Raw genomic sequence first — 226,806 nt, 5'->3', positions numbered from 1 at the left:
GTCCGGGTTGGCCCGCAGATAGGGGAACCGCTCGTCGGGCAGGTCCGCGAAATACTCCTTCAGCTCGGCCTTGACCTGCTGCTCCGCCTCATCCTTGGACTGGTTGAGGTGGCGTTTGCGGGCGCGCCAGATCGAGTTCTCATACGCGTCCGCGGTGACGTACAGAAAGATCCGCTCGATCGACCAGGCACCGTAGTGCGGCGGCATCCCGCCCTGGATCAGCAGGCCGAGCATCCACTCCGAGGCGCGTAACGCGTTCGGCCCGGTGGGGATCGAGGCGAGCGCGACGCGAGCCAGGTCGTTGTGCGCCTGGAGGATCTCGTGCGTCTCCAGCATCAGCTGCCTGATCTGCGCCTGCCAGCGGCCGGGCTCCCGGGCCGGCAGCTCGATCTCGCCGCAGACCCGGTCGAACATCAGCCGGAGCAGCTCGTCCTTGTTGGCCACGTGCGCGTAGAGGCTGGACGGGCCGGTGCCGAACTCGGCGGCGACCCGCCGGGTGCTGACCGCGTCGATGCCCTCGGCGTCACTGATCCGCAGCGCGGCGTCGATGATCTGCTCGCGGTCGAGCTGCACGCGGGCCGGCTGCCGGTCGGGGAGCGGGCTCCAGGGGGAGGTCTTCATCGCTTCCTAATTTAGTTGACACGAACAGTGTTCGCCACTAGAACAGTGTTCGTGACGACGAACAGTGTTCAAACAGAGACGACGGCACCCGAGGCGGCCTACCGCTATCGGTGGATCGCGCTCTTCGTGATTCTCGCGGTCGAGGTGATGGACCTGCTCGACGCGCTGGTCACCACGATCGCCGGTCCGGTGATCCGGACCGAGCTCGGCGGGTCGTACAGCCTGATCCAGTGGCTCGGCGCGGCATACACCCTGGCCATGGCCATCGGCCTGCTCACCGGTGGCCGGCTGGGCGACATCTACGGCCGCCGCCGGATGTTCCTGATCGGCGCGGCCGGCTTCACCCTGGCCTCGCTGGCCTGCGCACTGGCCCCGTCGCCGGGCGTGCTGGTCGGCGCGCGGACCGTGCAGGGCCTGTTCGGCGCGCTGATGCTGCCGCAGGGCCTGGGCATGCTGCGGGAGATGTTCGGCCCGGCCGAGCGGGCCAAGGCGTTCGGCGCGTTCGGCCCGGTGATGGGCCTCGCCTCGGTCGGCGGCCCGATCCTGGCCGGCTGGCTGGTCGACGCGGACTACTTCGGCACCGGCTGGCGGATGATCTTCTTCATCAACCTGCCGCTCGGCGTCTTCGCGGTGATCGGCGCCATCCGGTTCCTGCCCGAGTCCCGCCTGGAACGCGCTCCGAAGCTCGACGGACTCGGCGTGGTGTTCGCCGCGGTCGGCGCGTTCCTGCTGCTCTTCCCACTGGTGCAGGGCCGGGAGCTGGACTGGCCGGTGTGGACGTTCGGGATGCTGGCGCTCGGCGTGGTGGCGTTCGGGCTGTTCGCGGTCTACGAGGGTCGCCGGGACAAGCGCGGGCTCGACCCGCTGGTCACCCCGAGCCTGTTCCGCAAGCGGGCGTTCACCGGCGGCCTGGCCCTGGGCCTGATGTTCTTCGCCTCGCTGATCGGCACCGGCCTGGTCTTCACGTTCTACCTCCAGATCGGCCTGGGTTACACCCCGCTCAAGGCCGGCCTCACCACGCTGCCGCAGGCGCTCGGCATGGTGGCCGGCTTCATCGTGGCCGGCGCCGGACTGGCCGAGAAGATGGGCCGCAAACTGCTCCAGCTCGGCACCCTCGTGATGGTCCTCGGCACCGTGGCCTTCGCCGGCACCGTGCACTGGGCCGGCGCGGACATCACGCCGTGGCACATGATCCCGGCGCTGCTGCTGCTCGGCATCGGCATGGGCCTGGCGATGGCGCCGTTCTTCGGCATCGTGCTGGCCGGCGTCGACGACGAGGAGAGCGGCTCGGCGTCCGGGGCGATCACCTCGGTGCAGCAGCTCGGCGGGGCGTTCGGCATCGCGGTGCTCGGCACGATCTTCTTCGCGCTGCTGCCCGGAGCGGTCGGGCGGCACGTGGACAGCTCGGCGGACTCGCTGCGTGGGGTGCCGGCGGCCGCGATCAGTGGACTGCGGGACTGCCTGACCGATCGGGTGGCCGAGGAGAATCCGGACGTCACGCCGCCGTCCTGCCGGTCCGCCGGTGGGCCCGCCTCGCCCGAGCTGACGGCTTACGCCGCCGAGCAGGTGCGGGCCGGCTTCGAGGACACCACCGTCCGGACCTCCGGGGTGTCCCTGCTGCTCCTGCTCGCCGCCTTCGGGCTGAGCTTCCTGATGCCCCGGCAGGGAAAGCCGGAGGGCGATCACTTGGGGTAAACCACCCCGCTACGGCCGCTGTACAGGTGCCGGGTGCCGTCGGCCTCGTAGCCCGTGTTCGGCGCGTCCAGCCAGACGACGTAGGGCGCGCCCGGGATCAGCCCGGTGATCGTGGCGCTGATGGTGCAGCCGGTGCCGGCCGGGACGTTCTTCCACACCGGCGCCGGCTGGGCGCCGGAGACCAGTTTCTGCGGGACGGCGGTGACCCGGTAGTTCGAGTCGTACTGCCGGGGCCACTCCACCTTGAAGCCGCCCGCGATCGGGGTCACCGCCACCGGGATCAGCACCGGATCGGTGGCCGGCCAGGCCTTGGTGCAACTCGGGTTCGCCGACGGCAGCGACGCGGTCACCCCGGCGGTCGGGCGGGCACTGCCCAGCGACGGCGTCGGGCTCGGGGTGGCGCTGCCGGAGACCAGCACCGACCAGGTGCCGCCGGGACTGGGCGCGGAGGCCGTCGCCGGGGTCGTCCCGGAGCCGGAACCGGAGCCGCATCCGGCGGTCACCAGCGCGGCCGCCAGCACCAGCCCGGTCTTGACGCGCCGCATCCCGGCCCCTCCCGCTCGGTCCCCCTCTACCCGTTCGGCGGGGGGACCCGGCGGGCTTAGCCGTTACTTGCGGCTGAAGGCCTCGTACTCCTTGAGCACGTCCTCGGTCGGGCCGTCCGCCCGGATCAGCCCGGACTCCAGCCAGATCACCCGCTCGCAGGTGTCCCGGATCGACTGCTCGCTGTGGCTGACCAGGAACACCGTGCCGGCCTCGGCCCGCAGCTCGCGGACCCGGGCCTCGCTGCGCTTGCGGAACTTGGCGTCACCGGTGGCCAGCGCCTCGTCGATGAGCAGCACGTCGTGCTGCTTGGCCGCGGCGATCGAGAAGCGCAGCCGGGCACCCATGCCGGAGGAGTACGTCCGCATCGGCAGCGAGGCGAAGTCGCCCCGGTCGTTGATCCCGGAGAAGTCGATGATGCTCTGCTTCTTCTCCTTGACCTCGGCCGGCGACATGCCCATGGCCAGGCAGCCGAGCTCGACGTTGCGGTCGCCGGGCAGGTCGTTCATCAGGGCCGCGTTCACGCCCAGCAGCGACGGCTGGCCGGCCGCGTAGATCGCGCCACGGGCCACCGGCAGCAGGCCGGCGACCGCGCGCAGCAGGGTCGACTTGCCCGAGCCGTTGCTGCCGATCAGGCCGATCGCCTCGCCCTTGTACGCCACGAAGGAGACGCCCTTGACCGCGTGCACCTCCCGGACGTTCGCCGCCTTGGTGCGGGTGACGATCCGCTTGAAGCTCGCGAGCGGGCTCTGCTGCTGACCACCGGCCGACCCGTGGATCTTGTAGATCACGTGGGCGTTGTCGGCGATGACAGTGGGGATGCGCTCGTCGTCGGCGATGTCAGCCACGGCCGTAGCCCTTCTCTCCGCGCCAGAAGTAGACGAAGCCGCCCAGGCCCACGACCAGCGACCAGATGACCGCCTCGGTCCAGAGCTGGGCCGGGCTGCCGGCCAGCTTCACGTTCTCCATCAGCGCGTGCCGGTAGAGCTCGATGAAGACCAGCAGCGGGTTCAGCTCGACGGCGAACAGCTTCCAGCCGTGCAGGTGCTCGGTGAACCGGGTGACCGGGTAGAGCACGGCCGAGCCGTACAGCCAGAACCGCATGATGAACGGGATCAGCTGCTTGACGTCGCGCATCTTGGAGCCGAACCGGGCGCAGGCCAGCGCCAGCCCGGTGTTGAAGATCGACTGGAGGATCATCGCCGGGATGACCAGCAGCCACTCCAGGTTGACCGGCTCCTTGACGACCACGATCACCAGCAGCACGACCAGCGCGGTGACGAAGTTGCGGATCTCCACCAGGGCCACCGACAGCGGCAGGCTGGCCCGCGGGAAGTGCAGCGCCCGGATCAGGCCCAGGTTGCCGGTGATGGCATTGATGCCGTTCTGCACCACCGACTGGGTGAACTGGAAGACGAAGACGCCGATGCAGAGATACGCCACGAAGTTGTCGACACCGCCACGTGTGCCGATCACCACACCGAAGATGATGTAGTAGACGAAGGCGTTGAGCGCCGGCGTCAGCACCTGCCACAGCGCGCCGAGGTTCGTGTTGCCCAGCGAGGACGTCGTCTTCGCCTTGGCGTGCGCGGCGATGAAGTGGCGATACCCCCACAGCTTGCGGGAGTACTCCACGAGTCCGAGCCGACGCCCGGAAGAGGTGAGGCCGTGCCGTCGGGCGAGATCCCTGGGGGAAACGCCGGTAGCGGCATCGGCAACCGCCGTCTCTGGCATGGACTGGTGCTCCGATCTCGTCAGCCCGGGCGAAGCAGCGGACTCCGGTGACTTGCCTTCGAACACAGCTAGCAGCATGACAGGCGTCCGCCGACGCCGATGGAACGGGTTCGTATCGACGTTGAAGGAACGGTAGCCGACCAAACGGCGGAACGCAACCGTTACGTCGTAGCGCTATAGTTACCGGGTGGCGACAGTCAAACGCGCACCTGCCGGAGCGGCGGTGCTCCGGAACGACATCACCGTGGCGATTCGTAACGCGGTCATGAGTGAGCTGGCAGAGGTCGGTTACGGCCGCCTGTCGATCGAGGCCGTGGCCCGGCGTGCCGGCGTCGGCAAGACCGCCATCTACCGGCGATGGAGCAACAAGCTGGAGATGGTACTGGAGATCATCACGGAAGTCGCCGGTCGCAAGGTGCCACTTCCGGACACCGGCTCGTTCTCCGGCGACCTCGACCTGCTCATGATGATCGTCAGCAAGGCGCTGCAGCACCGGGTGGCCTCGCAGATCATCCCCGACCTGATGGCCGAGGCGGCGCGGAACCCGCAGATCGCCGAGACCCTGCAACGGGTGCTGCGCACCCACCAGCAGTCGGTCGGGGAGAAACTGGTCGGCCAGGCCATCGCCCGGGGCGAGCTGCCCGAGGACACCGATCCGGAGGTGGCCGTCGACCTGATCCTCGGCCCGCTGTATTGGCGGCTGGCCGTCTCCCGGCAGCCGATGAGCGACGACTACCTGGAGAAACTGGCCGCGTCGGTGCTCGGCTCGCTGAAAGCCGGCGGCGCCGCCAAATAACCGGGTCGCAACCCGCGGAGTTCTGCATCGGGCCGGTGTCAGGCCGAAGGGAGAAGTCGTTCCCGACACCCACCCTCCGGAGCCGGCCCGATGCATTCCTCGCACGCCCCTCGCGTCGACACCACCGTCCTGGACGCGGCCGCCATGCTGGCCATCGCCATGGGCCGCACGCCCGACGCCGGCCTCGGCTTGGCCCCGCAGCGGCCGGCCGTGGTGACCGGCGCCGCGGTGGTCGGCGCCTGGCGCAGCCAGGACGGCATGGTCCGGCTCCAGCTGCGCATCGATGGAACGTACGCGGGGCAGGTGGCCGGCCGCCGGAAGCGGCCGGCCGGCACCTATCGGATCGACGGCGCGTCGGTGGTGCTGCACGACGCCGTGTCCGGGCTCAAGACCCCGGTCACCGTCCTGCACGAGGGCGAGCTCGAGATGGCCGGGCACCGCCTGCTCCCCGCCTGAAATTCCCTTTTTCGGTACGGCCTGCGCGCGCCGGCCGTACCGAAAAGCGGGTTTGAGATTTACGTCACCGACAGGTGCACGTGGTTCGTGTGGTCGGTCGACGGCGTGCCGCCCGCCCCGCTGTACGACTTCCATCCACTGCTCGGCAGCCAGATCCGCTTGAACCAGATCACGTAGAGCACGCCCAGCGTGTCCGAGTTGTGGATGAAGTAGTTCGCCAGGTTGGTCCCGTAGGTCTTGCTGGCCCCGGTCGCCACCCCGCCGAACCCGTTCTTGTCGGCGGCGAAGTCGCAGGCCCGTCCCTTCGGATGCTCCCCGCTGTTCTGCGGCCGGTAGCAGGCGACGTACCGGGTGAAACCGGCCTTCTGCGCCTGCTTCATCGCGAACAGCAGGCGTGGGCTGATGCAGCCGTCCGTCGTCGGGTCCGGCACGCACTTGCCGTCCAGGTCGCCGGAGGGCTTGTCGGCGTCCGCGCTGCCGCCGCTGGAACCCGCGTCACCGGAGTCCCCGCCCTGGTTCGCGTCCTTGAGCGCCTGCTCGGCCTGCGCCTTGCGCTTGGCCATCACGTTGACCTGCTTCTGCTGGTCGACGATGGCCGCGTCGATGCCGGTCTTGGCCGTCTGGCGGTCGGTGCGGGTGTTCTTCAGGTCGGCGATCGCCTGGTTCTGCCGGGCCGCCACGGTGGTCAGCAGCTGGGCCCGGTCCAGGAAGCCGGCCGACGAGTCGGCGCCGAGCATCGCGCTGAGCGGGCCGAGCCGGCCCATCGTGTAAGCCTGCTGGGCGTACTTGTTGAGCGCGGCCTGCTGGGGGCCGAGGGCCGCGTCCAGCTTCTTCAGCTCGGCGGCGAGGCTGGTCTGCTGCTGCTTGGATTTCGCGAGCTTGGCCTTGGCGTCGACGTAGCCTTTCGAGGCCTCGTTGAGCTTGTCGAGCAGGGCTTTCGCGCCGCCCTCGCCGTCGTCGCCGGACTCGCCCGGCGCGGTCAGCGGACGCGGCGCGGCAGCCGCCGGGCCGGCGACACCGGCGATCCCGCATGCGGCGACCAGGAGCGCTAGAAAGGCCGCCCATCGTCGCCGCGCAGTCACATGCTGCACTGGCTGTTTCCTTCCGTCGGCCGCCGGCCGGGTTAGCTGACGGGCTCGGGATGAAGGAAGTCCCTACCGCGTGATGCGGATTCGCCCCGGAAGAAAGGTGGATCCCCGGCTCGCTCGTTATGCGATTAGGCGGCGGTCCCCGCGCGGGAACCGCGACGACCATACCCCAGCGGATCGACGAATCGACAGTTCTCGTACCCATTGCGACGGCCCGGTCACGAGTCGTGATGCGATTACGGAAAGTCGTTGTGCGGTAACAATTTTGGCCGTTTTCCGGACGCTGATGTACCGAGATATCTCAGGTAAACTGGCCGCCGGTCCTGCCAGGACGGCACCGCCCCCGAGTTGCCGGCAGGCCGCCGCCCAATCACCGAAAGGTGAGCCGGGGAACCAGGTAGTTGGGGTGAATCCGCTATATGCGGTAGGGATAGCTTCCGTCCCGAACCCGTCAGCTAACCCGGTCGGCGGTGACAAGGAAGGATTGTTGATGACCGCACGTCCCCGCCGGTGGCTGACGCTTGCCCTGGCGCCGTTGGTGGCTGCCGCCATATTCGTGGCACCGGTCACCCCGGCTCATGCCGCACCAGGCGGCAACCCGACGACCGCCGATGAAGGCGACGGCGACGGCGACCTCTCCGACCAGATCGAGGCGACGAACCGCCGGTACGTCAACGCGAAAGCCGCGGTGGCGAAGTCGAAGAAGACCCAGAAGGAGCTGGCCGCTCAGATCAAGACCGCGGAGGCCCGGCGTGATCAGCTGGTTCCCGAGGTCAACGCGATCGCCAAGCAGCAGTACCAGGTCGGCAACCTCAGCTCGCTGAGCTTCCTGCTCCGGGCGAACGACTCCACGGACTTCCTGGACAAGGCGGTCTCGCTGGAGGAGATCAACAAGCTGCACGACGAGAAACTGCACGAGCTGAACACCCTGCTCCAGGACATCACCGCGGACAAGACCCGGCTCGACGCCGAGGTCAAGAACGAGGAGCAGCAGCTCGGCGTCCAGCAGAAACTGCACGACTCGGCCGAGGACCAGCTCGAGCTGCTCGGCGGCGGCACCGGCATCAACAAGACCATCACCGCCGGCTTCGTCGACGCGACCTCGAAGACGGCCGCTCCGGCGCCGCGCAACTCCGACGGCGGCTTCTCGCCGGAGTCCTGCAACCAGAAGGACCCGACGACCGACGGCTGCATCACCAAGCGCACGCTGCACCTCTACAACGAGGTGAAGAAGGCCGGCTTCAACATGTTCGTCGGCTGCCACCGCAACGGTGGCCCGTTCGAGCACCCGAAAGGCCGGGCCTGCGACTGGTCCCTGCAGAAGAGCGGGTTCTCCTCGGCGACCGGCAACGCCAAGATGATGCGGTACGGCAACGACCTCACCGCGTTCCTGGTGCGCAACGCCGACCGGCTCGGGATCTATTACGTGATCTGGTACAAGCAGATCTGGTTCCCCGCGACCAACAACTGGCACGCGTATCACGGTCCGAGTGACCACACCGACCACGTGCACGTGTCGCTGCTGTAATCGGGCTCTCGTACCGAAAAGCCCCCGCTTCCCTCCTCGGGAAACGGGGGCTTTCGCGTCAGGACGTCAGTGCGGGGTCGCGCGCCGCACCGGAGCCCGCCCGGCCGGCTGCGACGGCGACGGGCCGACCGGCCCGGCCGACGGGATCGCCATGGTCACCGGGCGCACCTGGGTGACCTCGATCTCCTTGCCGTGGTGCAGCAGCGTGAGCCGGGCCGACCCGCCGCCGTTGCGCAGCGAGTAGGTCACCTCGTCGGCGGTGACGTTGACCCGCAGCCGCAGACCCCGCCAGAGCAGCGAGAAGTCCAGGTTGTTGATCCGGCTGGGCAGCCGCGGCGCGAACGACAGCTGGCCGTTGAAGTCACGCATCCCGCCGAGGCCGGCGACCAGCGCGATCCACGAGCCGGCCAGCGACGCCACGTGCACGCCGTCGCGCGCGTTCTGGTGCAGGTCGTGCAGGTCCATCAGGGCGGCCTCGCCCAGGTAGTCGTGGGCCAGCTCCAGGTGACCGGTCTCGGCCGCCATCACCGCCTGGATGCAGGCCGACAGCGAGGAGTCCCGGACCGTACGCGCGTCGTAGTACGCGAAGTTGCGGGTCTTCTCCTCCGGGGTGAACGCGTCACCGCGGATGTACATCGCCATCACCAGGTCGGCCTGCTTGACCACCTGCTTGCGATACAGGTCGAAGTACGGGTAGTTGAGCAGCAGCGGGTAGCCCTCCGGCGGAGTGTTCTCGAAGTCCCACTCCTGCAACCGGGTGAAGCCCTCGCACTGCTGGTGCACCCCGAGCTCCTTGTCGTACGGGATGTGCACGGCCGCCGCCGCGTCCCGCCAGGAGGCCGCCTCCTCGTCGTCCACCCCGAAGCGCCGCGCCAGGTCCGGGTGCCGCTTGCACGCCTCCACCGCGGTCATCAGGTTCTGCTGCGCCATCAGGTTGGTGTAGATGTTGTCGTTCACCACCGCGGTGTACTCGTCCGGCCCGGTGACGCCGTCGATGTGGAACCGGCCGTGCCGGTCGTGGTGGCCCAGCGAGCGCCACAGCCGGGCGGTCTCCACCAGCAGCTCCAGGCCGACCTCACGCTCGAAGTCGTAGTCCCCGGTGGCCTGCACGTAACGGCGGACCGCGTCGGCGATGTCCGCGGCGATGTGGAAGCCCGCGGTGCCGGCCGGCCAGTACCCGGAGCACTCCTGCCCGCGGATGGTCCGCCACGGGAAGGCGGCGCCCTGCAGGCCCAGCGTCTGCGCCCGCTCCCGGGCCAGGTCCAGCGTCGAGTGCCGCCAGCGCAGCACGTCGGCCGCGGCCGAGGGCTGGGTGTAGGTGAGCGCCGGCAGCACGAACGTCTCGGAGTCCCAGAAGGTGTGCCCGTCGTAGCCGGGGCCGGTCAGGCCCTTGGAGCCGATCGGGCGCTGCTCCGCCCGGGCACCGGCCTGGAGAGTGTGGAAGAGGCCGAAGCGGACCGCCTGCTGCACCTCCGGGTCGCCCTCGACGCGGACGTCGGAGTGGTCCCAGAAGGCGTCCAGGTAGTCCTGCTGCTGCTGGACCAGACCCTCCCAGCCGTCCAGCCGGGCGCTGGCCAGCGCGGCGCCGACCTGGTCGCGCAGGGCGGGCAGCGAGCGCATCGAGGACCAGCCGTACGCGGCCAGCTTGACCACCCGCAGCTTCTGCCCCGGCTCCAGCCGGCAGGCCACCGTGGTGCGCAGCCAGTCGGCGTGCCCCTCGGTGGTGATCGCGTGCCGGCCCGGCGTCTCCACCAGGTGCTCCATGGCCGCGGCCATCCGCAGGTCACTGGCCTTGGTCCGGTGCACCAGCAGGCCGCCGGAGCGCTGCTCCAGCATCTCCTCGGCCTGCAGCGGGTGGTCCAGCACGGCGGCCACCCGGGGGTCCTTGCTCATCGGCGGCAACTGCTCGTTCGCCACCAGCTCGGACTGGAGGATCAGCCGGGTCGACTCGTCGAGCGGCTCCACCTCGTAGAGGAAGGCGACCACCGCGCGCTGGGTGAAGGAGACCAGGCGTACGGTCCGGACCCGGACACCCTTGCCGGACGGGGAGACCCACTCCACGGTCCGCTCCAGGGTGCCGGCGCGCAGGTCGAGGCAGCGCTCGTGGGAGCGGAGCTCGCCGTACCGCACGTCGAACGGCTCGTCGTCGACCAGCAGCCGCATCAGCTTGGCGTTGGTCACGTTGACCATGGTCTGGCCGGACTCCGGGAAACCGTAACCGCCCTCGGCGTGCGGCAGCGGCCGCAGCTCGTAGAACGAGTTCAGGTACGTGCCGGGCAGGCCGTGCGGCTCGCCCTCGTCCAGGTTTCCGCGTATCCCGATGTGGCCGTTCGAGAGTGCGAAAACGGACTCGGACTGGGCCAGCAGGTCCAGGTCGAGCCGGGTCTCCCGGATGTGCCAGGGGTCGACGGGGTAGGCCCGTTCACGGATCACGGTCGTGCCTCTTCTTGGAGTGAATTAGAGAAGTTCGGAAAGGTCGGTGACCACGACGTCGGCACCGTTCTCGCGCAGCGCGTCGGCCTGGCCGACCCGATCCACGCCGATCACCAGGCCGAAGCCGCCGGCCCGGCCCGCGGCCACGCCGGCCTGGGCGTCCTCGAAGACCGCGCAGTTCTCCGGGGAGAGGCCGAGGAGTTTGGCGCCGTACAGGAACGTGTCCGGCGCCGGTTTGCCGGGCAGGCTCAGCTCCCGGGCGACGACCCCGTCCACGCGGGCCTCCAGGAGGTCGGCGATGCCGGCCGCCTCGAGCACGTCCTTGCAGTTGGCACTCGCGGACACGACCGCGCGGCGCAGGCCGGCGGCCTTGGCGGCCTTCAGGTACTCCACCGAGCCGGGGTAGACCTGGACCGCGCCCTCCTTGATCTTCTGGAGCACGAGCACGTTCTTACGGTTGCCGATGCCGTTGACGGTCTCCTGGTCGGGACCGTCGTCCGGCGAGCCCTCGGGCAGGGTGATGCCCCGCGAGGCGAGGAAGGTGCGGACGCCGTCGGCACGCTGCCGACCGTCGACATATCGGTGATAGTCGGCGCCGGAATCGAACGGCACAAACTGTTGATCATGCCGCTGAGCCCACGATTCCAGGAACGTGTCGAACGTTTGTTTCCACGCGGCACTGTGCACAAGGGCGGTCTGCGTGAGCACCCCGTCAAGATCGAAAAGGCAAGCGGTTACCTGGGAAGGAAGTCCGAGCACGCGCCCAATGTAGTCGCACCCGCCTCAGGACGAGAGGCGAAGGGCGCCTTCACATTTCCTGTGTGTTTCATAAGCCGTTCAAGCTGCTGTTTCAGCTTTCAGCTCAACGTCGCAAGATCCATACGCAATCCGATAGAGGTACCGATCGGTCCGGTCGCGGTGGTCACCTCGTCGCACAGCTGGTGTGCCAGCCACAGACCACGGCCACCGATCTCCTCCGTACCGGGGAGGAGATGGCCGTCCCGATAGCCGTCCGGGATGCCCGGACCGGAGTCGGTGACCACGCACCACACCGACCCGGACTCCAGCCGCAGCACGATCCGGCCGCTGCCGCCGGCGTGCAGCACCACGTTCGTGATCACCTCGTTGATGGCGAGCACGTAGCCGGAGAGGCGGTCACCGGTGATCCCGGCCGCGGGCAGCAGCCGGGAGATCTCGTGGCGCAGCAGGGTGATGTCAGCGTGCCCGAAAGCGCGGTCCAGCAGGACCGGGGAGGACGCCGGTGCGGGGACGGCGTCGATCCTCGGCTCCCCGCCGGGAGCCGAGCGCACGGTCTGCCCGATCCTGTCCTCCACCGTCGTGCAGCCTACGCGCTGTGTCCGTCCGGTGGCAGGAGGCATCCACGATCCCGCCCGGAAGTGGCGTGCTCAGCGCCACCCCACATCGATCCGGTCCCCCCGCTCGTCGAAGAAGTGCACCGCGTCCATCTGCACCGCCACGGTGAGCGGATGCCCTGGGGTGACCGCGGGGTAGGGCGCCAGGCGTACCGACAGCTCGGCCGCCTTGCGGTGGTGCCGTCCCGGGTCGAGCACGCTGACCGGGCCGCGCTGCTGCTCCTCCTGCGCGGTGACCGAGTTCGACTTGGTGAGCCGCTGGAGCGCGCCGCCGAGCCGCCGCAGGGTGCCGCCCGAGGACTGCTCGCGCGCCGTGCCGCCGACCTCGTCGACCACGATCGCGGTGGCGCCGATGTCCAGGTAGGCCAGCGACTCGTGGCCGTGGTGCTCCAGGTACCGGATCCGCCCGTGCAGGACCGTCCCGGGCGTGTCGGGGGTGACCGGGGTGAGCGCCTCGGCCCGCAGACCGACCACGATCCGCTCGCCGTGGTACCGCGCCACCGCCCGCGATCGCGGGTCGGACCAGGCCAGGTAGAGGCTCTGCTCGCCGAAGTTGAGCGCGACGTAGCGGTCCAGGTGCACGTAGACCGACGCTTCCAGCAGGTTCATCCGCGGGGAGCCGAGGAACGCGGCGACGTACAGGGTGGCCGGGCGGCGGTACACCTCGGTCGGCGTGCCCAGGTCCTGGAGCACGCCGCGCCGCATGATCGCCACGCGGTCCGCCATGGTCAGCGCCTCGGCCTGGTCGTGCGTCACGTAAACGGTGGTGACGCCGAGCTCCTTGGTCATGCTGGTGATCTCGGCGCGCAGCTCGGCGCGCAGGCCGCTGTCCAGGTTGGAGAGGGGCTCGTCCATCAGGAAGACGCCGGGGCGGCGGACCATCGCTCGGCCCATCGCGACCCGCTGCCGCTGCCCGCCGGAGAGCTGACTGGGCCGGCGGCCGAGCACCTCGCCGATGCCGAGCGCGCCGGCCACCGTGCCGACCCGGTCCTGCCGGGAGCCGGGCTCGACGCCGGAGAGCTTGAGCGGGAAGCCGATGTTGTCCGCCACGCTCATGTGCGGATAGAGCGCGAAATCCTGAAACACCATGGCGATGCTGCGGTCGCGCGGGGGCACGTCGAGCACCGGCTCACCGTTCAGCAGGAGCTCCCCGTCGGTGGGGTCCTCCAGCCCGGCGATCATCCGGAGCACGGTCGACTTCCCACAGCCCGAGGGGCCCAGCAGGACCATGAACTCGCCGTCCTTGACGTCGAGCGACACCCGGTCCACGGCAACCGTGCCATCTGGCCAAATCTTGGTGACGTCCTTGAGCGCGACGGTGGACACCGCCAACCTCCCCCACGGTTTTGTGATCCCGATCCCACGACGGTCGGCGATCGGGTACTGACTTTGCGAGGGGCTTCGATGCTTTGCCATCGGACGAACGTGCCATTCGCGGATAGTGATCAATCGATTACTGAGATCTGAACTCTCGGGCCCTTTGTGTGCACGTTCCCAGCAAGAACCGACAAATCGCCAGGGTGCCTTGCGCCACTGCGGACCTGCCCACCGGGCCGCTGGTTCACCCGCGGTTAAGAATGCCCTCATGTCCGCTTAAGCCCAGATCCAGCCCACGCCGGACCCGCCGCCCACTCACGGCCGCCCTTGATCCCTGTTCAACCGCTTTCGGTACGACCGGAAGCCCCGCCCACGGCCCACCACCGAGCCCCGTTCCGCCGAGCCTTCCGGTCCCGTTCGGTTCGCGGCCACAGTCGGCCGCCGCGCAACCCAGCCGGCCGCCCTCCGCGTGCCTTACTCAGTCGGCCACCCTCAGCGTGCCTTACTCAGTCGGCCGCCCTCAGCGCTCGCGGGAGGCCCGCCAATCGCGAGCCGCCGTGATCAGGAACACTCCCCCGGCCAGCGCCGCCAGCACCCCGAACCCGCCGATCGCGAAGCCCGCCAGCGTCACCCCGATCAGCAGCACCGTCCGGCCCTCCCAGCCCAGCACCGCCGCACCGGCCCGGGTGCCCGGCGCGCCCTTCTCCATCCGCGCCGTCAGGTCGTAGTGCCGCAGCGCCAGCACGAACAGCACCAGGAACACCAGCGGCCACGGCACCCCGCCGACCACCCCGGCGAGGATCACGAACAGGTACTCCGCGGCCCGCAGCGCGGCCGGCACCAGCCAGTCCAGCGCCCGGTCGTGGCGGGCTCGCGCGGTCATCCCGGCCGCCAGGGCCGCCGGGATCCCGCCCGCCAGGATGCCGGTCCGCAACGGTTCGCCGACGGCCGGGCCGACCATCGCGTACGCCGCCAGCACCGCCGTCACCACCAGCGGAAAGTCCATCCGGGCCCGGCCCAGCAGGTACCGCGCGAGCCACCCGTCGTCGCGATGCCGCGCGGTGTCGACCGTGTTCAGCACGGCCACCCGCATCGACAGCGCGCGCAGCGACCGCAGCGACAGCGTGTAGACGAACGCCAGCGCACCGAACCCGACGATCGCGGTCAGCGCGACACGCCCATTCGTCAGCGCGGCGGCCACCGCGATCAACGCCCAGCGCTCGCCGATCGGGAAGACCACGATCCGCTTCGCCCAGTAGATCAGCGAGCCCCGGCTGCTCTGCGCCGCCTGCGATGCCGCGGAGAGCCGGGCGCCGACCCCACCGGCCGCCTGCGGGCGCGGCCGGGCGGCCGCCTCGTCGTGCAGCGCGCCGTACCACGTGTCGGTCATGTGCCGCACCGTCTGCAGGGCGATCGCGGTGATCGCCAGCGGCCACGCGTAGGGCAACCCGATCCGGTCCGCCCCGGCCGCCAGCCCGGCGTAGACCGCATACTCCTTCGCCCGGTCGGCCATCGTGTCCAGCCAGCCACCGAACGCGTCGAACCGCCGGGTGTACCGGGCCAGCTGACCGTCCACACAGTCCAGCACGAAGCCCAGGTAAAGCAGTATCCCGCCGAGGATCATCGCGATCCGGGAGGCCTGCCAGAAGGAGAGCGCGGCCGCCCCGGCGAACAGCACGGAGAGCCCGGTGACCGCGGTCGGGCTCAGCCCGAGACGCGCGGCGGTGCGGGTGACCAGCGGAGACCAGCTGCTCACGGCGTACGTCGTGAAGAAGTCGTCCTGTTCCTTGACCGCGAGTCGCAGGCGCGCCCGCTCCTCGTCGATCCCGTCGACCCGCCGCCGCGCGGCGGCGAACTCCGCATCCGTCCGCACCCGCTCGGCATGCAGCAGCCGCACCCGGACCGCCGCCGGCACCAGCCCCGCCTCGAGCAGCAGGCCCAGAAGCCCCGCGCCTGCAAGATCCACTTCAGCCGCCAGGTCCGCTCCACCCGCGGAATCCGCTGCGGCGTCACGGCCGGTTTCGGTCGGGATGCCTTTTCCGTACGCCGGGAGCCGGTCGACGACCTTCTCCAGAAGCAACAGATCCGTCGGCGCCAGGCACATCGCCCCGAGAAAGCGCACCGTGCCCGCACCCGCGGCCGGCACCGCCCGGCCCCGATCCTCCCGCAGGTCACCCGCCGGATCCGGAGTCAGCAGCACGGTACTGCGCCCGGCCGGATCGGTGGCCAGCATCCACAGCAGGCTGTGGTGGGTGACCAGATCGTCCGCGCAGATCAGCAGTGCCTCGCCGGCGTCGTGCGCCCGGCGGCCCGCCTCACGAATCCGCCCCGGCAGATCAGCCCCGGACTCCACCCGATCGATCTCGGTCGCCCCGGCGGCGTGCAGGGCGTCGATGAGGTCACGGCTCAGCTCGTCGCCGGCGAGTGCGGCGCCGGCACCCGGGTAAAGGAGGGCCAGCGGCACCGTTCGCCTCCACAGATGAACACGAGCCCGCAGCCAGGGGGCCCGCAAGACGGCTAAAGGTTAACAGCGGGAGTCGGCCGGGTACGGGTCCCCCTTACGGGAGCTTGGTCGCGACTCTCCGCCTGCGGGATGAGGGAGGGCCGAGCCGCCGTACCTAACGTCGAAGTGGTCCGAGGCAGAACGCCCCGGCCACCACTGAAGGAGTGGATGATCGTGACCAGCCCTCTGAAGTCGAGCCGCCTGACCCGCCCGCGCCACGACCGCTGGATCGCCGGCGTCTGCGCCGGTCTGGCCCGCCGCACCGGGCTGTCCTCCGGAACGGTCCGGCTGCTGTTCGTCCTGTCCTGCCTGCTTCCGGGCCCGCAGTTCCTCGCCTACCTGATCCTCTGGGCCCTCATGCCCAGCGAGTAACCCACACCCAGCCCTTCCGCGGCCCACCCTCCCGCGGAAGGGCGATCCGCCCCCGGTTCTCCCGCCGCGCAAAGGCCGACCCGCCCTTCAGGCCACCCGCCACGAAGCGCCGAACCGTCCTCCAGACCACCCGCCATGCAAGCGCCGACCCACCCTCCAGACCACCCGCCGCACAAGCGCCGAACCGTCCCTCCGGGCCACCCGCCGTGCAAAGGCCGGACCGTCCCTCCGGGCCACCTGCCTCCCGAAGGGTCAACCGCCCCTCCAGGCCACCGGTCTTCCAAGACCAAACAGCACCGCAGGCGCACCTCAGGCCCCCAAGCGAGCGCTTCCACCTGGCGGCACCAAAGATCGTCGATCACCTCACCTCGGCTGACGCAGCCCGCCACCACCGGAGTTCACGAAGGACATCGATGTCTGGCGAGTAATCCGTCGGCTTTCGGGGCACATATCCGATACGCAACTACGGACCGGCGCCCAACCCGCCGGTCACCAAGCTCCCGGCCGGGCGGAAGCCGGGCTGGCACACCCGGCCGGGACCCCGCCCCGCCCCACCCCCGGGGGCGGGGCGGCCAAATCCCCCTCACCGCCGCGAGCAAGCAATCCCGCCGGCCAAACGGCCCAAGGCCGCTACTCCAAACCAGAGCGATCCGCCAGCCCGAACCCCACAATCCACCAGCCACCACCCCGAATCGAAGCGCTCCTCCGGCCACCACCTCGACCGAAGCGATCCATGGGCAACAACCCCGAACCGAAGCGGTCCACGGCCAACCACCCCGAGCGAACGCGGTCCCCCGCCGCCATCAGCGAGACAAGGCACCAGCCGCGAGCGAATTCGAACGATGAGCCGCACCCACCGTCATACCGATAGGCAGCACTCTCCGGCCGGCACCCGAAGAACACAAAGACCCGGCAAGCGGCACCGCCGCCCACCGGGCCCCAAGCCGAATCGCAGCCCCGCCAACCACCGGGCCGCGATTCCCGACGCCGCCGCCCCACCACCCCCGGGGGCGGCGGCGTCACCTAATCCCCGTCAGGGAGTCGTGAAGGTGACCTTGACCGACGTGTAACCCAACCGCACGAACAAGCTCTCCAGCATCAACTGAGTGTTCTGCTGAGCCCGCTGATCGAGCCCACTCGACTTGGCCGCCTCAGTGATTTTCTCCTGGGCCATCTGATAGACCCGCTGCTGCTTGTCCGTGTCACTGCGGAACGCGTCGCCGATGCTCGTCAACAGACCGCGATCCTCTTCGACCACGTAACTTTTCGCCATGTCGAGGGCGGCCGTCGACTGCTGCGGCGGCGGAAGGGTGAGCTCGATGGTCTTCTTCTCGTTGTCGACCTTCAGTGCGTCCCCGGAGAGGGCGCTGAAGTCGACATAGGCCTCCACCGTGCCCGAGCCGACGAACAGGATCCGCCGGTTGACCAGGAAGTCGGGGATGTTCTCCCGGTTCTGCTGGAGGTCGACGATGACCTGGAAGGTGCCGTCGGCCGCCACATAACGATGCAGGTCGCGCATGGACTGGAGCAGCACCGGCTGGCTGCGGTCGACGGTCTGGTCCGAGAACGGGTTGTCGAAGGTGGGGAGCACGTGCATCGCGCGCAGCCCGAAGCAGGACGCGACGATCAGGGCGAAGACGACGCCGATGAAGATCAGCAGCCGGGCGAAGAAGCTCGGCCTGTGCTCCAGCGGGACGGCCGGGGCGACCGGCTCGGCTCCATCGGGCACGGCCGGATACTCCGTCGTCGGCTCTTCGACATCCGGTGAGTTGGCCATGCCCCAACGGTACGGAGGGGGTCTGACAATTCGCGACCGGAGGAGCGGTAACACTCGCATCCAGCGGGAAAACCCGACAAAGGGTTTAGCCCTCGACGACCAGCACCCGCGCGTGAATCTGGTTCCGCTGCTGCAACGCCGCCCGCAGCGCCCGGTGCAGCCCGTCCTCCAGATAGAGGGCGCCCTGATACTCCACGACGTGCGGGAACAGATCCCCGTAGAACGTCGAGTCCTCGGCCAGCAGCTTGTCCAGCGCCAGCTCCCGCTTGGTGGTGATCAGGTCGGCGAGCCGGATCGGCCGCGGCGGGATCTCCGCCCACGCCTTCAGCGTGGTGTGGTGATCGGGGTACGGGGCTCCGTCCCGGACCGCTTTGAAGATCACGGCGGCTGCCCCTCTCCCTGCGAAACGTCGTCGGTATGCCAGCGTAGCCGCAGTGCGGTCAAGCCCCTGCGGCCGAAGCCCACCGGCCATGATGCACCACGTCGTCCACCGGACGGTGGCCGCGCTTGAGTGACGGTGACCTCTTGTCCGCTCCCCGGTATCCGACGGTCAGCGCGCCGACCGGGTTGAACAGGTCCGGTACCCCGAACGCCGCACGGAACGCGTCGATCCGATCCGGGGGCAGCCCGATGAAGCACGAGCCGAGCCCCTCGTTCACCGCGGTCAGGTGCATCAGCAGCGCGGCGAACCCGGTGTCGACGTCCCAGTACGGCACCGGCCAGCGCGCCTCGTCCCGGTCCGTCCAGCCCTTGTCGGATTCTGCATATCGGTCGAGATAAACCGATTTGTTCGACAGGGCGACGATGATCAGCGGCGCGGTGCTCATCCGCTGGAGCCAGCCGCCGGCCTCGCCCTCCGAGGAAGCCGTGACCGACCAGAACCGCTCCCGGTCGGCCGGATCGGTGAGGACCAGGAAGCTCCACCCCTGGGAGAAACCCGCCGACGGCGCCCGCAGCCCGTGCCGGACGATCTTGTCGACCAGCTCCGGCGGCACCGGCCGCGCGGGGTCGTACCCACGGACCATCTGCCGCCGGCGGACCACCTCGTCGAACTCCATCAGGCGCGGATCCCCCACGCGGTGGTCCAGGTCTCGCCCGGGGTCAGCGTGATCAGGTCACGGCTGGAGCGGAACGCGTCCGGCGGGCAGGTCATCGGCTCGATCGCGATCGACCGGCGGTGCCGCTCGCCGTGCAGTGTGTCGCCGGAGAAGATCTGCCAGTACTTGAATTTGTCGTCGGCCCAGAAGATGATCTTCGCGTCCGAGGCCGGGTCGGCGAGCACCACCTCGGTGAGCCCGTCCGGGCCGAAGTCGATGTCGCCGAACGTGGTGTCCAGGATCGCGGTGCCGATCCGCCGCGGCTCGGCGTAATCGAACTCGGTGCCGGCCACCTTGACCGCGCCGATCGGGAGCAGCCGGGCGTCGGCCAGGATCCGGGTTTTCGCCGGCACCTGGAGCACCGTGTTGTCCACCGTGACACCGGGCAGCCGCAGGTACGGGTGCACCGAGTAACCCCACGGCGCGTTCGCGTCGCTGGTGTTCACCACCTCCTGCACGCAGCGCAGCCCCTCGGCGGAGACCGACCAGCGGGTCCGCAGGGTGAGCGCCCACGGGTAGCCGACCTGGGCGGGCAGGTCGTACTCCAGCGTCACGGCGGAGGCGGTGTGCTCGGTGGCCCGCCAGCGGGACCAGTTCACCAGACCGTGGATGGCGTTGTGCCGGCCCGGCTCGGTGAGCGGGAGCTGATAGGACGTCCCCTCGAACGTGTACTGCCCGTCGCGGATCCGGTTCGGCCACGGCGCGAGGATCTGGCCGGCGGAACCCGGGGAGATCTCGTCCGGGCCGAAGCCGTCGAGCAGCTCCACCCCGCCGGACGAGAAGTGACGCAGCGTGCCACCGACCTCGGCGAGCACCGCGCGGCGGCCGTCTGCCTCGATCGACCACTGAACCCCGGATTTCGCGGCTGTCTCTGTCATACCCGCGACACTATCGTCCGGCATTGTCGCCGGGCTCCGGGACGGGCCGGTAACGGATCAGTGCCGGGAAGGCGAACGCCAGGACCACGGCCAGCCCGGCCGCCACGAAGCCGCCACCCACCCAGGAGGCGCCGACGCCGGTCAGGTCGGCGGTGCCACCGGCCCGCAGGTCGCCCAGCCGGGGACCGCCGGCCACCACCACGGTGAACACGCCCTGGAGCCGGCCGCGCAGCCGGTCCGGGGCGAACGTCTGCATGATCGTCTGCCGGTAGACCGCGCTGACCAGGTCGGCCGCGCCGGCCACCGCGAGCAGCAGGACCATCAGCCAGAGCTGGTGGGCGAAACCGGACAGGCCGATCGCCACGCCCCAGGTGACCACCGCGGCCACCAGCGCGATCCCCTGCCGGCGGACCCGGCTGATCCAGCCGGAGGTGAAGCCGGCCAGCACCGAGCCGATCGCGATCGCGCTGAACAGCCAGCCGACCGCGGAGCCGCCGCCGAACCGGTCCTCGGCCACCGCCGGGAACAGCGCCCGCGGCATGGCGAACACCATGGCGATCAGGTCGATGCCGAAGGAGAGCAGCAGCACCGGCTGGGTGATCAGGTAGCGCAGGCCGACCACGATGCCGCGCAGGCCGGCCGTCGGCTTCTCGCCGGAGTCATCCGGCTCGATCGGCGGGATCGGCGGCAGCCGCCAGGTGGCCCAGAAGGTGACGGTGAACAGCAGCGCGTCGACCGCGTACGCCACCTCGACGCCCGTGCCGGTCGACCAGATCCCCATGATCAGGCCGGCCGCCAGCGGGCCGAGCACCCCGCCGGCCGTGGTGGTCGTGTAATTCAGTGTGTTCGCCGACGGGACCATCGCGGTCGGCACGATCCGCGGGACGATCGACTGGCGAGTCGGGGTGCTGATCGCGAAACCGACCGACTGGATCGCGGTCAGCGCCAGCAGCAGGTGCGGGCTGCGCGCCCCCAGCGCGGCCTGCGCCAGCAGGCCCAGCGTCACCAGCCAGGTGAGCGCGGAGCTGGCCAGCAGCAGCCGCCGCCGATCGACCACGTCGGCCACCGCGCCGCCCCAGAGCCCGAAGATCAGCAGCGGGATCAGGCCGGCCACGCCGAGCAGACCGACCCAGAACGGCGAGTGCGTGATCGCGAACATCTGCACCGGCACGGCCACCGCGGTGAACTGGAAGCCGAAGAACGACGCCCCGGTGCCGATCCAGATCCGGCGGAACGCCGTCACCCGCAGCGGACTGGTGTCGATCATCCAGGACCGGCGTGGCTTGTCGACCACGCTCATGCCGCCGCCTCCACCGAGCCGGCCGATGCGCTCGCGAGCTCGCTCACGGGGCAAGCCTCTCGACCACCCAGGACGATCCGTCGGCCCGGAAGCGCAGCCGGTCGTGCAGCCGGTTGCTGCGTCCCTGCCAGAACTCCACGGTCTCCGGCCGCACCCGCAGCCCACCCCAGTGCGGCGGGGCCGGCACCGGTCCGTCACCGAACCGCTCGACCGCCGCGGCCAGCCCGGCGTCCACCGCGTCCCGCCCGTCCAGCACCCTCGACTGCGGGCTCGCCCAGGCCCCGAGCTGCGAGCCACGCGGCCGGGAGGCGAAATACTCCTCGGTCTCCGCGCGGGACACCCGCTCGACCGGCCCCGCCACGATCACCTGCCGCTGCATCGAGAACCACGGGAAAACCAGGCTTGCGTACGGGTTGAGCGCCGCCTCCGTCCCCTTGCGCGACTCATAGTTGGTGAAAAATACGAAACCGGTCGAGTCGTACCCCTTGAGCAGCACGGTCCGTGCCGACGGACGGCCCCGCTGATCGGCGGTGGCCACGATCATCGCGTTCGGCTCGGGCAGCCCGTACGCGGTCGCCTCGGCGAACCAGGCGGCGAACTGGCTGGCCCAGTCGCCGGCCAGCGAGCTCTCCAGCAGCGGCTCGTGCTCGGTGTAGTCACGGCGCATCCCGGCGGGGGACGGCTGAGCGGTTGACATCCGGGGTACTTCCTTTCGGCTGGAACGACCGTAAGTCCCCGTCCGCCGGGTGTCAGTTGAACCAGGATGGGTGTCATCGAGAGCACAATCGCCACGGGTCGACCGTGCGGTTACCCGGCGGGCAAGATGAATCACTCACCGCAGCTCACGTCTCCCAGGGAGTGCCGTGTCCGACTTCAAGCCGGGGCTCGAGGGCGTCATCGCGTTCGAGACCGAGATCGCCGAGCCCGATCGGGACGGTGGCGCGCTGCGATACCGCGGCGTCGACATCGAGGATCTGATCGGCCAGGTCTCCTTCGGCAACGTCTGGGGACTGCTGGTGGACGGCCGGTTCGGTCCCGGGCTGCCGCCGGCCGAGCCGTTCCCGGTGCCGGTGCACTCCGGTGACATCCGGGTCGACGTGCAGTCCGCGGTCGCCATGCTGGCGCCCTACTGGGGTCTCGACCAGCTCCTCGACATCAGCGACGAGCAGGCTCGCAAGGATCTGGCCCGGGTCTCGGTGACCGCGCTGTCCTTCGTCGCCCAGGCGGCCCGCGGGCTGGGCCTGCCGGCCGTCCCGCAGAGGGACATCGACAAGGCCGAGACCATCGTGGAGCGGTTCATGCGCCGGTGGCGCGGCGAGCCGGATCCGCGGCACGTGAAGGCCGTCGACGCCTATTTCATCTCGGCCGCCGAGCACGGGCTGAACGCCTCCACCTTCACCACCCGGATCGTCGCCTCCACCGGCGCCGACGTGGCCGCCTGCATCTCCTCGGGGATCGGCGCGCTCTCCGGCCCGCTGCACGGCGGCGCGCCCACCCGGGTGCTGCACATGCTGGAGGCGGTCGAGCGCAGCGGTGACGCCGCCGGCTACGTGCGGGAGGTCCTGGATCGCGGCGAGCGGCTGATGGGTTTCGGTCACCGGGTCTACCGTGCCGAGGACCCACGGGCCCGCGTCCTGCGCCGCATCGCCAAGGATCTCGGCGCCCCGCGTTACGAGGTCGCCGTGGCGCTGGAGACGGCCGCGCTGGCCGAGCTGCGGGAGCGCAAGCCCGGCCACGACCTGTGGACGAACGTGGACTTCTGGTCCGCCGTGGTGCTCGACTTCGCCGAGGTCCCGGTGCACATGTTCACCTCGATGTTCACCTGCGCCCGGGTGGCCGGCTGGAGCGCGCACATCCTGGAGCAGAAGAAGCTCGGCCGGATCCTGCGCCCCGGCCTGCGCTATGTCGGCCCGGAGCCACGCAAACCCTCGGAGGTCGAGGGCTGGTCCCAGCTCACGCATAATGTGTGACCGTGGCTGACATCCGGATCCCTGACTCGATCAAACCCGTAGACGGCCGATTCGGCTCCGGACCCAGCAAGGTCCGGCCGGAAGGTGTCGAGGCCCTCTCCGCGGTCTCCCGCACCTTCATGGGCACCTCGCACCGGCAGAAAACGGTGAAGGACCAGGTCGCCCGGCTGCGCCGCGGGCTGGCCGAGTTCTTCTCCATGCCGGACGGCTACGAGGTGGTCCTCTCCAACGGTGGCACCAGCGCGTTCTGGGAGACCGCCACGTTCGGCCTGATCCGGGACAAGGCGCAGTTCGCCGAGTTCGGCGAGTTCGGCGCCAAGTTCGTCAAGGCGGTCGCGGACGCACCGTTCCTGGCCGAGCCGACCGTGCACCAGGCTCCCGGCGGCCAGGCGGCCTACCTCTCCGCCGAGGCCGGCGTCGACGTCTACGCCAGCGTGCAGAACGAGACGTCCACCGGTGTCGCGGTCCCGGTCCGCCGGGTCGAGGGCGCCGACCCGGGCGCCCTGCTGCTCACCGACGCCACCTCGGGCGGCGGCAGCCTCGACGTCGACCTGCGCGAGACCGACGTCTACTACCTTGCCCCGCAGAAAGCGCTGGGCTCCGACGGCGGGATCTGGCTGGCCCTGATGTCCCCGGCCGCGATCGAGCGGGCGTTCGAGATCAAGGCGAGCAAGCGGTACATCCCGCAGTTCCTCGACCTGGTGACCGCGATCGAGCAGTCCCGGCTGGAGCAGACCTACAACACGCCGGCGCTGGCCACCGTCTTCCTGGCCGCCGAGCAGCTGGACTGGATGAACGCGCAGGGCGGCCTGTCCTGGGCGGTCAAGCGCAGCGCGGAGAGCGCTGCCGCGATCTACGGCTGGGCCGACCGCTCGTCGTTCGCCGCGCCGTTCATCACCGACCCGGCGCTGCGCTCGGCCGCGGTCGCGACGATCGACTTCGCCGAGGGCGTGGACGCCGCGACGATCGCCAAGGTGCTGCGCGCCAACGACATCGTGGACACCGAGCCGTACCGGAAACTGGGCCGCAACCAGCTCCGGATCGCGCTGTACCCGACCGTCGACCCGAGCGACGTGACCGCCCTGACCAGCTGCATCGACTACATCGTCGAGCGTCTCTGACCACCATGCGCGGCGCGGGGCAGTCTGTCCGCGCCGCGCTTTGCTTCGGTACGCCTGAAGCACAGCCACACCCGTGAGTCGCGCCGCGGCCCGTTGTCGGGAATCCGTCGCGCTGTACCCCGGTGACCTGACTCATGCGCCTGGGGAGTTGTAGGTCGTACAAAAAACGGGTTTGAATGGTTTGGATCTGCCCGAGAAAACGATGAAGATCATCTACCCTGGTCAGCTACTTTGACGGCGTGGCTTACCCCCATTGGGTGACCAAGGCGCGTACCGTGTTCCGAAACGCGCCCGGGTGACTGACTCTCGGGAGCACAGGCCAACGCGACGGGACGGAGGCAACGCATGCGGCCGGTACGCTTCGTCGCCCTTTCCGAGGACGGACAGGCCCTCGTGCTCGCCGATGAGGTGGGCCGCCTATTGGCCCTGCCTCTCGACGACCGGGTGACCGGGGTGATCACGGACGGTCCGGCAGCGCCGGGCACCGCGGTCGCGGTGATCACGACGGACAACGCAGCCGCGCTGTCCCCGCGTGACATCCAGGCCCGGATCCGCTCCGGCGAGTCCGCGGAGGAGGTCGCCCGGATCGCCGGCGTCCCGGTCGACCGGGTGCTGCGTTACGCCGGTCCGGTGCTCCAGGAGCGGGCCATGCTGGCCCAGCACGCGCGTCGCACCCGGCTGAAGACGTCCGATTCCGGTCAGCCGCTGGCCGAGGTGGTCGACAGCCGCCTGGCCCAGCACGGCATCGACACCGAGAAGATCTCCTGGGACGCGTTCCGCAAGGACGACGGGGCCTGGCGGATCGTCGCCACCTGGCCGTCCGGCAAGGCCACCGCGCAGGCCATCTGGGACCTGGACAAGGGTCGTCAGGTGGTCTCCCCGCACGACGACATGGCGCAATATCTGTGCGCCGAGCGGCCCACCCAGATCCTCGGCCAGGAGCCGGCCCCCGAGCGGGGCGGCCACGGCCTGCCCGGCCCGGCCCGCAGCTCCGAGCCGACCCGCGGTGGGCACGGCCTGCCCGCGGCCGACGCGCCGGCCCGCCCGACCCGCGACCCGATCCGGGCCGGCCGGGACGCGCTGCTGGCCTCGCTGGACCGGCCGCTGGAGGGTTCCTCCGGCCGCGGCCTGGAGCCGGTCTCGCCGGCCGCCCGCCGCCCGGTCGCCGGTGGTGCCGCGGCGCTGCTCGGCGGCGGTTCCGGCTCCGCCTTCGACGACGACTCCGACCTGCCCAAAGAGGTTCCCGCGGTGCCGTCGCTGGCGGTCCTGCGCCCGCGCCGCACGGTCGGCCAGACCCCGCAGAGCCCCGCCGAGGGCGAGGAGAACAAGCCTCGCAAGCGGCTCCCGAGCTGGGACGACGTGCTGTTCGGCGGCGGTCCCGCCGCCCGGGAGTCCTCCTGAGCAAACTCTTCGTGGCCGTCTTCCCACCGTCGGCGGCCCGCGAGGATCTGCGCCGCACGCTGCCCGCGGAGGGGCGTTTCACCCGTCCGTCGAAATGGCACGTGACGCTGGCGTTCCTGGGCGAGGTCGACGACGGCGCCATGCCGCTGGTGGCCGAGGCGCTCGCCCCCGCCGGCCCCGCGACGGCCGCCTTTGCGTTGCGGCTGGCCGGGGGCGGGCGGTTCGGGCCGGTGGCCTGGGCGGGCCTCGCCGGTGATCTGACGGCGCTGGGCGCGCTGCGGGAGTCGGTCCGAGTGGCGCTGGACGGGGCCGGGTTCGCGATCGACCCGCGGCCGTTCCGGCCCCACCTGACCGTTTCCTACCATCAGGACCGCCGGCTGCTCGCGGCCCTTGAGGGATACGCCGGGCCGAGCTGGCCGGTGCGCGACTTCGCCCTGGTCGAGAGTGTCCTGGGCAATTACCACGTCCGCCACGAGTGGCCCCTGACGGCCGGCTCCCGCTGAGCCCGGTCAGTCGCGCAGGGCCAGGCCGGCGGCCTCCAACTGGCTCTCGACGCGGACCCGCTCGATCTCCCGGTCGACCCCCTGCAACGGCTGCAGGTGCTCGGTGACGCCGAGGCAGGCGCAGGCCAGCCGCAGCCGTGCGTCATATGCCTGGAGCAGCGCGGCCATGCCGGCCTCGGACCACCGCAGCGGGCTGCTGCGCCGCTCCCGGCCGAGTCGGCGCAGATCGTAGGCGAGCTGCTCGATCGGGACCGGAGGCAACGCGGCCAGGCGGGCCGCCACGTCGACGGTCTGCATGTCGCGCTCGAGGCGGCGCATCTCACGATGGGGCGCGCCGGGACGGCGGGCCCAGGGAGCCGGGGCCGAGCCCTTGCGGGGCAGGCGACCCGGGGCGGGCACCCGGCGGAAGGTGGAGCCTCGCCGGGGCAGATGGCCCGAATCCGACCGGCGCGGAGCGGGGCGCCGGAGCATGACCCGGGCGCACGGCAGGACCAGCAGCGTCACCCACGCCGCCGAGATCACGACCAGTTGCACCATTGCCACGCTTCGAAGCTATGCCCCGAACCGCTCGTCCGGAACACCCGTTCGGCGGACCTATTCTGCCAACTACCTAAATGCCAGGTTCCTTACCGACATCGGGCACCGTTTCCGTTTCGCTCAACGGACAGGCGGTCCGTCAGGCAAGGCCCACGGGCTCCCGGCCGCGGCCCGCCGACTCCCCATCCGCGCCCGCCGGCTCCGGACCCAGGAAGGTGGCGTCGGCCGCGGGGAAACCGGCCGAGGCGGAGGGCAGGGAAGACGCGGACGGCCCGGCCAACCGGATCTCGAAGCGTGGCCGGAAGCGGACCCGCACCCGGTCCCCGCTGGTCCGCAACTGCCAGACCAGCGCCGCCACCGACGCCACGAACGACACCAGCCCGCCCATCCAGATGCTCGACGGCACCCCGAACCGCTCGCCCCACCACCCGGCCAGCGACGCCCCGATCGGCGTCGTCCCCAGGAAGACCAGCACGTAGAGCGCCATCACCCGCCCGCGGTACGCCGCGTCCACGCCCATCTGCACCCGATGATTGGCGGCCTGCGCGAGGTACATCGAGAAGAACCCGGTCGGCACCAGCAGCAGCATGGCGCTCACGAAGCCGGGCGCGAACCCGACCGCGAACTCCAGCGCCCCGAAGACCAGGGCAGCGCCGATCACCCGGTACGCCCCGGGCCGGGTCCGCCGCGCGCTGCCGGCCAGCGCCCCGCCCAGCGCGCCCACCGCCATCGCCGTGGTGAGCAACCCGAACGAGGAGGCGCCCGCGTGGAAGTTGATTTTCGCGAGGGCGGCCAGGGTGACCGGGAAGTTGAAGCCGATCATCCCGATCACCGCCATCAGGCCGATCGGCAGCAGCAGGTCGGAGCGCTTGCCGACATACTTCAAGCCGTCCAGCACCCGGGCGTCGCCGCGTGCCGCACGCTCCAGTCCGTGCAGCTCAGCCGTGTTCATCCGGAGGTAGGTGAAGACCGGGGCGATGGCCAGCACGGTGGCGATCAGGAACACGCCGCGGGTGGAGAGCAGCGAGAGCAGCACACCGGCCAGCGCCGGGCCACCGATCCGGGCGGAGTTGAAGGTGGCCGCGGAGAGGGCCAGCGCGTTCGGCAGCAGCGGCAGCTCGACCAGCTCGGAGACGAAGGCCTGCCGGACCGGCGTCTCCACCGAGTTGGCGATGCCGAAGAGCAGGGCGAACAGGAAGACGTGCCAGAGCTGGACGATGCCGGCGGCCACGATGACCGCGAAGGTGACCGCGGTGACGGCGAACACCGCGTTCGCCACGATCAGGAGTTTTCGCTTGTCGTATCGATCGGCGAGCCGCCCGCTGTACAGCGTCAGCAGCATCACCGGGACGAATTGGAGGGCGGTGACCACGCCGAGCGCCGCGGGCGAGTTGTCCGACAGCTCCAGGACCAGCCAGTCCTGGGCGGTGAACATCATCCAGACGCCGATCAGCTTGATCAGCTGGCCGGCGGCGAAGAGGCGATAGTTCCGGACTCGCAGGGATCGGAAGGTCGTGTTCAGCACTGCCCGCATGCGGTGGTGCCCCCTCGCTGTCGTACGCGTCATCGTCACGTGACGAAGCGGAACGACCAGCGGGCTCTCAGCCGCGGGCAACCCGCTGCATGATCTCCGCTGCGCGCGCCAGGGTCTCCCGTTCCTCCGGGCTGAGCCGCGCCAACTCCACGGCCAGCCACTCGTTACGAGCCCGCTCGTGCAGCGCGTAGACCGCCCGGCCCTCGTCGGTGGCGGCCAGGATCACCTGGCGCCCGTCCGTGGGGTGCGGCGTCCGCGCCACCAGCCCGCGATCCTCCAGCTTCCCGATGATCTTGGTCATCGTCGGGGGCTGCACCCGTTCCACATCGGCGAGCTCGCGTGGCGTCAGCGCGCCGGCCAGCTGGAGGCTGGTCAGCGCGGAGAGCTGACTGAACGTCAGGTCACCGACCGGACGGGCCTGGCGGACTCGCCGGCTGAATCGGATGATCGCTTCCCGCAGCGTCTTGGCCAGCGACTCCGCTGTGCGCTCCGTCGTCATCACCCGCTCCGTCACGATACTTAGCCTAGCTAATGAGCATGGCTAACGACATGTGATCGACCGTATGACAGCCGTCACCGGGCACGCTAACGCACCCGGTGACGGCTACCGCAACCTCAGAGGATCCAGGCCTCCAGCGGACCGCGGCAGAAGTACAGGACGAAGAGCGCGGCCACGCCGTACAGAATCGGGTGGACCTCCTTCGCCTTGCCGGTCGCGGCCTTCAGGACGACGTAGGAGATCACCCCGGCCCCGATCCCGTTCGAGATCGAGTAGGTGAACGGCATGATCGTGATGGTCAGGAACGCCGGCACCGCGATCGACCAGTCGGTCCAGTCGATCTGCCGCACCGCGGTCATCATCAGGAAGCCGACCACCACGAGCGCGGTCGACGCCGCCTCGAACGGCACCACCTGCACCAGCGGCGAGAAGAACATGGCCACCAGGAACAGCGCGCCGGTGACCAGGTTCGCCACGCCGGTACGCGCGCCCTCGCCGACACCGGAGGCACTCTCCACGAACGAGGTGTTGGAGGAGACGCTCGCCGCGCCGCCGGCCGCCGCCGCGATCGAGTCGACCAGCAGGATCTCCTTGGTCCGCGGCGGCATGCTCTCGGCGTCGAGCATCTCGCCCTCCTGGCCGACCGCGACCATCGTGCCCATGGTGTCGAAGAAGTCCGCCACCAGCAGCGTGAAGACGAACATCAGCGCGACCAGCCAGCCGGCGTGCTGCCACGAGCCGAGCACGTTGAAGTGGCCGAGCAGCGACAGGTCCGGGCTGCTGACGACCTTCTCCGGCATCTTCGGCACGTTCAGCGACCAGCCGTGCGGGTTCTGCACGACCGAGCCGACGCCGGCGATCGCCTCGACCGCGATGGCCAGCACCGTGGTGCCCAGGATGCCGATCAGGATCGCGCCCTTCACCTTGCGGACGAAGAGCACCAGGGTGAACAGCAGGCCGATCGAGAAGACCAGGGTCGGCCAGGTGAGCAGCTTGCCGCCCAGGCCCAGCTCGACCGGGACGGTGGTGTTGGAGGCGTCCGGCACCCGGTGCACGAAGCCCGAGTCGACCAGCCCGATGATCATCAGGAACAGGCCGATGCCCACCCCGATCGCGGTCTTGAGCTGGGTCGGTACCGCCTTGAACACCGCGGTACGCAGACCGGTGAGCACCAGGATGCCGATCAGGACACCCTCGATGACGACCAGGCCCATCGCGTCGGCCCAGGTCATCTGCGGGGCGATCTCGAACGCGACCAGCGCGTTCACACCCAGCCCGGCGGCCAGCGCCAGCGGGAACCGGGCCACCACGCCCATCAGGATGGTCATCACACCGGCGACCAGCGCGGTGCCCGCCGCGAGCGCGGCCAGCGGCAGGTGCGCGCCCTTCTGGTCGGCGCCACCGGCCAGGATCAGCGGGTTGAGGACGACGATGTAGGCCATCGTGAAGAAAGTGACGAAACCGCCACGGATCTCACGGCTCAGCGTTGAGCCACGCTTGGTTATCTCAAAAAAGCGGTCGAAACCGTTCCGCGGTGCGGCGGTCTCTACAACTGATGACATGCTGGCCCTTCCGGGTGGCACAGTGATCGACGCGCGCATGCTTTCAGACCGGATGACCTCGGCAAAAGCGCTGTGATGTTACAACTCTCACGTCCTGCGCCGAGACGTTCCGTAATGGCCTTACCCTGTCGGAGTGAGTGACCTGTCTCCCGCGACCCGGGCTGACGCATCGCCGGCCGGTCTCACCGTGGTGACCGGCACCAAACCACGCCCGGAGCCGCTGGACCCGCCGATGGTCCCGTTCGCGCTCGCCGGGCTCGCCGCCTTCGTGATCGCCGCGATCGTCTTCCGGCTCACCGACGCGCCGGACGAGTGGTTCGAGATCGCGGTGGCCGGCTTCCTGGTCGGCATCCCCGGCCTGATCACGATGATCGTCCACGATCGGAACAGGAAGCGCCGCCGGGCGCTGACGCACCCGGAGTTCCGCGTGACGGAGCCGCCGGCCTAGCTGTGGCCGTAATCCTCGCCCGGCTCGCCGGACTCCACCGAGCCGTGGCCGCGGCTGACCGCCACCGCCTCCACCTCACTGTCGTCATAGACCGTGGGCAGCTCGTCGACCGGCTGCTCGGCGCCGGCCAGCAGCGCCTCGGAGTGCGCGCCGCACCCGTGGTCGGCGCTGACCGCGCGACCGTCGTCCGGCGCGTACAGGTTGCCGCAGACGCCGAACATCTGCCGCAGCGAACCGGCCAGCGGCAGGTAGAACCCGCAGGTGCCGCAGCGCGCGTTGCGCGGGGCGGCGGCCGAGATCGGCGCCTCCGGGCCGGCGTCGCCGTCATACCACCGCTGGGCGGTCTCCATCCGGCCGTCCTGCGACATCACCCGGGACCGGCCCAGGCCGAGCTCCCAGGAGACCTCCTCGACCGCGGCGTCGTCACTCAGCACGTAACCCGGGGTCAGCCGGTCGTCGTCCGGCGCGGTCGGCATCAGGTCACCGACGCCCAGGTCACCGGGCTGGACCCGCTCGTTCCACGGCACCCAGCCGGGGGCGAGCAGCGCGTCCGGACCGGGCAGCAGCACGATCTCGCAGATCGTGACGTGCCGGCTGCGCGGCACCCGGGTCACCGTGACGGCCCAGCGCCAGCCGCGGTAACCGTCAAGGTGCGACTCGAAGAAGTGCGTCACCACCCGGTCGCCCTCGGCGATCACCTCGAGGTGCTCACCGACGTCAGCAGGGTCCACATCGGTGATCGCGCCACGGGCCACCCCGACGGCATCGGCACAGACCTGGTCGAGTCGGGCGGCGCGAGTGGTGGTCCTAGAGGTCACCCGCCCATTGTTGCCTACCGGGCCCCGGGCGCCGCAATGACTCCCCAGATAGCTGTGGACGGAGCGGGACGAAGGTCGCCCGGATAGGTCAGGATGGTTCCCATGGCGCTGCTTCCCACTCTCGGACGCACCGTCGGGACCGGCATCAAGGCCGTGCGCCTGGTGGTGCGTGGCTCGCTGGGCGCCGGCGCCTGGGCGACCCGCCGGGTCGGCTCCGCGCGGGCCCGCGGCGCGGCCAACGAGATCGGCATGATCCGGCTCTTCGACCTGCACGCGGTCTCCTGTGCCGGCGACGCGCTCATCGCGATCGGACTGGCCGGGACCATCTTCAGCGTCCCGCTCGGCGAGGCCCGCAGCAAGGTGGCGCTCTACCTGCTCATCACGATGGTGCCGTTCGCGCTGCTGGCGCCGGTCGTCGGTCCGCTGCTCGACCACTTCCGGCACGGCCGGCGGTGGGCGCTGGCGGTCACCATGCTGGGCCGGGCGTTCCTGGCCTTCGTGATGTCCGACCACCTGGTCGGCTGGGCCCTCTATCCGGCCGCCTTCGGCGTGCTAGCCCTGTCCCGGGCCTACGGGGTGGCCCGCTCCGCCGCGGTGCCCCGCCTGCTGCCCGACGGGGTCGGACTGTCCCAGGTGGGCGCCCGGGCCAGTGTCTACGGCACGTTCGCCGGCGCGGTGGTCGCCCCGATCGGCCTGCTCGCCTTCAAGTTCGGCCCACAGTGGCCACTGCGCGTGGCCACCATCATCTTCCTGGTCGGCATGGTGGTGGCGCTGCGCCTGCCGCCCCGCGCCGACTCCGACCCACCGGAGGCGATGCCACGCGCCTGGCGCACCGTTCTCGGCCTCAACCGCGGCTCGGACCGCCCACTTTCCGGCCGCTTGGTGGTGGCCGCCCTGATCGGCAGCTCCGCCCTGCGCCTGCTCTACGGTTTCCTGCTGCTCTATCTGACCTTCGCGATCATGGCCGGTGACCTGGACACCCGGGTCCTCGGCTTCACGCTGAGCAAGGGTTCCGCGGTCGGCCTGGTCGGCGGCGCCCTGGCGCTCGGCACCTTCCTGTCCACCGCGGCCGGCACCGGCCTGCGCATCCGCCGCCCACTCGCGTTGCAGTCCAGCGGCCTGGTGGTCACCGCCGGCGTCGCGATCCTCGCCACGGTCTTCTACAACCTGGCCACGATCACCCTGCTGGCCCTGCTCACCGCCATCTTCAGCGGCATCGCCAAGCTGGCCGTCGACGCCAGCATCCAGGAGCGCGTCCCGGAGCGCCTGCGCGCCACCGCGTTCGCCCACTCGGAGACCGTCCTCATGCTGGCCTGGGTGGCCGGTGGCGGCCTCGGCCTGATCCCGTTCACCGGCCGCCTCGGCATCGCCCTGGCCGCCGTGCTGTCCGTGCTGGCCGCCGCCCGAGCCGCCTGGTCCGCCGCCCGCCTGCACAACGAGCGCCTCGCCGGCCGCCCGGAAGACCCCTCTTCGGGTACGCCCACAGCGCCCCAGGACAACGAGGAAGCCCTGTTCTACGAGGCCAGCGACCCGTGGCCGGACGCCCCGACGGTCCCCGACCGCACCGCCCCGCACCCACCGTCCCCCCGCCGTCCGGGGTCCTCGGGCCGCCCACCCGCCGCAGCTCCCGCGTCGTCGGTGCGGCTCCCCTCGGAAACCCCACGCCCCGGCACCCGAGACTTCGACACCCCACCCCGCCCCGTCGGTCGCCCCCCGGCCCCGACCGGTGCCGATGCCCCGACCCGGACCGATGCTGATGCCCCGGCCCCCGCCGGCCGCCGCGGTCCCGCCTTAGCCGCTCCCGGCGACCGGTCCGGCGCGAGCTCAGCCACTCCCGGCGGCCGCGACCGCACGGGCGGGGGCTCAGTCGCTCCCGGCGGCCGCGTGCCCGATCCGACACTGGTCGACGAACCTCGCCGTCGCAGCTGGTGGCCGGGCCGGCGCAAGAAGAAGTCCGCCGCCGAGAAACCCGCCCCGGACGCCACCCGGCGCTTCCCCACCGGAGAACGGCCCGCCACTCCCGGTTCCCGCAGCACCCGCACCGATCTCCCGGCCACGGACGCCCGGGGGCAGCGCAGCAGCCCCGCCGATCTCCCTGCCGCGGACGCCCGCAGGCAGACCACCGGCCCTGCTGACCTCCCGGGCACCGACGCTCCGCGCTCCACCCCGCCCGTGGCACCTCCGGGCTACCACGTCTACCGCCCGTCCTCCGCCGACCCGGCCGAGCGAAACCCCAGCGAGGACGCGTGACCCAGCATCCGATCCTGGTGGTCACCGCGGTGCCCGCCGAGGCCGAAGCCTTGCGCGCCGTCCTGGCGGCCACGCCCGGGCACACCGTCCGTGGGGCCGAGTCCGGTGCCACCCGCGCCGACACCGACGGCGCTGTCAAGTCCGGCGACGCGGCCGAGTTCGGTGACATCGTCGTGGAGGCGGTGGGTGTCGGGCCGGCCGCAGCCGCCGCGGGCACCGCGCGACTCCTCGCCCAGCGCGCCTACCGGGCCGTGCTCAGCGTCGGCATCGCCGGCGGCTTCGCCGGGCGCGCCGACGTCGGCGGCACCGTCCTGGGCACCCGCACGATCGCCGCCGACCTGGGCGCCGAGTCACCGGCCGGCTTCCTCCCGATCGAGGACCTGGGCTTCGGCAGCAGCGTCCTCACGGTCGACCCGATCCTGCTCAAGGCCCTGACCGATGCCCTCCCGCACGCCATGACCGGCGACATCCTCACCCTGAGCACGGTCACCGGCACGGCCGAGACGACCGCCCGCCTCGCGGCCCGCTTCCCGGACGCGGTGGCCGAGGCGATGGAGGGCTACGGTGTCGCGATCGCCGCCGCCGGGGCCGGCCTGCCTTTCGCCGAGCTCCGCACGATCTCCAACCCGATCGGCCCCCGAGACCGAGCCGCCTGGCGCCTGGCCGACGCCTTCGCCGCCCTCCGCGCCGCCGCCCCGGCCCTCCACATCCTCCCCTGAGCCGTTCACCCCGGCCCAGCAACGTTCCCGGCCTCACGGCACGCGCCACAACACCCAGCTCGGCCGCCGGCTATCGCCGTGCCGTCCCCATGCGCAGCCCGGCCCCCCACTGTTCTTCGTGCCCACTCGACCGGGATTCCTGGCGCAACGCGGGTACCGGAAGGTGAATTCTTTTACAGGAATCTGTTGCTGTTGATGATCGCGCCCGGCATGCTGCGCTGAATGAGCATGTGACTTCCATCGCTGAAGGGCGTTGCGAGCCCGAAGCGCGGACGTCCCGGATCGCCGGAAACCGCCGGAAGCTGAGCGAGGCACGATGAACGACATGAGCGCCGGGGCCCGCGCCCGCTTGATCGGCGCCGGCTACGCCGCTCAGGGGCTGGGGTACGCGGCGGTCGTCACCGCCCTGCCCGCGTTCAAGGAACGCCAGCACCTGAGCGACGCCTTCGTCTCCGCGATCCTGCTGCTCGTCTGCGTGGCCGCGGCCGGCGGCTCGGTGGTCGCCGACCAGGTCGCCAACCGCTGGGGCAGCCGTTATGCCCTGGCCGGCGGCCTGTTCCTGGTCGGCGCCGGCCTGGCCGGGACCACCTTCGGCACCCCGAACGTGGTCTTCGTGACGATCCTGCTCCTCTACGGGATCGGCCTCGGCACCGTCGACGCCTCGCTCAGCATGCAGGGCGTCCTGGTCCAGGCCCGGCTCGGGCGCAGCGTGATGAGCCGGCTGTTCGCGGCCTACACCGCCGCGGCGATCACCGCCGCGCTGCTCATGTCCGGTTCGCTGGCCACCGGCGGCGGCGCCTCGGTCGCGGTCGGCACCGCGGCCGCCTTCGCCGTGCTGGTCGGCCTGGTCGGCTGGCGCGCCTTCGAACCCGGCCGCACCGAGCGGTCCAGCGTCGTCCACGAGACCGGCGGTCGCGCGGTCCGCCGGGTCGTCTGGGTCTGCGGCATGCTGATCTTCACGGCGTTCCTGGTCGACTCCGCGGTGAGCACGTGGAGCTCGGTGTACCTGGAGGACACGCTGCTCGCCGCCGCTTCGGTGGCTCCGCTCGGCTACGCCGCCTATCAGGCGACGGTGCTGGTCAGCCGTCTGATCGCGGACCACCTGGTCCCCCGGGCCGGGCGCCTGGTGATGGCGATCGGCTCGCTGGCCGTCTCCGGCCTGGGCTGTGCCCTGGTGGTCCTGTTCCCGTCGGTCGGCGCCGCGGTCACCGGCTTCGCCATCGCCGGTATCGGCGTCGGCGTCCTGGTCCCCCTGGCCTTCTCCGCCGCCGGCGAAGCCGCCGCCGAGAGCAGCGACGAGGTCATCGCCCGGGTCAACCTCTTCAACTACGGCGGCGCCCTGGTGGGAGCGGTCCTGCTCGGCGCCCTGTCCGACCCGATCGGCCTGCGCATCGCCTTCCTCATCCCGGTCGTCGGCGTGGTCCTCACCCTCCCCATCGCCCGCCGCATCACCCACCTCACCACCGCCGAACCGGCCCCCCGCCCCACCGCCTGACCCCACCGCGCCCGCGTTTCTCCCCGAAACAGATCGCTCCGCCTCCCCGGTTACTGCCCACTCACTGGTCGATGGCCGGTCGCGGTCGATGTCCGGTCGCGGCCCGCACCCCAGGCCACGGCACTGCCCGGCCACGACCGAGGCCGCCGGTTCGGTCCGCATGCCAGCCCACGGAACCACCCGGTGAGGCCCGGCCGCCAGACCCGGACAACGGCCGATCTCGGCCCGCACGCCAGGCCACGGCACTGCCTGGCCAAGACTGCGGCCGCCGACTACGGACCGCCCTGTTCCCGGTCCGCACGCTAGGCCACGGCACTGCCTGGCCAAGACTGCGGCCGCCGGCCACGGACCGCCCCCTGGTCCCGGACCGCACGCCAGGCCACGGAATCACCTGGTCCAGGCCCGGCCGCCGGCTTCGGACAGCGGTCGGTCCCCGGGTCGCACGCCGGCCACGGAACTGCCGGTCGCCTCTGCGGCCGCCGGACGCGGCTAGCCGATGACCCGGTCAGACCCGGGTGTGCGGCCGGTTCCGATCCGCCGCCCGCTTTCCGATCACGAGCCGATTTCCGGTACGCCACCAGCTGCGAGCCCGGGCAACACCACCTGCCCAGCCCCGCGCCGCCACGGCTGGTCCTCGTGGCCCTATCCAGGCACGAAACAGGGCCACAGACGCCAGCCCAACCACCCCGGCTGGCCCTGGAAGCCCCATCCAGGCACGGAATAGGGCCACGAACGCCAGCCCGACAACCCCGGCTGGCCCCGGTAGCCCCATCCAGGCACGGGACAGGGCCACGAACGCCAGCCCGACAACCCCGGCTGGCCCTGGAAGCCCCATCCAGGCACGGAATAGGGCCACAGACGCCAGCCCGACAACCCCGGCTGGCCCCCGCGGCCCCATCCAGGCACGGGACAGGGCCACAGACGCCAGCCCGACAACCCCGGCTGGCCCCCGCGGCCCCATCCAGACACGGGACAGGGCCACAGACGCCAGCCCGACAACCCCGGCTGGCCCTGGAAGCCCCATCCAGGCACGGGACAGGGCCATGGACGCCAGCCCGACAATCCCGGCTGGTGCTGGGGGCCGTATCAGGGCACGGAATAGGGCCATGGACGCCAGCCCGACGATCGGGGCGGAGGCATCCGGGCACGGGACGACCGCGCGGGCGGCGCGGGCGGGCGGGGCGTCGCGGTGGACCGTGCGGGTTCGCGGGCCCGCACGACACGCGCTGCGGTCCGGGCGTGGGCCGGGCCTCGCGAGCCGACTGCCACGGGGCTCCCAGTCGTACAGAAAAGAATCCGGAAGGGATGCTGCCTGTCGGAGGCGGCCCGGACACAAGGCATAGGCTGGTCGGGTGCCGAGGCTGGTCGACCACGAGGTGCGCAGGGCGGAGCTTCTCGCGGCCACCTGGCGGGTGGTTCGGGCGCGAGGTGTCGAGGGCACCACGACGCGGGCGATCGCTGACGAGGCCGGGTGCTCGCTCAGCGTGCTTGCGCACTTTCTCGGCGGGAAAGACGACATTCTGGTCGCCGCGCAGCGGGCCGTCTATGAGCGGATCGTGGAGCGGGCGTTCCGGATCGGCGGGGACCTGTTCGGGCTGGCGGCGCTGCGGGCGGCGCTGGACGCGGTGTTGCCGCTCGACCCGGAGCGGGCCGCGGACGCGCATGTGAACGTGGCGTTCGCCGGGGCGGCGCTGTCGCATCCGCTGCTGGCCGAGTCGCGGCGGGAGTCGCACCGGCTGATCCGCGAGCATCTGCGCACCTGCCTGCGCGAGGCCCGGGAGCGGGACGAGGTCCGCCCCGGCGTCGCCGACGAGGCGGTCATCGACGATTTCATCATCCTGGTGGAGGGCAGCACCCTGCTCAGCCTGGTGGACGGCTGGGCCGAGGAGGGCCGGGCGGAGCGCCTGACCCGCCTCGCCGACAACTTCGTCAATCAGCTCGCGAAGTAAGAACCAGCTCGGGAAGTAAGGATCAGCTCGGGAAGTAAGAATCAGCTCGCGAAGTAAGAATCAGGTCGCGGTACCAGTACCAGGAGTCCTTGCGGGTCCGGGCCAGCGTCTCCCGGTCCACGTAGACCAGCCCGAACCGCTCGTCATACCCGGCCGCCCACTCGAAGTTGTCGAACGCCGACCAGACGTAATACCCCTCGACCCGCACCCCGGCCTCGATCGCAGCCTGCACCGCCCGCAGGTGCGCGTCCAGATAGGAGATCCGGCGCTCGTCGTGCACCCGGCCGTCCGGCCCGGGCGGCGCGTCGTGGAACGAGGCGCCGTTCTCGGTGACGATGACCGGCGGCAGCGCCGGATACCGGTCCCGCAGCGCCACCAGGATCTCGGTGAGCGCGCCGGGCACGATCGCCCACCCGAAGTCGGTCCGCTCGTCACTCTTCACCGGCACCGGCGAGAACGGCATGCCGTCCGGGATGTCGACCTCCAGCACCCCGGAGTAGTCCTTGCCGGCCCGGGGCGCCTCGATCGCCGTCGGCTCGTAGAAGTTGACGCCGTAGAAGTCGAGCGGCGCCGCGATCAGCGCCAGGTCCCGGTCGAGCTGCGCGTCCGGCGTGCCCACCCCGGCCCGGATCATCTCGTCCGGGTAGTCACCGAGCAGGATCGGGTCAGAGAACGTCCAGTTGGTCAGCGCGCGGAACATCTCGGCGGCGAACGCGTCGGCCGGGTCGTCGCTCGCCGGGTGGACCGGGAAGTGCTGGTTGGCGATGCCGACCGCGGACGCGCCGTGGCTGCGCAGCGCCTGGACCGCCAGCCCGTGCGCGAGCAACTGGTGGTGGGCCACCGGCAGCGCCTCCAGCCCGAGGCCCCGGGCCGGCGCGTGATCGGTCAGCGCGTAGCCGTACAGGGTCTGCACGTTCATCTCGTTCATGGTGATCCAGTCCCGGACCCGGTCGCCGAGCCGCGCGGCCACCGTGCCGGCGTAATCGGCCAGCCGGTACGCGGTGTCCCGGTTCAGCCAGCCGCCCCGATCCTCGAGCTCCTGCGGCAGATCCCAGTGGTAGAGCGTGGGCACCGGCCGGACCCCGGCGGCGAGCAGCTCGTCCACCAGCCGGTCGTAGAAGTCGAGGCTCGCCAGCGCCCGCGGCCAGGAGATCGAGAACCGGTAGTCGGCGACGCCGGCGTCGGCGATGTGCCCGACGTCCTCGGCGTACCGGTGGTAGTGGTCGATCGCGACCCGGCCGTGCTCGCCGTGCCGGACCGTCCCGGCCCGCGCCGTGAACGTGTCCCAGATGCTCGGGCCCTTGCCGCCGGCGTCCCAGGCGCCCTCGATCTGATAGGCCGACGTCGCCATGCCGAAGCGGAAGCCGGGTGGAAATCGCATCGATGTTCCTTTCAGGACAGTGCCCGGAGCCGCGGCAGGCAGGCCAGGGCGAGCAGCGCGATCACGGCGGTGAGCAGGTAGAGCACCGGGTAGCCGCCGAGCCGGGTGACGATCGGGGCGGCGATCACCGGGGCGAGCAGCTGGGGCAGCGTGCCGGCGATGTTGGCGACGCCGAGCATGGTGGCCCGGGTCTCGGCGTCCGGCAGCACGTGCGTGATGACCGCCATGTCGACCGCGACGTAGGCTCCCCAGCCCACGCCGACCAGCACCGACGCCACGATGGCGACGATCACCACGGGGAACAGGGCGAGCAGCGTGGTCCCCGCGGCGAGGACCACCGCGGCGACCAGGACGAAGACCTTCCGGCGCGCCCAGCGGTCGGACAGCACCCCGCCGGCGAACCCGGCGACGCCCGCGAACAGCACGTTGACCACGGTGAGGACCAGCACCCAGGTGGCCGCGTCGCCGACGCCGACCTGGTCCGACAGGTAGTAGAAGAGGTAGACCAGGACCAGCGCGTTCACCAGGTTCAGCAGGAAGCGGATCAGCCAGGCCCAGGCGAACTGCGCGCCGGGCCGCACGATCACCGCCCACGGGATCGGGACCCGGTCGGCGAGCCGCGCGGGCTCCCGGCTGATCAGCAGCAGGGCCACGCCGAGGGTGGGCACCGCCACGGCCACCGCGAGGTAACCGGGCGCGCCCTGGCCGACCGCCACGGCGAGCGCGGTCCCGAGCACCACCCCGACGATCTGCGCGACCCCGAACAGCGCGCCGACCGTCCCGCGCTGCCGCTCCGGCACCCGGTCGCCGATCATCGCGGCCAGCGCGGCGAGCGGCCCGTTCAGCCCGACCTGGACCAGCACCCAGCCGGCGATCATCGGACCGCGGGAGTCGGCGAGCGCCAGCACCAGCAGCCCGGCGACGCCGATCGCGGTGCCGATCAGGAAGATCGGCCGCCGGGACCGCATCCGGTCGGAGAGGGCACCCCAGAGCGGGTTCGCCACCAGCGAGGCCGCCGCGCCGACCGCGGTCACCACGGCCAGCAGCGACTCCTTGCCGCCCTCGCCGGCCAGCCGGGCGGCCTGCTCCGGCAGCAGGATCTGGATCGGCCCGAACCAGCCGGCCGCCACCCCGATCATGGCCAGCGCGTAGGCGACCATCCAGGTGCGACGGACGGGCGCGGCGGTCACCGTCATGCGGGCCTCCCCTTGGTGGATCAAATGATCCGACAAAGCGGAGTCTAGGAAGCTCAGGGCCGCTGGACCAGAGGCCCGACAGAACATTTTCCGTACGCCATGAGCACTGTGGCGAACGCGACCGCACACCTGTGGACCATGCGACGCGGACCAGCGCTAGCGTGGATCCGTGGCGCTATCCCTCGCGGTCTCACCCTGCCCCAACGACACGTTCGTCTTCCACGCGCTGATCCACGGCCAGGTCCCCGGCGCGCCGGCGGTCGACCTGACCTTCGCGGACGTCGACGTGACCAACACGGCCGCCGAGCGCGGCGAGTTCGACCTGGTCAAGGTGAGTTACGCGGCGCTGCCGTGGCTGCTCGACCAGTACGAGCTGCTCCCCTGCGGCGGGGCGCTGGGCCGGGGCTGCGGGCCGCTGGTGCTGACCCGGGAGCCGCGCGCCGATCTGTCCGGCGCGACCGTGGCCGTGCCCGGTGACCGCACCACGGCCTACCTGTTGATGCGCCTCTGGTCCGCCGAGCACCCCCCGGCGAGCATCGTGGTGGTCCCGTTCCACCGGATCATGCCCGGGGTGGCCGACGGGACGTTCGACGCCGGCCTGGTCATCCACGAGGCCCGGTTCACCTACCAGCGGTACGGGCTGACCGCCCTGGCCGACCTGGGCGAGTGGTGGGAGTCGGACACCGGCCTGCCGATCCCGCTCGGCGCGATCCTCGCCCGCAAGGACACGGTCGACCCGGTCCAGGCCACCGAGTGGGTCCGCGACTCGCTGCGCAAAGGCTGGCTCGACCCGGCCGCCAGCCAGGAGTTCATCCTCGCCAACGCGCAGGAGATGGAGCCGGCCGTGGTGAAACAGCACATCGAGCTCTACGTCAACGAGTTCACCCTGGACCTGGGCGACAGCGGACTCGCCGCCGCCGACGCCCTGCTCGGGCGTGCGGCGGCGGCGGGTCTGACGCCTGCTGTGCCGTCCCTGATCCGCTGACGGACCGGGCGGCGGATCTCAGAGCTCGAATTCGCGGGCGACCGCGTGCATCAGCTGCGCGATCATCTGCGAGGTCTTCTTGTCCGGGTAACGGCCGCGCTGGAGCACCGGCTGCACCGTGTTCTCCAGCACCTTGATCATGTCTTCGATCATGCTGGCCGTCTCCTCGGCCGGGCGGCGGCGCGCCTCGGCGTCACGCAGCGCGAGCGACGGCGGAGCGTCCAGCAGCTTCACCCCGAGCGCCTGCGCGCCCTTGCGGCTGTCCACCACCCCGAACTCGATCCGCTGTCCCGTTTTCAGGTCGGTGACCCCCGCCGGCAACGCACCCTTGGGCAGGAACACGTCGCCGCCCTCATCACTGGTGACGAATCCGAATCCCTTCGTCGCGTCGTACCACTTCACTCGACCCGTGGGCACCGCTGACCTCAACTTCACTCAATGGACACAACTGCTCACGGGGAGCCTATCCAGCCGAGGGCCCGGACCCAACTGCAATCTCATTCAGCAGAGCCGGGAAGCCGGTCAGATCGGACAACACGTACGAAGCTCCGGCGGCTCGGAGGTCGTCGGCCGAGCAGGGCCCGGTGACCACGCCGATCCCGGGCACCCCGGCGGTGCGGGCGGCGACCATGTCCGCCCGATGATCGCCGACATACCACCGCACCCCGTGCTCCACCAGCGCGGACGCCTTGCCCTCGGCGAACAGGTCACCGGCCAGCTCGTCAGCCCGCATACCCAGATGGTCGAGGTGCAACCGCGCCAGCCGGCCCAGTTTCGAGGTGACCACGACGACCCGCAGGCCGGCCGCGCGGACCGCGGCGAGCGCGTCGACGGCCCCGGCGGTCGGCACCGACGGGGTGATCGCATGGTCCGGATAGAGCGCCCGGTAGGTGGTGACCATCTCCTCGACGTCCTCGGCCGGGAACCAGTGGCGCAACTCGTCCCGCAACGGCGGGCCGAGCCGGGAGACCGCCAGGTCGGCGTCGACGAAGACGCCGGTCTTGGCGGTGAGTGCCCGGTACGCCTCCCGGATACCCGGCCGGGAGTCGATCAGGGTCATGTCCAGGTCGAAGCCGACCGCCGCAACTCTCAATGAGTCATCGACTCCGGCAGGCTCCGGAGCTTGTCCAGCGGCAGCGGGAAGGTCTGGTCGTCGCCGAACGGCGACGGGGCCGCGGCCCGGTCAGAGACCAGCTCGGAAACCTGGAGGTGCCCCTTCAGTGCCGGGCTCTCCTGCTTCTTGGCCTTTGACGCCACGTTCGGTCCTCCTCTGATCGAGGTCCGGCCACGCCCGGACCCGTCACCATCGTCCCATGAACGTTAGCGTTGAAGACGATGGCCACCACATTTGCGGATCAACTCCGGTCGCTGCCCGACGAGGCGCTGGGCGCGCTCCTTCAGCTGCGCCCTGACCTGGTCGTCCCGGTGCCCGCCGACATCTCGGCGCTGGCCGTGCGCGCGCAGTCGCGCGGTTCGGTCGCCCGCTGCCTGGACGGGCTGGACGAGTTCACCCTGACGATTCTCGACGCCGCCCGGGTCACCCGGGCAGCTGACACCGCCCTCACGTCGGTGCCGGCCATCGTGGAGATGGCCACCGGGGTGGCCGAGGACGACGTCCGGGTGGCGATCGACCGGCTCCGGGTCCGCTTCCTGCTGCACGGCCCGCCCGAGGCGCTCCAGGTGGTCGCCGCGGTCGACGAGGTGACCTCGCCGTACCCGGCCGGGCTGGGGCGGCCCGCGGACTATCTGGACGCGCACGCCGCGGCGCTGGTCGCCGACCGGGCCAAGCTGCGCCGCACGGTGCTGGCCGCGCCGCCGGGCGCCCGCGCGGTGCTGGACCGGCTCGCCGCCGGGCCGCCGGTCGGCACGCTCAGCCGCAACGGCGGCGCCGAGGTCGCCGAGTCCATCCGTTGGCTGGTCGACCAGCACATCCTGGTCCCGATCTCGGAGGCCGGCCGGGCCCCGCGGTCCGACGGCGACCTGGTCGAGCTGCCCCGCGAGGTGGGGCTGCTGCTGCGCCGGGACACCGGGCCGCTCGGCGCGCTGCGCCCGTTCCCGCCGCTGCCCGAGGCGCAGACCCGGGACACCAAAGCGGTCGACTCGGCCGGGGCCGGGCAGACCATGGAGGCGGTGCGCGCCACCGAGGCGGTGCTGGAGGCGCTGGCGGCCGAGCCGGCCCCGGTGCTGAAAACCGGTGGGCTGGGCGTGCGTGACCTGAAACGGCTGGCCCGGGCGGCCGGCGTGGACGAGGCGGGTGCGGCGCTGCTGGTCGAGGTGGCGTATTCGGCCGGGCTGCTCGGGGAGTCGGAGACCTCGGTGCACCGGGCGCCCGGCGCGGTCCAGGACATCTTCCTGCCCACCGGGGCGTACGACCTGTGGCGCTCGGCCGGGATGGCGCACCGCTGGAGCACGCTGGCCCGGGCCTGGCTGACCATGACCCGGCAGCCCGGCCTGGTCGGCAAGCGGGACGAGCGGGACCGGCCGATCAACGCGCTGGCCCCGGACGCGGAACGGGCCGGGGCGCCGCAGGCCCGGCGGGAGGCGCTCGACGCCCTCGCCGACCTGGCGCCGGGCGCCGCCCCCGCGGTCGACGACCTGCTGGCGCTGCTGGCCTGGCAGGCGCCCCGCCGGGCACGCGGGCGCGAGCTGGGGCATCGGGACGGATATGCGGGGGCCGCGCTGCTCGGGATCACCGGGCTGGGTGCGCTCACGTCGTACGCGAGACTGCTCCTCAGCGACCCGGAGACGACCGAGAGTGATCCTCTCGGTCTGCACCCCGACGAGCCCCCCGCGGACGCCGTCCGCGGCCTGGATCATCTGCTGCCCGCACCGGTCGACCACGTCCTGGTGCAGGCGGACCTGACCGTGGTGGTGCCCGGCCCGCCGGAGCCGGAGCTCGCCGCCGAGCTGGAGGTGGTGGCCGAGCCGGAGTCGGCCGGCGGGGCCAGCGTCTTCCGGGTCACCCCGGCCAGCGTGCGGCGTGCCCTCGACGTCGGGTACACCTCAGCCGACCTGCACACGCTGTTCCAGCGGCGGTCCCGCACGCCGGTGCCGCAGACGCTGACCTACCTGATCGACGACGCCGCCCGTAAGCACGGCGGGCTGCGCAGCGGCTCGGCCGGCTCCTACCTGCGCAGCGACGACGAGGCGCTGATCGTCGAGGTGCTCGCGGACAAGCGGGTGACCGGTCTGGATCTGCGCCGGATCGCGCCGACCGTGCTGGTCAGCCCGCGCCCGGTGGCCCGGCTGCTGGGCGCGCTGCGCGAGGCCGGGTACGCCCCGGTGGCCGAGGACGCCGGCGGCGCGACCGTGCTGACCAGGCCGAAAGCCCGGCGGGCGCCGAGCCGCACGCCGCGGATCCTGGAGCCGGCCGGGCCGCCCGCGCTGTTCGGCCCGCGACTGGCCGGGGTGGTCGAGCAGCTGCGGCGCGGCGACATCGCGACCCGGGCGGCCCGGCGCGCGCCGGTCACCGTCCGCGCGGCGCAGGGGCAGGCGGTGCCCGGGCTGACCGCGGTGCAGCAGCACAGCCAGGCGATGGCGGTGCTGCAACAGGCGGTCCGGGACCGGGCCAAGGTCTGGGTGGGTTACGTCGACTCGCACGGCGCGACGCTGTCCCGGCTGGTCCGGCCGGTCTCGCTGAGCGCCGGTTACCTGCGGGCCGAGGACGAGCGCGGGGAGAGCCTGCACACCTTCGCCCTGCACCGGATCACCGCGGCGGTCACCGAGGAGTAGCCGCGTTTTGGCCGGGCCGTGTACGCCCCCGTCGCGTCACGACCCGGCCCGTATGTACACACGCGCGACGCCGCGGAAATGTTGCACCCGATTTCCGTGGCAGACTGGAGGGTCGCCTTTTGACCGGAGGTTGTGCGTGAACGGCGGACCGCTGATCGTTCAGTCGGACAAGACCCTGCTCCTTGAAGTCGATCATCCGGACGCCCAGGCGTGCCGGATGGCGATCGCCCCGTTCGCCGAGCTGGAGCGCTCGCCCGAGCACGTGCACACCTACCGGCTGACGCCGCTGGGCCTGTGGAACTCGCGGGCCGCCGGGCACGACGCGGAGAGCGTGGTCGACGCCCTGATCAAGTTCTCGCGGTACCCGGTGCCGCACGCCCTGCTGGTCGACGTCGCCGAGACGATGGACCGCTACGGGCGCCTCCAGCTGCTCAACGATCCGGTGCACGGCCTGGTCCTGCGCGGCCTCGACAAGATCGTGCTGCTCGAGGTGTCGAAATCGAAGAAGCTGGCCGGCATGCTCGGCGCGCGGCTCGACGACGAGACCATCGCGGTGCACGGCTCCGAGCGCGGCCGGCTCAAGCAGGCACTGCTCAAGCTGGGCTGGCCCGCCGAGGACCTGGCCGGTTACGTGGACGGCGAGGCGCACGCGATCGCGCTCAACCAGGACGGCTGGACCCTGCGGTCGTACCAGCAGGAGGCCGTGGACGGGTTCTGGGCCGGTGGCTCCGGCGTCGTCGTGCTGCCCTGTGGCGCGGGAAAGACACTGGTCGGGGCGGCCGCGATGGCGACCGCGTCGGCCACGACCCTGATCCTGGTGACCAACACGGTGGCCGGCCGCCAGTGGAAGCGGGAGCTGCTCGCCCGGACCAGCCTCACCGAGGAGGAGATCGGCGAGTACAGCGGCGAGCGCAAGGAGATCCGGCCGGTCACCATCGCGACCTACCAGGTGCTCACCTCCCGCCGCGGCGGCGCCTTCACCCACCTGGACCTGTTCGGCGCCCGGGACTGGGGGCTGGTGATCTACGACGAGGTGCACCTGCTGCCGGCGCCGATCTTCCGGTTCACCGCCGACCTCCAGGCCCGCCGCCGGCTCGGGCTGACCGCGACGCTGGTCCGGGAGGACGGCCGGGAGGGCGACGTCTTCTCGCTGATCGGCCCGAAACGGTACGACGCGCCGTGGAAGGACATCGAGGCGCAGGGCTGGATCGCCCCCGCGGAGTGCGTCGAGGTGCGGGTGACGCTGACCGAGGCGGAACGGATGACGTACGCGGTGACCGACGCCGAGGAGCGCTACAAGGTCGCCGCCACCGCCCGGACCAAGCTGCCCGTGGTGAAAGCCCTGGTCGACAAGCACCCCACCGAGCAGGTGCTGGTCATCGGCGGCTTCCTGGACCAGCTGCACACCCTCGGCGACTATCTGGACGCCCCGATCGTCGAGGGCTCGACCACGAACAAGGAGCGGGAGCGGCTCTTCGACGCGTTCCGCGCCGGCGAGCTGCGCACCCTGGTGCTGTCCAAGGTCGGGAACTTCTCGATCGACCTGCCCGAGGCGGCGGTGGCGATCCAGGTCTCCGGCACGTTCGGCTCCCGGCAGGAGGAGGCGCAGCGGCTCGGCCGGGTGCTGCGGCCCAAGGGTGACGGGCGGCAGGCGCACTTCTACACCGTGGTGTCCCGGGACACCATCGACACCGAGTACGCCGCGCACCGGCAGCGGTTCCTGGCCGAGCAGGGGTACGCGTACACCATCGTCGACGCGGACGACGTGCTCGGCCCGTCGCTGCCCGGCTAGAACGTCGCGGTCGGGGCCGGCGGCGCCTGCTCGGGCGCCGGCGGCTGGTCGCTGTCGTTGCGGGCCAGCATCAGGGCGGAGCCCAGGCACAGCACGATAACGACGCCGACCACGGCCAGGGCCACGAAGATCCAGCCGGTGCGGCGGGGCTGCACCGCGGGCGGCGGGGGCATCGGCGAGGCGAACGGCGGCGGCGGGGCGGCCGGTGGCGCCATCCGGGGCGTGCCGGCCTCCTCATATGCCGCGGCGGCGACCACCTCGGGGCTGCCGAGCCGCTCCAGGATCTCGATCATCTCGGCCTCGCCGCGCACGTTGCGCTCGACGCGCTCGGTCTCGATGTGCGCGGCCAGGTCGGCCAGCAGCTCCCGCCGCTGCAACAGCGGCAGGCCGCTCAGCCGCAGCTCGACCTCGCGCAAGTACTCACCGACCACGTCGGTCTGGTTGGAATTCATGCCATCTCACCGGTTCCCACGAGACGATCGACGGTCTGACGGAACGACACCCACTCGGTGCGGAAATTCTCCAGCGCGTCCCGCCCGGACGGGGTGAGGCTGTAATAGCGCCGGGGCGGCCCACTGGGCGACTCGGCCCACTTGCTGTCCAGCAGTCCACCGCGGCGCAGCCGGGACAGCAGCGGATAGATGGTCCCCTCGGTCGCGGCGAGAGTCTGCTCCTCGGCGAGCCGCCGCACGATCTCGGTCCCGTAGCGGTCCTCACGCTCGACCATCGCCAGCACACAGAACTCCAGCGTGCCGCGCCGGAGACCGGACGCCAACTGCGCTCCCTCTGCCATGCACGACAGAGTACCTTGCGCCGCAAGGTAGAGCCACCGCCGGTTCTGGCCGCCGGCAAGATCGACCCCGGTCAAGATCATGGGATACTGCCGCCGTGCAGATCAGCGGCGAATATGGATACACCTTCGGATGGCTGCGGCGGATGTTCGCGGCGATGTTTCCGCGGAGCCGGCAGATGCGGATTGCCGGCGGCGCGCTCACGGTGTTCTTCGCGCTGTTCCTCGCCTTCGACGACGAGGAGAGGACCCGCTCGTTCTGGCTGGTGCTGACCGGGCTGATCCTCACCTTCAACCCCGAGGCACTGGCCGCGCTCACCTGGCTCACGCAGCGCAAACACATCGCGACACCGATGCGGTACATCCTGACCGAGGCCGGCGCCGAGATTCAGGGCGTCAACAGCAGCACCCGGGTGAGCTGGTCCGGCCTCGCCTGGGTCCGCCTGCTGCCGGACATGTGGCTGCTCCGCAACGGTGCCGCGTCGATCGCCATCCCGCGCGCCGCGTTCACGCCCGCCGACCAGGCCACGGTCGACGCTTTCCTGACGAACTCGATCATGGCCGGAGCGGTCCGGGCCGGCTGACCCGGATCGCTCGGACGGCCGGCCTCGCGGTGAGCGGAACGGCGCCGGACCCGCTGGGGTCCGGCGCCGCCGGTTTCCGGTACGCCGGTCAGCGCCACCAGGTGCGCGACGCCGTCGTCACGTCGCCGGCGCTACCCCGGCCCCTCGCCGCCGGCGCGCTACCCCGCCGCACGAGACTCGGCCGCCGCCGCCCATGCGGCATCGGCGGCCTCTTTCAGTGCCACGCCGTTCTCCCCGTCATAGCGGACGAATTTCGGCAGGGCCGCGGCCAGCGCCAGACTCCCGGCCACGCACAACACCCCGCCCACCCAGATCGACCCGCCGACCCCCAGCGACGTGCGGGCCATCAGGCCGGAGCGGAGCTGGCCCAGCAGCGGACCGGTGGTGTACGACAGCATCTCGATCCCGGCAAGCCGCCCGCGCAGGTGATCGGGGATCGTCTGGTTCCAGATGATCATGCGGAACAGGCCCGAGACCATGTCCGCGGCACCCGCGAAGGCCAGGCAGAACAGGGTCAGCCAGAGCATGTCGGAGAGGCCCACCCCGATGATTCCGACACCCCAGAGCGCGGCCGCGATGATCACCATGAGGCCGTGCCGGTGCACCCGCTGCGTCCAGCCGGAGCCGACCGTGGCGACCAGCGAGCCGACCGCCGGGGCGGCGTAGAGCAGGCCGAGCACCTGCGGGCCGCCGAGCCGGTCGGCCAGGAACGGATAGAGCGCGGACGGCATGCCGAAGAACATCGCGTTGATGTCGACCAGGTAGGTGCCGAGCAGCTCGGGGCGGGACGTGGCGTATTTGAGGCCGGTGGCCACGCTGCGCAGCGACGGCCGGTCCGCGGCCGGCGGCGGCGGGACCGCCTTGACCAGGGTCAGGCAGACCAGCGAGACCGCGAAGGTGAGCAGGTCGAAGGTGTAGACCCAGGCCAGGTCCAGGGTGGCGATCAGGATGCCGGCCAGCGACGGCCCAATCAGCTGGGAGAACTGCCGGCTCAGCGACTGGAGCGCCATCGCGGCCGGCAACTCGTCGGAGCGCACCAGCCGGGGCAGCATCGCGCCCATGGCCGGTTGTTGCAGGCCGGCCACCGCCGCGGTGAGGAACGCGCAGACGTAGAGCAACCACAGGTGCGGCTCGGCGGAGAGCGCGTTGATCAGCAGCAGGCCGCAGATCACGGCGAGCGCCGCCTCACTGCCCCGGACCAGCAGCCGCCGGTCCAGGTAGTCGGCGAGCGCGCCGCCGACGAACGCCATGATCAGGATCGGGGCCAGCTCGCAGACACCGATCAGGCCGACCATCAGCGGGTCGTCGGTCAGCTTCGCCACCTGGTACGGGATGGTGACGTAGCTGATGAACGACCCGAGACTGGTCACCGCGCCGCTGACGAAGACGAGCCGGAAGTCCCGGGAGGTGCGTAACGGGGTCAGGTCCACGCTCAGTCGGCGTTTACGGTCGGCCACGAGGGGCCATCCTGCCCGGGAAAGCGCTTCACCGCACCGCGATTTACGCCATATCCAGCTACTTCATCACCAGCCGGCCGGTGGCCCGGAACGTCTCCAGGTCGGCGAGAGCCTCGTCGATCACGAACGATTTCTGGGGCAGCGCGTCCAGCGGGAACCAGCCGGCGTCCACGCTCTCCTCGGTCACCTTGACCAGCTCGCCCTCCCAGGTGTGCACCACGAAGGTCATCAGCACCTGCTGGTACGTGTGCCCGTAGTCGTTGGTGTACGTGTACGCCGTGTAGAACGCGTACGGCGTCAGCGAGGTCGCCCGCAGCCCGGTCTCCTCCCAGAGCTCCCGGACCGCGCACTCCTCCATGCTCTCGCCCAGCTCCATCGCGCCGGCCGGGATGGCCCAGCGGAGGTTGTCCGAGCGCTGGATCAGCAGCAGCCGGTTCTGCTCGTCGAGCACCACGGTGCGCGCGCCGACGAAGAAGATCGTGTCGGTGTCCCCGACGCTCGCACGCACCTTGCCCAGGTAAGACTCAGCCCACGTCAATGCCACTGAGCCACCCCGCGGGGGAAAACCCGGAAAAACACCATGGGGGAGAGCCTAGCTATGCGGACTTCTTGGTGGCCTTAGCGGCAGCAGTGGATTTCCGCGGCGCGGCGGCCTTCTTGGCGGCCGGCGTACTTTTAGTGGCTTTTTTCGCGGGAGTGGCCTTCTTCACGGCCTTCTTGACCGGCTTTTCGGCAGTTTCCCCGGCGCCCTCGCCGCGCGCCTTCTTCGCCCGCTCGACCGAGGCCTTCAGCGCCGCCATCAGATCGATCGCCGCCGGCGCCGCCTCCTCCGGCTCCTCCGGCTGCACCACCTCACGGCCCTCGACCTTGGCGTCGATGACCTCCTGCAACGCGGTCCGGTAGTTGTCGCTGAAGTCGTCCGGCTGGAAGTCCGCGGCCATCGAGTCGATCAGCGAGCTCGCCATGGCCAGCTCGGCCGGCCGCGTCTCGATGTCGTCGTCGAGGAAGCCGAACTCCGGCGCGCGCACCTCGTCCGGCCACAGCATCGTGTTCAGCACCAGCACGTCGTCGCGGACCCGCAGGGTGGCGAGCTGCTCCCGCTGCCGGATCGCGATCTTGACGACGGCCACCCGGTCGGCGTCCCGCAGCGCGTCGCGCAGCAGCACGTACGGTTTCGCCGCCTGCCCTTCGGGCTCCAGGTAATACGCCTTGGCGAACAGGATCGGGTCGATCTGCTCGGCCGGAACGAATTCCAGCACGTCAATGGCTCGGGAGGTGCTCAACGGCAGGTCGGCGAAGTCCTCATCCGTCAAGATCACCATTTCCCCGCCGCCGATGTCGTAGCCCTTGGCGATGTCGTCATAGCTGACCACCTCGCCGTCGACGGAGCAGGTGCGCTGGTACTTGATCCGGCCACCGTCGGTGCGATGTACCTGGTGGAAGCGGATGTCCTTCTCCTCGGTCGCCGAGTAGAGCTTGACAGCGATCGACACCAGACCGAACGAGACCGCACCTTTCCAGATCGCTCGCATGATCAACTCCCAACCCCGCGTCACGGCACCTGATCAGAATGTCATCACTGGGACGCCTGCGTAAGGTGAATGCTTTTGCCTATGGTGATCGGGTGCCGGGATCTCCGCTGTCCCCGATGCTCGCGACCGCGGGCAAGCTCCCCGTGGGCGCGGACTGGAGTTATGAATTCAAGTGGGACGGGGTCCGCGTTCTCGCGCTGTTCAGCGGCGGGCCGCCGGACCTGTTCGCCCGCTCCGGCGCGGTGGTGACCGCGGCCTACCCGGAGATCGCCGACCTCCATCTGCCCGAGGGCACCCTGCTGGACGGCGAGATGGTCTGCTTCGACGCCGCCGGGCGCCCGTCGTTCACCGCCCTGGCCGAGCGCATGCACGTCCGCGACCGCAACCGGGCCGCCCGGCTCGCCGCGACCATCCCCGCCACGTATCTGATCTTCGATCTGCTCTTCCTCGACGGCATCGACTACACCGGCCTGCCCTATCTGGCCCGCCGCGAGCGGCTCGAGGAGCTGGAGCTGGCCGGGCCGCGCTGGATGGTGCCACCGTCGTTCGGCGACGGCCCGGCCACCGAGGCCGCCGCCCGGGAGAACCATCTCGAGGGCGTGATGGCCAAGCGCTCCGACTCGGTCTACCTGCCCGGCCGCCGCTCACCCGACTGGATCAAGGTCAAGTTCGACCGGACCGGTGACTACGTGATCGGCGGCTGGCGGCCCGGCGCGCGCAAACTGGGCGGTCTGCTGGTCGGCGTGCCGACCCCGGACGGCCTGGCCTTCCGCGGCCGGGTGGGCGGCGGGATCGGCGCCGCCGCCGAGCGGGAGCTGCTCTCGCGGCTGACGCCGCTCGCCACCCCGGATTCGCCGTTCGCTCCCGGCGCGGTGCCGCGCGAGGATGCCAAAGGCGCGATGTGGGTACGCCCGGAGCTGGTCGCCGAGATCCGCTACGGCAACCAGACCCCCGACCGTCGTCTCCGCTTCCCGCGCTTTCTCCGGTTGCGTGACGACAAGAAGCCCGCGGAGTGTTCCGACGATGCCCAGTGACCGTTTCGTGGTGCGGATCGAGGACCGCGAGGTCGAGCTCTCCAACCTCGACAAGCTGATGTACCCGGCAGCCGGCTTCACCAAGGGCGAGGTGATCGACTACTACACCCGGATCGCCCCGGTGATGCTGCCGCACCTGCGGGACCGGGCGGTCACCCGGATCCGCTACCCGAACGGTGTGGACGGCGCGCACTTCTTCGAGAAGAACAAGCCCGGCGGCACCCCCGGCTGGGTGCGCCTGGAGACGCTGCCGGTCCCGGGCTCGACGAAGAGCCGGGAGACCGTCGAGTTCGTCGTCGTCGACGAGTTGCCCACCCTGGTCTGGCTGGCCAACCTCGCCGCGCTCGAACTGCACACCCCGCAGTGGCGGATCGGCGCCGACCCGGACCTGCTCGTCGTCGACCTGGACCCGGGCGCCCCGGCCGGCCTCCAGGAGTGCTGCGCGGTCGCCGTCCTGATGCGCGACCGCCTGGCCGAGGACGGCATCGCGGCATACCCGAAGACGTCCGGCAAGAAGGGCATGCAGCTGTGCTGCCCCATCTCCGGCTCCCAGGACGCCGCCACGGTCTCCGGTTACGCCAAGCGCGTCGCCGAGGAGCTGGCCGCACTGGTTCCCGGCTCGATCACCGCCAAGATGGCCAAGCAGCTCCGTCCCGGCAAGATCTTCATCGACTGGAGCCAGAACAACGCCGCCAAGACCACGGTCACCCCGTACTCCCTGCGCGCCGGTGCGTCCCCCACCGCCTCCACCCCGCTGACCTGGGAGGAGACCGAAGCCATGGCCACCGGCGACGCGGAGGCCCGCCAGTTCACCGCCGCCGAAGCCCTCGACCGGGCCGACACCCACGGCGACCTCCTGGCTGACCTGCTGCAACCGGGCCCAGTGCTGCCGGGCGTACCGGAAACAGGCGGCGCCGGATCGCGGCGGGTCCGGCACCGTTCCGATTCCTGAAGGTCTTCAGCAGGACATTCGACTTGTTCCATGGACACGCGTAAGGTTTCCCCACAATTTCACGCATGGGGGATGCGATGTCGAAAACACTTCGCGCAGCCGCGGTTGCGGCACTGTCCGGCTTCCTGGTTCTCGGTGGCGGCACGGCCGCTCTCGCCGACGACGCGGGGCCGACGATCCAGATCACTTCGCAGGTTCCCGGCATCATCAAGGGCGGGGACTACTGCCTGAACGTCTCCGTGACCGACCCGGACGGGGTCGATCGCCAAGAGATCTACTGGGACGGCGTGCTCACCGACACCCCGGTCTACATGCTGGGCCAGGTCTCGCCCGAGGGCCCGCACACCTTCGAGGTGCGGGCGTGGGACAAGCTCGGCAACAAGTCGACGAAGTCCCAGGCGGTCGTCGTGGATCGCAGCGCTCCCGCGGTCACCTGGGTCTCCCCGCGGGACGGCGCGCTGGTGCGCGGCAAGAACGTGTGGAGCACCATCCGGGTGTCCGAGGGCACCCGCTACAGCGGCTGGCTGGAGAACGGTCACGCCGTCGGCCCGTCGGCCGGCACCGCACCGGGCGGCACCCTCGTCGCCTACCTGCCCGTCGGCCGCGACGGCCAGTACGACGTCGTCTGGTACGTCACCGATCCGCTCGAGAACCACACCTGGGCCCAGCGGACCGTCACCGTGGACAACACCAAGCCGAAGCTGACCGTGACCAAGGCGCCCAAGAACAAGGCCAAGGTCCACGGCAAGGTGAAGGTCAAGGCGGCCGCCAGCGACCGCAACGGCGTCGCCAAGGTGCAGCTGCTGATCAACGGCAAGGTCGTGGCCACCGACTACCGGGCCGGCTACTCCTTCACGGTCAACACCAAGAAGTACGGCAAGAAGTTCAAGGTCACGCTGCGCGCCTACGACAAGGCCGGCAACGCGACGACGTCCTCGACGCGTACCTGGCGTCGCTGACCGGCGTCTGCGAAGGATCGAATTTCGGTCAGTTCGGTTGCTTGGCGGCGAAATGCCGCCAAGCAACGTGCAGCATGGCACTCTGTCTGGTGGCGGGCAGCCGGATGGCGTGCTTGACTGGATTTCCAGTGGCTACGCGGGCGGATGCGTAGCGGGGAGCAGTTCGGCACCCGGCGGCAACCGGGTGCCGCTTCCATGTGAGGGCGCTGACCGGCCGCGCGCCTGGGGCGCCACACTCAGAGTGCGGCTGCGCCTACCGAGCGCTTGCCATGGCTGTTCTGATAGGACAGTAATAAGAACTGCTCTCGGCGGTGCCCGCCGCCGGGATGACCCACGACCTGATGAAGGATCCATGCCTGAGGGCGATTCCCCCACCGTCGCGCGGCGGCGCATCCGGCTCGCGCTCCGCGAGGCGCGGGAACGTGCCGACCTGACGCAGCTCCAGGTCGCCGAGGAGATGGAGTGGTCGCTCAGCAAGGTGATCCGGATCGAGAACGGTGACGTCTCGATCTCTCCGAACGATCTGCGGCCGCTGCTGGCCTACCTGGGGATCAAGGACAAGCCGCTGATCGCCTCGATGGTCGCGGACGCCCGGATCGCGCGGAAACGCCAGCGGCAGGCGTGGTACCAGGCGACCGAGTTCCGGGAGAACCTCACCGACGCCACCCGCAAGCTGATCGAGTACGAGATCGAGGCCGCCGAGATGCGGTCCTACTCGGTGTATTTCGTCCCCGGCCCGCTACAGACCCCGGAGTACGCGGCGGCGCTGATGACCCGGTACGAGGACGAGCTCAGCGACAGCCAGCGCGAGCGCCGGATCGCGGCCCGTCAGCTGCGGCGGGACGCGCTGCTGGGGCGGGCGGCCGCCGGCGAGGTGCGGATCCTGGTGATGCTGGACGAGTCGGTGCTGCGGCGCACCATCGGCGGCCCGGCCGCCTTCACCGAGCAGTTGCGGGAGCTGCGCCGGCTCGCCGCGGAGCAGATCATCACGATCCGGATGGTGCCGTTCACGCTGGACGCCGCGGTCACCAACAACGCCATGTTCGACCTGCTCACGCTCGGTGAGGGCGAGGTGCTCTACCGGGAGACCGGGCTCGGCGACGAGCTGAACGAGGACCGGGACACCACCGGCAAGCACCGGGCCCGGTTCGACAAGATCTGGGACGAGGCCGCCGACGAGGCGGCGACCCTCGCCTTCATCGACGACCAGATCGGCACGCTGGAGAAACTTCAGTAATTCCGCGGACCGGCCGCCGCCCGGGCGAACGCCGGCGCCCGGCCGTTGGCGAGCTCACCGGCGAACCAGGCGCCGAAACCGGCGAGGCCCAGCGCGAGCAGCTCGACGAGGAACAACCCGACACCGGCGACCCGGTCGGCCGCTCGGATCCGGACCATCAGGATCACCGCGAAGGCGACCAGGACCCCGATGTTGATCAGGGTGCGGAGCGCGCCGAGCCGCCGGGCCTGCGGGCGGCGCAGCAGCATCACCTCGACCGCGCCGGCCAGCATCGCGGGCACGCCGACGACCAGTCCGGCCACGATGTTCCAGTACGCCAGGGCGCCCAAGATGTTAGGCCCGCCGAGCAAATCGGCAATGTCGAACAAAACGGCCATCGCAAACAGGCCGAGCGGGAACATCACCAGTACGGGTTGCACCGCCTGTCCCGCTATCCTCAGTCGGTTCTCCATCCGGTGTCGCCCTCCCCTACCTGCATAAATACAGGTTCTTCGCGGCCTTCCCCGGTTGGCCTACCCGGTCGATCTGGCGGCGAAACCGTCGGCGCGCGTGCCGGGTGCCACACGCCGAGTCCGTCACCGGCTTCTCCGTAATCTGCAACATGGCAGTCTGCGCAGTGGCGGGGGGAAACGTGGCGTGCTTCACTGAGCGTAGAGCAACAAGGGCGGAGTTGGAGGGAGAGACATACAACGGCACCCGGCGGCAAACGGGTGCCGTTGTCCGCCTCCACCGGCACTTTGTTCTTGTGCGACGTCCCATCGCGACTGTTCCAGTGCTGCATGAGCGAGGCGGGGATTCGTCTCTTGCGCCAATGGTGGCCTCGGCCGTCTTCACCTCGCAAGGCAACGCGAGAAGGAGTGCGCCATGAGCACACGCGGCACCAGGACCTACTACCGTGGGTCGGACGCTGAGATCACCGAGGCTCTCTTCACCTGGCACACCTCGCCCGAGTCATTGAGCTTCGCCATCGCGGATCTGCGTCACGTCGGGCTGGTCCAGACTCCGGCACGGACCCGGCCCTACGCACCGCACCTGGCCGCCGGCGCGCTTTTCGCGGTGGGCGCCGTGTGGACTCTGCTGGCGAATCCGACACTGTACGTGATCGGCTTCCTCGCGATCGCCGGCCCGCTCCTCGCGTTCTTCTGGCGGGAGCCGCGGCGCTGGGAATTACACGCGCAATACCACGGCAACGCAGTGGTGCTGTACTCATCGGGTGACGTGCGCGTCTTCAACCAGGTCGGCCGTGCCCTGCGCAGAGCCATGGAGGACGGTCGGCGTACCCCGTGGGGTTATGGATTGGCCGCGGCCTGACCAGGACGGATGGCATTTTCCTAACGGGTGACACCGGGTATTCGAACCAAAACCCCGCCTGGCACGTCTCGTTCTGATAGGACAGTACTAGGATGTCCGCGACCTCGCTGACTGACACAGGTCTGACTGACACACCGCTGCCAGCCAGCCCGCAGTCAGCGAGGTAGCAAAGTGACTAGCTCCACCGCTCGGTTCGACTACTTCAACGATGAAGGTCCCATGGCTGAGGGTGTCTCACCCACTGTCGCGCGGCGGCAGACACGGTTCGCGTTCCCGATGGCACGGGAGCGGGCCGGCCTCACCGACCTCCAGGTCGCCACCGAGACGGGCTGGTCACCCGGCGTTGCCACGTACGCGGACCACGGAGCCGGCGCGATACAACGCGCATTCTTCGACCGGGTCCAGCACGAAGCCGCAGACGAAGAGACACGATCCTTTTCCTCCGGCAAGCCCTGGAAAACGGTAACCAGAACCGCTCGGCCTGGGCGCACATAAAGAAAAGCAAGCCGTGTCCAGCGCTGGGCACGGCATAAACCTGTGGAGAGTCCCCAGATGGAGAACCTGAACGCGCCCGCATGGCGGAAGAGCAGCCGTTGCGGCACGTCGACCTGCGTCGAGGTCGCGAAAGTCGACGACACCTACCTGATCCGCGACTCGAAGAACCCCGAGGCCGCCGCCCTGACCTTCACGAAGGCCGAATGGGATGCGTTCGTCGAGGGCGTCAACGCGGGCGAGTTCCGTTTCTGAAGGCTCATGGCGGCCCGCTCCCGCAACGGAGCGGGCCAGTCAAAAATACTCGCAAAGTGCATATTTCATCAGCAACGAGCGCCGCATAACTCACAATTCGTGAGATAAGCGGCGTGATTTAGTTTTCACTCATGTCGGCAACCACCGACGGCCGTCTTTGTCGCCTACCGTGGATTTCGAACCACCACGGAGGTGTACGAACATGATCAAAACGACCAGAAAACCACAGTGGCGGCGAAGCAAACGATGCGCCACCGGTGCGTGTGTCGAGGTCGCGCGGGTCGGTGAGCTGTTCCTGATCCGCGACTCCAAGAACCCCGACGACGCTCCCCTGGCCTTCCACCGGGAGGTCTGGGAGGCCTTCGTCGCGGGTGTCAAGGCCGAGGAGTTCGGCCGGGCGTGAATCCGTTCCCACCGGAGCATCTAGGTGCCGCGGGCCGAGCGCGGCATACTGCACTGGTGGACGGCAACCAGCACGCCACCGATTCCGACCGCTTCACCACGCTGCACGAGGCGGCCGACACCCTGCTGGACGAGCTCACCGAGCGCTACCAGGTGGAGCGCCGGGAGACCAAGGAACCGCTCGGGCTCGACGAGGCGCTCGCGCGGACCGTCCGGCTCATCCCCCGCATCCCGACCGCCGCGCCACTGGCGATCCAGTTCGCCGAGCCACGCCTGCATCTGCGGCTCGGCCGGTGGTGGACCGCGACGCTGCCGGTCTGTGGGTGCCACTCCTGCGACGAGGACCCCAAGCTGCTCGCCGAGCAGCTCCGCCGCCACGCCGACGCACTGGTCGAGGGTGGTCTGTGGGAGCGGGTCCGCCGCGGTCTGAGCGGGTCGTTCTACGAGGCCAGGCTGATCGGCGCCGGAGTCCGGGTCGATCAGGAGGGGCCACTGTCGGCGGCCGGTGCACGGGACGCCCGGCGAGGCGGGTTCGCCGCGGCGGTGCAGTGGACGCCCTGGCAGTCACGCTTCTGAACGACCGCGGGTCAAGGTTCCGGAGTCCGGCCGCCGACGGTGGCCGGACTCCGGGACAGGCCTTAGCCGGCGGCCGGTTGTGCCTGGGCCGGGCCGCTGCCCAGCAGGCGCAGCGCCGCGCGGACCGTGGGGCGGCCGAGCGCGCCGGCCATCGAGAAGTCGCCGCGGCAGAAACCGCTGAACGCCCGCCAGCCGAGCGCGCTGGACATCGCGGTGTGCACGATCGACGGGTGCCGGCCGAAGGCGCCGAGCAGACGACGGCCGGCGATCATCTCCGGCTGGAGCTCGGCGGCGATCTTCTGGGCGTACGGCGAAAGGTCTTGATCTTGATTGTTGACGGCCTGCGCGGCGGCCTCGCCGGCCCAGACGCCGGACCGCAGCGCGTAGCTGATGCCCTCGCGGGTCCAGGGTTCGAGCAGGCCGGCGGCGTCACCGGCGACCAGGACCCGGCCCGCGTGCACCGGTGACGTGGGCGTGCGGCAGCGGGTGAGGTGGCCGGAGTCGCGCAGCACCTCGCGGTCGGCGAGGCCCAGCCGGTCGACGAAGTCGCGCAGGTACCGCTTGGTCTCCGCGCCGTGGCCCTTCTCCATGATCACGCCGACCGTGAGCTCGTCGTCCTTGGGGAACACCCAGCCATAGGAACCGGGGAACGGTCCCCAGTCGAGCAGCACCCGCCCGCGCCAGCGCTCCCGGTCGGCCGGCGTGGCCGCCAGCTCCACCTCCAGGCCCAGGTCCTGCTGCTCGGTGACGACGCCGACGTGCCGGCCGGTGATCCCGGCGGAGCCGTCCGCGCCGATCGCCACCCGGGCGGTCACCGCCGAGCCGTCGGCGAGCGTCACGGTGACCCCGTGCTCGTCCTGATCGAGCGCGCGGACCTGGGAGTGCGGGCGCACGGTCGCGCCGGCCCGCTCGGCGGCGACGCACCAGGCGTGGTCGAAGTCGTCCCGGCGGACCAGGGAGACCAGCGGCTCGGCCGAGGTGCGGGTGAACTCGCGGCGGCCGTCCAGGGAGAAGGTGATGCTGGTGATCGTGTCCCGGACCGGGACAGTCGCCAGCCGCTCCGCGCTCAGCCGCAGCGAGCTGCCGAGCAGGCCACCGCCGCAGGTCTTGTATCGCGGGTGCTCGGCGCGCTCCAGCACCACGACCCGCACGCCCGCCGACGCCGCCGCGTGCGCCGCCGCGAGCCCGGCGGGTCCCGCCCCGATCACCGCGACGTCCCACTCCGGTTCCACCAGCACGGGCAGAAGTCTAGACAGCCGCCGGGTAGCGTCCCTCCGGTGATCACCGCCATCGACAACTCACTACGTGCGGCCACCCGTGCGGTCTACCTCGCCTTCATCTTCCTGGGCGTCGCCATCGCCACCTTCGCGTCCCGGATCCCGCAGATCCGCGACGAGCTCGGGCTCAGCCCGTCGCAGCTCGGGCTGGTGCTGCTCGCCATCGCGATCGGCTCGATCACCTCGTTGCCGCTGGCCGGGCACATCGTGGAGCGGTTCGGCTCCCGGCGGACGGTGATCGCGATGGCGCTGACCTTCGGGTTCTCGCTGGCCGTGGTCGCTGTCGGCTACCGGTTCGGCGTGCTCCCGGTGGTGCTCGGGCTCTATGCGTACGGGTTCGCCACCGGCGCCTGGGACGTGGCGATGAACGTGCAGGGTGCGGTCGTGGAGCGTCGCCTGGGCCGGGCGATCATGCCGCGCTTCCACGCCGGGTACAGCGTCGGCACGGTTGCCGGAGCGGTCATCGGGGCCGGCGCGCTCGCCCTGGGCCTCTCGGTGACCTGGCACCTGGTGCTGGTGGTGGTGACGTCGGTGCTGATCGTCGCGGCGACCGCGCGCAAGTTCGGGCCGGACGAGACGGAACCGGCGCAGGAGAAGTCCAGCTCCGGGATCTTCGCCTTCTGGAAGGAGCCGCGGACGCTGCTGATCGGCGTGTTCGTGCTGGCCTTCGCGTTCACCGAGGGCGCCGGGGTGGACTGGATCAGCGTCGCGATGATCGACGACTACGGCACCTCGGCGGAGGTCGGCACGCTGACGTTCGCGGTGTTCCTGGCGGCCATGACGGTCGGCCGGTGGTACGGCCCCGGCCTGCTGGACCGGTACGGACGGGTCCCGGTGGTCCGGGTCCTCGCCGTGATCGGCCTGGGCGGGCTGCTGCTGTTCGCGCTCGGCGGGCACCCGGGGGCGGCGTTCGCCGGGGCGGTGCTCTGGGGCACGGGCGCCTCGCTCGGCTTCCCGGTCGGGATGAGCGCGGCCGCCGACGAGCCGGCCAAGGCCGCGCCGCGGGTGGGGGTGGTCGCCTCGATCGGCTACATCGCGTTCCTCGGCGGGCCGCCGCTGATCGGGTTCCTCGGCGACCACCTGAGCGTGGCGCGCGGGCTGCTCGCGGTGGCGGTGCTGCTGGTGATCTCGTTCGTGCTGTCGCCGGCCCTGAAGCCGTTGCAATGAGACTGTTTCCAGTCTAGGAAACACAACGGCCCCAGGTCGATGACCTGGGGCCGTTGCCGTGGAGCCGCCTGACGGAATCGAACCGTCGACCTACGCATTACGAGTGCGTCGCTCTAGCCGACTGAGCTAAGGCGGCAGCAGTTCCCAAGTGTACGGCACGGGCGGATCTATTTTGCGGGCGGGCCGGGGCTCCGGCGCACTGCCGTTGTCGTACGGCGGGACTAGTGTGCCTTTTGTGACAGACGATCAGTCGATGCCTGTCGTTCCCTCGGCCCCTCCGGTGGAGGCCGAGCACACCGTGCCGCCCCGGCCGGGCAGCCTCGATCCGCAGGAGCTCGGCTTCACCCCGCAGAAACCGATCGGCTGGCTCGCGCCGCTGCTGCTGCTCAGCACCGGCCTGCGGGCGCTGCTGGCGATCCTGTTCGGGGCGTACCTGGACAAGCGCGAGTTGCAGAACGCGCTGGACGCCGACTTCTTCGACCACTCCATGACCGCCGACGGCGAGATCTGGCTGGACTACGTGGCCGACCTGGGCGACGGCTTCGACGCGACGTATTCGATCGCCTGGCTGCTCGCCCAGCCGTCGCTGACCGTGGACGGCGCGACGCTGCCCCGGGGGCGGCTGCTGCTGATGGGCGGCGACCAGGTCTACCCGCTGGCCAGCGGCGACGGCTATGAGAGCAGGATGAAGGGCCCCTACCGCGCGGCGCTGCCCGAGGCGCCGGCCGGTGAGCCGCGGCCCACCCTGTTCGCGCTGCCCGGCAACCACGACTGGTATGACGGGCTGACCGCGTTCCTGCGGCTCTTCGCGCGGCGCAAGGACGGGCACATCGGCGGGTGGCGCACCGAGCAGCGCCGGTCGTATTTCGCGGTGAAGCTGCCGGGCAACTGGTGGCTGTTCGCGGTGGACGAGCAGTTCGGGGCGTACATCGACGACCCGCAGTTGCTCTATTTCGAGAAAGCGGCGCGGGAGGTGAGTCCGGACGACCGGATCATCCTGATGACGCCGTCGCCGACGTGGGTGAAGGCGAAGGACAACCCCGAGGCGTACGACGCGGTCGACTACTTCCTGCGGACCATCCTGGCGCCCACCCAGGCGCAGGTGCGGGTGCTGGTCTCCGGCGACCTGCACCACTACGCGCGATACACCGGGGACGATCGGGAGTTGATCACCTGCGGGGGTGGCGGAGCCTATCTCCTGGGCACCCACAAGCTGCCCGGCAAGCTGGTCGTCCCGCCGAGGGAAACGCTGACCCGCAGCCGCTCTCGCAGCCGGGACTACCAGCTCGCGGCCCGCTTCCCGGAGCCGGCGGAGTCGCGCCGGCTGGGCTGGGGCGTGTTCCACCGGGTGCCGCGGCGCAACGCCGGGTTCGCCACCATGCTCGGCATCATCCACACGCTGACCATGCTGCCGATGGCCGGCGCGGCCCGGCAGGGCGGCAGCATCCAGCGGCTGTTCAGCATCCCGCTGCTGCTCATGGTGACGCTGATCCTGATCGGAACGGTGCTGTTCGCGAAACCGCCGGGCGCGGCCAACGCGAAACACGCGCGGCACTGGATCCTCGGGATGAGCCACGGGCTGGCGCAGATCGGGCTGGCGGCCGCGGGGACCTGGGTGTGGTTGCGGCTGCCGTTCCAGGACTGGGCGTGGCCGGGGCCGTTCGTGGTGGCGGCGGTGCTTTACGGCCCGTTGATCGCGATCGTGGCGACCCAGTTGCTCGCGCTGTACCTGCTGGTGGCGAGCTGGTTCGACGTGAATCTGAACGAGCTGTACGCCGGGCAGGGCATCGAGGACGCCAAGAGTTTCCTGCGAATGCACATCGACCGGGAGGGGACGCTGACCATCCATCCGCTCGGGGTCGACCGGGTCTGCCGGACCTGGGCGGCGGATCCGGGCGGGGAGCCGCACGCGCCCTGGTTGCGGCCGGAGGAGCCGATCGTGGTGCACCGGATCGAGCCGGCCATCCCGGTGGCGGGGCCGGGGACGGCTCGGCCCTGAGCCCTGCTGGGCGGTGCGGGGCTCTGGGCGTACCGAAAATCGGGTTTTACGGGTTGTAATGCGCGTCGTGGGCCTGGCGTGGGGCGCAGACCGACGCCCGGGAGCACGAGCAGCGGGAGCCGTCGGCGTCCAGGCGGACCACGACCGAGTCTTTCGGCACGCTGTGCGCGACCACTCGGCCGTCGCCCTCCGGGGTGGTGACGCGGCTGCCGATGGCCGGGGCGGAGGCCTGAAACTGCTGGTACAAAGGGTGCTCGTACTTGCTTGGAAGCAGCACTATTCCGCGGAGGCCGCCTGCTGAGCTTCCCACTCGGCACGGGTCAGGGCGTACTCCACTTCACCGTGCTCGGAGCCCGCGATCGCATCCGGCCAGTCCTGATGGAACGTGCGCACGTAGCTGAGGCCGGATTTCTCCATCACCCGCCGTGAAGCTTGGTTCACCGTCATGGTCTCGGCATAGATTCGCTCGACGCCCGATTCGGCGAACCCTTTGCGGATCAGCGCCCGGCAACCTTCGGTGGCGTACCCCTTCCCCCAGGCTGCCCGGCGCAGCCGGTATCCCAGCTCGATTCCTGGCCCATCAGGCCCGTCAACCGCAGTGCCGCCGGGGTGCGGACGGAAGTGGAACCAGCCGATGAAGTCACCGGTCAGCCTCTCGACCGCCGCCCAAAAGCCGAAGTCGTTGCCTTGGCTGTAATACGCCAGCAGGCGTGGCAGCACTTGGTCGCGGATCTCTGCACGCGGCGTCGGAACTCCACCGGTGAGGAAGCGCATCACCTCCGGATCACTGTCCAGAAGGACGAGTTCGTCCTCGTCCGCGGCGGTGAGACGGCGCAGTAGGAGCCGATCAGTCTCCAAGTACACGATCATGGACGCCATCATCCATGCCAGTTCGGCGGCGAGCGACGCCATATCGAGCAGCCGGGTTCAGCCCTCGCTGTAGCGCTCGTCGTGTGCTTGCCTCGGCCCACAGACTGAAGCACGGGAGCAGGAGCATCGAGATCCGTCCGCGTCCAGGCGGACAATCACGGAATCCTTCGGCACGCTGTGCGCGACGACTCTCCCCTCCCCTTCTGGCGTGGTGACCCGCGTGCCGATACTTGGGGCGGATGCGGCAAATGTCTGATATAGGGGATGCTCGTATTTGAGGCAGCACATCAGACGGCCGCAGGCGCCGGAGATGCGTAGCGGGTTGAGCGGGAGGTCCTGGTCTTTCGCCATCCGGATGGTGACCGGCTCGAAATCGGTCAGGAAGGTGGCGCAGCACAGGTCGCGGCCGCACGAGCCGATGCCGCCCTGGACGCGGGCCGAGTCGCGCGCGGAGAGCTGGCGCAGCTCGACCCGGCAGTGCAGGGTGGCGCCGAGGTCGCGGACCAGCGAGCGGAAGTCGACCCGGTGCGGCGCGGTGAAGTAGATCGTGGTGCGCGGGCCGTTGGCGCTGCCCTGGTCGAGCACGTGGTCGACGGCCACCACCTTCATCGGCAGCTCGTGCGCCTTGATCAGTTTTTTGGCGGCGACCTTGGCCTCGGCCTTGCGCTTGCGCAGCAGTTCGTCGCGGCGCAGGTCGTCGTCGTCGGCGATCCCCATGATCTTGGGGAATCCGTCGGTTTCCTCACTGACCCATTGCGGCGCCCAGACGCACTCCGCCACCTCCGGACCGTCGTCGGTCGGCACCAGCACGCGGTCGCCGACCGACGGTGAGAACTCACCCGGATCGAGGTAGTAGAGGCGGCCGTACCGGTTGAAGCTGACCGCGCACAGCATGCCCATGCGACAACCCTACGACCTCCGGCAACCCGCACCAAATGCCGGTTTTGGACTACCCGCGAGGGTTGTCGCATTGATGCCGCGCAACCGGCCTGATCGACCTTCGTTGGCCAGACCCGTAGACGCCGCCCCGGCGGCTCGCGTCGAAAGGAACTGCCATGACACCCGCCAGGTCGCTGGCCGCCGGCGTCGCCGCGCTCGGGTTCGCGAGCACGCTGACCCTGCCCCTCCCGGCGTTCGCCGCGCCGGAATCCTGCGCTCGGCCGCAGCGGTATGCGGCGCAGTCGGAGGCGGAGTTGCTCCGGGTGGAACGGCTGGACCTCCGGGGTGCGGTGGCGAAGCGGGAGCATGTGGAACGACCGTCGGTGACGCCGTCGCCCACCGAGGACGCCGGCGAGGTGCTGGAGGAGCTCGACCCCGACGAGTCGGATTCCGATGATTCGGATGATGCCGAGTTCGCTCCCGCGGCCTTCCGCACGGACGACACCGAGGACGTGATCGCCGGCGTCGGGCTCGGGGACTCGCGCACCGTCATGATCGCGGACGCGCCGGTGAAGTCCGCCGCCGCCGGCCTCATCCTCGACGGACGCGTCGCCGGGGCGCCCGCCGCCGAACAGGTGCTGCGGCAGGCTCCGCCGTCCCGCCCCGACCCGATCGAGCAGCACGTCGGGCCGAAGCGGTTCGGTCCGATCCAGGTGGGCGGCGGGGCGATGGCCGCACACGCCCGGTGGGACGCGGCGTTCGGGTGCGGCACCGGCAGCGGGACGATCGCCCAGTCGTCGACCCAGCTCAGCCAGGTGCGGCTCGGCGGGGACCTGGTCCGCGTACCGGACAAGTCCTCGACCTTGAGCAGCAGCGGCCTCGACGGGCACAGCGGTGGCGGGCGGTCGGTCGCCTCGGCGACCGTGACCGCCGGGCGGATCGAGATCGCCGGCGGCGAGGTCAGCATCCGGATCCTGCGGGCGCCGACCCTGCGGGTCGGCATGTCCGCGACCGGTGCGGGCGAGGTCCGCTTCCAGCCCGCGGTGGTCGAGGTGTCCGGGCCCGGGGTTTCCGGTACGCGCTTGGAGACGTCCAGCGATCGCATCGACGTGACCGTGGACGACCTCGGCCCGGTGACCGAGTCGTCGCCGTCGCCGGTGCTGCCGTCGCGACGTTCGCCCCTGCCGTCGATCCCGGGCTTGCCGGTCCCGTCGTCCGGCGGTTCCGGGGGCGGCGCCCCGATGCCGGAGAGCGCGCCGAGCGGGAAGTCGGTCGTCCGGGTGGCTCTCGGCGACGTCCGGCAGGCCTCGAAGGGGCACGCGCTGGCCGCCCGGGCGACCGCGGTCAAGGTGTCCGTGCTGCGGGCCGGTGAGGGCCGGGGCAAACCGGGATACGGTCCGGTCGCCGAGCTCGGGATCGGCGTGCTGGCGGCGGCCGCGGTCGCCCCGGAGACGGCCGGGCACGCCGTCGAGGCGGGCCGTCAGCCGGCCGCGACCACCCTGCCGGTCACCGGCCCCAGCCTGGCGCCGATGGTGATCACCGGCGCCGGGCTGCTGGTCGGCGGCGTGTGCGCGTTCCTGCTGGGTTCCCGGCGCCGGCGTCCGCGGGCGTGACTACTTCTTCCAGGTCCGCTTGGTACTACTTCTTCCAGGTCCGCTTGGCCGACGTGGCGACGTTGCCGACCCGGTCCCGGACGATGATCATGGCCTTCATGGTCTTGCCGTAGCCCGCGGTGCGGACCGACCAGGAAGCCTTGGTGCCGGTGGTGCTCTTGACCAGCTTGTTGTTGATCCACAACTCGATCCGGGCCACGCCGCTCGCGTCCGAGGCGCGCGCGGTGACCTTGACCGTCTTGCCGACCTTCGCCTTGGTGGCCGGGGCTTTCCAGGTGTAGGTCGGCTTGGCGTTGTCGGCGACGATGTTGCGGTTGAAGAGGGCCACGTTGGCGGCCCGGTCCCAGATCTTCCACTGGAGTTTCACCACGCCGTTGCGGGTGCCGCTATTGTAGGCCACGGCGTACGGCGCGGTGTAGTCGCTGCCGACGTACTTGCCGTCGGCGTACAGGGTGGCGCTGTAGACGCCGGACCCGCCCGGGTATCCGCCGCCGCTGTCGGTGATCCCGGTCGCCGTCACGGTGACCGTGCCGCGGAAGCGGGTCAGGTAGGCCGGGGTGGCACCGGTGATCTTCGGCGCGGTCCGGTCGACCTTCCCGACCGCCTGGTCGGCGCGGACCGTGCCGTACGCGACCCACTTGTCGTCGGCGCTCGGCGCGACGGCCGTGCTGGTCAGCGCGTTCTCGACGGTCCACAGGTTGACCGCCGAGGTGCGGGCCCGGATCAGCCCGGCCACGCCGGAGACCAGGGCCGCGGAGGCCGACGTGCCGCACATCCGGTCGGTGCCGCCGCTGCTGGTGAGCACGGTCGCGCAGTACGGCGCGGCCAGGTCCACCCAGTCGGCGCCGTAGTTCGTCCCGGTCTCGCCGGCCGGGTCGTCGTCCGGGGTGTACCGCCCACCGGCGGTGTTGATCCCGCCGACGCCCAGCACCCCGGCGTTGGCGGCCGGGTACTGCTTGAGGACGCCCCACTCGTTGTTGCGGGTGTCGGTGCCGGCGCTGGCGACCACGACCGCGCCCTTGCCCCGGGCGTAGTTGATCGCGGACTGCAGCAGCGAGCCGGCGTTGGCCGTCCGGTCCTGGTGACCCAGCGACAGGTTGATGACCTTGGCGTTCTGGTCGGCCGCCGCGACGATGCCCTCGGCGATCTCGGTGTCGTAACCGGTGCCGCGCTTGTCCAGCACCTTCACCGGGAGGATCTTGCAGGACGGGCAGGCCGCGTTGACCAGCGAGGCCATCGCGGTGCCGTGGCTGTTCGTGCTGTCGTCGGCGCTGCTCCCGCCACCGGCCACGGTGGTGGTGCCGGGCATGGTGACGCCGCTCAGCTTGCCGACCGGGGTGACGCCGGTGTCCAGGACCGCCACCACCGGGCTGCTCCAGGTGGTCGCGGTCTGCCAGGCGGCGGGGACGGCGAGCTGGTCGAGTTCGGCACCTTCCGTGGCGGCCGCGGTCTCCTCAGTGGCCGCAGCCTGCTCGGCCGCCGTGGTCTGCTCAGCCGCAGTGGTCTGCTCAGCCGCCGTGGTCTGCTCAGCCGCCGTGGTCTGCTCAGCGGCCGCGGTCTGCTCGGCCGCCGGCGTCTCCGTGGCCGCCGTGGTCTCCTCGGCGGTCGGCGTCTCCGCGGAGGCGCTCGCCTTCTGGTCCACCTGCACGAACGCCACGCCGCGCTGTTTCTTGAACAGGGCCGCGATCCGGTCCGCGTCATCGGCCGGGACCACGATCGTGTGCGCGTTCAGCCGCTCCAGCAGGGAGGTGCCGTGCAGCCGGTACCCCTTGGCCGCCAAACGCTGGGCGGCGGTGTCCTTGCCGGTCCGGGTCAGGCCGACGACCAGTCGTACCGTCGGGTCGTCCCCGGCGAATGCCGGGATGGTGACGCCCGCGGCGATCACGGCGGCCGTGGCGAACAGCGCGGTCCGGATCCGGGTCCGGCGGTTGAGCTGGGGAAGGTTCATCGGGCCGGCTCCACCTGGATCTCGGCCAGCCCGACGTTACGGGTGGTGGAGCTGACCTTGGTGACCGTGAAGATCACGCTGGTGGTGATCCGCTTCGGGAAGCTGACGGTGTATCCCCCGCCGGTGTTCGGCAGCGCCGGCACGGTGACCGTGCTGCCGTCGCTGAACTTCAGCGTGCCGCCGGTGATCTGGTCGTTGGTGTTCGGCCGGTCGTATAGCACGACGCGGTCGACGGTCTGCGGGCTGCGCCAGTCCAGGCGCAGCCAGCTGCCCGCCTTGCCACCGGCGGTGGCCCACTCCCGGTTGTAGCCGATGCCGGTGCCGACCGTGTAGCCGTCGACCGCCTTGGCGGCCAGCTGGGTGGTGCCGGTGGTCTGCGAGGACGCGGTCACGGTCGCCCGCGGCGCGACGGTGGTCGCGTACACCTGAAGTTCGGCGAGGCCGACGTTCTTGGTGGCGGCGCTGACCGCGGTGACGGTGAACCGGACGTTGGTCACCCGCTTCGGCGCGAACGTCACCACCTTGGCCTCACCGTTGTCCGGCAGGCCGGCCACGGTGATGCTGCTGCCGTCGCTGAACTTGAGGATGCCGGAGGCCGCCTGGTTGCCCGTGCCGCGCCGGTCGTACAGCACCACCCGGTCGACGGTCTGCACGTTCCGCCAGGTCGCCTGGATCCAGCTGCCGGTCCTGCCGCCGACGGTGGCCCACTCGCGGCTGGTGTCCGTCGTGCTGTAGCCCAGGTTGTCCGCGACCTTGGCGGCGAGCTGGCCGGACTTGGTGTTCTGCGAGGAGGCGGTGAAGGTCGCCAGCGGGGCGACGTTCTGGACGCCGCCGTACTCGCCGCCGGTGTGGTACTGGCGGAAGGAGCGGATGTCGTGCGCGCCGTTGATGCAGTCGGCCTCGTTCTGGCAGACCTGCGAGTCGTGCGGGGCGTACGCGGTGAAGATGGCGAGCTTGCGGTCGTCGTCGGCGTACGAGACGTTCCCGGGCAGGCTGGACATCGGGTAGCCCTGGTAACCGATCACGCGGTGCGGGTTGGTGTACCGCTTCTGCGCGGCGTAGGCCAGGTAACCACTGGTGTGGTGGTCGCTGTGGTCGCGGTCGCCGTACTTGCCGACGTAGTCCAGGGTGCGCACGGCCTCCGGCTGGAGGGTCTGCATCACGTCCAGGAGCAGGTCGACCAGGCCGTTCTTGGTGTACGTGTTGACACCGTCGACCGAGTGGATCGCGCCGAGGGTGCCCTGGAAGAGCTTCTGCACGCTCTCCTTGCCGGTGGTCGGGAACCCGCTGCCGTCCATGGCGCCGTCCGGCGCGCGCAGGAAGATCAGCCCGACCTCGGGCCGGTCGACCAGGGTGTCGTACTCGACCTGGTAGCCGGCGAAACGCTCGGTGCGCTTGTTCCAGTCGTCGTCGGCGTCGGCCATGAACGCGTACGCGGCCCGTGGCCCGTTCTCCCGCTCCCGCCAGTAGGCCTCGCCCTTGTCGGCGTCGCCCGCGGTGACGAAAACGGTCACCGTGCACCGCCGCGCGTCGATGTCGCGCTGCAGGTCAGGGTTGAGGAACAGGATGTCGTCGTCCTGGTGCGCGACGACGTTGACCGCACCGCCCGGCGCGCAGCCGACCGACGAAGCCGCGTCGGCGTGCATGGTGGCCAGGCTGACGCCGAGCACCGTGACCGCCCCGACCGCACCCCAGCGCGAAAACTTTCTCAAGCCCATCGACCCCCGCAGGCCCTTGTATCGACGCAAATGTTCTTCACCTTATTGGCTCGGTGATCATTTGGAACCGCCGGAAGGACGAAACGTGAACGATCCGACGTGAGGTTCGCCACTCCGCACCGGATCGCTGTCCGCGCACCGCAGCGATTTCCGATTTCGGTACGCCGACAAGCACGCTCCGTATTCGCGGGCAACTACAGCGTGTAGTCGCAGCGGGCGCTCGGCGTCACGCCCTCTGCCTTCGCCGGACAACATGGACAAAGTGGTCAGGGCTGGGGGCGGCGCCAAATCTGGCGTGGCGCGAAGCCGTCGCGGCGGAGCCAGTGCTCGGTGTAGACGATGCGATCCGGCTCGACCACGACCAGCGTCTCGGCCGGCGGCTCGGAGAGCGGACGGCCGCGCTCGGCGTGCTCGTTCTCCCAGCGGAACGCCTCCCAGAAGGGGACCTGCTCCGGATCGTCCGGGGCGAGCACCCGGGCACGGCCGAAGATCTGGGCGCCACGGCTGCTGGCCAGCCCGACCAGGGGCGCGAAGAGGCCGATCGACACTCGCGGATCGGCGGCGAGGTTGCGCATCTTGGGCGAGCGGGGCGAGGCGGTGAACATGACGGCGAGGTCCAGCGAGTAGTAGCGCACCGGGGTGGCCGCCGGGCCGTCCGGACCGCTCGTGGCCAGCACGCACATGTTCTGACTGGCCAGCAGATTGCGAATACGTTCCTCGAGCCGATCAGCCGGCAGCCGGCGATCCGGCGCGTCCCCCACCAGCCACGGATTGTTCAACGCCATCGCTGGACAATATCGGTCGACTGTGGCCGGTCCGTACCGCGTTGAGCCGGCCGGCCGCCCGCCCCGGCGGTCACACCGGCTGCGCGGCTTTGAGGTGCGTGGTGTCGTCGAGGAGGTCTTCGGCCCGGTCGTAGCTGTCAGCGATGGTGGCGAGCACCAGCGCGGCGATGTCGGCGGCGGCGCGGGCCTCGTCGGGGCCGGGCAGACCACGGCCCGAACCGGTCTCGCCCGCCGAGCCGGCTCCGCCGACTCCGCTGGTCGCGGCGGGACCGGCGGTGAGGGTGAGGGCCGGGGCCGAGGTGAGCGCGCCGGCCAGGCTGACGGCCAGATCGCGGCGGGTGCGGGTCATCCAGTCGGCCAGGGCGTCGGCGAAGTCGGCGGTTGCGGACATGCGCCGGGACAGACTGTGCGGGCCGACGTTGAGCCTCTCCGCGGTGTGGCGGCGGGCCGCCTCGTAAGCCTCCGCGGCGGCACCGGTCCAGTCGGCGGCCAGGGGCAACGCGTCGGCCGTGTCGGCGCACGCACGTGCCTGGGCACGCAGCTCCGGCACCGCCTCGGCGACCGCCGCCGGACGCAGCGCGCCGACCGCTCGTGCCGCGTCGCCCGGCAACAGCCGAACCCGCCTCAGCTGCGCCCAGACGTCGTGCCCGGCCGGCGCGCCGACCGCGGACAGCACCGCGTCGACCCGGCTCAGCAGCGCATCGGCGACCTCCAGCAGGTGATCGAGCCGGTCCATCAGAGCCCTCGCAGGAAACGGTGCTGGACCGCGGCGTCGGTCTCGGCATAGTCGCGCGAACCGGCCCGGACCGCATGGGCCAGATCGGACACCTGCCGGGCGAGTCCGGCTGCCTCACCGGCCCGGGCCCGCAGCACGGTGGTCCACTCCTCGTGCAACCGGCGGCCGATCCGGCCGGGCCGCCCGGTGTCGTCGGCACCGAACGCGTCACCGGCTGGCAGCAGATCGGACGCCCGCCGGTCCATGGTGGCCAGCGCGGCGGCGGCCTGGTCGATCCGGTCGGCGAGTCGGTCCATGTCAGCGGCCTTCCAGGGTGTGGAACGATCCGAAAACCTCGGCGTGCAACTTCTCCCGGGCCCAGCGGGCCGCCTCGGTGGCGCTGGTGACGACGGCTTTCAGCTGGCGGGAGAACTCGATCTGATCTCTCTGGCGCAGGCCACCGTGCACCCGGACGTCCACGATGTCCCCCGCCGCGGTGACGACGACCTCGATGGACTGATCGGGCGAATGCACCGAAACCTGATGCGCGGTCACGGCCCGTTCGAAGTCCGCCCGCAGGCCCTCGACGCGCTTGTACCGATCGATCGCCTCATCGATCCACGCCTCGTCGATCTCCCGGGCCATCGATCGGCTCCTCACCACGCGTCATCCCACCGTCGCGTTCCGAAAGGAGAATCTACCGGCCTTCCGGTCCTCACGCTGTCCTCTGTGGATAACTTCGGAAGCGGAACAGACGGTCACCGAGAAGCCTGTGGATCATCACTTTCCGTCAACATCCCGCCGTGATCGCCTCCCGGTGGACGACGCCGAGAGGATCGGTTCTCGGCCGAGCGCCGGACTGGGGACAGGCGGTCCGGGAGATTGTCGGAGGTGGGCAATACCATCGTCGGGTGAGTTCGGGTGATGTGTTTTCGGACCTGGTCGGGCAGGACGAGCCGGTGGAGACGCTGCGGCGGGCCGCCGGGGCGGCCGCGCGCGTGGTGGCCGGGGAGCCGGTGGCCAGCGGGGCGATGACGCATGCCTGGATCTTCACCGGGCCGCCCGGTGCCGGGCGGTCGCTGGCGGCGCGGGCGTTCGCGGCGGCTTTGCAGTGTGAGCGGGGCGGGAGCGGCTGCGGGGAGTGCCACGGCTGCCACACGGTGCTCGGCAAGACGCACGCTGACGTGCGGTTCGTCGTGCCGGAGGGGCTGTCCATCGGCGTCGGCGAGATGCGGGCGCTGGTGCTGCGGGCAGCCAGTGCGCCGTCCGGCGGGCGGTGGCAGGTGGTGGTGATCGAGGACGCCGACCGGCTCACCGAGGCGGCGGGCAACGCGCTGCTCAAGGCGATCGAGGAGCCGCCGCCGCGGACGGTGTTCCTGCTCTGCACCCCGTCCACCCATCCGGACGACATCTCGGTGACGATCCGGTCCCGATGCCGGCTGGTGGCGCTGCGCCAGCCGCCGGCCGACGCGGTTGCCGCGGCACTGGTCGCGCGCGACGCGATGCCCTCGGACACCGCGGCCTGGGCGGCCGCCGCGGCGCAGGGCGACATCACCCGCGCCCGGCTGCTCGCCGCCGACTCGGAGGCCCGGTCCCGGCGCGAGGCCGTGCTGGCGGTGCCGAAACGGCTGACCGGGGTCGGCGCCTGCTTCGACGTGGCCGCGACGCTGGTCGCGGCGGCCAAGGCCGAGGCGGCCGCGAGTGTGGCGGAGCCGGATGCCGCCGAGCGTTCGGCGCTGGAGCAGGCGCTCGGTGCGGGCGGCACCGGCCGCGGCGCGGCGGGCGCGATGCGCGGCGCCGCCGGCCAGATCAAGGACCTGGAGAAAAGGCAGAAGTCCCGAGCGACCCGGGCCCAGCGCGATGCCCTCGACCGGGCGCTGGTCGACCTGGCCGGTTTCTACCGCGATGTGCTGATCACCGCGCTCCGCGCTCCGGTCGCGGTGGTGCACGGCGACGTCGCCGCCCAGTCACAGGCCGCCGCCGGCAAGTGGACCCCGGAGAGCACACTCCGTCGCCTGGAGGCCGTCCTGGCCTGCCGAGAGTCGATCAACCAGAACGTGAAACCCGAGATCGCCGTCGAAGCCATGATGCTCTCCCTCTGGAGGGGCTGACCCGCGGCAGGAGACGGCGAGAGGCTGCGCCGGCGGACGGTGCCGGCGCAGCCTGGTCTCGGCCGGTCAGTGGGCCAGGAGGAACGTTTCGCGCAGGGCGTGGTAAGCGGGCTTGGGCTGGAGGTTCTCGTCCGTCAGGGTGGCGGAGCCCTCACCGCTGAAGACGCCGGGGACCCAGGAGTACTTGTCGGTGAAGCCCCACACCGTGTACGAGACACAATGCTTCACCAGCAGGCACGCGCGCAGCAGGCGGTTGAAGCCTTCGGCCTGGGCCTGCACCTTCGCGGTGTCGGCGGGGAGCAGCATCCGGACGTCGACCTCGGTGAACGCGGTCTTCAGGCCGAGCTTGTCGAAGCGCTGGACGTTGGCCAGGACGGTGTCCGGGAAGCCGTACTGGACCGCGAGGTGCCCCTGTATGCCGTATCCGTGCACCGGCACGCCCTGCGACCGCAGCTGCTTGACCAGCGCGTAGTAGGCGTCGCTCTTGGCGTTGACGCCCTCGTTGTTGTAGTCGTTGAGGAACAGCAGCGCCTTCGGGTCGGCCTGGTGCGCCCAGCGGAACGCGTCGGCGATGTAGTCCGGCCCGAGCGCCCGCAGCCAGATGGTGTCGCGCAGCGTGCCGTCCTCGTTGAAGACCTCGTTCGCCACGTCCCAGGCCCAGACCTTGCCCTTGAAGTGCCCGACTTCGTCGAGGATGTGCTTGCGCAGCAGCGCGCGCAGCTGGTCGGGGGTGTAGTTCGCCTCGGTCAGCCAGGACGGGTTCTGGTTGTGCCAGACCAGGGTGTGCCCGCGGACCAGCTGCCGGTTCTTCTGGGCGAACGCGACGAGCTGGTCAGCGGCGGTCCAGTCGTAGACCCCGGGCTGGGGTTCGACGACCTCCCACTTCATCACGTTCTCCGGGGTGACCGTGTCGAACTCGCGGGCGACCGCCGCCTTGTAGGGAGCGTCGGCGGCGAGCGCCGCCATGTCGACGGCGGTGCCGACGCGCACGTCGGTCCCGCGCGCCGCGGCCCGCAGCGACCCGTCGTCCGCCCCCGGGTGTGCGCTGGCCGGGGTGGACCCGGCCACCGCCAGGCTGACCGCGAGGAACGCGGCGATGCGTCCAAATCTCATCTGAAGTGCCTCCGAAAGTTACGGTGACATGCCGAAACGTTATGCACCATGGCTGCAGGGCGTCAACCGTGTCCATCGATGATCGTCCGAGCATTCGGATGGCGCAGTAGCCGATATTCCGCTCTTGACGCCATAGATGGGCAGCTCTACGTTACGAAGATCTGTCCCGGATATTTCCGAAACTTTCGGAGCGTGCCATGTCCACCAGACGCCAGCTCTTCGCTCTCACGGCCGGTGCGGCCGCCGCCGGCGCGCTCGCCGAGAGCCCCGCGGCGGCGAGCCCGCTCCGGGAGATCGCCACCTGGGCCGCGGTGCCGACCACCATCCCGCCCACCGCCCCACTGGTCCTCACCGATCAGACCGTGCGGCACGTCGTGCACCTCAGCGTCGGCGGCGACCGGCTCCGGGTCCGGCTGACCAACGAGTTCGGCGAGACTCCGCTGCGGATCGGCGAGGTGCGGGTGCGGCTGGGCGCGATCGACCGCCGGGTCACCTTCAGCCGGCACACGTCGGTCACCGTCCCGGCCGGCGCGCCGATCGTCAGCGACCCGGTCGACCTGCGCGTGCCCGGCGGCGCCGACCTGGTGGTCAGCCTCTACCTGCCGGAGCGGACGCCGGTCACCACGCTGGCCGCGTTCGCGTTCCAGGACAACGTGATCGCCGACGGCAACGTGACCGCGGCGCCGACCGTGACGCCGGTCCGGACGATCCAGCAGTACCTGTTCCTCTCCGGGGTGAGCGTGCGGGCCTCCGGCGGGGCGATCGTGACGCTCGGCGACTCGATCACCAACGGCGCGAACACCGCGGCGAACGCCAACCACCGCTGGCCGGACCTGCTCGCCGCGCGCCTGCACCACAGCCGCGGGGTGGCCAACGTCGGCGTCTCCGGCAACCGGCTGCTGCACGACCCGAACCCGCCGGCCGGCAACCCGGCGGTCGGCTACGCGGCGTATTTCGGGCAGAGCGCGCTGCGGCGCTTCGACCGGGACGTGCTCGCCCAGCCGGGCGCGGAGTTCCTGGTGGTGCTGCTCGGGGTGAACGATCTCGGACACCCGGGTACGTCCGCGCCGCTCGACGAGGTGGTCTCGGCGGACGATCTGATCACCGCGCACCGGCAGCTGATCGCCCGGGCGCACCGGGCCGGGCTGCGCGCCTACGGGGCGACGGTGCTGCCGTTCAAGGACGACACGCTCGGGTTCTACAGCGCCGAGAACGAACGGAAGCGGTCGGTGCTGAACCGGTGGATCCGGACGTCCGGGGAGTACGACGCGGTGATCGACTTCGACGCGGCGATGCGGGATCCCGCGGACCCGCTGCGCTTGAACCCCGCCTACGACAGCGGCGACCACCTGCACCCGAACGACGCCGGGATGGCCGCGATGGCCGCCGCCGTGCCGCTGCGACTGTTCAAGATCTAGAGGGCTCCGGGACCGCCTCGGGAAGCAGCCCGGCGAGCCGTCCGGTGACGGCGGTGGCGATCTCCTCGGCCGGCCGCGCCGCGTCCAGCACCAGGTAGCGCTTCGGGTCGGCGGCGGCCAGGTCGAGGAAGGCGTAGCGGACCCGGTCGTGGAACGCCTTCGACTCGGACTCCAGCCGGTCGGTGCCCTCACCCCGGGCACTGACCCGGCCCAGACCGACGTTCGGATCCACGTCCAGCAGGACGACCAGGTCCGGCTTGAGGCCGCCGGTCGCCCAGGAGGAGAGCCAGGAGATCTCCTGGACCGGCAGGGTACGACCGGCGCCCTGGTACGCCAGCGACGAGTCCACGTACCGGTCGCTGATCACCACGGCGCCCCGGGCCAGCGCCGGCCGGACCACGGTGGCCACGTGGTGGGCCCGGTCGGCGGCGTACAGCAGCGCCTCGGCCCGCGGCGACGGCCCCTCCCCGTGCTCCTTGTTCAGCACCAGCCCACGGATCCGGGACCCGATATCGGTGGCGCCCGGCTCCCGGGTCACCACGACGTCGCGCCCCTGCGCCTTCAGCGCGTCGGCGAGCCGGGTCACCTGGGTCGACTTGCCGGCACCCTCGCCGCCCTCGAAGACCACGAACAGCCCGGTGCGGACGAACTCCTCCGGCGGGGTGAGCGGCCGCCCGCGGACCGACCCGAACAGGTCGGCCAGGATCGGCACGCCCCGCTTGTCGTCCATCTGCCGGAACGCGCCGATGCCCACCCAGATCCCGATCGCGCCGGCCACCAGCAGCAGCACCCGGGTGGACGAGACGGCGAAGCTGAGCGGGCCGAGGTCGACCTGCCGCGAGCTGCCCAGGCCGACCAGCAGGCCGGCCAGGGTGATGGCGAGCAGCAGCACCATCCGGACGCCGATCTGCACCACGGCGAAGACCCGGCCGCGGACCGCGTCGTCGACCTCGCCGTAGAGCAGGGTGGTGCCGGCCAGGAACGCCATGCCCGCGCCGGCGCCGACCAGCAGCGCGCCGACCAGCGCCATGGACAGGTGGAACGCCAGGCCGAGGAACATCACCGAGCCGCTGGCCAGCACGATGTTCATGCCGAACCAGCGACGCCGGGACAGGTCCTTGACGATCATCGGGCCGACCCCGATGCCGACCGCCAGGCCCAGGAAGATGGTGCCGAAGAGCAGGTAGAACGCGGCCTCACCGGCGCCCAGCGAGGTGGCGTAGGTACGCGCCGCGCCGATCACCACGCCGCCGGCCGCGAAGGCGCCGAAGATGCCCAGCACCAGGCCGCGGACCAGCGGGGTGCCGCCGATGTACTTCCAGCCCTCCAGGAACTGCTTGAACATGCTCTGCTCGGCGTCCCGCTGGCGCTCGGCGCTCCTGCCGCCGATCTCCTTGATGCCGAAGAACACGACGAGCGCGGTGGCCAGCCGGGACAGCGCGTTCATGTAGAGCGCGAGTTGCACCGGCTGCGCCCAGTCGGGCAGCGAGACGCCGGAGTGCTGCACGCCGGCGGTGAGCGCGGAGAGGCTGAGCGCGGCCAGGATCGGGGTGATCCCGTACGTCGTGACCAGCGTCAGCTGGTTGGACACCTCGATCTGCGACTTGTGGTGCAGCAGGTTGGGAACCGCGGCCTCCTTGGCCGGGATCCAGATCAGGGTGATGGTCTCGCCGATGAAGGTGGCGATGGTGGCCCAGGTGACGGTCAGTGCCGGCGAGCCGCCGAGCAGCGGGACCAGCGGGATCGAGCCGTAGAACACGAACCGCAGCAGGTCGGTGATCACCATCGTGTAGCGCCGGTCGAACCGGTCGGCGAAGACGCCGGCGATCGGGCCGAGCAGCAGCGCCGGCAGCAGGCGGACGGCGATCGTGCCGCCGAACGCCGCGCCCTGCGCCGCCGTGTTGGTGAACTGCGCGGAGGCGAACAGGCCGGTGGCGAGCAGGCCGATCCAGTCGCCGAACGAGGCTGCGCCGAGCACCAGCCAGAGGCGGCGGAACGGGCGGATCCGGAGGACGGAGCGCAGTGCGGCCGCGCCGGAGAGGTCGACCGGCGCGGTTTCCTGGCGGCTTTCCGTGTTGATGGCCCTACCTCCCCGTGGTCACTGCTCGCAGCACTGTATCCGGCGATACCAGGTGACCGGGGGTTCCCACCATGGAGTCAATCAGAGATGAATGTCTTTCGCGTTGCGCCGGGACGGGATAGCGTGCGCGTGTGCTCACCGACCGCAACGCCCTGCGCCGCCGACTGGAGAAGGCCACCGACCACCTGGAGACCCCGCTCGCTGTGGTCGACCTGGCCGCGTTCGACGACAACGCGGACCGGCTGACCGCTCGCGCGGCGGGCAAGCCGATCCGGGTGGCGAGCAAGTCCGTGCGGTGCAGATCGCTGCTGGAGCGGGTCCTGGCCCGGCCGGGGTGGCACGGCGTGATGGCGTACACGCTTCCCGAGGCGATCTGGCTGGTCCGCACCGGGGTGACCGACGACGTGCTGGTGGCGTACCCGACCGCCGACCGCACCGCGCTGGCCGAACTCGCCGGCGACGAGAAGCTGGCCGCCGCCATCTCGATCATGGTGGATCACCCGTCTCAGCTCGACCTGGTCGACCAGGTCTCCTCCCCCAAGGATCGCCCCACCGTCCGGCTCTGCCTGGATCTCGACGCCTCCTGGAAACCGGCCGGTCCGCTGCACGTCGGCGTCCGGCGCTCCCCGGTGCACTCCGCGGCCCAGGCCGGCGCGCTGGCCCGGGCGATCTCCGCCCGGCCCGGGTTCCGGCTGGTCGGGATGATGTCGTACGAGGCGCACATCGCCGGGGTGGGCGACGATCCGCCGGGCCGGGCGCTGCGCGGCCGCGCCATCCGGCTGATGCAGAGCCGGGCACTTCCGGAGCTGCTGGGGCGGCGCGGGGCCGCGGTCCAGGCGGTCCGCGAACACGCCGATCTGGAGTACGTCAACGGCGGCGGCACCGGCAGCGTCGCCGCGACCAGCGCCGACCCGTCGGTCACCGAGGTCACCGCCGGGTCCGGCCTGTACGGCCCGACCCTGTTCGACGCGTACCGCAACTGGCAGCCCACCCCCGCCGCGTTCTTCGCGCTGTCGGTGGTGCGCCGCCCGGCCCCGCGGATCGCGACCGTGCTGGGCGGCGGCTGGGTCGCCTCCGGCCCCGCCGAGGCGTCCCGGCTGCCGGTGCCGTACCTGCCCGAGGGGCTGGCGTTCAAGAACGACGAGGGGCCGGGCGAGGTGCAGACCCCGCTGCTGGGCGAGGCCGCCGAGCGGCTGCGCCCGGGCGACCGGGTGTGGTTCCGGCACGCCAAGGCCGGCGAGATGTGCGAACACGTCAACGAGCTCCAGCTGGTCGACGGCGACACCGCGACGCCGGCCCCGACGTACCGGGGAGAGGGTCATGCCTTCCTGGGCTGACCCGGCGAGCGCCGGATCAGGCCTGGACGTGCCGGTGCAGATATTCCCGGATCAGCGCTTTCGCCTCGGTCAGCACCGCCTCGTCGCCGGCCGGGTCCCGCCGGAACGCCAGCTTGATCAGCGCGTCGGCGGCCTCCACCGAGATTTGCAGGGCGAACCGCACCCGGGCCCGGTCGACCAGCCGGAACTGGTCGGTGAGCAGCTCGGCCAGGCGCTCCGCGATGACCGCGTTGTTGTCCCGGTCCGAGTCCAGCAGGTGCAGGTCGACGACGTCGCCGAAGTGCAGCGTGCGGAAACCCGGGACGCTGCGGTGCATGTGGATGTAGCCGTCTATGGCCGCGTCCACCGCGTCCCACCAGTGGGTGAACGTCTCCGCCGCGAAGCGGTCGGAGAGGCTCTGCAAGTAGGCATCCATGTTGCGCAGCGCGAGGGCCTGCACGATGGCCCGCTTGTCCGGGAAGAACTGATAGACCGAGCCGATGGCGACCTCGGCTCGCTCGGCCAGCAGCGTCGTGGTCAGGCCCTCATAGCCGACCTCGTCCACGAGCTCGGCGCAGGCGTCGAGCATGCGTTGAACCCGGGCAACGCTTCTGCCCTGCACCGGAACCCGCCGCAGCGGTCCGGTGCTGACGGTTGGTGTCGACACGCGTCGCCACTCCCTCTCAGCAGTGAAATTCATCCACGAGTCGTGAATAAATTCCAGAGATAAATCGAACGTTACTCGGATCAACGAGCGAGGCGCATCGACGGGACGCCAGGTGCTGGTGTCCGCTCGGACGGAGGACAAAAGCCGGAATGACTACACCCGTTAACTCCCGCCGGTGGACCAACTGGGGACGCAACCAGGAGTCCGTCGCCGAGGTGCTCACGCCGGGAAGCATCGACGAGGTGGCGGCCATGGTCACGGCCTCCGCCGAGGCCGGACGCCGGATCAAGACGGTCGGCAGCGGGCACTCGTTCACCGCCATCGCGGTCGCCGACGACCGGCGGATGTTCGTGCACCGGCTGAACCAGCTGATCTCGGTGGACGGCCCGCTGGTCACCGTGCAGGCCGGGATGCAGCTGTCCACACTGAACGCGCTGCTGGCCCGGCACGGGCTGGCCATGCCCAACCTGGGCGACATCGACGTGCAGACGGTGGCCGGCGCGATCTCCACGGCGACCCACGGCACCGGGATCAAGCACGCCACGCTGGCCTCCTGCGTCGAGGCGGTCACCCTGGTCACGGCCGAGGGCAAGATTGAACGGTACGACCTGGACTCCCCCGAGTTCCCCGCCGTGCGCGCCGGTCTGGGTGCGCTCGGAGTGCTGGTCGAGGTGACGCTGCGCTGCGTGCCGGCGTTCACCCTACTTGCCGACGAGAAGCCGATGGCACTGGCCGACGTGCTGGCCGGCATCGAGGAGTGGATCCCGGCAAATGACCACGTGGAGTTCTACTGGTACCCGTACACCGACCGGGCTCAGCTGAAAGTCAACAACCGGGTGCCGGAGCACGACCGGCCGCTGCCCCGGTTCCGCGGCTGGCTGGATGACGAGTTTCTGTCGAACACGGTTTTTCAAGGTGTCTGCACAATCGGGCAGAAGTGGCCGGGAGCGGTGCCGACCATGAACGCGCTCGCCGCCCGCGCGCTGAGCGCCCGCAGCTACACCGACCGGTCCGACCGGGTGTTCTGCACCCCGCGCCGGGTCCGGTTCACCGAGATGGAGTACGAGGTCCCGCGCGAGGCGCTGCCCGAGGTGATCGACGCGCTGCCCCGGCTGATCGAGTCGCTGCCGTTCAAGGTGCTGTTCCCGGTCGAGGTGCGGTTCACCGGGCCGGACGACGTCTGGCTCTCGCACGGGTACGGGCGGGAGTCCGCCTACATCGCGGTGCACCAGTTCCTCGGCAGCCCGTACGAGCAGTACTTCAAGGCCCTGGAAGCGCTCTGCGAGCCGCTGGGCGGGCGGCCGCACTGGGGGAAGCTGCACTACCGGACGGCGGCGGACCTGCGTCCGGCGTACCCGAAATTCGACGACTTCCTGGCCGTGCGCGACCGCCTCGACCCGGCCCGGGTCTTCACCAACGAATACCTGGACCGGGTTTTGGGGGCCTGACTCACTCGGTGGAGGCCGCAGCCTTGCGGGGTGCGGCCTTCTTGACCGGCGCGGCCTTCTTGGTCGCCGTGGCCTTCTTGGCCACCGCCTTCTTGGCGGGGACGGCGGCCTTCTTCGCCGGCGCGGCCTTCTTCGCGGCAGCCTTCTTCTTCGGGGCCGGACCCTTCGCGCGCTTCTCGGCGATCATCTGGATCGCCTCCTCGAGGGTCAGCTCCTCGGGCGTCTGACCACGCCGCAGCGTCACGTTCGTCTCGCCGTCGGTCACGTACGGCCCGAAGCGGCCGTCCTTGACCAGCAGTGGTTTCTCCGAGACCGGGTCGACGCCCTCCAGGTCGCGCAGCGGCGGCTTGGGCGCACCGCGCTGCCCACGCACCTTCGGCGCGGCCAGCATGGCGAGGGCCTCCTCGAGGGTGACCGTGAACAGCCGGTCCTCGCTCTCCAGCGAGCGCGAATCCTTCTCCCGCTGGATGAACGGCCCGAACTTGCCGTTCCGCGCGATGATCTCGTTGCCGTCGGCGTCCTTGCCGACCACCCGGGGCAGCGACAGCAGCTGGAGCGCCTGCTCCAGGGTGAGCGTCTGCGGCGACTGCGTGGAGAACAGCGACGACTTGCTCTCGCCGGACTGCACGTACGGTCCGAAGCGACCGGATTTGATCAGCACCGGCTCGCCGGTCGCCGGGTCCTCGCCCAGCGTCCGGTCACCGTTGCCGGCCAGGAAGAGCTCGGCCACCTTCTCCGGGGTCAACTCGTCCGGGGCCACGCCCTCCGGGATCGACGCGCGGTCCTCGGCCGGCTCCTCGGCGCCCTCCGGCGTCGGCCCCTTGCGCTGCAGGTACGGCCCGAACTTGCCGACCCGGACGACGACCTGCCGGTTCTCCTCGTCGGTGAAGAGCGGGATCGAGTTGACCTCGCGCGCGTCGATGGCGCTGAGGTTCTCGGTCACCATCTTCTTCAGCCCGCCGGCCCGGGCGATCTCCTCGTCCGCCCCGCTGGCCTGGCTGCCGAAGTAGAACGACGTCAGGAAGTCCAGCTGGGTGCCGTCACCGGCGGCGATGTCGTCGAGCTGGCCCTCCATCGCGGCGGTGAAGTTGTAGTCGACCAGCCGTGGGTAGTGCCCCTCCAGCAGGCCGATCACCGCGAACGCCAGGAACGACGGGATCATCGCCTGGCCACGTTTCTCCACGTAGCCGCGGTCCTGGATGGTCTGCATGATCGACGAGTAGGTGGACGGCCGGCCGATGCCCAGCTCCTCCAGCGCCTTGACCAGCGAGGCCTCGGTGTACCGGGGCGGCGGCGAGGTGTGGTGGCCCAGCGCGTTCAGCTCGTCGGCGGTCAGCGGCTGGTCCTTCACCAGGTTGGGCAGGCGGCGCTCGGCGTCCTCGGCCTCGGCGTTCTCGTCGTCGGACGACTCCACGTAGGCCCGCAGGAAGCCCGGGTCGGTGATCGTCTTGCCGGAGGCCGCGAAGTCGGCCTCCTCGTTCGCCGTGGAGACCGCGCGGATCCGGACGCTGATCGAGTTACCGACCGCGTCGGTCATCTGCGAGGCGATGGTCCGGCGCCAGATCAGCTCGTAGAGCTTGAACTCGGCGGTGGTCAGCTCCTTGGCGACCTCGCCCGGGGTCCGGAAATTGTCCCCGGCCGGGCGGATCGCCTCGTGCGCCTCCTGCGCGTTCTTCGCCTTGGTGGTGTACCGCCGGGGTTGCGGCGGCACGTTGTTCGCCCCGTACAGCTCGGCGATCTGACGGCGGGCGGCGGCGATGGCGGTCTCGGAGAGGTTCACCGAGTCCGTACGCATATAGGTGATGTAGCCCTTTTCGTACAGGCTCTGCGCGGTGCTCATCGTCTGCTTCGAGGAGGACCGCAGCTTGCGGGACGCCTCCTGCTGCAGCGTCGAGGTGGTGAACGGCGCATACGGCCGGCGCCGGTACGGCTTCTCCTCGACCCGGGTGACGGCGAACGAGCGGCCCTCCAGGCGGGCGGCCAGCCCGCGGGCGCCGGCGCCGTCCAGCTGCACCACGGCCGCGCCCGGCTTGAGCTGCCCGGTGGTCGGCTCGAAGTCCTTGCCGGTGGCGATCCGGTCGCCGTCCAGCGCGATCAGCGTGGCCTGGAACGAGCGCGGCCCCTCGACGGTGCCCTGCACCGCCAGCTGCGCCTGGATGTCCCAGTACTCCGCGGAGCGGAACGCCATCCGCTGCCGCTCCCGCTCGACCACGATCCGGGTGGCGACCGATTGCACGCGGCCTGCCGACAGGCCGCGCATCACCTTCTTCCACAGGACCGGGCTGACCTCGTAGCCGTACAGCCGGTCCAGGATGCGGCGGGCCTCCTGCGCGTCGACCAGGGACCGGTCGATGTCGCGCGGGTTGGCCACGGCGGCCTGGATGGCGGGCTTGGTGATCTCGTGGAAGACCATCCGCTTGACCGGCACCTTGGGTTTGATCGTTTCGATCAGGTGCCAGGCGATGGCCTCGCCCTCGCGGTCCTCATCGGTGGCGAGGAAGATCTCGTCCACCTCTTTCGCCAGCTTCTGCAGCTTGGCCACCTGCTGCTTGCGGCTGTCGGAGACCACGTAAAGGGCCTGGAAGCCGTTGTCGACGTCGACGCCGAGCCGCGCCCACGGCTGGCCCTTGTACTTGGCCGGTACCTCGTCGGCGTTCTTCGGCAGGTCACGGATGTGGCCGACGGAGGCCTCGACGAGATAGTCGGGACCCAGATAACCGGCGATCGTCTTGGCCTTCGACGGAGACTCGACGATGACCAGACGGGTCGTCCTGGCGTCACTCGGCACGGCACTCCCAGTTCGTTCGTTGAGATCCTCGGCGTCTCCGCCCGGCCCTCGGCGTTCCCAGCCCGGCCTCGGCGACAGCCGCGACAGAGCGCAGACGTTCAACGTAACGCGCCGGACGAGCCCTCATTCCCGGGGAACCCCGCAGTCGGATGGTAACGGTCCGGCCACCGCACGCGTCCGACCGCGACACCGTACACCGGAAGGACGCTGTTATGTCGGACACATTCCGCGAAGATCATGCAGCCGCGCCGCCTGGCCAGAACTCCGCGGGGGCGGCCTCGGGGCGCTCGCCGACCAGCTCGGCCAGGCGGGTGAGGCGACGGCGGCCGACTATCACGTATCCCTGGCCGTCGTCGGTGACGCGGCCGGCCAGACCGGCTCGGACCAGCGCGGCGTCCACCGCGAGCGGGTCTTTCGCCGGGTCGAGGCCGAGGCGGTAGCCGCCCGGCCGGGGGTAACCGGTCGCCGCCACCCAGAGGCGCAGGCGTGGGCCGGAGAGAAAGAGCTGTGCGGCGGCGGCCGGCCAGGCGGTGGCGAGAGCGTTCAACCGTCGGGAGTACGCGGTGCGCACCTCGAAGCGGGGAGGCGGCGGCTCCTCGGGAGTGGCCGGGATCTCCTCGACGAGTTCGTCACCCGGGTCCGGCTCCGGGCGTACCGTAAGCGGATCTTGATCTTGCGTCACCGGTGTCCAGGTCGCGGCCAGGCCTCGGGAGACCAGCTCGGCGACCAGCACGTGCACCCGCCACGCGTCGTCGACGATCACCGACACCCGGGCGGTCCCGCCCATCCGGCCCAGCTGCCCCGGGCCGGCCAGCAACCCGGCGAGATCGGCCGGCGACGGCTCGGTCGTCTCCGCCCCGAACATCGACAGCTGACGGCCACCCGGACGGCCCGGAACACCCCGCGGGTGCGGCCGCCGCTCCACCGGAACCGGCGGCGGCAGCGTCTCCCGCGGGATCAGCGGCCACCCGGTCTCCGTCATCGGCACTCGGGCAGCGACTCGAAGGCCTGCCGAAGCTCGACCGAATCGAGTTTCGAGGTGTCCAGGCCACTTTTCGCATACTCCTGGTCGAGCCGCTCGACGACCTTGGCCACCTGGTCGTAGAACGTGTTCGGCGGGCTGGTGGGGAGGGCCTCGATGCCGTCGTGCGCGGTCCCGTAGGCATCCCGCATGCCGGTCAGCGAGCCGACGAAGGCGGCCGCGATCCTGTCGCCGTCGGTGACGTCCGGCACGCCGGCGCGCTCCACCTCGGCACGCGCCTTCTCGCTCGCCGCGCGGGCGCCGTCGAAGAGCCGGGCAAGATTCTCTTTCGCCTGGCCGGGGGTGGTGCGGGTGGTCATCTGCTGCTGGGTGCGGGTGGTCAGGGTGCCGATCTCGCTGCGCCAGGGTGACAGGGCGGTGCACACCGAGGAGGCCCAGGCCTGCGCTCCGTGCCCGGAGGAACAGCCGGCGAGCCACACCACGAGCACGAGGGAGATCATTCGGACCGCGCGCATGGGAGCAGCGTACGGCCTGGGTCGGACAATCGGGGAAAGCGAACGGGCACCCGGCGGACGCCGGGTGCCCGTTGTGGACGGTGCGGGGCTCAGCCCACGTTGTCCTTGATCCGCGACTGCGCCGTCGCGTCGTTGTGCTGCGCGTCCTGCGCCGCCTTGGCGGTGTCCGCGGCGCCGGCGGCCGAGGCCTCCGACTCCTCGCCCATCGAGATCGGCTTGCGCTTGCTCCAGACCACCGAGGCGGTCACGATCGCCACCGCGACCAGCGCGATGGCCACCCGCAGCCCGGTGTTCGCGTCGGTGCCGATGCTCCAGGTCACCACGGCCGGCGCGATCAGCAGCGAGACCAGGTTCATCACCTTGATCAGCGGGTTGATCGCCGGACCGGCGGTGTCCTTGAACGGGTCGCCGACGGTGTCGCCGATGACCGTGGCGGAGTGCGCCTCGGAGCCCTTGCCGCCGTGCGCGCCGTCCTCGACCAGCTTCTTCGCGTTGTCCCAGGCGCCACCGGAGTTGGCCAGGAAGACCGCCATCAGCGTGCCCGCGCCGATCGCGCCGGCCAGGTACGCCGCCAGCGCGCCCGCGCCCAGCCCGAAGCCCACCGCGATCGGGGCCATGATCGCCAGCAGACCGGGGGTGAGCAGCTCGCGCTGCGCGTCCCGGGTGCAGATGTCGACCACGCGGCCGTACTCGGGCCGCTCGGTACGGTCCATGATCCCGGGGTGCTCGCGGAACTGCCGGCGCACCTCCATGACCACCGCGCCCGCCGAGCGGGACACCGCGTTGATCGCCAGGCCGGAGAAGAGGAACACCACCGCCGCGCCGATCAGCAGGCCGACCAGGCTGCGCGGGTTCGCGATGTTCAGCAGCTGGTAGATCTCGCCCTGCGTGTCGGTGATCCCGGCGTCGGCGAGCGAGCTGGCCAGGCTGTTGGTGTACGAGCCGAACAGCGCGGTCGCGGCCAGCACCGCGGTCGCGATCGCGATGCCCTTGGTGATCGCCTTGGTGGTGTTGCCCACCGCGTCGAGCTCGGTCAGGATCTTCGCGCCCTGCTCGTCGATGTCACCGGACATCTCGGCGATGCCCTGCGCGTTGTCCGAGATCGGGCCGAAGGTGTCCATCGCCACGATCACGCCGACCGTGGTGAGCAGGCCGGTGCCGGCCAGCGCCACCGCGAACAGCGACAGGGTCAGCGACGAGCCGCCGAGCAGGAACGCGCCGTAGACGCCCGCGCCGATCAGCAGCGCCGAGTACACCGCGGACTCCAGGCCGACACTGATGCCGGCCAGCACGACGGTGGCCGCGCCGGTCGCCGAGGACTTGCCGATGTCCTGCACCGGACGCCGGTTGGTCTCGGTGAAGTAGCCGGTCAGCGCCTGGATGGCGGCGGCCAGCACGATGCCGATCACGACCGCGCCGATCGCCACGAACTGCGGGTTCCGGCCGCTGTCCACGATGTCCTGCGCGATGCCGGCGTTGCCGAACCCGGCGAAGCTGTCCGGCAGGTAGAGGAAGGTGACCACCGCGACGGCGATCGCGGAGACCACCGCGGACAGGTAGAACGCCCGGTTGATGGCGGTCAGGCCGTTGCGGTCGGACGGGCGCAGCCGGGTGATGAAGACACCCAGGATCGCGATCACCACACCGATCGTCGAGACGATCAGCGGGAAGATCAGGCCGTCCTGGCCGAACGCGGCCTGGCCCAGGATCAGGGCGGCGACCAGGGTCACCGCGTACGACTCGAACAGGTCGGCGGCCATGCCGGCACAGTCGCCGACGTTGTCACCGACGTTGTCGGCGATCGTCGCGGCGTTGCGCGGGTCGTCCTCCGGAATGTGCTGCTCCACCTTGCCGACCAGGTCGGCGCCGACATCCGCGGCCTTGGTGAAGATGCCGCCGCCGACCCGCATGAACATCGCGAGCAGGGCGGCGCCGAAGCCGAAGCCCTCCAGCACGGTCGGCGCGTCACTGTTGAAGATCAGCACCACCAGGGCGCCGCCGAACAGGCCCAGGCCGACGGTGAGGAAACCGACCACGCCACCGGTGCGGAACGCGATCCCCATCGCGGTCTCGCGGCCGCCGGACTCCCCGGCCGCCGCGGCGACCCGCAGGTTGGCCCGCGTCGCCAGCGCCATGCCGGCGCCACCGATGAATGAGCTGAACACCGCTCCGACCACGAAGAACAGTGATCGGCCGATCTTCACCCAGGTCTCGTTGTCGGTGTCGTGCACCGGCAACAGGAACAGCAGCACGACCGCGATCACCACGAACACGGCGAGCGTCTTGAACTGCCGGAACAGGTATGCCGACGCGCCTTCCTGCACGGCGCCGGCGATCTCCTGCATGTTCTTGGTGCCCCGGCCGGTGCGCAGCACCGACTGGACGAACATCGCGGCGAAGCCCAAGGCGATCAGGGCGAACACCAGCGCGACGATGACGAATGTGACGTTGGATCCGCTCAGGGACACTCCGCCACCTTCGGCGGCGAGGTTTACCGAGGTCCCGGACATCAATGTCCTCCTACACACACCGACCGCACCCGAGATGGTGGACGAGACCTCCGGGCGCTTGCTAACGATCGACCGGACCCGCGGACGCGGGACCAGCAGTAGCTGATAACTCGCGTACTGTATAGGTCCGGCGTGGCGATCGTCACATGGCGACCCGGCCGTGTCGCGGTGATGTTTACCGCTGTGTTAGCACTCAACTCAGCGGGTATCCGGGTTCGTTGATCTTTTTGCTGGTCGGCGGCTTATCGCGATCCGCCACCAGAAATATCCGGAATGTCGTAATTGAGGATAGGTGCGGGCCGGCGGATCGTCCGTTTGCCACGCCTCAGATCAACTTCAAGGTCTTTGGATGCGCGCGTCCGCTCGGGTGCGGACCGCATGCTCCCGCGCGGGCCGGGCGGCCTGATCTGGCCGCTGGCGCGTCCAGAGCGATCAGCCCACCCTTCATTGCCCGTGGGTGGTTCCGGAGATCAAAAACCGGGTGCCCCGCTCAGCGGCGGGTGACCGGCCAGACCATGCGGACCTCGGTGCCGGGGCCGTCATCGACCGGGCGGACCTGGAGGTCGTCGACGAAGCCCGCGAGCAGGGCGAAACCGACGCCGGTGGTGAGATCGTCCTCGGTGAGCGACTCGGCGGCCAGCTCGTCCGGGGGAAGCTTGGTGAGACCGATGCTGGCCTCGATCGGGGCGTGGTCGATGACCCGGACGGTGTACGAGCCCGAGTCGGACATCTCCACCGTGACCAGGTCGGCCAGCCCGTACTGCCGGTGCAGGGCGACTGCCCGGGTGCACGCCTCGCCGATCGCCAGGCGCACCTCGTCCAGCAGCGCCTCGTCGACCCCGGCCCGCCGGGCCACCGCGACACCGACCAACCGGGCGGTGCGAACGTGCACCGGCGCCGGCGAGAAGGACAGCCGAACCGTAGCCATCACGAAGCGGGACCGCTGCCGTCGCGTTCGGTGGCGGCCTCGACCGTGGGGAAGATCGGGAAGACCTGGTCCAGCGCGGTGATCCGGAAGATCTTGAGAAGTGGCTCCTTGGCACAGACCAGGCCGAAGGTGCCCTGCGCGGTGCGTAGTCGCTTGAGCGCGCCGACCAGCACGCCGAGACCGGTGGAGTCGAGGAACTCGACCCGCTCCAGGTCGACCACCACGTCCCGGGCACCGGCGTCGACCAGCTCGATCAGGCGCTCGCGCAGCCGGGGAGCGGTGTAAACGTCCACCTCGCCACCGACTTCGAGCACCGTGTGGTCGGCGACGGTCCGGGTCGCCAGCGACAGCTCCATCGGTCCTCCTCCCTGATCTCCCCCGCGAATCTAACCACCGACCGGCATCGGGCGACGCGTGGCACCCACCGTCCTACCCGTTTGAGGCGGACGGCAAGCCGGCCCGGTCCTGAGTTTGGGGAGCGCCGCTTGATGGTGTCAGAGTGCTTGGCGTGACTGCCACCGCCTACGGCCCCGCCGAGCTGCTGCACCACCTGCGAGCACGGACCAGCAGCGCCGAGCAGTCCCCGATCACGCACGTGGAGCACGTCACCGCCCGCGCCGGCCGAGTCGCGGCCTGGCCCTCCTGGATCGACGACGATCTTCGTGCGGCGCTCGTCGGGCAGGGGATCGCCGCGCCGTGGGAGCACCAGGTGACCGCGGCCACCCTCGCCCGGCAGGGTACGCATGTGGTGCTGGCCACCGGAACCGCTTCCGGCAAGTCCCTGGCCTACCAGTTGCCGGCCCTCACCGCGCTGGCCGAGGATCCCCGGGCCACCGTCCTCTACCTGGCCCCGACCAAGGCCCTCGCCGCCGACCAGCTGCGCAGCCTGGCCCGCCTCGGCCTGGACGACGTCCGCCCGGCCACCCTGGACGGTGACACCCCGCGTGAGGAGCGCGAGTGGATCCGGCAGCACGCCCGGTTCATCCTCACCAATCCGGACATGCTGCACCACTCGCTGCTGCCCCGGCACGATCGGTGGGCCACGTTCTTCCGCCGGCTCAGTTTCGTGGTGATCGACGAGTGTCACGCGTACCGGGGCGTTTTCGGCTCGCACGTGGCACACGTGCTGCGCCGGTTGCGGCGGGTCGCCACCCGGTATCGCGGCGCGCCCACGTTCGTCCTGGCCTCGGCCACCTCCGGCGATCCGGCCGGGAGTGCCACCCGGCTGGTCGGCGCCCCGGTCACCGCCGTGACCGAGGACGCGTCGCCGCGGGGTGCGGTGACCTTCGCCCTCTGGGAGCCGCCGCTGCTCCCACCTGCGTTCGATCCCGCCGCGTCCGGCCCCACCTTCTCCGCGCCCACCTCCTCCGCGCCCACCTCCTCCGCGCCGGCCGCCGGTCCCGCACACGCCGGCCTCGCCTCCGGACCTGGCACCGGTCCCGCACACGCCGCCCCCGCCTCCGGACCGCGCACCAGTCCCGCACACGCCGCCCTCGCCTTCGCGCCAGCCGCCCGTCCCGCGCACGCCGGCCTCGCCTCCGGACCGGACTCCGGTCCCGCACACGCCGCCCTCGCCCCCGGACCGGCCGCCGGCCCCGCACACGCCGCCCTCGCCTCCACGCCAGCCGCCGGTCCCGCGCACGCCGCCCTCGCCTCCGGACCGGACTCCGGCCCCGCGCACGCCGGCCTCGCTTCCGGACCGGGCACCGGTCCGGCGATCGCCGGCTTCGCGGAGGTGCCGGTGCGGCGGTCGGCGCTGCGGGAGACCGCGGACCTGCTCGCCGACGCGGTCGTGGCCGGCACCCGCACCCTCGCCTTCATCCGCTCCCGCCGCGGCGCCGAGGTCGTCGCCACCATGGCCCGCCGCTCCCTGGACGAGGCCGTGCCCGGCCTCGGCACCCGCGTCGCCGCGTACCGGGGTGGCTACCTGCGCGAGGACCGGCGCGCCATCGAACAGGCCCTGCTCTCCGGCGAACTGCTCGGCCTCGCCTCGACCAACGCCCTCGAACTCGGCGTCGACCTGGCCGGCCTGGACGCCGTGCTGATCTGCGGCTGGCCCGGCACCCGGGCGTCCCTCTGGCAGCAGGCCGGCCGGGCGGGCCGGGCCGGCGGCGAGGCGCTCGCCGTGCTGATCGCCCGGGACGACCCGCTCGACACGTACCTCGTGCATCACCCGGAGGCGCTGTTCGGCCGGCCCGTCGAGGCCACCGTGCTCGACCCGGCCAACCCGTACGTCCTCGGCCCGCAACTGTGCTGCGCCGCCTCCGAGGCGCCCCTCACCGAGGCCGACCTGGAGCTCTTCGGCGGGGAACCGGCCCGGGCCACGATCGAGGCGCTGGTCCGGGCCGGCGCGCTGCGACGGCGGCCGTCCGGCTGGTACTGGACCGAACGTGGCCGTCCGGACGTCGACCTGCGCGGCACCGGCGGCGCGCCGGTCTCGGTCGTCGAGGCGGCGACCGGGCGGCTGCTCGGCACCGTCGACCAGGGCTCGTCGCACGTGATGCTGCACGACGGCGCGGTCTACCTGCACCAGGGCGTCTCGTACGTGGTGGACGAGCTCGACCTGGAGGACGCCGTCGCCCTGGTGCACCAGGAGGAGCCGGACTGGACGACGCACGCCCGGGACGTGACCGACGTGTCGGTGGTGGAGGTGCGGTCGTACGTCGACGCCGGCCCGGTCGGCCTGTTCCTCGGCGAGGTGGACGTGACCAGCCAGGTGGTGTCGTACCAGCGACGCCGGCTGGGCAGCGGCGAGGTGCTCGACACCAAGCCACTGGACCTGCCGGTGCGCGAATTGCGTACCGTAGCCGTCTGGTTCACCGTCTCCCCGCGGGCCCTGGCCGCGGCCGGGGTGGAACCGGCCGACGTGCCCGGCGCCCTGCACGCCGCCGAGCACGCCGGGATCGGCCTGCTCCCGCTGATGGCCACCTGCGACCGCTGGGACATCGGCGGCCTGTCCACCGCCAACCACCCGGACACCGAGGCGCCGACCGTCTTCGTCTACGACGGGCATCCGGGCGGCGCCGGTTTCGCCGAGCGGGCCTACGCCACCGCGGCGGAGTGGCTGCGGGCCACCCGGGATGCGATCGCGGCGTGCGGCTGCGAGGCCGGCTGCCCGTCCTGCGTCCAGTCCCCGAAGTGCGGCAACGGCAACAATCCGCTCGACAAGCCGGGCGCCGTCCGGGTCCTCGACACGGTCCTGGCCGCACTGCCTCACGAGCCCGAGTAAGCGACCGGCCCGGCACGGGCCGCCGCCGTCGCGGTGACCGGCAGCGACCGGACCGTCACCTCGGTCCGCACCACCACCTCCAAGCCGGTGACCTCGCACGACGTCACGCGGGCGCCGTTCGCCGCGGCGTACCGCCCGGCCGCCGCGCAGGCCGGCCCGGCCCCCTCGATCGTGCGCCCGGCCGCGGCCAGTGCCGCCAGGTCCGCGGCGTTGCGCGCGGTGTGCCGCGCGAGCCGCGCCGACGCCACCATCGCCCCGGCGAGCCCGGCCAGGATCAGGGCCAACCCCACCGCCAGCACGAAGATGGACGCCGCTCCCCGATCCGCCGCCTCCGGATCGTCCGGAGGATCCACCCGCACTGTGCCCGGCATCGTCAGCTCACCGGCAGGGTCGTCGGTTCCCGGGCGGCCACCGCGCTCGCCATGACCGTGACGCCGGGCAGGTGGGTGCCGAGGACCTCGACCCGCACCGACACCGTCGCCGTGACGCTCTCCCGGTCGCCGCCGAGCCGGATCTCGGCGCCCGCCGGAGCCGTCCGCGCCGCCACCGAGCTGCCTCGCTCGCCCCGTGCCTCAGCAAGCGCCGCCTCCCGGGCCGCGTCCAGGCACTGCGCCTTCGTCACCACCGCCGACACCGCGGTGATCCCCACGAAGACCAGCAGCATGAGCGCCGGCAGTCCGGCCGCGAGCTCGACGGTGAACGCACCCCGGTCCCGGCCGGACCGCCGGCGCCGCCTCACTTGAGCGCTCGGGTGATCACGCCGATCAGCGCGTCCTGCACCGTCTTGCTCGTCAGGATCACGAGCAGGGCGCCGGCCATCGCGGCCGCCGCCAGCGTGCCCACCGCGTACTCCACGGTCGTCATCCCGGCGTCCGCCGCCTCGGTGCGCAGCCGCCGGAACGCCATGGCGAGTTGTTGCACGTAGTCCTCCTAGGTTGAGTTCTCGGTCTCACAGAACGTCGCCCAGCACGGCGACGAGCACCGGCACCAGACCGGCGAGCACGAAGGCGGGCAGGAAGCAGAGGCTGAGCGGCAGCACGATCAGCACCCCGGCGCGTTGCGCAGCCGCCTCGGTGGCGATCGAGCGGGACGCCCGCAGGTCTCCGGCCAGCTGTTCCAGCGCCCCGGCGAGCGCCCCGCCGCTGGCGCTGGACCGCACCGCCGCCGCGACCAGCCGGTCGGCGCCGGTGACGTCGGCCAGGTGGCCCCACGCCTCGGCCGGTCCCGCTCCGAGCCGCAGTGACCGGGCGGTCCGCCGCAACCGCGAGGCGAGCGGCCCGCCCAGCGCGTCGGCGACCGCGGCGGCCGCCCGGTCCACCGGTGCGCCCGCTCGCAGGGCGGCGGCCAGCAGGTCCGCGCCGAGCGGCAGGTCGGCCAGCGCCTCCTGGCGGTCGCGCCGCACCCCGGCGGGCTCCTGGCGGCGCAGGAGCTGGTCGGCGCCGAGGCCGGCGCCCAGCCCGGCAGCCAGTCCCCACCAGCCGCCGACCAGCCAGGCCACGCCGATCCCGGCCACGACGGCGAGCAGCACCTGCCGCCGCCGGTCGCGGTGCTCGCCGGCCGGTCGGCTCCTCCGCTCGGCGGCCGGCCCGGCCTTCGCGAGCCGTCCGAGCCGCCGACTGGCCCGCGGCCGCCCGAGAAGGGGCACCACCAGCACCGCCATCGCCGCCGCCGCGAACGCACCGATCACCGCCACACCGCGACCGCCTTCCACACGCCCGCGACCGGCGCGCACACGGGCGGCCGCCGGTCCGGCACCCGGGCCGCTGAGCAGGCATCCAACGGGGCGTCGGCACCGACCAGGGCGGCCGCGCAGCACCTCCGGAACGGCACCCGGACCGGCCCGCCCGGTCGCAGCAGGGTCGCCAGTCCGCACTCGGTAGCCATCAGCGCGGCCCGTTCATGAGCCGCCGCGCCCATCCCAGCCCGCCGCACTGCAACAGCAACGCCCCGGCCGCGCAGGCCGCCCCGACCGGCGTGCGCAGCAGGATGTGGAGCGGATCGGCCCCGATCAGATACCCCAGGCCGACCCCGGCCAGCGGCAACACCGCCAGCAGCACCGCCGTGACCTGCGCCCCGGCGGCCTGGGCGGCGGCCGTCGACGCCGCCCGGTCCGCGGCACGGGCGTCGGCCTCGATCCGCCCGAGCAGATCCGCCGCCGGTGCCCCGGTGTGGTCGGCCAGCCGCCACACCGCCCCGGACAGTCGCGAGATCCGCTCGTCCCCGCCGACCGGCCCGGAGGCGTTCACCATCACCGGCGGCAGTCCTGCCCGCAGATCCGCGACCAGGGCCGCCAACGCCTCCAGCGCCGCCGCCCGCGTGGCCGCGGCCCGTTTCCGGGTGCCCCGGCGCGCCCACGCCCTCGTCGCGAGCCCGCCGTAGACGGCCAGTACCAACGCGGCCACCGGGCCGCCCAGCAGAAACCCGGCCAGCGCGGCCGCTCCGGTCACCACGAACACCGCCCGGCGATCGAGCGAATCCGGCAGTCGCCGCAGCCGGCTCAGATCGACGGAGAAGCCCCGGGTCCGCCCCGACAGCCGGGCCAGCACCCCCGGCCCCGGCCAGGCGATCGCGGCCACGCAGCCCACCAGGCAGGCGGCCGGCACCCCGATCACGACGCCCCCAGGACCGCCGGGACGGCGACCCCGCGCTCCCGCAGCATCCGTCCGAGCAGGCCGGCGCCCGGACCGGCGCCCACGCCGAGGGACCAGGCCGGCAGCACGCCCGGCACCCGCTCCGGCCCGGACGGCACCAGCACGCTCACCGACTCCAGCACCCGGCGGCCGCCGACCCGCCGGACCTGGAGCACCACCTGCAACGCCGCCAGCACCTGGGCGTGCAGCGCCACCCGCGGCAGCCCGCCGAGCAGCCCGAGCGCCTCCAGCCGGGCCGGCACGTCGCCCGGCGCGTTGGCGTGCAGCGTCCCGGCCCCGCCCTCGTGCCCGGTGTTCAGCGCGCCGAGCAGGTCGACGATCTCCGCGCCCCGGCACTCGCCGATGACCAGCCGGTCCGGCCGCATCCGCAGCGCCTGCCGGACCAGGTCGGTCAACCCGACCGCCCCGGCACCCTCCACATTGGCGGTCCGGGCCTGCAGCGCCACCACGTGCGGGTGCACCGGCCGCAGCTCGGCCGCGTCCTCGACCAGCACGATCCGCTCGGTCGGCGGCACCAGCCCGAGCAGGGTCGCCAGCAGCGTGGTCTTGCCGCTGCCGGTGCCGCCGGTGACCAGGTACGCCAACCGAGCCCCCACCACCGCCTCCAGCACCCCCGCCACGTCGACCGGCACCGTCCCGTGCGTGACCAGGTCCCCGAGGCTGAACGGCCGTTGCCGGAACGTCCGCAACGACAGGTACGGCCCCTGCGTCGCCACCGGCGGCAACACCGCGTGCAGCCGGGTCCCGTCCGGCAGCCGCGCGTCCGCGCAGGGCTGCCCGTCGTCCAGCCGCCGCCCGCACGCCGCGACCAGCCGCTGCGCCAACCGCCGTACGTCCTCGGCGTCCCCGAGCCGCACCGCCGCCCGTTGCAGTCCCGCCCCGCGATCCACCCAGACCTGCGTGCCGTTCACCAGCACATCCGTCACCCCCGGGTCGCCGAGCAGCGGCGCCAGCGGCCCGGCCCCGATCAGCTCGTCCCGCACCTGGTCGGCGAGGCGCAGCACGGCCCGGTCGCCGAGCACCCCGTTCTCCCGGCGGACCGCGTTCACCACCGCCGCCGGGGTCGCCTCCACCCCCTCGTACGCGAACTGCCGCCGCACCCGGTCCACCACGCTCATGCCGCCACCACCGGGGCGGTCATCAGCTCGGTGACCAGTCGCCGGCAGAGGTCGGCCAGCGGCCCCTTCCCACCGGCGGTGGGTGCCGTCCCGCGCTCCAGGTCCTGGCACATCGCCGGCTCCGGGCGCAGCGACCCGGCCAGCGGCAGCCCGAGCGTCCGCGCGATCTCCCGTGGTTTCAGCCGGCCGGGTGCCGGCCCGCGGACCACCACCGCGACCTGTTCACAGTGCGGCCGGACCTGGGCGAGGGTGCGCGCCGCCGACGCGGTGGCGCGCAGCTCGGCCGGCACCACCAGCAGCGTCCGGTCGGCGGCCTGCAGGGCCAGCACCGCGGCGTCGTCGAGCTGGCGCGGCAGGTCGGCGACGATCACGTCGCGGCCGCGCCGGGCGGCGTCCAGGGTGGCCGCCATCGCCTCGGCCGGCACCCCGGACAGCTCGTCCCGGTCGAAGGAGAGCAGCACCAGGTCGCCGCGGTGCGGCAGCGCGCCGAGCAGCGCGGGCGGGTCGACCCGGCCGCCGGCGCCGGCCAGCCCGGACCAGCGCAGGCCGCCGACGCGTTCCCAGCCGAGCACCAGGTCGAGGCCGCCGCCGAGCGGGTCGGCGTCGATCAGCAGCGTCCGGTGCCGGGCCTCGACGGCCATCGCGGCCAGTCCGGCGGACAGGATGCTGGCCCCGGCGCCGCCACGGCCGCCGATCACCGCGAGCGTGCGGGAGACGGCCGGTTGCCGGGGTGGCCCGGCGAGCTGCTCGATCAGCCAGGGCTCGGCCTCCGGGAGCACCGCGACGTGGTCCGCGCCGAGCGGTTCGGCGATCGCCCAGAGCTCGTCGCCGGGCGCGCCCCGGGCCACCAGGACTGTCCGTGGCCGGCGCGGCAGCCCGGCGCGCAGGCACGGCTCGGCCTGGTCGGCGCCGATCAGGGCGACCGGCGCGGGCCGGAAGCGCGGGCGGGCGGCGACCGGGTCGGGCGCCACGTCGATCTCGCTACCCGCGGCGGCGGCCAGCCGGAGCAGGTCGTCGAGCAGGTCGTCGTCGGCGGTGACCAGGAGTGGACGGGGCGGCTGGGGCATCGCGGTCTCCCGTGGGTGGGCACGATTGGGCCCGCCCAACCTCCCGATCCGCCGCCGCCCGGGCAATCGAGGGAGATCCCGCCTGTGGATAACTTCGGACGCTGTGGACAACTCCCGCGGGGCAAGGGGATCTGCTAATGCCGTGGCGGTTGGGGTGGTCCGAGTTGGGTATGTTGTGCCGACACGGACCGATGGAGTTGGCATGGAGAACTCGATCCGGACCACGCCGGGAGACGACGGCACGGTCACGGTCACGGTGCTCGGGGAGATCGACTTCTCCAACGCCGACGAGGTGGCCGATGGCATCCGGGATGCGATTACCGACTGGTCGCCGTCGACCGTCCACGTGGAGCTGCGGCATGCGTCCTTCATCGACTCGACCGGGCTCGGCGCCCTGATCGAGGGTTACCGTGCCGCCACGGAGCGCAACATTGGATACGTGGTGCGCAACCCGAGCCCGACCTTCCGCCGCGTCCTCACCGTGACCGGCCTCAGCAACTTCTTCGGCCTGGCCGAGGAGGAGCTGGACCAGCTGCCGACGCAGGCGACCGGAGCCTGAGAGGGAACGACCCCCGTCGGGGGAGACGGGGGTCGTCCTGGGATTCGGCTCCGGGGGGGTCGAGCCGAATCGACTCGGCAACCGCGGGGGGCGCAGCAGCCGAGGGCCATGAAATTGAGCTTTACGGGACGCGACGGTAACAACACTGAGCCGGGTCGCAAACACAAGTTTGCCTCAGACTGAGTCGGCAGTCGAGTACTGAATTGAACTCGATGTGAGGTCCCTGCCCGTCTGACCGTTTTCACTGCGCGTCACGGCAAAGGGGTACCCGCCCGCGAGCCGCTTGCCGCTACACTTTCGCCCCGTGGGCCCCAGCGCCGCGTTTTTCGACCTCGACAAGACCGTCATCGCCAAGTCCAGCGCGCTGGCCTTCGGACGGCCGTTCTATCGCGATGGCCTGATCAGTCGGCGTGACGTGGTGAAATCCGCCTATGCCCAGCTGATGTTCCGGCTCGGCGGCGGCACCGACGAGCAGGCGATGGCCCGCACCCGGGACTACCTTGCCGCGCTCTGCAAGGGCTGGCGGGTCGAGCAGGTCCAGCAGATCGTTGCCGAGACGCTCAACGAGCTGATCAACCCCTATGTCTACGCCGAGGCCGCCGCGCTGATCGCCGAGCACCAGGCGGCCGGCCGCGACGTCGTGCTGGTCTCCGCCTCCGGCGACGAGATGGTCCGCCCGATCGGCGCCCTGCTCGGCATCACCGACATCATCGCCACCCGGATGGCCATCGTCGACGGCCGCTACAGCGGTCAGGTCGAGTTCTACTCGGCCGGCCCGGCCAAGGTCACCGGCATCCGCGAGCTGGCCGGGACCAGGGGCTACGACCTCAGCCAGTGCTTCGCCTACTCGGACTCCAGCAGCGACCTGCCCATGCTGGAGGCGGTCGGCCACCCGAGCGTCGTCAACCCGGACCGCACCCTGCGCCGCGTCGCGGTCGACCGCGGCTGGCCGGTCCTGGAGTTCCGCCACCCGATCGCCCTCGGCAAACGCCTGCGCGACCGCCCGGCCGTCCCGGTCGCCGCCGCCCTCGGCGTCGGTGTCGGCGTCGCCATCGGCTTCGCCCTCTACGGCCGCCACCGCCGAGCCCGAGCCGCCGCCGTCGCCTGACTGCCCATCGCCGACGACCGCCTCACCGAACGCCCCGCTCACCACTCAAGGCCGCTTCCCGCTTTCCGGTACGACCGCCCCCCGCCCCAACCGCACAGCCCCTCCCTTTGCTCGACGCCAGGCCGCTGCCCCCTCACGGCCGCGAGGCCACATCCGGGCCGAACTGCCCACCTCCCGGTGGTCCGCCCAAACCCCCAGCCAAGGCCGACGGGCTGGCACCCAAGGCCCCATCCCGCGCGCCAATAGGGCCACCAGGACCAGCCCGCGTTGACGGGCTGGCACCCACAGCCCCACCCCGGGCACAGATAGGGCCACCAGGACCAGCCCGGGTTGACGGGCTGGCACCCACAGCCCCACCCCGGGCACGGACAGGGCCACCAGGACCAGCCCGGGGCTGTCGGGCTGGCACCCACAGCCCCACCCCGGGCACAGATAGGGCCACCAGGACCAGCCCGGGGCTGTCGGGCTGGCACCCACAGCCCCACCCCGGGCACGGACAGGGCCACCAGGACCAGCCCGGGGCTGTCGGGCTGGCACCCACAGCCCCACCCCGGGCACGGACAGGGCCACCAGGACCAGCCGGGGGTTTGGGGTTGGCGGGTCGGGGCCACCCACGGGCGTCGCCCTGGAGGGTCGGGCGTTCTGGACGCGCCAGCGGCCAGCCCGGCCCGCAAGGGTCCCTGGCGGGAGCGACGATCGGTGATCAGCGCGGATCCAAGTCAGCATGAATTTGATCTTCGAAGTCGGCCGGCAACACAGTGACCTGGACAAATGGCATTGGTCTGAGTAATTGCGGATCGCCAGATTTGCCCGGCTGATGCCTGGCGATCAAGCCCCGAGCGGCGTAGAAAGGAAGTCGCGGAGCCACGAAAAATCGGCCCGGTCGAGAGATCGGAAGCCGGCGGATCGGGCACCGTGCACGGCCACCGGGAACCCACGCGCGATCAGCCACGGCAGGCACGTTGCGACGGGACCTCCGCCAAAGGTGGTGCTTCCGCCGTCATGGGGATCATCGCCACCAGGCAGCAGGACCGTCGACAACGACCCAGGTGCACGCTTGTTAACCCGGTCCGGACGCGCAAGAGTGGCAGGGGTCGTGTGTCCGCAAGAACCGCGGACCGCGGCCCCTCTTCATTTGCCGACCTGGGGGCCGAGCCCCCAGACCCCGCGTCGCGGCGCTGACGGTGGGTGCGAGAGCGGCGCGACTCAGATTCCCGGCGTCGGACGGTCAGACCGCATGGCCGGGTGGAAACGGCGCGACTCAGGGCCCGGCGTCGCGCGGTCAGATCGTGTGGTCGGCGCGGGCAGATCGTGTGGTCGGGTGGCGGGGTCAGGTGGAGTCGGCGGCCCGGCGGTGGCGGTTGCGGATTTCCTGGTAGACGGCCTTGAAGACGGTGGGGCGGGAGTGGAAGTCCACTCCCTGCTCCCAGAGTTCGGTGTTGACGGTGCCGCCGTCACGGCGCTCCAGCAGCACCGTGCGGCCGCTCTCGATCTCCCACGGGCCCAGCCGGTGGGTGGTGCGGTGCATCCGGACGCCGGTGATCTCGCGCCAGGTCATCACCCGGGAGCGCAGCAGCCCGCGGATCAGCACCCCCTCGGCGCTGACGTAGACACCGAGTTGCAGGACCCGCCAGGCGCCGACCACCCAGATCGCGGCCAGCAGGCAGGCGACCACCCGGACGCCGTGCCCGATCAGGTCGAACTGCCGGACCGTGGCCCAGGAGAGCATCGCCAGCGCGAACGCCTCCCAGGCGATCACCACCCAGCGCCCGGACCCCGGCTGGTAGGGACGCACCCAGTTGTCAGCCACGCCCAAAGTATGCGACGCCGGGATGATCTCCGGTCACACGGTGGCGAGAACGCCGTCACCGATCGTGGTGATCTCCTCGGCCCCCGCCGTGACCGCCGCCGCGTAGTGCCGCAGCCAGGAGCGGACCCCGTCCGGCGTGCCGGTGGCGTAGGCGCCCGCCGAGCCGACGTATTCCGGCTCCCGGGACAGGTGCCCGACCTCGACCGACACCAGGCCCCGCGGGTCGAAGCCGCGCCCGATCAGGGTGAGCCGGGCGGCGGCCCGGGCCACCACCCCGGCCGGCCCGGCGAACGGGCGCAGCGTGATCAGCTCGGCGTGCACGATCGCGGCGAGCAGCAGCGGCGGCGTCTCCTCGTTGCCGGCGACCAGCCCGGCGAGCGCGTCGATCCGCTCGGCGCCACCGGTGAGCCGGCCCAGTTCCTCGGCCGGCACCACGCCGCGGGCGGCGAGCACGTGCAGTTTGGCCAGGACCTGCCGGGGCGCGCGGGGCCAGAGGTCGACCAGGCCGCCGAGCCCCTCGGCGACCCGCAGGGCGCCTTGCAGGACCGGGTCGGTGACCGTACCGGCGCGCACGTCCTCCAGCTCGTGGTGGTTGCCCTCCAGGGCGGCGCTGGCGACCGCGGCGCGCAGGCTGGTCTCGGCGGCGACCTGGCCGCCGTGCCGGCGCAGGGCACGGTGCCGCATGGCGGTGTCGACGCTGTCCCGGGCCGCGGCCAGGGCCGGAGCGACGTCAGCGAGGTCGAGCAAGGGTGCTAGTGGATCCACGGGAACACGGTAACCCGTAAAACGCCGGAAACCCGGGGTGCACAAACACGAGTGGAACTGGCAAGATTCGCGCAGTACCGATCACGTACGCGTCACTCGGCGCGCGCACGGCACCGCCCGGCGCGCAGCTTTCGCAGGGCAGCGTCCGCGGAACTAGTGTGCAACGAAGAGACCCCGGTCACGGCAGAGGAGCCGCCCTCATGAGCGAGACACTGGAGAATTTGTACTCGGAGACGCGGCAGTTCCCGCCGCCCGCCGGCCTTGCCGCGGCCGCCAACGTGACGGCCGAGGCGTACGACGAGGCCGCGAACGACCGGCTCGCCTACTGGGAGCGCCAGGCCGAGCGCCTCACCTGGGCGAAACCGTGGGACCAGGTGCTGGACTGGTCCAACCCGCCGTTCGCCAAGTGGTTCGTCGGCGGCGAGCTGAACGTGGCCTACAACTGCGTGGACCGGCACGTCGAGGCCGGCAACGGGGACAAGGTCGCCATCCACTGGGAGGGCGAGCCCGGCGACACCCGTGCCGTGACCTACACGGAGCTGCTGAAGCTGGTCTCGCAGGCGGCGAACACGCTGACCGAGCTCGGCGTGGTGGCCGGCGACCGGGTCGCGATCTACCTGCCGATGATCCCGGAGGCCGCGGTGGCGATGCTCGCCTGCGCCCGGATCGGCGCCACGCACAGCGTGGTCTTCGGCGGTTTCTCGGTGGAGGCGCTGGCCACCCGGATCCAGGACGCCGACGCCAAGGTCGTGATCACCGCCGACGGTGGGTACCGGCGCGGCAAGCCGTCCGCGCTGAAGCCAACCGTCGACGAGGCGGTGGCCCGGTGCGCGAGCATCGAGCACGTACTGGTGGTCCGCCGCACCGGCCAGGAGGTCGCCTGGACGGAGAAGGACAAGTGGTGGCACGAGACGGTCGAGCAGGCGAGCCCGGAGCACCGGGCGCAGCCGTTCGACGCCGAGCACCCGCTGTTCATCCTCTACACCTCGGGCACCACCGGTAAGCCGAAGGGCATCCTGCACACCACCGGTGGCTACCTGACCCAGACCTCGTACACGCACAACGCGGTCTTCGACCTCAAGCCGGAGTCCGACGTCTACTGGTGCACCGCCGACATCGGCTGGGTGACCGGCCACTCGTACATCGTCTACGGCCCGCTCTCCAACGGCGCCACCCAGGTGATGTACGAGGGCACCCCGGACACCCCGGACCGTGGCCGGTTCTGGCAGATCGTCGACAAGTACAAGGTGTCGATCCTCTACACCGCGCCGACGCTGATCCGCACCATGATGAAGTGGGGCGACGACATCCCGGCCAAGTACGACCTGTCCTCGCTGCGCGTGCTGGGCAGCGTGGGCGAGCCGATCAACCCCGAGGCCTGGATGTGGTACCGGGAGAACGTCGGCCGCGAGCGCACCCCGATCGTGGACACCTGGTGGCAGACCGAGACCGGCGCCGTGATGATCTCGCCGCTGCCCGGCGTGACCGCGACCAAGCCCGGCTCGGCGATGACCGCGCTGCCCGGCGTCAGCGCGGACGTCGTCGACGACACCGCCACCCCGGTGCCCAACGGGGGCGGCGGCTTCCTGGTGCTGACCGAGCCGTGGCCGTCGATGCTGCGCACCATCTGGGGCGACGACAAACGGTTCATCGACACCTACTGGTCGCGCTTCGGGGCCGGCGCCGGCAACGGCGACAAGTGGATCTACTTCGCCGGTGACGGTGCGAAGAAGGACGAGGACGGCGCGCTCTGGCTGCTCGGCCGGGTCGACGACGTCATGCTGGTCTCCGGGCACAACATCTCCACCACCGAGGTGGAGTCGGCGCTGGTCTCGCACCCGGCGGTGGCCGAGGCCGCGGTGGTCGGCGCGACCGACCCGACGACCGGTCAGGCGATCGTGGCGTTCACCATCCCGCGCGGCAACGTGGCGACCGACGGTGACGCCGGCGAGGAGCTGATCAAGGAGCTGCGCAACCACGTGGCCAAGACGCTCGGCCCGATCGCCAAGCCGCGGCAGATCATGCTGGTTCCCGAGCTGCCGAAGACCCGCTCCGGCAAGATCATGCGGCGGCTGCTGCGTGACGTGGCCGAGAACCGGTCACTGGGCGACGTCACGACGCTTCAGGACTCCGCTGTTATGGATCTGATCAGTTCCGGTCTCAAGACCGGTAAGGCAGAAGACTGACGCTAATCTATAAGGGCTGGTCACGCTCGCGTGACCAGCCCTTTTGTCCATTATGCCTACTGCAATGATATGACCACTCCATAACACGTAACCGTTGGTCATCAATCTCCTGCACGTTCCCCGAACATCGGCTGGTTTGCATACGTTCACCTCTAGTCCCGAACCCCGGGGCCGTTTGACGCTGGGCCCGGCACACCGCGGTCCGGCCGCAAAAACGGAGGTAAACGTAGTGCGCAAGGTAGTCGCGGGACTGCTCGGCGCTGCAATGGTGACCACCGTGGGAGCGATGGCTCCGACGTTGGCCCTGGCGGCTCCGCCGGCGGACCCGGCCCTGGTGGCACAGACCGGGGACAATGCCCCGGTCGATGACCTGCCAAACCCGCTGGAGGAGAAGCGTCGCGCGCTGCGCGAGGAGGCCGTCTCCCAGGTGGTGAGCGGCGAGTCCAAGGTGGAATACCGTAACGGGAGCCCGGTCGTCAACCTGGGCAAGACGTACGGTAATGGCGGTTTTGGTCACCCCGGTAAGAACCAGTACGTCGAGCTGGCGCGGGAGAAGACCGACAAGATCTTCGTGATCCTCACCGAGTTCGGGAACGAGCGCCACCCGTCGTTCCCCGACCAGGACACGACCCCGGCGTACGCCGGCCCGTCGACCTTCGACGGCCCGCTGCACAACGCCATCCCGGAGCCGGACCGCAAGGTCGACAACTCCACCGTCTGGCGGTCGGACTACTCCCAGGAGTACTTCCAGAACCTGTACTTCGGCACCGGCAAGAACACCGAGTCGGTCAAGACCTACTTCGAGACCCAGTCGTCCGGGCGCTACAGCGTCGACGGCGAGGTCACCGACTGGGTCAAGGTCAAGTACAACGAGGCCCGGTACGGCCGGTCCAACGACGACCCGAAGGACGCGAACGGCGACGACCCGGCCGTCTGCGCCAGCAGCAACTGCACCAACGTGTGGCAGCTGGTCCGCGACGCGGTGACCCAGTGGTACGCCGACCAGATCGCCGCCGGCAAGACCCCGGCCGAGGTCAAGGCGGACCTGGCGACGTTCGACCAGTACGACCGGTACGACTTCGACGGCGACGGCAACTTCAACGAGCCGGACGGGTACCTGGACCACTTCCAGATCGTGCACGCCGGTGGCGACCAGGCCGACGGTGACCCGTACCAGGGTGAGGACGCCGTCTGGAGCCACCGCTGGTACGCCTACTCCTCGGACGCCGGCGCCACCGGCCCGAGCGGCAACCTGCTCGGCGGCACCCAGATCGGTGACACCGGCCTGTGGGTCGGCGACTACACCATCCAGCCGGAGAACGGCGGCCTGAGCGTCTTCGTCCACGAGTACACCCACGACCTGGGCCTCCCGGACGACTACGACACCAGCGGCGGCGGCGACAACAGCAACGAGTACTGGACGCTGATGGCGCAGAGCCGGCTCGGCGCCAAGGGCGACCAGGGCATCGGCACCCGGCCGGGCGACCTGGGCGCGTGGAACAAGCTGCAGCTCGGCTGGCTCAACTACCAGGCGGTCAAGGCCGGCGAGAAGAAGGTCGTCAACCTCGGGCCGCAGGAGTACAACACCGCGAAGAAGCAGGCCGTGGTGGTGAACCTGCCGGACAAGAAGGTCACCACGGATCTCGGTCAGCCGTACGCCGGGAGCAAGCAGTTCTTCTCCGGCAACGCGGACGACCTGAACGTGTCGCTGTCCAAGGCGATCGACCTGACCGGCAAGACCAGCGCGAGCGTCTCGCTGGCCGGCCGGTACGCGATCGAGGAGGACTACGACTACCTGTTCGCCGAGGCCTCCACGGACAACGGCGCCAACTGGACCAGGCTCGACGGTACGGTCGGCGGCGAGCCGTTCGTCAAGGACGGCGGTGGCGCTCCGGCGATCACCGGCTCCTCCGGCAACGCGTGGAAGCCGATCGAGGTGCCGCTGAACGCGTACGCGGGCAAGAACATCCTGTTCCGCCTGCACTACGTCACCGACGGCGGTGTCTCCGAGGGCGGCTTCTTCGGTGACGACCTGACCGTCACCGCCGACGGCGCGGTGGTCTCCACCGAGGGCGCCGAGGGCACCTCGACGTGGACCGCGGCCGGCTTCTCGATCGTCGGCTCCACCCTCACCAAGGACTACCCGAACTACTACATCGCGGGTTACCGGAGCTACACCTCGTACGACAAGTACCTGGAGACCGGCCCGTACAACTTCGGGTGGGCCAACACCAAGCCGGACTGGGTGGAGCACTACAACTACCAGACCGGTCTGCTGATCTCGTACTGGGACACCTCGCAGGTCGACAACAACACGAACGTGCACCCGGGGTCGGGCCTCAACCTGGTCATCGACGCGCACCCGAAGCCGTTCCTCAACCCGGCCGGTGTTCCGTGGCGGTCCCGGGTCCAGGTGTACGACGCCCCGTTCGGCCTGTGGCCGACCGACGGCATGACCCTGCACCTGAACGGCGAGAAGTCCGTGGTCAAGCCGCTGTTCGGCAACCCGGTCTTCAACGACAAGGACAAGTACTTCTACGACGAGCTGCCGAACCAGGGCGTCAAGCTCCCGGCCGCCGGCGTCAAGATCGCGGTGCTCGGCCAGCTCGGCACCTCGATGACCGTCGCGGTGTACTGATCCCGACCGTTTGAACCGCACCACCAGCAGCGCCCGGGGACCCTACGCCCCGGGCGCTGCCCCATTTCGGGGAACCGTTACGCGCCGCGATTCGTCCCACCGGTGACGCTTTGCGCGGGAAGGATGATCGGATGCGCACTCACCACAGGATCGGCATCGCCGTCGCGGCCGGGGCGCTCGCCGCCGGATGCGGCGCCTCCACCGGCTCCTCGGCCTCGGCCCCACCCCTGTCCCCCTCGCCCGCAGTGGCGCCGTCCTCCGTGGCGCCGTCCTCGGTGGCCCCGTCCTCCGTGGCTCCGTCCTCGGTGGCGCCGCTGCCCACCATCACCAAGACCGCGAAGCCGCCCAAGGAACCGACCGACACCCTGCCCGAGAACGGCTGGGTGACCGGGATGGTCACCAAGGGTGGCACCGGCCCCTGTTACGGCCTCAGCACCGACGAGGGGACCGTCTACGCGCTCTACAGCAGCGAGGGCATCAAGCTGGAGGACGGCGCCCGGGTCAAGGTGAAGCTGGAACCCAGCCTGCTGAAGATCTACTGCGGGCCGGGCGAGCTGATGACGATGCTCGAAGCGAAACCGATCGGCTGATCGCGCGTGGGTTCACGAGTGCCTCGCGCCGGTCGTGACAGCGAAGCATAGGCTGGCCGCATGGACGAGTCGGTGGTAATGGCGGAGGGCCCGTGGACCCACCGTTTCGTCGGCGCCAACGGCAGCCGGTTCCACGTCGTGGAGGCCGGCACCGGCCCACTCGTCCTCTTCCTGCACGGCTTCCCCGAGTTCTGGTGGGCCTGGCACGACATCATGACCCGGGTCGCCGACGCCGGTTTCCGGGCCGCCGCCATCGATCTGCGCGGTTACGGGCTGAGCGACAAACCCCCGCGCGGCTACGACGGCTACACCATGGCTGCCGACGTGACCGGCCTGATCCGCGCGCTGGGCGAGCGGTCCGCCACGATCGTCGGCGCCGGTGCCGGCGGGATGGTCGGCTGGGCCGCCGCCGCCTTCCACCCCAAAATGGTCAATCGCCTGGTGGTGCTCGGCGCGGCCCACCCGCTGCGGCTGCGGGCCGCGCTGTTCGCCGACCCTCGCGGTCAGTTCGCGGCGTCGGCCACCATCCTCAAATTCCAAGTTCCGCGGTACGAACATGTGCTCACCAAAGACGACGCCGCCCTGATCGGTGAGCTGATGGCGCACTGGAGCAGCCCCGAGTGGGCGGCCACCCCCGAGTTCGCGGACTACTCGTACCGCTGCCGCCAGGCGATCCAGATCCCGCAGGCGTCGTTCTGCGCCCTGGAGGCGTATCGCTGGGTGGCCCGCAGCGCGCTGCGCCTCCAGGGCTACCGCTTCGTCAAGCTCATGCAGCAGCCGCTCAGCATGCCGACCCTGCAACTGCACGGCTCGCTGGACAAGGCGATCCTGCCGCGCACCGCCCAGGGCTCCGGCCGATACGTGACGGCGCCGTACGAGTGGCGTCTGCTGCCCGGCGCCGGGCACTTCATCCACCAGGAGGCGCCGGACTTCGTCACCGGCGAGATCCTGCGCTGGCTGAAGACGCCCAGCTGATCAGACCCGGTGCTCGTACCGGTCGTGGACCTCCGCGGCCGGCGCCCACCCCTGATAGACGCCGTAGTCGAACTCCTCCAGGCCGAGCCGCTGGGCCACCGGGGCACGGCCGCCGGTGTACTCCAGCCGCAGCCAGGTGTCCGCCTCGGCGAGCACGATGAACGGCTCGCCGCGCCAGGTGCACAGCGTCCGGACGTAGGCGATCTCCTCGTACTCGTCCGGCTCCAGCACCCGGACGTACCGCCCGGGCTTGACCTCGGTGAAGCCCTCGGCCGGCTGGGGCGAGTAGATCCGCACCCGGTCGGCGTCCGGCACCGCGTCGTACTCCTGGCCCTGCCAGGTCACCACGTAACCGTCGCGCATCACTGCTCACCCACCCGGCGCCAGAGCGGTCCGTCCGCGTCGAAGATCGCCAACATGCGTTCGTTGCCGTCCGCGTCGATGCGCCACAGCTGGGCACCGTGCGGCAACCGCACGCTGTCCACCTTGAACTCGGCGATCACGTCGCGGCCCTCACCCGGGGCGAACCCGTTGCCCCGGAACGGCGGCCGCTCGATCACCCAGCCGTCCATGGCGCGCAGCGCCTGCTCGTTCTGCCCGCCGTAGGGGATCCGGTACAGGCTGGGCCGGAAGGCCGGCCAGCGCAGCACGAACGCCTCCTTCGCGTCCGGCTGGAACGGCGACGCGTCGTAGTAGAGCCCGAGCGCGCCGAACAGCTCGGCCGGCGTCCGCAGGTGCTCGACCTCGGAGGCCCGGTGCACGAACCCGGCCACCCGGTCGTACCCGCGGTCCAGGTAGTAGTCGACCTGCTCGGCGGCGATCGTCTTCTGCATGACGGTGGCGTGCTGCGCCTCGTCGCTGACCGGATCCGGGGCCGGCACCGGAGCGCCCGCCTCCTCGGCCGCCGGGCCCTCGATCGGGTCGGCGCCCAGACCGGCCTCGGTGGCCCAGTTCGCCAGGGCGATGATCTGGGTGCCCGGGTACTTCGCGCCGACCGGGGTGCCCGGGTTGACGGCGAACGACCAGTTCGGGTCGGGCCAGTTGCGGATCAGCTCGTAGAACCGGACACCCACCGTGCGGGTCGGCTCGCCGAAGTGCTCGGAGAGCCGGTCCTTGCTGGTGAAGACGATCAGGAACTTCTCGCCGTCGACCTCCTCCGGCTGGAACGCGAAGCCGGACTCCCCGGGCGCGCTGCCGGGGCGGGAGTGGTGCGCCACCGGCACCAGCACGTTCGCCAGCAGCAGGGTGGAGAGGAAGACGTCGGTGTTCCCGGCGTCCGCGGCGTCCTGAAGCTCCCGCTCGGTGTCGTTGGCCGGCACGAAGTCCCGATGGTCCTGGCCCTCCGACCCGGAAGCGCCGCCGGTCGCCGAGCCGGCCACGCCGAGACCGGACGTCCCGGAGGTCGGCGCGGTCGCGGCGGCCACCTTGGCGGTCGGGATGATCTGGGTGGCGAACGCCTGGCTCGCGTACGCCGAAGCGGGGCTCCCCTGCGGCGGCATGCCGAACGTGGCCCCCGGAGCGGGCACCGCGGGCACGGCGTAACCGGGGGTGGCGGGGGCGTAGGCAGACGGGCCGTAGCCGGACGGTGCGGCGTATCCGGGAGCACCCGAGGTCGCGGCGGGGCTGCCGGACGCCGGGTAGGCCGAGACCGGGCTGCCGGAAGCGGGTGCTTCGGCGACCGCACCGGGCGCACCGGCGCCGGAGATCGGGCTGCCCGGGGCAGCCGCGCCGGAAACCGGTTGTCCCAAGGCGCCGGAAACCTGCTGACCCGGAGCGCCGGAGACCTGCTGACCCGGAGCACCGGAAACCGGGTGGCCCGGAGCGCTGGCGCCGGAAACCGGCTGTCCCGGAGCACCAGGACCAGGAACGGGATGACCCGGAGCACCAGAACCGGAAACTGGCTGGCCCGGAGCACCAGAACCAGACACAGGCTGGCCCGGAGCACCAGGACCAGAAACGGCATGACCCGAGACACCAGGACCGGAAACCGGCTGGCCCGGAGCACCGAGGCCGGAAGCGAACTGGCCCGGGGCGCCGTGGCCGGAGGCGGGGCTGCCGGGGGCGGCCGCGCCGGAGACCGGATGGGCCGACGGACCACCGAAGCCGGGAGCGTACGACGGCGTCGAGCCGTATCCCGGCGTACCGGAAAGGGCGGACCCGGATCCGGGCGTGCCCGGACCGGAGGCACCGAAGCCGGACGCCGATGCGCCGTAGCCGGGCGCGGAGCCGTAACCCTGAGCACCCCGATCAGCGCCGGAGGCGCCCGGGATGACCGGCGGAAGCAGCCCGGGCCGACTCGGCGGCGTGGACCGGTCGCCGGCCGGACCGGAGTCGCGGGACAGGGCCGGGGCGGGTCCGGACGGGCCGAACCGGTCGGCGGCCGCATCGCGCTGCGCGAGAGCCGGGTCCGGCGCCGGAGTGTGCCCGCCGGTGAGTGCCTGCGCGGCGGCCGCCATCGACGGCGGACGCTCTGACGGCGGGGTCACCTGACGGCGGGGCAGCGCGTTGGCCTGTCCACCGGGCTGGGCCGGCGCGCCGGGAGCCGGGGCCTGCGCAGCCGCGGCCTGCGGCGAGGCGGGACCCTGCGGGAAGCTCGGTGCCGGGGCGGCCGGGGCCGGGTTCGTCCGGGGGTTGGTGAAGCCGGAGAACGACGTGGTCTGCGCCGGCCCCGCGGTCTGCCCGGGCTGCCGCCGCGGCAGGTCGGAACCTCCGCGAGAGGGCAGCGGACCAGCTCCGGACGACAGCTCGGCGCCACCGCGAGTGGGCAGCGGACCGGCACCCGACGGCAGGTCAGCACCCCGAGTAGGCAGCAAACCAGCTCCGGACGACAGGTCACCCCGAGAAGGCAGCGAACCAGCTCCGGACGACAGGTCGGCACCACCGCGAGTGGGCAGCGGACCGGCACCGGACGACAGATCGGCGCCGCCACGGGAGGGCAGCGGACCAGCGCCGGAAGCGGGGCTCGGGGCCCGGCCGCTGCCGAGCGCCGCCCAACTCGGGTCGACCTGCGCCTCGGTCGGGTCATACGGCGTGACGTGCTCGGGGATCGGCGGTGTGTTCGCCCCCGGGTTGCGCACCGGCAGCGGCGCCTTGGGGTCCTGGAGCGGGCCACGCGGGTCGTTCTCCGGCCCGAAGGGCACTGACTCCGAGTTCCAGCCGGGCGTGGCCATGCCACTACCCGAGGTGCCGCGAACCGGCAGCCCACCGGGCCCGGACGGCGCACCCGAGGAGACCGGCGAGCCGGGGAAATTACGCGGCGTCGGTCCCCCGGGCGCGCCAGGCAGATCACGGGGACCTGCCGGGGCGGCCGGCGAGCCCGGGAAGTCGCGGGGCACGGCCGGCGCCTTGTAGGCAGCAGGAACCGAAGCGGCTGGCGGCTGGTCCGCAGGGTCAACCCCGGACGGGGTCCGCACCGGAAGCCCGGACGGCGTGGTGGGCCGGGCCGGCAGACCCGCCGCACGCACCGGGAGACCGCTCGGCTGTCCCGCCGGACCCGCACCGGGCACGGCCGGCGAAGCGGGCGAACTCAGCGGCGCACCACCCGGACCGAACTGCGGCGCACCACCGGAAACCGGCGCACCACCCGGACCGAACTGCGGCGCACCGGCCGGGCCGGACGGCGCCGCACCCGGCTGCGGCACACCGCGCTGCGGAAGGCCGGACGGCGCCAGGCCGGGCTGCGACGGCTGCGGGCCGCCACCGGGAACGCTGGGCGCAGACGCGGGCGCGCCCGGAACACCGGGCGCGCCGATCGGACCGGCCGGAGCCTCGGGGCTCCCGGCGGAATATGCCGGATAGCCCGACGCGGCGGCGGCCGGCGCCGAAGTCTCATAGGTTGGCCCGCCGGGCCCGTCACCGGCCCGCTTGGCCGCGAGCGCGGCCGCGCCGATCTCCTGGATCTTGGAAGTGCCGTGCACCTCCCGGCCCGGGCCACGGGTCGGGAGCCGGAGGTCACCGCGGGCGAGCTGCGCGACGAACCAGGCCGGCAGATATCCCTCGATCGGCAGGCCGGGGTTGACCGCCAGCCACCACTCCAGGTTGGGCCAGGTGTTGGCGAGCTCCGAATACGGCACCCGTCGCGACGCGCCGGTGTAGTCGGACAGGCAGGCGTGCAATGCCTCCTGCGAGGTGAACGCCAGCACATGAGTGCGACCGCCGGTGCTCCAGGTGCCCCAGCCGAGCGGCGCCAGACCCGCGAGCGCGTCGGCCGACACTGGTAACAGAAGGTCGACACCGGCGAGAATGCGGAAATAGGACTCCTGGTCGTCGGTGCGCAGCGCATCGCGCATCGCGACCTCGGCGTCCGTAGCCGGTTCCCACTCGGACACGTCCACCTCTCCCCACACGCGTGCGACGGATCCATCTCAACGCGTATAAACCTACAAGGCCAGACCGCAATGACAATGGGCGGCGGTGCGCTGACGGCCGAGTTGTATCCGGCCGCGCCCGGCAAGCGGCCGCGCCGAGCCCGTACGCGTGCTCCGATCGCCCGGCGCAATGATCCAACAACCGATGGTAGCCGTGTCAACCACCGGGACCAGTACGCGAACGGGCGACCTCAACCCACCCGGATCGGGCCAATCGGAGCGCCCGAACGGGTAATCCTGCGTCGGCTCACTGGAACCGCTGGGTGGCGGCCCGCTCGGTGGCCACGTAATCGGCCGCCGACTCGATCACCGCGTGCCTGATCTGACGCAGGATGCCCTCCAGATCATTCGAGGCGGCGCGCCATGTGGCCTGCCGCTGCGCATAGGCCTCCCGCGCCTCGCCGGCCCAGGTGTCCACCAGCGGCGCGGCATCGCGCTCCAACTGGTCGAGCTGGGACCGCAGGGTGCCGAGCGCCTTGTCGATGTCGACACCCGCCTGCTGGAGGGCACCGAAATGCACGAGCAGAACTCCGTCGTTCACAGAAATCCTCCGGGAGAGTCAGAGCGGCAGGGTGAACGTGCCGCCGGTGCGGGCGACACGACTGGCGGCGTCGGCATCGGTGGCGTGATATCCGGCGCCGGATGCCCGGATCGACTCGGCGGTCTCCGCGAGCGCGTTGCCGAGGCTGCGCAGATCCGCCGCATACTGCGTCTTGACCTGCTCGAACGCGTTAGCCCCGAGCCCTCGCCAGGACCCGCTGAGGCCGGACAGCTCGGACATCAGCGTGCTCAGCATCAGCTGGAGCGCGCCGTTGACCTGATCGAACTTGGCGGCGGTAGTCGCCATCACCGCGGACTCGGCCTGTGTCAGCGCCATCCCGAGGTCACCCCCATTCTGCTGTGGACACGGAACGATCACCCGTGCATCGACACAGGTCATCAGGCTTACCGGCGCGAGCAGGCATCGATATCCATGGGTGATTGCCCGATCACGTTCCGGGCCTCGACGCTAGGGGATCGGCGGCAGGCGGCGAAACCCCCGATCGGCAACCTGTGGATAACTCTCGCCTGTGGACAACGGGCACGGCGCGTGCCGGTTTCGGCCTACCATGGCCGCGCACGATGATCGATGCCCGGCGCGAGCAGGGAGGACGGCGTGACGACGGACCTGATGGCACCGCGGCGATCCACCGCCGCGCCCGCGGCGCCGCCCCGGCGGGCCGATGCAGTGAGCCTTCATCAGGTGGTCACCACCCAGGCCGCTGTGGCCCTGGTCCTGGTCGGCGCCGTCACGGGCGGCCCCGCGCTGTTCGCGGCCGTGCTCTGCGCCGCGCTCGCCCTCACACTGACCTGGCTACGCGTCCGCGACCGCTGGGCCTTCGCCTGGCTGACCGCCGCCCTGCGCCTCAACGTCCGCCGCCGTGCCGCCGCCCGCCTGTCAGTCCCCCGGCACACCACCGCCCAGGAGACCACCGCCCGAGAGACCGCTGCCCAGGGGTCGGCGGCCCAGATCCGGATGGCCGGCGCGATCCTCGAGCTCACCGCCCCGGGCACCCGGGTGACCTCGACCGATCTCCCCAGCGGCCCGGCGGCGCTGCTCACCGACCCCACCGGCCTCACCATGCTGCTCGACCTCGGCGACCCGACCGCCCTGCTCGCCGAGACCAGACCCGACCTGCCCGCGCCCTGGGAGCTGCTGCCCGCCGACGGCCGCGACCGGCCGGCGGGCCGCATCCAGCTGCTGCTGACCGGCGCACCCGCGCCCACCGCCGGCTCCGGGACCGGTCCGGTCGCCGGCTCTTATCAGTTGCTCACCGAGGGCCGGGTCCTCGGGCAGGCCCGGGCGGTGCTCGCGGTCCACGTGTCGCGCGCGGCGGGCTGGTCGGACGGCGAGCTGCTCCACTCCCTGACCGGCCAGGTCCGCAAGCTGGCCCGGCGCCTGACGGCGCAACCCCTGGCCGGGCCCGAGGCGGTCCGCCTGTTCTTCGACCTTTCGTACGCCGATCCAGCCGCCCCCGTCCACGAGGACTGGACGAGGTTACGCACCGGCCCCCTGTCCCAGGTGACGTTCCACGCGCACGCACCCGGCGGAGCAGGCCTGACCGCCGAGCTGATGGCCCGGCTGCTCCTGCTCCCGGCCACGGCGACCACCGTGACCCTCACCGCCGACGTGCCCGCCCACGACCGACCACCGCACAGCCGGCCGGTCACGCTGGCCGTGCGCCTGACCGTCCCCGACCCGGCCACCCTCGAGGCCGCGGCGACCGCCCTGCGGCAGCTGACGGCCCGCGAGCGCGTCCGGCTCCACCGACGCGACGGCGACCACCTGCCCGGCCTCGCCACCACCCTCCCGCTCGCCGTCACCGACCCCGAGCCGCCGGCCCGAGGGCAGCGACTCCGGAGACAGAGGCCACCGGCGAGCGAGGCGTTCGGCCGTCTCGCGGTGCCCACCGGTTGGTCCGGACTCGCGGTCGGCCGCAGCCGGCAGGGCGACCCGGTGCTGGTCCGGCTCTTCCGGCCGGAGCACACCCGGATCCTGCTGGTCGGCGGCGCTCACTGCGCGCGGCTGACAGCGTTCCGGGCGATGGCGATCGGCGCCCGGGTACTGGTCCGCACCCACCGGCCGCAGGACTGGGCCACCTTCGCCCACAGCGGCTCCGTCCCCGATGGCGCGATCGCCGTCGTGCCGCTGGACCACCCGGCCGAGGCCCCGCCGGGATCCCCGCTGCACCCGGTCCTGACCGTCCTCGACCCCGGACCGTCCCGGCACCCGGCCACCGCGGCGCCAGGGGTGACCAGAGTGGGCTCCCACGAGTCCCGGGAGGACGGCCTCGACGCCCTCGCCTTCGCCACCGACTGGACCGCGGCCGGGGCGGGCGGCCCACCCCACGACCTCGACCGGCCGGAGTGGGAGGCCACTGGGCCGGTACCCGGATCGGGGGGCGGGCCGGGGAGCGGGTTGGCGCGCAGGCCGGGACACCGGCTCCAGGGCGGACCGTGGACCGCGACGCTGACGGTCCGGCCCACGGTGGGCAGCGAGGACGTCACCGCGCTCCGCGACGCCGATCTGTTGCTGGTCCAGCCACTCCGGGAGGCTGAGGCCGAGCTGATCGGCGGCGCCCTGGACCTCGGCGACACCACCGGCCTGCTGAGCCGGATGCGCCCCGGCATGCTCGCGGTCCTCAGTCCACCCGCCGTGCGCTGGGCAATGCTGACCCCCACCCCTGTCGAAAGGGTGCTGATCGGCAATCTGGACCGCCCGGCGAATGAGCGATAGATCGCTATATGCCGGAATCTCCGGCGGCGCTCGGATGAAGATCGCGGAGTGTCGTACCCGCCGCTGGCACGGCCGTGGCACGATCCCCTGCCATGGGCATCATCATCCGGCTCGTGATCACAGCCGTCTCGCTGTGGATCGCGACCCTGGTCATCGACGGGATCCACCTCTCCGCGGACACCGCGACCGGTAAGGCCGGCACGCTGCTCGCGGTGGCGGCGATCTTCGGCCTGGTGAACGCGATCCTCCGGCCGATCATCAAGACCGTCGGCTGCGGGCTCTACGTCTTCACCCTCGGCCTGGTCGCGCTCCTGGTGAACGGCCTGCTGTTCCTGCTGACCAGCTGGATCGCGGGCAAGCTCGACCTCGGCTTCCACGTCGACGGCTTCGTGGCGGCGGTCCTCGGCGCGCTGCTGGTCGGCATCGTCAGCTGGGTACTGAACATGCTGGTCCCGGACGGCGACGACTGACCCTCGCCCACCTCCGGCCGTGACATTCGCGGGGCGCCGAGCGGCGCCCCGCGATGCATGCCAGCACGCCCGGATTGGCCTTGTGAGCTGGGATATAGGCAAGGACCGCCGCCGCTCGGCAGCCTTACGGTGAGGGCATGAGCGACGAGCGGCGCGGCTATCTGTACGGCATCATGGCGTACGCGATCTGGGGTTTCTTCCCGATCTACTTCAAGCTGCTCCAGCCCTCGCCCCCGCTGGAGATCCTGGCGCACCGGGTCATCTGGTCCGCCGCCTTCGTCGCCCTGCTGCTCACCGCGATGCGCAACTGGCGCTTCCTGGGCCGCGTGCTGCGCACCCCACGCCTGCTCGGCGGCATCTCCGCCGCAGCCGTGCTGATCGGCGTGAACTGGGCGACCTACATCTACGGGGTGAACTCGTCCCGGGTCGTCGAGACCGCGCTCGGTTACTTCATCACCCCGCTGGTCGTGGTCCTGCTCGGCGTGACCGTGCTGCGCGAGCGACTGCGGATCTGGCAGTGGCTGGCGGTCGGCATCGGCGGGCTGGCGGTCGCCGTCCTCGCCGTCGACTACGGCCGCCTGCCGTACATCGCGCTGGCGCTGGCCGCCTCGTTCGGCTCGTACAGCCTGATCAAGAAGCGGATGTCACTGCCGCCGGCCGAGGGGATGTTCGTCGAGTCGGCGGTGCTGACGCTGCCCGCGTTCGGTTACCTGACCTGGCTGAACCTGACCGGTGGGGCGAAGTTCGGGCACGTCTCCGCCGGGCACACGGCGCTGATGCTGTTCGCCGGCGTGGCCACCGCCGTGCCGTTGCTGCTCTTCGCCGGCGCGGCGAACCGGGTGCCGCTGGTCGGCCTCGGCATCCTTCAGTACCTGGCGCCGATCATCCAGCTGGCCTGCGGCGTCCTGATCTACCACGAGCCGATGCCGGCGGCCCGGCTGGCCGGGTTCGGCCTGGTCTGGCTCGCCCTGATCATCTTCACCGCGGACGGCATCCACGGCGCCCGATCGGCCGCCCGCCTCCGCGCGGCCACCGCGGCCGGCCACCGGACCGCGGCCGCACAAGGGGTCAGCGGGGCCGGTACGTCAGCATGATCTTGCCGTCGGAGCGGACCAGGTCCAGCCGGTCCAGGCTCTCCACCGGGAAGTGAGTGCTCGCCTGCATCCGGAACTCGGCGCCGGGATGCGCCATCCACGAGCCCAGCTGCTCGTTCTCGTCGTCGGGGCCGTACGCGATCAGCCGGAACGTGTACGGCTTCTCGCTCTCGGCATACCGGCAGACCATCTCTACCTTGGTCCCGCCCGAGGTGCCGGCCAGCCGGATGTTCGCGGAGATCGGCGACTGCGCGTCCACCGCGGCCATCGCCACGGCCGGTCCGGTCGCCGTGCTTCCCGGCTCGGGACGGTTCATCAGCCACCAGCCGGCGCCGCCACCGAGCAGCACGATCAGCACCAGCGCCGCCACGGTGCTCAGCGCGCGTACCGAAAAGGTCTTGGCGGGCCGGGCCGGCTGATAGGAGCGGACCGGTGCCGGCGCGGACAGCGTCGGGTCGAGCAACCGCACGAACTCGTCGGCGTCGAGCCGGTCCAGCATGTCCGGCACCCGGGACAGATCGGCGACCGCTTCCCGGCAGAAGGAGCAGCTTGCCAGGTGGTGTTCGTAGGCCGCGCGTTCCGCCGGTGACAGCGCACCGAGGACGTACGCGGCGTCGTCGTGCCCGTCCTCACAGCGCATCTTTTCCGCCTCCAGCCGGCGTTCCGTCATCCGCACTCTGGTACGCGGCAACCGGCTCGGAGGTTCAAAAATCCATTAAAACCGCACCTCAAGCTGTAGCGATTCAGTCACACAACAGTCCCGGGGCTGCGAAAACACGATCGAAGAAGATCAAGCCGTCGCGGACTCGCCACCGCTGAGCGCCTCGGCCACATTGCGGGCGGCCGCGGTCAGTTTGGCGCGGACCACCCGGGCCGAGGTGAGCATCTCGGCGGCCGGCATCGAGCAGGCGAGCACGAGGCGCCGCTCCATGTCCCGGTCGGCGACCACCACGACCGCGGCCGAGGCCAGCCCCTGCCGGAACTGTCCCATTTCGATCTGCATGCCGCGACGCTCGCCGGCCGCCAGGTCGGCCTCCAGCGCCTCGGGGGTGGTCAGCGTGGTCGGGGTGAACGGACGCATCCCGTAGTCCCGCAGATATCGCCCGCGTTGATCGGGGGTGAGCGTGGCGAGCAGCGCCTTGCCGAGCGCGGTGGCGTGGCCACCCTCGTCGAAGCCGGGTGCGATGTCGTCCAGGAACGGCGACCGGGCGCCCTCGGCGGAGGCGGTGACCGCGATCCGTCCACCGACGAACCGGCCCAGGTAGTGGCTGTATCCGGTGTCGATCGCGGCACGGCGGAGCGCGTCGCCGACCGCGGGCGGGCCGCGGAAGGCCGAGACGAGCTCGCGATACCGATCCGCGATCTCCAGACCGACGATGTAGGTGCCGTCCTCGCGCCGGATCACGTAGCCCTCATAGGCCAGCGTGCGCACGAGGTGATAGGTCGTCGCGACGGTCAGCTCACAGCGCCGGGCGATCTGTTTCACCGTGAGCCCGCGCGGAGCCCGGCCGACCGACTCCAGGACGCGCAGGGCACGCGACACGCTCCGGATGAGATCTGACGGCTCCGCTAGGGGGTCACGCACAGCTACCTCCGAGGCCAGGGACTTACACCATATGAAGAAACATCCGGAGACGGAATGCCAAAACCATGTGGATCACGGTCGATTTGCACAGCGGGTGTGATCAATAGGACGGGGCGTGTCCGAACGTGTCCGAATTGGCTTAGTCTGCGTCCGCCGCCATCTCCCCCGATTCAGCCGCAAAACCCCGTACCGAACAGGCAAAATGGCGCGCCGTCCCGCGCCGCGCGCCTACCACGCCCATTTCTGTTTCGACACCGGTCTCTTCGGCCGACCGATAGGCCCATCCGGCCACTTTCCGGCGCGCGGTCCGCTCCCCCGCACCCCAACCTTCTTTCGGTACGTCCACAGCGTCCCGTCCGCACCCGACCACCCCGCCGTGCCCGCTCACGCCGAGCACCCTCATGGCCCTAGCCAAACCCGACCAGGGCCACCAGCCCCAGCCCCGCTTGTCGGGCTGGCGTCCATGGCCCTACCCCGGGTGCCAATAGGGCCACCAGGCCCAGCCGGGGCTGTCGGGCTGGCCTCTGCCGCCCTATCCCGGGCGCCAATAGGGCCACCAGGCCCAGCCGGGGTCGTCGGGCTGGCGTCCATGGCCCTATCCCGGATGCCAATAGGGCCACCAGACCCAGCCGGGGCTGTCGGGCTGGCCTCTGCCGCCCTACCCCGGGCGCCAATAGGGCCACCAGGACCAGCCGGGGTCGTCGGGCTGGCGCCCATGGCCCTATCCGGACTCGGGATAGGGCCATCAGGGCCAGCTCGGGGGTTGGGGTTGGCGGTCGTGGGCACCCGCGGACGTCGCCCTGGAGGGCCGGGCGTTTTGGACGCGCCAGCGGCCAGCCCGGCCCGCAAGGGTCCCTGGCGGGAGCGACGATCAGTGATCAGCGCGGACCCGAGTCAGCAAGAATTTGATCTTGCAGTTGATCGGGACAGTCCCCACCGCTGGCGGGAATCGATCAGTTCGTGCGGTCGGCGATGTAGTCGCAGAGGGCTTCCATCGCGCGCTTCGCGTCCCCCTCGGGCAGCGGCGCCAGCCGGGCCCGCGCCTCCTCCGCATAACCCCGGACGGTCTCCCGCGCCTGCTTCATCGCGGCCGACTCGCGCAGCAGCGTGAGCGCCTCGGTGTGCAGCGCGTCGTCGGTGATCGGCCCGGCGGAGAGCAGCTCGCGCAGCCGCACCGCGGCCGGGTCCGCGTCGTCGCCGGCCAGCGCGTAGAGCACCGGCAGCGTCGGCACGCCCTCACGCAGGTCGGTGCCGGGCGTCTTGCCGGACTGGATCGACTCGGAGGCGATGTCGAGCAGGTCGTCGGAGAGCTGGAAGACCAGGCCGATCTTTTCGCCGTAACCGGCCAGCGCCTCGGTCACCTCGGTGGAGGCGCCGGAGAACAGACCGCCGAAGCGGGCCGCGGTGGCGATCAGCGAACCGGTCTTGTCCGCGATGACTTGCAGGTAGTGCTCGATCGGGTCGCGGTCGCGCGGGCCGACGGTCTCGGCGATCTGCCCGTGCACCAGGCGCGAGAAGGTCTGCGCCTGCAGGTGCACCGCCTCGGTGCCGAGCCGGGCGGCCAGCTCCGCGGCCTGGGCGAAGAGGTAGTCACCGACCAGGATGGCCACCGAGTTGCCCCAGCGGGCGTTGGCACTCGGGGCGCTGCGGCGAACCGGCGCCTCGTCCATCACGTCGTCGTGGTAGAGCGTGGCGAGGTGGGTCAGCTCGACCACGTTGGCCGCATCGATGAGGTCCGGCCGGGCTGGGTCGCCGAACTGGGCGGCGAGCGCCACCAGCATCGGCCGCAGCCGCTTGCCGCCGGCGTCGGCGAGATGGCGCGCGGCCTCGGCCACCAGCGGGTCGGCGCTGGCGACGTGCACGCGCAGCGCTTCCTCGACGGCCACGAGCGTCGCTGACACCGACGCGTCCAATGCGGGATCGACGTCGAGGCCCAGCGACGACAACGCCAATTCGGGCGGGGTCAGATCACCGGTGCTCACCACGCTCCCACGATGCCATATCGGTCCACTCGTTTCAGTCCCAGGGGTCCGCGCCACAAGATCAAAAACCGGACATTGCGCCGGCTGCGGGTCCGCTCGCACGGAGATCGCTCCCTTTGGGTACGGAAAGAGCCGGTTTCCACCTCTCAGGGTTTTGGCAGGCTCGCCCGGATGGCGCGATAGGCGTCCCACGGAACGGCGGGGCGGGCCAGGTTACGGCGATCCAGGTAACGCCGGGTCGTCGCCTGGCACTCGCGACCGATTCGGATCGGGTCCAGCAGGCTCGCCCGGTGCCGCGCCCCCGGCTCGACCAACCGCGACGGCCGCAGCAGCCAGCCCGCGTCGTCCCTGGTCAGCGAGCCGCGCACGTTGGCGTTGTGCAGACTCCACAGTTTGTCGTCGTGCCGGTGCACGAGCAGCCCGGCCGGTCCGGCCGCGACCGGGACGCCGGCCGGCACCTCGACCCGGTACCCGTCGGCCTCGGCGGTCACCGTGGTCCGCACCAGCAGCGGCGCGCCCTCGGCGTCCACCGCGATCAGCACCACCGAGCGGTACTGGGCGAGCACCTCGGCGCCGAGCAGCTCGCTCCCGGCCAGCCCGGCGTTCTCGGTGGCCGGCAGCGGCCGGGTGACGACCTCGACCGGGGCCACGTCGATCAGCAGCCGCATGTAATAGAAATCGGTCATCTTGGTGGTCGGCCAGTTGAGGTACTTCTGGCTGGCCGGCTGCCGCTCCATCAGCAGCGCCCAGAGCCGCCCCAGATCGCCGTCCGGCTCGGTATGGATCTCCTCGGGGCACTTCGCGACGCCGCGCACCAGGATCTGCTCCGGCGCGTCCAGACCGCTCGCCGTCGGATCCGAGAAGAGCAGCGCCACCCGGCCGTCCCGGCGCACGTTGAACGCCTTCTGCGGGTAACCGATCGAGGTGGTCAGCAGGATCGTCCCGTCGTCGCGGCGCAGCCCCGAGGTGGGCCAGGCCACCGGGGCGCCGTCCTTGGTCAGGGTCGCCAGCTCGCAGGTGCGGTAGGCGTCGATCACGGCAGCGAGGGGCGTTCCGGCGGCGATGAGGTCCACGGCGCGGATCTTAAATGGACTCGATTGCTGATCGATAAACGACAGCGGCTCCGGCCGTTAAGCCGGAGCCGCCGTCGGCGAATCGGATCACCGGACGAACTGGGAGGCCTCCCGGGTCAGGTCGATCAGCGGCGCCGGCACCACGCCGAGCGCCACCGTGACGATCACTCCGAGGCCCAGCGCGGCCGAGGTGAGGAAGCCCGGGATGGACACCGCCGGGGTGCTCTCGCCCGGCTCGGAGAGCCACATCAGCACGACCACCCGCAGGTACGGGAACGCGATCAGCATGCTGGTGATCACGCCGAAGATGACCAGCCAGGTCTGCCCGCCGTCGATGGCCGCGCCGAAGACCGCGAACTTGGCGGTGAAGCCACTGGTCAGCGGGATGCCGGCGAAGGCGAGCAGGATGAGCGTGAAGAGCCCGGCGAGCAGTGGGCTCTTCTTGCCGATCCCGGCCCAGCGGGACAGGTGCGTCGCCTCGCCGTCCGAGTCCCGGACCAGGCTCACGATGGCGAACGCGGCGAGCACCGAGAAGCCGTACGCGACCAGGTAGAACATCGTGCTGCTCAGGCCGTCCGGGTTGAGCGCCAGGACACCGACCATCAGGTAGCCGGCGTTGGCGATCGACGAGTAGGCCAGCAGTCGCTTCATGTCGGTCTGGGTGACCGCCAGGATCGCGCCGATGAACATGGTGAGCACCGCGACAGTGCCGAGCACCGGCTGGAAGTCCCAGCGCACCCCCTCGAACGCCACGTAGAGCACCCGGAGCAGGGCGCCGAACGCGGCGACCTTGGTGCAGGCCGCCATGAACGCGGTGATCGGGGTGGGCGCGCCCTGGTAGACGTCCGGGGTCCAGACGTGGAACGGGGCCAGCGCGCTCTTGAAGAGCAGACCGATCGCGACCAGGCCGAGGCCGCCGTACAGCAGCAGCTGGCTCTTCTGCGGGTTGGCGACCGCGTCGTGCACCACGCTCAGCTGCACACCGCCCGAGAAGCCGTACAGCAGGGCGACGCCGAACAGGAAGAACGCCGAGGCGTACGAGCCGAGCAGGAAGTACTTGAGCGCCGCCTCCTGGCTGAGCAGGCGCCGGCGGCGGGCCAGCGCGCACATCAGGTAGAGCGGCAGCGAGAAGACCTCCAGCGCCACGAACATGGTGAGCAGGTCGTTCGCGGCGACGAACATCAGCATGCCGCCGAGCGCGAACGTGGTCAGCGGGTACACCTCGGTGAGACCGGGCCGGCCGGCGGTCTGCCGGTTGTCGGAGTCCGAGCCGACCACCACGGCCGCCTGGGCGACGAACGCGCCGCCCGCCTCCACCTGCCGCTCCCCGATCAGGAAGAGCGAGACCGCGCCGAGCACCAGGATCGCGCCCTGGAGGAAGACGGTCGGGCCGTCGAACGCGATCGCGCCGCCGATGGTGACGACCCGGGTGTTCCGGTTGATCACCAGGACGGTCAGCGCGGCCACCACGCCGAGCAGCGCGAGCGACAGCTGGACCACGTTGCGGTGCCGGCGCGGGATGATCACCTCGAGGAGGACCCCGACGCAGGCGACCCCGAAGAGGATCAACATGGGCGCCAGCGCGCCGTAGTCGATCGGGGGCAGTTGCAGATCTCCCATGACTATCGGCCAGCCTTTCCATCCGCGACCGTCGGGGCCGGGTCTTGCGTGCCGACGTCTTGCAGGGTCGCCTGCACCGCCGGGTTGATCACGTCGGTGACCGGTTTCGGGTAGAAGCCGAGCACCAGCAGGAGCAGGATCAGCGGGGCGACCACGAACTTCTCCCGCAGGCTCAGGTCCTGCTTCATGGCCGGCACCTCGTCCAGGGCCGGGTTGAGCGTGCCCTGCGTGGTCCGCTGGATCATCCAGAGCACGTACGCGGCGGCCAGGATGATCCCGGCGGTGGCGATCACCGCGTACGGCTGGTGCGTGCTGAACGTGCCGAGCAGCACCAGGAACTCACTGACGAACGGTGCGGTGCCGGGCAGCGCCAGCGAGGCCAGACCGGCGAAGAAGAACACCCCGGCCAGCACCGGGACCAGCTTGCCGGCCCCGCCGAAGTCGCTGACCAGCGCCGACCCGCGACGGGCCACGAACATGCCGACCACGATGAACAGCAGGCCGGTGGCCAGGCCGTGGTTGACCATGTACAGCACCGAGCCGGTCCCGCCCTGCGTGGTGAAGGCGAAGATGCCGATGCCGATGAAGCCGAAGTGCGCGATCGACGTGTACGACACCAGGCGCTTCAGGTCGTTCTGCCCGACCGCCAGCAGGGCCGCGTAGATGATCCCGATGACCGCGAGGACCAGGGCCGCCGGGGCGAACCAGCGCGACGCCTCCGGGAACAGCGGGAGGCAGTAGCGGATGATGCCGAACGTACCGACCTTGTCCATCACACCGACCAGCAGCGCTGCCGCGCCGGCCGGAGCCGCGCCACCGGAGTCCGGCAGCCAGGTGTGGAACGGGAAGAACGGCGCCTTGATCGCGAAGGCGATGAAGAAACCGAGGAACAGCCAGCGTGCGGTGTTCTGGTCGATCGACTTGCCGGCCTCGACCAGGGCGGCGAAGTCGAAGGTGTGCCCGCCGACCACCCACAGCCCGATCACCGCGGCCAGCATGAAGAGGCCGCCGACCAGGCTGTAGAGGAAGAACTTCACCGCGGCGTACTGCTTCTGGCCGGAGCCGAAGGAACCGATGATGAAGTACATCGGGATCAGCATGATCTCGAAGAACACGTAGAACAGGAAGACGTCCGCCGCGGCGAACACCCCGATCATGGTGAACTCGAAGGCCAGCAGCAGGGCGAAGTAGGTCGGCGCGGATCGCCGGCTCTGGTCCACGTCGTGCCAGGACGCCAGGATCACCACCGGGAACAGCACCGCGATCAGCATCAGCATGACCAGGGCGATGCCGTCGGCGGCGAAGGTGAAGTTCGCGTTCCAGGAGGGGATCCAGGAATACGACTCGTGGAACTGGAAGCGGTCGGTGCTGTTCACCGTGTAGGTGACCCACATGACGATGCTGAGCACCAGCACGACCAGCGACCAGATCAGCGCGACCAGCTTGGCCAGTTCAGCCTTGGCCCGCGGGATGCAGGCCACCGCGATCGCCCCGACCAGGGGCAGCAGCGTGAGAACGGAAAGGAACGGGAAGTCTTTCACGCGAGCCACCCCAACTGGATCGCAAGGAAGGCGCCCACGACGAGCATGGCGCCGGTGAGCATGGAGAGTGCGTAGGAGCGGACGAAGCCGGTCTGCAACCGCCGGAGCCGGCCGGAGCCGCCGCCGACCGCCGCCGCCAGCCCGTTGACCAGGCCGTCGATGCCCTTGCTGTCCAGGAAGACGAGCGCCCGGGTGAGGTAGATGCCGGGCCGCTCGAACACCGCCTCGTTGAACGCGTCGGTGTAAAGGTTGCGCCGGGCCGCGGTGACCACCACCCCGGCCGGCTGCGGCTCGAGCGCCGTGCCCTTGCGGAACAGCGACCAGGCCAGACCGGCGCCGGCCAGCGTCAGGACGATGCTGACCACGGTGACCCACAGGCTCTCGTGGTGCTCCGGCTGCTCACCGAAGACCGGGTTGAGCCAGTCGACCACGGTCGTGGACATCAGGTAACCGGCCACCACCGAGCCGAACGCCAGCACGATGAGCGGGATCGTCATGATCGCCGGGGACTCGTGCGGGTGCTTGTTCTCCTCGGTCCAGCGCTGCGGGCCGTGGAACGTGAGCACGAAGAGCCGGGTCATGTAGAACGCGGTCAGGCCCGCGCCGAGCATCGCCGCGCCGCCGAACAGCCAGCCGGTCCAGCCCTCCCGGTCGAACGCCGCCCCGATGATCGGCTCCTTGGTGAAGAAGCCGGAGAGCGGCGGGATGCCGATGATCGCCAGCCAGCCCATCATGAAGGTGAGCCACGTGACCCGCATGTACTTGCTCAAGCCGCCGAACCGCCGGATGTCCACCTGGTCGTGCATGCCGTGCATGACCGACCCGGCGCCGAGGAACATGTTGGCCTTGAAGAAGCCGTGCGCCAGCAGGTGGATGATCGCCAGCGAGTACGCCGCGCCGCCGAGCCCGACGCCGAGGAACATGTAGCCGATCTGGCTGACCGTCGACCAGGCCAGGACCCGCTTGATGTCGTCCTTGGCCGCGCCGATGACGCAGCCGAGCAGCAGCGTGAGCGCGCCGACGCTGACCACGATCAGCTGGAGCGTCTCGTCGGAGGAGAAGATCGGGTTGGACCGGGCGATCAGGTAGACGCCCGCGGTGACCATGGTGGCCGCGTGGATGAGCGCCGACACCGGGGTCGGGCCCTCCATGGCGTCCGGCAACCAGGCCTGGAGGGGGAACTGACCGGACTTACCGGCCGCGCCGAGCAGCAGCAGGATGCCCATGACCAGCGCCGTGGTGGAGCTCAGCGAGCTCGCCCCGGCGAAGACCCCCGCGTAGTCGGTGGTGCCCAGCGTGGCGAACATCAGGAAGATGGCGATCGCCAGGCCGGCGTCGCCGACCCGGTTCATCAGGAACGCCTTCTTGCCGGCGGTGGCCGCCGACGGCCGGGTGTACCAGAACGAGATCAGCAGGTACGACGCCAGGCCGACGCCCTCCCAGCCGAAGTACAGCATCACGTAGTTGTTGCCGAGAACGAGCAGCAGCATCGCCGCGACGAACAGGTTGAAGTATCCGAAGAACCGCCGGCGGCCCGCGTCGTGCTCCATGTAGCCGACCGCGTACAGGTGGATCAGCGACCCGACCCCGGTGATCAGCAGCACGAAGACCCCGGAGAGCGGGTCGAAGAGCAGTCCGAAGTCGACCTTGAAAGTGCCGACGTCGATGAAGTCGAAGAGGCGCAGCTCCGCCGACCGGTGCTCGGCGTCGAGGGCGCCGAGCTTGATGAAGAAGATCAGCCCGAGGACGAACGAACTGGCCACCGCCAGCACGCCGAGCCAGTGTCCCCACTTGTCCGCCCGTTTGCCGAGCAGCAGCAGGATCGCGGCACTGACCAGCGGGATGGCCACGAGCAGCCAGATGCCGCTGAGCACTCCCGTCGCGGGGGCAAACTCCAGTTCCACGTGAAGGCCCCTTTCAGTACTTCAGGAGGTTCGCGTCGTCGACACTCGCGGAGCGTCGCGTACGGAAGATCGACATGATGATGGCGAGACCGACCACGACCTCGGCGGCCGCGACGACCATCACGAAGAACGAGATGATCTGGCCGTCCAGGCCGCCGTTGATCCGGCTGAAGGTGACCAGCGCCAGGTTCGCCGCGTTCAGCATCAGCTCGATGCACATGAACAGGACGATCGCGTTGCGCCGGATGAGCACCCCGACCGCGCCGATGGTGAACAGGATCGACGCCAGGATCAGGTAGTAATCGGGGGTCATTTCTCGGTTCCCTTCGGCGCGACCTCGGAAGCGGTCAGCTCCCGGACCGGCAGAATCGGCGAGATGCTGTTCTCGGTCCCGTTGCCGTCCGGCAGGCGGGCCGGCGCGGCCACCGACATGGTGTTCGCGTAAACGCCGGGGCCGGGCTTCGGACCGGGGTAGTTGCCCGGCAGGAAGCGCTCCTTCATCCGGGTCACCTGGTCGGCCCGGTCGCCCTTGGCCCGCTCGATGTGGGCCAGGATCATCGCGCCGACCGCTGCCGTGATCAGCAGGGCCGACGTGACCTCGAAGGCGAAGACGTACTTGGTGAACAGCAGAGAGGCCAGGCCCTGCACGTTGCCGTTCTGGTTCGCCGCCTCCAGGCCCGCGGTCGGCGTGCCCTCCAGCGCCCGGGCCAGACCGGTCGCGACCAGGGCGGCGAAGCCGGCGCCGAGCAGGATCGCCGCGACCCGCTGCCCGCGCAGCGTCTCGATCAGCGAGTCCGACGCGTCCCGGCCGACCAGCATCAGCACGAACAGGAACAGCATCATGATCGCGCCGGTGTAGACGATGATCTGCACGAAGCCGAGGAACGGCGCCTGGTTGATCACGTAGAGGAAGCCGAGGTTCAGCATCGTGACGACCAGCCAGAGCGCGGAGTGCACCGCGTTGCGGGCCAGCACCATGCCGAGCGCCCCGATCACCGCGAGGGAGCCGAGGATCCAGAAGGCGACGGCTTCCCCGGTGGACACATGCGTCATTGCGCGCTCCCCTCGGTCTCCGAGTCCACGGCCCACGGCGCCTTCTCCGCGCCGGCCGAGGTGCCCGGGTTGGTGAGCGCGCCGATGTAGTAGTCCTTGTCGGTCTCGCCCAGGCGCATCGGGTGCGGCGGCTGCTCCATCCCGGGCAGCAGCGGCGCCAGGAGCTGTTCCTTGGTGAAGATCAGGTCCTGGCGGCTGTCCCGGGCCAGCTCGTACTCGTTGCTCATGGTCAGCGACCGGGTCGGGCAGGCCTCGATGCAGAGCCCGCAGAAGATGCAGCGGGTGTAGTTGATCTGGTAGATCTTCGCGAACCGCTCACCCGGCGAGAAACGCTGCTCGTCGGTGTTGTCGCCGCCCTCGACGTAGATCGCGTCGGCCGGGCAGGCCCAGGCGCACAGCTCGCAGCCGATGCACTTCTCCAGCCCGTCCGGGTGCCGGTTGAGGATGTGCCGCCCGTGGTATCGCGGCGCCGGCTTGGGCGGGGAGAACGGGTAGTCGGTGGTGATCACCTTGCGGAACATGTGCGCGAAGGTCACGCCGAAACCCTTGAAGGAGCCGGTAAACGTGTTCACGTCACACCTCCTTCGTCTCGGAGTCGCCGCCGACGGCGGCCGGGGCACGTTCGGCGACCTCGCGGCGGGCGCGCGGGCTCGGCGGCACCTGGAGGTCGATCGGCGGGACCGGGAAGCTGCCCGGCGGCCGGGCGGCCAGTTCCTCCTCGAGCGAGACCGGTTTGGCCTTCTTCTTGTCGCTCGACGGCCAGGCCCAGGCGACCACCAGCACGACCACCGCGATCGCGCCGGTGGAGACCCACCGGGCGGTGTCCGAGAGGGCGCCGCTGCGGGCGATCTTGAAGTAGGCCACGAACAGGATCCAGACCAGGTTGATCGGGATCAGCACCTTCCAGCCGAACCGCATGAACTGGTCGTAGCGCATCCGGGGCAGCGTGGCGCGCAGCCAGATGAAGCCGAACAGCAGCGCGAACACCTTGAGGAAGAACCAGATCAGGGCGAAGTAGCCGGCGCTGGCGCCGGGCCAGATCGCGGTGATCGGCCACGGGGCCCGCCAGCCGCCCAGGAACAGCGTGGTGCAGAACGCCGAGACGGTGATCATGTTGATGTACTCGGCCAGGAAGAAGAGCGCGAACTTGAACGACGAGTACTCCGTGTGGAAGCCGCCGACCAGCTCGGACTCCGCCTCCGGCAGGTCGAACGGCGCCCGGTTGGTCTCGCCGACCGCGGCGATCACGTAGATCAGGAAGCTCGGCAGCAGCTGGAGGCAGTACCAGCCGGGCATGGTGATCTCGACGCCGAAGATCTTCGTGGGATCGCCGGAGGCCTGCGCCGCGACGATCTGCGACGTGCTCATCGTGCCGGCCGTCATGAAGACCGCGACGATGGAGAGGCCCATGGCGACCTCGTACGAGATCATCTGGGCGCTGGACCGCAGACCACCGAGCAGCGGGTACGTCGAGCCGGACGCCCAGCCGGCCAGCACCACGCCGTACACGCTCATCGAGGAGCAGGCCAGCAGCACCAGCACCGAGACCGGCACGTCGGTGAGCTGGAGCGCGGTCCGGTGCCCGAACATCGTCACCACGCCGCCGAACGGGATCACCGAGAACGCGGTGAACGCCGTCGTCGCCGAGATCACCGGGGCGATGAAGTAGACCACCTTGTCGGCGGTCCGCGGGATGATCTCCTCCTTGAACGGCAGCTTGAGACCGTCACTGAGGCTGGTCAGGTAACCGCGGAACCCGACCTGGTTGGGGCCGGGCCGGACCGCCATCCGGGCGACGACCTTGCGCTCGTAGTTGATCGTGAACAGGGTCAGCAGCAGGAGCAGGACGAAGAGCCCGAGCAGCTTGATCAGCGTGATCCACCAGACGTCCTGTTCGAACGTTTGCAGGGTGGGGTCCTCCGCGTGCGCCGCGAGCAGGATGTTCACTGGTCAACTCCCTCGGCGAGAATCGGGCCGGGCAGCCCGGCCGACAACCGGACGACCGCACCGGCGGTGACGCCCAGGCTGCGGCGCACCGTCGAGCCCGGCGAGTTCGTGGGCAGCCACACCACCTGCCGGGGCAGGTCGGCGATCGCGGCCGGCAGGGTCACCGAGCCGCGGTCGGTCCGGACCGTCAGCAGGTCGCCGTCGGCCACCCCGAGCTCCTCGGCCAGCTCCTTGCCGAGCCGCACCACCGGCGGGCGCGCCGTGCCGGCCAGCACGTCGTCGCCGTCCAGCAGGGTGCCCAGGTCGATCAACTGGTGCCAGGTGGCCAGCACGGCCGCCCGCTCACCCGGCTCGGCGACCGCCACGGGGGCGATCGACGGCAGCTCGGGCCGGGCGGTGCCGGCCGGCATGGCACCCAGCTCGCGGCGGACCGCCTGCACGTCCCCGGTGTTCAGGGTGACGTCCAGCAGCGCGGCGATCGCCTCCAGCACCCGGCCGTCGGTCAGCGCCGTGCCGCCCCGCAGGACCGTCTCGAAGGACCGCAGCCGGCCCTCCCAGTCCATGTAGGTGCCGGGCTTCTCGGCGGCCGGCGCGACCGGCAGCACCACGTCGGCCCGCTCGGTCACCGCGCTCCGCCGCAGCTCCAGGCTGACCAGGAACGGCACCGCGTCCAGCGCCTGCTCGGCGCGGACCGGATCGGCCAGGTCGCCCGGGTCGACCGCGCCGACCAGGAGACCGCCGAGCGTCCCGTCGGCCGCCGCCGCGATGATCGCGTCGACGTCCCGGCCCGGCGTGCTGGGCAGCACGCCCGCGTCGACGGACCAGGAGATGGAGAGTTCGGCGCGGGCCGCGGGGTCGCTCACCGGACGGCCGCCGGGCAGCAGGTTCGGCAGGCAGCCGGCGTCCAGCGCGCCCCGGTCACCGGCCCGGCGCGGCACCCACGCGAGGCGGGCGCCGGTGCGGGCGGCCAGCGCCGCGGCGGCCGAGAGCCCGCCCGGCACGGTGGCCAGCCGCTCGCCGACCAGCAGCACGCTGCCCGGCGCGCTGAGCGCCGCGGCGACCGCGGGATCGGTGTTCAGCAGCCGGGCCTCGTCGCCCGGGACGGCCGCGACGAGCGCGGCGCCGAGCTTCTCGAACCCCCGGGTCAGGTGCGACGCCACCGCGGTCACCTGGAGCTTCTTCCGCTTGGTCGCCTTGCGCAGGCGCAGGAAGAGGATCGGGCACTCCTCCTCCGGCTCCAGCCCGACGATCAGCGCGGACGGCGCGTCCTCGACATCGGCGTACGTCAGCTCGGAAACCCCGGCCACCGCGGCCGCGAGGAAGTCCGCCTCCTCGGTGTCCGCGGCCGGCGAGCCGGAGGCTCGCACCGGCCGCGCCCGGAAGTCGATGTCGTTGGTGCCGAGGACCAGACGGGCGAATTTCGCGTACGCGTAAGCGTCCTCAACCGTGAGCCGCCCACCGGTCAGCACCCCGACCCCGCGCTCGCGAGCCGCTTTCAGCCCCTCCGCGGCGACGACCAGCGCCTCGCTCCAGGACGCCTCGCGCAGCTGCCCGGTACGCGCGTCCCGGACCAGCGGCGTGGTGATCCGGTCGGTGGCCGTGGTGTAGCGGAAGCCCCACCGGCCCTTGTCGCAGTTCCACTCCTCGTTCACCGCCGGGTCGTCACCGGCGAGCCGGCGCAGCACCTTCCCGCGCCGGTGGTCGGCCCGCATGGAGCAGCCGGCCGCACAGTGCTCGCAGCTGGTCGGCGAGGAGACCAGGTCGAACGGGCGGGCCCGGAACCGGTACTGCTCGCCGGTCAGCGCGCCGACCGGGCAGATCTGGATGGTGTTGCCGGAGAAGTACGAGTTGAACGGAACGTCCCCCTCGCCCTCGCCGACCTGCCCGTCCCCGGTGCCCTCGCCGCCGAAGAAGTCGTCGCGGTAGACGTTGATCTGCTCGCCGGAGGAGCGGTCCATCAGGTCGATGAACTTGTCCCCGGCGATCTCCTCGGAGAACCGGGTGCAGCGCTGGCAGAGCACGCAGCGCTCCCGGTCCAGCAGCACCTGGCTGGAGATGTGGATCGGCTTCTCGTACTCCCGCTTGTGCTCGTGGAACCGGGAGTCGGCGCGGCCGGTGCTCATCGCCTGGTTCTGCAACGGGCACTCACCGCCCTTGTCACACGTCGGGCAGTCGAGCGGGTGGTTGATCAGCAGCAGCTCCATCACGCCGGCCTGGGCCTTGGCCGCCACCGGGGAGGTGAGGTGGGTCTTGACCACCATGCCCTCGGCCACCGTCTGGGTGCACGAGGCGACCGGCTTGCGCTGACCCTCCACCTCGACCAGGCACTGCCGGCAGGCGCCGGCCGGGGCCAGCAGCGGGTGGTCGCAGAACCGCGGGATCGCGGTGCCCATCCGCTCGGCCACCCGGATGAGCAGCTCGCCCTTCTCGGCGGTGACCTCGACCCCGTCGATCGTCAGGGTGACGGTGTCCGCCCTCTTCGCTACGTCGGTCATCAGTGCGCTCCTACGAGGGACTTCTCGGAGAGCCGCGGCGCCGTGCGGCCCTCGATGTAACCGAGGTAGTCGTCCCGGAACCACTTCAGCGTCGAGACGACCGGCGTCGCCGCGCCGTCGCCGAGGCCGCAGAAGGACCGGCCGAAGATGTTGTCGGCGGTGTCCTGGAGCGTGTCCAGGTCGGCGTAGGTGCCCTGACCGGCGAGGATCCGCCGGTACGTGCGCACCATCCAGTAGTTGCCCTCCCGGCACGGGGTGCACTTGCCGCACGACTCGTGGTGGTAGAACTCCAGCCACCGCCACGTGTTGTAGACCGGGCAGTCCTGGTCCGAGAAGATCTGCATCGCCGTGGTGCCGAGGATCGAGCCGGCCGCGGCGACACCCTCGAAGTCCATCGCGGTGTCGATGTGCTCGGCGGTGAGCAGCGGCGTGGACGAGCCGCCCGGGGTCCAGAACTTCAGGTTGTGCCCGGGCTGCATGCCGCCGGCGAGCTCGATCAGCTCACGCAGGGTGATGCCGAGGCCGCACTCGTACTGTCCGGGATTGACCACCCGGCCGGAGAGCGAGTAGATCATCGGGCCGGCCGACTTCTCGGTGCCCATGCTCTTCCACCAGTCGGCGCCGCCCAGCACGATGTACGGCACGCTGGCGATGGTGCCGACGTTGTTGACCACCGTGGGGCTGGCGTACAGGCCGGCGATGGCTGGGAAGGGCGGGCGCAGCCGGGGCTGGCCGCGGAAACCCTCCAGCGAGTCGAGCAGCGCGGTCTCCTCGCCGCAGATGTACGCGCCGGCGCCGCTGTGTACCACCAGGTCCAGGTCGAATCCGGAGCCGAGGATGTTCTCACCGAGGTATCCGGCGGCGTACGCCTCCTTGACCGCGTTGCGCAGCCGGCGGGCGGCGTGCACCGCCTCGCCGCGGATGTAGATGAACGCCCGGCTCGCGCGGATCGCGTACGACGCGATGATCGCGCCCTCCACCAGCGAGTGCGGGTCGTAGGTCATCAGCGGCAGGTCCTTGCAGGTGCCCGGCTCGCCCTCGTCCGCGTTGATCACGAGGTAGTGCGGTTTGCCGTCGCCCTGCGGGATGAACCCCCACTTGAGGCCGGTCGGGAAGCCGGCGCCGCCACGACCGCGCAGCCCGGAGTCCTTGATCAGCTGGATCAGGTCGTCCGGGTGCACGTCGAGCGCCTTGCGCACCGCCTGGTAACCGTCGAGCCGCTCGTAGACGCCGATCTGCCAGGCGTCCGGTGACAGCCAGCGCTTGGTGAGCACCGGGGTGAGCTTCTGGAGCACCTCCGGCCGGGGTTGCGTCATTTCTCCTCCTCGGACCCACGCGTCGGGTCGGGCGTACGCGGGCTGTCGCCGGCCGGTTTGCCGTCACCGGCGGGCGGGCTGGTCGCGGCACCGGCCGCCTCGGCGGCGTTCGCCGGCGGCGGGCTGCCGGCCTCCGCGCCCGGCCGGGCCGGTTCGCTCGCCGTGGGGTTACGGAGTTCCGCGGTACGGATCTGTGGGTCCTCGGTCTTCTGGCCGGCGTGCCGGCGCTCCTCGACCTTGCCGGCGACCGCCTTGACCGCGGTCGTCGCCGCCTTCACCACCGAGGCGACCCGGCCGGGCTTCTCCTCCGCGGTCTTGTCGGCCTTCTCGTCCGCCTTGGCGGCCGGGGCCGGGGTCGGCAGCGCGCCGGCCTCGCGGGCCGGCTTGGTCTTGGTGATCGGGGTCTCCGGGTCGAACCCGGCCACCGCGACCCCGTGCTCCTGCGCCAGGCGGACGCCGCGCAGGGTGGGCGCGCCGGCCACCCCGTCGCCGACCGCGCCGTCCCGGGGGTCGGCGAAACCGGCGAGCTGGTACTGCATCTCCTTGAGGGAGCAGATCCGGGCGCCGCGGGCCGGCGTCGGCCGCTCGCCGGCGGCCAGCTTGTCGACCAGCTCGACCGCGGAGTCCGGGGTGGCCTGGTCGACGGTGAAGTCGTAGTTGACCGTCACCACCGGGGCGTAGTCGCAGGCCGCCAGGCACTCCGCGTGCTCCAGCGTGATCTTGCCGTCGGCGGTGGTCTCGTCGTGGCCGACGCCGAGGTGCTCGGTCAGCCGGTCGTAGACCGCCTGGCCGCCCATCACGTTGCAGAGGGTGTTGGTGCAGACGCTGACCAGGTATTCACCGGTCGGCCGGCGCTTGTACATGGTGTAGAAGGTGGCGACCGCGCCGACCTGGGCCTTGTTGATCCCCAGGACCTCGGCGCAGAAGGCCACGCCGGCCGGGCTGACGTAGCCCTCCTCGGTCTGCACCAGGTGCAGCAGCGGCAGCAGTGCCGAGCGCTCCCGGCCGGCCGGGTACCGCGCCAGGATCTCCTGCGCGGATCCGAGCAGCTTCTCCGCGAGTGGAGCAGCTGTCGGAGTGAACTCTTCCGTGGTCATCAGCGATCACACCCACCCATCACGGGGTCCAGCGACGCGCCGCCGGCGATCACGTCGGCCAGCAGCGCGCCCTCGGCCATCGCGGGGATGGCCTGAAGGTTGACGAAGCTCGGCTCGCGGTAGTGCACCCGATAGGGGTGGGTGCCACCGTCGGAAACCGCGTGAACGCCGAGTTCGCCCCGCGGGTGCTCGACCGCGACGTAGACTTGGCCGGGCGGGACCCGGAAGCCTTCGGTCACGAGCTTGAAGTGGTGGATCAGCGACTCCATCGACTGACCCATGATCTTGGCGACGTGCTCCAGCGAGTTGCCGAGCCCGTCGACGCCCAGTGCGAGCTGGGACGGCCAGGCGATCTTCTTGTCCGCGATCCAGATCGGTCCCGGCTTGAGCCGGTCGAGCGCCTGCTCGACGATCTTCAGGGACTCCTTGATCTCGGCCAGCCGGACCAGGTACCGGCCCCAGACGTCACCGGTGGTCGCGGTCGGGACGTCGAACTCGTACGTCTCGTAACCGCAGTACGGCATCGTCTTGCGCAGGTCCCACGGCAGGCCGGCGGAGCGCAGCACCGGACCGGTGATGCCCAGCGACAGGCAGCCGGTCACGTCCAGGACGGCGACCCCCTGCGTGCGCTGCTGCCAGATGACCTGGCCGGAGAGCATCGCCTCGTATTCCTTGAGCTTCTTCGGCAGGTACTTGAGGAAGTCGCGGATCTTCTTGACCGCCGACTCGGGCAGGTCCTGGGCCAGGCCGCCGGGCCGGATGTACCCGTTGTTCATCCGCAGGCCGGAGGTCTCCTCGAAGATGTCGAGGATGTACTCCCGCTCGCGGAAGCCGTACAGCATCATCGAGATCGCGCCCAGCTCCATGCCGGTGGTGGCCAGCCAGACCAGGTGCGAGGCGATCCGCTGCAACTCCATGAAGAGGACCCGGATCGTGGTGGCCCGCTCGGTGATCTGATCGGTGACGCCGAGCAGCTTCTCCACCGCGAGGCAGTACGCCGTCTCGTTCGACATGTTGGACAGGTAGTCCATCCGCGTGACGAACGTGACGCCCTGGGTCCAGGTGCGGTACTCCAGGTTCTTCTCGATCCCGGTGTGCAGGTAACCGACCACCGGCCGGGCCTCGGTCACCGTCTCGCCCTCGAGCTCCAGCACCAGCCGGAGTACGCCGTGCGTGGACGGGTGCTGCGGACCCATGTTGACGACGATCTTCTCGTTGCTGAGCGGGTCGATGCCGGACGTGACGCTGTCCCAGTCGCCACCGGTGACCGTGAAGACCCGGCCCTCGGTGGTCTCGCGCTCGCTCGCGTACTCAGAAGTAGTCACTGGTAGACCCTCCGCTGGTCGGGCGGCGGGATCTCGGCGCCCTTGTATTCCACGGGCACCCCGCCGAGCGGGTAGTCCTTGCGCTGGGGGTGGCCCTCCCAGTCGTCCGGCATCAGGATCCGGGTGAGGTTGGGATGGCCGGTGAAGACGACGCCGAACATGTCGTAGACCTCCCGCTCCTGCCAGTCGGCGGTCGGGTAGACGCTGGTGACGCTGGGGACGGGCACGCCGTCCGCGACCGACACCTCGAGACGCACCCTCCGGCGGTACGTCATCGACGTCAGCTGGTAGGCGACGTGGAACCGGCGCTCGTCGGAACCGAGATAGTCCACGCAGTCGACGGACGAGCAGAGCTCGAACCGGAGGGACCCCTCGTCCCTCATTACCTGACAGACGTCCTTGATTCTCTCGGGCCTGATGTGAAGTGTGAGTTCCGCCCTATCCACCACCACCTTCTCGATGGCTTCGGAGAACGCCGGATAAGCTTCCTCCAACGCGTCATAGACGTCGTCGAAATACCCGCCGTAAGGCCGTGGGCTGTCAAAAACAGCAGGTCGGGGGCGGACCAGACGACCGAAGCCGGAGACGTCACCGGTTCCTTTGACGCCGAACATCCCTTTATCCGGGCTGGGCGGTGTCTGCGCAGGCGCACCCAGTTCCGCATTCCCGGGAGCGTTACCCTCGGTTCCGGGTTGAATACTCATTTGCCACCCTCCCGCAAATGGGGCTGGAGCTTCATCCAGTTCTCGATCCGCAATTGCTCTTCGCGGCCTTCGATGACGGCCTGCGTCCATTCCGCGCGGCGCGCTTTGTCCACGCGGTACGACGACGGCATGGCACCCGGGGCGACGATCGGCAGCTTTCCTTCGGCGCGGCGCTGCTCCAGCATCTTGCGGCCGTTCGGGCCGAGCGGCTGGGCCATCACCTTCTCGCGCATCTTGAGGATGGCGTCGATCAGCATCTCCGGCCGCGGCGGACAGCCCGGCAGGTAGATGTCGACCGGGACGATGTGATCCACGCCCTGCACGATGGCGTAGTTGTTGAACATGCCACCGGACGAGGCGCAGACGCCCATCGAGATCACCGAGCGGGGTTCCGGCATCTGGTCGTAGATCTGCCGCACCACGGGGGCCATCTTCTGACTGACCCGGCCCGCGACGATCATGAGGTCGGCCTGGCGGGGCGAGGCGCGGAAGACCTCCATGCCCCAGCGGCCCAGGTCGTAGTGCGGTCCGCCGGCCGCCATCATCTCGATGGCACAACACGCGAGGCCGAAGGTCGCGCCCCAGAACGACGACTTGCGGGCCCAGTTCGACAGCTTCTCGACCGAGGTGAGCAGGATGCCACTGGGCAGCTTCTCTTCGATTCCCATGGTTATCAGTCCCAGTTGAGTCCGCCGCGTCGCCACACGTACGTGTAGGCGATGAAGACGGTGACGATGAACAGGACCATTTCCACGAATCCGAACAGGCCCAGCGCCTCGAACGAGACGGCCCACGGGTAGAGGAAGATGGTCTCGATGTCGAAGACGATGAAGAGCATCGCCGTCAGGTAGAACTTCACCGGGAATCGGCCGCCACCGACCGGTTGGGGGGCGGGCTCAATGCCGCACTCGTAGGCGTCCATCTTTGCCCGGTTGTACCGCTTCGGCCCCACGATCGGTGCGACAGACACCGAGAACAACGCGAAGAGCGCGCCGAGGATCAGCAACCCGACGATCGGGACGTATGGGTTGATCGTCATCTTCACTCCCGTACGACTGTTAGCCGCTTTACACTAGTTTTGCGCTTTTGTATCCCTTTGGTCGGGGTGCCCGATTCCGTCGTCAGACGGCGGGCGCCACCTTCGTCAAGCCGTTGATGATGCGGTCCATCGCGTCGCCGCCCCGGGGGTCGGTCAGGTTGGCGAGCAGCTTCAGGACGAATTTCATCAACGTCGGGTGCGGCATGCCGTGCTTGGTGGCCAGCCGCATGATCTGCGGGTTGCCGATCAACTTCACGAAGACGCCGCCCAGGCGGTAGTAACCGCCGAAGCGCAGGCTCAACTCGGTCGGATACGCCCGCAGCGCCCGCTCCCGCTCCGCACCCGCCGGGCGGGCCAGCGCCTGCACCGCCACCTCGGCGGCCAGCTCACCGGACTCCATCGCGTACGCGATGCCCTCGCCGTTCATCGGGTTGACCATGCCACCGGAGTCGCCGACGAGCATTACCCCGCGGGTGTAATGCGGCACCCGGTTGAAGCCCATCGGGAGCGCGGCGCCGAGCGTCGGCCCCTCCGCGTTCGCCTCGTCCCGCATCCCCCAGTCCTCCGGGGTGGAGCCGAGCCAGTCGGTGAGCAGGTTGCGGTAGTTCGTCTTGCCGAAGGCGTTGGACGAGTTCAGGATGCCGAGGCCGACGTTCACCCGGCCGTCGCCCAGGCCGAAGATCCAGCCGTAACCGGGCAGGAGCCGGCTCGGGTCCTGCGCGCTGCGCAGCTCCAGCCAGGACTCCAGGTAGTTGTCGTCCGCCTTGGCCGCGGAGCGGTAGTAGCGCCGGACGGCCACCCCGAGCGGGCGGTCGTCGCGCTTGGCCAGCCCCAGGGCCAGCGGAAACTTGCCGGAGACGCCGTCCGCGGCGATCACCAGCGGCGCGCGGTATTCCACCGGCTCTTTGCCGGGACCGGCCTTGGCCGTGACGCCGATCACGTAACCTTCGTCATTGAGGACCGGTCCGGCGACGTTCACGTTCGTGCGGAGCAGGGCGCCGGCCTCGACCGCGCGCTGGGCCAGCATGTCGTCGAAGTCGAGGCGCGTGCGGACCAGGCCGTAACTGGGGAAACTCGCCAGCTCGGGCCAGTCCAGCTCGAGCCGGACCCCGCCACCGATCACCCGCAGGCCGCGATTGTGCAGCCAACCGGCTTTCTCGGAGGTGTCGACACCCATCCGGACCAGCTGACGGACGGCGCGCGGGGTCAGCCCGTCGCCACACACTTTTTCGCGCGGGAACTCGGTTTTCTCCAGGAGCAGCACCCGGACGCCGTGGCGGGCCAGATGGTAGGCGGCCGCGCTGCCGCCGGGCCCCGCTCCGACCACGATCACGTCAGCCTCGTCAGCGACGGTGGATGGCGGGTGGTCGTTCACGGTGCAGCCTCCGATCCGCAGTGCTCGTGAATTAGTTCACAAGCATGCCTCGGTCGGAGTCTAGGCCGACTATCGACGATCTTTGCACTCAGGTCGACCTGATTGTTGTGAGCCGGTTACTGAATCGGGTCAGACTCTCCCAAAACGCGCTCAGCCATCCCACGTGCCGGACCGTCGAGATGATCTCTGATGGTCCCGTCCATGGCCCGGTCCAGAGCAACGATCAGTTCCTCTACCAGGTCTTGCGCCAATAGCGGATCTTGCGCGGCCACCATCCGGATGCGGTTGGCCAGCTCGCTGGCCCGCCGCTCCCCAGCCTCGCCTTCGTCGATCGAGAGATCGATGTCAGTGTCCTCAAGCGCACCGAGTTTCGTCATGACATCGAGCTAAACAGCCCTTTCGCACGCTGTTCACCAAACGCCCGATTCAATCCAAACAAGACCCTTTTGGGTACGTGATCAGCTCCGTCGCGTGGCTCGGCTTCCTCCCGCGCGATCAGCTCCGTCGCGTGGCTCGGCTTCCTCCCGCGCGATCAGCTCCGTCGCGTGGCTCGGTGCAGGGCCACCACCCCGCCGGTCAGGTTCCGCCAGCCGACCCGGTCCCACGGCCCCGCCTCGGCGATCCGCGCCGCCAGCCCCGCCTGGTCCGGCCACGCCCGGATCGACTCCGCCAGATACACATACGCGTCCGGGTTGCTCGACACCCCGCGCGCCACCGCCGGCAGCGAGCGCATCAAATACTGCATGTAGACGGTCCGGAACGCCGGGTTCGTCGGAGTGCTGAACTCGCACACCACCAGCCGTCCACCCGGACGGGTGACCCGGCCGAACTCACGCAGCGCGGCCGAGGTGTCCACCACGTTGCGCAACGCGAAGGAGATGGTCACCGCGTCGAAGGTGGCATCCGGGAACGGCAGCCGCAGCGCGTCCCCGGCCAGCAACGGCACGTCCGGCCGCACCCGCCGGCCGGCCTGGAGCATCCCGACCGAGAGGTCCGCGCCGACCGCGAAGGCGCCGGAGCGGCCCAGCTCGTCGGTGGAGACACCGGTGCCCGCGCCCACGTCCAGCACTCGCTCCCCCGGCCGGAGGCCGAGCGCCTCCCGGGTGGCCTTGCGCCAGCCCCGGTCCTGGCCGAGTGAGATCACCGTGTTGGTCAGGTCATACCGCTTGGCGACGCCGTCGAACATCTCGGCGACCTCGTGCGGCTGCTTGTCCAGATCTGCGCGCGTCACGCTGAAACACTAGGCCACCCCGCATAACAGAACGGGCGGGATGGTGTCCCATCCCGCCCGTACCTTGTGCGTTATATATACGACCGCCATCGGTCGGGTCCGAATGCTCGTCACCGGCGCGGACCCGCGGCTGGCGACGCATGAGTGTTTCAATGCCTTACGCAGGCAACGTAACCAGCGCGAACGAGCGGGTACAGGCAACCGGCGGGCTCGTTACGAAGGAGCAATACAGCCCTCACCGGTCCGACGATCCCCACCCTGGCCGAACGGTCAGGCGGGAACCGCCGAAGGGGTCGGGTACGCAGGCAGCCGGTAACGATCCGGTCGCGGCGACGGTCAGCTGGCCTCGACCAGCGGCAGCTGTTTCCGTCCGCCACCGGGGATCGCGATCGATGAGAAGTGCGACACCACCCGGTCGTCGGTCGGGTCGTCGGCGGCGGTCCGGTGCACCGCGAGGCGCTTGTACCAGGTGTCGCGCCAGGCCGGGATCCGGTCCGCGGTGCGGATCATCGAGATCAGCTCCTGCAGGTTGGAGCGGTGCCGGGCGCCGGCCGAGGAGATCACGTTCTCCTCCAGCATGATCGAGCCCAGGTCGTCGACGCCCATGTGCAGCGAGAGCTGGCCGATGTCCTTGCCGGTGGTCAGCCAGGACGCCTGGAGGTGCGCGACGTTGTCGAAGAACAGCCGGGAGACGGCGATGAAGCGCAAATACTCCATCGTGGTGGCCTGGGTGCGGCCCTTGAGGTGGTTGTTCTCCGGCTGGTAGGTCCACGGGATGAACGCGCGGAAGCCGCCGACCTCGTGCGACTCCTCGACCGGAACGTCGCGGTACCCGTTCGCCACGGCCAGGTCCTGCACGTCGCGGATCATCCGGATGTGCTCGATGCGCTCGGCATTCGTCTCGCCGGTGCCCATCATCATGGTCGCGGTCGACGACAGGCCGTTACGGTGCGCGACCGCCATCACCTCGAGCCAGCGGGCTCCGCTCTCCTTCAGCGGGGCGATCGCCTTGCGCGGGCGGTCGGGCAGCATCTCGGCGCCGGCGCCGGCGATCGAGTCCAGGCCGGCCGCCTTGATCCGGATGATCGCGTCCTCGATCGAGACACCCGAGACCTTGGCCATGTGCAGGATCTCACTCGGGCCGATCGAGTGGATGGCGAGCTGCGGGAACGCCTGCTTGACCGAGGAGAACAGCTCCTCGTAATACTCCACCCCGTAGTCCGGGTGGTGGCCGCCCTGGAGCATCACCTGGGTGGCGCCGAGCTCCACCGCCTCGCCGCACCGGCGCAGGATCTCCTCGGTCGGGTGCGACCAGCCCTCTTTGTGCTTGGGTGCCCGGAAGAACGCACAGAACTTGCACGCCGTGACGCACACGTTGGTGTAGTTGATGTTGCGGTCGATCAGGTAGGTGACGATGCCGTCCGGGTAGCGCCGGCGGCGGACCGCGTCGGCAGCCTCGCCCAGCGCGTGGAACGGGGCCTCCGTGTAGAGCAGCAGCGCCTCGTCGGGCGTGATCCGCCCACCGTCGGCGCCACGCTGAAGGATGCTGTCGATCTCCGGATTCACCGTCACGACAGGAAGCGTACGTCCACTCTCCGCCGGTCGTCAGCGGCGCGGGTCACCGGAGGCTCGGCCGTCGATCAGCGCGCCCAGGCCGTCCAGCACACGTGCCAGGCCGAACGCGTACGCGTGCTCGGGGTCGTAGGCCGAGCCCATCGCCTCGCCCGCCGCCGCGCCGACCCGCACCGCGGTCGGGTAGGTGTGCTGGTCGAAGACCATCTCGAGGACCGGGCCGCGCTCCTGCCACCAGGCGACGTCGGTCTCCCCGGCGCGCGCCGCGGCGGCCCGCACGTCGGCGGCGGTCCGCGCGGAGGACTGCACGAACCCGATCAGGAAGGTCAGCGCCGCGTCGATCTCCACGTCGGTCAGCCCGCAGCCGTCGAAGGCCCGCAGCTCGTGCTCGTACTTCGCCATCAGGCCGGGACCCAGCGGCGGCCGGTTGGCCGGCAGCTCGGCCACCCACGGGTGCTCGGCGACCAGGCTGCGGTTCTCCTCGGCGACCGCGGAGAGCCGCTCCCGCCACGGCCGGTCCGGCAGCTCACGGCGCGGCATCGCCAGGTAGACCCGGTCCAGCATCAGCTCCAGCAGGGTCGCCTTGTCCGGCACGTAGGTGTACAGCGTCATCGGCACCACGCCGAGCTCGCCCGCGACCCGGCGCATCGACACCGCCTCCAAGCCCTCGGCGTCGGCCAGGGCGATGCCGGCCTCGACGACGCGGGCCACGGTGAGGCCCGGGCGACGGCCCCGCTTGCGCTCGGCCGCCTCCGGAAACCACAGAAGGTCGAGGGTGTGGCGCGCTTCGGCCATCGGGGTGGCACTCCTTTCTTGTACGGCGTATTCTGTACGGCGTACAACTAACTCGCCCTTGGGGAGGCGCCATGCGCATCACGTCGTCCGTCGTCTGTGTCACCGTCGACGACGTCCCGTCCTCCAGCAAGTTTCTCGCGGATCACTTCGGCTACCGCGAGCGGATGGCCGCCGACGGTTTCGCCTCGATGAGGCGCGACGACGACGCGGTCGACGTGGTCTTCCACGCCGTCGGCCTGGAGGTGCTGCCGCCGGAGCTGCGCCAGGTGCGGGTCGCGGGCACCATCATCGCCTTCGTGGTCGACGATCTGGACGCCGAGCAGGACCGGCTGCGCGCCGAGGGCGTCGAGCCCTCGTTGCCGATCCGTGAGGAGCCCTGGGGCGAGCGGCTGCTCCTGGTCACCGACCCGAACGGGGTTGTTTACGAGCTCGCGGAGTTCGCCGAGCAGTAGTCGAGCCGATAATCTCGACGGACTGTTCAGGGGGTTGAAGTGCTCGTCGTTCACGGCGGCTGGGCGCCCGGGTCGGGGCGCCAAGGCCGACTGCTGCTCTGGGCCGAGGAGCCCGCCATCGAGGAGTCCACGCCCTCCCGGGCGAGACTCCGGCCACATCCGTTCGCGGCCGGCACCGCATCGCTGACCGCCGCCCTCGACCTTCCGGAGGCGACCGCCGGCAGCTCCCTGATCCAGCTGCCCAGCACGGCACGTGGCCCGATCCCCTCACCCGAGACCGGCATCGAGATGACCTCCCCGCGCGGAGTTCGCCTCGCCGACTGGACCGTGCCCACCCTCGCGATCGCCGGAGAGTCCGCCCTGGGCCTGCTGGCCGAGCTCGCCGAGCCCGACCCGGCCGCGCCGTGGGTCGCCGGCGCCTCGCTGCGTTATCTCTGCCTGCTTGCCGGCTGGTCCTGCGACCTGGCCCAGCGGGGTCGCATGCTGCCCCAGCTGACGATCGAGGACGGCATCCCCACGGCCCGGTGGCGCTCCGTGCTCACCGGTCCCGACCTGGCTACCTACCGCGACTTCGCGGCCGGCATGCCCCCGGTCACCCGAGCTCTCACCACTCCGACCGATCGTCCTGCCGCCCGGCGCACCTCGACGGCCGCCACGGGCGCCGGCTCGGCGGGACACGAGGTCGGACGCACGTTACGGGACGCGCTGGAGACGATGCTCGACGCGGCCGCCCGGGTCACCCTGCCGGAAAAGATCCTCGGCGGGCATCGCGCCGGGTCACGTGCCCCGCTGCCCGACCGCTGGGTCGGCGCGCTGACCGCCACCGACCCCACGCTGCCCGACGCGCCCGCCGCCGAGCTGCGTGACCTGCGCAAGGCACTGGACGATTGGATGCGAGCCGCCCAGGCGGCCAACGGTCCGATCCGGGTCAGCTTCCGGCTGATCGAGCCGGAGCCGGGCGAGGATGCCTGGGATCTGGAGTTCGCCCTCCAGTCCGCCGAGGACTCCGGCCTCTACCTGCCGGCCGAGGCCGTCTGGGCCGGCGAGCGCTTCCCGGGCCTGCCGCGGCGGCCCGACGAGGCGCTGCTCGCCGGGCTGGGCCGGGCCGTCCGGCTGTTCCCGGCGCTGCACGAGGCACTGCGTGAGCAGCAGCCCGCCGCGATGACGCTGAGCACGGCCGAGGCCTATGACTTCCTTCGCCAGGCGGCCCCGCTGCTCCAGGCCGCCGGGTTCGGGGTGCAGCTGCCGTCCTGGGCCGGGCGCAAGGGCGTCGGCCTCAAGCTGACCACCCGGTCCAAGTCCAAGTCCGGCAGTTCCTCCCGGGCCGCCGCGGATTCCGGTTTCGGCCTCACCGAGATCGTCGCCTTCCGTCTCGACCTGGTGATCGGCGACAGCGTGGTGAGCGCCGAGGAGCTGGCCGAGCTGGCCCGGCTCAAGGTGCCGCTGGTCCGGGTCCGCGGCCAGTGGGTGGAGCTCGACGATCGTCAGCTCAAGGCCGCGCTCAAGGCGGTCGGCCGGCGGCGCGAGGGCGATCTCACCGCCGCCGAGGTGCTCCAGCAGGTGGCCGAAGGCGGCGAGGAGGATCTGCCGCTGGTCGAGGTCGACGCCGACGGCACCCTCGGTGACCTGCTGTCCGGCCAGGCCTCGGAGCGCCTCGACCCGATGCCCACGCCGATCGGCTTCCAGGGCGCCCTGCGGCCCTATCAGGAACGCGGCCTGTCCTGGCTGCACTTCCTCAGCCGGCTCGGGCTGGGCGGCATCCTCGCCGACGACATGGGCCTGGGCAAAACCGCGCAGACCATCTCGCTGCTGCTCACCGAGCGCGTCGGCGCCGGCCCGGGCGAGGTGCTGCCCACCCTGCTGATCTGCCCGATGTCCCTGATCACGAACTGGCAGAAGGAGGCGGCTCGCTTCGCCCCGGGCCTGCGCGTCTACGTGCACCACGGCGCCACCCGGCAGCGCGGCGACGACTTCCTCGCCGCGGTCGCCGAGGCGGACCTGGTGCTGACCACCTACGGCACGGCGCTGCGCGACCTGGAGGCCCTGCGGCAGATCGGCTGGAGCCGGGTGGCGTGCGACGAGGCCCAGGCGATCAAGAACAGCGGCACCCGCCAGTCCCAGGCCGTGCGCGCCATCCCGGCCCGGACACGTCTCGCCCTGACCGGCACTCCGGTGGAAAATCATCTGGCCGAGCTGTGGTCCATCATGGACTTCTGCAATCCCGGGCTGCTCGGCCCGGCGAAAAGGTTCCGCCGCCGCTTCCAGGAGCCGATCGAGGTCAACCAGGATCCGGACGCCACCGCCGCCCTGAAACGGGCGACCGGGCCGTTCGTCCTGCGCCGGCTGAAAACCGACAAGAGCATCATCTCGGACCTCCCGGAGAAAAACGAGATGAAGGTGTGGTGCACGCTCACCCCCGAGCAGGCCACGCTCTATCAGGCCGTGGTCGAGGACATGATGTCCGAGATCGAGGGCAGCGAGGGCATCCAGCGGCGGGGCAACGTGCTGGCCGCGATGATGAAGCTCAAGCAGGTCTGCAACCACCCGGCCCACCTGCTCAAAGACGGCTCCCGGCTGCCCGACCGGTCCGGCAAGCTGGCCCGGCTCGAGGAGCTGGCCGAGGAGATCGTCGAGGACGGCGACAAGGCGCTGGTCTTCACGCAGTATGCGGAGTGGGGCTCGCTGCTCCAGCCCTATCTCGCCGCCCACCTCGACCGCCCGGTGCTCTGGTTGCACGGCGGCCTCAGCAAAGCCCGCCGCGACGAGCTGGTCGAGCGCTTCCAGACCGCGGACGAGCCGATGCTCTTCCTGCTCTCGCTGAAAGCGGCCGGCACCGGTCTGAATCTCACCGCCGCCAACCACGTCGTCCACTTCGACCGGTGGTGGAACCCGGCCGTCGAGGACCAGGCCACCGACCGCGCATTCCGCATCGGACAGTCGCGCAACGTGCAGGTGCGCAAGTTCATCTGCACCGGCACGCTGGAGGAGAAAATCGACGCGATGATCGAGCGGAAAAAGGCGCTGGCCTCCTCGGTCGTCGGCACCGGCGAGGAGTGGATCACCGACCTGAGCACCGATCAGCTGCGCGAGTTGTTCGCGCTCGACCCTGCGGCGGTGCGTTGAGATGCCATTCGACAAGTCCGGCAAGTTCTACGAGGCGGCCCGTCCGATCGAAGTGGACGGTGGCCTCGCCGTCCGCTCAAAACGCGGCAAAATCGGCGAGCAGTGGTGGTCCCGGCGCTTCGTCGACGTCCTGGAGGAGGTCTGCGACCCAGGCCGCCTCGCCCGCGGCCGGGCCTACGCCCGCAAGGGCCAGGTGATCGACTTCGCGCTGAGCCCTGGGCAGCTCGTCGCCCGCGTGCAGGGCTCCCGTCCCACGCCCTACCAGGTGACGATCCGCATCGCCGCGTTCGACGAGGCACAGTGGACGGAGATCACCGAGGCGCTCGGCGCGCAGGCTCTCTACCGCGCCGCGCTCCTGGCCGGCGAGATGCCCCGCGAGATCGTCGACCTGTTCACCGACCTGGGCCTGCCCCTGTTCCCCTCCCAGCTGAACATCGACTGCTCCTGCCCCGACTGGGGCATTCCGTGCAAACACGGTTCCGCCGCCCTCTACGTGCTGGCCGAGGCCTTCGACGACGACCCGTTCCTGGTCCTGGCCTGGCGCGGCCGAGCCCGCGAGCCCTTGCTGGATGCCCTGCGAGGCACCGCCGACCCCGGTGAAACCGTCGACCCCCTGGCCGTCCCCGACGAGCCTCTCACCGACCGCCTCGCCGACTTCTACTCCCCCGCGGTGAGCCTCGGCCGCCTCCGAGAGCGCCCCACCCGCGCCGGCACCCCGCCCGAGCTGCTGCTCCGAGCCCTGGATCCGCCCCCGATCAAGGTCCGCCACATCCCTCTGATCGACCTGCTCCGCCCCACCTACCGAGACCTCGCCACCCCGCCCGAGGAGTAACCCCACCGCCGAGCCAAGGCGCTGCCGGCGCGCAGTCACGGCACCCTACGTGTGCGGGTGTGGAGAGGAAGGCGTGGTCTGGGCACACGCTGAGATCTGGGCCGCGTCCATCGTGGACCGATCGTGGGCGAGTCCACGGTGGACGCGGCGGCTTGGAGACTACCGGACAAAGGCTGATTTCGCCTTCCCCAGAGTGCTCATCAGCATGCGAGGAGTAACAACCGGTGTCAATAGACACCAGCTGATATGTCTGCCTTTCCGCGTTCCGGCCTCGCTCGCGAACTAAGGTTCGGTTCATGAGTGAGATGAGCTACCGCCGGCTCGGCGAATCGGGCCTGGTCGTGTCCGTGGTCGGCATCGGCTGCAACAACTTCGGCCGCAAGCTCGACGCGGACGGGACCCGCGAAGTCGTCGACGCGGCGCTCGACGCCGGCATCACGCTGTTCGACACCGCGGACATCTACGGCACCCCGCACGGTAGCTCGGAGCAACTGCTCGGCGCGGCGCTCAAGGGCCGCCGGGACGAGGTCGTGCTGGCCACCAAGTTCGGCATGAACATGGAGGGGATGAACGGCCGGGACTTCGGTGCCCGCGGCTCCCGGCGTTACCTCGTTCGCGCGGTCGAGGCGTCGCTGCGCCGGCTGGAGACCGATTACATCGACCTCTACCAGCTGCACGAGCCCGACCCGGCCACCCCGATCGAGGAGACCCTGGCCGCGCTCGACGACCTGGTCCGTTCCGGCAAGGTGCGATACCTGGGCAACTCCAACTTCTCCGGCTGGCAGATCGCGGACGCCGACTGGACCGCACGGGCCGCCAACCTCACGCCGTTCATCAGCGCGCAGAACCGGTACAGCCTGCTGCACCGGGACGTCGAGATCGAGGTGGTCCCGGCCTGCGAGCGCTTCGGCCTGGGCCTGCTGCCGTTCTTCCCGCTCGACTCGGGTCTGCTCTCCGGCAAGTATCGGCGGGACGAGAAAGCGGCTGCCGGCACCCGCCTCGCCCAGGAGCGGTACTCCTCGTGGCTGGCCGCCGCCGACTGGGACACCATCGAGGCGTTGACCGCCTTCAGCGCCGAGCGCGGCCACAGCCTGCTCGAGGTGGCCATCGCCGGCCTGGCCGCCCGGCCCGCGGTGACCAGTGTGATCGCCGGAGCCACCACCCCGGACCAGGTCCAGGCCAATGCCGCGGCCGCCGCCTGGGATCTCAGCGCCGCCGACCTGGCCGCGCTCGACGCCATCCTCAACCCCTGACCGGCCCCGCGGAGGCAACGGATACGGCGAGGGCCGGGTGCTGAGCACCCGGCCCTCGGCGAAACAGCTGGTCGGGGTTACTCCACGACCGTGACGATGCGGCGACGCCGGGCGATGCGGAACGCGAACACGCCCGCCGCCAGCAGCACCAGGCCCCCACCCGCCATCGACAGCGCCGACGGCCCGGTGATGGGCAGCCCGCCACCCTCACCGCCGGTCCCGCCGTCCACGGTCAGCGCCGCCCGGTCGTTCTTGTGCTTCGAGTCCTGCACCCCGCCGTCCACCTGGACGAACCCGGCGTCGTGCGACCCCTCCTGGATCATCGCCTGGAACGAGAACAGGCTCTTGCCACCCTTGGGCAGCTGGTCGAGGACCAGGCAGACCCAGTCCCGGCTGTCCAGCTTGCCGCTCAGGTCGACCTTCGTCGGCGAGGTGCCCGGCAGGCACATCTCGTCGGCCTCGGTCAGCTTGACGTTGGTCGGCAGCTTGACGTGCACGTAGCCGACCCACTTGGTGCTCAGCTGCACCGTCGCGGTCGGGCCCAGGTTCTGCGTGCCCACCTTGACGGTGACCTCGTCACCGGCGGTGCCGTGGAAGACCCCGCCGATCGCCTTGCTGTCCGCCTCCGAACGTCCCACCTTGACGATGAACTCGGCCACGTTGTCGGCCGGGTTGAGGTCGTCCTCGATCCCGTCCTCCAGATCGTCCTCGATGCCCTTGTTCAGGGCGGCGAACGACCGCGCCTTCTGGAGCTCGAGGTCGGCACCTGACTTTCCGGCGTTGCGCTTGGCGAAGGAGGCCACGAACTTGTCGGTCAGCCCGACCGCGACCACGTCGGCGAAGTAGTCCGCCGGGCCGGGCGTGTCCACGCCGACCTTGAGCTTCGCGGGGGTGGCCGAGGACAGGGTGGCCGATTCGCCCGGGGCCAGCGGTTCGTCGATGACGCAGACGATGCCGCCGAACTCCTCGTCGGCCTCGCAGTTGCGGTAGTTCAGGAGCGCTTCGAGGCCGGGCTGCGCGGCCACCACCAGGCCGAGCGGGCCGGTCTCGGCGTTACCGGTGTTCTTGATCGCCACCGGCAGGTCCACGGACTGGCCGCGGTTCAGGCTCATGTCCTTGATGTCGGCGACCTCGAGGTCGACGCCCTTCTTGGTGGTCCGCACCACCGTCAGCTGCACCTTGTCGTGCTCCTCGCCGCCGACCGTGGTGGTCACGTCGAAGTGCGACGTCAGGTTGGTCTTCGAGGCGACGTCCGGCTGCACCGTGAAGCTGTAGCTGTGCCGCTCACCGGCCGCCAGCTTGTCCAGCGTGCAGGCGGTGGCCGAGCAGCCGGCCGGCGGCACGAAACCGAGGTCGGCCGGCACCGCGCCGGGACCGTCGGCGAAGCCGATCACGACGTTCTTGGCGTCCGCGCCGCCGAGGTTGTAGACGTCGAACTTGACCGTCTTCGCCTGCCCGTCGATCACGGTGACCGTGTCGGTGATGTTCAGCAGCAGCAGCGGGAACCCGACGAGGGAGTCGGCCCGCGCGGGCAGCGCCAGACCGGACACGGCGAGGCCGGCGGCGATCGGGGGCAGGACCAGGCGGCGGACAAGGGCGCGCAAACGCATGGGCACCGTCTTCGAACTTGGGGCCGCGCGGGCCGCGGCGGGAAAGTCCGAGGAGCCTAAGCGCCCGCTCCGAAAAGATCAAACATTGGCGAAAAGCAGGCCATCCGCCGGCAATGGTGGCACTTCGCCCCGATTCGCCGCGCGCCGGGCGAATTCCGACACACCCTGGATCTGCCGCTCGCCGAGGGAGAAGTCGAGGGCCCGGAAGTAGTTCGCCAGGGTGGCCGCGTCGAACGGCTCCCAGCGCGCGGCCGCCTCGGCCACCTCGTCCAGCTCGCCCAGGCACAGCTCCTTGGACCGCTGGAACGCCTCGTGCACGTCCTTGACCTGCCCCGGGTTCGCCGCGGCGAACTCCTTGCGGACCGCCCAGACGGCGAAGACCATCGGCAGGCCGGTCCACTCCCGCCAGGCGGCAGCCAGGTCGATCACCTCGAGGCCGAGCGCCGGAGCCTCGTAGAGCGCGCGCAGCGCCGGGTCGCCGATCAGCGCCGCGGCGTCGGCCACCTGGAGCATCTGCGACAGGTCGGGCGGGCAGCGGAAATAGGTGGGCTCCACGCCGTACCGGTCGGAGAGCAGCATCTGCGCCAGCAGGACGCCGGTCCGCGAGGTGGAGCCCAGGGCGACCGGCCGCTTGTCGAGCTCGGCCGGTGGCCGGGTGGTGACCAGGTTGACCGAGAGCACCGGTCCGTCGCTGCCGACCGCCAGGTCGGGCAGCAGGAGCAGCCGATCGGCATGCTTCAGATACTCCACCAGGGTGATCGGGCCGATGTCCAGGTCACCGGCGACGAGCGCGGCGCTGAGCCGATCGGGCGTGTCCTTGTGCAGGTCGACGTCGAGCAGCGCGCCCGAGCGCATCAGCCCCCAGTAGATCGGTAGGCAGTTGAGGAACTGGATGTGCCCGACCCGGGGCCGACTGACGCTGTCGCTCATGCAGCGACGGTATCCCTGATCTCCGGCCCTTCGCTGATCGAAGGGACGTCTCGTGGCTCACGTCGCACCAGCGGCCAGCAGGACAAAGCCGCCAGCAGGCCGGCCGCCCCGGCACCGGCCACCAGCACCCGCGGGTCGAACTGCTCGACCAGCGGCCCGGCCACCAGGTAACCGAGCAGCCCGGCGCCCTGGACCACCGCGGTGATCACGGCGAAGGCACGGCCGTGCGCCGCGCTGGGCACCCGCCCGGCGACGACCACCGCGAGGCACACGTTCAGCCCGCCGTTGCAGGCGCCGCCGAAAATCCAGAGCGGGACCAGCCAGGCGGCCGAGGTGACCGTCGCGGCGGCGAGCACCGCGACGCAGGAGCCGGCCAGCAGCATCAGCATCAGCCGGACCGTGAGCCGGTGCTGCGGCACCCGCCCGAAGACCGGGCTGAACAGCAGCATCCCCACCGTCCAGGACGCGGCGACCAGCCCGAACACGGTGGACGAGGCACCCAGGGTGCCCCGGATGAAGAACACCTCGATCACGTTGATCGCGCCGACCCCGGCGACCGTGGCGGCGATCGCCACGGTCATCACGGTCAGCGACCGGTCGGCGCGCAGCCGGAACGCGACCGGCGCCGCCGCCGTGCCGCCCGCCCCGCCCCGCCGCCGGGTGCGGATCAGCAGGGCCACCACGACCAGCGCGAGATAGCTGACCGCGTCGATCAGCAGCGGGACCCGCGGCCCGGTCTGCCCGACCAGGAATCCGGCCAGCGCCGGGGCCGCCAGCATGCCCACCTGCCCGGCGGTCTGCGTGATGCCGCTGGCCCGGGCCAGGTCGTCGCGGTGGACCATGCGGGGCAGCAGCGCCTGGATGGTGGGCTGGGTGACCGCGAGGCCGGCGGCGAGCAGCGCGACCAGCCCGATGATCGCGAGGGGGTGGCTGGTCACCGCGAGTGCCGCGCAGACCAGGGCCTGCGCTGCCCCGGTCAGGACCAGCACGGTACGGCTGTCCGCCCGATCCGCCAGCCGCCCGGTCAGCGGGGCCAGCAGCGCCGGTGGCAGAGCCGCCGCCAGCAGCAGGCCGGAGACGGCCAGGCCGCCGTGGCCGGCCTGCTGCAACACCAGGGCGAGCGTGGTCGCCGCGAGGAAGTCGCCGCAGACGGAGATCGCCCGCCCGCCGGCCACCAGGTAGACGTCCGTCCAGCGCGACGAGGCAGATGTGAAGGACATACTTCGAAAGTAATCCTTCGCATCTGCCTCGCGCAAGGCCCGCGGCGGCCCGCGTCAAGAGGCCGCCGTCGATTCAGTCCAACGGGAACGCCGTGTACTGGACGACCACCTTCCGCGCCCCGGCCGGCGGATCGGCCAGCCGCTCCCGCACCCGGTACGGCTCCATCAGGTCCCGCACCCGCTGGTTGAGCTCCGCCAGCTCGGCCGCGCTGACCAGCAGCTGCTGGTCCATCAGGGCACTGGACTCCCGCCACTCCGCCGGCTCGCCGTGCTGCCGGTCCAGCCAGGTGTGCACCCGCTCCTGATCCCGTTTCAGATACAGGTCGACCAGCGCCCGCTCGGCGGCCGCCGCGTCCGGCTGGTCGGCGTCCCCGTCGATCCACAGGCTGCTGCCGGTGCTGCGCCAGCGCCGCTCCCGCCCGTCCCCCTGGCTCGGCGCCTGCTCGACCAGTCCATACCTGGCCAGCTCCCGCAGGTGGTAACTGCTCGCGCTGGGTGAGAGCCCGACCAGCCCGGCGACCTCGGTCGCGGTCACCGTCGACCCGGTGACGTTGAGATGCTCGACGATCTCGATCCGCGCCGGATGCGCCAACGCTCGCAACGCACGCGCGTCCGTCACCCGTACGTTCTCCTGCTCCGCCATGCCCCCATTCTCGACCGGGCGAAAACCCGGCGAAAAATCGGTGGACAGCGAACGCCGGGGGCGTAGCGTTTAGGGCCGCTTGACGGCCGTGGTGAGCATGCACCGCAGCGGACGTCCCCCGCGCCGGCGGCGGCCGACCCGCCTTCCGGACACGCGAGCGCAGCCGGATCTCAGCCTGCCGAGGATGCCCGTGCCCGCCTCTGACCTCGACACCGAACTCACCGCCGAACGCACCCACCTCACCGAGTCCCGCGCCGCGCTGAAACGGATGCGGGGCCGGGCCGAGGCCCTCTTCTCCACCGGCGACAAGGTGGCCGGCGACGCCTACACCGCCGAACAGCTGGGCCGGCACATGGCCCGCCGGGTCAAGGAGCTGGCCGACGACCCGGACACGCCGCTCTTCTTCGGCCGCCTCGACATCGAGGAGATCGCCTACCACGTGGGCCGCCGGCACGTCACCGACGACGCCGGCGAGCCGATGGTGCTGGACTGGCGCGCGCCGCTGTCCCGCTCGTTCTACCGGGCCAGCGTGCGCGACCCGCAGGGCGTCGCCACCCGCCGCCGGTTCGGGTTCGTCAAGGGCGAGCTGACCAGCTTCGAGGACGAGCACCTCGACCGCGGCGAGGAGCTGGGCACCAGCAGCCGGATCCTGACCGCGGAGATCGAGCGGCCCCGCGTCGGGCCGATGCGCGACATCGTCGCCACCATCCAGCCGGAGCAGGACGAGCTGGTCCGCGCCGAGCTGGCCGACTCGATCTGCGTGCAGGGCGCGCCCGGCACCGGCAAGACCGCGGTCGGCCTGCACCGCGCCGCGTTCCTGCTCTACCTGCACCGGGAGCGGCTGCGCCGGTCCGGGGTGCTGATCGTCGGGCCGAACACGGCGTTCCTGTCCTACATCTCCGCGGTGCTGCCGACCCTGGGCGAGGTCGAGGTCCAGCAGTCCACCCTGGACGATCTCGTCGCCCGGCATCCGGTCAAGGCGGTGGACCCGCCGGCGGCCGCGCTGGTCAAGAACGACGTACGCATGGCGGCGGCACTGAAGAACCTGCTCTGGAGCCGGATCGCCCGGCCCGCCGAGCCGATCATGGTGTCGGACGGCTCCTACCGCTGGCGGATCGACGTCGAGCCGCTGCGCCGGATCGTCGACGAGGCGCGACGTGAGGGTCTGCCCTATGCGGTCGGCCGCGAGCGCGTCCGGGCCCGGGTGGTCGGCCTGCTGCAACGCCAGTCGGAGTACCGGACCGGCAATTCGCCGAGCGAGTCGTGGCTCCGCAAGATGAGCAAGATCGCCCAGGTCACCGAGTTCCTCGAGGCCTGCTGGCCCGCGGTCACGCCGGAGTCCCTGGTCGGGGGCCTGCTGACCGATCCGTCGACGGCCGGTGAGCTGCTGACCGAGACGGAGCAGGAGGCGATCCGCTGGGTCCGGCCGCCCAAGACGGTCAAGTCGGCGAAGTGGACGGTCGCCGACCTGGTGCTGCTCGACGAGGCCGCCGGGCTCCTGGAGCGGGAGAACAGTTTCGGTCACGTGGTCATCGACGAGGCCCAGGACCTGTCCCCCATGCAGGCCCGTGCGATCGCCCGGCGCAGCGAGCACGGCTCGATCACGCTGCTCGGCGACCTGGCCCAGGGCACCGCCCCGTGGGCCGCCGCCGACTGGCGGGAGATCCTGCGCCACCTGGGCAAACCGGATGCCGCCGTGGTGCCGCTGACCGTCGGCTTTCGCGTACCGGAAGCGGTGGTGACGCTGGCCAACCGCCTCCTGCCGGCGCTCGGCGTGCAAGTGCCCGAAGCGGTCTCCCTGCGCCGCGACGGCGATCTCGTGATCGTGCCGGTCGCCGACCCGGCGGATCTGGACGCCCGGACGCTGGCCGAGGTCTCGGTGCGGGTGCTGGAGCACGAGGGCTCGATCGCGGTGATCGCGGCGGACACCGCGGTGGACCGGATCCGCGGGCATCTCACGGCGGCCGGCATCGAGCACGCGACGCCCGACGACGTCGATGCCGAGGCGCGCGTCACGGTCGTCCCCGCCACGGTCGTCAAGGGCTTGGAGTACGACCATGTCGTCGTTCACGAGCCCGCCGACATCGTGGCCGCCGAGCCGCGCGGGCTGAACCGTCTCTACGTGGTGCTCACGCGAGCCGTCACCGGCCTGTCGATCGTGCACGCCACACCGCTGCCTGAACCGCTTAACATCGGCTGATGCCCCGCATCGGAGTGATGTTCGACCGCGACCTGTCCCCCGAAGACCTGCAAGCCTTCGCCGCCGCCGTGGAGGAGGCCGGCGCCGACGACCTCTGGGTGGTCGAGGACCTCGGCTGGGCCGGCTCGATCAGTACGGCCGCCCTGGCCCTGGCCGCCACCTCCCGGATCCGGGTCGGCATCGGCATAGCGCCGGTGCCGTTGCGCAGCCCGGCCCTGCTCGCCATGGAGCTGGCCATGCTCGCCCGGGTCTACCCGGGCCGCCTGGTGGCCGGTCTCGGACACGGCGTCTCCGAGTGGATGCGCCAGCTCGGCGTCGAGCCGAAGTCGAAGCTGGCGATGCTGGAGGAGACCGTCCTCGCGGTGCGCGGGCTGCTGCGCGGCGACCTGGTCACGGTGGACGGCCGGGAGGTGCACCTCGACGGCGTTCGCCTGGTGCACCCACCGGCCGTGCAACCGGCGATCGTCACCGGGGTGGTGCGACCGCGCTCGCTGGAGCTCTCCGGCCGGGTCGCGGACGGCACGATCATCGCCGAGGGCAACGGGCCGGCCGAGATCCAGGCCGCGCTCACGCACATCCGCCGGGGCGGGGCGACCGACGAGCACGAGCTGATCCTCTTCGCGTACCTGCACGTCAACGACGATCCGGCGGACGCCGCGAAGGTCACCGGCGCGATGGTCGAGGGGCAGGCGAGCTGGCTCGGTGTGCCGCCGTCCGAGGTGTTCTCGCTGATCGGCCCGGTCGCCGAGGTGCCCGGCAAGGTGCGGTCACTGGTCGAGGCCGGCACCGGGACCATCGTGCTGCGGCCGCTCGGCCCGGACCCGATCCCGCAGGTCCGGGCCGCCCTCAGCGCCCTCGGCCGCTGAAAGTCCGCCGCGGGCGCCGAGGTCCGCGATGAGCCGCTCCATCGCCGCCACCGGCAGCGACGGGTTGCCCGCCGCCGACTCGGCCACCTGCGGATCCGCGTCGCCGAGCAGCTCGGCGACGCGGTCCGGGGGCAGCGCGGGGTGCCCGGCCGCGATCGGCCGGGCCCGCTCGTCGGCGAGGCAGAACTCCAGGGCCGCCGCTCCGGCATGCGGGTGCCGGGCGATCTCGCGCAGCGCCTTCGGCACGCGCGGATCCTGCCGGGCCAGGTCGAGGAGCAGGTCCGCGGGCACCTCCGGGTTCGCCGCGACACTGCTTTTCACCCGTACGCCCTGAGCCGCCACCATCGCGGCCAGCCGTTCCACCGAGAGCCCCGGGTGCCCGGCCACCGCCGCGACGACCTTCGCGTCCGGGTCGCCGGCGAGCGCGTCGCGCACCTCGGGCGGCAGGTCACGGCGGGTGGCCAGCAGCATCCGCACCTCGGGCACCGGACTGGCCGCGAGCTGCCGGACCTCCGGATCGGTCGCCGCCTCGACCCGCGGCAGCAGGACCGGCCCGATCCGGGTCGTCGCGGCCAGCTCGGCCAGCACGTCGAGCGGAACCTTCGGGTTGTGCGCGAGCCGGCGCCGGACCTCGGGATCCTTGTCGCCGGCCAGCCTCCGGAGCACCTCGTCCGGCAGTCCCGGGTTTCCGGCCAGGTCGTGCCGCACGCCGGGGATCGGGTCACCGGCCAGCCGCGCGGCCACCCCGGGCGGCAGGTCCGGCCGTGCCGCGAGCGTCCACCGCAGGATCGCCGACTCGTTGTCAGCCAGGCTGACCAGGGACGACATCGGCGTCGCCGGGTTATCCACAGCCTGGCACCGCAGGCTGTGGATAGCGTATTGGTGGCTACCGTCGCAGGCCGCCCCGGGCGGCAGTGTGCAGTCCGTCCGCGCGCAGTGCGGATCGTGCACGAACGGGATCGGCTCCCGCTCGCAGACCTGGCACACCTCGGGCGGCGGATCGTTGGTGACCAGTGCGGCCAGCAGCTCGGGTGGCGTGGCACGGTTCGCCGCGACCGTCACCCGCACCTCCGCGTGCCGGTGCCGGGCCAGCCGGGCGAGCAACCGCTGATCGGTGGTCCGCCAGGCCAACTCGGCGACGACCTCCGGGTCCGGGTCGGCGGCCAGCCGTTCGCGCACGTCGGGCGGCAGGTCCGGGCAGACCGCCAGCTCCTGCCGGAGCTCCGGGTCGGTCTCGGCGGCGAGCTGCCGCGCCCACTCCGCCCGGCCGCGGCCCGCGTCGAGCAGGGCCAGGGCGACGTGCGCCCAGCCGGCCGTCCCGGCCGGCTCCGGCAAGTCGTCGGCGGACAGCCGCCCGTCGTGGGCGAACTGGACCGCGGCCGCCTCGAACCGGCCGGCCAGCTCCCGGACCTGGGCACCGGTGAGGCCGGGGTGGGCGGCGAGCGCACACGCGAGTTCCTCGTCGGCCAGCCCGATCAGGCGGTCGGCCAAGGCGGGCGGCAGGGCGGGGTTGCCGGCCAGCGCTACCAGGAGGTCATCCACGATCGAGCATCCTTGCCGCTCGGCCGCCGCACCGGAACCCCCTTCTGATGCATGTGGATCTCGGACCGGACGGTTCAGCCGAGCGGCTTCACCCAGCGGGACCACTCCGGCTGCGGACGGTAGCCGTGCGCCGTCCAGATGCCGTGCGCCCGCTCGTTGGCGTCGAGCACCATGGCGTCCGCGCGGGTGCCACCCAGCGCGCGGAACCGCTCCTCGGCCGCGGCGATCAGGCGGCCGCCGATGCCGGCCCGGCGCCGGTCCGGATCGACCGCGAGCCGGTAGAGGTGGCAGCGCCACCCGTCCCACCCGGCGATGATCGTGCCGACGACGGCCCCGTCCCCGATCGCCAGGATCAGCGCCTCCGGGTCCCGGGCGAGCAGCGCCTCGACCGCCTCGGCGGTGTCCACCGGCCGGTTGCCGTTCTCCGCCGCGCCCTGCCAGAACGCCAGCACCGCGGGCAGGTCGGCCGGCTCGGCCTTTCTCAAGATCACATCAAGCACGTCGCCACCCTATGAGCTTTATGGCACAAAGTTCTTTGACTTTGAGTCGTAAAGTAGGCGCATGGCATCGATCGACGACGAATCGACATTCGACGACCCGGCCGAGGCGCTGCGGTTGATCGATCGGGAGCGGGCCAACCTGGAGCGTGAGCTGACCCCCGACCCGCGGTGGATGTTCTGGCCGTGGGGCATCACCTGGCTGATCGGATTCGGCCTGTTCTTCCTGCGCTGGGGGCCGGACGAGCGGGTGCTCGTGGCCCTGCCCGACTGGCTGCCGATCACCGTGCTGACCCTGCTGCTGATGGCCGCCGGGGCGATCACCGGGGTGATGGGCGCCCGGTCCGGCCGCGCGCTGAGCGGGCCCAGCTCCCGGCAGGGGCGGATGTTCGGGTTCTCCTGGTCCGCCGGCTTCGCCGGGTTGGCGCTGGTGTTCAGCCAGGTCAGCGACGTGGTGCCGGAGTCGCGGCAGGGCATCCTGTGGGGTGGCGGCCTGGTCGCGCTGATCGGCGCGCTCTACATGGCCGGCGCCGCAGTCTGGGACGACCGGGTCACCTTCGTCCTCGGCGCCTGGATCAGCGGCGTCAACATCGTCGGCGTGCTGATCGGGCCGGGCTGGCACGCGCTGGTCGTGGCGGTGGCCGGCGGCGGCGGACTCATGATCGCCGGTCTGATCGGCTGGTGGCACCGCCGATGAGCGCGAGCGACACCGCGAGCGAGCTGCCCGAGCTCGACCCGGTCATCCACGCGCAGGCCCGGCTCCGGGTGGTCTCCGCGCTCTCCCAGATGCGCGAGGCGGACAGCATCGCCTTTCCCCGGCTCCAGGAGATCCTCCGGATGACCGCCGGCAACCTCTCGGTCCACCTGCGCAAACTCGAGGACGCCGACTACGTCGAGGTGGTCAAGACGCACCGGGGCCGCACCCCCACCACCCTGGTCCGGCTGACCCGCCGCGGCCGCCTCGCCTTCGACGACTACGTCACCGCCCTGCGTGCCCTGCTCAACCACACGGAGGAGACATGATCCACGCACGTGCCGTCCAGGTCACCCGGCGGTACTCCACCGCCCTGGCCCTGGACCACCTCGACCTGGAGGTGCCGGCCGGCGAGCTGGTCGGTCTGCTCGGGCCGAACGGCGCCGGCAAGAGCACCCTGGTCAGCCTCTTCACCGGCATCCGGCGGCCCACCTCGGGCCGGGTCGAGCTGTGCGGCGGTGACCCGCGCGACCCCCGGTTCCGGCGATACCTCGGCGTCACTCCACAGGAGACCGGCCTGCCGGCGTCGCTGCGCGTCGGCGAGGTGACCGATTTCGTCCGGGCGCACTTCGCCGACCCATTGTCCACTGCGGAGATTCTCGGCCGGTTCGGGCTGACCGACCTGATCCGGCGGCAGACCGGTGGCCTCTCCGGCGGGCAGCGACGCCGCCTCGCGGTGGCCCTCGCCTTCGCCGGCCGCCCGCGGATCGTCTTCCTCGACGAGCCGACCACCGGGCTGGACGTGGAGGCCCGGCGCGCCCTCTGGGACGGCATCCGGGCATTCCACGCCGAGGGCGGCACGGTCGTGCTGACCAGCCACTATCTGGAGGAGATCGAGGCGCTGGCGCAGCGGGTCGTGGTGCTCGACGCCGGCCGCGTTCTCGCCGACGACAGCGTCGACGCTCTTCGGGAGCTGGCCGGCGTACGCAAAATCGCTCTGACCTCGTCCACTGACCTGCCGGACCTGTCCGGGGTGTTGCGCGCGGAGCGCGCCGGTGACCGCCACGTGCTGCTCACGCCGGACGCCGACGCCCTGGTCCGCGAGTTGGTCCGGCGTGACGTCGCGTTCCGTGACCTGGAGGTGCGCGGCACCACGCTGGAGGAGGCCTTCCTGACCCTGACCAAGGAGCCGTCGTGGTCCTCGCACTGACCCATGCCAAGTTTCAGCTGCTGGAGCTGTTCCGGATCCCGATCGCGGTGATCGGCGGCGCGTTCTGGCCGGCCGCCGCGATGCTGGCCTTCGTGGTGCCGTTCACCGGCGACGATCCGGCCGGCGCCACCTACGCCGCCGCTTCGATGATCACGTTCGCGGTGATGAGCACCAACCTCTTTCAGTACGGCATCGGCGTCGCCGAGGACCGCGCCCAGCCCTGGGATCCCTACGTGCGCACGCTCCCGGCCGGCGCCCTGCCCCGGTTCACCGGCCGGATCGTGGCCGGCCTCACCAACATGGCGATCTCGATGATCCCGGTGGTGATCATCGCGGCGCTGTTCACCCCGGCCTCGGTGAGCGGGCCGGAGTTCCTGGCCGCGGCCGCCGCCACCGCGGTGATCTCGGTGCCGTTCATCCTGCTCGGCCTCTCCATCGGTTACTCGATGCCGCAGAAGGCGGCGATCGTGGTCGCGCAGGTGCTGTTCCTGCCGCTGGCGTTCGGCGGCGGCCTGATGGGCTCGCCCGGCTGGCAGCCGGGGTTCGTCGCGACGATCGCGCCCTACCTGCCGACCGGCGGCGCGGTGCGCCTGATGTGGGCGGCGGTCGGTGACTATCCGTTCCAGTGGGCCTCGGCGGTGTCACTGCTCGCCTGGACGGTGGCGCTCGGCGGTCTGGCCGTTCTGGCGTTCCGCCGAGACGAAGGTCGTCGATTCGGCTAGAAGACTGACACTTTCATGTCCGCGCTGGTGACCGGATGCGACCATGCCGCTATGACCGCTCCATCGCCCGGCGTGCCCACCTGGGTGGACCTGGCCACGTCCGACCTCGACGACTCGATCCGGTTCTACACGAGCCTGTTCGGCTGGACCCCACAGGTGTCCGGCGCCGAGTTCGGCGGTTACACGACGTTCCTGCTCAACGGGTTGCCGGTGGCCGGGGCGGGACCGCTGTTCGGCGAGGGGCAGCCGACGACCTGGAGCACGTACCTGGCGACCGACGACGCCGACCTCACCGCCGCGCGCGTCGAGGCCGCCGCCGGAAAGGTGCTGGTGGCGCCGTTCGACGTGGCGGACCAGGGGCGGATGGCGGCGTTCCTGGACCCGTCCGGCGCGCCGTTCAGCGTCTGGGAGGCCGGGATGATGCGCGGCGCCGAGGCGTTCGACGTGCCCGGGGCGCTGACCTGGAACGAGTTGAACACCCGGGACGTGGACGGCGCGCGGAACTTCTACGGCGCGGTCTTCGGGTGGACGTTCCGGGAGACGCAGGTGGGCGGTTTGCCGTACCTGCTCTGCGAGACCATGCGCCAGCCGGTCGCCGGCCTCCAGCCGATGATCGGCGAGGGCTGGCCGCCCGACATCTCGCCGTACTGGCTGGTCTACTTCGCGGTCGGCGACTGTGACGTGGCCGCGGAGCACGCGTTCGCCCTGGGCGGCCGGGTGATCACCGCGCCGACGACCATCTCGATCGGCCGCTATGCGGTGCTGACCGATCCGCAGGGCGCCACGTTCGCCGTGCTCGCGGGCCGCCGCTGAAACCCTCTTTTCGGTACGCGTTGAGCACACGAAAAAGGCCGCCCGTGACGGGCGGCCTCGATCAGCGCAGCAGGTCCGGGACCCGCTCGAACAGCTGCGTGGTGTAGGTGATCATCTCGTGCAGCATCCAGTTGCCGGCGAACAGCAGCACCGCACCGATCGCGATCGCCTTCGGCACGAACGACAGCGTCGCCTCCTGGATCTGCGTCACCGACTGGAACAGCGAGATCGCGAACCCGACCGCCAGCGCGGTCAGCAGCACCGGCGCGGACAGCTTCGCCGCGATCGTCATCGCCTGCAACCCCAGCTCAACCACCATCGTGTCGGTCATGCCCCTCAGTTCGGGCGATCCCGCGAACCCTGGAGTGCAGACCGGTCACCGCCCGGTTGCCATTCGGTTCACCCGCACAGGAAACCTCAAGCAGCCCTTTCCCCTGCCGCGCGGCTCAGGGCCGGACCGCCACCACCAGCGGACCGTGATCACCGGGGATGACCCGGACCTTCACCCGGTAGTGCTCGGCGAGGTTGGCCTCGGTGAGCACCTCGGCGGGGGTGCCGGCGGCGGCCACCCGGCCGGCGGAGAGCAGGACCATGCGGTCGGCGTACTCGCCCGCGGTGGAGAGGTCGTGCATGGTCGCCAGGACGGTGAGCGAGCGCCCGGCGCGCAGCCGGTCGACCAGTTCCAGGACCTCCTGCTGGTGGCCGATGTCCAAGGCGCTGGTCGGCTCGTCGAGCAGCAGGATCTCGGCGCCCTGGGCCAGCGCGCGGGCCAGGAACACCCGCTGGCGTTCGCCGCCGGAGAGGGTGTCCAGGCGGCGGGCCGCGAACGGGATCAGGTCGAGCGCCGCCAGCTCCTCGTCGACCACGGCCAGGTCGGCGGCAGACTCGCGGCCGAGCGGCGGGATGTACGGGGTCCGACCCAGGAGGACGTAGTCGAAAACGGTCATAGCGGGTGGTACCACGGGACTCTGGACGACCACGGCGATGGTCTTGGCGCGGTCCCGGCGGTGCAGGCGGTCGACCGCGCGGCCGTGCAGGTGGACGGTGCCCTGGAAGGGGAGCAGGCCGGCCACGGCGCGCAGGGCGGTGGACTTGCCGGCGCCGTTCGGGCCGATCACGGTTACCCACTCGCCGACGGCGACTTCGAGGTCCACGTGGTCGACGATGAGGGCGTCGTCCAGGCGTACCGTCAGGTCGTTGACCATGATCGCCGGGGCGGTCATGTCGTGATCCCGCGGCTGGTGCGCATGACCACGATGAAGAAGGGCGCGCCGAGGAACGCGGTGACCACCCCGATCGGGATCTCCGCGGCCCCGCCGGCGACCCGGGCCAGCAGGTCGGTGAGGGTCAGGAAGGCCGCGCCGAACAGCAGCGACAGCGGCAGCAGCGAGCGGTAGCTCGGGCCGGTGAGCAGGCGCACCGTGTGCGGGACGATGATGCCGACGAAGCCGATCAGGCCGGAGACCGAGACCGCCGCGGCGGTGCCCAGCGACGCCGCGATGATCAGCAGGTAGCGGCTGCGCTGCGGGTGCAGGCCGAGGCTGGACGCCTCCTCGTCGCCGACGGTGAGCACGTCGAGCTCGCGGCGCTGAGTGAGGACGATGGCCGCGGTCAGCACGGTGTAGGGCAGGACCACCAGGACGTCGTGCCAGCCCGCGGTGGCCAGCCGGCCGAGCAGCCAGGAGTACACCTCGCGCAGCGACTCGACGTGCCGCTGCAACAGGTAGGTCTGCATCGCGGCGAGGAACGCGGAGACCGCGACCCCGGCCAGGATCAGCGTGCTGGGTGATCGGTCCCGGCCACCGGTGGCGCCGAGGATCCAGGTCATGGCGACCGCGATCAGGCCGCCGAGAAAGGCCGCCACCGGTACGCCGAGCGGCAGCCCGCCCGTCGCGCCGGCGGCCGGGCGCAGCACGATCACCGCGGTCACCCCGAGCCCGGCCCCGGCGGCGACGCCGAGCAGGTGCGGATCGGCCAGCGGATTGCGGAACGCGCCCTGGTAGGCGGCGCCGGCCAGGGACAGCATCGCGCCGACCAGGAGACCGAGCACCACCCGGGGCAGCCGCAGCTCGGTGAGGATGGCGACCTCCCGCTCGGTGAGGCCGCTGTGCAGATCCACCCCGGGGATCAGGTTGAGCAACTCGACCGCGACCGCGCCGGGCGGCAGCGAGACCGAGCCGAAGGCGAGGCCGGCGACGACCGCGACCAGCACGGCCAGCACACCGGCCGCCAGCCAGGCCGGGCGGAGCCCGGCCGGTCTCATGACGCCGGAACCTTGCTCACCGCGTCGGCCACGGCCTTCACAAGATCCACGGTACGGGGACCCCAGCGCGAGGCGATGTCGTCGTCCAGCGGATAGATCTGCTTCTTCCGCACCGCCGTGATCGACGACCAGCCGCTGCGCGCCCCGACCGTGTCGGCGGACTGCTGGCAGCACTGGGTGTCGGCCAGGAAGATGGTGTCCGGGTTCGCCTTGACCAGCGCCTCCGCGGAGAGCTGCGGATAACCGCCCTTGCTGCCGTCGGCGTCCGCCGGGTCGGCCACGTTGGTCATCGCGAACAGGTCGAACACCCCGCCGATGAAGGTCTTCGAGGTGGCGGAGTACAGCTCCGGGCCGAGCTCGTAGTAGTAGCTGAGCGGCTTGGTGCGCGCCGGGACCGCCTTGACCACCTGGTCGATCTCGGCCTTCATCTGCTCGTTGAGCTTGGTGGCCTCGCTGCTGTGCCCGGTCAGCGTGCCGAACTCGGCGATCTCCCGGTAGGTGTCGTCCAGGGTCTGCGCGGCCGGCGACAGGAACACCGGGATCTTGAGTTTGCCGAGCTGGGCGACGATCTGGTCGGCGTCGCCGGAGAGCACCACCAGGTCCGGATCCTTGGCGGCGATCGCCTCGGCGTTCGGCTTGAAGCCGGAGAGGTCGGTCTTGGGCGCGTCGGCCGGGTAGTCGGACTGGTCGTCGACCGCGGTGACCTGGGGACCGGCGCCGATGGCGAAGAGCATCTCGGTGGCGGTGGGGCTCAGCGAGACGATCTTCTCGGGCCGCTTGTCCAGGGTCAGCGAGCCGACCGTGGCCGGGAAGCTGGCGGCCGCGCTCGCCTGTCCGGGCTCCGGCGACTTGTCGGTGCTGTCCTTGCTGCCGCAGCCGGTGAGCAGCAGTGCGGCCGCCGTGGTGGCGGCGAGAAGCGCGCGCTTCATCGAGGTCCTCCTGTCGGTCGGGTGTGGTGCATCGCCGACAGGGCCCGGGGCCGCCGCCTGCGAGACGCCCCTCCCCGGGAGCGTGGGTTCGCGACCGCTCCCAGGCGACCTGGCTAGACCTCACATGGAGGGATCACAGTTGCGGGACAGCTCCGGTTTCACACCGGCTTCGCTGCGGCGCGGTCCCTGAAACGCTATCCCAGAGCGGCGCCGGCCGTCGCTCGACCTCAGGGTCTGTTCCGTCGGACACGTCCGCGGGCGCTTGCGGGCGTTACTTACCGGCCTCGCTCTTGTCCTCGCTCTTTTCGCCGCTGGCGTCGCCGGCCTTCGCATCCGCGGCGGTCTCCCCGGCGGTCTTTCCACCGGCGGTCTTCTCGTCGGCGGTCTTTCCACCGGCGTCGGCCGCGGCGACCCGGTCACCGGCCGCGGCGGCCTCGTCGTCTCCCGCCAGGGCGGAGCGCAGCCGCGCCTTCTCCGCGGAGCGGCGCTCGGCCGCCGAGCCGAGTTGCTCGGCCATCTGGTCGCGCCACTTGCGGAGCAGGAAGAACGCGAACCCGGCCGAGGCGACGAACGCGATCATCACCTTGACGAGGATGTTCAGCGGCAGCGGGAAGAGCGCGGCGAACACCACCACGAACAGGCCGAGGCGGCCCAGCGTGTACTTGACGGCGGGACTCATGATCTCTCTCCCTCAGCCGGACCGCTGACGGAGCCAGCGGAGGCCGTAGAACCAGACGAAGCAGTACACGACCGTAGCGGCCACGGCGCCGGCACCGCCGCTCACCAGGGGTGGAGTGTACGGCGCGACGACACCGGCGACCGTCATGCCCGCGGCGGCGCCGAACCCGATGCCGAGCGCCGCGGCCAGCACCCGGTCGGCGCCGAAGCCCTGCGCCCGGAACTGCTCGACGAACAGCCAGGTCGGCAGGATCAGGATCAGCCAGCCGTTGGTCTGGCCGAACTCGGCCACCCTGCTCAGCGCCAGGATGCCCTCCAGGACGAGCACCACCGCGATGCCGACGACCAGCCCGGCGAACGAGGCGCCGAGCAGATCACCGACCGTCTCCACCGGCCCCGCGGTGCGCCGCAGACCGCCTTTGCCGCGCTGCTGAGTCATCTCCGGAACCCTAGGCCCAGACCTTCTGCGGCTCACTGCGCCGCTCGGCCAGGCTGGTGGGCTTGTCATACTCCCGGACGACCTCGTAGCGCGTGTTGCGCTCGACCGGCTGGAAACCGGCGTCCCAGATCAGGTCCAGCAGGTCGTCGCGGTGCATCGTGTTCGGCGTGCCGTACGAGTCGGCGTCGTGGGTGATCTTGTATTCCACCACCGAGCCGTCCAGGTCGTCGGCCCCGAAGTTCAGCGAGAGCTGGGCGACCGACAGGCCGTGCATGACCCAGAAGCACTTGACGTGCGGCACGTTGTCGAACAGCAGGCGGGAGACGGCGAACGTCTTCAGCGACTCGGCCGGGGCGGCCATCGTGGTGCGCTCCTGGATCCGGTTACGGATCTTGCCGTCCGCCGAGTCGTGGAAGTCGTGCTGATAGCGCAGCGGGATGAAGACGGCGAAGCCACCGGTCTCGTCCTGCAACTCGCGCAGGCGCAGCACGTGGTCGACCCGGTGCCGGGGCTCCTCGATGTGCCCGTAGAGCATGGTGGCCGGAGTCCGCATGCCTTTCTCGTGGGCCAGCCGGTGGATCCGCGACCAGTCCTCCCAGTGGCAGGCGTGGTCGACGATGTGCTGCCGGACCTCCCAGTCGAAGATCTCGGCGCCGCCGCCGGTCAGCGACTCCAGCCCGGCGTCCATCAGCTCGTCGAGGATCTCACTGGCGGACAGGCCGCTGATCTTCTCGAACCACTGGACCTCGGTGGCGGTGAAGCACTTGAGCTTCACGTTGGGCAGCGCGGCTTTCAGCTCGCGCAGGACCTTGGGGTAATACCGCCAGGGCAGGGTGGGGTGCAGGCCGTTGACGATGTGCAGCTCGGTGAGCTGCTCGTCCTCCATCTCCTTGGCCTTGCGGACGGCCTCGTCGATGCGCATCGTGTAGGCGTCCTTCTCCCCCGGCTTGCGCTGGAAGGAGCAGTAGGCGCAGCTGGCGGAGCAGACATTCGTCAGGTTCAGATGCCGGTTGACGTTGAACATCACCCGGTCACCGTTCAGCTCGGTGCGCTTGTGGTGAGCGAGCCGGCCGAGCCAGGTCAGGTCGTCGCTCTCGTAGAGCGCGATGCCGTCCTCGCGGCTGAGCCGCTCACCGGCGTAGACCTTCGCCTCAAGGTCACGCTTCAGTCCGGCATCCATGTGCGCCCCTCTCCCGTCGTCGCCGTCGAGACTACGTCCCGGGTCTGACAGGCGGCACGCCGCCGGGCGGGCGGGAGGCCTGTCTCACGTACTGGGAAGTAACCGGAATAGACGATCATGAAACCGGCTCCACAGGCCGACGACCAGGGCAAACACTTACAGTCGCCAACAAGTAGAAAAATTCTCAGGGTCCTTTCATCTTCTTTCGATCGACAGCGGTGCGCCGCCTGCGGTATGAACCTTTAGGAACGACTAGCGACGGTCAGCCGGCCGCCGCGGACGGGGAGCTTCATGTCGAAGGCAATGCGGTACGGACGGGGTTATTCACGCTCCGTGCAGCGACTGCGCCCCGTGTCGTACTCGGCGGCAGTCGCCGCGGCTGTGGCTGCCCTGTTCCAGCCGATCCCGGCCATGGCCGCGCCCGGCGACGACCCGGCGCTCGCCGCCGGCATCCCGGACGCCGGCTCGCGTCCGACCGCGCTCGGTGCGCTGGTGCTCCCCGGCACCCCGGTCAGCCCGGTCACCACGCCCAGCGCCATCCCCGGTTCGGCGACCAACCCGGCCCTCCAGCAGATCGAGAAGGGCCGCTTCGAGGTCGACCAGCTCGGCGACCAGCTGCTCAAGCTGAAAGCCGACCGCGACCTCGCCCAGTCCCAGCTCGCCACCGCCAACCAGCAGGTCACCGACGCGCAGGCCAATCTCCAGGCCGCGCAGAGCAACGCGGTCGCCGCCGCCGGCCAGGCCATCCAGCAGGCCGCCGCGGTCCCGGACGGCGCGCTCGACTCCAGCCTCATCGGTCTCGACCAGCTCGCCCGGTTGCAGCGCGGCGAGACGCCGACCGACGACACGGCCGCCCGCCGCCTCGAGGCCGCGCAGGTCGCCGCCCAGATCGCGCTCGACGAGCAGACCACCACCACGACCAAGCACAACAACCTGGTCGCGCAGTACACGAAACTGAACACGCGGCTCACCCAGAAGCAGACCGCGCTGACCGCGCTGGAGAACAAGCACCGCGACGAGCTGAACGCGGCCGAGGCCGCCGCCAGCGTGACCGACCAGGCGCTCGGCTCGGAATACCTGGCCGGCTCCGGCGCCGGACGCGGTGCCGACCCGCGGGCGGTCCAGGCGCTCCAGTTCGCGCTCGCCCAGCGCGGCGACCCGTATGTCTGGTCCGAGGAGGGCCCGGATCAGTACGACTGCTCCGGCTTGATGTACGCGGCTTACCACTCGGTCGGCTTCCCGCTGGTCCGCGTCTCCCGCGACCAGTACTGGCAGACCCGGAACAAGGTCGTCGACCGCTATTCGCTGCTCCCCGGCGACCTGCTGTTCTTCAGCTACACCAACAGCTGGACGGGCATCCACCACGTCGCCATGTATGCCGGCGACGGCATGATGGTCGAGGCCCCGCGCACCGGGTTGAACGTGCGGCTCGTCCCGGTCCGGTGGAGCCGCCTGTTCCAGGCCACCCGGGTGTTCGGCTCGGTCGAGGGCGGCGTCGACGACCTGCCGCTCGGCACGCCCGACCCGGAGGAGCCGGGCACCGGCGCGACGACCAGCAGGACGCCGTCGCCGTCGGCCTCCAAGACCACCAAGCCGGGCGGCTCCACGAGCCCGAGCGGCAGCAAGTCGCCGACGCCGTCCAAGAGCACCAAGCCGCCGGCTACGACGCCGACGCCGGGCGGCTCGGCGACGAGCCCGTCGACGGGCGGATCCGCGTCGTCCAGCGCCGGATCGTCGAGTTCCGCCTCGGCGGGTTCGCCCAGCAGCACCGGCACCGGCGAGACCAGCACCGGCACGCCCGCCGAGACGACGACGAGCGCGGCTGCCACCTCCACCTCGTCCGCGAACGCGACGGAGAACGCGTCGAAGACGGCGACCGCGACGGAGACCGCCTCGAAGACGGCGAAGGCGACGACGGCCGCAGCGTCGGCTTCGGCGTCCAGCTCGGCCGGCGACTGACCGGAGAAATCGGCCGGGACAGGCTTTTTCGTAACCGTCGCTAAGTCCGGATATCACGTAATAAGGCATCCGGAAAACCATCCGAACCGGTCATCGGCTCGCTAGCTCCTTCGTCGTAGGGTTGGTCGGGTCGATGCCGGGTGCGTTCACACCGACTGATGTGGCACGGTTAAGGTCAGCGACCGACGTCCAAAAACCGTCGGCAGCGGCGGTCGGGAGGACCCATGGACGAGCAGCAGGCGACCAGGGACGGCGCGAGCTCCACGCCGCCGCCCGCCGGGCCGCCCGCGGACGACGCCGAGGGTTTCGCACCACCCCCACCACCCGCGCCTGGCGCCTTGTGGGCCACCTCCGGTCCGAGAGTGTCCGCGTCCGCCCCGGTCTCCGCCGCCCCTGCTCCTGACCCTTCTCCGGCCAAACCGGTCTCCGCCTCGGCCCCGGTCTCCTCGGCGCCGGTCTCCGCATCGGCCCCGGTTTCCGCGGCACCCGCGTCCGGCTCCGCCGCCGTGCCTAGCCGCCCGGTGAGCGCTCCGGTCTCCGCGGCCCCGGCCGCCGGCTCCGCCGCAGTGCCGAGCAAGCCGGCCACCGCCTCAGCTCCGGTCTCGGCGGCTCCCGCGAGCGGATCGGCCGCCGTGCCCAGCAAGCCGGTGATCGGCTCAGCCCCCGTCTCCGCAGCTCCGGCAAACGGATCCGCCGCCAACCCCGGGATCCGCTCAGCCCCCGTCTCGGCGGCCCCCGCGAGCGGATCAGCTGCCGCGCCCAGCAAGCCCGTTACCGGCTCAGCCCCGGTCTCCGCAGCTCCGGCGAGCGGAACCGCCGCCAAGCCCGTGACCGGCTCGGCCCCGGTCTCCGCAGTCCCGGCGAGCGGGTCCCCCGCCAAGCCCGCGAGCGGATCAGCCCCCGTCTCGGCCGCTCCCGCGAGCGGATCAGCTGCCGCGCCCAGCAAGCCCGTCACCGGCTCAGCCCCGGCCTCCGCAGCCCCGGCGAGCGGAACCGCCGCCAAGCCCGTGACCGGCTCGGCCCCGGTCTCCGCAGTCCCGGCGAGCGGGTCCGCTGCCGTGCCGGAAGTCGGCGGCCCGAAAACCGTTGAGCCGGAAGCTCCCGTCTCGAGCCCGCCATCGGCGGGCTCCGCCGTGGTGGCCAGCGCTAAGGCCTTCGGATCGGCCCAGGTCTCCGCACCGCCCGCGATCGGCTCGGCGAAGCCAGTCTCCGCGGCACCCGCCACCGAAACGGCTGAGCCGATCTCGGCGACACCCACTGCCAACACAGCCAAGCCGATCTCCGCGGCGCCCGCGGTCGGCTCGGCGAAGCCGGTCTCCGCGGCACCCGCCGCCGGATCGGCGAAGCCGGCCTCTGCGGTCGGCTCGGCGAAGCCGGTCTCCGCGGCACCCGCCGCCGGATCGGCGAAACCAGCCTCTGCGGTCGGCTCGGCGAAGCCGGTCTCTGCGGCGCCCGCGGTCGGCTCGGCGAAAGCGGTCTCTGCGAGCCCGAACGGATCCGCGGGGAAGCCGACCGTCTACGGCTCCCCCGAGCCGGAGCCCAGCGAGCCGTCCCCGAAACCCGCCGACCCGAAACCGGTCGAGCCCGGCGATCCGAAACCGGCCGATCCGGAGCCCTCGGAGCCGAGCCCGGACGAGCCGAAGCCCGACAAGCCGGAGCCCGACAAGCCGCAGCCCGATGAGCCGAAGCCGGATGAGCCGGAGCCCAGCGAGCCGCGGCCGGTCCCGGTCCCGCCGAAACCGGGCGAGCCGAAACCCGGCAAGCCCGAGCCGACCCGCCCGGAGCCCGCCGAACCCGAGCCGATCAAGCCCGAGCCGATCAAGCCGCCGCCGCCCGGTCCGATTCCCGGCCCGCAGCCCGGTCCGTTCCCCACGCCGGCGCCTCAGCCCGGCCCGGCCCCCACGCCCCCCGGCCCCGCGCCGGACCCGTACCCGCCGAGCCCCATTCCCCCGGGCCCCGGCCCTTCGCCGGTGCCACCGCTGCCGGCCCCGACCCCGGTGCCGCCCGGCCCCGGACCGTCTCCGGTGCCGCCCGGCCCGGGTCCCAGCCCGGTGCCCGGTCCGCCCGGCCCGAGTCCGGTGCCCGTGCCGCCACCCGGCCCGAGCCCGGTGTTCCCGCCGCCCCCGGTGATCGGGAACGGCCTGCCCTCGTACACGATGCCGCCGGAGGGCGGCGGCCCGACGGGAGTCCTTCCGCCCATGTCCTACGGCACCCCCGGTTTCCCACCGGCCTCGGGAAACAGCGACATGACCATGCCGATCACCAGCGCCGCCGCCAACAACGCCGACCTGACGATGCCGGTCATCCCCGCGTCGCAGAACGGCGACATGACCATGCCGATCTCCCTGGGCAACAGCGACATGACCATGCCGGTGAACCTGGCCACGCCGAACATCGACGCGACCATGCCGGTGAACGTGGTGTCGACGCCGCCCGGCGCCGTGCCGGGACAGCGTGCACAGGGCGGCCAGCTGTACAGCACCGGCGGCTATCCCGCGGTCGACATGACCATGCCGGTCAGCGACCCTTCGGAGAACTCCGGCTCGCTCACCGGGCACATCCTGGCCCAGGGCTGGTACGACGCGCCGGTCGAGCAGCGCCGTGGGAACTTCAAGGTGGTCCTGGCCATGCTGGTCGTGCTCGGTCTGCTGGTCACGGTGAGTCTGGTCTTCCTGTTCACCGTCGGTGACAGCTTCAGCGACATGGTCAAGGGCATCGCCAACTGACCTCCGCAAACGCCGACATCCGCCGACTGTCACCGAAGCCGGCGTTCGTTCAGCCACCCCCTGGTCGTTGCTGCCCGGGGGCGCCTGCCCTAAGCTGGCGAGGTTGTGCTCCGAGGTGAGCCTGCCCACTACCCGACGGGAATGCGGTCGGGAGGGTGAGCGTTCACCCGTACACTTATGGCAGTTACTGACGCGGCGTGCCCACCCGGTGCACGCCACGGGCGTTCTTGCGGGCATTTCAGCGGGCGGGTTCCACACCACCGCGGCGGGCCATTCGCGAGCATGCGCCCCCGTAGAGAGGTTCTCTTGACCACTTTCGCTGACCCCAGCACGTTCCCGTCCGTTTTCGACAGCAACAACACCCCCGAGACCAGCAGCACCACCCCCGAGGCCGGCGCCACCCCCGAGGCCGGCACCACCTCGGAGACCGTCGAGACCACCGCGACGGTCGAGATCATCGAGGCCGAGCCCGCCGCCGTCGAGCAGCAGCCGGTCACCACCTTCGCCGACCTGGGCCTGCCGGCCGAGATCGTGCGCGTCCTCACCCGTGAGGGCATCACCACCCCGTTCGAGATCCAGGCCGCGACCGTGCCGGACGCGCTGGCCGGCCGCGACGTGCTGGGCCGTGGTCAGACCGGCTCCGGCAAGACGCTGGCGTTCGGTCTGCCGGTGCTGGCCCGCACCGCGCAGGGTGGCAAGGCTCGCCCGCACCACCCGAAGGCCCTGATCCTGGTCCCGACCCGCGAGCTGGCCATGCAGGTCGCCGACTCGCTGATGCCGGTCGGCCGCGCCGTCGGCGTCTTCCTGAAGACCGCGGTCGGCGGGGTTCCCTACGACCGCCAGATGGACGCCCTGCGCCGCGGCGTCGAGGTGATCGTCGCCACTCCGGGCCGGCTCGCCGACCTGATCGAGCGGGGCGCCTGCAAGCTCGACGACGTCGAGATCACCGTGCTCGACGAGGCCGACCAGATGGCCGACATGGGCTTCCTGCCCGAGGTCACCGAGCTGCTGGCCAAGACCCCGGAGAACGCGCAGCGGCTGCTCTTCTCGGCCACTCTGGACGGTGACGTCGACGCGCTGGTGCAGCGGTTCATGCACGACCCGGTGACCCACTCCACCGCGCCGGCCGAGGCCAGCGTGTCCACGATGGACCACCACCTGCTGCTGATCCCGCCGGCCGAGAAGTTCCCGATCACCTCGTGGATCGCGAACCGGTCCGGCAAGACCATCGTCTTCGCCCGCACCCAGATGGGCGTCGACCGGCTGGTCGAGCAGCTCGCCGCGGTCGGTGTCCGGGCCGGCGCGCTGCACGGCGGCAAGACCCAGCGGGTTCGCACCCGCACACTGGCCGAGTTCAAGGAAGGCCGGACCAACGTCCTGGTCGCCACGGACGTGGCCGCCCGGGGCATCCACGTCGACGGGGTCTCCCTGGTCGTGCACGTGGACCCGCCGAAGGACCCGAAGGACTACCTGCACCGGGCCGGTCGCACGGCGCGGGCCGGCGAGTCCGGCGCGGTCGTCACCCTGGTTCTGCCCAAGCAGCGCCGGTCCACCCAGGCCATGATGGCCAAGGCGGGCGTCGCTCCGGCCGAGGTCCGGGTCCGGCTCGGCGACGAGAAGCTGGCCCAGGTCACCGGCGCGCAGGAGCCGAGCGGCATCCCGGTGGTGGAGGAGCCGGAGCCGCGCCGGGAGCGGTCCGGTGGCGGGCGTCGCTTCGGCGGCGACCGCGGCGACCGTCCGCGCTACGGTGACCGCCCCCAGCGGTCGTACGGCGACCGCCCCCAGCGCTCCTACGGTGACCGCGACCAGCGGCCGTACGGTGACCGCGACCGCAACGAGCGGTTCGGTGACCGGCCGGAGCGTGGCGGCTACCGCGGTGACCGTCCGGCGGGCGACCGGTCCGAGCGCGGTGGCTACCGCGGTGACCGCCCGGCAGGCGACCGGTCCGAGCGCGGTGGCTACGGCGACCGGCCGGCCGGCGACCGGTCGGAGCGCGGTGGCTACGGCGACCGGAACAACACCGAGCGCTCCGGCGAGCGGGGCAGCTTCGGCGACCGTGGTGGCTACGGCGACCGCGGTGGCTACGGCGAGCGCTCCGGCGACCGGCGGTTCGGGGACCGGCCGCGGCCCGAGCGGACCTTCGGCGACCGGCCGGCCCGCACCGGTGACCGTCCCTCGGGGCAGCGCCGCGACGGGCAGCGGACCGACCGCCGCGAGGGCCCGGGACGGTTCACCACGAACCGGCCGGCTCGCAGCCACTGATCAACTGAACAGCACGGAAGCCCCGGTTCGCCACGGCGAGCCGGGGCTTCCGGTTTTCCACACCGTTATCCACAGGGCTCCGGTCGTACGAAAGAAAATGCATTTGTCGGCCGGAAGGCGGGTAGCTTGCCGGTATGGGGCTGCTGTCCGCGGGTTTGTTCTGGGAACGCCGGGATGTGCCGGGTGCCGAGCAGGTGCGGCTGACCGATCGGGACGGGCTGTACGCGCAGGGGACCGTGCTCGCCGCGGCGCCGGTGGGGTATGCCTGCCACTACGAGCTCCAGACCGATCCGGGCTGGACGACCGCGCGGTTCGACGTGCGGGCCGAGGGTGCCGGCTGGACCCGCGGGGTGCGGCTGGAGCTGGCCGCCGGGCGCTGGCGGGTCACCACCTCCGAGCAGGGTGACCTGGACGCGGCGCTGGTGGCGGCCGGGCACGCGCGGGCCGGGCTGCCCGGGATCGAGGACCCGGATCAGCTGTACGGCGCGTTCGACGTGGACCTGGCCGGGTCGCCGCTCACCAACACACTGCCGATCCGCCGGCTCGGTCTGCAGACCAAAGGGGACAACGCGGGTGTCTCGCACCGGCTGAGCGTCGCGTGGGTGCTGGTGCCGAGCCTGGAGGTGGTGCAGGCGGACCAGATCTACACGCCGCTGGACGACGGCCGGATCAGGTGCGCGGGCGAGACCTTCGCCGCCGATCTGACGGTCGACGACGGCGGCTTCGTGGTCGATTATCCGGGGCTGGCCCGGCGGATCACACCCGGTCGCGGATCCAGCTGAGGCAGGCCTTGTCGACGGTGGCGAACGGTTTTCCGTACGCGGTCCGCGACGCCTCGTCCGGCTTCTTCGCCGCCCGCAGCACCAGATCGGTGAACTGCATCAGCTTCTGCTCACCGAACTTGTCGGCCATGCACGCGGTCGCGTAGTGCCCCATGGCGTACAGCGTGTTGACCGTCAGGTCGTCCGCGTCGTCGGACAGCGGCGGCACGGCGATGGTCTTCGGCTCGCCGCGCCGGCGGAACGACTCGGAGAGCACGTCGTGGTTGCCGGTGTTCTGCGGCCCCCGGGGCAGCGCGCCGATGTACTCCGCGATCCCCTCGACCAGCCACTGGTCGTCGGTGTTCTCCCAGTGCCCGCCGGCCAGGGTGACCACGTGGGTCAGCTCGTGCTGGACGGTGACCGCGAGCTGCCGCGAGTCGGCGCTGGCCTTGGCACGCAGGATGACGTCGCCGCCGGTCGCGTTGAGCGGCATCTCGTAGCCGATCACCCACTTCTGGTCGATGCCGCCGTACCACTTCTTCCAGCCCGCCTCGTCGGCCAGGTAGACCCGGTAGCGGCGCTGCGCGTTGTTGACGAACCCGGCGTACTTGTCGGTGACCTGGGCGGCTTTCTCGGACAGCGCGAGCACCTGCTTGAGCCGCTTGGCCTGGCTTCTCGGGCCGGCCACGATCACCCGCTTGCCCTTGACGAAGGTGAGTTCCCGGTTGTCCCAGGGCGCCGGTTGCAGGTAGTTGTGCTCCACGCCGGCCGCGTCGTTCATCTCGGTGATCCGCCACGTCGTGCCGGCCAGCGTGAACGTCACCCGGTAGGTCGCCTTGGCCGGGCCCTCGTCGTAGTTGTTGCGCCAGGCGGGGCAGCTGACGCCGGAGAAGCAGTAGCCGAGGGCGGCCTGGGTGACCACCTTCTCCGCGGTGCCGCCCTCCAGCTTGTCGGCGTGGAACTCGGCGTGGCTGATCTCCAGCGACCGCAGGTTGGTGAACATCGTGCGGTAGCGGGTGACGAGCGCCTTGTTCGCCGGGTCGACCGGCGCGAGCCAGCCCTTCTCGTCGCCCTTGACCAGCGCCTCGGCCTGCCGGTGCAGGGCCTCCAGGGCCGACTCGAAGGGCGTCGCCGGACGGGTCGGCTTGCCGGCCGCGTCGGCCTTGGCGGTCTCGTCGCGGTCCGGCCAGAAGATGACGGCGGCGGCCGCGGCGGCGAGCAGGACGGCGGCTAACGCCGCCAGAATTCCGGTCGTGTGGGATCGCTTCGGCGGAGGCTGCGGCGCGAACGCCGGCGGCCAGGCGGGTGGTTGCGGCCCATAGTGGGGTACGAACGGGGGCGGCCCACCCGGATACGAAGGATCTTCCACGCGCCGGATCTAATCACGGCTCGTCGATGCGCGACTAGTCCGGCCAGGTGCCATCCGTGAGGAAGGTGTCGATCGTCGCGGCGTGCGGGGTCAGGCGCAGGCCCTGGGCGCTCACCCACTCGTCGGAGTAGTAGGTGTGCGCGTACCGCTCGCCGCCGTCGCAGATCAGCGTGACCACCGACCCGGTCCGCCCGGCCGCCCGCATCTCCGCGATCAACCGGAAGGCGCCCCACAGGTTGGTGCCGGTGGATCCACCCAGGCGCCGCCCGAGGACCGCCGAGCCGGCCCGCATCGCGGCGAGCGACGCGGCGTCGGGCACCTGCATCATCCGGTCGACGACGGCGGGCTGGAAGGACGGCTCCACCCGGGGACGGCCGATGCCCTCGATCCGGGAACCCTTCCCGGTCACCAGGCCCCAGTCGGCGGCGACATAAGCCTGCCAGAACGCCGAGCCTTCCGGGTCGACAACGCAGACCTTGGTGGGGAAGCGGCGATACCGCGCGTACCGGCCGATGGTGGCGCTGGTCCCGCCGGTGCCGGCGCCGACCACGATCCACGCCGGGATCGGGTGGCGTTCCAGGGAGAGCTGGCTGTAGATCGACTCGGCGATGTTGTTGTTGCCCCGCCAGTCGGTGGCCCGCTCGGCGTGCGTGAACTGGTCCATGAAGTGGCCGCCGAGGTCGTCGGCGAGCCGTTGCGCCTCGGCGACCACGGTGGTCGGGTCGGCCACCAGGTGGCACTTGCCGCCCTGGAACTCGATCAGCGCGATCTTCTCCGGCGAGGTGGCGGCCGGCATCACCGCGATGAACGGCAGGCCGAGCATCCGGGCGAAGTACGCCTCACTGACCGCGGTGGAGCCGGACGAGGCCTCGACGATCGTGGTGTGCGGGCCGATCCAGCCGTTGCACAGGGCGTACAGGAAGAGCGAGCGGGCCAGGCGGTGCTTGAGCGAGCCGGTGGGGTGCGAGGACTCGTCCTTGAGATACAGGTCGATGCCCCAGGAGACGGGCAGCGGGAACGGCAGCAGGTGGGTGTCGGCCGACCGGTTGGCATCCGCCTCGACCAGGCCGATCGCGTCGCGCGCCCAGTCCCGGGCGGCGTCGTCGCAGCGGTCCAGCGACAGGCTCATCTCAGCCCATCCCGGGTTGCGGCCGGTTCTCCCACTTGGTGCTGAGAGCGATCGCGGTGCGGGTGGAGGCGACGCCGGCGGTTCGGTTGATCCGGACAATCAGCTGCTCCAACTCCGCAATGGTGCCGACCCGGACGATCAGCTGGTACGACTCCACGCCGGCCATGAAATAGCAACTCTCCACCTCGGGCATCGCCCGCACCGCGGTGAGCACGTCATCGGTGTCCGCACCGGAATCCTCGACGATGCCGATCAGTGCGGTGACGCCGAGCCCGACCGCCTCGTGGTCGACGTCGGCGCGGTAGCCCCGGATGGTGCCGGCGGCTTCGAGCTTACCGACTCGCTCGTGCACGGCGGGGGCGGAGAGCCCGACCTTGCGCGCCAGCTCGGCGTACGACGAGCGCGCGTTCTCCCGTAGCAGGTCGATCAGCCGGAGGTCGATGGAGTCCATGTCTGAAACCCTAATCGGGTGGCCGCTCGGCACTCACGCCCGGTAGCGGCGAATGGGGGGCAGGATAATGATCGTTGTCGCAATCGGGGCTTTTTCCGCATTTCACGGACTTGGTTCAGGGGCGGTGCTCTAATGGCTTTACGTCCCGATCGAGCATGCCGACACTCACCGTGACCACCGGCCGCTCCAGAAAACAGAACCGAGGAGGGGGTTGTGGACACTGGAGACCGTCTGCTGACGCCGGGCGAGGTGGCCGCGTTGTTTCGCGTCGATCCGAAAACGGTCACGCGTTGGGCTGCAGCCGGGCGCATCGGCAGCATCCGTACTCCGGGTGGACACCGCCGATTCCGCGAATCCGAAGTCAAGGCCCTGCTTGAGGGCGACGGCGTGATCGAGGAGATGCGCGAGGACGACGCGGCCAACAAGCCGCGAAACAGCGGCCCGACCAACCCGGGCGCGGGTTACGGCCCGCCGAACGGTCTGCGCTGATCTCAGCGCTCACCGAGTCGTCCGCTCCATCGCCGCATCAGGGTGTGTTCCACCCCTAGCGAGTCCAGCACCTTACCCGCAATGAAATCGACGAGTTGCTGTGCGGTGGCGTCTGCCCCGGACCCGTAGAAACCGGGACTGGCCGGCAGCACCACCGCACCGGCGTCGAGCAGCGACATCAAGTGCTCCAGGTGACTGCGTGTCACCGGAGTCTCCCGAGGCACCACCACGGTCCGTCGCCGTTCCTTGAGATTGACCTCGGCGGCGCGCTGCAACAGATCCTTGGAAAGCCCGATGGCGATCCCGGCACATGCCGCCGTGCTGGCCGGGACCACCGCCATCCCGCGCGCCGGGTACGAGCCGCTGCTCGGACCGGCCGCGAGGTCGCCGGCCGGCCAGTACGCCAGATCGCCGAGATCCCGGCCCAGCCAGGCCGCGACGTCGTCCTTCCAGTGCGCGTCCCGGATCGTCGCGCCGGTCTCGTCCAGCAGGGTGAGCCGGGCCGCCCGGGAGACGACCAGGTCGACGGACTCACCGGCGTCCAGCAGGCCGGTGATCACCGCCCGGGCGTAAGGGGTGCCGGAGGCTCCGGAGACGCCGACGATCCATGGTTGCCGCATAGTTCCAGTGTGCTACTTGACCACGGTGAGCTGCGCGGAGGCCGGGAACGCGTCGTTGATCGGGGTCCACGTCGCCGGCTTTCCCAGGTCGGCCACGGTCATGCCGAGGGTGATCCGGCGGAGTTCGTCCAGGGAGAGCGCGGTGCCTCCGCGTACGTCCAGGTCCAGGTCCCGCTCGGGCATCCGCATCCGGCAGTAACCCCCGTCGCTCTGCTTCACACAGATCGGCTCCGCGGTCGGCGTCTTGTTCACGCCGGACGGGCGGGCCACGAGTTCGAGCAGGTCGGCGGCGCGCGGCGGCTTGACCACCGAGATCGTCCGGGAGGTCGGCTGCCGCATGCTCTCGGCCGTCGCCACCTTCCGCAGGATCGCCGTCGACGAACCCTTGATGCCCCGGGTCTCGACCAGCCGCCAGTCGGCCGGCAGGTACGACGGCCGGAACGGGCTCGGCACCGTGCGGGCCGAACCGGGCCGGAACGCGGCGGCGACCGTCCGCATCTCGTCGCGGGACATCGGCGCGTCGGCCTCGACCTTCATGTTCGGTCGCGCGATGAACGCCCAGCCGTCGTCGGCGTACTCCCAGAGCAGGACCAGGTCGCCCATCTCGCGGTCGAGGAGCCAGTACGCCGGCCGGCCGTTGATCGGCTCGGCGGCGGTCCGCGACCGTTCCCGCTGGAAGACCGGATCCGTCACCGCGGTAGCACGCACGCCGAGCATGCACTGCATCCGGCAGCGGTCCGGGTCCCGCACGTCGGTGATCATGTTGAGGGTCCAGTCGATGGTCGCCTCGTGCGTCTCCTCCACCCGGAACCGGCCCGCGGTGAAGCCGTCGTAGGCGTACGTGAAGGGCATCGGGACGACCTGTGCCACGGGAGCCGTGAGCCGGCTCGGGGGCGGACCGCCGGCCAGCTGCGGGACCGCCACGACCGCGGTGACCGTCAGCACCGCCGCGGCCGCCGCGGCGACCCGCCGGCGCCACTGCAACCGCCGACCGGCCGCTACCACCTGGTCGACGTCGTACCGCGGCGGTGGCGCCTCCGCACGCACCTCGTCGAGCAGCTCAGACAACCGCATGACGTTCCTCCAGATCGACTCCCAGGATCCGCCGGAGCGTGTCGAGACCGCGGGCCGTGTACACCTTCACGGTGCCCTCCGGGCAGCGCAACGCCGCCGCCGTCTGCTGCACGCTCAGCCCCTCCAGGAACCGCAGCACCAGCACCGCGCGATGGCGCGGTGGCACCTTGAGCAACGCGGCATGCAGCTCGAGCCGGTCGTGCACCGCCCCCGTCAGGTCGGACACGACCGGCTCCGGGAGGTCGTCGCCGCCGGAACGCTCCCGCCGCCACCAGGGACGGCGGGTCTCGTCGATCGCCGCCCGGACCACCGCGGCCCGGGCGTATCCGGCGACGTTGTCGATCCGGGACCACTTCACGTAAAGCCGGGCCAGCACGGTGAGGACCGCGTCCTCGGCCGCCTGCCAGTCGCCGCACGTGAGATAGGCGAGGCCGCGCAGAGACTCCATCTGCGCGGCCACGAATTCCCGGAACTCGGCCTCTCGATCGCTCACGATCACTAGACGGACGGAGCGGCCGATCGGGTTACAACCGGTCTGGCTACAACAGGGCCAGGTCGAGGACCGCGAAGACGAACAGCGCGATGCCGATGAAGCCGTTGGCGGTGAAGAACGCCCGGTTGACCTTCGACAGGTCGGTCGGCGTCACCACCACGTGCTGGTAGATCAGGCCGCCCGCGGTCAGTGCCAGCCCGATCCACCAGAACCAGCTCAGGCCCACCCACTGTCCGAACCACACGAACAGCGCGAACGTCACGACGTGGGTGGCGGTGGAGATGTGCAGCGCGGTCGGCACCCCGAACCGGGCCGGCGTGGAGTGCACCCCGATCCGGCGATCCACCTCGACGTCCTGGCAGGCGTAGATGATGTCGAACCCGCCGATCCACAGGCCGACCGCGGCGCCGAGCACCCAGGCCGGCCCGGAACCGGCGAACGTGCCGGTGATCGCGAGCCAGGCGCCGACCGGGGCGACGGCCTGCGCCAGGGCGAGGACGTAGTGCGGGAAGTTCGTGAACCGCTTCGCGTACGGATAGATGACCAGCGGGATCACCGCGAGCGGGGACAGCACCAGGCACAGTGGGTTCAGCAGGGCGGCGGCCACGACCAGGATGACGAGCGAGACCAGCGCACCGGTCCAGGCGGTCCGGACGCTCACCGCGCCGGTGACCAGCTCGCGGTTCTGGGTGCGCGGGTTCAGCGCGTCGATCTTGCGGTCCAGGATCCGGTTGGCGGCCATCGCGAACGTCCGCCCGGACACCATCGCGACGGTGATCAGCACCAGATCGCCCCAGTGCCGCCCGGTCCCGTCCCGGTCGATCGCCACCAGGGCCGACAGGTACGCGAACGGCAGCGCGAAGACCGAGTGCTCGATCATGACGAGCCGCAGGAAGGACTTGATCTTGCCGGGGGATGCTTCCAAAGCTGTCACAGCCCGTATTCCTTCCACCGCTTGTCGACCAGGGAAACGACCTCCGGCGCCATCACCATCTCCTCCGGCCAGCCCCGCGTGTAACCCTCGGCGGGGAGCTTACGGGTGGCGTCGACGCCCGCCTTGCCGCCCCAGAACTGCTGGTAGGACGAGTGATCCAGGTGATCCACCGGGCCCTCGGTGAGCAACAGGTCGCGGGCGTAGTCGACGTTGCCGAACGCCCGGAACGCGACCTGCTGGTAGTCGTGCACGTCGCAGTCCTCGTCGACCACCACGATCAGCTTGGTCAGGGACAGCAGGTGGGCGCCCCAGATGGCGTTCATCACCTTCTGCGCGTGCTTCGGGTAGCGCTTGTTGATCGAGACGATCAGGCAGTTGTGGAAGACGCCGGCGGCCGGCATGTCGTAGTCGACGATGTCCGGGATCAGGATCTTGGCGAGCGGCAGGAAGATCCGCTCGGTGGCCTTGCCCAGGCCGTGGTCCTCCTGCGGCGGCTGCGACGTGACGATCGAGTGGTAGACCGGGTCCTTGCGCATGGTCATGCACTCGATGTGCAGCACCGGGAACGGCTCGACCGGCGTGTAGTAACCGGTGTGGTCGCCGAACGGGCCCTCCGGGTGCCGCTCCCCCGGCTCCAGGTAACCCTCGAGGATCACCTGCGCGTTCGCCGGGACCTGCAACGGCACGGTGACGCAGTCGACCATCTCGACCCGTTCGCCGCGCAGGAAACCGGCGAACATGTACTCGTCGATGTCACCGGGCAGCGGGGCGCTCGCCGCGTAGCAGACCACCGGGTCGGCGCCGATCGCCACGGCCACCGGCAGGCGCTGCCCGAGCCGCTCGGCCACCGCGTGGTGGGCGGTCGAGTCCTTGTGGATCTGCCAGTGCATGCCGAGCGTGTTCTTCGAATGCTGCTGCAACCGGTACAGCCCCAGGTTGCGCTTGCCGGTCTCCGGGTGCTTGGTGTGGGTCAGCCCGAAGTTGTGGAAGATGCCGCCGTCGCCGGGCCACACCTGCAGGCCGGGCAGCCGGTTCAGGTCGACCTCGTCGCCCTTGAGCACGACCTCCTGGCAGGGCGCCGACTTCACCTTTTTCGGCGGGACCGACTTGAGTTGCAGCACCTTGGCGATGCCCTCGCGGATGCCGGACCAGCCGACCGGCAACTCCGGCTTGGTCAGCGCGCCGATCCGCTCACCGACCTCGTCCAGCGTGTCGACGCCCAGCGCCATCGCCATCCGCTTCTCGGTGCCGAACAGGTTGATCGTCACCGGCATGTCGCCGCGCGTCGGATTCTCGAACAGCAAGGCCGGCCCACCGGCCCGGACGGTGCGGGTCACCACCTCGCTGATCTCCAGCGTCGGATCCACCGGAACCTTGACCCGGCGCAGCTCACCGGCGGATTCCAGGGCGGCGAGGAAGCTTTGGAGATCGGCATAGGGAAACCCACGAGACGCCATGACCCACAGTCTGGCACCGCAACGGCCCGTTCTGGATCGCAGGTCCGTCACTCTTGATCTGCGCCTCACGTTAGGGAGATCGTGAGGCGGCGAAACGTGACCCGGTGGTGGGCCCTGCTCGGGCTGCTGGCCGGCGTCGTGATCGCGGCGCCGGCCGTCTCCGCGGTCTCCTCGCGCACGGATCGGCTGCCGGCCTGCGGTTCTCCCGGCCCGGCTTCCAGCCGGCCGCCCTCGGCCCGGGCATCGCTGTCCGCTCGCGGCGCCTGCCGGGCCACGGTTCTCGAGTCTTCGGTACGCCCATTGAAGCCGCCCGGGTTCACCCCCAGCGGATATCACCACCTGGGCGCCGGAACAGCCAACGAGTGGAGTGGCGTCTCCGGCCGGTTCGCCGTGGTCGACGGCTCGATCCGGCCCGGCACGTACGACTTCATCGCCGGCCGGTTCATGGCCAAGCGGGATCTGGGCAAGGGTGGGATCGCGTGGCTGGAGGCCGGCTGGGCGGAGACCGGGTGGCGGTCGCCGGGGCAGCCGCACATCTACACGTACAACACGAACACCCGGTCCTGGCAGTTCTACGACCAGTACGAGGTGCGGCCGGGCGACACGGTCTGGCTGGACCTGCACACCGACGCCGGCGGGCTGTGGCAGGCCTGGCTGTGGTGGAACAACCGGTGGAACCTGCTCACCGCCCAGAAACTGCCGATCGGCGGCTCCGCCTTCGTCGAGCAGTACGTCGAGGTGCACGTCGACGGCAAGAAACCCGGTCGCGTCGACGTCCCGTCGGTCAAAGTGGACAATGTCCAGCTACGCCCGCCGGGCGGTGGCGCGGCCCAGTTCTGGCGCGAGGACGTGCCCACGCTGACCGGCGTCACCCCGGGCGAACAGCAACGCAGCGGCGGCTTCTGCCTCGACTGGACCACCCGCTACGACACCTGGACTGCCGGAGACTGTGCTTAATTGCTCCGCTTCGCTCCGCGCACAAAACGCCTTGTAACCGGTGAGATGGGCGCGTCTTTTCCGCCGCCGCAAACCCCGCGGCGTCGGAAAAGCCGAGCCCATCTCACCGGCGGCGTTTCGTGAGAAACCTAGGGGGCCTGAGCGCGTTTAAGGGTTCGGTGAGCACCGCGGCCAGCAAAGACATCCCCCGCACCAGGGGTGTCAAGCGGCGTGACCCGATCCCGCGTCCGCCCAGCGCGCTGAGGCCCAGCCAAGGAGCACCCGGCTGGCCCTGACGGCCCTATCCAGGCACGAAATAGGGCGCTGGAGACCAGCCGAGCAGTGTCGGGCTGGCCCTGGTGGCCCTATCCGGGAACGGAATAGGGCGCTGAGGACCAGCCGGGAGTATCGGGCTGGCCCTGGTGGGCCCTATCCGGGAGCGCTGAGGACCAGCCGGGGAGTGTCGAGCTGGTCCTGGTGGCCCTATCCAGGCACGAGATAGGGCGCTGGAGGCCAGCCGAGGAATACCCGGCTGGGACTGGTGGCCCTATCCAGGCATGGGATAGGGCGCTGGGGGCCAGCTGGGGAGTGTTGGGCTGGGGCTGGTGGCGCTGTGCGGGGTTGGGGTAGGGCGCTGGGGGTCGGCTGGGGGTTGATCTCCGGGAGCAGCTGCGGACAGTGAAGAGGGCGGCGATTGGGTTGGACGCGTCAGCGGCCAGATCGCCGGCCTCGGCCCGCGCGGGAGCATGCGATCTGCACCCCGGCGGACCTGCGTAAATGGAGATCTTGGGGTTGGATTTCAGCCGGCGTTGGCGTAGCTGTGCAGGCCTTCGAAGAAGAGGTTGACGCCGAAGAGGTTCATCAGCATGGTGACGAAGCCGAGCAGGGCGATCCAGGTGGCTACGGTTCGTTTCACGCTCGGGGTGGCGCGGGCGTGCAGGTAGGCCGCGTAGACGATCCAGGAGATGAACGCCCAGACCTCTTTCGGGTCCCAGCCCCAGTAACGGCCCCAGGACGCCTCGGCCCACAGCGGTCCGGCGATCAGCGCGCCGAAGGTGAACAGCGGGAAGGCGAACGCGTGCAGCCGGAAGGTCAGCCGCTCCAGCGCCGTCGCCGAGGTCGGCACGCGCTTGCCCAGGGTGTAGGGGAAGCGGCGTTTGCCCTGGTCATAACCGTTCTTGACGAGGAACATGGCGGCCGGCACGGCACCGATCAGGAAGATGCCGGACGAGATGATGATCGTCGAGACGTGGAAGATGAACCAGTACGAATGCAGGGCCGGGACCAGCGGGCCGACCGGGGTGTAGGCGATCAGCGCGGCCGCGCCGAGCAGCATCACCAGCGCCAGCGAGGAGAACAGGCCGAGGTGCCGCAGGGCCGGGCGGCGCAGCAGCACGCCCATGAAGACCGCGGAGCCGACGAAGGTCGCCGAGAGGATGTACTCGTACATGTTGCCCCAGGGCATCCGGTCGGCGGCGAGACCGCGGGTGACCAGGGTGCCCAGGTGCAGGGCCAGGGCGATGACGTTGAGCGCCACCGCGATCCGGCCGACCAGCTCGCCGCGGCCCGGTGTGCGCACCGGCTCGACGACGTCGTCCGCGGGAGGAACCGGCGCGCCGGAGCCCACGAGCTGCCGGGCCGGGCGGACCGCCGCCTTGCCGATCCGGCTGCGGCGGCCGAACGCGTACTCCCCCGCGTAACAGACCATGGCGGTCAGGTATGCCAGCACGGCCAGCGCCATGAGCTGGTCGGACACATTCGCCATCAGGACTTTTCCTCCTCGGCGGCGGGCTGGGTCAGCGCGGCGAACTCGGCCGCGAAGCCCGGATAATCGGTACGCGGCAGACCACCGGCTTCGATTACGCTACCGCCGGCTTGCTGACCGTTGGCTGGAAGCACCCGGAACCACACGCGACGCCGGTGCACGAACAGCGAGAGCATCAGCCCGATCAGCCCGAGCACCGCGCCGACCAGCAGCAACGACTGCGTCGGGTCGTACCGGATGGAGAGCGTGGCGAACTGGCGGGTGCCCACGAACTCCAGCTTGGTGCCGTCGTCCAGGGTCCAGGTCTCGCCCGGGTGCAGCGCGTGCGGCCGCTCGCCGCTGACCTTTTTCAGCTCGCCGGTGGTGATCTGGCCACGGTTCAGGGCGTAGACCGAGCCGGTCTTGCCGATGTCCAGGCCCAGGTTGCCGCGGTAGGCGGCCAGGTAGAGCACCGGGTTGTTCTCGGCCGGGAACTTCGAGGTGGCACTGCCGTCGGTGCCGCCGGTGGGCAGGTAGACGCCCTCGAAGCCGACCTGGAGCTGGTCGTCGCGCCGGTTCGTCTTCGGATCGATGTTGACGTCCGGGAACTGGGCGACACCCTCGCTGGTCTGCATCGCGTCGGTCGGCAGGAACGGGACGATCTTGGTCTGGCTGACCCCGTAGCGGTCGGTGTAGCGCAGGATCGGCGCGTAGCCCTGGCCGATCAGATGCACGTTGGCGTGGTGCAGCCGGAGCGGGTCGTTGACCGTGAAGCTCTCCGTCCGGTACTTCCCGTCGCCCTCCTCCACCTGCACGGTGGCCAGGAACGACTTGGGCTGCCCGGTGGTCTGATAGGTGGCCTCGAAATCGGTCATCCGCATGCAGAATTTCGGCAGATCGGCGGCGGTCACCTCAGGGCCGAGCGCCGAGTCGTCGTACTGGATGATCGAGTTGCAGAAGCCCTGGTCGGCGCCGGCCACCAGGAGCCGGTTGCCGTGCCAGCCGTACCAGTGTCCGAAGCCGACGCCGATCAGCACCGCCAGCAGGGCGAAGTGGAACAACAGGTTGCCGGTCTCCTTGAGGTAGCCCTTCTCGGCCGCCACCGAGAACCCGCCGTCCGGCAACTCCACCACGCGGGTGCGGAACAGCTTGCGCCGCAGCGTCCCGGCCAGGCTCGCCGCCGCGGCCGCCGGGTCCTCCGGCCGGGTGACCGCCGGCGCGTGCTGCGGCAGGCGCTCCAGCCGTTTCGGCGCCTCCGGCGGGACCGAGCGCAGCGCCCGGGCGTGATCGCGCAGGCGGGGCAGCACGCAGCCGACCAGCGAGGTGAACAGCAGCAGGTAGATCGCCGCGAACCAGGCCGACGCGAAGACGTCGAAGCCGCCCAGCCGGTCCACCCAGGGCGCGAGCTGGGGGTGCGCGGTGTAGTACTGCGAGACCCGCTCCCGGTTCACCGAGGTCTGCGGGAAGTACGAACCGGGGATCGCCGCGACGGCCAGCAGGAACAGCAGGATCAGCGCGGTACGCATGCTGGTCAGCTGCCGCCACGAGTTGCGCAGCAGCGCCCAGACCGGGTTCACCCGGCGCGGCGGCGGGGTGTCGGCGGTGGCCGGCCGGTCCTCGACGACGGTCACAGCAGCGTCCCGTCGCCGAAGTTCAGCGTCGTCTGCAGCCACGCCAGGAAGTGCAGCCACTGGCCGCTGACCAGGGTGACGCCGACCGCGATGAGCAGCACGCCGCCGACCCGGGTGACCCACCGGCTGTTCCGCCGGATCGCCTGGAAGACCCCGAGGAGCTTGCGGAAGAAGAGCCCGAAGAGCACGAACGGGATGCCCAGCCCGAGGCTGAAGGCGAGCGCCAGCACCACCGCCCGGTCGCTCCCGCCGGCGGTGGCGGCCAGGCTGGTCACCGCACCGAGCGTCGGGCCGGTGCAGGGCAGCCAGGAGACCGCGAAGACCGCGCCGAACACCGGGGCGCCGAGCAGTCCGGCGGACGGGAGCTTGCTGATCCGGGCCTCCCGCTGGAGCCCCGGGATCCAGCCCAGGTAGACCACGCCGAGCAGGATGATCAGCAGGCCGACGATCAGGTTGAGCGTGTCACGGTTGGTCAGCAGGGTGGTCGCCACGTTCGCCACCAGGGTGACCATCAGCGAGAAGACCACCGAGAAACCGAGCACGAACAGCAGGCTGCCGGCCAGCACCCGGCTTTTCAGCGCGACCGTCCGGGTCGTGGTGACGGTGGCGCCCGGCGAGGTGCCGATCGCCGCCTCCAGGTCCGAGCCGGCCAGGCCGGTGACGTACGAGATGTAGCCCGGGACCAGCGGCAGGACGCACGGGGAGAGGATGCTCACCAGGCCGGCGATCATGCAGGCGCCGATGGCCAGCAGCAGCGGGCCGCCGGACGCCGCGTCGGAGAAGACGTTGCTGCCCATCAGCCGTTCGCCTCCGCCGCCACCCGTTCCACGAGGGGCTGCAACTCACCGGCGGTGGTCGAGCGCCGCAGCGCGACCGCGATCCGGCCCTGGCGGTCCAGGATCAGGGTGGCCGGTGTGCTGGTCTGGGTGACGTCGAACTTCAGCGCGACGTTGCCCTCGAAGTCGAAGATGCTCGGGTAGGTGATCCGGCCGCGCTCGAACGCTTTCGCCGAGTCGCGGTCGTCACGCGAGTTGATCCCGAGGAAGGTCACGTTGCTCGCCTTGGTGGCCTGGTACACCTTTTCCAGGTCGCCGGCCTCGGCACGGCAGGGCGGGCACCAGGAGCCCCAGAAGTTGACCACGACCACCTTGCCGCGGTCGTCGGCGAGGTCGTACGTCCCGCCGTCGAGCAGGTCGCCGGTGACCGCGTCGACCTGCGGGCGGTCCGCCACCGCGCACTCGACCACACCGTTGGTGGTGGTGCACTTCCGCGCCCAGTTCTCGTCGTCGCCGCAGCCGGCCAGGACGCCGGCGGTGGCGACCGCGGCGAGGGCGGCTGCGACGAGACGGCGCACGTCAGGCTCCCTTGGCGGTCTTGGCGGTGGCGGAGAGCGCGACCAGATGCGCGGCCGGCTCGGTGTAATCGATGCCGACCACCTTGGACCCCTCGAAGCGGAACGAGGTGAGGCTCGCCAGGCCGCACTGCCGCTTCCGCGGGTCGTGCCAGAGGCGCTTGCCTTCAACGTAGCGCCGCAACGTCCAGATCGGCAGCTGGTGGGAGACGCAGACCGCCTCGTGACCCTCGGCCGCCACCCGGGCCGCCTGGAGCGCCTCGAACATCCGCTGCGCGATCACCAGGTAGGCCTCGCCCCAGGACGGGGTGATCGGGTCGCGCAGCACCCACCAGTGCCGGGGGTTGCTGAACGCGCCGTCGCCGACCGACACCCGCTTGCCCTCGAAGTAGTTCGCACTCTCGATCAGCCGGATGTCGGTCGCGGTCTCCAGCTCGAACTCGGCGGAGATCGGCGCGGCCGTCTCCTGCGCGCGCTCCAGCGGGCTGGCCACCACGTGCGTCACGTCTCGGCCGGCGAGGGCCTGGGCAGCCGCTTTGGCCATCTGGTGGCCCAGCTCGGAGAGGTGGAAGTCGGGCAGCCGGCCGTACAGGATCTTGGTGGGGTTGAAGACCTCGCCGTGCCGGAACACGTGCACGGTGGTCTTGGTCAGCTCGCTCAACTCTGGCTCCCTGCGGCGGCCCGCGCGGCGTGTTTCAGCGCGGAGGCGATCTGCTCCATCGCCGCGTCGTCGATGGCGGTGGACACGAACCACGACTCGAAGGCGCTCGGCGGCAGATAGACCCCGTGCGCCAGCATGGTGTGGAAGAACGCCTTGAACGCGGCGGCATCCTGGGTTTTCGCCGAGTCGTAGTCGACGACCTCGTTCTCGGTGAAGAAGATCGAGAACATGTTGCCCGCGTACGAGATCCGGTGCGGCACGCCGGCCCGGTTCAGCTCCGTCACGGCCAGCTCGCCGACCGTGATCGAGGTCTGGTCCAGACGCTTGTAGACGTCGGCGTCGGCCAGCCGCAGCGAGGCCAGGCCGGCCGCGCAGGCCAGCGGGTTACCGGAGAGCGTGCCGGCCTGGTAGACCGGACCGGCCGGGGCGAGCCGGGACATGATCTCGCGGCGGCCGCCGAACGCCGCCGCGGGCAGCCCGCCGCCCATCACCTTGCCGAACGTGTAGAGGTCGGCGTCGACCGGGTGCAGCCCGGCCCAGCCGCCGGCGGAGACCCGGAAGCCGGTCATCACCTCGTCGAGGATCAGCAGCGCGCCGTTCGCGTGGGCGATCTCGGCGAGTTTCTGGTTGAAGCCGTCGCGCGGCGGGACCACGCCCATGTTGCCCGGCGCGGCCTCGGTGATGATCGCCGCGATCTCGCCGCCGTCCTGCGCGAAGGCCGCGGTCAGCGCGTCGACGTCGTTGTACGGCAGCACGATGGTCTCGGAGGCCGCCGCGCCGGTGACGCCCGGCGAGTCGGGCAGCCCCAGCGTCGCCACGCCGGAACCGGCCGCGACCAGCAGCGCGTCCACGTGCCCGTGGTAGCAGCCGGCGAACTTCACGATCTTCGACCGGCCGGTGTAGCCGCGGGCCAGCCGGATCGCGGTCATGGTGGCCTCGGTGCCCGAGTTGACCAGCCGGACCTCGTCGACGGCGGTCCGCCGGACGATCTCCTCGGCCAGGTCGACCTCGCCCGCGGTCGGGGTGCCGAAGCTGGTGCCGAGCGCGGCCGCCCGCTGCACCGCCCCGATGATCTCCGGGTGGGCGTGGCCGTGGATCAGCGGGCCCCAGGAGCAGACCAGGTCGACATAACGCCGGCCGTCGACGTCGGTCAGCCACGCGCCGCTGCCCTGGGCCATGAAGCGGGGCGTGCCGCCGACCGCGCGGAACGCACGCACAGGTGAATTGACCCCGCCGGGGACGATGGCCTGGGCGCGGTCGAACAGGGCCTGGGAGACCGGGGCGTCCTCCGGGTACGGAAGATCCGCGGTGGGATATGTCGTGGTCACAGCGGTTCCCATTCTGTCAGCGGGCACGAGCGCCTATGTTGAGAGGGTTGTTCACGTCACCGGTTGATGTCCGGAACAACCCGATCTGCCCGCGCCGGACGGGCCGATTCGCGTGTAAGAGGATAGGCTGACCGGCGTGGAGCGACCCGAGCTGTCCATCACGGTTCAGCGCGCCCCCGACGAGGTGATCCTGCAGCTCGCCGGGGAGATCGACGTGCTCACGGTCACCGAGCTGTCCAACCTCGTCAACGATCTGCTGGCCGCCGAGCCGCCCGGCCGCATCGTCCTGGACATGTCCGGCGTCACCTTCTGCGACTCCCAGGGCCTGGGCACGCTGGTGGTGCTCAGCCGCAAGGCGCAGCACAACCAGACCGTGCTGGCGCTGGCCAACGTGGGCGATTTCCTGATGCGGGTGCTGGACATCACCGGGCTGCGCTCAGCCCTCATGATCAGCAGCTCCTGACCTCGTCCCGGCGCTGACCTGCGCGTCGGGGACGCCACGGATCCCGGCGTCGCGCCGCTCGTCGAGCTCGTGCGCGGGCATCTCCCGCAGCGTCAGGTCGGGCATACCGCGATGCTGTCACATCCGCCTGAGAGCCCGGTGAGCCATCGCGTCGCCTGTGGACAACGCCTCAGCCGAAGGCGCCGCCGGCGTTCAGGGCAGCGCCGTTCGCGCTGGTCGCGGTCGCTGCGTAGGTGTCGGCTCCGGCGTCGCGACCCCCTTCGGCGTACGTGTACCGCGCGAAGAACGTGTACGTACCCGGCTCCAGCGTGTCCCCCGACGAGAGGGTGAACCGGTACACCAGCGCGTCCGCCTCCTCGATGACCGCGCTGTTCACACTCGCGCCGGGCACCTGCTGGCTGCCGCCCCGGCCGGCCAGCCTGTCGGTCCGGACCAGCCGGATCGTCACGGTCAGCGCGGTCAGCCGCTCGGTGGTCTTGATCGTCACCACGCTACTGGCCTGCGTCTTGCCGCCCACGTCGACCGAACCGTCGGACCACAGCGCACCAGCCGGCGGCGCACTCGGGGTCTTGCTCCTGGTGGGGCGCCTCGACGACGAGGGCCGGCTCGGCGAGAGCGAGAGCGAGGGCGCGGGCGCGGGCTCGGCGGTCTCGGTCACCGCCGGGGCCACCGACGCCGTGACGGCGGGGGGCGGCGGCAGTGTGGGGCGCTCATCGCCCATCCCGGCCAGCGCCCACTGCGCGAAGCCGCCGCCCCCGACGACGGCAGCCACCGCGACTGCCGCGCCCGCGATCCGGATCCGTGGCCCGCGCCCTCTCGCGGCCTCGGTCCGCATCGCCGTCTCGGTCACCCGGCTCAGGATCGCCACCCGGTCGGGCGTGTGTGCCGCCGCCTCGGCGCGCAGCACCGCGCGCAGCTCGTCCTCGGTGAGCTTCACCGCGCCGCCTCCCAACCGTTGATTCGGGCCAGACTGCCGCCGAGCATCTCGGCCAACTGCTTCGCGCCGCGCGAGGTGGCGCTCTTCACCGCGCCCTCGGAGATCCCCAGGGTGGTGGCAACCTCGCGTTCGGACATGTCGAACGCGTACCGCAACACGACGCAGGCCCGCCGCCGGTGCGGCAGCCGGGCCAGGGCACGGCGTACGTCCAGGACCGCGGGCACGTCCGATTCCGGGGCCCGTTTGAGGACTTCCAGGGAGAACAGGCGCTCCCGGCTCCGCTTGCGGATCCAGTTGCGGGCCAGGTTCATCAGGATGCCGTGGCCGTACGCCGCCGGGTCGTCGGCCGCCTGCACCCGGTCCCAGTGCCGCCACACCTCGGTCATCGCGTCGGCGGCCAGATCGTCGGCGGCCGAGGCGTCCCCGATCATCAGGTACGCAAGCCGCGACAACGAGTCGTAGTGCCGCTCGAAGTACGCGTGATAGGCGGCGTCGCGCATCGGGACCTTTCCGAAAGCCGGAAGTGGCCGCCGGGCTGGCACCCGGCGGCCACCGGACATCACTTGAAGGTGATGTCGGAATCCGAGAACTTGCAGTTGACGCCGTCCGCGCCGGTGCCGATCTCGGTCGGCTCGGCGCCGGTGTTGTTGCCCTTGAACTTCACGCAGACCTTGAGGTCGTCGAAGCCGACCACGGTGATGCCGGAGAGCGTCGCGGTGTCACCGAAGTTGGTGTTGATGCCGACCAGCGCCTTGGCCTTGCCGGTGGCGGTCACGTTCTGCACCACGACCGAGCGCTTGAACTGGGTCTTGCAGTTGCCGCACGAGCGGTACAGCTTGCCGTAGTCGCTGACCTGGAAGTTCTTGATGGTCAGCGTGCCGCCGCCGTTGTGCTGGAAGACCTTGTCGTCGGCGCCCTTGGCCCCACCGCCGTTCACCGTGTAGACGGCCGAGGTGCCGCCCTTGAAGGTGGCCGCGTCCTCGCCGACGTTCTCCCACCAGACGTTGGTGAGGGTGCAGGAGCCGAGGCAGTGCACGCCGTCGGCGGCCGGGTCGCCCAGGATGACGTTCGACAGGGTGGCGCCGTCGGCCAGCTCGAACAGCGGGCCCTGGTCCTCGTCCTGCGAGGCGGTGCCCAGGTCGCCGCTGCCGAAGTAGCGGACGTTGCCGCCGTCCAGGCTGCCGGTGACCTTGATGGTCGAGGTGACGGCCTTGGAGCCGGTCGCGGCCGGCCAGGAGGTGGCGGCGGTCGCGGTCTTCGCGGGGGAGGCGGTCGCCGTCTTCGAAGCCGTCGGAGAAGCTGTCGGAGAAGCTGTCGGAGAAGCTGTCGGAGAAGCTGTCGGAGAAGCCGTTGCCGTTGCCCGTGAAGTCGCGGGCGCGGGCGCGCTGCCCACCGGGTTCACCGAGACGTCGTCGAACGAGGCCGACGCGTGACTGGTGACCAGCCCGATCCGCCCGGTCCCGGCCAGTGTCCCGGTCCCGCTGCCGATGACGGTCCCGTCCACATATCCGGTGATCGTGCTGCCCGCGGCGTCGATCCGCAGGGTGTGCCAGGAGGTCACGCCGCTCACCGCCGCGGAGCCCAGCACCGACACCGTGCTGCCCTTGACCGCCTGCAACTCGGCCTTGCCGGCGCCCAGCAGGGCCAGCCGGTACATGGTCGAGGACCCGCTGGCCCGGGCCGCCACCCCGGCCAGGCCGGCGCCGCTCAGGCTGACGCCCTTGACCTTGGCCTGCACCGAGTAGTCGGCCCACGAGGTGTCACCGGCGAAGACCCGGGCGAGCTCACTGTCCGCCTTGGACTGCCGGTACACCTTCGATCCGTCGGCCACCACCGACCAGGTGCCGCCGGACTTGGCCCAGCCGGTCGCGCCGCTCTCGAAGTCGTCGCTGAACAGCGCGCTGGAGGCGGAGGCGTTGGGGACGAGGACGGCCACGAGCGCGGTGACCGCACCGGCGGCACCGGCCGCGCCCAAACCCGTGATCATCCGGCGACGACGCCGGCTCGCGGCCATGGCGTCGTCGGGGTGTGCGTGCCGCATGGTGCTCCTAAGCTCCTGGGGGACGAGGCTTCGACCGCTTGTGGCACCGGCGATCAACTTCGTTGCCTCGTGTGACCCAGGTCACACAGGAGCGAGGATCAATTTCCCCATCTGGCCTTTTCCAGCAGCGCCAGGGCCTCGGCGGCGGCGTCCTCGCCGCCGGCCCGCAGCACCCGGGCGGCCTCGTCGACCGTCTCGGTCAGCCGCTCCCACTGCGCGTCCCGCTCCCGGGTCGCCTCCGCCTGCGCCTTGAGCTGCTGATTCTTGACCCACAGCTCGACGAAGATGGAGACCTTGGCGCGCAGCACCCACGGGTCGAACGGCTTGGTCAGGTAATCCACCGCGCCCACCGCGTAACCGCGCAGGGCCAGCTGGGCGTCCCGGTCGGCGGCGGTCAGGAACAGGATCGGCACGTGCCGGGTCCGCTCCCGCCGCTTGATGTGGCTGGCCGTCTCGAAACCGTCCATGTTGGGCATGTGGGCGTCCAGCAGGATCACCGCGAAGTCGTCGGTGAGCAGCTGCTTGAGCGCGGCCTCGCCACTCTCCACGGCCACCGCGGTCACCGGCAGGCCCTGCAGGATCGCCTCCAGGGCCAGCAGGTTGTCCTTCCGATCGTCGACCAGCAGTGCTTTGGCGCGCTCACCCACGCGTGCTCACCTCGTTCCCTCCCACCGGTCAGCCGCGCTCCGGCTCGGCGATCTCGTCGGCGTTCACCCAGCGAGCCATCAACTCGATCAGCTCGTCCAGGTCCACCGGCTTGGTGATGTAGTCACTGGCTCCGGCGGCGATGGCCGACTCCCGGTCACCGGGCATCGCCTTCGCCGTGAGAAACACTACCGGCAGGTCGCGGAACCGCTGGTTCCGCCGGATCCCCCGGGTGGTCTCGTAGCCGTCCTGGTCCGGCATCATCGCGTCCATCAGCACGATGTCGACCTCGGGATGCTCGTTCAGGATGCGTACGCCGTCCACCCCGTTGTCCGAGTACAGGACGTGCAGCCCGTGCATCTCCAACGCGCTGGTCAGGGCGAACACGTTCCGCACGTCGTCGTCGACGATCAGCACCGTGGCGCCGTCCAGCTGCCGCCCCGCCGGGTGGGCCGGCGCCGCCTCCTCCGGGCGCGGGGTGACCAGCGGCGGCAGTTCCATCAGCGGCATGTTCAGCGACGCGGCCGGGCGTACCGAAATCGCCTTGGCCGGCGCCGAGGGCAGGACCGGCATCGGGATCGCGTCCGCGGTCAGCGCCTCCGGCATGTACAGCGTGAAGGTCGAGCCCTCGCCCGGCACCGAACGGACCGCGATGGTGCCGCCGAGCAGCGCGGCGAACTCCCGGCTGATCGACAGGCCCAGGCCGGTGCCGCCGTATTTCCGGGTGGTGGTGCCGTCGGCCTGCTGGAACGGCTCGAAGATGATCGCCAGTTTCTCGTCCGAGATGCCGATGCCGGTGTCCCGCACCGCGAACGCGACCACCTGCCGCGACGAGACCAGCGACGGCACGTCCAGGTCGGTGTCCTGGGAGGCGGCGAAGATGCTCAGCGTCACCGAGCCGTTGTCGGTGAACTTGACCGCGTTCGACAACAGGTTGCGCAGGATCTGCTGGAGCCGCTGCGGGTCGGTGACGATCGAGTCCGGCAGGTCCGGGGCCAGCTCCACCTCGAAGAGCAGGCCCTTCTCCTCGGCCTGCGGCACGAACGCCTGCTCGACGTAACTACGGATGCCCTCGAAGTCGACCACGTCGGTCTCGACGTCCATCCGGCCCGCCTCGATCTTCGACAGGTCGAGGATGTCGTCGATCAGCGAGAGCAGGTCGGAACCGGCACTGTGGATGGTCCGGGCGAACTCGATCTGCTTGCTGGTCAGGTTCTGATCGGTGTTGTCGGCCAGCAGCCGGGCCAGCAGCAGCAACGAGTTCAGCGGGGTCCGCAGCTCGTGGCTCATGTTGGCGAGGAACTCGGATTTGTACGTGTTGGCCCGGGACAGCTGCTGCGCCTTCTCCTCCAGGCCGAGCCGGGCCAGCTCGATCTCCCGGTTCTTCAGCTCGATGTTGGCCTTCTGCTCGCTCAGCAGCTTGGCCTTGTCCTCCAGCTCGGCGTTGGTGCGCTGCAACTCGGCCGACTGGTCCTGCATCTCCCGGGCCAGCCGCTGCGACTGGCTCAGGAGCTCTTCGGTACGCCGGTTCGCCTGGATGGTGTTCAACGCGACCCCGATCGTCGCGACCAGCCGCTCCAGGAACGTCAGGTGCAGCCCGGAGAACGCCGCCACCGACGCGAACTCGATCACGCCGAGCATCTCGCCCTCGAACAGCACCGGCAGGATCACCAGATCGTTCGGCGGCATGGCGAGCAACCCGGACCGCATGGTCAGGATGCCGTCGTGGGTGGCCCGGACCCGGATCGTGCGGCGGGACACCGCGGCCTGGCCGACCAGCCCCTCGCCGGGCCCGAAGGTCACCTCGTGGTCGCGGGCCACGTAGCCGTACGCCGCGGCCAGCCGCAGGCGCATCACCGCTTCCTCGTTGTCGACCAGGAAGAACGCGCCGAGCTGGGCGTCCACCAGCGGCGTCACCTCGGTCATGATCATGCGGCAGACCTCGCCGACGTCCCGCTGGCCCTGGAGCAGGCCACCGATCCGGGCCAGGTTCGAGTCGAGCCAGCCCTGCTCCGCGTTCGCCTTGGTGGTGTCGCGCAGCGTCACGATCATCTGGTTGATGTTGTCCTTGAGCTCGGCCACCTCGCCCTGCGCCTCGACCGCGATGCTCTGGGTCAGGTCGCCGCGGGTCACCGCGGTGGACACCTCGGCGATCGCGCGGAGCTGGATGGTCAGCGTCGAGGCGAGCTGGTTCACGTTGTCGGTGAGGTCCCGCCACGTACCGGAAACGCCCTTGACCTGGGCCTGACCGCCGAGCTTGCCCTCCGAGCCCACCTCGCGCGCCACGCGCGTGACCTCGTCGGCGAACGACGACAGCTGGTCGACCATCGTGTTGACGGTGTTCTTCAGCTCCAGGATCTCGCCGCGGGCGTCGACCGTGATCTTCTGCCCCAGGTCGCCCTTGGCCACCGCGGTGGTGACCGAGGCGATGTTGCGGACCTGGGCGGTCAGGTTCGACGCCATGTAGTTGACGTTGTCGGTCAGGTCGCGCCAGGTGCCGGCCACACCTCGCACCTGCGCCTGACCGCCGAGCTTGCCCTCCGAGCCCACCTCGCGGGCCACCCGGGTCACCTCGTCGGCGAACGACGACAGCTGGTCGACCATCGTGTTCACGGTGTTCTTCAGCTCCAGGATCTCGCCCTGGGCGTCGACCGTGATCTTCTGCGACAGGTCACCCTTGGCCACCGCGGTGGAGACCTGCGCGATGTTGCGGACCTGACTCGTCAGGTTCGACGCCATCGAGTTGACGTTGTCGGTCAGGTCGCGCCAGGTGCCGGCCACACCCCGCACCTGCGCCTGGCCGCCGAGCTTGCCCTCGGTGCCGACCTCGCGGGCCACCCGGGTCACCTCGTCGGCGAACGAGGAGAGCTGGTCGACCATCGTGTTGACAGTGGACTTGAGCTCGAGGATCTCGCCGCGGGCGTCGACCGTGATCTTCTGCGAGAGGTCGCCCTTGGCCACCGCGGTGGTGACCGAGGCGATGTTGCGCACCTGACTCGTCAGGTTGGAGGCCATGTAGTTGACGTTGTCGGTGAGGTCCCGCCACGTACCGGAAATGCCTTTGACCTGGGCCTGTCCGCCGAGCTTGCCCTCCGAGCCGACCTCGCGCGCGACGCGGGTGACCTCGTCGGCGAACGACGAGAGCTGGTCGACCATCGTGTTGACGGTGTTCTTCAGCTCCAGGATCTCGCCGCGGGCGTCGACCGTGATCTTCTGGGACAGGTCACCCTTGGCCACCGCGGTGGAGACCTGGGAGATGTTGCGCACCTGGGCGGTGAGGTTGGCGGCGAGCTGGTTGACGTTCTCGGTCAGGTCGCGCCAGGTGCCGGAGACGCCGCGCACCTGCGCCTGCCCGCCCAGCCGGCCCTCGGTGCCGACCTCGCGCGCGACGCGGGTGACCTCGTCGGCGAACGACGAGAGCTGGTCGACCATGGTGTTGACGGTGTCCTTGAGCTCCAGGATCTCGCCCTGGGCGGCCACCGTGATCTTCTGCGACAGGTCACCCTTGGCCACCGCGGTGGAGACCTGCGCGATGTTGCGGACCTGACTGGTCAGGTTCGACGCCATCGAGTTCACCGAGTCGGTGAGGTCTTTCCAGGTGCCCGCCACGTTCGGCACCTCGGCCTGACCGCCCAGCTTGCCCTCGGTGCCCACCTCGCGGGCCACCCTGGTGACCTGCTCGGCGAACAGCCGCAGGGTGTCGGTCAGCCCGTTCATCGTGTCGGCCAGCTCGGCGACCTCGCCGCGGGCCGACACGGTGATCTTCTGCGACAGGTCGCCGCGGGCCATCGCGGTCGCCACCTGGGAGATCGAGCGCACCTGGTGGGTCAGGTTGGAGGCCATCGTGTTCACCGAGTCGGTGAGGTCCTTCCAGGTGCCGGCCACGCCGCGCACGTCGGCCTGACCGCCCAGCTCGCCCTCGGTGCCCACCTCGCGGGCCACCCGGGTCACCTCGTCGGCGAACGACGACAGCTGGTCCACCATGGTGTTCACGGTCCGGCCGATCCGCAGGAATTCACCCCGGAGGGGACGGCCGTCCATTTCCAGCGCCATGTGCTGGGACAGATCGCCCTCGGCCACCGCGCCGACCACCCGGGAGATCTCGGTGGTGGGCCGGCCCAGGTCGTCGATCAGCGAGTTGACCGAGCGGACGCTGTCCGCCCAGGAGCCGTCCAGGCCCTCCTCGTCGAGCCGCTCGGTGAGCCGGCCGTCGCGGCCGACGATCCGGCTGATCCGGCGAAGGTCGAGGTTCTGCCGCTCCTGGAGCGACACGACCTCGTTGAACGCCTCGGCAACGGACCCGGCCAAGCCGCCCCGGCGGGGCAGCCGCACCTTGAGATCGCCGCGCCGCACCCGGCGCAATGCGTCCGCGAGCTCACCGAGCAGTACGGTCTCGTCGGGCCCGCCGACGGTGGCTTCTTTGGCCGCAGTCATGCTGTCCTCACTCGCTGTCCTACTGAGGGGGTTCCCTATCCTCTCTCGCCCGACCGGGTCAATGCGAGAGACGACTTTGTGCATACACCCACCCACGGGAGAGGATGCATGCTGTGCCAGCCGAGGTCGGAACCAGGACGAGCGTCCCGTCGGGAGCGTCGACCGGCACCCTCGTGCGTAAGGCCCGCCTGCCCAACGACCGGCGCACCCCGGCGGCGGCCCGTGCGCTGGTCCGCTCGGTGCTCGAGGAGGCCGGGCTGGACGGCCTGCTCAACGAGGCTCTGCTGCTGACCACCGAGCTCTCGACGAACGCGGTGGTGCACGCCAACACCGACCTCGACATCGAGGTGACCGCCGATCCGAACGGGCTGACCGTGACGGTCACCGACTTCGCCCCCGGTCCGGTCGAGCAGCTCGCCGTCGGCCCCAAGAACGACAGCCCGGACATCGGCGAGGTCGCCGAGCGCGGCCGCGGCCTGCTGCTGGTCGACCACTTCGCCAGCCGGTGGGGCACCGTGCACGAGGGTGACGGCAAGGGCGTCTGGTTCCACCTGGACCACCGGGCCGCGGGCGGCGACGACACCGGCCGGGTCCCGGGGCCGGCCGACACCCCCAGCCTCGGCGCGCTGACCGGCCTGCTGCGCAGCGGCTCCGACCGGCAGACCGAGGACGGGATGACCGACCTCGCCGACCTCGCCGCCGACCTGCTCTCCCGGCTGGCCCGGCTGACCGGCGCGGCCGGCGGCGTGCTGCGGATCGACCGCGGCGACGGCATGGGCCGGCAGCTGCTGGCCCGGTACGGCCGTGCCCCGCGCGACAACGCGGACACCATCCGGGCCCCTTTGACCGTGCACCGCCCCTACTCCGGTGAGCTGGAGCTGGACGCCGCCCCGGTCGGGTACGCCCAGTCCCTCGCCGTCATGGTCGCCGAACGCTTCTCGCTGCACCTGGAGAATGACCGGTTACGCCGCACCGACGTGCGCCGGCAGACCTGGATCACGTTCCTCGCCGAGGCCTCGGAGCTGCTCGCCCAGTCCCTCGACGTGAACCTCACGATGGCGCTGATCCCGCAGCTGGTGGTGCCCCGGCTGGGTCAGTGGTGCGCGGTGCACACCACCGACACCTGGGGCCGGCTGCAACTGGCCGCGGCCACCCACGCCGACGAGTCTGCGCTGGCCACCCTGCACGCGACGCTCGCCGAGTCGGGGCCGGAGTCGATACTGGCCCGGCTGGAGGAGGCGTCCCGGCTGGGCACCCAGGTGATGTTCGGCGCGCCGCTGGAGGGCTTCGCGGTGCCGCTGGTGGCCCGGGGCACCCGGCTCGGCACGCTCGCGGTCGGCCGGCACCTGAAGCACCGGCACGACGCCGACGAGGTCGCGGTGCTGGAGGACGTGGCCCGCCGGGCGGCCCTGGCCATCGACAACGCGCGGATCCACGACGAGCGGCGGACCGTCGCGCGCACCCTGCAGGCGTCGCTGCTGCCGCCGGCGCTGCCGCACGTCGCGGGCATCGGCTTCGCCGCGGAGTACGTCCCGACCGGCTCCGAGGTGGGCGGCGACTTCTACGACGTGATGCCGTTCGGCGAGGACCGCTGGCTGGTCGTGGTCGGCGACGTCTCCGGCAAGGGCGTCCAGGCGGCCACGGTGACCGGCCTGGTCCGCGACGTGATCCGGATCCTGGTCGACGACGGCAAGTCGCTCACCGAGATCCTCCAGCGGGTGAACCGCACGCTGGTGCAGCGCGGCGGCGGGCGGTACTGCACGCTCGCGATGGCCTCGGTGACCCGGCAGCCGGACGCGCGGCTCAGCGTCTGCCTGCACCTGGCCGGGCACGACCGGGCGGTGCTGGTCCGGTCGGACGGCAAGACGTCGTTCGTCGGCGAGGGCGGCACCGCGCTCGGCCTGCTGGAGGCGATCACCTCGCCGAACGCCGAGATCACGCTCGGCCCCGGCGACTCGTTGATCTTCTACACCGACGGGGTGACCGAGCGGCGGCGCGGCCGGGAATTGTTCGGTTCGGCCCGGCTGCGTGACGCGGCGGCCCCCTTGGCCGGTTATCCCGCTGACGCCATGGCCGCCCGGTTGCGCTCCACCACGATCAACTTCTCGGTGGAGGAGCCGCGGGACGACATCGCGATCCTGGTGCTGCGCAACGACGCGTAAGGGTGGGTGGATGAAGACTCAGTACTACACCGCGACCACGATCGACGGATACATCGCCGACGACGACAACTCGCTGGACTGGCTCTTCGAGGTGGAGGGCGGTGACGAGCACCCGTTCGGCGAGTTCTTCGCGCAGGTCGGGGCGTTCGCGATGGGCGCGACGACGTACGAGTGGGTGCTCGCCCACGAGAACGCGCTGGAACACCCGGAGAACTGGCTCGAGCCGTACGGCGACACGCCCGCCTGGATCTTCACGCACCGGGACCTGCCCCGCATTCCCGGGGCGAACCTGCATTTCGTACGCGGTGACGTCGCCGCCGCGCACAAGGAGATGGTGGCCGCCGCGGAGGGCCGGAACGTGTGGCTGGTCGGCGGCGGCGAGCTGGTCGGAGCGTTCGCCGACGCCGGGCTGCTGGACGAGCTGATCCTCGGGGTCGCCCCGGTCACGCTCGGGTCCGGCGCCCCGCTGCTGCCGCGCCGGCTCACCTCGCGACGGCTCACCCTGACCGACGTCACCCGGCTCGGCCAGTTCGCCAACCTGAGGTACTCGGTCGGCCCACCGACCTCCTGATCGATCTGCCCCTTTTGTCGCCGTCGGCGTGGCATGGTGTTGGCATGGCGAAGACGCAGTACTACACCGCCACCAGCATCGACGGCTACATCGCCGACGAACGGAACTCGCTGGACTGGCTCTTCGAGGTGGACGAGGGCACGGAGAACCCGTTCGGCGAGTTCTTCTCCGGCGTCGGCGCGTTCGCCATGGGCGCGACCACCTACGAGTGGGTGCTGAAGAACGACAACCTGCTCGAAGAGCCGCAGAACTGGCACGACATGTACGGCGACGTGCCCTGCTGGGTCTTCACCCACCGCGATCTGCCGCCGGTCCCGGACGCCAACGTCTTCATGATCAGCGGGGACGTCCGCCGGGTGCACGAGGCCATGCTGGTCGCCGCCCAGGGCAAGAACGTCTGGCTGGCCGGCGGCGGCGACCTGGTCGCCCAGTTCGCCGCGTACGGCCTGCTCGACGAGATCATCCTGGGCATCGCCCCGGCCATCCTCGGCAGCGGCGCCCCGCTGCTCAAGCACCGCCTCCGGGTGGACGAGCTGATCCTCACCGGGGTCCGCGAGGTCGGCCAGTTCGCATATCTCACCTACGCGGTCGGCGACGTCGCCCGGCTGGGCCGCCACCTGGCCGCGGAGACCGCGACCCTGCTCCCGGCCCACTTCTGACAGGGCTCAGAACAGGTCGCGGGGCTCGGCCATCTCCAGCTGGGCGGCGAGCGCCGGCGGCGCCGACACCACCACGATCCGGCCGCTGCGGGCCAGCAGCACCTGCTCCACGCCGGCGACGATCTCGCCGACCCGGCGCGCGGTCAGACCGGGCGGCAGGACCGCGTGCACGGTGCCCCGGCCGGCCGAGCCGCGCAGCGCCACCGGCAGCCCGCACAGGTCGCGCAGCGCGTAGGTGACCGCCGGCAGATCGGCGGGCCGCACCGAGATCCGGACCGTGACGTCGGACGCGCCGAACGGATAGCGCCCCCACCAGGACGGGGCCGCCCCCACCTGGTCCGCCTCCGGGCCCCAGACCTGGGCCAGTTTCGCCGCGCGGCCGGTCACCGCGTCGGTGTCGCCCTCCAGCAGCACCGCCACCGCGCCCGCGCCGGTGCCGGGCAGGTCGACCTCGATCGCGCTCGGCTCCAGCCGCTGCGCCACCGCCTGCTCGACCAGCTCGGCCACCGCGGCCGGGGTGGTCACCGCCCGGGCCAGCCAGCGGCGGGTCTCGGGCAGCGGCTCGACCCGGAGCACGGCCGCGGTCAGCACGCCCTCGATCTCGGCGATGCCCGGGCGGCCGTCCTCGCCGTCCGAGTCCTGCTCGGCGCCGGTGGCGTCGGCATAACTGACCCGCTCGGCCTGGTGGGCCGGGCTGCCGAACCGGTGCGCGAGCGGGCCGGACTCGTTGACCGCGAGCATCCCGCCGATCGTGGCGCCGGGCGACGGCGGGTCGACCGCCAGCCGCCGGCCGCGCAGGGCCAGGGCGGCCTGGACGGCGGCGACCGTGGTGCCGGCCGCGACGGTGGCGGTGGCGCCGTGGTGGTCCCACATCCCGTTGAGCCGGCCGGTGTCGACGATCAGGTCCAGCCCGGCCGGTGGCGTACCCCAATCGGTCTTGCTGCCGGAGCCTCGCGCCCGGACGCTGAGCCCGCGCTCCGCCGCGAGCCGCAGCGTAGCGGCGGCGGCGCGGCCGGTGGCCGGCACCGCGACGAACCCGGCACGACGCCCGCCCACCTGGTCCACCGAGCGCGCCGGGCGCGCAAATCCGGGGCCGCAGATGTCCACGAGCGCGTCGAGAAGGGAACCAGTCACGTCCGAAGCCTCCCCACAGACCCCTGAAGATCGTCCACTCTGGCATATCGTACACATGTTCGAATGACCGAGGTCCAAGTGTGTAAGAAACTCAATCCGGACCGATCCGCCGGTAACGTGTCCCAGGTGACGATCGAATCGCCCGCCGGTCCACCGACGGCTCGCCAGGCCCCGTCCGAGCGCACCCACCACGGTGACACCGTCATCGACGAGTACGCCTGGCTGATGAACAAAGAGGACCCGGCGACGATCGCCTATCTCGAGGCGGAGAACTCCTGGACCGAGACGGCCACGGCACACCTCGCCGGCCTGCGGGAGAAGCTGTTCCAGGAGATCAAGGGCCGGACCCAGGAGACCGACCTGTCGGTGCCCTGGCGCAAGGGCGGTCATTGGTATTACACGCGCACCGAGGAGGGCAAGCAGTACGGCATCCACTGCCGCGTCCCGGTCCGCCCGGGCGAGACCGCGCCGCCGATGGGCGACGCCCGCCCCGGCGAGGAGGTGCTGCTCGACGGCAACGTGCTGGCCGAGGGGAAGGACTTCTTCGCGCTCGGCACCTTCGACATCAGCCCGGACGGCAACCTGCTGGCCTACTCCACCGACTTCGACGGCGACGAGCGCTTCACGCTGCGGGTGAAGGATCTGCGCACCGGCGAGGTGCTGGACGACGAGGTCCCGGACACCTTCTACGGCAGCGCCTGGTCGGCCGACGGCAGCGTGCTGTTCTACATCACGGTCGACGAGGCCTGGCGCCCGCACCGGGTGCACCGGCACGTGATCGGCCGCCCGGCCGCCGACGACGTGGTCGTCTACCACGAGACGGACGAGCGGTTCTGGGTCGGCGTCGAGCTCACCCGCAGTGAGAAGTTCATCGTGATCGACGCACAAAGCAAGATCACTTCTGAGGTACGCGTGATCCCGGCCGACGCCCCGGGCAGCGACCCGGTGCTGATCGCCGAGCGCCGCCAGGGCGTGGAGTACCAGATCGAGCACCACGGGCACCGCTTCCTGATCCTGCACAACCGGGACGCCGAGGACTTCGCCCTGGCCTACACCTCGGTCGACGCACCGGGCGAGTGGGTCGAGCTGATCCCGCACCGCCCCGGCACCCGGCTGGAGTCGATCGACGCGTTCGCCCGGCACATCGTGATCTCGCTGCGCGAGAACGGGCTGACCGGCCTGCGGGTGATGTGCGACGGCAGCACCGACACCTACGACATGGACTTCCCTGAGCCGCTCTACAGCGTCGGCCTCAGCGGCAACCCGGAGTACGACACCGCCTCGGTCCGGATCACCTACACCTCACTGGTCACCCCCGACTCGGTCTACGACGTCGACCTGGTCACCCGGACCATGACGCTGCGCAAGCAGAAACCGGTGCTCGGCGGCTACCGGCCGGACGACTACGAGCAGTTCCGCGAGTGGGCGACCGCGCCGGACGGCACCCGGGTCCCGGTCTCGATCGTGGCTCGCAAGGGTGTGGCGCGCGACGGCTCGGCGCCGGCCGTCATCTACGGCTACGGCTCCTACGAGCACAGCATCGACCCGTACTTCTCCATCGCCCGGCTCTCCCTGCTGGACCGCGGCGTGCTCTTCGCGATCGCGCACGTCCGCGGCGGCGGCGAGATGGGTCGCCGGTGGTACGAGGACGGCAAGATGCTGGCCAAGCGGAACACCTTCACCGACTTCGTGGCCTGCGCCGAGGCGCTCATCCGCAACCGGTGGACCAGCGCCGACCGGCTGGTCGCCCGGGGCGGCTCGGCCGGTGGCCTGCTGATGGGCGCGGTGGCCAACCTGGCGCCGGAGACGTTCGCCGGCGTCCTCGCCGAGGTGCCCTTCGTCGACCCGCTGACCTCGATCCTCGACCCGTCGCTGCCGCTCACCGTCACCGAGTGGGAGGAGTGGGGCAACCCGCTGGAGTCGGCCGAGGTCTACGCGTACATGAAGTCGTACAGCCCGTACGAGAACGTCGGGAAGCTGCCGTACTCCAAGATCCTCGCGGTGACCAGCCTGAACGACACCCGGGTGCTCTATCACGAGCCGGCCAAGTGGATCGCCCGGTTGCGCGCCACCGCCGCGCAGGGCGAGTTCCTGCTCAAGACCGAGATGGGCGCCGGTCACGCCGGCCCGAGCGGCCGGTACGACGCGTGGAAGGAGGAGACCTTCGTCCTGGCCTGGATCCTCGACACGGTCGGCGCCGCGGACGCCTAGCGCCGATCACTCGGGCAGGCGGCGCGGCACCGCCTGCCCGGCGCGTCAGAACGGTTCCGGGATCCGGTGCAGCGGCAGTTCCGGATCGCGGTACCCGTTGGCCTTCTGCTGTTTGGGCAGCGTCACGTCGTGGTGCTTGAGCGGCTCGTACGGCACGCTCGACAGCAGGTGAGTGATGATGTTGAGCCGGCCGCGCTTCTTGTCGTCGGTGTGCGCCACGTACCACGGTGCCCAGGCCGTGTCGGTGGTCCGGAACATCTCGTCGCGGGCGCGCGAGTAGTCGTACCACCGGCTGTACGACTTGAGATCCATGTCGGAGAGCTTCCACACCTTGCGCGGGTCGTTGATCCGGCCCTCCAGCCGCCGGGTCTGCTCCTGCGGGCTGACCTCCAGCCAGTACTTGAGCAGGATGATCCCGGAGTCGACCATGGCTCGCTCGACGTCGGGCACCTGCCGGAGGAACTGCTCGGTCTGCTCCGGCTTGCAGAAGCCGAGCACCCGCTCCACTCCGGCGCGGTTGTACCAGCTGCGGTCGAACATGACCACTTCCCCGGCGGCGGGCAGATGCGCGACGTAGCGCTGGAGGAACATCTGCGAGCGTTCCCGTTCGGTCGGCGCCGGCAGGGCCACCACCCGGAAGACCCGGGGGCTGACCCGCTCGGTGATCGCCTTGATCACGCCACCCTTGCCGGCCGTGTCGCGTCCCTCGAAGACCACGCAGACCTTGGCGCCGGTCCTCTTCACCCACTCCTGCATCGCGACCAACTCGCCGTGCAGGCGGCGTAGTTCGTGCTGATACTCCTTCTCCCGCATCTTCGGGAGCGGGCCGTCGTCATGCTTGTGCTTGGACATGACCCACCCTCCCGCCGGAGGCGAACCGGTCGCCTCACCCCCGGAGGAGGGTTTCCGGGTCAGCCGGCGCGCAACTCCTCCAGGTCGGTGCTGGAGCGCAGCACCAGCATCCCGGCGCCGACCACCAGCGCCATCATCAGCAGCGCGGTGCCGCCGAGCAGCGCCAGCGGCCCGAACGGCACCGGGACCGGCTGGACCACCGTCGGATCGGTGACGACCTGCGGCACGCAGCCGGGGTCGATGCACGTCTCGGACGTCCCGCCGCCCACGGTGACCTCGGTCCGGATGGTCCGCACCAGCAGCGCCCCGGAGAAGAGCGCGAGCAGCAGCGCCGGGATCAGCGGCGCGAACGTGTGCCAGAACAGCACCGCCCCGAGCTTGCGGCGCGGCACCCCGCTCGCCGCCATCGCCGCGAACGTCCGGCGCCGGGCCACGATCCCCTCGGCGAACGCGACCAGCACCCCACCGGCCGCGACCAGCAGGGCCAGCGTCACCGCCACCAGCACCAGCCGGATCCCGCCGTAGTAGAACTCCGGATCGCCGCCCGCTCCCACGCCGCCCCCATCGGCCGGCTGCATCGCGTTGAAGCGGTCGTAGGCGATGAAAATCGCCTGCAGGTCGGCGCGGTAACCGAGCGTCCCGGCACCGAACACCACAGCGGCCAGCAACGCCCCGATTGTGCGGCTGCCGTTCCACGGGTCGGCCATCAGCCGGGCGCCGGCCAGCAGGGTGACCGGGCCACGGCCGTACCGGCGCAGCAGCCGTCCCATGGTGTACGAGATCCACCCGGTGCCGACCACCACACCCACGATCACGCAGAGCACCCCGGCGCCCATCACGGCCAGCGGCGTCCACTCCGGCCAGCCACCGTCGCCCGGGATCCGCTCCAGCAGGTCCCACCGGCTCAGCAGGTCCAGTGTCTTCGGCGCGAAGAGCACGACGCCCAGCACGATGAGCACGCCCGGCCAGGGCCGCGGCCCGCGCTCCCGGGTCCGGCGCACCACACCCAGCGGGGTGATCAGCACCCGGCGCATCAGCAGCACCCCGATCGCACCGGCCAGCACCGGGACGAGCAGCAGGATCAGCACGATGACCAGCGGGTTCGGCAGCACGTCGGTGGGCAGCGGCAGCCGGCCGTCCGGCGTGCGCCGGTCCAGCGCCACCCGCAGCACCAGGTACGCGACGAAGCCGAGGACCGAGCCGAGCAGGCTGGCCGCGGCGGTCTCCGCGCCGGCGATCAGGACCGCCTGCCCCGGCGTCGCACCGGCCAGCCGGAACGCGGCGAGCCGCCGGTCCCGGGCCGGGGCGCCGAGCCGGATGCACTGCCCGGCCAGGGCGAGCACCGGCAGTGCCAGCATCACCAGCGCGAAGATCACCCCGGGGCGCAGCCCGGCCTCGACCAGCATGAGGCTGGCGTACTGCTGCGAGCCCGGCGCCTCGATCGAGGTGCCCGGGTTCGCCGGGTCCTCGATGAACCCGCCGCCGTGGATCGCGGCCACGGTCGCCGCGGCGAGCAGGGACAGGGCCGCGAGCGACCCACTGGCCGCGGTCAGCACGGTCCGCAGCCGATCGGTACGGTTCCCGGCCAGACTCAGCCGGACCAGGATGGACGCCCTCACGCGCCGACCCCGATGCCGGTCGGGTCGACCACGCCGTCGCGCAGCACGATCTCCCGGTCCGCGTACGCCGCGATCGGCGCCTCGTGCGTCACCAGCACCACCGAGCTGCCCCGCTCCCGCACCACCTGCACCATCGCGCTCATCACCTGCTCACCGTTGAGCTGGTCCAGCGCGCCGGTCGGCTCGTCCGCGAAGATCACCCGCGGCTCGGTGACCAGCGCCCGGGCCGCCGCGCAGCGCTGCTGCTGGCCGCCGGACATCGCACCGGGCCGCTGGTCGGCCAGGTCGGCGACGCCGAACCGGTCGAGCCAGCCGAGCGCCGCGCTGCGTGCGTCTCGCCGCCCCGAACCGGCGAGAAGCAACGGGAGCGCGACGTTCTCGGCCGCGGTCAGCTCCGGCACCAGCTGCCCGAACTGGAACAGCACGCCGAACTCGGTGCGCCGCAGCCGCGACCGGGCGGCCTCGGTCCACAGGTTGAGGTCCTGGTCGCGGTAGCCGATCGTGCCGCTGTCGGCGCGCAGGATGCCGGCCAGGCAGTGCAGCAGCGTGGACTTGCCGCAGCCGCTCGGGCCGGTGATCGCCACGATCTCGCCCGCGCCGACGCTGAGGTCCACCCCGCGCAGTGCCGGCGTGGCCCCATAGCTCTTGGTGATCCCGGTCGCCGCCAGGATGGTTTCATCGGTCACGCTGTCATCTCCTTCTCCAGGTCGGCGACGCGCGCCAGGGTCGTCTGCAACCAGCGCAGGTCGGCGTCGAGATGCCCGATGGCGTAGTCCGCGGCGACCACGTCGCCGACCGTGGCCCCGGGCCTGGTCTTGATCGCGGTCAGCTCGCGCATCCGGGCCATGTGCGCGGCCCGCTGGCTGGTCAGGTAATCCCGGGCCTGCTCGGTCCCGGCGGCCAGCAGCGCCACCACGACCTTGCTGAACAGCGTGCTCGTCACGTAGGGCGCGGGCGGCTCCACCTCCTCGAGCCAGGTGGTCAGCCGTTCGCGGCCGAGCTGGGTCAGCTCGTAGGAGGTGCGCTCCGGCCCGGACTCCTGATCCTGGCCGGACTGGACGACCAGGCCGTCCCGCTCCAGCCGGCCGAGGGTGGCATACACCTGCCCGTACGCCAGCGGTTTGGCCTGTGGCAGGCGGTCGTCGTGCGCCCGTTTCAGGTCGTAGCCGTGCCGGGGACCACCGGACAGCAGCCCCAGCAGAACGTGTGCGGTGGACATGGCCGCTACTATTCACTGAGTGAATAGCTGGCGTCAAGGCGGGAGGGCAGGGGTCGTACCGAAAAGATCAGTTGCGCCGCAGCGCGACCACCGCGATGTCGTCGGCCTGCTCGCCGGAGCCGCCCAGGCGGGTCAGGAGGCGGCTGCAGAACGTGTCGAGATCCGGTTCGACCTCGGCCGCGCACGCCGCGAGGGCCCGCAACCCGTCGTCGATGTCGGCGTCCCGCCGCTCGATCAGACCGTCGGTGTACAGCACCAGCGTCCCGCCGGGCGGCAGCTCCAGCTCCAGCTCGGCGCGTTGCGGCGCGTCCAGGCCGAGCAGCGCGCCGCGCGGCCAGACGAACCGCGCCTCGCCGTCGACGTGCAGCAGCGGCGGCAGGTGCCCGGCCGAGGCCATCCGGATCCGGCCGGTGGCCGGGTCCAGGGTGAACAGGCAGAGGGTGGCCGAGTCGGCGGGCAGCACGGTCCGCATGAACCGGTTCGCCAGCTCCAGCACCGCACCCGGCGGGTGCCCCTCGACCGCGTAGGCGCGGACCGCGTGCCGCAGCTCGGCCATCACCGTGGCCGCGTGCAGCGAGTGCCCGGCCACGTCCCCGATCGCCACCAGCAGCTTCCCGTCCAGCACGGTCAGCTCGTAGAAGTCGCCTCCCACCTCGGTCTGCGCACCGGCCGGCTCATACCGCACGGCCATCTCGACACCGGGCACGTCGGGCAGCTTCGACTGGAGCAGGCTGCGTTGCAGGGTGACCGCGATCCGGTGCTCCTCGTCGAAGGAGCGCTGCGCCTCGACCGCGGCCGCGACCGCCTGGGACAGCTGCCGCAGCACCGGGAAACCGGGCGTCTGCGAGCTGCCGGACACGGCCACGTAGACCGCCGGCCGATCGATGCGCAGCCGGGCCGCCGCGACCGCGACACTCTCCCCGGCCGGCCACTCGACCACGTCCCAATCGGCCGGCTCATCGGTGCGGACCAGCGACCCCACCGCTACGCGGTGACGAGGAACAGCCCATTTCCGTACGGCCGGGGGCGGCCCCGCCGCGGCCAGACTCTCGCCCTCGGACGTCTCCGCCACCACCACGACCGGCCCGCCGAAGATCTCCACCGCCCCGGCCGCCGCCGCCTCCAGCAGGGCCGGCAGGGTGGACGCCGAGTTGATCGCCAGGGTGGTCTCGGCCAGCTTGACCATCCGCTCGGCCAGCAGCTCGGCGCGCTGCCGGGCCCGGTAGTACCGGAGCACCGCCTGTGCGGTCGCGATCAGCTCGTCCGGCTCGATCGGCTCGACCAGGTACGCGTCCGCGCCCCGGTTCAGTCCCTGGGTACGGTCGTTGACGTCGACGGCGTGCGCGGACACGTGGATCACCGGCAGCACGCCGTACCGGGAATCGGTCTTGATCCTCTCGCAGACCTCGAAACCGCTCATGTCCGGCAGTTTCACGTCGAGGACCACCAGGTCGGCGTCGACCGCAGCGTCGTCCAGCTTGCGCAGCGCCTCGCCGCCCGTCTCCGCCTCGACGACCGTGAAACCGGCCCGGGTGAGCCAGCTGACCAGCAGGTATCGCTTGGTGGCGCTGTCGTCGACGACCAGGACCGTGGCTTTCCCATGGTTCTGCCCGGGTTTGGCGCCGCGCGCTAGCTCGGTCATGACGGCTCGGCGGGCAGCTGGAGGGTGAATCTGCTCCCCTCGCCGGGAACCGACTCGACGCGCAGACCGCCGCCCAGGATCCCGGCCAGCCGCCGGGCATAGGGCAGGCCCAGGCCGGTGCCCTTGCCGCTGATCGGCTTGCTCCCGGGCACCTGGTAGAACTCCTCGAAGATGCGTTCGTGCAGCTCGGGCGGGATGCCGGTGCCGGTGTCCGCGACCACGAACTCGACCTCCGCGCCGGAGCGCCGCACGCCCAGCCGCACCGAGCCGAACTCGGTGAACTTGAGCGCGTTGGTCAGCAGGTTGCGCAGCACCTGGGCGAGCAGCACCTCGTCGGAGCGCAGCGCCGGCACGGCCGGCTCCTCCACCACGAACTCCACCTCGGGCCGGGTGGCGAGCGGGCGCAGGGTGCCCCGGAGCTGGCCGAACATCGCCTTGAGGTCGACCTCGGTCCAGTTCGGCTCGAACCGGCCGGCCTCCGCCTTGGCCAGGTCGAGCAGGCCGTTGACCAGGGTCAGCAGGTCAGTCGCCGAGGTGCGGATCAGTTCCACCTGGCGGGCCTGGTCCTCGGTCAGCTCGTCCGAGGAGGAGTCGACCAGCAGCCGGCCCAGCCCGATGATCGCGGTGACCGGGGCACGCAGCTCGTGGCTGACGTTGGCCAGGAACCGGCTTTTCGCCTCGCTGGCCGCACGCAGCTGCACCGACTTCTCGTCCAGCTCGGCGTAAAGCGCGACCACCCCGCGGTTCGTCTCCTCCAGCTCGTCGGAGAGCTGGTGGTAGAGCGCCATCACGCCGCGGTTGGTCTCCTCCAGTTCGGCGTTCAGCCGCGCCAGGTCGTCGCGCTGCGCCCGGACCTCGTCCAAGGCCGCGATGAGCTGCTGGTTCTGCACCGCCAGCTCGTCCAACGGGCTGCCCGGCACGTGCCGGGCCAGCCGGGCGCGGATCTCGTCCATCCGGGTCGGGGTCAGGACCGGCGCGCCAAGCGGCAGGCGTCGCACCATCCGGACCGTCGTGCCGGGACCGCCATCATCGACCTCCATCATGTCGACCAGGCGGCCGACCTGCTGCAACTGCTCGGCCAGGCGGGCTGCCCCGCCGCCGGCCGAGTGCGCCATTGTCACCTGGAGGCTTGGTACCCCATACAGCTCTGCCGTGAACGTCACGTCCGCGTGCGGCCCCTGCGCGAGCAGCACCCGGCCCACCTCACTCAGCGCGGTCGCCATCCGGGTCTGGTCCTGCGACTCCATGCCGACCGCGCGGGCCACCTCCCGGCCGAGCTGCCGGACCGTGAAGATGTCCTGCTCGACCCGCAGGCGCATGCGCATCAGCGGCTCCGGCGCGGTCATCGCAGCCGAGCCACGAGAACGCCGGCGTCGTCCCGGCGGGTGCCGGCGTCGCGCAGCACGGTGCCGGCGATCACCTCCGGCGAGCGGGTCAGCAGACCCGGGTACTCCGTGGGGTTCCAGCGGTCCACCACGCCGTCCGAGTGCATCACCACGACCGCCCCGGGGCGCAGGGGGTAGTCGTACTCCCGGACCTGCCGGCGCTGGTGCCCCGCGATGCCGGGGATCGAGATCATGCCGCGCCGGCTGCCGTCCGGGCCGAACACCGTGCCGGCGATGTTGCCCAGACCCGCGTACCGGACCAGGCCGGCCTCCGGATCGAGCTCGGCGACGGCCAGCGCCGCGCCGCGGGTGTGCCCGAGCGAACGGTGCAGCGCCTCCACCACCGCCGCCGGCGACCCGGCCGCGGTCTGCCGGAACACCCGGACCGCCTCGCGGGAGGCGGCCGCGGCCAGCCCACCGTGCCCCAGCCCGTCACAGACCAGCAACTGCCGCCGGCCGTCGGCCACGCGGGCGGCCACCGCGTCGCCGCTCACCGTCTCCCCGGTGATCGGCCGGGTCAGCCCGGCCGCCCAGGGCGCCGCCGGCGGCTTGTCCGGCCACACCTGCACGGCCAGCACCGTGCCTTTGCCCGGCAGCGAGTGCAGATCCCAGCGGCTGGCCTGGCGCAGGATCGCACCGAACCCGATGCCCAGGGTGCCGACCGTGGAGTGCCCGTCGCCGATCGCGCGTGGCACGTCGGCCATCCCGGGCCCGCTGTCGATCATGATGAGCTCGACGCCGGCCTCGTCCCCGGCGCGCACCGCGCGGACCAGGATGGTGCCCTGCTGCGCGTGTTTGACCAGGTTGCCGGCCGCCTCGGCGGCGACGATCGAGAGCTCGGCGATCCGCTGCTCCGGCATGGCCAGTTCGGTGGCGAGGCGTTCGGCGGTCCGGCGTACCGCCGAAGCCGTCCCGGCGGCCTCCACCCGGAACCAGACCCCCTCGTCGAGGAGTCCCTCGGGTACGGACACCACCGCTCCTTCAGTCATCGACACCACTTGGTCACGGTGATCGTCGTACCCTCGCCGGGCGCGGTCTCGATGGCGAACTCGTCGACCAGCCGGCGGGCGCCGCTCAGTCCCAGGCCGAGCCCGCCACCCGTGGTGTAGCCGTCGGTGAGCGCGAGCTCCAAGTCGGCGATACCCGGGCCCTGGTCAGCGAAAACGATCCGGATGCCGGATCGGAACTCGGTGCGCACCCGGGTCACCTCGACGGTGCCGCCACCACCGTAGACCAGGGTGTTGCGGGCCAGCTCGCTGGCCGCGGTGACCAGCTTGGTCTGGTCCACCAGGGATAGTTTGACCTCCACCGCGACGGTCCGCACCAACTGCCGGACGCGGACCACGTCCTGATCGGTGACGATCGGAAGCTGCCGGCTCTCCTCGTTCACGGCGCGGTTACCGCTGCCGAGTCGGCCTCATCCTCGTCGTCGTCGCTCAACTCGAACCCGGCCTCGAGCTCGGCGCGGCTGCGCGCCAGCATCGTGATGGCCAGCTCGACGTTGAGCGCGGTCCGGATCCCCGGCAGCGAGAGGCCCAGCTCGACCAGGGTGATCGCCACCGCCGGCCGCATACCGACCACCACGGTCTCGGCGTCCAGCACCCGGGACACCGACGCGATGGTGGCCAGCGTCCGGCCGACGAACGAGTCGACGATGTCCAGTGCGCTGATGTCGATGATCACGCCGTGGCAGCCGGTGGCCACGATCTTTTCCGCCAGGTCCTCCTGGAGCTGGAGGGCGACCTGGTCCTCCATGTCGATCTGGATGGAGACCAGCAGGATGTCGCCGATCTTCAGGACCGGGACGCGCTCCACGTCAGCGCTCCGTCCGCTTGGTCGCGACCACCCGGTAGCTGTTCTTCCCCAGCACGTAGCGCAGCGCGTCGGCCAGCGAGGCCTTGGTGGCGATGTCACCGAACTCGATGCCGAGCGCGACGATGGTCTGCGCGATCTGCGGCCGGATGCCGGAGATGATGCAGTCCGCGCCCATCAGGCGAGCGGCCACCACGGTCTTCAGGATGTGCTGCGCCACCTGGGTGTCGACCGCCGGGACGCCGGTGATGTCGATGATCGCGTGCGGCGAGCCGGTGTCGACCAGGGTCTGCAACAGCCGCTCCATCACCACCTGGGCGCGGGCCGAGTCGAGCGTGCCGACCAGCGGCACCGCGACCACGCCCTCCCACAGCTTCACCACCGGGGTGGAGAGCTCCAGCAGCTGCTCGGCCTGGTCGGCGATCAGCGCCTCGCGGACCCGCACGTACGTGTCGAAGGTGAACAGCGCGGCCCGGTCCACGAACGCGGTGAACGCGACGTAGTCCCGCAGGGTCTCCGCGTCGCCCGCGGCGTCGCCGAGCACGTCGAGGACCGCCTCCTTCAGCGCGAACACGCTGACCGCGGTCTCGGTCGCCGAGAAACCCTGCCGTGCCCGATTGCCGGACAGCTCGCTGAGCTGGGCCCGCAACTCGTCGGCCGCCTCGTCGGCGAGGTCCTGGACACCCGCGGCGAGTGCCACCTGGAAGCCCCTCTGCAATTCCCGGGTCTGACGCTCCAGCTCCGGACGCGTCATCCGGCCCTGCAAGCTGACTCCGACCAGCTCCGCCCATCGGGCGGTCAGCCCATCAGCGTGCTCCTTGAGCAGGTTCGCGAAGCGACCTGACTCGTCCGGACTCAGCGCCACCGCTGCCTCCCCCACCACACGCTCCGTGCGCAACGGCCGGACTTTACCATCAGGATGTCCATTAGTTGCTGTAGACCAACTAATGGGCGAGGTCAACCCCCGCTGGTCCCACCGCGCGCATCCCCCGGGTACTTGGAGTACCGTTCAGCAATAACAGGAGGGTCCCCGAATGTCCTTGACGGTGCAGACCGAACAGCGCGGCGACATGGTCGTCGTGTCGGTGGCCGGTGAGCTCGATATGGCCACCGCCCCGCAACTCCAGGACCAGATCAGCGATCTGCTGGAGAAAGGCCGGACCAGGCTGGTCTTCGATCTGGCCGAGGTCTCGTTCTGCGACTCCACCGGCCTGTCCGTTTTCGTCCGGGCCAAGAACAGCACCGACGACGCCGGCGGCACCGTCCGGCTGGCCGCACCGCAGCGTGGCGTGCTGCGCATCCTCGAGGTGAGCGGTCTGGTCGAGGTGCTGCACACGTACCCGACCGTGGATGAGGCGGTCAACGCGCAGGAGCCGGCGCTCGACTGATCCACCCGTTCGTTTCACGCGCGAGTTCCGGTCGGCGTAGTTTGTCGCCGACCGGCAGCGGGAACCCGTTGCCGGAGTGACCCTCGGCCCCCGGGAGTAACCCGTCGTGAAGAAGATGCTCCAAGGCTTCAAAGACTTCATCATGCGCGGCAACGTCGTCGACCTTGCCGTCGGTGTGGTGATAGGTACCGCGTTCACAGCGGTCGTCGCGAGCTTTACCAAGTCGTTCCTGGAGCCGCTGATCAAGTGGATCTCCGGCGGCACCGGCGAGCTGGCCGGCTCGTTGTCCCCCAAGAAGGGGATCGACTTTACCTACGCCGCCTTTCTCAACACGCTGATCACCTTCCTGTTGACCGCTGCGGTGCTCTACTTCCTGGTCGTCTTCCCGCTGAACAAGCTGGCCGAACGCCGCCAGCGCGGCGAGGAGCCGCCGCCGAAGGCCCCCAGCGAGGAGATCAAGCTGCTCACCGAGATCCGCGACGCGCTGGTCGCCCAGTCCCAGGCCGGCCGCCCCGCCCAGCAGGGCAACGTCTACGGCAGCGCGGTCGACGACATCCTCCAGCGCCGCCAGGAACCCCCGCGCTGACACAAGCCGAAAAGATCCGCCCTCCCGGCACGGTTCGAACAGATGTTCGATACAGTGCCGGGATGGAGCAGCGTAAGCACTGGTGGAACGGTAAATGGGGACGCCTCGCCCGGAAGGACGTCTACCTCCGCACCAACGGCGACCAGTGGTATGTCGAGCAGCGCGCCGGCGGCTCCGACGGCACGTCCCACTTTTTTGAGTACGACAGCGAGGACGCCGCCCTCGACATGGTCCGCGCCCTGCTCAACGGCCCGGACGAGTGGCGCGAGCTCTCCGTGCGCCCGCCGCGCTGATCAGGCCGCCCGCCGGTCCTCATGCCGAGCGGTGAGCGGCCCGGCCGGCGGCACCAGCCGCAGCCCCGGCCGGCGCGCCGCCGGCGCCTCGGGCTCCTCGTCGGCCGCGCCGTCGAAACGCCAGCCCGCGCCGACCCGCGCCCCCGGCGGCCGCACCGACCCGCCGGCGCCCCGGGACAACGCGACCACCAGCAGGTACCCGACGATCACGAAGCCGTGACCGACCAGCCGGGCGACATCCACCTGGCCGCTGGTCAGGTCGCTGACCGAGAGCAGCAGCAGCATCCCGACGAACGCGGTCAGCATCGGCACCAGCCCCACCGGCCGGGTCCGCCGCAGCGCGATGAAGAGGTATCCCGCGCCGACCGCCGCGTTCCACGCGGCCGACTCGTTCCACAGGTGCCCCGGCGCGGCGGACAACCCGAGGTGCACGTGCCCGGCCGCGGACGCCCCGCCGATCTGCGCCAGCCCCAGGATGATCTGCACCGCGCCGACCAGCGCGAGCGCCACATACAGCAGCATGGCGACCGGGAGGCGGCGCCGCGGCGCCTTCGCCGGCGCCGCCGGCAGGGCGGCAAGGATGGCGGCACTGAGATCCGGCACGTCCGGGACCTTTCCGGTACGCGTGAGCCGGTTCACCGCCGCGGCCGCGTCCAGCCAGGCCCGGCATCCCGCACAGCCGGCCAGGTGCTCGTCGACCAGCGGCCGGGTCACCGGGTCGTCCTCGCCGTCCAGCTGCGCCGACAGCATCTCGCGCCACTGCTCACACGCCATGCATCCATAGTCGCGCGAGATCGCCCGATGGTTCCCACCGTCTTTCCGCGCCCGGGACCGGACGTTCCCGCGCGCCGACTAGTCGACCGGCAGCTCCTGGCTGTGGCCGAGCAGCCGCCGCCGCTCCCGGAACGCCCGCAGGTTCGCCGTGTTGCCGCAGGTGCTGACGTCGTGCCAGACGCCGCTGTTGTTCCGCGAGGTGTCGAAGAACGCCGCCCGGCAGGCCATGTTGTGGCACAGCTTGAGCCGCGGCCAGATCCCGGCCTGCTGGGCGAGCAGCGCCTCGGCCCAGAGCGCGGAGGCCAGCCACCGGGTGCCCCGGCCGGTCGGCACCACCCGCACCCAGCCGGCCGCGTCCGGCGCCAGGCTGACCGCGACGTCGGCGGGTGGCAGCGAGCCGGGTGGCTCCTGGTTCGACCCGGCCAGCACCACCTGCTCGAACGCGGACCGCAGCCGGCGCAGCGAGCGCAGGTCGCCGGCCGAGAGCAGCAGCGTCGGAGCGGGCAGGCCGGACACCCGGGACCAGGCGCCCAGCGCGTCGGTCACCCACCACTGGGCGTCCTCGACGGCACCGAGCAGGTCCGGCCCGTACGACATCGCGGCGCGCGTGTTCAGCAACTCCTGGATGAGAGCGAAGCCTCCGGGCGCCTCGCGCACGCCGTGCCGGGCGCTCGCCTTCCACGACATAGCCGAAGACTACTTGACTCTTTTTTCGCCCCGGGCGGGTGGACGGCCCACATTCATCGGTGGACGGTTGTGAATGGGTAACTACACTGACCCGGCTGATCGACGAGGGAGGTCCCGGTGCGGAGAGTTCTGGCGTTCACGGTCGCCGCGGCGACGGCGCTGACGCTGGCCGCCGGCTGCGACTCCGGCTCGCCGAGCGCTCAGGGGACGCCTACTCCGGGCGTACCGAAAACTTCGGTGACCGCGCCCACCGCCACCGCCGCACCCTCCACGCCGCCCTCGCCCTCCGTGACCCCCACGCCTTCCGCGCCCGCGCGGAAGTTGAAGGTCGGCGCCAAAGGCGCCGACGTGCTGGCCCTGCAACAACGCCTGACCGAGCTGGGTTACTGGAACGGCAAGGCGGACGGCAAGTTCGGCGGGACCACGCAGCAGGCGATCTTCGCGCTCCAGAAAGCTGCCGGGATCGGCCGGGACGGCACCGTCGGCCCGAAAACCCGCAAGGCGCTGGACGCGGGCGTGCGGCCGAAAGCAAGGTCGACCAGCGGCCGGACCGTCGAGATCAACCTGAAGCGGCAGCTGCTGATGCTGGTCGAGGACGGGCAGATCACCCAGATCTTCAACACCTCGACCGGGTCGAACGAGTATTACGAGTCGGAGGGCGAGACCCACCTGGCCCACACGCCGCCCGGCAAGTTCAAGGTGAGCCGGCAGATCGACGGCTGGCGGCACGCGCCGCTGGGCCTGCTCTGGCGCCCGAAATACTTCAACGGTGGGATCGCGGTGCACGGGGCGACCAGCGTCCCGCCCTACGCCGCCTCACACGGCTGCGCCCGGGTGTCGATCGCCGCGATGAACTGGATGTGGAACAACGACGCGCTGCCGCTGAAAACGAAGGTCTGGGTCTACTGACCGGGCCGGGCGACGCGGGCCGGGCAGGATCCGCTTCTCCGGGGGGAACGCCGCGTTGTACAGCTCCGCGCAGAGCACCACGCCCAGCCACGGCACCCATGGTCCGCTCAGCGTCACCGGCGCTCGCCGCCCGCGCATCCGCAGGGTCACCGCACAGTCGGCCGGCTCGCTGCGCACCTCGGTCAGGGACCCCAGCGACCACTGCCGCTCGCCCACCAGGATCCGCTGATCGGTGATCACCACGACCCGGCGCCCGTCCCCGGCCACGTCCGCCGGGAGCCACCCGTACTGCTTCTCCCCCGGCGACAACCGCACCGTCGGCGACACCGCCGCCGGCCGGCCACCCCGCTCCACCAGCGCGGCCAGCAGCATCATCGACCGGAACCCGGCCGTCAGCTGCTCGTCGTCCCACTCAGCCACCACACACACTCCGTTCCCGGACGCACCGGGCGGGCCCCATCCCCCCACGTCACGCCGCACTGACACTCGCACGCCACCCGCAACGTGACCAGCGAATACACACCCAAGAGTGCCGTTGAGACCGGTTTGGTCCCCCTGCCCCGGACGACCCGCTTACCCCAACCGAGTGCTCTTCTCGGCAGGCCACCAAGCACGCTCTCGCCCCGTCAGCCGTGTGGAGCCGCTTGCTCATCACCGCGGTGACCTGGTGTTTTCCTCGCAAACCCGGATTGCCGGAAAGCCACTCACGGCTTACGCCATCCCCGTCACGGCGACACTCGCCGGCGTGGGAGCCGCCGTGCTCCTGACGGTGTGACGCCTCACCTCGCGCCGGCCCGGGTGACCGGCACCGCCTCGCCGTGGATCTCCAGAACGGCCCGATCCCCCAGCGGCGCCGCCAGGTTCACCACCGCCGTACGAGACGCCCCGATCATGGCGCACACCTCGCCGCCGCCCCCGTGCCGCTGCTCCAGCACGATGACCACCACCGCCGTACCCGACTCGACCGCCTCAGCGGCATAGTCACTGCCGCACGGCTGATCCGCCGACGCCGGCGCCCCGATGAACGACACCGTCATCCGAGTCCCGCGAGCATCCAGCACGGCGGAGCCCACAGACAGCCCGTATCCCACGGCGGCAGAATCCCCCACCGCCCCGGCCCCTTGCCGGTCATGCCGAGCCAGCACCGCCGCCGCCGTCCGGCGCTGCTCCCCCCAGCTCTCCCCGGGACCCAGCCCCGGGGCAGCCCCACCGTCGTCCCCGGACTCACACCCGCCAAGGACCAACACCATCGCCACCGCGGCCAACCGCAACGCCCCACCCACCAGGCACCCCCTCGAACAGCAGGCCCCCGGCGCAGTGTCCATCAAACGTCCCGATGCGCGAAGCGCGAGACGAAAAGCCCCGGGGCGGTCCGCTCCCTGGCCGACAACCGCAACCCCCGCAACGCGGGGCGTCCGGGGGCTCGGCCCCCGGAGCAGACAAGACGACCGCCCCCGGTCCGCGCTTTCCGCGGACAGGGGGCGGCCAAGGTCGTGGGCCGCCAGGGACTCGAACCCTGAACCTATGGATTAAAAGTCCACAGCTCTGCCATTGAGCTAGCAGCCCATCCGGATGCCAGCCTACCCACCGCCATCCGTTCCGCAATCATGTACCCGCCGCGCCGCGACCGCCTCCGATTAACCGGCGCCCAAGTACTCCCGGACCTGCACCCGCCCCTGATGGATCCGAGACTTCACCGTCCCCTCCGGAATACCCAGGTGCTCGGCGATCTCCCGGTAGTCGAGCTGGCAGATGTCCCGCAGCACCACCGGCCCGACGAGGTCAGGATTGCGCGTCTCCAACCGGTCCAGAGCGTCCAGCAGGTCCAGCCGGGACCCGGCGATGACGCTGGTGGTACGAGCGTCCGGCACGTCGATCGGCGGCGCCTCGTGTGCCTGCTCGACCGCCCGCCGCTTCAGCGACCGGTACGTCTGCCGCGAGCTGTTCGCGATGATGACGTGCAACCACGTGCTGAACTTCGAGTCCCCCCGGAACTTGCCGATGTTCCGCGCCACCTGCAGCAGCACGTCCTGGCAGGCCTCCTCGGCGTCCTGATAGCAGGGCAGGAACCGGGCGCATCGCCGCAGCACCGACGGCTGGATCCGGCCGAGCAGGGCCTCCAGCGCGGCCCGGTCGCCGGCAGCCGCCCGCCGGCCGAGTTCTTCCTGGTCATCATCGCGCGCCATAGATCAACTTCCCCCGATGCAGTGACGTTCATAATACGAACGTGCCCGCACCAACTGTGATCGGTCGATACCGAGTTACCGGACGCCTCGGCTCCGGCGCGTTCGCCACCGTGTGGCTTGCCGAGGATGACGTCCTCGAGTCCCAGGTCGCGATCAAAGTGCTGGCCGACAATTGGGCGCACCACCCGGATGTCCGGGCCCGGTTCGAGCAGGAGGCCCAGGTGCTGCGCCGGGCCGACTCGGAACGGCTGGTCCGGGTGCACGACTTCGGCGAGCTCCCGGACGGCCGGCCCTACCAGGTGATGACCTACGCGGCCGGCGGCACCCTGGCCGACCGCCTGGTCGACGGGCCGATGCCGATCGGCGCCGCCCTGCGCACCGCCGGCGACATCGCGCAGGCGGTGACGATCCTGCACCAGTCCGGGGTGCTGCACCGCGACCTGAAGCCGTCGAATGTGCTCTTCGACACGGTCCGCGGCGACGAGCGGGTACTGGTCGCCGATCTGGGGCTGGCCAAGGAGATCGCGCAGGCCTCGGGGTTCACCGTGGTGGCCGGCACCCCGGGCTACATGGCCCCGGAGCAGAGCCTTCCCGGCGGCGGCCTGGACGTCCGCGTCGACGTGCACGCGATCGGCGCCCTGACCTACGAGATGCTGACCGGCAAGCCGCCCCGCCCCGGCGCGGTGACCCCGCCGTCGAAACTGCGCCCGGGGGTCTCGAAGCAGATCGACCGGGCCGTGCTGCGCGCCCTTGACCCGGACCGGGAGCGTCGCTGGCCCACCGCGGCCGCGTTCGCCGAGGCGCTGAGCATCTCCCCGAGCCGCCGGGTGAGCCGGTTCGCCGGGACGGCCGTGGGCTTGGCCGCGCTGGCCGTGGCCGGTGGTGCGGTGGTCCCGCAGGGCACCCCGCCCGGCTGGTACCGGGTCAGTTCCGCCGACGGCCCGGTCGCCGTCTCGGTCGCGGTGCCCGCGTCCTGGTCCCGCCACCTGCGCGACGGTGGCTGGGACCCGGCGTCGATCGCCCTGCCCGGCGGGAAGCAGCCCGGTCTCCAGGTCGGCGCCAACCTGACCGATCCGGCGGCCACCTCGCCCGCTGTTCTCGCCGGCACCAGCTACTGGATCCGGGAACCGGTCGGCGCCACTCTGCCCGTCCACAAGACCTGTGCCCGGCAGCCGGCTCGGAGGGTGGTCGCCGGTGGCCTGAGCGGCCAGGTGTGGCGCTGGACGGCTTGCGGCGGCACCGGCCTCTCGTACAGCGAGGTGCTCCTGCCCGGCCCCACCAGCGGTGTCTATCTACAGATCCGGCAGGACGGCGGCCCCGACCGCACCGACGACATCCTGCACACTCTCCGGCTGGGCTGACGCGTAGTCGCGTCAGTCCAGGCAGGGTCCGTCCCGCAGGGTCAGACCCAGGAATTCAATCTTCCCGTTCCGGGTCGAGAAGGTGTACAGGTGTAGCAGCCGGGCCACACCTTCTGCTCCTCGGCGTCCGCGTCGTCGAGCAGCCCGGTCTTGAGCGCCTTGGACCGCGGCATCCCCAGCTTCAGCTCACCGAACCCGTCCGGCCCGAGCAAGACCTTCCTAGCGGCGGGCCGGCTGGTGGTGGTCGCGGGCGGTGAGGAATCGGTAGCGACCGGCGTCGCGCTGCTCGCCACCGGACGCCCGCTCGCCACCGGCTCCGGTGACTGCGCCCCCACGGGCACCGCGTCGCCACCCACCCGCTGCGGCGAGGAAGCACACCCGCTCAGAATCGCCAGCCCAAGAACAACACCAACAATTTCTTTCGTACGCCGAATCATCGTCTTCCCCTTCACAAGTTTTCGGAACGGATGGTCACTCGTAGCAGCCGTGCTCGTCGTCTTCGAGACCGAGCTGGGTGACCTTCCCCTTGGCGAACATGAGCCGGTAGTGAATGCCGTCCTTGTCGCTCCGGTCCGCCCAGGCCCGCCCGTCGTCGTAGGTCTCCGTTCCATTGGCGTCCGTCTTGTACATGGCAATCGGTTCGAAATCTGCGTAGGCCGCCTTCACCTGCGCGATCGTGCTACCGATTCCGATGCCTTCCGGCGTGCGGACCTTGCCGTAACCCGGGATGAAGACCAGTCCCTGCTTACCGTTGAAGATCACCGCGTCCGCGGCGTCGTCAGTCGCGCCCTTGAGCGGGGCGGACCCGCACCCGTTGTGGTCCGGGCCGTCCCGGTAGGTGCCCAGCCGACCGGTCTTCTCGGCCTGCGCCACGGTCATCCCGATCTTCAGGGCACCGAACCGATCGGGCCCGAAGGTGTGCTGGCCGGCGACCGGCTCGTTGGTGGGGGTCGACTTCGTGCGGCTCGGCGTCGCCGCGGCCGAGGCCGCCGTCGCCGAGGGGCTGACGCTCGGCGTCGCCGCCGGGGCGGAGCTCGCCGCGACGACCCCACCGGCCGGCTCGGCCGCGCCACTCACGTGCTCGGGTGCATTCCCGCAAGCGGTGAGAACGGCCAGACCCGCTGCCATGACCGCCACCATTACCACTGTCGTGCGCCGCATTTCGTTCCTCATTCCCCAAAGCGTTCTGTGTCGCTGTCATATGGTGCGATGCGGCGTTCGCGACCTTGGTTCTGGGATTGATGTAACGGCTAGGTAACGACTAGGTGCCCTGTTCAGTCTCCGGCCACCTTGCGGACAGCTGGATCGGGAATCCTCATGATCCATGCAACGAACTTCGGGAATCGCCGCCCTCGTGGCTCTGACCACGCTGGCCGCCGGCACGCCGGCGTTCGCCTCCGAGCGGCCGGTCCGCGGGACCACCGCGAAGATCGAAACCCCGGCTCTGTACGACGACGACCTCGGTGGCAACGCCGACGCCGACGATCCCGCGATCTGGGTCAACCAGGCGAACAAGGCCCGCAGCCTGGTGATCGGCACCGCCAAGAACGGCGGCCTGCGGGTCTACGACCTCAGCGGGCGCGAGATCCAGTCGATCGCGACCCCGGACGGCGGGCGCTTCAACAACGTCGACCTGATCTCCGGCTTCAAGCTCGGCACCCAGCGCGTCGACCTGGCCGTCGTGACCGACCGCGGCCTGGACAAGCTGCGCATCTACCGGATCACCGCGGCCGGCCTGATCGACGTCACGTCGGCCGACGCGCCGCTGCTCTTCGCCAAGGACCAGGCCGAGGTCGAGGAGCAGGCCACCGGTTACGGCCTGGCCACCTATGACCGGTACGCCGTCGTCAGTCGCCGGCACAGCACCCGCCTGGGGATCTTCCGCCTGGAGGAGAGGCACGGCAAGGTCACCTACCGCACCTCGGACACCCTGGACCTGCCCAGCTCGTTCCGCCTGCCGAACGGCGGCACCTGGTCACCGTGCGAGGAGCCGGGCGAGGGCCCGCAGGTCGAGGGCATGGTGGTGGACGCCGAGGCCGGCGTGCTCTACGCCGCTCAGGAGGACGTCGCGCTCTGGAAGATCAACCTCCGGGGCGGCACGTTCGACAGCATCCCGCGGATCGTCGAGAAGGTTAAGGAGTACGGCATCCCGGCGACCTGGGACGCCGACGCCGAGGAGTGCGTCCTGGACGCCGCGAACGACCCCGGCTTCGGGGGCAGGATCACCGCCGACGTCGAGGGCGCCACGATCTACTCGACCGGCAAGCGAGACGGCTATCTGATCGTTTCCAGCCAGGGCGACAGCACGTTCTACGTCTACGACCGCCGCACCAACCGCCCGGTCACCCTCTTCGCCGTCACCGACGGCCCCGGCGTCGACGGCGTCCAGCACTCCGACGGTGCCGCCGCCACCTCGGTAGCCCTCCCCGGTTACCCGAAGGGCCTTCTGGTCCTCCACGACGGCGAGAACACCCCCGACGCCGGCCGCCCCAGCACCAACTTCAAGTTCGTCGACTGGCGCAGCCTCCACATCACCAAGATCTAACCCCTCTTTCCGTACGCCCAGCAGCTCCACAAACGCAAAAAGCCCCGCCCACCATGATCGGTGGGCGGGGCTCTTTCTTGTTTCCGGGCATAAAAAAGGAACGCCCACCCCCGAAAGGGTGGGCGTTCCATTCACGTTGAGTCCGGCGGCGTCCTACTCTCCCACACCCTCCCGAGTGCAGTACCATCGGCGCTGGAGGGCTTAGCTACCGGGTTCGGAATGTAACCGGGCGTTTCCCCTCCGCTATGACCACCGAAACAGCCATCAGCAGAACCAACCAGCAACCCAGGTGGCTGTTCACCAACCGGGGTGGTTGTTCGTTTGCTGTGAATCACACAGTGGACGCTAAGCATAAAATTTAGGGTGGTTAAGCCCTCGGCCTATTAGTACCGGTCAACTCAACACGTTACCGTGCTTACATCTCCGGCCTATCAACCCAATAGTCTCTTGGGGGCCTTACCCACTCAAAGGTGGTGGGATACCTCATCTCGAAGCGAGCTTCCCGCTTAGATGCTTTCAGCGGTTATCCCTTCCGAACGTAGCCAACCAGCCGTGCCCTTGGCAGAACAACTGGCACACCAGAGGTTCGTCCGTCCCGGTCCTCTCGTACTAGGGACAGCCCTTCTCAAGTATCCAACGCGCACGGCGGATAGGGACCGAACTGTCTCACGACGTTCTAAACCCAGCTCGCGTACCGCTTTAATGGGCGAACAGCCCAACCCTTGGGACCTGCTACAGCCCCAGGATGCGACGAGCCGACATCGAGGTGCCAAACCATCCCGTCGATATGGACTCTTGGGGAAGATCAGCCTGTTATCCCCGGGGTACCTTTTATCCGTTGAGCGACACCGCTTCCACACGCAAGTGCCGGATCACTAGTCCCGACTTTCGTCCCTGCTCGACCCGTCAGTCTCACAGTCAAGCTCCCTTGTGCACTTACACTCAACACCTGATTGCCAACCAGGCTGAGGGAACCTTTGGGCGCCTCCGTTACCCTTTAGGAGGCAACCGCCCCAGTTAAACTACCCACCAGACACTGTCCCTCGACCCGATCAGGGCCGCAAGTTAGATACCCAAACCCAACAGAGTGGTATTTCAACAACGACTCCACCCGAACTGGCGTCCGAGCTTCACAGTCTCCCACCTATCCTACACAATCGAATTCAGATACCAATGTCAAGCTATAGTAAAGGTCCCGGGGTCTTTCCGTCCTGCCGCGCGTAACGAGCATCTTTACTCGTACTGCAATTTCGCCGGGCCTGTGGTTGAGACAGTGGGGAAGTCGTTACGCCATTCGTGCAGGTCGGAACTTACCCGACAAGGAATTTCGCTACCTTAGGATGGTTATAGTTACCACCGCCGTTTACTGGCGCTTAAGTTCTCCGCTTCGCCCCGAAGAGCTAACAGGTCCCCTTAACGTTCCAGCACCGG

The 226,806-nt window shown here is 70.9% G+C and carries 210 protein-coding genes, 2 tRNA genes, 2 rRNA genes, 2 pseudogenes and 3 riboswitches (2 of these 219 running past the window's edge); of the genes and pseudogenes, 72 read left to right on the top strand and 144 right to left on the bottom strand.

The features are described from left to right. A protein-coding gene (locus Aiant_RS23030; RefSeq protein ID WP_189334605.1) for a TetR/AcrR family transcriptional regulator crosses the window boundary here: on the bottom strand, positions 1-621 show its 5' portion. The gene continues 99 nt to the left of window position 1, outside the view; the window shows 621 of its 720 coding nt (coding positions 1-621); it begins with the start codon at positions 619-621; its stop codon lies beyond the left edge, outside the window. Between the two features lie 51 nt (positions 622-672). Between Aiant_RS23030 and Aiant_RS23025 the strand changes: the two genes are divergently transcribed. Continuing rightward, the gene (locus Aiant_RS23025; protein ID WP_189334604.1) at positions 673-2,316 is read left to right on the top strand and encodes a DHA2 family efflux MFS transporter permease subunit; all 1,644 of its coding nucleotides are present in this window, start codon (positions 673-675) and stop codon (positions 2,314-2,316) included. On the opposite strand, the gene Aiant_RS23020 is transcribed toward Aiant_RS23025, so the two are convergent. The 3 genes from Aiant_RS23020 to Aiant_RS23010 all read right to left on the bottom strand — a co-directional run bounded on the left by Aiant_RS23020 (position 2,304) and on the right by Aiant_RS23010 (position 4,593). Continuing rightward, positions 2,304-2,861, bottom strand: a complete 558-nt coding sequence (locus Aiant_RS23020) for a hypothetical protein (RefSeq protein WP_189334603.1) — start codon at positions 2,859-2,861, stop codon at positions 2,304-2,306. The two genes, Aiant_RS23025 and Aiant_RS23020, sit on opposite strands and share 13 nt — an antisense overlap. 63 nt (positions 2,862-2,924) lie before the next feature. Then, positions 2,925-3,698, bottom strand: a complete 774-nt coding sequence (locus Aiant_RS23015; protein WP_189334669.1) for an ABC transporter ATP-binding protein — start codon at positions 3,696-3,698, stop codon at positions 2,925-2,927. 1 nt (position 3,699) lies between these two features. Beyond that, complete coding sequence (locus Aiant_RS23010; RefSeq protein WP_189334602.1) at positions 3,700-4,593, bottom strand: ABC transporter permease; 894 nt, start codon at positions 4,591-4,593, stop codon at positions 3,700-3,702. Between the two features lie 187 nt (positions 4,594-4,780). Here Aiant_RS23010 and Aiant_RS23005 point away from each other — a divergent pair, with 187 nt between their 5' ends. Together Aiant_RS23005 and Aiant_RS23000 are read left to right on the top strand one after the other, a co-directional pair. Beyond that, positions 4,781-5,389: a TetR/AcrR family transcriptional regulator gene (locus Aiant_RS23005; RefSeq protein ID WP_229831002.1), complete on the top strand. Its 609-nt coding sequence runs from the start codon at positions 4,781-4,783 to the stop codon at positions 5,387-5,389. Between the two features lie 90 nt (positions 5,390-5,479). Further along, complete coding sequence (locus Aiant_RS23000) at positions 5,480-5,845, top strand: hypothetical protein (RefSeq protein WP_189334601.1); 366 nt, start codon at positions 5,480-5,482, stop codon at positions 5,843-5,845. A 59-nt stretch (positions 5,846-5,904) separates the two neighbouring features. Here the strand turns inward: Aiant_RS23000 and Aiant_RS22995 are convergent, their stop codons facing one another. Beyond that, entirely contained in the window at positions 5,905-6,936 is a 1,032-nt protein-coding gene (locus Aiant_RS22995) for a coiled-coil domain-containing protein (RefSeq protein WP_189334600.1), read from the bottom strand. Positions 6,937-6,941: 5 nt separating this feature from the next. After that, positions 6,942-7,078, bottom strand: a riboswitch (cyclic di-AMP (ydaO/yuaA leader). 208 nt (positions 7,079-7,286) lie between these two features. Further along, positions 7,287-7,418: riboswitch (cyclic di-AMP (ydaO/yuaA leader) on the top strand. A 5-nt stretch (positions 7,419-7,423) separates the two neighbouring features. On the opposite strand from Aiant_RS22995, the gene Aiant_RS22990 reads away from it, so the two are divergent. After that, positions 7,424-8,461 (top strand): coiled-coil domain-containing protein, encoded by a 1,038-nt coding sequence (locus Aiant_RS22990; RefSeq protein ID WP_189334599.1) that lies wholly within the window; start codon positions 7,424-7,426, stop codon positions 8,459-8,461. Between the two features lie 66 nt (positions 8,462-8,527). Here Aiant_RS22990 and Aiant_RS22985 read toward each other — a convergent pair whose 3' ends face one another. From Aiant_RS22985 to Aiant_RS22965, 5 genes are all read right to left on the bottom strand, one after another. Next, entirely contained in the window at positions 8,528-10,894 is a 2,367-nt protein-coding gene (locus Aiant_RS22985; RefSeq protein ID WP_189334598.1) for a glycoside hydrolase family 65 protein, read from the bottom strand. Positions 10,895-10,918: 24 nt separating this feature from the next. Then, complete coding sequence (locus Aiant_RS22980) at positions 10,919-11,653, bottom strand: beta-phosphoglucomutase family hydrolase (RefSeq protein ID WP_189334597.1); 735 nt, start codon at positions 11,651-11,653, stop codon at positions 10,919-10,921. Between the two features lie 98 nt (positions 11,654-11,751). Continuing rightward, positions 11,752-12,228: an ATP-binding protein gene (locus tag Aiant_RS22975; protein ID WP_189334596.1), complete on the bottom strand. Its 477-nt coding sequence runs from the start codon at positions 12,226-12,228 to the stop codon at positions 11,752-11,754. Between the two features lie 72 nt (positions 12,229-12,300). Continuing rightward, a complete protein-coding gene (locus Aiant_RS22970) occupies positions 12,301-13,593 on the bottom strand; it encodes an ABC transporter ATP-binding protein (RefSeq protein ID WP_189334595.1) in 1,293 nt (430 codons plus the stop codon). A 511-nt stretch (positions 13,594-14,104) separates the two neighbouring features. Further along, complete coding sequence (locus tag Aiant_RS22965; protein WP_189334594.1) at positions 14,105-16,048, bottom strand: DUF5941 domain-containing protein; 1,944 nt, start codon at positions 16,046-16,048, stop codon at positions 14,105-14,107. A 207-nt stretch (positions 16,049-16,255) separates the two neighbouring features. Between Aiant_RS22965 and Aiant_RS22960 the strand changes: the two genes are divergently transcribed. After that, the gene (locus tag Aiant_RS22960; RefSeq protein ID WP_189334593.1) at positions 16,256-16,459 is read left to right on the top strand and encodes a PspC domain-containing protein; all 204 of its coding nucleotides are present in this window, start codon (positions 16,256-16,258) and stop codon (positions 16,457-16,459) included. Between the two features lie 1,033 nt (positions 16,460-17,492). Here the strand turns inward: Aiant_RS22960 and Aiant_RS22955 are convergent. The 6 genes from Aiant_RS22955 to pdxH all read right to left on the bottom strand — a co-directional run bounded on the left by Aiant_RS22955 (position 17,493) and on the right by pdxH (position 22,208). Continuing rightward, positions 17,493-18,236 carry a DUF4230 domain-containing protein gene (locus Aiant_RS22955; RefSeq protein WP_189334592.1) on the bottom strand — a complete coding sequence of 248 codons (744 nt, stop codon included), beginning with the start codon at positions 18,234-18,236 and terminating at the stop codon, positions 17,493-17,495. Positions 18,237-18,321: 85 nt separating this feature from the next. After that, positions 18,322-18,618: a type II toxin-antitoxin system VapB family antitoxin gene (locus Aiant_RS22950; RefSeq protein WP_014687530.1), complete on the bottom strand. Its 297-nt coding sequence runs from the start codon at positions 18,616-18,618 to the stop codon at positions 18,322-18,324. Between the two features lie 58 nt (positions 18,619-18,676). Then, positions 18,677-19,294: a nitroreductase family protein gene (locus Aiant_RS22945; RefSeq protein WP_189334591.1), complete on the bottom strand. Its 618-nt coding sequence runs from the start codon at positions 19,292-19,294 to the stop codon at positions 18,677-18,679. Further along, a complete protein-coding gene (locus Aiant_RS22940; RefSeq protein WP_189334590.1) occupies positions 19,294-20,211 on the bottom strand; it encodes an aldose 1-epimerase family protein in 918 nt (305 codons plus the stop codon). The genes Aiant_RS22945 and Aiant_RS22940 overlap by 1 nt, the downstream gene beginning before the upstream one ends. 10 nt (positions 20,212-20,221) lie before the next feature. Next, positions 20,222-21,511: an MFS transporter gene (locus tag Aiant_RS22935; RefSeq protein WP_189334589.1), complete on the bottom strand. Its 1,290-nt coding sequence runs from the start codon at positions 21,509-21,511 to the stop codon at positions 20,222-20,224. 43 nt (positions 21,512-21,554) lie between these two features. Then, positions 21,555-22,208: a pyridoxamine 5'-phosphate oxidase gene (gene pdxH / locus Aiant_RS22930; RefSeq protein WP_189334588.1), complete on the bottom strand. Its 654-nt coding sequence runs from the start codon at positions 22,206-22,208 to the stop codon at positions 21,555-21,557. Positions 22,209-22,374: 166 nt separating this feature from the next. On the opposite strand from pdxH, the gene Aiant_RS22925 reads away from it, so the two are divergent. The 4 genes from Aiant_RS22925 to thpR all read left to right on the top strand — a co-directional run bounded on the left by Aiant_RS22925 (position 22,375) and on the right by thpR (position 26,506). Beyond that, a complete protein-coding gene (locus Aiant_RS22925; protein WP_189334587.1) occupies positions 22,375-23,481 on the top strand; it encodes a citrate synthase 2 in 1,107 nt (368 codons plus the stop codon). Between the two features lie 2 nt (positions 23,482-23,483). After that, on the top strand, positions 23,484-24,602 hold the full coding sequence (serC, locus tag Aiant_RS22920) for a phosphoserine transaminase (RefSeq protein ID WP_189334586.1): 1,119 nt from the start codon (positions 23,484-23,486) through the stop codon (positions 24,600-24,602). Positions 24,603-24,947: 345 nt separating this feature from the next. After that, positions 24,948-26,003 carry a septation protein SepH gene (gene sepH, locus Aiant_RS22915; protein ID WP_189334585.1) on the top strand — a complete coding sequence of 352 codons (1,056 nt, stop codon included), beginning with the start codon at positions 24,948-24,950 and terminating at the stop codon, positions 26,001-26,003. A gap of 11 nt (positions 26,004-26,014) precedes the next feature. After that, positions 26,015-26,506 carry an RNA 2',3'-cyclic phosphodiesterase gene (gene thpR / locus Aiant_RS22910; protein ID WP_189334584.1) on the top strand — a complete coding sequence of 164 codons (492 nt, stop codon included), beginning with the start codon at positions 26,015-26,017 and terminating at the stop codon, positions 26,504-26,506. A gap of 6 nt (positions 26,507-26,512) precedes the next feature. On the opposite strand, the gene Aiant_RS22905 is transcribed toward thpR, so the two are convergent. The 4 genes from Aiant_RS22905 to Aiant_RS22890 form a co-directional block, all read right to left on the bottom strand. Next, positions 26,513-27,043 carry a hypothetical protein gene (locus tag Aiant_RS22905; RefSeq protein ID WP_425322710.1) on the bottom strand — a complete coding sequence of 177 codons (531 nt, stop codon included), beginning with the start codon at positions 27,041-27,043 and terminating at the stop codon, positions 26,513-26,515. Positions 27,044-27,182: 139 nt separating this feature from the next. Beyond that, positions 27,183-28,577 (bottom strand): MFS transporter, encoded by a 1,395-nt coding sequence (locus tag Aiant_RS22900; protein WP_189334583.1) that lies wholly within the window; start codon positions 28,575-28,577, stop codon positions 27,183-27,185. 67 nt (positions 28,578-28,644) lie between these two features. Beyond that, a complete protein-coding gene (locus Aiant_RS22895) occupies positions 28,645-29,091 on the bottom strand; it encodes a MarR family winged helix-turn-helix transcriptional regulator (protein ID WP_368857293.1) in 447 nt (148 codons plus the stop codon). A 101-nt stretch (positions 29,092-29,192) separates the two neighbouring features. Next, positions 29,193-30,581 carry an NCS2 family permease gene (locus Aiant_RS22890; RefSeq protein WP_229831026.1) on the bottom strand — a complete coding sequence of 463 codons (1,389 nt, stop codon included), beginning with the start codon at positions 30,579-30,581 and terminating at the stop codon, positions 29,193-29,195. On the opposite strand from Aiant_RS22890, the gene Aiant_RS45875 reads away from it, so the two are divergent. Together Aiant_RS45875 and Aiant_RS22885 are read left to right on the top strand one after the other, a co-directional pair. Beyond that, a complete protein-coding gene (locus Aiant_RS45875; protein WP_229831031.1) occupies positions 30,520-30,714 on the top strand; it encodes a hypothetical protein in 195 nt (64 codons plus the stop codon). The genes Aiant_RS22890 and Aiant_RS45875 overlap by 62 nt on opposite strands. Positions 30,715-30,771: 57 nt before the next feature. Then, a complete protein-coding gene (locus Aiant_RS22885; RefSeq protein ID WP_425322610.1) occupies positions 30,772-31,086 on the top strand; it encodes a DUF2530 domain-containing protein in 315 nt (104 codons plus the stop codon). Here the strand turns inward: Aiant_RS22885 and Aiant_RS22880 are convergent. Beyond that, a complete protein-coding gene (locus tag Aiant_RS22880; protein ID WP_306415848.1) occupies positions 31,083-31,952 on the bottom strand; it encodes a DUF3027 domain-containing protein in 870 nt (289 codons plus the stop codon). The two genes, Aiant_RS22885 and Aiant_RS22880, sit on opposite strands and share 4 nt — an antisense overlap. A gap of 54 nt (positions 31,953-32,006) precedes the next feature. Between Aiant_RS22880 and Aiant_RS46885 the strand changes: the two are divergent. The 4 genes and pseudogenes from Aiant_RS46885 to Aiant_RS22860 all read left to right on the top strand — a co-directional run. Continuing rightward, positions 32,007-33,608 (top strand): annotated as a pseudogene (locus Aiant_RS46885) (MFS transporter); the annotation flags it as partial. Between the two features lie 542 nt (positions 33,609-34,150). Continuing rightward, on the top strand, positions 34,151-34,873 hold the full coding sequence (locus Aiant_RS22870; RefSeq protein WP_189334579.1) for a futalosine hydrolase: 723 nt from the start codon (positions 34,151-34,153) through the stop codon (positions 34,871-34,873). A 316-nt stretch (positions 34,874-35,189) separates the two neighbouring features. Then, positions 35,190-36,368, top strand: coding sequence for an MFS transporter (locus Aiant_RS22865; protein WP_189334578.1), 1,179 nt, complete (start codon positions 35,190-35,192; stop codon positions 36,366-36,368). Positions 36,369-37,720: 1,352 nt separating this feature from the next. Next, a complete protein-coding gene (locus tag Aiant_RS22860) occupies positions 37,721-38,317 on the top strand; it encodes a TetR/AcrR family transcriptional regulator (protein WP_189334577.1) in 597 nt (198 codons plus the stop codon). Positions 38,318-38,339: 22 nt separating this feature from the next. On the opposite strand, the gene Aiant_RS22855 is transcribed toward Aiant_RS22860, so the two are convergent. Continuing rightward, complete coding sequence (locus tag Aiant_RS22855; protein ID WP_189334576.1) at positions 38,340-39,698, bottom strand: GH1 family beta-glucosidase; 1,359 nt, start codon at positions 39,696-39,698, stop codon at positions 38,340-38,342. An 11-nt stretch (positions 39,699-39,709) separates the two neighbouring features. Beyond that, positions 39,710-40,894 carry an MFS transporter gene (locus tag Aiant_RS22850; protein WP_189334575.1) on the bottom strand — a complete coding sequence of 395 codons (1,185 nt, stop codon included), beginning with the start codon at positions 40,892-40,894 and terminating at the stop codon, positions 39,710-39,712. Between the two features lie 169 nt (positions 40,895-41,063). Between Aiant_RS22850 and Aiant_RS22845 the strand changes: the two genes are divergently transcribed. Next, positions 41,064-41,879, top strand: a complete 816-nt coding sequence (locus tag Aiant_RS22845) for a 1,4-dihydroxy-6-naphtoate synthase (RefSeq protein ID WP_189334574.1) — start codon at positions 41,064-41,066, stop codon at positions 41,877-41,879. An 18-nt stretch (positions 41,880-41,897) separates the two neighbouring features. Here the strand turns inward: Aiant_RS22845 and Aiant_RS22840 are convergent, their stop codons facing one another. The 3 genes from Aiant_RS22840 to Aiant_RS22830 are packed head-to-tail and all read right to left on the bottom strand — an operon-like array spanning position 41,898 to position 43,136. Next, complete coding sequence (locus Aiant_RS22840) at positions 41,898-42,296, bottom strand: cold-shock protein (protein ID WP_189334573.1); 399 nt, start codon at positions 42,294-42,296, stop codon at positions 41,898-41,900. 46 nt (positions 42,297-42,342) lie between these two features. Next, positions 42,343-42,939: an HAD family hydrolase gene (locus Aiant_RS22835; protein WP_189334665.1), complete on the bottom strand. Its 597-nt coding sequence runs from the start codon at positions 42,937-42,939 to the stop codon at positions 42,343-42,345. 29 nt (positions 42,940-42,968) lie between these two features. Continuing rightward, positions 42,969-43,136, bottom strand: a complete 168-nt coding sequence (locus Aiant_RS22830) for a hypothetical protein (protein WP_229830999.1) — start codon at positions 43,134-43,136, stop codon at positions 42,969-42,971. 78 nt (positions 43,137-43,214) lie between these two features. Between Aiant_RS22830 and Aiant_RS22825 the strand changes: the two genes are divergently transcribed. Continuing rightward, positions 43,215-45,611 carry a helicase-associated domain-containing protein gene (locus tag Aiant_RS22825; protein WP_189334572.1) on the top strand — a complete coding sequence of 799 codons (2,397 nt, stop codon included), beginning with the start codon at positions 43,215-43,217 and terminating at the stop codon, positions 45,609-45,611. 136 nt (positions 45,612-45,747) lie between these two features. After that, on the top strand, positions 45,748-47,403 hold the full coding sequence (locus tag Aiant_RS22820) for a DNA repair helicase XPB (protein WP_189334571.1): 1,656 nt from the start codon (positions 45,748-45,750) through the stop codon (positions 47,401-47,403). Here the strand turns inward: Aiant_RS22820 and Aiant_RS22815 are convergent. Then, positions 47,400-47,855 carry an HAAS signaling domain-containing protein gene (locus Aiant_RS22815; RefSeq protein ID WP_189334570.1) on the bottom strand — a complete coding sequence of 152 codons (456 nt, stop codon included), beginning with the start codon at positions 47,853-47,855 and terminating at the stop codon, positions 47,400-47,402. The two genes, Aiant_RS22820 and Aiant_RS22815, sit on opposite strands and share 4 nt — an antisense overlap. Continuing rightward, positions 47,852-48,196, bottom strand: coding sequence for a PadR family transcriptional regulator (locus tag Aiant_RS22810; protein ID WP_189334569.1), 345 nt, complete (start codon positions 48,194-48,196; stop codon positions 47,852-47,854). Before Aiant_RS22810 ends, Aiant_RS22815 begins: the two co-directional genes overlap by 4 nt. Positions 48,197-48,291: 95 nt before the next feature. Here Aiant_RS22810 and Aiant_RS22805 point away from each other — a divergent pair, with 95 nt between their 5' ends. Next, the gene (locus Aiant_RS22805; RefSeq protein WP_189334568.1) at positions 48,292-48,777 is read left to right on the top strand and encodes a YcxB family protein; all 486 of its coding nucleotides are present in this window, start codon (positions 48,292-48,294) and stop codon (positions 48,775-48,777) included. A gap of 158 nt (positions 48,778-48,935) precedes the next feature. Here Aiant_RS22805 and Aiant_RS22800 read toward each other — a convergent pair whose 3' ends face one another. Genes Aiant_RS22800 through ku form a run of 3 tightly spaced genes read right to left on the bottom strand, consistent with a single transcriptional unit; the run spans position 48,936 to position 51,766 of the window. After that, a complete protein-coding gene (locus tag Aiant_RS22800; RefSeq protein ID WP_189334567.1) occupies positions 48,936-50,234 on the bottom strand; it encodes an MFS transporter in 1,299 nt (432 codons plus the stop codon). A gap of 58 nt (positions 50,235-50,292) precedes the next feature. Further along, complete coding sequence (locus Aiant_RS22795) at positions 50,293-50,778, bottom strand: NUDIX domain-containing protein (RefSeq protein ID WP_189334566.1); 486 nt, start codon at positions 50,776-50,778, stop codon at positions 50,293-50,295. Positions 50,779-50,830: 52 nt separating this feature from the next. Continuing rightward, on the bottom strand, positions 50,831-51,766 hold the full coding sequence (gene ku, locus Aiant_RS22790; protein WP_189334565.1) for a non-homologous end joining protein Ku: 936 nt from the start codon (positions 51,764-51,766) through the stop codon (positions 50,831-50,833). 92 nt (positions 51,767-51,858) lie between these two features. Between ku and ligD (Aiant_RS22785) the strand changes: the two genes are divergently transcribed. The 4 genes from ligD (Aiant_RS22785) (at position 51,859) to Aiant_RS22770 (ending at position 55,948) form a co-directional block, all read left to right on the top strand. After that, positions 51,859-52,800 carry a non-homologous end-joining DNA ligase gene (ligD, locus tag Aiant_RS22785; RefSeq protein WP_189334564.1) on the top strand — a complete coding sequence of 314 codons (942 nt, stop codon included), beginning with the start codon at positions 51,859-51,861 and terminating at the stop codon, positions 52,798-52,800. Continuing rightward, positions 52,790-53,752 carry a non-homologous end-joining DNA ligase gene (ligD, locus tag Aiant_RS22780; protein WP_189334563.1) on the top strand — a complete coding sequence of 321 codons (963 nt, stop codon included), beginning with the start codon at positions 52,790-52,792 and terminating at the stop codon, positions 53,750-53,752. Before ligD (Aiant_RS22785) ends, ligD (Aiant_RS22780) begins: the two co-directional genes overlap by 11 nt. Positions 53,753-53,829: 77 nt before the next feature. Next, positions 53,830-54,711, top strand: coding sequence for an Ig-like domain-containing protein (locus Aiant_RS22775; protein ID WP_189334562.1), 882 nt, complete (start codon positions 53,830-53,832; stop codon positions 54,709-54,711). Positions 54,712-55,063: 352 nt separating this feature from the next. Next, the gene (locus tag Aiant_RS22770; protein ID WP_189334561.1) at positions 55,064-55,948 is read left to right on the top strand and encodes a helix-turn-helix domain-containing protein; all 885 of its coding nucleotides are present in this window, start codon (positions 55,064-55,066) and stop codon (positions 55,946-55,948) included. Here Aiant_RS22770 and Aiant_RS22765 read toward each other — a convergent pair. After that, positions 55,942-56,325 carry a DUF2231 domain-containing protein gene (locus tag Aiant_RS22765; RefSeq protein ID WP_425322709.1) on the bottom strand — a complete coding sequence of 128 codons (384 nt, stop codon included), beginning with the start codon at positions 56,323-56,325 and terminating at the stop codon, positions 55,942-55,944. The two genes, Aiant_RS22770 and Aiant_RS22765, sit on opposite strands and share 7 nt — an antisense overlap. A 487-nt stretch (positions 56,326-56,812) precedes the next feature. Here Aiant_RS22765 and Aiant_RS22760 point away from each other — a divergent pair, with 487 nt between their 5' ends. The 4 genes from Aiant_RS22760 (at position 56,813) to Aiant_RS22745 (ending at position 58,984) form a co-directional block, all read left to right on the top strand. Next, a complete protein-coding gene (locus tag Aiant_RS22760) occupies positions 56,813-57,259 on the top strand; it encodes a DUF6232 family protein (protein WP_189334559.1) in 447 nt (148 codons plus the stop codon). A gap of 552 nt (positions 57,260-57,811) precedes the next feature. Then, the gene (locus tag Aiant_RS22755) at positions 57,812-58,006 is read left to right on the top strand and encodes a DUF397 domain-containing protein (protein ID WP_189334558.1); all 195 of its coding nucleotides are present in this window, start codon (positions 57,812-57,814) and stop codon (positions 58,004-58,006) included. A 202-nt stretch (positions 58,007-58,208) separates the two neighbouring features. Then, positions 58,209-58,409: a DUF397 domain-containing protein gene (locus Aiant_RS22750; RefSeq protein WP_189334557.1), complete on the top strand. Its 201-nt coding sequence runs from the start codon at positions 58,209-58,211 to the stop codon at positions 58,407-58,409. Between the two features lie 56 nt (positions 58,410-58,465). Beyond that, a complete protein-coding gene (locus Aiant_RS22745; protein ID WP_229830995.1) occupies positions 58,466-58,984 on the top strand; it encodes a DUF6226 family protein in 519 nt (172 codons plus the stop codon). A gap of 62 nt (positions 58,985-59,046) precedes the next feature. Here Aiant_RS22745 and Aiant_RS22740 read toward each other — a convergent pair whose 3' ends face one another. After that, on the bottom strand, positions 59,047-60,222 hold the full coding sequence (locus Aiant_RS22740; protein ID WP_229830992.1) for a geranylgeranyl reductase family protein: 1,176 nt from the start codon (positions 60,220-60,222) through the stop codon (positions 59,047-59,049). Positions 60,223-60,261: 39 nt separating this feature from the next. Between Aiant_RS22740 and Aiant_RS22735 the strand changes: the two genes are divergently transcribed. After that, complete coding sequence (locus tag Aiant_RS22735; protein ID WP_189334555.1) at positions 60,262-61,428, top strand: MFS transporter; 1,167 nt, start codon at positions 60,262-60,264, stop codon at positions 61,426-61,428. A gap of 59 nt (positions 61,429-61,487) precedes the next feature. On the opposite strand, the gene Aiant_RS22730 is transcribed toward Aiant_RS22735, so the two are convergent. Continuing rightward, positions 61,488-61,564, bottom strand: a tRNA-Thr gene (locus tag Aiant_RS22730). A 117-nt stretch (positions 61,565-61,681) separates the two neighbouring features. Between Aiant_RS22730 and Aiant_RS22725 the strand changes: the two genes are divergently transcribed. Continuing rightward, positions 61,682-63,427 (top strand): metallophosphoesterase family protein, encoded by a 1,746-nt coding sequence (locus Aiant_RS22725; RefSeq protein WP_189334554.1) that lies wholly within the window; start codon positions 61,682-61,684, stop codon positions 63,425-63,427. 46 nt (positions 63,428-63,473) lie between these two features. On the opposite strand, the pseudogene Aiant_RS22720 reads toward Aiant_RS22725, so the two are convergent. The 3 genes and pseudogenes from Aiant_RS22720 to Aiant_RS22710 form a co-directional block, all read right to left on the bottom strand. Further along, positions 63,474-63,692: pseudogene (locus Aiant_RS22720) on the bottom strand (regulatory iron-sulfur-containing complex subunit RicT); the annotation flags it as partial. 11 nt (positions 63,693-63,703) lie between these two features. Beyond that, positions 63,704-64,339 carry a GNAT family N-acetyltransferase gene (locus Aiant_RS22715; protein ID WP_229830989.1) on the bottom strand — a complete coding sequence of 212 codons (636 nt, stop codon included), beginning with the start codon at positions 64,337-64,339 and terminating at the stop codon, positions 63,704-63,706. A gap of 15 nt (positions 64,340-64,354) precedes the next feature. Beyond that, positions 64,355-65,197, bottom strand: coding sequence for a PSP1 domain-containing protein (locus tag Aiant_RS22710; protein WP_189334553.1), 843 nt, complete (start codon positions 65,195-65,197; stop codon positions 64,355-64,357). Positions 65,198-65,352: 155 nt separating this feature from the next. Here Aiant_RS22710 and Aiant_RS22705 point away from each other — a divergent pair, with 155 nt between their 5' ends. Continuing rightward, positions 65,353-66,789 (top strand): hypothetical protein, encoded by a 1,437-nt coding sequence (locus Aiant_RS22705; protein WP_189334552.1) that lies wholly within the window; start codon positions 65,353-65,355, stop codon positions 66,787-66,789. Between the two features lie 25 nt (positions 66,790-66,814). Here the strand turns inward: Aiant_RS22705 and Aiant_RS22700 are convergent, their stop codons facing one another. From Aiant_RS22700 to Aiant_RS22675, 6 genes are all read right to left on the bottom strand, one after another. Beyond that, entirely contained in the window at positions 66,815-68,737 is a 1,923-nt protein-coding gene (locus tag Aiant_RS22700; protein WP_189334551.1) for a S8 family serine peptidase, read from the bottom strand. Beyond that, positions 68,734-70,449 carry a DUF7402 domain-containing protein gene (locus tag Aiant_RS22695; protein WP_189334550.1) on the bottom strand — a complete coding sequence of 572 codons (1,716 nt, stop codon included), beginning with the start codon at positions 70,447-70,449 and terminating at the stop codon, positions 68,734-68,736. Before Aiant_RS22695 ends, Aiant_RS22700 begins: the two co-directional genes overlap by 4 nt. Positions 70,450-70,721: 272 nt before the next feature. Beyond that, entirely contained in the window at positions 70,722-71,240 is a 519-nt protein-coding gene (locus tag Aiant_RS22690) for a pyridoxamine 5'-phosphate oxidase family protein (protein WP_189334549.1), read from the bottom strand. 70 nt (positions 71,241-71,310) lie between these two features. Next, positions 71,311-71,976, bottom strand: a complete 666-nt coding sequence (locus Aiant_RS22685; RefSeq protein WP_189334548.1) for a hypothetical protein — start codon at positions 71,974-71,976, stop codon at positions 71,311-71,313. Continuing rightward, positions 71,976-72,272: a hypothetical protein gene (locus Aiant_RS22680; RefSeq protein ID WP_189334547.1), complete on the bottom strand. Its 297-nt coding sequence runs from the start codon at positions 72,270-72,272 to the stop codon at positions 71,976-71,978. Before Aiant_RS22680 ends, Aiant_RS22685 begins: the two co-directional genes overlap by 1 nt. A 1-nt stretch (position 72,273) precedes the next feature. Continuing rightward, the gene (locus Aiant_RS22675) at positions 72,274-72,600 is read right to left on the bottom strand and encodes a YbaB/EbfC family DNA-binding protein (RefSeq protein WP_189334546.1); all 327 of its coding nucleotides are present in this window, start codon (positions 72,598-72,600) and stop codon (positions 72,274-72,276) included. Positions 72,601-72,866: 266 nt separating this feature from the next. Between Aiant_RS22675 and Aiant_RS22670 the strand changes: the two genes are divergently transcribed. Then, positions 72,867-74,066, top strand: a complete 1,200-nt coding sequence (locus Aiant_RS22670) for a DNA polymerase III subunit delta' (protein ID WP_189334545.1) — start codon at positions 72,867-72,869, stop codon at positions 74,064-74,066. A 66-nt stretch (positions 74,067-74,132) separates the two neighbouring features. On the opposite strand, the gene Aiant_RS22665 is transcribed toward Aiant_RS22670, so the two are convergent. Continuing rightward, entirely contained in the window at positions 74,133-75,179 is a 1,047-nt protein-coding gene (locus tag Aiant_RS22665; RefSeq protein WP_189334544.1) for an endo-1,4-beta-xylanase, read from the bottom strand. A 197-nt stretch (positions 75,180-75,376) separates the two neighbouring features. Here Aiant_RS22665 and Aiant_RS22660 point away from each other — a divergent pair, with 197 nt between their 5' ends. Then, entirely contained in the window at positions 75,377-76,597 is a 1,221-nt protein-coding gene (locus Aiant_RS22660; protein WP_189334543.1) for an SGNH/GDSL hydrolase family protein, read from the top strand. Here the strand turns inward: Aiant_RS22660 and tmk are convergent. After that, positions 76,587-78,602, bottom strand: coding sequence for a dTMP kinase (gene tmk / locus Aiant_RS22655; RefSeq protein WP_425322708.1), 2,016 nt, complete (start codon positions 78,600-78,602; stop codon positions 76,587-76,589). The two genes, Aiant_RS22660 and tmk, sit on opposite strands and share 11 nt — an antisense overlap. 206 nt (positions 78,603-78,808) lie before the next feature. Here tmk and Aiant_RS22650 point away from each other — a divergent pair, with 206 nt between their 5' ends. Further along, positions 78,809-80,014, top strand: coding sequence for an amino acid deaminase/aldolase (locus Aiant_RS22650; RefSeq protein WP_189334542.1), 1,206 nt, complete (start codon positions 78,809-78,811; stop codon positions 80,012-80,014). A gap of 16 nt (positions 80,015-80,030) precedes the next feature. Here Aiant_RS22650 and Aiant_RS22645 read toward each other — a convergent pair whose 3' ends face one another. Then, a complete protein-coding gene (locus Aiant_RS22645) occupies positions 80,031-80,660 on the bottom strand; it encodes a TetR/AcrR family transcriptional regulator (protein WP_189334541.1) in 630 nt (209 codons plus the stop codon). Positions 80,661-80,809: 149 nt separating this feature from the next. Between Aiant_RS22645 and Aiant_RS22640 the strand changes: the two genes are divergently transcribed. Next, positions 80,810-82,108 carry a D-arabinono-1,4-lactone oxidase gene (locus Aiant_RS22640; RefSeq protein WP_189334540.1) on the top strand — a complete coding sequence of 433 codons (1,299 nt, stop codon included), beginning with the start codon at positions 80,810-80,812 and terminating at the stop codon, positions 82,106-82,108. Between the two features lies 1 nt (position 82,109). Here Aiant_RS22640 and topA read toward each other — a convergent pair whose 3' ends face one another. The 6 genes from topA to Aiant_RS22610 all read right to left on the bottom strand — a co-directional run bounded on the left by topA (position 82,110) and on the right by Aiant_RS22610 (position 90,187). Further along, positions 82,110-84,896 carry a type I DNA topoisomerase gene (topA, locus tag Aiant_RS22635; RefSeq protein WP_189334539.1) on the bottom strand — a complete coding sequence of 929 codons (2,787 nt, stop codon included), beginning with the start codon at positions 84,894-84,896 and terminating at the stop codon, positions 82,110-82,112. Between the two features lie 235 nt (positions 84,897-85,131). Further along, a complete protein-coding gene (locus tag Aiant_RS22630; protein WP_189334538.1) occupies positions 85,132-85,878 on the bottom strand; it encodes a hypothetical protein in 747 nt (248 codons plus the stop codon). Next, a complete protein-coding gene (locus tag Aiant_RS22625) occupies positions 85,875-86,393 on the bottom strand; it encodes a hypothetical protein (protein WP_189334537.1) in 519 nt (172 codons plus the stop codon). The genes Aiant_RS22630 and Aiant_RS22625 overlap by 4 nt, the downstream gene beginning before the upstream one ends. A gap of 89 nt (positions 86,394-86,482) precedes the next feature. After that, complete coding sequence (locus tag Aiant_RS22620; RefSeq protein WP_189334536.1) at positions 86,483-88,903, bottom strand: sodium-translocating pyrophosphatase; 2,421 nt, start codon at positions 88,901-88,903, stop codon at positions 86,483-86,485. Positions 88,904-89,393: 490 nt separating this feature from the next. After that, entirely contained in the window at positions 89,394-89,834 is a 441-nt protein-coding gene (locus tag Aiant_RS22615) for an ATP-binding protein (RefSeq protein WP_189334535.1), read from the bottom strand. Beyond that, positions 89,831-90,187, bottom strand: coding sequence for an STAS domain-containing protein (locus tag Aiant_RS22610; protein WP_185038879.1), 357 nt, complete (start codon positions 90,185-90,187; stop codon positions 89,831-89,833). The genes Aiant_RS22615 and Aiant_RS22610 overlap by 4 nt, the downstream gene beginning before the upstream one ends. A gap of 152 nt (positions 90,188-90,339) precedes the next feature. Between Aiant_RS22610 and Aiant_RS22605 the strand changes: the two genes are divergently transcribed. Continuing rightward, positions 90,340-93,060, top strand: a complete 2,721-nt coding sequence (locus Aiant_RS22605; protein ID WP_425322609.1) for a DEAD/DEAH box helicase — start codon at positions 90,340-90,342, stop codon at positions 93,058-93,060. Here Aiant_RS22605 and Aiant_RS22600 read toward each other — a convergent pair. The 8 genes from Aiant_RS22600 to ssd are packed head-to-tail and all read right to left on the bottom strand — an operon-like array spanning position 93,045 to position 97,896. Next, positions 93,045-93,431: an Rv3654c family TadE-like protein gene (locus tag Aiant_RS22600; protein ID WP_189334533.1), complete on the bottom strand. Its 387-nt coding sequence runs from the start codon at positions 93,429-93,431 to the stop codon at positions 93,045-93,047. The genes Aiant_RS22605 and Aiant_RS22600 overlap by 16 nt on opposite strands. A gap of 2 nt (positions 93,432-93,433) precedes the next feature. Continuing rightward, positions 93,434-93,799, bottom strand: a complete 366-nt coding sequence (locus tag Aiant_RS22595; protein WP_189334532.1) for a TadE family type IV pilus minor pilin — start codon at positions 93,797-93,799, stop codon at positions 93,434-93,436. Then, positions 93,796-93,966 (bottom strand): DUF4244 domain-containing protein, encoded by a 171-nt coding sequence (locus Aiant_RS22590; RefSeq protein WP_189334661.1) that lies wholly within the window; start codon positions 93,964-93,966, stop codon positions 93,796-93,798. Before Aiant_RS22590 ends, Aiant_RS22595 begins: the two co-directional genes overlap by 4 nt. Positions 93,967-94,009: 43 nt before the next feature. Further along, positions 94,010-94,720 (bottom strand): type II secretion system F family protein, encoded by a 711-nt coding sequence (locus Aiant_RS22585; protein WP_189334660.1) that lies wholly within the window; start codon positions 94,718-94,720, stop codon positions 94,010-94,012. 23 nt (positions 94,721-94,743) lie between these two features. Beyond that, positions 94,744-94,944: a hypothetical protein gene (locus Aiant_RS22580; RefSeq protein WP_189334531.1), complete on the bottom strand. Its 201-nt coding sequence runs from the start codon at positions 94,942-94,944 to the stop codon at positions 94,744-94,746. Continuing rightward, positions 94,944-95,672 carry a hypothetical protein gene (locus tag Aiant_RS22575; RefSeq protein WP_189334530.1) on the bottom strand — a complete coding sequence of 243 codons (729 nt, stop codon included), beginning with the start codon at positions 95,670-95,672 and terminating at the stop codon, positions 94,944-94,946. The genes Aiant_RS22580 and Aiant_RS22575 overlap by 1 nt, the downstream gene beginning before the upstream one ends. Beyond that, a complete protein-coding gene (locus Aiant_RS22570) occupies positions 95,669-96,829 on the bottom strand; it encodes a TadA family conjugal transfer-associated ATPase (RefSeq protein WP_189334529.1) in 1,161 nt (386 codons plus the stop codon). Before Aiant_RS22570 ends, Aiant_RS22575 begins: the two co-directional genes overlap by 4 nt. After that, a complete protein-coding gene (ssd, locus tag Aiant_RS22565; RefSeq protein WP_189334528.1) occupies positions 96,826-97,896 on the bottom strand; it encodes a septum site-determining protein Ssd in 1,071 nt (356 codons plus the stop codon). The genes Aiant_RS22570 and ssd overlap by 4 nt, the downstream gene beginning before the upstream one ends. Positions 97,897-98,098: 202 nt before the next feature. Between ssd and Aiant_RS22560 the strand changes: the two genes are divergently transcribed. Together Aiant_RS22560 and Aiant_RS22555 are read left to right on the top strand one after the other, a co-directional pair. Next, positions 98,099-98,455, top strand: a complete 357-nt coding sequence (locus Aiant_RS22560; RefSeq protein ID WP_189334527.1) for an STAS domain-containing protein — start codon at positions 98,099-98,101, stop codon at positions 98,453-98,455. Between the two features lie 304 nt (positions 98,456-98,759). After that, positions 98,760-99,563: an HAD family hydrolase gene (locus Aiant_RS22555; RefSeq protein WP_189334526.1), complete on the top strand. Its 804-nt coding sequence runs from the start codon at positions 98,760-98,762 to the stop codon at positions 99,561-99,563. Between the two features lie 1,330 nt (positions 99,564-100,893). Here Aiant_RS22555 and Aiant_RS22550 read toward each other — a convergent pair. Together Aiant_RS22550 and Aiant_RS22545 are read right to left on the bottom strand one after the other, a co-directional pair. Next, positions 100,894-101,373 (bottom strand): PH domain-containing protein, encoded by a 480-nt coding sequence (locus tag Aiant_RS22550; protein WP_189334525.1) that lies wholly within the window; start codon positions 101,371-101,373, stop codon positions 100,894-100,896. A 33-nt stretch (positions 101,374-101,406) separates the two neighbouring features. After that, the gene (locus Aiant_RS22545; protein ID WP_425322608.1) at positions 101,407-102,138 is read right to left on the bottom strand and encodes a Fic family protein; all 732 of its coding nucleotides are present in this window, start codon (positions 102,136-102,138) and stop codon (positions 101,407-101,409) included. A gap of 200 nt (positions 102,139-102,338) precedes the next feature. Here Aiant_RS22545 and acs point away from each other — a divergent pair, with 200 nt between their 5' ends. The 4 genes from acs (at position 102,339) to Aiant_RS22525 (ending at position 108,527) form a co-directional block, all read left to right on the top strand. Further along, the gene (gene acs / locus Aiant_RS22540) at positions 102,339-104,324 is read left to right on the top strand and encodes an acetate--CoA ligase (RefSeq protein ID WP_189334523.1); all 1,986 of its coding nucleotides are present in this window, start codon (positions 102,339-102,341) and stop codon (positions 104,322-104,324) included. 286 nt (positions 104,325-104,610) lie between these two features. Continuing rightward, the gene (locus tag Aiant_RS22535) at positions 104,611-106,962 is read left to right on the top strand and encodes an immune inhibitor A domain-containing protein (protein ID WP_229830984.1); all 2,352 of its coding nucleotides are present in this window, start codon (positions 104,611-104,613) and stop codon (positions 106,960-106,962) included. A gap of 131 nt (positions 106,963-107,093) precedes the next feature. Then, a complete protein-coding gene (locus Aiant_RS22530; RefSeq protein ID WP_189334522.1) occupies positions 107,094-107,552 on the top strand; it encodes a hypothetical protein in 459 nt (152 codons plus the stop codon). Positions 107,553-107,612: 60 nt separating this feature from the next. Then, positions 107,613-108,527, top strand: a complete 915-nt coding sequence (locus tag Aiant_RS22525) for an alpha/beta fold hydrolase (protein WP_189334521.1) — start codon at positions 107,613-107,615, stop codon at positions 108,525-108,527. On the opposite strand, the gene Aiant_RS22520 is transcribed toward Aiant_RS22525, so the two are convergent. The 4 genes from Aiant_RS22520 to Aiant_RS22500 all read right to left on the bottom strand — a co-directional run bounded on the left by Aiant_RS22520 (position 108,528) and on the right by Aiant_RS22500 (position 113,771). Beyond that, entirely contained in the window at positions 108,528-108,893 is a 366-nt protein-coding gene (locus tag Aiant_RS22520) for a hypothetical protein (RefSeq protein WP_189334520.1), read from the bottom strand. Further along, positions 108,890-112,855, bottom strand: coding sequence for an SseB family protein (locus Aiant_RS46880; RefSeq protein WP_306415847.1), 3,966 nt, complete (start codon positions 112,853-112,855; stop codon positions 108,890-108,892). The genes Aiant_RS22520 and Aiant_RS46880 overlap by 4 nt, the downstream gene beginning before the upstream one ends. A 286-nt stretch (positions 112,856-113,141) precedes the next feature. After that, the gene (locus Aiant_RS22505; protein WP_189334519.1) at positions 113,142-113,435 is read right to left on the bottom strand and encodes a WXG100 family type VII secretion target; all 294 of its coding nucleotides are present in this window, start codon (positions 113,433-113,435) and stop codon (positions 113,142-113,144) included. Positions 113,436-113,453: 18 nt separating this feature from the next. Beyond that, positions 113,454-113,771, bottom strand: coding sequence for a WXG100 family type VII secretion target (locus Aiant_RS22500; protein ID WP_189334518.1), 318 nt, complete (start codon positions 113,769-113,771; stop codon positions 113,454-113,456). Between the two features lie 279 nt (positions 113,772-114,050). On the opposite strand from Aiant_RS22500, the gene Aiant_RS22495 reads away from it, so the two are divergent. The 3 genes from Aiant_RS22495 (at position 114,051) to rarD (ending at position 117,735) form a co-directional block, all read left to right on the top strand. After that, positions 114,051-116,171: a type VII secretion protein EccE gene (locus tag Aiant_RS22495; RefSeq protein ID WP_189334517.1), complete on the top strand. Its 2,121-nt coding sequence runs from the start codon at positions 114,051-114,053 to the stop codon at positions 116,169-116,171. 92 nt (positions 116,172-116,263) lie between these two features. Then, positions 116,264-116,641: a phage holin family protein gene (locus Aiant_RS22490; protein WP_189334516.1), complete on the top strand. Its 378-nt coding sequence runs from the start codon at positions 116,264-116,266 to the stop codon at positions 116,639-116,641. 137 nt (positions 116,642-116,778) lie between these two features. After that, on the top strand, positions 116,779-117,735 hold the full coding sequence (rarD, locus tag Aiant_RS22485) for an EamA family transporter RarD (protein ID WP_189334515.1): 957 nt from the start codon (positions 116,779-116,781) through the stop codon (positions 117,733-117,735). On the opposite strand, the gene Aiant_RS22480 is transcribed toward rarD, so the two are convergent. The 23 genes from Aiant_RS22480 to Aiant_RS22370 form a co-directional block, all read right to left on the bottom strand. Beyond that, a complete protein-coding gene (locus Aiant_RS22480) occupies positions 117,710-118,405 on the bottom strand; it encodes an anti-sigma factor family protein (protein WP_229830982.1) in 696 nt (231 codons plus the stop codon). The genes rarD and Aiant_RS22480 overlap by 26 nt on opposite strands. 120 nt (positions 118,406-118,525) lie before the next feature. Beyond that, complete coding sequence (locus Aiant_RS22475; protein ID WP_189334514.1) at positions 118,526-119,320, bottom strand: IclR family transcriptional regulator; 795 nt, start codon at positions 119,318-119,320, stop codon at positions 118,526-118,528. Positions 119,321-120,273: 953 nt separating this feature from the next. Continuing rightward, positions 120,274-121,302 carry a polyprenyl synthetase family protein gene (locus Aiant_RS22470; RefSeq protein ID WP_425322707.1) on the bottom strand — a complete coding sequence of 343 codons (1,029 nt, stop codon included), beginning with the start codon at positions 121,300-121,302 and terminating at the stop codon, positions 120,274-120,276. Between the two features lie 146 nt (positions 121,303-121,448). Further along, positions 121,449-122,375, bottom strand: coding sequence for a pyridoxamine 5'-phosphate oxidase family protein (locus Aiant_RS22465; RefSeq protein ID WP_212846507.1), 927 nt, complete (start codon positions 122,373-122,375; stop codon positions 121,449-121,451). A gap of 87 nt (positions 122,376-122,462) precedes the next feature. Further along, positions 122,463-123,995, bottom strand: a complete 1,533-nt coding sequence (gene nuoN / locus Aiant_RS22460) for an NADH-quinone oxidoreductase subunit NuoN (RefSeq protein WP_189334513.1) — start codon at positions 123,993-123,995, stop codon at positions 122,463-122,465. A 2-nt stretch (positions 123,996-123,997) separates the two neighbouring features. Then, positions 123,998-125,536: an NADH-quinone oxidoreductase subunit M gene (locus Aiant_RS22455; RefSeq protein WP_189334512.1), complete on the bottom strand. Its 1,539-nt coding sequence runs from the start codon at positions 125,534-125,536 to the stop codon at positions 123,998-124,000. After that, on the bottom strand, positions 125,533-127,440 hold the full coding sequence (gene nuoL / locus Aiant_RS22450; RefSeq protein WP_189334511.1) for an NADH-quinone oxidoreductase subunit L: 1,908 nt from the start codon (positions 127,438-127,440) through the stop codon (positions 125,533-125,535). The genes Aiant_RS22455 and nuoL overlap by 4 nt, the downstream gene beginning before the upstream one ends. Positions 127,441-127,453: 13 nt before the next feature. Next, positions 127,454-127,753 carry an NADH-quinone oxidoreductase subunit NuoK gene (nuoK, locus tag Aiant_RS22445; RefSeq protein ID WP_185038824.1) on the bottom strand — a complete coding sequence of 100 codons (300 nt, stop codon included), beginning with the start codon at positions 127,751-127,753 and terminating at the stop codon, positions 127,454-127,456. After that, complete coding sequence (locus tag Aiant_RS22440; RefSeq protein WP_189334510.1) at positions 127,750-128,493, bottom strand: NADH-quinone oxidoreductase subunit J; 744 nt, start codon at positions 128,491-128,493, stop codon at positions 127,750-127,752. Before Aiant_RS22440 ends, nuoK begins: the two co-directional genes overlap by 4 nt. Then, positions 128,490-129,065 (bottom strand): NADH-quinone oxidoreductase subunit NuoI, encoded by a 576-nt coding sequence (gene nuoI / locus Aiant_RS22435; RefSeq protein ID WP_189334509.1) that lies wholly within the window; start codon positions 129,063-129,065, stop codon positions 128,490-128,492. The genes Aiant_RS22440 and nuoI overlap by 4 nt, the downstream gene beginning before the upstream one ends. A 1-nt stretch (position 129,066) precedes the next feature. Beyond that, positions 129,067-130,440, bottom strand: a complete 1,374-nt coding sequence (nuoH, locus tag Aiant_RS22430) for an NADH-quinone oxidoreductase subunit NuoH (protein ID WP_189334508.1) — start codon at positions 130,438-130,440, stop codon at positions 129,067-129,069. Beyond that, the gene (locus Aiant_RS22425) at positions 130,437-132,935 is read right to left on the bottom strand and encodes an NADH-quinone oxidoreductase subunit G (protein ID WP_189334507.1); all 2,499 of its coding nucleotides are present in this window, start codon (positions 132,933-132,935) and stop codon (positions 130,437-130,439) included. Before Aiant_RS22425 ends, nuoH begins: the two co-directional genes overlap by 4 nt. Continuing rightward, positions 132,935-134,251 carry an NADH-quinone oxidoreductase subunit NuoF gene (nuoF, locus tag Aiant_RS22420; RefSeq protein WP_189334506.1) on the bottom strand — a complete coding sequence of 439 codons (1,317 nt, stop codon included), beginning with the start codon at positions 134,249-134,251 and terminating at the stop codon, positions 132,935-132,937. The genes Aiant_RS22425 and nuoF overlap by 1 nt, the downstream gene beginning before the upstream one ends. Then, on the bottom strand, positions 134,248-135,348 hold the full coding sequence (gene nuoE / locus Aiant_RS22415) for an NADH-quinone oxidoreductase subunit NuoE (protein WP_189334505.1): 1,101 nt from the start codon (positions 135,346-135,348) through the stop codon (positions 134,248-134,250). Before nuoE ends, nuoF begins: the two co-directional genes overlap by 4 nt. Next, a complete protein-coding gene (locus Aiant_RS22410; protein ID WP_189334504.1) occupies positions 135,348-136,673 on the bottom strand; it encodes an NADH-quinone oxidoreductase subunit D in 1,326 nt (441 codons plus the stop codon). Before Aiant_RS22410 ends, nuoE begins: the two co-directional genes overlap by 1 nt. Continuing rightward, positions 136,670-137,377 carry an NADH-quinone oxidoreductase subunit C gene (locus Aiant_RS22405; protein WP_189334503.1) on the bottom strand — a complete coding sequence of 236 codons (708 nt, stop codon included), beginning with the start codon at positions 137,375-137,377 and terminating at the stop codon, positions 136,670-136,672. Before Aiant_RS22405 ends, Aiant_RS22410 begins: the two co-directional genes overlap by 4 nt. After that, entirely contained in the window at positions 137,374-138,045 is a 672-nt protein-coding gene (locus tag Aiant_RS22400) for a NuoB/complex I 20 kDa subunit family protein (protein WP_189334502.1), read from the bottom strand. The genes Aiant_RS22405 and Aiant_RS22400 overlap by 4 nt, the downstream gene beginning before the upstream one ends. A gap of 5 nt (positions 138,046-138,050) precedes the next feature. Further along, positions 138,051-138,416: an NADH-quinone oxidoreductase subunit A gene (locus Aiant_RS22395; protein WP_014687421.1), complete on the bottom strand. Its 366-nt coding sequence runs from the start codon at positions 138,414-138,416 to the stop codon at positions 138,051-138,053. Between the two features lie 82 nt (positions 138,417-138,498). Further along, the gene (locus Aiant_RS22390; RefSeq protein WP_189334501.1) at positions 138,499-139,791 is read right to left on the bottom strand and encodes a geranylgeranyl reductase family protein; all 1,293 of its coding nucleotides are present in this window, start codon (positions 139,789-139,791) and stop codon (positions 138,499-138,501) included. Positions 139,792-139,907: 116 nt separating this feature from the next. Continuing rightward, positions 139,908-140,168 (bottom strand): hypothetical protein, encoded by a 261-nt coding sequence (locus tag Aiant_RS22385; protein WP_189334500.1) that lies wholly within the window; start codon positions 140,166-140,168, stop codon positions 139,908-139,910. Between the two features lie 155 nt (positions 140,169-140,323). Beyond that, positions 140,324-140,977, bottom strand: a complete 654-nt coding sequence (locus Aiant_RS22380) for a demethylmenaquinone methyltransferase (RefSeq protein WP_229831022.1) — start codon at positions 140,975-140,977, stop codon at positions 140,324-140,326. A gap of 381 nt (positions 140,978-141,358) precedes the next feature. Continuing rightward, positions 141,359-142,594 carry a cyclic dehypoxanthinyl futalosine synthase gene (mqnC, locus tag Aiant_RS22375; RefSeq protein WP_189334498.1) on the bottom strand — a complete coding sequence of 412 codons (1,236 nt, stop codon included), beginning with the start codon at positions 142,592-142,594 and terminating at the stop codon, positions 141,359-141,361. 33 nt (positions 142,595-142,627) lie between these two features. Then, positions 142,628-143,389 carry a TetR/AcrR family transcriptional regulator gene (locus tag Aiant_RS22370; protein ID WP_189334497.1) on the bottom strand — a complete coding sequence of 254 codons (762 nt, stop codon included), beginning with the start codon at positions 143,387-143,389 and terminating at the stop codon, positions 142,628-142,630. 71 nt (positions 143,390-143,460) lie between these two features. Here Aiant_RS22370 and Aiant_RS22365 point away from each other — a divergent pair, with 71 nt between their 5' ends. The 4 genes from Aiant_RS22365 to Aiant_RS22350 all read left to right on the top strand — a co-directional run bounded on the left by Aiant_RS22365 (position 143,461) and on the right by Aiant_RS22350 (position 149,049). Then, positions 143,461-143,841, top strand: a complete 381-nt coding sequence (locus tag Aiant_RS22365) for a VOC family protein (RefSeq protein WP_189334496.1) — start codon at positions 143,461-143,463, stop codon at positions 143,839-143,841. Positions 143,842-143,880: 39 nt separating this feature from the next. Continuing rightward, positions 143,881-146,964, top strand: a complete 3,084-nt coding sequence (locus tag Aiant_RS22360; RefSeq protein WP_189334495.1) for a DEAD/DEAH box helicase — start codon at positions 143,881-143,883, stop codon at positions 146,962-146,964. 1 nt (position 146,965) lies between these two features. Then, positions 146,966-147,796 carry an SWIM zinc finger family protein gene (locus tag Aiant_RS22355; protein ID WP_189334494.1) on the top strand — a complete coding sequence of 277 codons (831 nt, stop codon included), beginning with the start codon at positions 146,966-146,968 and terminating at the stop codon, positions 147,794-147,796. A 305-nt stretch (positions 147,797-148,101) separates the two neighbouring features. Beyond that, a complete protein-coding gene (locus Aiant_RS22350; RefSeq protein WP_189334654.1) occupies positions 148,102-149,049 on the top strand; it encodes an aldo/keto reductase in 948 nt (315 codons plus the stop codon). Positions 149,050-149,126: 77 nt separating this feature from the next. On the opposite strand, the gene Aiant_RS22345 is transcribed toward Aiant_RS22350, so the two are convergent. From Aiant_RS22345 to Aiant_RS22330, 4 genes are all read right to left on the bottom strand, one after another. Next, positions 149,127-150,659: a COG1361 family protein gene (locus Aiant_RS22345; protein ID WP_189334493.1), complete on the bottom strand. Its 1,533-nt coding sequence runs from the start codon at positions 150,657-150,659 to the stop codon at positions 149,127-149,129. 78 nt (positions 150,660-150,737) lie between these two features. Further along, complete coding sequence (locus Aiant_RS22340) at positions 150,738-151,589, bottom strand: menaquinone biosynthetic enzyme MqnA/MqnD family protein (protein ID WP_189334492.1); 852 nt, start codon at positions 151,587-151,589, stop codon at positions 150,738-150,740. Then, positions 151,586-152,809 (bottom strand): MFS transporter, encoded by a 1,224-nt coding sequence (locus Aiant_RS22335; RefSeq protein WP_189334491.1) that lies wholly within the window; start codon positions 152,807-152,809, stop codon positions 151,586-151,588. Before Aiant_RS22335 ends, Aiant_RS22340 begins: the two co-directional genes overlap by 4 nt. A 73-nt stretch (positions 152,810-152,882) precedes the next feature. Further along, positions 152,883-153,452 (bottom strand): ArsR/SmtB family transcription factor, encoded by a 570-nt coding sequence (locus Aiant_RS22330; RefSeq protein WP_189334490.1) that lies wholly within the window; start codon positions 153,450-153,452, stop codon positions 152,883-152,885. Positions 153,453-153,636: 184 nt separating this feature from the next. On the opposite strand from Aiant_RS22330, the gene Aiant_RS22325 reads away from it, so the two are divergent. Together Aiant_RS22325 and Aiant_RS22320 are read left to right on the top strand one after the other, a co-directional pair. Further along, positions 153,637-155,652, top strand: coding sequence for a HelD family protein (locus Aiant_RS22325; RefSeq protein ID WP_189334489.1), 2,016 nt, complete (start codon positions 153,637-153,639; stop codon positions 155,650-155,652). Continuing rightward, positions 155,652-156,518, top strand: coding sequence for an LLM class flavin-dependent oxidoreductase (locus Aiant_RS22320; RefSeq protein ID WP_189334488.1), 867 nt, complete (start codon positions 155,652-155,654; stop codon positions 156,516-156,518). The genes Aiant_RS22325 and Aiant_RS22320 overlap by 1 nt, the downstream gene beginning before the upstream one ends. On the opposite strand, the gene Aiant_RS22315 is transcribed toward Aiant_RS22320, so the two are convergent. Both Aiant_RS22315 and Aiant_RS22310 read right to left on the bottom strand, forming a co-directional pair. Next, complete coding sequence (locus tag Aiant_RS22315; protein WP_212847126.1) at positions 156,420-158,060, bottom strand: hypothetical protein; 1,641 nt, start codon at positions 158,058-158,060, stop codon at positions 156,420-156,422. The two genes, Aiant_RS22320 and Aiant_RS22315, sit on opposite strands and share 99 nt — an antisense overlap. Positions 158,061-158,134: 74 nt before the next feature. Then, complete coding sequence (locus Aiant_RS22310; protein WP_189334487.1) at positions 158,135-158,560, bottom strand: GNAT family N-acetyltransferase; 426 nt, start codon at positions 158,558-158,560, stop codon at positions 158,135-158,137. A gap of 61 nt (positions 158,561-158,621) precedes the next feature. Between Aiant_RS22310 and Aiant_RS22305 the strand changes: the two genes are divergently transcribed. The 5 genes from Aiant_RS22305 to Aiant_RS22285 are packed head-to-tail and all read left to right on the top strand — an operon-like array spanning position 158,622 to position 161,996. Next, positions 158,622-159,254 carry a transporter gene (locus tag Aiant_RS22305; protein ID WP_189334486.1) on the top strand — a complete coding sequence of 211 codons (633 nt, stop codon included), beginning with the start codon at positions 158,622-158,624 and terminating at the stop codon, positions 159,252-159,254. Next, a complete protein-coding gene (locus tag Aiant_RS22300; RefSeq protein WP_189334485.1) occupies positions 159,251-159,580 on the top strand; it encodes a winged helix-turn-helix domain-containing protein in 330 nt (109 codons plus the stop codon). The genes Aiant_RS22305 and Aiant_RS22300 overlap by 4 nt, the downstream gene beginning before the upstream one ends. Then, entirely contained in the window at positions 159,577-160,461 is an 885-nt protein-coding gene (locus Aiant_RS22295; RefSeq protein ID WP_189334484.1) for an ABC transporter ATP-binding protein, read from the top strand. Before Aiant_RS22300 ends, Aiant_RS22295 begins: the two co-directional genes overlap by 4 nt. Further along, positions 160,446-161,183: an ABC transporter permease gene (locus Aiant_RS22290; protein ID WP_189334483.1), complete on the top strand. Its 738-nt coding sequence runs from the start codon at positions 160,446-160,448 to the stop codon at positions 161,181-161,183. The genes Aiant_RS22295 and Aiant_RS22290 overlap by 16 nt, the downstream gene beginning before the upstream one ends. A gap of 51 nt (positions 161,184-161,234) precedes the next feature. Beyond that, a complete protein-coding gene (locus Aiant_RS22285) occupies positions 161,235-161,996 on the top strand; it encodes a VOC family protein (RefSeq protein ID WP_189334482.1) in 762 nt (253 codons plus the stop codon). A gap of 61 nt (positions 161,997-162,057) precedes the next feature. Here Aiant_RS22285 and fliQ read toward each other — a convergent pair whose 3' ends face one another. The 7 genes from fliQ to mqnE form a co-directional block, all read right to left on the bottom strand. Next, positions 162,058-162,327 carry a flagellar biosynthesis protein FliQ gene (fliQ, locus tag Aiant_RS22280; RefSeq protein WP_212847125.1) on the bottom strand — a complete coding sequence of 90 codons (270 nt, stop codon included), beginning with the start codon at positions 162,325-162,327 and terminating at the stop codon, positions 162,058-162,060. Positions 162,328-162,442: 115 nt separating this feature from the next. Next, the gene (locus Aiant_RS22275) at positions 162,443-163,219 is read right to left on the bottom strand and encodes an ABC transporter ATP-binding protein (protein WP_189336815.1); all 777 of its coding nucleotides are present in this window, start codon (positions 163,217-163,219) and stop codon (positions 162,443-162,445) included. Beyond that, positions 163,216-164,259, bottom strand: a complete 1,044-nt coding sequence (locus Aiant_RS22270; protein WP_189336816.1) for a FecCD family ABC transporter permease — start codon at positions 164,257-164,259, stop codon at positions 163,216-163,218. Before Aiant_RS22270 ends, Aiant_RS22275 begins: the two co-directional genes overlap by 4 nt. Further along, positions 164,256-165,188, bottom strand: coding sequence for an ABC transporter substrate-binding protein (locus tag Aiant_RS22265; RefSeq protein ID WP_189336817.1), 933 nt, complete (start codon positions 165,186-165,188; stop codon positions 164,256-164,258). The genes Aiant_RS22270 and Aiant_RS22265 overlap by 4 nt, the downstream gene beginning before the upstream one ends. Positions 165,189-165,273: 85 nt before the next feature. Next, positions 165,274-165,406: riboswitch (cobalamin riboswitch) on the bottom strand. A 53-nt stretch (positions 165,407-165,459) separates the two neighbouring features. After that, positions 165,460-165,867, bottom strand: coding sequence for a DUF4229 domain-containing protein (locus Aiant_RS22260; RefSeq protein WP_189336818.1), 408 nt, complete (start codon positions 165,865-165,867; stop codon positions 165,460-165,462). 12 nt (positions 165,868-165,879) lie between these two features. Beyond that, positions 165,880-166,305 carry a hypothetical protein gene (locus Aiant_RS22255; RefSeq protein WP_189336819.1) on the bottom strand — a complete coding sequence of 142 codons (426 nt, stop codon included), beginning with the start codon at positions 166,303-166,305 and terminating at the stop codon, positions 165,880-165,882. Between the two features lie 10 nt (positions 166,306-166,315). After that, positions 166,316-167,485: an aminofutalosine synthase MqnE gene (mqnE, locus tag Aiant_RS22250; RefSeq protein ID WP_189336820.1), complete on the bottom strand. Its 1,170-nt coding sequence runs from the start codon at positions 167,483-167,485 to the stop codon at positions 166,316-166,318. A gap of 333 nt (positions 167,486-167,818) precedes the next feature. Here mqnE and Aiant_RS22245 point away from each other — a divergent pair, with 333 nt between their 5' ends. Then, positions 167,819-169,444 (top strand): C40 family peptidase, encoded by a 1,626-nt coding sequence (locus Aiant_RS22245; protein WP_229831480.1) that lies wholly within the window; start codon positions 167,819-167,821, stop codon positions 169,442-169,444. Between the two features lie 175 nt (positions 169,445-169,619). On the opposite strand, the gene Aiant_RS22240 is transcribed toward Aiant_RS22245, so the two are convergent. Beyond that, the gene (locus tag Aiant_RS22240) at positions 169,620-170,717 is read right to left on the bottom strand and encodes a hypothetical protein (RefSeq protein ID WP_189336822.1); all 1,098 of its coding nucleotides are present in this window, start codon (positions 170,715-170,717) and stop codon (positions 169,620-169,622) included. 973 nt (positions 170,718-171,690) lie between these two features. On the opposite strand from Aiant_RS22240, the gene Aiant_RS22235 reads away from it, so the two are divergent. The 3 genes from Aiant_RS22235 to Aiant_RS22225 all read left to right on the top strand — a co-directional run bounded on the left by Aiant_RS22235 (position 171,691) and on the right by Aiant_RS22225 (position 175,214). Then, positions 171,691-172,170 (top strand): hypothetical protein, encoded by a 480-nt coding sequence (locus tag Aiant_RS22235; protein WP_189336823.1) that lies wholly within the window; start codon positions 171,691-171,693, stop codon positions 172,168-172,170. 306 nt (positions 172,171-172,476) lie between these two features. After that, positions 172,477-174,432, top strand: a complete 1,956-nt coding sequence (locus tag Aiant_RS22230; RefSeq protein ID WP_229831482.1) for a DEAD/DEAH box helicase — start codon at positions 172,477-172,479, stop codon at positions 174,430-174,432. A 134-nt stretch (positions 174,433-174,566) separates the two neighbouring features. Continuing rightward, positions 174,567-175,214: a putative glycolipid-binding domain-containing protein gene (locus Aiant_RS22225; RefSeq protein ID WP_189336824.1), complete on the top strand. Its 648-nt coding sequence runs from the start codon at positions 174,567-174,569 to the stop codon at positions 175,212-175,214. On the opposite strand, the gene Aiant_RS22220 is transcribed toward Aiant_RS22225, so the two are convergent. From Aiant_RS22220 to Aiant_RS22210, 3 genes are read right to left on the bottom strand one after another with little or no spacing between them, the layout of a single operon-like run. Beyond that, the gene (locus tag Aiant_RS22220; protein WP_189336825.1) at positions 175,189-176,562 is read right to left on the bottom strand and encodes a hypothetical protein; all 1,374 of its coding nucleotides are present in this window, start codon (positions 176,560-176,562) and stop codon (positions 175,189-175,191) included. The genes Aiant_RS22225 and Aiant_RS22220 overlap by 26 nt on opposite strands. Before the next feature lie 34 nt (positions 176,563-176,596). Beyond that, positions 176,597-177,691, bottom strand: coding sequence for an L-cysteine desulfhydrase Cds1 (gene cds1 / locus Aiant_RS22215; RefSeq protein WP_189336826.1), 1,095 nt, complete (start codon positions 177,689-177,691; stop codon positions 176,597-176,599). A gap of 1 nt (position 177,692) precedes the next feature. After that, positions 177,693-178,142 carry an Lrp/AsnC family transcriptional regulator gene (locus tag Aiant_RS22210; protein ID WP_189336827.1) on the bottom strand — a complete coding sequence of 150 codons (450 nt, stop codon included), beginning with the start codon at positions 178,140-178,142 and terminating at the stop codon, positions 177,693-177,695. Positions 178,143-178,355: 213 nt separating this feature from the next. Here Aiant_RS22210 and Aiant_RS22205 point away from each other — a divergent pair, with 213 nt between their 5' ends. Continuing rightward, the gene (locus tag Aiant_RS22205) at positions 178,356-178,631 is read left to right on the top strand and encodes a BldC family transcriptional regulator (protein ID WP_185038736.1); all 276 of its coding nucleotides are present in this window, start codon (positions 178,356-178,358) and stop codon (positions 178,629-178,631) included. A gap of 2 nt (positions 178,632-178,633) precedes the next feature. Here Aiant_RS22205 and Aiant_RS22200 read toward each other — a convergent pair whose 3' ends face one another. From Aiant_RS22200 to Aiant_RS22180, 5 genes are read right to left on the bottom strand one after another with little or no spacing between them, the layout of a single operon-like run. Then, positions 178,634-179,251, bottom strand: a complete 618-nt coding sequence (locus tag Aiant_RS22200) for a UbiX family flavin prenyltransferase (protein WP_189336828.1) — start codon at positions 179,249-179,251, stop codon at positions 178,634-178,636. Between the two features lie 12 nt (positions 179,252-179,263). Then, positions 179,264-180,325, bottom strand: coding sequence for a hypothetical protein (locus Aiant_RS22195; protein WP_189336829.1), 1,062 nt, complete (start codon positions 180,323-180,325; stop codon positions 179,264-179,266). Then, entirely contained in the window at positions 180,312-180,818 is a 507-nt protein-coding gene (locus Aiant_RS22190) for a sigma-70 family RNA polymerase sigma factor (RefSeq protein ID WP_189336830.1), read from the bottom strand. Before Aiant_RS22190 ends, Aiant_RS22195 begins: the two co-directional genes overlap by 14 nt. 46 nt (positions 180,819-180,864) lie before the next feature. Next, positions 180,865-181,698 carry a menaquinone biosynthesis prenyltransferase MqnP gene (gene mqnP / locus Aiant_RS22185; RefSeq protein WP_229831489.1) on the bottom strand — a complete coding sequence of 278 codons (834 nt, stop codon included), beginning with the start codon at positions 181,696-181,698 and terminating at the stop codon, positions 180,865-180,867. Between the two features lie 50 nt (positions 181,699-181,748). Further along, positions 181,749-183,209, bottom strand: coding sequence for a menaquinone biosynthesis decarboxylase (locus Aiant_RS22180; RefSeq protein WP_189336832.1), 1,461 nt, complete (start codon positions 183,207-183,209; stop codon positions 181,749-181,751). An 81-nt stretch (positions 183,210-183,290) separates the two neighbouring features. On the opposite strand from Aiant_RS22180, the gene Aiant_RS22175 reads away from it, so the two are divergent. Next, positions 183,291-184,166, top strand: coding sequence for a hypothetical protein (locus Aiant_RS22175; RefSeq protein WP_229831483.1), 876 nt, complete (start codon positions 183,291-183,293; stop codon positions 184,164-184,166). 778 nt (positions 184,167-184,944) lie between these two features. Here the strand turns inward: Aiant_RS22175 and ccsB are convergent. Genes ccsB through hemL form a run of 6 tightly spaced genes read right to left on the bottom strand, consistent with a single transcriptional unit; the run spans position 184,945 to position 190,872 of the window. Beyond that, on the bottom strand, positions 184,945-185,910 hold the full coding sequence (gene ccsB / locus Aiant_RS22170) for a c-type cytochrome biogenesis protein CcsB (RefSeq protein ID WP_189336833.1): 966 nt from the start codon (positions 185,908-185,910) through the stop codon (positions 184,945-184,947). Further along, complete coding sequence (gene resB / locus Aiant_RS22165; RefSeq protein WP_189336834.1) at positions 185,910-187,520, bottom strand: cytochrome c biogenesis protein ResB; 1,611 nt, start codon at positions 187,518-187,520, stop codon at positions 185,910-185,912. The genes ccsB and resB overlap by 1 nt, the downstream gene beginning before the upstream one ends. Beyond that, the gene (locus tag Aiant_RS22160) at positions 187,517-188,317 is read right to left on the bottom strand and encodes a cytochrome c biogenesis CcdA family protein (RefSeq protein WP_189336835.1); all 801 of its coding nucleotides are present in this window, start codon (positions 188,315-188,317) and stop codon (positions 187,517-187,519) included. The genes resB and Aiant_RS22160 overlap by 4 nt, the downstream gene beginning before the upstream one ends. Then, a complete protein-coding gene (locus tag Aiant_RS22155) occupies positions 188,317-188,874 on the bottom strand; it encodes a TlpA family protein disulfide reductase (RefSeq protein WP_189336836.1) in 558 nt (185 codons plus the stop codon). Before Aiant_RS22155 ends, Aiant_RS22160 begins: the two co-directional genes overlap by 1 nt. A 1-nt stretch (position 188,875) precedes the next feature. Then, on the bottom strand, positions 188,876-189,523 hold the full coding sequence (locus Aiant_RS22150; RefSeq protein ID WP_425322706.1) for a histidine phosphatase family protein: 648 nt from the start codon (positions 189,521-189,523) through the stop codon (positions 188,876-188,878). 5 nt (positions 189,524-189,528) lie between these two features. Next, positions 189,529-190,872, bottom strand: coding sequence for a glutamate-1-semialdehyde 2,1-aminomutase (gene hemL, locus Aiant_RS22145; RefSeq protein ID WP_189336838.1), 1,344 nt, complete (start codon positions 190,870-190,872; stop codon positions 189,529-189,531). A 124-nt stretch (positions 190,873-190,996) separates the two neighbouring features. Here hemL and Aiant_RS22140 point away from each other — a divergent pair, with 124 nt between their 5' ends. Next, a complete protein-coding gene (locus tag Aiant_RS22140) occupies positions 190,997-191,323 on the top strand; it encodes an STAS domain-containing protein (RefSeq protein WP_189336839.1) in 327 nt (108 codons plus the stop codon). Here Aiant_RS22140 and Aiant_RS46590 read toward each other — a convergent pair. The 6 genes from Aiant_RS46590 to Aiant_RS22115 all read right to left on the bottom strand — a co-directional run bounded on the left by Aiant_RS46590 (position 191,297) and on the right by Aiant_RS22115 (position 199,380). Then, a complete protein-coding gene (locus Aiant_RS46590) occupies positions 191,297-191,428 on the bottom strand; it encodes a hypothetical protein (protein ID WP_268248873.1) in 132 nt (43 codons plus the stop codon). The two genes, Aiant_RS22140 and Aiant_RS46590, sit on opposite strands and share 27 nt — an antisense overlap. A gap of 64 nt (positions 191,429-191,492) precedes the next feature. Beyond that, complete coding sequence (locus Aiant_RS22135; RefSeq protein ID WP_189336840.1) at positions 191,493-192,260, bottom strand: hypothetical protein; 768 nt, start codon at positions 192,258-192,260, stop codon at positions 191,493-191,495. Continuing rightward, on the bottom strand, positions 192,257-192,760 hold the full coding sequence (locus tag Aiant_RS22130) for a SigE family RNA polymerase sigma factor (RefSeq protein WP_189336841.1): 504 nt from the start codon (positions 192,758-192,760) through the stop codon (positions 192,257-192,259). Before Aiant_RS22130 ends, Aiant_RS22135 begins: the two co-directional genes overlap by 4 nt. A 59-nt stretch (positions 192,761-192,819) precedes the next feature. Beyond that, positions 192,820-194,301, bottom strand: coding sequence for a pectate lyase (locus Aiant_RS22125; protein WP_189336842.1), 1,482 nt, complete (start codon positions 194,299-194,301; stop codon positions 192,820-192,822). A 98-nt stretch (positions 194,302-194,399) separates the two neighbouring features. Beyond that, positions 194,400-194,948: a response regulator gene (locus Aiant_RS22120; RefSeq protein WP_189336843.1), complete on the bottom strand. Its 549-nt coding sequence runs from the start codon at positions 194,946-194,948 to the stop codon at positions 194,400-194,402. 28 nt (positions 194,949-194,976) lie between these two features. Beyond that, positions 194,977-199,380 carry a HAMP domain-containing protein gene (locus tag Aiant_RS22115; protein WP_189336844.1) on the bottom strand — a complete coding sequence of 1,468 codons (4,404 nt, stop codon included), beginning with the start codon at positions 199,378-199,380 and terminating at the stop codon, positions 194,977-194,979. 104 nt (positions 199,381-199,484) lie between these two features. Between Aiant_RS22115 and Aiant_RS22110 the strand changes: the two genes are divergently transcribed. From Aiant_RS22110 to Aiant_RS22100, 3 genes are read left to right on the top strand one after another with little or no spacing between them, the layout of a single operon-like run. Further along, the gene (locus Aiant_RS22110) at positions 199,485-201,542 is read left to right on the top strand and encodes a SpoIIE family protein phosphatase (RefSeq protein ID WP_229831485.1); all 2,058 of its coding nucleotides are present in this window, start codon (positions 199,485-199,487) and stop codon (positions 201,540-201,542) included. Positions 201,543-201,552: 10 nt separating this feature from the next. After that, positions 201,553-202,113: a dihydrofolate reductase family protein gene (locus tag Aiant_RS22105; RefSeq protein WP_189336846.1), complete on the top strand. Its 561-nt coding sequence runs from the start codon at positions 201,553-201,555 to the stop codon at positions 202,111-202,113. A 44-nt stretch (positions 202,114-202,157) separates the two neighbouring features. Beyond that, positions 202,158-202,772 carry a dihydrofolate reductase family protein gene (locus tag Aiant_RS22100; protein ID WP_189336847.1) on the top strand — a complete coding sequence of 205 codons (615 nt, stop codon included), beginning with the start codon at positions 202,158-202,160 and terminating at the stop codon, positions 202,770-202,772. Between the two features lie 6 nt (positions 202,773-202,778). On the opposite strand, the gene Aiant_RS22095 is transcribed toward Aiant_RS22100, so the two are convergent. Beyond that, complete coding sequence (locus Aiant_RS22095; protein ID WP_229831487.1) at positions 202,779-203,906, bottom strand: FAD-binding oxidoreductase; 1,128 nt, start codon at positions 203,904-203,906, stop codon at positions 202,779-202,781. Positions 203,907-204,032: 126 nt separating this feature from the next. Here Aiant_RS22095 and Aiant_RS22090 point away from each other — a divergent pair, with 126 nt between their 5' ends. Beyond that, positions 204,033-206,117: a S9 family peptidase gene (locus Aiant_RS22090; RefSeq protein WP_189336849.1), complete on the top strand. Its 2,085-nt coding sequence runs from the start codon at positions 204,033-204,035 to the stop codon at positions 206,115-206,117. A 45-nt stretch (positions 206,118-206,162) separates the two neighbouring features. Here Aiant_RS22090 and ppk2 read toward each other — a convergent pair whose 3' ends face one another. The 10 genes from ppk2 to Aiant_RS22040 all read right to left on the bottom strand — a co-directional run bounded on the left by ppk2 (position 206,163) and on the right by Aiant_RS22040 (position 215,511). Further along, on the bottom strand, positions 206,163-206,969 hold the full coding sequence (gene ppk2, locus Aiant_RS22085; protein ID WP_189336850.1) for a polyphosphate kinase 2: 807 nt from the start codon (positions 206,967-206,969) through the stop codon (positions 206,163-206,165). Positions 206,970-207,028: 59 nt separating this feature from the next. Further along, positions 207,029-208,588: an FtsX-like permease family protein gene (locus tag Aiant_RS22080; protein WP_189336851.1), complete on the bottom strand. Its 1,560-nt coding sequence runs from the start codon at positions 208,586-208,588 to the stop codon at positions 207,029-207,031. Beyond that, entirely contained in the window at positions 208,585-209,274 is a 690-nt protein-coding gene (locus Aiant_RS22075; protein ID WP_189336852.1) for an ABC transporter ATP-binding protein, read from the bottom strand. The genes Aiant_RS22080 and Aiant_RS22075 overlap by 4 nt, the downstream gene beginning before the upstream one ends. After that, complete coding sequence (locus tag Aiant_RS22070) at positions 209,271-209,807, bottom strand: helix-turn-helix transcriptional regulator (RefSeq protein ID WP_189336853.1); 537 nt, start codon at positions 209,805-209,807, stop codon at positions 209,271-209,273. The genes Aiant_RS22075 and Aiant_RS22070 overlap by 4 nt, the downstream gene beginning before the upstream one ends. Positions 209,808-209,874: 67 nt before the next feature. Further along, the gene (locus tag Aiant_RS22065) at positions 209,875-211,449 is read right to left on the bottom strand and encodes a SpoIIE family protein phosphatase (RefSeq protein ID WP_189336854.1); all 1,575 of its coding nucleotides are present in this window, start codon (positions 211,447-211,449) and stop codon (positions 209,875-209,877) included. Beyond that, positions 211,446-212,795 carry a sensor histidine kinase gene (locus Aiant_RS22060; RefSeq protein ID WP_189336855.1) on the bottom strand — a complete coding sequence of 450 codons (1,350 nt, stop codon included), beginning with the start codon at positions 212,793-212,795 and terminating at the stop codon, positions 211,446-211,448. The genes Aiant_RS22065 and Aiant_RS22060 overlap by 4 nt, the downstream gene beginning before the upstream one ends. Further along, on the bottom strand, positions 212,792-213,823 hold the full coding sequence (locus tag Aiant_RS22055) for a SpoIIE family protein phosphatase (RefSeq protein ID WP_189336856.1): 1,032 nt from the start codon (positions 213,821-213,823) through the stop codon (positions 212,792-212,794). Before Aiant_RS22055 ends, Aiant_RS22060 begins: the two co-directional genes overlap by 4 nt. Continuing rightward, entirely contained in the window at positions 213,820-214,224 is a 405-nt protein-coding gene (locus tag Aiant_RS22050) for an anti-sigma regulatory factor (RefSeq protein WP_189336857.1), read from the bottom strand. The genes Aiant_RS22055 and Aiant_RS22050 overlap by 4 nt, the downstream gene beginning before the upstream one ends. Beyond that, the gene (locus Aiant_RS22045) at positions 214,221-214,649 is read right to left on the bottom strand and encodes an STAS domain-containing protein (protein WP_189336858.1); all 429 of its coding nucleotides are present in this window, start codon (positions 214,647-214,649) and stop codon (positions 214,221-214,223) included. The genes Aiant_RS22050 and Aiant_RS22045 overlap by 4 nt, the downstream gene beginning before the upstream one ends. 1 nt (position 214,650) lies before the next feature. After that, positions 214,651-215,511, bottom strand: a complete 861-nt coding sequence (locus tag Aiant_RS22040) for an STAS domain-containing protein (protein ID WP_189336872.1) — start codon at positions 215,509-215,511, stop codon at positions 214,651-214,653. Positions 215,512-215,680: 169 nt separating this feature from the next. Here Aiant_RS22040 and Aiant_RS22035 point away from each other — a divergent pair, with 169 nt between their 5' ends. The 3 genes from Aiant_RS22035 (at position 215,681) to Aiant_RS22025 (ending at position 216,913) form a co-directional block, all read left to right on the top strand. Next, positions 215,681-216,034, top strand: a complete 354-nt coding sequence (locus tag Aiant_RS22035) for an STAS domain-containing protein (RefSeq protein ID WP_189336859.1) — start codon at positions 215,681-215,683, stop codon at positions 216,032-216,034. Between the two features lie 115 nt (positions 216,035-216,149). Then, the gene (gene mscL, locus Aiant_RS22030) at positions 216,150-216,620 is read left to right on the top strand and encodes a large conductance mechanosensitive channel protein MscL (RefSeq protein ID WP_189336873.1); all 471 of its coding nucleotides are present in this window, start codon (positions 216,150-216,152) and stop codon (positions 216,618-216,620) included. A 62-nt stretch (positions 216,621-216,682) separates the two neighbouring features. Continuing rightward, positions 216,683-216,913 carry a hypothetical protein gene (locus Aiant_RS22025; RefSeq protein WP_014687363.1) on the top strand — a complete coding sequence of 77 codons (231 nt, stop codon included), beginning with the start codon at positions 216,683-216,685 and terminating at the stop codon, positions 216,911-216,913. Here Aiant_RS22025 and Aiant_RS22020 read toward each other — a convergent pair whose 3' ends face one another. Further along, complete coding sequence (locus Aiant_RS22020; RefSeq protein ID WP_189336860.1) at positions 216,914-217,687, bottom strand: zf-HC2 domain-containing protein; 774 nt, start codon at positions 217,685-217,687, stop codon at positions 216,914-216,916. 78 nt (positions 217,688-217,765) lie between these two features. Continuing rightward, positions 217,766-218,374 carry a CGNR zinc finger domain-containing protein gene (locus Aiant_RS22015; RefSeq protein WP_189336861.1) on the bottom strand — a complete coding sequence of 203 codons (609 nt, stop codon included), beginning with the start codon at positions 218,372-218,374 and terminating at the stop codon, positions 217,766-217,768. A gap of 117 nt (positions 218,375-218,491) precedes the next feature. Between Aiant_RS22015 and Aiant_RS22010 the strand changes: the two genes are divergently transcribed. Further along, positions 218,492-219,283, top strand: a complete 792-nt coding sequence (locus Aiant_RS22010; protein WP_189336862.1) for a L,D-transpeptidase family protein — start codon at positions 218,492-218,494, stop codon at positions 219,281-219,283. Here the strand turns inward: Aiant_RS22010 and Aiant_RS22005 are convergent. From Aiant_RS22005 to Aiant_RS21990, 4 genes are all read right to left on the bottom strand, one after another. Continuing rightward, the gene (locus Aiant_RS22005) at positions 219,191-219,703 is read right to left on the bottom strand and encodes a hypothetical protein (protein ID WP_189336863.1); all 513 of its coding nucleotides are present in this window, start codon (positions 219,701-219,703) and stop codon (positions 219,191-219,193) included. The genes Aiant_RS22010 and Aiant_RS22005 overlap by 93 nt on opposite strands. A 359-nt stretch (positions 219,704-220,062) precedes the next feature. Further along, on the bottom strand, positions 220,063-220,320 hold the full coding sequence (locus Aiant_RS22000) for a hypothetical protein (RefSeq protein WP_189336864.1): 258 nt from the start codon (positions 220,318-220,320) through the stop codon (positions 220,063-220,065). Between the two features lie 457 nt (positions 220,321-220,777). Then, positions 220,778-220,849 (bottom strand) — tRNA-Lys (locus tag Aiant_RS21995). Positions 220,850-220,920: 71 nt separating this feature from the next. After that, positions 220,921-221,469, bottom strand: a complete 549-nt coding sequence (locus Aiant_RS21990) for an RNA polymerase sigma factor (protein ID WP_189336865.1) — start codon at positions 221,467-221,469, stop codon at positions 220,921-220,923. A gap of 41 nt (positions 221,470-221,510) precedes the next feature. Here Aiant_RS21990 and Aiant_RS21985 point away from each other — a divergent pair, with 41 nt between their 5' ends. Beyond that, positions 221,511-222,830: a serine/threonine-protein kinase gene (locus Aiant_RS21985; RefSeq protein WP_189336866.1), complete on the top strand. Its 1,320-nt coding sequence runs from the start codon at positions 221,511-221,513 to the stop codon at positions 222,828-222,830. A 41-nt stretch (positions 222,831-222,871) separates the two neighbouring features. On the opposite strand, the gene Aiant_RS21980 is transcribed toward Aiant_RS21985, so the two are convergent. Together Aiant_RS21980 and Aiant_RS21975 are read right to left on the bottom strand one after the other, a co-directional pair. Beyond that, positions 222,872-223,042, bottom strand: coding sequence for a hypothetical protein (locus tag Aiant_RS21980; RefSeq protein WP_212847124.1), 171 nt, complete (start codon positions 223,040-223,042; stop codon positions 222,872-222,874). A gap of 259 nt (positions 223,043-223,301) precedes the next feature. Next, positions 223,302-223,958: a hypothetical protein gene (locus Aiant_RS21975; RefSeq protein ID WP_189336868.1), complete on the bottom strand. Its 657-nt coding sequence runs from the start codon at positions 223,956-223,958 to the stop codon at positions 223,302-223,304. A 196-nt stretch (positions 223,959-224,154) separates the two neighbouring features. On the opposite strand from Aiant_RS21975, the gene Aiant_RS21970 reads away from it, so the two are divergent. Then, the gene (locus Aiant_RS21970) at positions 224,155-225,375 is read left to right on the top strand and encodes a phytase (protein ID WP_189336869.1); all 1,221 of its coding nucleotides are present in this window, start codon (positions 224,155-224,157) and stop codon (positions 225,373-225,375) included. Positions 225,376-225,515: 140 nt separating this feature from the next. Here the strand turns inward: Aiant_RS21970 and rrf are convergent. Both rrf and Aiant_RS21960 read right to left on the bottom strand, forming a co-directional pair. After that, positions 225,516-225,632 (bottom strand): 5S ribosomal RNA (gene rrf, locus Aiant_RS21965). Positions 225,633-225,738: 106 nt separating this feature from the next. Beyond that, positions 225,739-226,806, bottom strand: a 23S ribosomal RNA gene (locus tag Aiant_RS21960); it runs 2,009 nt beyond the window's last position.

The organism is Actinoplanes ianthinogenes, from assembly GCF_018324205.1.
Taxonomy (GTDB): domain Bacteria; phylum Actinomycetota; class Actinomycetes; order Mycobacteriales; family Micromonosporaceae; genus Actinoplanes; species Actinoplanes ianthinogenes.
This window is presented reverse-complemented; position numbering and strand designations above follow the sequence as displayed.

What these genes read in the sequence shown, in the direction of transcription:
- Aiant_RS23020 (WP_189334603.1), bottom strand. Translation starts at nt 2,861, where the DNA reads ATGCGGCGCGTCAAGACCGGGCTGGTGCTGGCGGCCGCGCTGGTGACC.
- Aiant_RS23010 (WP_189334602.1), bottom strand. Translation starts at nt 4,593, where the DNA reads ATGCCAGAGACGGCGGTTGCCGATGCCGCTACCGGCGTTTCCCCCAGG.
- Aiant_RS23000 (WP_189334601.1), top strand. Translation starts at nt 5,480, where the DNA reads ATGCATTCCTCGCACGCCCCTCGCGTCGACACCACCGTCCTGGACGCG.
- Aiant_RS22990 (WP_189334599.1), top strand. Translation starts at nt 7,424, where the DNA reads ATGACCGCACGTCCCCGCCGGTGGCTGACGCTTGCCCTGGCGCCGTTG.
- Aiant_RS22960 (WP_189334593.1), top strand. Translation starts at nt 16,256, where the DNA reads ATGATCGTGACCAGCCCTCTGAAGTCGAGCCGCCTGACCCGCCCGCGC.
- Aiant_RS22955 (WP_189334592.1), bottom strand. Translation starts at nt 18,236, where the DNA reads ATGGCCAACTCACCGGATGTCGAAGAGCCGACGACGGAGTATCCGGCC.
- Aiant_RS22945 (WP_189334591.1), bottom strand. Translation starts at nt 19,294, where the DNA reads ATGGAGTTCGACGAGGTGGTCCGCCGGCGGCAGATGGTCCGTGGGTAC.
- Aiant_RS22940 (WP_189334590.1), bottom strand. Translation starts at nt 20,211, where the DNA reads ATGACAGAGACAGCCGCGAAATCCGGGGTTCAGTGGTCGATCGAGGCA.
- Aiant_RS22935 (WP_189334589.1), bottom strand. Translation starts at nt 21,511, where the DNA reads ATGAGCGTGGTCGACAAGCCACGCCGGTCCTGGATGATCGACACCAGT.
- pdxH (WP_189334588.1), bottom strand. Translation starts at nt 22,208, where the DNA reads ATGTCAACCGCTCAGCCGTCCCCCGCCGGGATGCGCCGTGACTACACC.
- sepH (WP_189334585.1), top strand. Translation starts at nt 24,948, where the DNA reads ATGCGGCCGGTACGCTTCGTCGCCCTTTCCGAGGACGGACAGGCCCTC.
- Aiant_RS22905 (WP_425322710.1), bottom strand. Translation starts at nt 27,043, where the DNA reads ATGGTGCAACTGGTCGTGATCTCGGCGGCGTGGGTGACGCTGCTGGTC.
- Aiant_RS22900 (WP_189334583.1), bottom strand. Translation starts at nt 28,577, where the DNA reads ATGCGGGCAGTGCTGAACACGACCTTCCGATCCCTGCGAGTCCGGAAC.
- Aiant_RS22865 (WP_189334578.1), top strand. Translation starts at nt 35,190, where the DNA reads ATGAACGACATGAGCGCCGGGGCCCGCGCCCGCTTGATCGGCGCCGGC.
- Aiant_RS22855 (WP_189334576.1), bottom strand. Translation starts at nt 39,698, where the DNA reads ATGCGATTTCCACCCGGCTTCCGCTTCGGCATGGCGACGTCGGCCTAT.
- Aiant_RS22850 (WP_189334575.1), bottom strand. Translation starts at nt 40,894, where the DNA reads ATGACGGTGACCGCCGCGCCCGTCCGTCGCACCTGGATGGTCGCCTAC.
- Aiant_RS22835 (WP_189334665.1), bottom strand. Translation starts at nt 42,939, where the DNA reads ATGACCCTGATCGACTCCCGGCCGGGTATCCGGGAGGCGTACCGGGCA.
- Aiant_RS22825 (WP_189334572.1), top strand. Translation starts at nt 43,215, where the DNA reads ATGGCCACCACATTTGCGGATCAACTCCGGTCGCTGCCCGACGAGGCG.
- Aiant_RS22815 (WP_189334570.1), bottom strand. Translation starts at nt 47,855, where the DNA reads ATGAATTCCAACCAGACCGACGTGGTCGGTGAGTACTTGCGCGAGGTC.
- Aiant_RS22810 (WP_189334569.1), bottom strand. Translation starts at nt 48,196, where the DNA reads ATGGCAGAGGGAGCGCAGTTGGCGTCCGGTCTCCGGCGCGGCACGCTG.
- ku (WP_189334565.1), bottom strand. Translation starts at nt 51,766, where the DNA reads ATGCGAGCGATCTGGAAAGGTGCGGTCTCGTTCGGTCTGGTGTCGATC.
- ligD (WP_189334563.1), top strand. Translation starts at nt 52,790, where the DNA reads ATGCCCAGTGACCGTTTCGTGGTGCGGATCGAGGACCGCGAGGTCGAG.
- Aiant_RS22775 (WP_189334562.1), top strand. Translation starts at nt 53,830, where the DNA reads ATGTCGAAAACACTTCGCGCAGCCGCGGTTGCGGCACTGTCCGGCTTC.
- Aiant_RS22770 (WP_189334561.1), top strand. Translation starts at nt 55,064, where the DNA reads ATGCCTGAGGGCGATTCCCCCACCGTCGCGCGGCGGCGCATCCGGCTC.
- Aiant_RS22765 (WP_425322709.1), bottom strand. Translation starts at nt 56,325, where the DNA reads ATGGCCGTTTTGTTCGACATTGCCGATTTGCTCGGCGGGCCTAACATC.
- Aiant_RS22760 (WP_189334559.1), top strand. Translation starts at nt 56,813, where the DNA reads ATGAGCACACGCGGCACCAGGACCTACTACCGTGGGTCGGACGCTGAG.
- Aiant_RS22755 (WP_189334558.1), top strand. Translation starts at nt 57,812, where the DNA reads ATGGAGAACCTGAACGCGCCCGCATGGCGGAAGAGCAGCCGTTGCGGC.
- Aiant_RS22750 (WP_189334557.1), top strand. Translation starts at nt 58,209, where the DNA reads ATGATCAAAACGACCAGAAAACCACAGTGGCGGCGAAGCAAACGATGC.
- Aiant_RS22725 (WP_189334554.1), top strand. Translation starts at nt 61,682, where the DNA reads ATGCCTGTCGTTCCCTCGGCCCCTCCGGTGGAGGCCGAGCACACCGTG.
- Aiant_RS22715 (WP_229830989.1), bottom strand. Translation starts at nt 64,339, where the DNA reads ATGGCGTCGCTCGCCGCCGAACTGGCATGGATGATGGCGTCCATGATC.
- Aiant_RS22710 (WP_189334553.1), bottom strand. Translation starts at nt 65,197, where the DNA reads ATGGGCATGCTGTGCGCGGTCAGCTTCAACCGGTACGGCCGCCTCTAC.
- Aiant_RS22705 (WP_189334552.1), top strand. Translation starts at nt 65,353, where the DNA reads ATGACACCCGCCAGGTCGCTGGCCGCCGGCGTCGCCGCGCTCGGGTTC.
- Aiant_RS22700 (WP_189334551.1), bottom strand. Translation starts at nt 68,737, where the DNA reads ATGAACCTTCCCCAGCTCAACCGCCGGACCCGGATCCGGACCGCGCTG.
- Aiant_RS22690 (WP_189334549.1), bottom strand. Translation starts at nt 71,240, where the DNA reads ATGGCGTTGAACAATCCGTGGCTGGTGGGGGACGCGCCGGATCGCCGG.
- Aiant_RS22685 (WP_189334548.1), bottom strand. Translation starts at nt 71,976, where the DNA reads ATGGACCGGCTCGATCACCTGCTGGAGGTCGCCGATGCGCTGCTGAGC.
- Aiant_RS22680 (WP_189334547.1), bottom strand. Translation starts at nt 72,272, where the DNA reads ATGGACCGACTCGCCGACCGGATCGACCAGGCCGCCGCCGCGCTGGCC.
- Aiant_RS22675 (WP_189334546.1), bottom strand. Translation starts at nt 72,600, where the DNA reads ATGGCCCGGGAGATCGACGAGGCGTGGATCGATGAGGCGATCGATCGG.
- Aiant_RS22665 (WP_189334544.1), bottom strand. Translation starts at nt 75,179, where the DNA reads ATGAGATTTGGACGCATCGCCGCGTTCCTCGCGGTCAGCCTGGCGGTG.
- Aiant_RS22660 (WP_189334543.1), top strand. Translation starts at nt 75,377, where the DNA reads ATGTCCACCAGACGCCAGCTCTTCGCTCTCACGGCCGGTGCGGCCGCC.
- Aiant_RS22640 (WP_189334540.1), top strand. Translation starts at nt 80,810, where the DNA reads ATGACTACACCCGTTAACTCCCGCCGGTGGACCAACTGGGGACGCAAC.
- Aiant_RS22630 (WP_189334538.1), bottom strand. Translation starts at nt 85,878, where the DNA reads ATGACGGAGACCGGGTGGCCGCTGATCCCGCGGGAGACGCTGCCGCCG.
- Aiant_RS22625 (WP_189334537.1), bottom strand. Translation starts at nt 86,393, where the DNA reads ATGCGCGCGGTCCGAATGATCTCCCTCGTGCTCGTGGTGTGGCTCGCC.
- Aiant_RS22620 (WP_189334536.1), bottom strand. Translation starts at nt 88,903, where the DNA reads ATGTCCGGGACCTCGGTAAACCTCGCCGCCGAAGGTGGCGGAGTGTCC.
- Aiant_RS22610 (WP_185038879.1), bottom strand. Translation starts at nt 90,187, where the DNA reads ATGGAGCTGTCGCTGGCGACCCGGACCGTCGCCGACCACACGGTGCTC.
- Aiant_RS22600 (WP_189334533.1), bottom strand. Translation starts at nt 93,431, where the DNA reads ATGCCGGGCACAGTGCGGGTGGATCCTCCGGACGATCCGGAGGCGGCG.
- Aiant_RS22590 (WP_189334661.1), bottom strand. Translation starts at nt 93,966, where the DNA reads ATGGCGTTCCGGCGGCTGCGCACCGAGGCGGCGGACGCCGGGATGACG.
- Aiant_RS22585 (WP_189334660.1), bottom strand. Translation starts at nt 94,720, where the DNA reads ATGGCGGTGCTGGTGGTGCCCCTTCTCGGGCGGCCGCGGGCCAGTCGG.
- Aiant_RS22580 (WP_189334531.1), bottom strand. Translation starts at nt 94,944, where the DNA reads ATGGCTACCGAGTGCGGACTGGCGACCCTGCTGCGACCGGGCGGGCCG.
- Aiant_RS22570 (WP_189334529.1), bottom strand. Translation starts at nt 96,829, where the DNA reads ATGAGCGTGGTGGACCGGGTGCGGCGGCAGTTCGCGTACGAGGGGGTG.
- ssd (WP_189334528.1), bottom strand. Translation starts at nt 97,896, where the DNA reads ATGCCCCAGCCGCCCCGTCCACTCCTGGTCACCGCCGACGACGACCTG.
- Aiant_RS22560 (WP_189334527.1), top strand. Translation starts at nt 98,099, where the DNA reads ATGGAGAACTCGATCCGGACCACGCCGGGAGACGACGGCACGGTCACG.
- acs (WP_189334523.1), top strand. Translation starts at nt 102,339, where the DNA reads ATGAGCGAGACACTGGAGAATTTGTACTCGGAGACGCGGCAGTTCCCG.
- Aiant_RS22535 (WP_229830984.1), top strand. Translation starts at nt 104,611, where the DNA reads ATGGCTCCGACGTTGGCCCTGGCGGCTCCGCCGGCGGACCCGGCCCTG.
- Aiant_RS22530 (WP_189334522.1), top strand. Translation starts at nt 107,094, where the DNA reads ATGCGCACTCACCACAGGATCGGCATCGCCGTCGCGGCCGGGGCGCTC.
- Aiant_RS22525 (WP_189334521.1), top strand. Translation starts at nt 107,613, where the DNA reads ATGGACGAGTCGGTGGTAATGGCGGAGGGCCCGTGGACCCACCGTTTC.
- Aiant_RS22500 (WP_189334518.1), bottom strand. Translation starts at nt 113,771, where the DNA reads ATGGCGCTGACACAGGCCGAGTCCGCGGTGATGGCGACTACCGCCGCC.
- Aiant_RS22490 (WP_189334516.1), top strand. Translation starts at nt 116,264, where the DNA reads ATGGGCATCATCATCCGGCTCGTGATCACAGCCGTCTCGCTGTGGATC.
- rarD (WP_189334515.1), top strand. Translation starts at nt 116,779, where the DNA reads ATGAGCGACGAGCGGCGCGGCTATCTGTACGGCATCATGGCGTACGCG.
- Aiant_RS22480 (WP_229830982.1), bottom strand. Translation starts at nt 118,405, where the DNA reads ATGACGGAACGCCGGCTGGAGGCGGAAAAGATGCGCTGTGAGGACGGG.
- nuoN (WP_189334513.1), bottom strand. Translation starts at nt 123,995, where the DNA reads ATGGGAGATCTGCAACTGCCCCCGATCGACTACGGCGCGCTGGCGCCC.
- nuoK (WP_185038824.1), bottom strand. Translation starts at nt 127,753, where the DNA reads ATGACCCCCGATTACTACCTGATCCTGGCGTCGATCCTGTTCACCATC.
- Aiant_RS22440 (WP_189334510.1), bottom strand. Translation starts at nt 128,493, where the DNA reads ATGACGCATGTGTCCACCGGGGAAGCCGTCGCCTTCTGGATCCTCGGC.
- Aiant_RS22425 (WP_189334507.1), bottom strand. Translation starts at nt 132,935, where the DNA reads ATGACCGACGTAGCGAAGAGGGCGGACACCGTCACCCTGACGATCGAC.
- nuoF (WP_189334506.1), bottom strand. Translation starts at nt 134,251, where the DNA reads ATGACGCAACCCCGGCCGGAGGTGCTCCAGAAGCTCACCCCGGTGCTC.
- nuoE (WP_189334505.1), bottom strand. Translation starts at nt 135,348, where the DNA reads ATGACCACGGAAGAGTTCACTCCGACAGCTGCTCCACTCGCGGAGAAG.
- Aiant_RS22405 (WP_189334503.1), bottom strand. Translation starts at nt 137,377, where the DNA reads ATGAGTATTCAACCCGGAACCGAGGGTAACGCTCCCGGGAATGCGGAA.
- Aiant_RS22400 (WP_189334502.1), bottom strand. Translation starts at nt 138,045, where the DNA reads ATGGGAATCGAAGAGAAGCTGCCCAGTGGCATCCTGCTCACCTCGGTC.
- Aiant_RS22395 (WP_014687421.1), bottom strand. Translation starts at nt 138,416, where the DNA reads ATGACGATCAACCCATACGTCCCGATCGTCGGGTTGCTGATCCTCGGC.
- Aiant_RS22385 (WP_189334500.1), bottom strand. Translation starts at nt 140,168, where the DNA reads ATGACGAAACTCGGTGCGCTTGAGGACACTGACATCGATCTCTCGATC.
- Aiant_RS22380 (WP_229831022.1), bottom strand. Translation starts at nt 140,977, where the DNA reads ATGTTCGACGGCGTCGCCAAGCGGTATGACCTGACCAACACGGTGATC.
- Aiant_RS22370 (WP_189334497.1), bottom strand. Translation starts at nt 143,389, where the DNA reads ATGGCCGAAGCGCGCCACACCCTCGACCTTCTGTGGTTTCCGGAGGCG.
- Aiant_RS22365 (WP_189334496.1), top strand. Translation starts at nt 143,461, where the DNA reads ATGCGCATCACGTCGTCCGTCGTCTGTGTCACCGTCGACGACGTCCCG.
- Aiant_RS22355 (WP_189334494.1), top strand. Translation starts at nt 146,966, where the DNA reads ATGCCATTCGACAAGTCCGGCAAGTTCTACGAGGCGGCCCGTCCGATC.
- Aiant_RS22350 (WP_189334654.1), top strand. Translation starts at nt 148,102, where the DNA reads ATGAGCTACCGCCGGCTCGGCGAATCGGGCCTGGTCGTGTCCGTGGTC.
- Aiant_RS22345 (WP_189334493.1), bottom strand. Translation starts at nt 150,659, where the DNA reads ATGCGTTTGCGCGCCCTTGTCCGCCGCCTGGTCCTGCCCCCGATCGCC.
- Aiant_RS22340 (WP_189334492.1), bottom strand. Translation starts at nt 151,589, where the DNA reads ATGAGCGACAGCGTCAGTCGGCCCCGGGTCGGGCACATCCAGTTCCTC.
- Aiant_RS22335 (WP_189334491.1), bottom strand. Translation starts at nt 152,809, where the DNA reads ATGTCCTTCACATCTGCCTCGTCGCGCTGGACGGACGTCTACCTGGTG.
- Aiant_RS22330 (WP_189334490.1), bottom strand. Translation starts at nt 153,452, where the DNA reads ATGGCGGAGCAGGAGAACGTACGGGTGACGGACGCGCGTGCGTTGCGA.
- Aiant_RS22325 (WP_189334489.1), top strand. Translation starts at nt 153,637, where the DNA reads ATGCCCGTGCCCGCCTCTGACCTCGACACCGAACTCACCGCCGAACGC.
- Aiant_RS22320 (WP_189334488.1), top strand. Translation starts at nt 155,652, where the DNA reads ATGCCCCGCATCGGAGTGATGTTCGACCGCGACCTGTCCCCCGAAGAC.
- Aiant_RS22305 (WP_189334486.1), top strand. Translation starts at nt 158,622, where the DNA reads ATGGCATCGATCGACGACGAATCGACATTCGACGACCCGGCCGAGGCG.
- Aiant_RS22300 (WP_189334485.1), top strand. Translation starts at nt 159,251, where the DNA reads ATGAGCGCGAGCGACACCGCGAGCGAGCTGCCCGAGCTCGACCCGGTC.
- Aiant_RS22295 (WP_189334484.1), top strand. Translation starts at nt 159,577, where the DNA reads ATGATCCACGCACGTGCCGTCCAGGTCACCCGGCGGTACTCCACCGCC.
- Aiant_RS22285 (WP_189334482.1), top strand. Translation starts at nt 161,235, where the DNA reads ATGACCGCTCCATCGCCCGGCGTGCCCACCTGGGTGGACCTGGCCACG.
- fliQ (WP_212847125.1), bottom strand. Translation starts at nt 162,327, where the DNA reads ATGACCGACACGATGGTGGTTGAGCTGGGGTTGCAGGCGATGACGATC.
- Aiant_RS22275 (WP_189336815.1), bottom strand. Translation starts at nt 163,219, where the DNA reads ATGACCGCCCCGGCGATCATGGTCAACGACCTGACGGTACGCCTGGAC.
- Aiant_RS22270 (WP_189336816.1), bottom strand. Translation starts at nt 164,259, where the DNA reads ATGAGACCGGCCGGGCTCCGCCCGGCCTGGCTGGCGGCCGGTGTGCTG.
- Aiant_RS22265 (WP_189336817.1), bottom strand. Translation starts at nt 165,188, where the DNA reads ATGAAGCGCGCGCTTCTCGCCGCCACCACGGCGGCCGCACTGCTGCTC.
- Aiant_RS22260 (WP_189336818.1), bottom strand. Translation starts at nt 165,867, where the DNA reads ATGAGTCCCGCCGTCAAGTACACGCTGGGCCGCCTCGGCCTGTTCGTG.
- Aiant_RS22255 (WP_189336819.1), bottom strand. Translation starts at nt 166,305, where the DNA reads ATGACTCAGCAGCGCGGCAAAGGCGGTCTGCGGCGCACCGCGGGGCCG.
- mqnE (WP_189336820.1), bottom strand. Translation starts at nt 167,485, where the DNA reads ATGGATGCCGGACTGAAGCGTGACCTTGAGGCGAAGGTCTACGCCGGT.
- Aiant_RS22235 (WP_189336823.1), top strand. Translation starts at nt 171,691, where the DNA reads ATGACCATGCCGATCACCAGCGCCGCCGCCAACAACGCCGACCTGACG.
- Aiant_RS22225 (WP_189336824.1), top strand. Translation starts at nt 174,567, where the DNA reads ATGGGGCTGCTGTCCGCGGGTTTGTTCTGGGAACGCCGGGATGTGCCG.
- cds1 (WP_189336826.1), bottom strand. Translation starts at nt 177,691, where the DNA reads ATGAGCCTGTCGCTGGACCGCTGCGACGACGCCGCCCGGGACTGGGCG.
- Aiant_RS22210 (WP_189336827.1), bottom strand. Translation starts at nt 178,142, where the DNA reads ATGGACTCCATCGACCTCCGGCTGATCGACCTGCTACGGGAGAACGCG.
- Aiant_RS22200 (WP_189336828.1), bottom strand. Translation starts at nt 179,251, where the DNA reads ATGCGGCAACCATGGATCGTCGGCGTCTCCGGAGCCTCCGGCACCCCT.
- Aiant_RS22195 (WP_189336829.1), bottom strand. Translation starts at nt 180,325, where the DNA reads ATGCGGTTGTCTGAGCTGCTCGACGAGGTGCGTGCGGAGGCGCCACCG.
- mqnP (WP_229831489.1), bottom strand. Translation starts at nt 181,698, where the DNA reads ATGATCGAGCACTCGGTCTTCGCGCTGCCGTTCGCGTACCTGTCGGCC.
- Aiant_RS22180 (WP_189336832.1), bottom strand. Translation starts at nt 183,209, where the DNA reads ATGGCGTCTCGTGGGTTTCCCTATGCCGATCTCCAAAGCTTCCTCGCC.
- ccsB (WP_189336833.1), bottom strand. Translation starts at nt 185,910, where the DNA reads ATGGCGAATGTGTCCGACCAGCTCATGGCGCTGGCCGTGCTGGCATAC.
- Aiant_RS22160 (WP_189336835.1), bottom strand. Translation starts at nt 188,317, where the DNA reads ATGGGCAGCAACGTCTTCTCCGACGCGGCGTCCGGCGGCCCGCTGCTG.
- hemL (WP_189336838.1), bottom strand. Translation starts at nt 190,872, where the DNA reads ATGGGAACCGCTGTGACCACGACATATCCCACCGCGGATCTTCCGTAC.
- Aiant_RS46590 (WP_268248873.1), bottom strand. Translation starts at nt 191,428, where the DNA reads ATGCCCGACCTGACGCTGCGGGAGATGCCCGCGCACGAGCTCGACGAG.
- Aiant_RS22130 (WP_189336841.1), bottom strand. Translation starts at nt 192,760, where the DNA reads ATGCGCGACGCCGCCTATCACGCGTACTTCGAGCGGCACTACGACTCG.
- Aiant_RS22125 (WP_189336842.1), bottom strand. Translation starts at nt 194,301, where the DNA reads ATGCGGCACGCACACCCCGACGACGCCATGGCCGCGAGCCGGCGTCGT.
- Aiant_RS22115 (WP_189336844.1), bottom strand. Translation starts at nt 199,380, where the DNA reads ATGACTGCGGCCAAAGAAGCCACCGTCGGCGGGCCCGACGAGACCGTA.
- Aiant_RS22110 (WP_229831485.1), top strand. Translation starts at nt 199,485, where the DNA reads ATGCATGCTGTGCCAGCCGAGGTCGGAACCAGGACGAGCGTCCCGTCG.
- Aiant_RS22105 (WP_189336846.1), top strand. Translation starts at nt 201,553, where the DNA reads ATGAAGACTCAGTACTACACCGCGACCACGATCGACGGATACATCGCC.
- Aiant_RS22100 (WP_189336847.1), top strand. Translation starts at nt 202,158, where the DNA reads ATGGCGAAGACGCAGTACTACACCGCCACCAGCATCGACGGCTACATC.
- ppk2 (WP_189336850.1), bottom strand. Translation starts at nt 206,969, where the DNA reads ATGTCCAAGCACAAGCATGACGACGGCCCGCTCCCGAAGATGCGGGAG.
- Aiant_RS22070 (WP_189336853.1), bottom strand. Translation starts at nt 209,807, where the DNA reads ATGTCCACCGCACACGTTCTGCTGGGGCTGCTGTCCGGTGGTCCCCGG.
- Aiant_RS22065 (WP_189336854.1), bottom strand. Translation starts at nt 211,449, where the DNA reads ATGACCGAGCTAGCGCGCGGCGCCAAACCCGGGCAGAACCATGGGAAA.
- Aiant_RS22060 (WP_189336855.1), bottom strand. Translation starts at nt 212,795, where the DNA reads ATGACCGCGCCGGAGCCGCTGATGCGCATGCGCCTGCGGGTCGAGCAG.
- Aiant_RS22055 (WP_189336856.1), bottom strand. Translation starts at nt 213,823, where the DNA reads ATGACTGAAGGAGCGGTGGTGTCCGTACCCGAGGGACTCCTCGACGAG.
- Aiant_RS22035 (WP_189336859.1), top strand. Translation starts at nt 215,681, where the DNA reads ATGTCCTTGACGGTGCAGACCGAACAGCGCGGCGACATGGTCGTCGTG.
- mscL (WP_189336873.1), top strand. Translation starts at nt 216,150, where the DNA reads ATGCTCCAAGGCTTCAAAGACTTCATCATGCGCGGCAACGTCGTCGAC.
- Aiant_RS22025 (WP_014687363.1), top strand. Translation starts at nt 216,683, where the DNA reads ATGGAGCAGCGTAAGCACTGGTGGAACGGTAAATGGGGACGCCTCGCC.
- Aiant_RS22020 (WP_189336860.1), bottom strand. Translation starts at nt 217,687, where the DNA reads ATGGCGTGTGAGCAGTGGCGCGAGATGCTGTCGGCGCAGCTGGACGGC.
- Aiant_RS22015 (WP_189336861.1), bottom strand. Translation starts at nt 218,374, where the DNA reads ATGTCGTGGAAGGCGAGCGCCCGGCACGGCGTGCGCGAGGCGCCCGGA.
- Aiant_RS22000 (WP_189336864.1), bottom strand. Translation starts at nt 220,320, where the DNA reads ATGACGGTGTCGTTCATCGGGGCGCCGGCGTCGGCGGATCAGCCGTGC.
- Aiant_RS21990 (WP_189336865.1), bottom strand. Translation starts at nt 221,469, where the DNA reads ATGGCGCGCGATGATGACCAGGAAGAACTCGGCCGGCGGGCGGCTGCC.
- Aiant_RS21975 (WP_189336868.1), bottom strand. Translation starts at nt 223,958, where the DNA reads ATGGCAGCGGGTCTGGCCGTTCTCACCGCTTGCGGGAATGCACCCGAG.
- Aiant_RS21970 (WP_189336869.1), top strand. Translation starts at nt 224,155, where the DNA reads ATGCAACGAACTTCGGGAATCGCCGCCCTCGTGGCTCTGACCACGCTG.